214 protein-coding genes, 2 tRNA genes, 1 other RNA gene and 2 riboswitches (2 of these 219 cut by a window edge) are annotated in these 230,686 nt (G+C 38.9%); of the genes, 50 read left to right on the top strand and 167 right to left on the bottom strand.

Features of this window, described 5'->3' with window-relative positions; genetic code table 11:
- Positions 1–393 carry the 3' portion of a M13 family metallopeptidase gene (locus JG30_RS04325; RefSeq protein ID WP_046316452.1) on the top strand. 1,557 nt of this gene lie to the left of the window's left edge, so the window shows 393 of its 1,950 coding nt (coding positions 1,558–1,950); its start codon lies beyond the left edge, outside the window; the stop codon is at positions 391–393.
- Positions 394–520: 127 nt separating this feature from the next.
- Here JG30_RS04325 and JG30_RS04330 read toward each other — a convergent pair whose 3' ends face one another.
- Both JG30_RS04330 and JG30_RS04335 read right to left on the bottom strand, forming a co-directional pair.
- Positions 521–865, bottom strand: coding sequence for a carboxymuconolactone decarboxylase family protein (locus JG30_RS04330; RefSeq protein WP_046316454.1), 345 nt, complete (start codon positions 863–865; stop codon positions 521–523).
- A gap of 100 nt (positions 866–965) precedes the next feature.
- The gene (locus JG30_RS04335) at positions 966–1,337 is read right to left on the bottom strand and encodes a DUF805 domain-containing protein (protein WP_046316456.1); all 372 of its coding nucleotides are present in this window, start codon (positions 1,335–1,337) and stop codon (positions 966–968) included.
- A 196-nt stretch (positions 1,338–1,533) separates the two neighbouring features.
- On the opposite strand from JG30_RS04335, the gene JG30_RS04340 reads away from it, so the two are divergent.
- Positions 1,534–2,421, top strand: a complete 888-nt coding sequence (locus JG30_RS04340) for an SDR family oxidoreductase (protein ID WP_046316458.1) — start codon at positions 1,534–1,536, stop codon at positions 2,419–2,421.
- A gap of 73 nt (positions 2,422–2,494) precedes the next feature.
- Here the strand turns inward: JG30_RS04340 and JG30_RS04345 are convergent, their stop codons facing one another.
- Positions 2,495–4,210 carry an Rqc2 family fibronectin-binding protein gene (locus JG30_RS04345; protein WP_046316460.1) on the bottom strand — a complete coding sequence of 572 codons (1,716 nt, stop codon included), beginning with the start codon at positions 4,208–4,210 and terminating at the stop codon, positions 2,495–2,497.
- Positions 4,211–4,330: 120 nt separating this feature from the next.
- On the opposite strand from JG30_RS04345, the gene JG30_RS04350 reads away from it, so the two are divergent.
- The 6 genes from JG30_RS04350 (at position 4,331) to glpK (ending at position 10,344) form a co-directional block, all read left to right on the top strand.
- Positions 4,331–5,197: a DegV family protein gene (locus tag JG30_RS04350; protein WP_046316462.1), complete on the top strand. Its 867-nt coding sequence runs from the start codon at positions 4,331–4,333 to the stop codon at positions 5,195–5,197.
- Positions 5,198–5,368: 171 nt separating this feature from the next.
- Positions 5,369–6,247 (top strand): ABC transporter ATP-binding protein, encoded by an 879-nt coding sequence (locus JG30_RS04355; protein WP_046316464.1) that lies wholly within the window; start codon positions 5,369–5,371, stop codon positions 6,245–6,247.
- A 3-nt stretch (positions 6,248–6,250) separates the two neighbouring features.
- Entirely contained in the window at positions 6,251–6,973 is a 723-nt protein-coding gene (locus JG30_RS04360) for an ABC transporter permease (RefSeq protein ID WP_046316466.1), read from the top strand.
- Positions 6,966–8,105, top strand: coding sequence for a sensor histidine kinase (locus JG30_RS04365; RefSeq protein WP_046316468.1), 1,140 nt, complete (start codon positions 6,966–6,968; stop codon positions 8,103–8,105). The genes JG30_RS04360 and JG30_RS04365 overlap by 8 nt, the downstream gene beginning before the upstream one ends.
- Positions 8,102–8,707 carry a response regulator transcription factor gene (locus tag JG30_RS04370; protein ID WP_046316470.1) on the top strand — a complete coding sequence of 202 codons (606 nt, stop codon included), beginning with the start codon at positions 8,102–8,104 and terminating at the stop codon, positions 8,705–8,707. The genes JG30_RS04365 and JG30_RS04370 overlap by 4 nt, the downstream gene beginning before the upstream one ends.
- Positions 8,708–8,850: 143 nt before the next feature.
- On the top strand, positions 8,851–10,344 hold the full coding sequence (gene glpK / locus JG30_RS04375; protein WP_046316471.1) for a glycerol kinase GlpK: 1,494 nt from the start codon (positions 8,851–8,853) through the stop codon (positions 10,342–10,344).
- Here glpK and JG30_RS04380 read toward each other — a convergent pair whose 3' ends face one another.
- Together JG30_RS04380 and guaB are read right to left on the bottom strand one after the other, a co-directional pair.
- Positions 10,345–11,757: an MFS transporter gene (locus tag JG30_RS04380; protein WP_046316473.1), complete on the bottom strand. Its 1,413-nt coding sequence runs from the start codon at positions 11,755–11,757 to the stop codon at positions 10,345–10,347.
- Positions 11,758–12,077: 320 nt separating this feature from the next.
- Positions 12,078–13,211, bottom strand: coding sequence for an IMP dehydrogenase (gene guaB, locus JG30_RS04385; RefSeq protein WP_046316475.1), 1,134 nt, complete (start codon positions 13,209–13,211; stop codon positions 12,078–12,080).
- Positions 13,212–13,943: 732 nt separating this feature from the next.
- Between guaB and xerS the strand changes: the two genes are divergently transcribed.
- Positions 13,944–15,044 (top strand): tyrosine recombinase XerS, encoded by a 1,101-nt coding sequence (gene xerS, locus JG30_RS04390; RefSeq protein ID WP_046316477.1) that lies wholly within the window; start codon positions 13,944–13,946, stop codon positions 15,042–15,044.
- A gap of 44 nt (positions 15,045–15,088) precedes the next feature.
- Here the strand turns inward: xerS and JG30_RS04395 are convergent, their stop codons facing one another.
- The 5 genes from JG30_RS04395 to parE form a co-directional block, all read right to left on the bottom strand.
- Positions 15,089–16,309, bottom strand: a complete 1,221-nt coding sequence (locus JG30_RS04395) for an ArgE/DapE family deacylase (protein WP_046316480.1) — start codon at positions 16,307–16,309, stop codon at positions 15,089–15,091.
- A gap of 166 nt (positions 16,310–16,475) precedes the next feature.
- Positions 16,476–17,405, bottom strand: coding sequence for a manganese-dependent inorganic pyrophosphatase (locus tag JG30_RS04400; RefSeq protein ID WP_046316481.1), 930 nt, complete (start codon positions 17,403–17,405; stop codon positions 16,476–16,478).
- Between the two features lie 51 nt (positions 17,406–17,456).
- Entirely contained in the window at positions 17,457–18,419 is a 963-nt protein-coding gene (locus JG30_RS04405; RefSeq protein ID WP_046316483.1) for a LysR family transcriptional regulator, read from the bottom strand.
- A 17-nt stretch (positions 18,420–18,436) separates the two neighbouring features.
- A complete protein-coding gene (parC, locus tag JG30_RS04410; protein ID WP_179854040.1) occupies positions 18,437–20,917 on the bottom strand; it encodes a DNA topoisomerase IV subunit A in 2,481 nt (826 codons plus the stop codon).
- Positions 20,918–20,928: 11 nt separating this feature from the next.
- The gene (gene parE / locus JG30_RS04415) at positions 20,929–22,923 is read right to left on the bottom strand and encodes a DNA topoisomerase IV subunit B (protein ID WP_046316485.1); all 1,995 of its coding nucleotides are present in this window, start codon (positions 22,921–22,923) and stop codon (positions 20,929–20,931) included.
- A 101-nt stretch (positions 22,924–23,024) separates the two neighbouring features.
- Between parE and plsY the strand changes: the two genes are divergently transcribed.
- Complete coding sequence (plsY, locus tag JG30_RS04420) at positions 23,025–23,660, top strand: glycerol-3-phosphate 1-O-acyltransferase PlsY (protein WP_245626293.1); 636 nt, start codon at positions 23,025–23,027, stop codon at positions 23,658–23,660.
- Positions 23,661–23,787: 127 nt separating this feature from the next.
- Here the strand turns inward: plsY and JG30_RS04425 are convergent, their stop codons facing one another.
- The 12 genes from JG30_RS04425 to JG30_RS04480 all read right to left on the bottom strand — a co-directional run bounded on the left by JG30_RS04425 (position 23,788) and on the right by JG30_RS04480 (position 36,828).
- Complete coding sequence (locus tag JG30_RS04425; protein ID WP_046316488.1) at positions 23,788–24,477, bottom strand: methionine ABC transporter permease; 690 nt, start codon at positions 24,475–24,477, stop codon at positions 23,788–23,790.
- Between the two features lies 1 nt (position 24,478).
- Positions 24,479–25,546: a methionine ABC transporter ATP-binding protein gene (locus JG30_RS04430; protein ID WP_046316490.1), complete on the bottom strand. Its 1,068-nt coding sequence runs from the start codon at positions 25,544–25,546 to the stop codon at positions 24,479–24,481.
- Between the two features lie 180 nt (positions 25,547–25,726).
- Entirely contained in the window at positions 25,727–26,557 is an 831-nt protein-coding gene (locus JG30_RS04435) for a MetQ/NlpA family ABC transporter substrate-binding protein (RefSeq protein WP_046316493.1), read from the bottom strand.
- Positions 26,558–26,951: 394 nt separating this feature from the next.
- Positions 26,952–27,806 (bottom strand): aldose epimerase family protein, encoded by an 855-nt coding sequence (locus tag JG30_RS04440; RefSeq protein WP_218837828.1) that lies wholly within the window; start codon positions 27,804–27,806, stop codon positions 26,952–26,954.
- 12 nt (positions 27,807–27,818) lie between these two features.
- Entirely contained in the window at positions 27,819–29,216 is a 1,398-nt protein-coding gene (gene hslU / locus JG30_RS04445) for an ATP-dependent protease ATPase subunit HslU (protein WP_046316497.1), read from the bottom strand.
- Positions 29,216–29,752: an ATP-dependent protease subunit HslV gene (gene hslV, locus JG30_RS04450; protein ID WP_046316499.1), complete on the bottom strand. Its 537-nt coding sequence runs from the start codon at positions 29,750–29,752 to the stop codon at positions 29,216–29,218. The genes hslU and hslV overlap by 1 nt, the downstream gene beginning before the upstream one ends.
- Positions 29,753–29,770: 18 nt before the next feature.
- On the bottom strand, positions 29,771–30,676 hold the full coding sequence (gene xerC / locus JG30_RS04455) for a tyrosine recombinase XerC (protein ID WP_046316502.1): 906 nt from the start codon (positions 30,674–30,676) through the stop codon (positions 29,771–29,773).
- A 63-nt stretch (positions 30,677–30,739) separates the two neighbouring features.
- On the bottom strand, positions 30,740–32,851 hold the full coding sequence (gene topA / locus JG30_RS04460; protein WP_143443887.1) for a type I DNA topoisomerase: 2,112 nt from the start codon (positions 32,849–32,851) through the stop codon (positions 30,740–30,742).
- 60 nt (positions 32,852–32,911) lie between these two features.
- Positions 32,912–33,760: a DNA-processing protein DprA gene (gene dprA, locus JG30_RS04465; protein WP_046316505.1), complete on the bottom strand. Its 849-nt coding sequence runs from the start codon at positions 33,758–33,760 to the stop codon at positions 32,912–32,914.
- 34 nt (positions 33,761–33,794) lie between these two features.
- Positions 33,795–34,568 carry a ribonuclease HII gene (locus JG30_RS04470; protein ID WP_046316507.1) on the bottom strand — a complete coding sequence of 258 codons (774 nt, stop codon included), beginning with the start codon at positions 34,566–34,568 and terminating at the stop codon, positions 33,795–33,797.
- The gene (gene ylqF, locus JG30_RS04475) at positions 34,561–35,409 is read right to left on the bottom strand and encodes a ribosome biogenesis GTPase YlqF (protein ID WP_046316509.1); all 849 of its coding nucleotides are present in this window, start codon (positions 35,407–35,409) and stop codon (positions 34,561–34,563) included. Before ylqF ends, JG30_RS04470 begins: the two co-directional genes overlap by 8 nt.
- Positions 35,410–36,078: 669 nt before the next feature.
- Complete coding sequence (locus JG30_RS04480) at positions 36,079–36,828, bottom strand: sulfite exporter TauE/SafE family protein (RefSeq protein WP_046316510.1); 750 nt, start codon at positions 36,826–36,828, stop codon at positions 36,079–36,081.
- 106 nt (positions 36,829–36,934) lie between these two features.
- On the opposite strand from JG30_RS04480, the gene JG30_RS04485 reads away from it, so the two are divergent.
- Positions 36,935–37,495: a TetR/AcrR family transcriptional regulator gene (locus JG30_RS04485; RefSeq protein WP_046316512.1), complete on the top strand. Its 561-nt coding sequence runs from the start codon at positions 36,935–36,937 to the stop codon at positions 37,493–37,495.
- 180 nt (positions 37,496–37,675) lie between these two features.
- Here JG30_RS04485 and JG30_RS04490 read toward each other — a convergent pair whose 3' ends face one another.
- From JG30_RS04490 to JG30_RS04615, 26 genes are all read right to left on the bottom strand, one after another.
- On the bottom strand, positions 37,676–39,082 hold the full coding sequence (locus tag JG30_RS04490; protein WP_046316513.1) for a S41 family peptidase: 1,407 nt from the start codon (positions 39,080–39,082) through the stop codon (positions 37,676–37,678).
- 14 nt (positions 39,083–39,096) lie between these two features.
- Positions 39,097–39,327, bottom strand: a complete 231-nt coding sequence (locus JG30_RS04495) for a YozE family protein (protein WP_046316515.1) — start codon at positions 39,325–39,327, stop codon at positions 39,097–39,099.
- 8 nt (positions 39,328–39,335) lie between these two features.
- Entirely contained in the window at positions 39,336–39,953 is a 618-nt protein-coding gene (locus tag JG30_RS04500; protein ID WP_046316516.1) for a YpmS family protein, read from the bottom strand.
- A 2-nt stretch (positions 39,954–39,955) separates the two neighbouring features.
- Positions 39,956–40,753, bottom strand: a complete 798-nt coding sequence (locus tag JG30_RS04505; protein ID WP_046316519.1) for a DUF459 domain-containing protein — start codon at positions 40,751–40,753, stop codon at positions 39,956–39,958.
- 42 nt (positions 40,754–40,795) lie between these two features.
- A complete protein-coding gene (locus tag JG30_RS04510; protein WP_046316521.1) occupies positions 40,796–41,638 on the bottom strand; it encodes a DegV family protein in 843 nt (280 codons plus the stop codon).
- Between the two features lie 302 nt (positions 41,639–41,940).
- Positions 41,941–42,426: a dihydrofolate reductase gene (locus JG30_RS04515; protein WP_046316523.1), complete on the bottom strand. Its 486-nt coding sequence runs from the start codon at positions 42,424–42,426 to the stop codon at positions 41,941–41,943.
- Positions 42,427–42,438: 12 nt separating this feature from the next.
- Positions 42,439–43,398: a thymidylate synthase gene (locus JG30_RS04520; RefSeq protein WP_046316525.1), complete on the bottom strand. Its 960-nt coding sequence runs from the start codon at positions 43,396–43,398 to the stop codon at positions 42,439–42,441.
- Between the two features lie 9 nt (positions 43,399–43,407).
- Positions 43,408–45,294 carry an ABC-F family ATP-binding cassette domain-containing protein gene (locus JG30_RS04525; protein ID WP_046316527.1) on the bottom strand — a complete coding sequence of 629 codons (1,887 nt, stop codon included), beginning with the start codon at positions 45,292–45,294 and terminating at the stop codon, positions 43,408–43,410.
- A gap of 10 nt (positions 45,295–45,304) precedes the next feature.
- Positions 45,305–46,522, bottom strand: a complete 1,218-nt coding sequence (locus JG30_RS04530; RefSeq protein WP_245626294.1) for a CCA tRNA nucleotidyltransferase — start codon at positions 46,520–46,522, stop codon at positions 45,305–45,307.
- Entirely contained in the window at positions 46,494–47,765 is a 1,272-nt protein-coding gene (locus tag JG30_RS04535) for a tetratricopeptide repeat protein (RefSeq protein WP_046316529.1), read from the bottom strand. The genes JG30_RS04530 and JG30_RS04535 overlap by 29 nt, the downstream gene beginning before the upstream one ends.
- Positions 47,766–47,886: 121 nt before the next feature.
- Positions 47,887–48,162 carry an HU family DNA-binding protein gene (locus tag JG30_RS04540; RefSeq protein WP_046316530.1) on the bottom strand — a complete coding sequence of 92 codons (276 nt, stop codon included), beginning with the start codon at positions 48,160–48,162 and terminating at the stop codon, positions 47,887–47,889.
- A 147-nt stretch (positions 48,163–48,309) separates the two neighbouring features.
- Positions 48,310–49,626, bottom strand: coding sequence for a ribosome biogenesis GTPase Der (gene der, locus JG30_RS04545; protein ID WP_046316531.1), 1,317 nt, complete (start codon positions 49,624–49,626; stop codon positions 48,310–48,312).
- A gap of 122 nt (positions 49,627–49,748) precedes the next feature.
- Positions 49,749–50,951 carry a 30S ribosomal protein S1 gene (rpsA, locus tag JG30_RS04550; protein ID WP_046316532.1) on the bottom strand — a complete coding sequence of 401 codons (1,203 nt, stop codon included), beginning with the start codon at positions 50,949–50,951 and terminating at the stop codon, positions 49,749–49,751.
- Between the two features lie 71 nt (positions 50,952–51,022).
- On the bottom strand, positions 51,023–51,688 hold the full coding sequence (gene cmk / locus JG30_RS04555; RefSeq protein WP_046316534.1) for a (d)CMP kinase: 666 nt from the start codon (positions 51,686–51,688) through the stop codon (positions 51,023–51,025).
- A gap of 71 nt (positions 51,689–51,759) precedes the next feature.
- A complete protein-coding gene (locus JG30_RS04560; protein WP_046316535.1) occupies positions 51,760–52,506 on the bottom strand; it encodes a LysM peptidoglycan-binding domain-containing protein in 747 nt (248 codons plus the stop codon).
- 86 nt (positions 52,507–52,592) lie between these two features.
- Positions 52,593–53,132, bottom strand: coding sequence for an ECF transporter S component (locus tag JG30_RS04565; RefSeq protein ID WP_046316537.1), 540 nt, complete (start codon positions 53,130–53,132; stop codon positions 52,593–52,595).
- A 51-nt stretch (positions 53,133–53,183) separates the two neighbouring features.
- Positions 53,184–53,311: riboswitch (FMN riboswitch) on the bottom strand.
- Between the two features lie 4 nt (positions 53,312–53,315).
- On the bottom strand, positions 53,316–54,035 hold the full coding sequence (locus tag JG30_RS04570; RefSeq protein ID WP_046316539.1) for a pseudouridine synthase: 720 nt from the start codon (positions 54,033–54,035) through the stop codon (positions 53,316–53,318).
- A gap of 5 nt (positions 54,036–54,040) precedes the next feature.
- Entirely contained in the window at positions 54,041–54,622 is a 582-nt protein-coding gene (gene scpB / locus JG30_RS04575; protein WP_046316541.1) for an SMC-Scp complex subunit ScpB, read from the bottom strand.
- A complete protein-coding gene (locus tag JG30_RS04580; protein WP_046316543.1) occupies positions 54,613–55,350 on the bottom strand; it encodes a segregation and condensation protein A in 738 nt (245 codons plus the stop codon). The genes scpB and JG30_RS04580 overlap by 10 nt, the downstream gene beginning before the upstream one ends.
- Positions 55,343–55,714 (bottom strand): hypothetical protein, encoded by a 372-nt coding sequence (locus tag JG30_RS04585; protein WP_046316545.1) that lies wholly within the window; start codon positions 55,712–55,714, stop codon positions 55,343–55,345. Before JG30_RS04585 ends, JG30_RS04580 begins: the two co-directional genes overlap by 8 nt.
- An 11-nt stretch (positions 55,715–55,725) precedes the next feature.
- On the bottom strand, positions 55,726–56,631 hold the full coding sequence (gene xerD / locus JG30_RS04590) for a site-specific tyrosine recombinase XerD (RefSeq protein WP_046316546.1): 906 nt from the start codon (positions 56,629–56,631) through the stop codon (positions 55,726–55,728).
- A complete protein-coding gene (locus JG30_RS04595; RefSeq protein WP_046317247.1) occupies positions 56,624–57,478 on the bottom strand; it encodes a CvfB family protein in 855 nt (284 codons plus the stop codon). The genes xerD and JG30_RS04595 overlap by 8 nt, the downstream gene beginning before the upstream one ends.
- A gap of 22 nt (positions 57,479–57,500) precedes the next feature.
- Positions 57,501–57,962 carry a DUF441 domain-containing protein gene (locus tag JG30_RS04600; RefSeq protein ID WP_046316548.1) on the bottom strand — a complete coding sequence of 154 codons (462 nt, stop codon included), beginning with the start codon at positions 57,960–57,962 and terminating at the stop codon, positions 57,501–57,503.
- A gap of 109 nt (positions 57,963–58,071) precedes the next feature.
- Positions 58,072–59,841, bottom strand: a complete 1,770-nt coding sequence (gene pyk / locus JG30_RS04605) for a pyruvate kinase (RefSeq protein ID WP_046316550.1) — start codon at positions 59,839–59,841, stop codon at positions 58,072–58,074.
- A 73-nt stretch (positions 59,842–59,914) separates the two neighbouring features.
- A complete protein-coding gene (pfkA, locus tag JG30_RS04610; protein ID WP_046316552.1) occupies positions 59,915–60,874 on the bottom strand; it encodes a 6-phosphofructokinase in 960 nt (319 codons plus the stop codon).
- A 299-nt stretch (positions 60,875–61,173) separates the two neighbouring features.
- Positions 61,174–64,257 carry a DNA polymerase III subunit alpha gene (locus JG30_RS04615; protein ID WP_052725199.1) on the bottom strand — a complete coding sequence of 1,028 codons (3,084 nt, stop codon included), beginning with the start codon at positions 64,255–64,257 and terminating at the stop codon, positions 61,174–61,176.
- Between the two features lie 105 nt (positions 64,258–64,362).
- Between JG30_RS04615 and JG30_RS04620 the strand changes: the two genes are divergently transcribed.
- Positions 64,363–64,545, top strand: a complete 183-nt coding sequence (locus JG30_RS04620; protein WP_046316553.1) for a YjzD family protein — start codon at positions 64,363–64,365, stop codon at positions 64,543–64,545.
- A 19-nt stretch (positions 64,546–64,564) separates the two neighbouring features.
- Here JG30_RS04620 and JG30_RS04625 read toward each other — a convergent pair whose 3' ends face one another.
- From JG30_RS04625 to obgE, 6 genes are all read right to left on the bottom strand, one after another.
- A complete protein-coding gene (locus JG30_RS04625; RefSeq protein WP_046316555.1) occupies positions 64,565–65,287 on the bottom strand; it encodes a hypothetical protein in 723 nt (240 codons plus the stop codon).
- A gap of 65 nt (positions 65,288–65,352) precedes the next feature.
- Positions 65,353–65,538 (bottom strand): 50S ribosomal protein L32, encoded by a 186-nt coding sequence (gene rpmF / locus JG30_RS04630; protein ID WP_046316556.1) that lies wholly within the window; start codon positions 65,536–65,538, stop codon positions 65,353–65,355.
- 117 nt (positions 65,539–65,655) lie between these two features.
- Entirely contained in the window at positions 65,656–66,462 is an 807-nt protein-coding gene (locus JG30_RS04635) for an SDR family NAD(P)-dependent oxidoreductase (RefSeq protein ID WP_046316559.1), read from the bottom strand.
- 4 nt (positions 66,463–66,466) lie between these two features.
- A complete protein-coding gene (rnz, locus tag JG30_RS04640) occupies positions 66,467–67,402 on the bottom strand; it encodes a ribonuclease Z (protein WP_046316561.1) in 936 nt (311 codons plus the stop codon).
- A gap of 16 nt (positions 67,403–67,418) precedes the next feature.
- Positions 67,419–69,329, bottom strand: coding sequence for an acyltransferase family protein (locus JG30_RS04645; RefSeq protein WP_046316563.1), 1,911 nt, complete (start codon positions 69,327–69,329; stop codon positions 67,419–67,421).
- A 22-nt stretch (positions 69,330–69,351) separates the two neighbouring features.
- Positions 69,352–70,647: a GTPase ObgE gene (gene obgE / locus JG30_RS04650; protein ID WP_179854042.1), complete on the bottom strand. Its 1,296-nt coding sequence runs from the start codon at positions 70,645–70,647 to the stop codon at positions 69,352–69,354.
- Between the two features lie 169 nt (positions 70,648–70,816).
- Between obgE and JG30_RS04655 the strand changes: the two genes are divergently transcribed.
- The 6 genes from JG30_RS04655 to JG30_RS04680 all read left to right on the top strand — a co-directional run bounded on the left by JG30_RS04655 (position 70,817) and on the right by JG30_RS04680 (position 77,365).
- On the top strand, positions 70,817–71,575 hold the full coding sequence (locus JG30_RS04655; protein WP_046316567.1) for a DeoR/GlpR family DNA-binding transcription regulator: 759 nt from the start codon (positions 70,817–70,819) through the stop codon (positions 71,573–71,575).
- The gene (gene pfkB / locus JG30_RS04660) at positions 71,572–72,489 is read left to right on the top strand and encodes a 1-phosphofructokinase (protein ID WP_046316569.1); all 918 of its coding nucleotides are present in this window, start codon (positions 71,572–71,574) and stop codon (positions 72,487–72,489) included. The genes JG30_RS04655 and pfkB overlap by 4 nt, the downstream gene beginning before the upstream one ends.
- A gap of 15 nt (positions 72,490–72,504) precedes the next feature.
- The gene (locus JG30_RS04665; RefSeq protein ID WP_046316570.1) at positions 72,505–74,451 is read left to right on the top strand and encodes a PTS fructose transporter subunit IIABC; all 1,947 of its coding nucleotides are present in this window, start codon (positions 72,505–72,507) and stop codon (positions 74,449–74,451) included.
- Positions 74,452–74,693: 242 nt separating this feature from the next.
- Complete coding sequence (locus JG30_RS04670) at positions 74,694–75,311, top strand: copper homeostasis protein CutC (protein ID WP_046316572.1); 618 nt, start codon at positions 74,694–74,696, stop codon at positions 75,309–75,311.
- A gap of 103 nt (positions 75,312–75,414) precedes the next feature.
- Positions 75,415–76,575: a glycosyltransferase family protein gene (locus JG30_RS04675; RefSeq protein WP_046316573.1), complete on the top strand. Its 1,161-nt coding sequence runs from the start codon at positions 75,415–75,417 to the stop codon at positions 76,573–76,575.
- Between the two features lie 115 nt (positions 76,576–76,690).
- Entirely contained in the window at positions 76,691–77,365 is a 675-nt protein-coding gene (locus JG30_RS04680) for a fructose-6-phosphate aldolase (RefSeq protein ID WP_046316575.1), read from the top strand.
- A gap of 64 nt (positions 77,366–77,429) precedes the next feature.
- Here the strand turns inward: JG30_RS04680 and uvrC are convergent, their stop codons facing one another.
- Positions 77,430–79,241, bottom strand: coding sequence for an excinuclease ABC subunit UvrC (gene uvrC, locus JG30_RS04685; protein WP_046316576.1), 1,812 nt, complete (start codon positions 79,239–79,241; stop codon positions 77,430–77,432).
- Positions 79,242–79,353: 112 nt separating this feature from the next.
- Here uvrC and JG30_RS09065 point away from each other — a divergent pair, with 112 nt between their 5' ends.
- Positions 79,354–79,515: an SPJ_0845 family protein gene (locus JG30_RS09065; RefSeq protein WP_179854028.1), complete on the top strand. Its 162-nt coding sequence runs from the start codon at positions 79,354–79,356 to the stop codon at positions 79,513–79,515.
- Between the two features lie 127 nt (positions 79,516–79,642).
- Here JG30_RS09065 and yihA read toward each other — a convergent pair whose 3' ends face one another.
- On the bottom strand, positions 79,643–80,233 hold the full coding sequence (gene yihA, locus JG30_RS04690) for a ribosome biogenesis GTP-binding protein YihA/YsxC (protein WP_046316578.1): 591 nt from the start codon (positions 80,231–80,233) through the stop codon (positions 79,643–79,645).
- Positions 80,230–81,498 (bottom strand): ATP-dependent Clp protease ATP-binding subunit ClpX, encoded by a 1,269-nt coding sequence (gene clpX / locus JG30_RS04695; protein ID WP_046316580.1) that lies wholly within the window; start codon positions 81,496–81,498, stop codon positions 80,230–80,232. The genes yihA and clpX overlap by 4 nt, the downstream gene beginning before the upstream one ends.
- A gap of 131 nt (positions 81,499–81,629) precedes the next feature.
- On the opposite strand from clpX, the gene JG30_RS04700 reads away from it, so the two are divergent.
- Positions 81,630–82,550 (top strand): lactate/malate family dehydrogenase, encoded by a 921-nt coding sequence (locus JG30_RS04700; RefSeq protein WP_046316582.1) that lies wholly within the window; start codon positions 81,630–81,632, stop codon positions 82,548–82,550.
- An 81-nt stretch (positions 82,551–82,631) separates the two neighbouring features.
- Here the strand turns inward: JG30_RS04700 and tig are convergent, their stop codons facing one another.
- The 5 genes from tig to rpsO all read right to left on the bottom strand — a co-directional run bounded on the left by tig (position 82,632) and on the right by rpsO (position 88,532).
- Positions 82,632–83,921 carry a trigger factor gene (tig, locus tag JG30_RS04705; protein ID WP_046316584.1) on the bottom strand — a complete coding sequence of 430 codons (1,290 nt, stop codon included), beginning with the start codon at positions 83,919–83,921 and terminating at the stop codon, positions 82,632–82,634.
- Positions 83,922–84,070: 149 nt separating this feature from the next.
- Entirely contained in the window at positions 84,071–85,261 is a 1,191-nt protein-coding gene (tuf, locus tag JG30_RS04710; RefSeq protein WP_046316585.1) for an elongation factor Tu, read from the bottom strand.
- A 179-nt stretch (positions 85,262–85,440) separates the two neighbouring features.
- Positions 85,441–86,367, bottom strand: a complete 927-nt coding sequence (locus tag JG30_RS04715; protein ID WP_046316587.1) for a hypothetical protein — start codon at positions 86,365–86,367, stop codon at positions 85,441–85,443.
- 44 nt (positions 86,368–86,411) lie between these two features.
- Positions 86,412–88,100, bottom strand: coding sequence for a ribonuclease J (locus JG30_RS04720; RefSeq protein WP_143443912.1), 1,689 nt, complete (start codon positions 88,098–88,100; stop codon positions 86,412–86,414).
- Between the two features lie 162 nt (positions 88,101–88,262).
- Entirely contained in the window at positions 88,263–88,532 is a 270-nt protein-coding gene (rpsO, locus tag JG30_RS04725; protein WP_046316588.1) for a 30S ribosomal protein S15, read from the bottom strand.
- 206 nt (positions 88,533–88,738) lie between these two features.
- On the opposite strand from rpsO, the gene rpsT reads away from it, so the two are divergent.
- Positions 88,739–88,993 (top strand): 30S ribosomal protein S20, encoded by a 255-nt coding sequence (rpsT, locus tag JG30_RS04730; protein ID WP_046316589.1) that lies wholly within the window; start codon positions 88,739–88,741, stop codon positions 88,991–88,993.
- Between the two features lie 17 nt (positions 88,994–89,010).
- On the opposite strand, the gene holA is transcribed toward rpsT, so the two are convergent.
- The 14 genes from holA to JG30_RS04800 all read right to left on the bottom strand — a co-directional run bounded on the left by holA (position 89,011) and on the right by JG30_RS04800 (position 104,170).
- Complete coding sequence (gene holA / locus JG30_RS04735) at positions 89,011–90,036, bottom strand: DNA polymerase III subunit delta (protein ID WP_046316591.1); 1,026 nt, start codon at positions 90,034–90,036, stop codon at positions 89,011–89,013.
- Entirely contained in the window at positions 90,023–92,251 is a 2,229-nt protein-coding gene (locus JG30_RS04740; RefSeq protein WP_052725200.1) for a DNA internalization-related competence protein ComEC/Rec2, read from the bottom strand. Before JG30_RS04740 ends, holA begins: the two co-directional genes overlap by 14 nt.
- The gene (locus JG30_RS04745; RefSeq protein ID WP_046316593.1) at positions 92,220–92,816 is read right to left on the bottom strand and encodes a helix-hairpin-helix domain-containing protein; all 597 of its coding nucleotides are present in this window, start codon (positions 92,814–92,816) and stop codon (positions 92,220–92,222) included. The genes JG30_RS04740 and JG30_RS04745 overlap by 32 nt, the downstream gene beginning before the upstream one ends.
- A 44-nt stretch (positions 92,817–92,860) precedes the next feature.
- Positions 92,861–93,895 carry a SepM family pheromone-processing serine protease gene (locus tag JG30_RS04750; protein WP_046316595.1) on the bottom strand — a complete coding sequence of 345 codons (1,035 nt, stop codon included), beginning with the start codon at positions 93,893–93,895 and terminating at the stop codon, positions 92,861–92,863.
- The gene (coaD, locus tag JG30_RS04755; protein WP_046316597.1) at positions 93,892–94,392 is read right to left on the bottom strand and encodes a pantetheine-phosphate adenylyltransferase; all 501 of its coding nucleotides are present in this window, start codon (positions 94,390–94,392) and stop codon (positions 93,892–93,894) included. The genes JG30_RS04750 and coaD overlap by 4 nt, the downstream gene beginning before the upstream one ends.
- Positions 94,393–94,950 (bottom strand): 16S rRNA (guanine(966)-N(2))-methyltransferase RsmD, encoded by a 558-nt coding sequence (gene rsmD / locus JG30_RS04760; RefSeq protein WP_046316598.1) that lies wholly within the window; start codon positions 94,948–94,950, stop codon positions 94,393–94,395.
- Entirely contained in the window at positions 94,941–95,222 is a 282-nt protein-coding gene (locus JG30_RS04765; protein WP_052725204.1) for a YlbG family protein, read from the bottom strand. Before JG30_RS04765 ends, rsmD begins: the two co-directional genes overlap by 10 nt.
- A 15-nt stretch (positions 95,223–95,237) precedes the next feature.
- Positions 95,238–96,413: an FtsW/RodA/SpoVE family cell cycle protein gene (locus tag JG30_RS04770; protein ID WP_046317253.1), complete on the bottom strand. Its 1,176-nt coding sequence runs from the start codon at positions 96,411–96,413 to the stop codon at positions 95,238–95,240.
- A 130-nt stretch (positions 96,414–96,543) separates the two neighbouring features.
- The gene (typA, locus tag JG30_RS04775; protein ID WP_046316600.1) at positions 96,544–98,376 is read right to left on the bottom strand and encodes a translational GTPase TypA; all 1,833 of its coding nucleotides are present in this window, start codon (positions 98,374–98,376) and stop codon (positions 96,544–96,546) included.
- A 72-nt stretch (positions 98,377–98,448) separates the two neighbouring features.
- The gene (locus JG30_RS04780; protein WP_052725207.1) at positions 98,449–99,225 is read right to left on the bottom strand and encodes an inositol monophosphatase family protein; all 777 of its coding nucleotides are present in this window, start codon (positions 99,223–99,225) and stop codon (positions 98,449–98,451) included.
- Positions 99,226–99,377: 152 nt separating this feature from the next.
- A complete protein-coding gene (lpdA, locus tag JG30_RS04785) occupies positions 99,378–100,799 on the bottom strand; it encodes a dihydrolipoyl dehydrogenase (RefSeq protein WP_046316602.1) in 1,422 nt (473 codons plus the stop codon).
- A gap of 9 nt (positions 100,800–100,808) precedes the next feature.
- The gene (locus tag JG30_RS04790) at positions 100,809–102,068 is read right to left on the bottom strand and encodes a 2-oxo acid dehydrogenase subunit E2 (RefSeq protein WP_046316605.1); all 1,260 of its coding nucleotides are present in this window, start codon (positions 102,066–102,068) and stop codon (positions 100,809–100,811) included.
- Positions 102,069–102,090: 22 nt separating this feature from the next.
- Positions 102,091–103,068 carry an alpha-ketoacid dehydrogenase subunit beta gene (locus tag JG30_RS04795; protein WP_046316606.1) on the bottom strand — a complete coding sequence of 326 codons (978 nt, stop codon included), beginning with the start codon at positions 103,066–103,068 and terminating at the stop codon, positions 102,091–102,093.
- A gap of 1 nt (position 103,069) precedes the next feature.
- A complete protein-coding gene (locus JG30_RS04800; protein ID WP_046316608.1) occupies positions 103,070–104,170 on the bottom strand; it encodes a thiamine pyrophosphate-dependent dehydrogenase E1 component subunit alpha in 1,101 nt (366 codons plus the stop codon).
- 223 nt (positions 104,171–104,393) lie between these two features.
- On the opposite strand from JG30_RS04800, the gene def reads away from it, so the two are divergent.
- The 4 genes from def (at position 104,394) to JG30_RS04820 (ending at position 108,117) form a co-directional block, all read left to right on the top strand.
- A complete protein-coding gene (gene def, locus JG30_RS04805) occupies positions 104,394–104,957 on the top strand; it encodes a peptide deformylase (RefSeq protein WP_046316610.1) in 564 nt (187 codons plus the stop codon).
- A gap of 204 nt (positions 104,958–105,161) precedes the next feature.
- A complete protein-coding gene (locus JG30_RS04810; RefSeq protein WP_046316612.1) occupies positions 105,162–105,383 on the top strand; it encodes a DNA-directed RNA polymerase subunit epsilon in 222 nt (73 codons plus the stop codon).
- 5 nt (positions 105,384–105,388) lie between these two features.
- A complete protein-coding gene (gene rnjA / locus JG30_RS04815) occupies positions 105,389–107,077 on the top strand; it encodes a ribonuclease J1 (RefSeq protein WP_046316614.1) in 1,689 nt (562 codons plus the stop codon).
- A gap of 71 nt (positions 107,078–107,148) precedes the next feature.
- Complete coding sequence (locus tag JG30_RS04820; protein WP_046316616.1) at positions 107,149–108,117, top strand: diacylglycerol/lipid kinase family protein; 969 nt, start codon at positions 107,149–107,151, stop codon at positions 108,115–108,117.
- On the opposite strand, the gene recD2 is transcribed toward JG30_RS04820, so the two are convergent.
- The 9 genes from recD2 to JG30_RS04865 form a co-directional block, all read right to left on the bottom strand.
- Positions 108,086–110,497: an SF1B family DNA helicase RecD2 gene (recD2, locus tag JG30_RS04825; RefSeq protein ID WP_046316617.1), complete on the bottom strand. Its 2,412-nt coding sequence runs from the start codon at positions 110,495–110,497 to the stop codon at positions 108,086–108,088. The genes JG30_RS04820 and recD2 overlap by 32 nt on opposite strands.
- On the bottom strand, positions 110,487–111,164 hold the full coding sequence (locus tag JG30_RS08655; RefSeq protein WP_052725208.1) for a tetratricopeptide repeat protein: 678 nt from the start codon (positions 111,162–111,164) through the stop codon (positions 110,487–110,489). The genes recD2 and JG30_RS08655 overlap by 11 nt, the downstream gene beginning before the upstream one ends.
- 14 nt (positions 111,165–111,178) lie before the next feature.
- On the bottom strand, positions 111,179–111,841 hold the full coding sequence (locus JG30_RS04835) for a histidine phosphatase family protein (protein ID WP_046316619.1): 663 nt from the start codon (positions 111,839–111,841) through the stop codon (positions 111,179–111,181).
- Between the two features lie 130 nt (positions 111,842–111,971).
- Positions 111,972–113,087, bottom strand: coding sequence for a tRNA 2-thiouridine(34) synthase MnmA (gene mnmA / locus JG30_RS04840; protein ID WP_046316621.1), 1,116 nt, complete (start codon positions 113,085–113,087; stop codon positions 111,972–111,974).
- A gap of 12 nt (positions 113,088–113,099) precedes the next feature.
- Complete coding sequence (locus tag JG30_RS04845; RefSeq protein WP_046316623.1) at positions 113,100–113,441, bottom strand: hypothetical protein; 342 nt, start codon at positions 113,439–113,441, stop codon at positions 113,100–113,102.
- Between the two features lie 5 nt (positions 113,442–113,446).
- A complete protein-coding gene (locus JG30_RS04850) occupies positions 113,447–114,601 on the bottom strand; it encodes a cysteine desulfurase family protein (protein WP_046316625.1) in 1,155 nt (384 codons plus the stop codon).
- Between the two features lie 14 nt (positions 114,602–114,615).
- On the bottom strand, positions 114,616–115,308 hold the full coding sequence (locus JG30_RS04855; protein WP_046316628.1) for a 5'-methylthioadenosine/adenosylhomocysteine nucleosidase: 693 nt from the start codon (positions 115,306–115,308) through the stop codon (positions 114,616–114,618).
- A gap of 14 nt (positions 115,309–115,322) precedes the next feature.
- On the bottom strand, positions 115,323–115,514 hold the full coding sequence (locus JG30_RS04860) for a hypothetical protein (RefSeq protein ID WP_046316629.1): 192 nt from the start codon (positions 115,512–115,514) through the stop codon (positions 115,323–115,325).
- Positions 115,511–116,065 carry an NUDIX hydrolase gene (locus JG30_RS04865; protein ID WP_046316631.1) on the bottom strand — a complete coding sequence of 185 codons (555 nt, stop codon included), beginning with the start codon at positions 116,063–116,065 and terminating at the stop codon, positions 115,511–115,513. Before JG30_RS04865 ends, JG30_RS04860 begins: the two co-directional genes overlap by 4 nt.
- Positions 116,066–116,158: 93 nt before the next feature.
- On the opposite strand from JG30_RS04865, the gene JG30_RS04870 reads away from it, so the two are divergent.
- Both JG30_RS04870 and JG30_RS04875 read left to right on the top strand, forming a co-directional pair.
- A complete protein-coding gene (locus tag JG30_RS04870) occupies positions 116,159–116,608 on the top strand; it encodes a DUF3290 domain-containing protein (protein ID WP_046316633.1) in 450 nt (149 codons plus the stop codon).
- An 11-nt stretch (positions 116,609–116,619) separates the two neighbouring features.
- Positions 116,620–117,258, top strand: coding sequence for a DUF421 domain-containing protein (locus JG30_RS04875; RefSeq protein ID WP_046316635.1), 639 nt, complete (start codon positions 116,620–116,622; stop codon positions 117,256–117,258).
- Positions 117,259–117,337: 79 nt separating this feature from the next.
- On the opposite strand, the gene JG30_RS04880 is transcribed toward JG30_RS04875, so the two are convergent.
- From JG30_RS04880 to mraZ, 21 genes are all read right to left on the bottom strand, one after another.
- A complete protein-coding gene (locus JG30_RS04880) occupies positions 117,338–118,546 on the bottom strand; it encodes a dihydrolipoamide acetyltransferase family protein (RefSeq protein WP_046316636.1) in 1,209 nt (402 codons plus the stop codon).
- A gap of 15 nt (positions 118,547–118,561) precedes the next feature.
- Positions 118,562–119,593, bottom strand: a complete 1,032-nt coding sequence (locus JG30_RS04885; RefSeq protein ID WP_046316637.1) for an alpha-ketoacid dehydrogenase subunit beta — start codon at positions 119,591–119,593, stop codon at positions 118,562–118,564.
- Between the two features lie 14 nt (positions 119,594–119,607).
- Positions 119,608–120,576 (bottom strand): thiamine pyrophosphate-dependent dehydrogenase E1 component subunit alpha, encoded by a 969-nt coding sequence (locus tag JG30_RS04890; protein WP_046316639.1) that lies wholly within the window; start codon positions 120,574–120,576, stop codon positions 119,608–119,610.
- Positions 120,577–120,592: 16 nt separating this feature from the next.
- A complete protein-coding gene (gene lpdA, locus JG30_RS04895) occupies positions 120,593–121,933 on the bottom strand; it encodes a dihydrolipoyl dehydrogenase (protein ID WP_046316641.1) in 1,341 nt (446 codons plus the stop codon).
- A gap of 245 nt (positions 121,934–122,178) precedes the next feature.
- Positions 122,179–123,963, bottom strand: coding sequence for a sigma-54-dependent Fis family transcriptional regulator (locus JG30_RS04900; RefSeq protein ID WP_046316643.1), 1,785 nt, complete (start codon positions 123,961–123,963; stop codon positions 122,179–122,181).
- 238 nt (positions 123,964–124,201) lie between these two features.
- A complete protein-coding gene (locus JG30_RS04905) occupies positions 124,202–124,414 on the bottom strand; it encodes a cold-shock protein (RefSeq protein WP_046316645.1) in 213 nt (70 codons plus the stop codon).
- Complete coding sequence (gene ileS / locus JG30_RS04910; protein WP_046316647.1) at positions 124,411–127,188, bottom strand: isoleucine--tRNA ligase; 2,778 nt, start codon at positions 127,186–127,188, stop codon at positions 124,411–124,413. The genes JG30_RS04905 and ileS overlap by 4 nt, the downstream gene beginning before the upstream one ends.
- 181 nt (positions 127,189–127,369) lie before the next feature.
- On the bottom strand, positions 127,370–128,110 hold the full coding sequence (locus JG30_RS04915; RefSeq protein WP_046316648.1) for a DivIVA domain-containing protein: 741 nt from the start codon (positions 128,108–128,110) through the stop codon (positions 127,370–127,372).
- Positions 128,111–128,124: 14 nt separating this feature from the next.
- Positions 128,125–128,883, bottom strand: a complete 759-nt coding sequence (locus JG30_RS04920) for a YlmH/Sll1252 family protein (protein ID WP_046316650.1) — start codon at positions 128,881–128,883, stop codon at positions 128,125–128,127.
- A 1-nt stretch (position 128,884) separates the two neighbouring features.
- Complete coding sequence (locus JG30_RS04925) at positions 128,885–129,148, bottom strand: YggT family protein (RefSeq protein ID WP_232354602.1); 264 nt, start codon at positions 129,146–129,148, stop codon at positions 128,885–128,887.
- A gap of 17 nt (positions 129,149–129,165) precedes the next feature.
- Complete coding sequence (locus tag JG30_RS04930) at positions 129,166–129,567, bottom strand: cell division protein SepF (protein ID WP_046316652.1); 402 nt, start codon at positions 129,565–129,567, stop codon at positions 129,166–129,168.
- Between the two features lie 12 nt (positions 129,568–129,579).
- Complete coding sequence (gene ftsZ / locus JG30_RS04935) at positions 129,580–130,800, bottom strand: cell division protein FtsZ (protein WP_046316653.1); 1,221 nt, start codon at positions 130,798–130,800, stop codon at positions 129,580–129,582.
- A 34-nt stretch (positions 130,801–130,834) separates the two neighbouring features.
- On the bottom strand, positions 130,835–132,154 hold the full coding sequence (ftsA, locus tag JG30_RS04940) for a cell division protein FtsA (protein WP_046316655.1): 1,320 nt from the start codon (positions 132,152–132,154) through the stop codon (positions 130,835–130,837).
- A gap of 109 nt (positions 132,155–132,263) precedes the next feature.
- Complete coding sequence (locus JG30_RS04945; protein WP_046316657.1) at positions 132,264–133,058, bottom strand: cell division protein FtsQ/DivIB; 795 nt, start codon at positions 133,056–133,058, stop codon at positions 132,264–132,266.
- Between the two features lie 4 nt (positions 133,059–133,062).
- A complete protein-coding gene (gene murG / locus JG30_RS04950) occupies positions 133,063–134,163 on the bottom strand; it encodes an undecaprenyldiphospho-muramoylpentapeptide beta-N-acetylglucosaminyltransferase (protein WP_046316659.1) in 1,101 nt (366 codons plus the stop codon).
- Between the two features lie 3 nt (positions 134,164–134,166).
- Positions 134,167–135,528 carry a UDP-N-acetylmuramoyl-L-alanine--D-glutamate ligase gene (gene murD / locus JG30_RS04955; protein WP_046316661.1) on the bottom strand — a complete coding sequence of 454 codons (1,362 nt, stop codon included), beginning with the start codon at positions 135,526–135,528 and terminating at the stop codon, positions 134,167–134,169.
- A 13-nt stretch (positions 135,529–135,541) separates the two neighbouring features.
- Positions 135,542–136,507, bottom strand: a complete 966-nt coding sequence (gene mraY / locus JG30_RS04960; protein WP_046316663.1) for a phospho-N-acetylmuramoyl-pentapeptide-transferase — start codon at positions 136,505–136,507, stop codon at positions 135,542–135,544.
- Between the two features lie 17 nt (positions 136,508–136,524).
- Positions 136,525–138,684: a penicillin-binding protein gene (locus JG30_RS04965; protein ID WP_046316665.1), complete on the bottom strand. Its 2,160-nt coding sequence runs from the start codon at positions 138,682–138,684 to the stop codon at positions 136,525–136,527.
- Positions 138,681–139,058 (bottom strand): cell division protein FtsL, encoded by a 378-nt coding sequence (gene ftsL / locus JG30_RS04970; RefSeq protein WP_046316667.1) that lies wholly within the window; start codon positions 139,056–139,058, stop codon positions 138,681–138,683. The genes JG30_RS04965 and ftsL overlap by 4 nt, the downstream gene beginning before the upstream one ends.
- 19 nt (positions 139,059–139,077) lie before the next feature.
- Positions 139,078–140,019 (bottom strand): 16S rRNA (cytosine(1402)-N(4))-methyltransferase RsmH, encoded by a 942-nt coding sequence (gene rsmH / locus JG30_RS04975; RefSeq protein ID WP_046317259.1) that lies wholly within the window; start codon positions 140,017–140,019, stop codon positions 139,078–139,080.
- A 24-nt stretch (positions 140,020–140,043) separates the two neighbouring features.
- A complete protein-coding gene (gene mraZ, locus JG30_RS04980) occupies positions 140,044–140,484 on the bottom strand; it encodes a division/cell wall cluster transcriptional repressor MraZ (protein ID WP_046316669.1) in 441 nt (146 codons plus the stop codon).
- A 172-nt stretch (positions 140,485–140,656) separates the two neighbouring features.
- Here mraZ and JG30_RS08885 point away from each other — a divergent pair, with 172 nt between their 5' ends.
- Positions 140,657–140,767 carry a DUF4044 domain-containing protein gene (locus JG30_RS08885; RefSeq protein WP_084616671.1) on the top strand — a complete coding sequence of 37 codons (111 nt, stop codon included), beginning with the start codon at positions 140,657–140,659 and terminating at the stop codon, positions 140,765–140,767.
- A gap of 33 nt (positions 140,768–140,800) precedes the next feature.
- Here the strand turns inward: JG30_RS08885 and JG30_RS04985 are convergent, their stop codons facing one another.
- From JG30_RS04985 to JG30_RS05050, 14 genes are all read right to left on the bottom strand, one after another.
- Positions 140,801–141,592 (bottom strand): amino acid ABC transporter substrate-binding protein, encoded by a 792-nt coding sequence (locus JG30_RS04985; protein ID WP_046316671.1) that lies wholly within the window; start codon positions 141,590–141,592, stop codon positions 140,801–140,803.
- Between the two features lie 5 nt (positions 141,593–141,597).
- Positions 141,598–142,218: an amino acid ABC transporter ATP-binding protein gene (locus JG30_RS04990; protein WP_046317261.1), complete on the bottom strand. Its 621-nt coding sequence runs from the start codon at positions 142,216–142,218 to the stop codon at positions 141,598–141,600.
- A gap of 19 nt (positions 142,219–142,237) precedes the next feature.
- A complete protein-coding gene (locus JG30_RS04995; protein WP_046316673.1) occupies positions 142,238–142,879 on the bottom strand; it encodes an amino acid ABC transporter permease in 642 nt (213 codons plus the stop codon).
- Positions 142,880–143,155: 276 nt separating this feature from the next.
- On the bottom strand, positions 143,156–143,983 hold the full coding sequence (minD, locus tag JG30_RS05000; protein ID WP_046316675.1) for a septum site-determining protein MinD: 828 nt from the start codon (positions 143,981–143,983) through the stop codon (positions 143,156–143,158).
- Positions 143,984–143,994: 11 nt separating this feature from the next.
- Positions 143,995–144,666, bottom strand: coding sequence for a septum site-determining protein MinC (locus JG30_RS05005; RefSeq protein ID WP_046316677.1), 672 nt, complete (start codon positions 144,664–144,666; stop codon positions 143,995–143,997).
- A gap of 136 nt (positions 144,667–144,802) precedes the next feature.
- Entirely contained in the window at positions 144,803–145,348 is a 546-nt protein-coding gene (gene mreD, locus JG30_RS05010) for a rod shape-determining protein MreD (RefSeq protein ID WP_046316679.1), read from the bottom strand.
- The gene (mreC, locus tag JG30_RS05015; RefSeq protein ID WP_046316681.1) at positions 145,341–146,201 is read right to left on the bottom strand and encodes a rod shape-determining protein MreC; all 861 of its coding nucleotides are present in this window, start codon (positions 146,199–146,201) and stop codon (positions 145,341–145,343) included. The genes mreD and mreC overlap by 8 nt, the downstream gene beginning before the upstream one ends.
- 42 nt (positions 146,202–146,243) lie before the next feature.
- Positions 146,244–147,245 (bottom strand): rod shape-determining protein, encoded by a 1,002-nt coding sequence (locus JG30_RS05020; RefSeq protein WP_046316683.1) that lies wholly within the window; start codon positions 147,243–147,245, stop codon positions 146,244–146,246.
- 77 nt (positions 147,246–147,322) lie between these two features.
- Positions 147,323–147,970, bottom strand: coding sequence for a RadC family protein (gene radC, locus JG30_RS05025; RefSeq protein ID WP_046316686.1), 648 nt, complete (start codon positions 147,968–147,970; stop codon positions 147,323–147,325).
- A gap of 25 nt (positions 147,971–147,995) precedes the next feature.
- Positions 147,996–149,270 (bottom strand): bifunctional folylpolyglutamate synthase/dihydrofolate synthase, encoded by a 1,275-nt coding sequence (locus tag JG30_RS05030; RefSeq protein WP_046316688.1) that lies wholly within the window; start codon positions 149,268–149,270, stop codon positions 147,996–147,998.
- 60 nt (positions 149,271–149,330) lie between these two features.
- Complete coding sequence (locus JG30_RS05035) at positions 149,331–151,976, bottom strand: valine--tRNA ligase (RefSeq protein ID WP_046316690.1); 2,646 nt, start codon at positions 151,974–151,976, stop codon at positions 149,331–149,333.
- Between the two features lie 291 nt (positions 151,977–152,267).
- Positions 152,268–153,485: a tRNA uracil 4-sulfurtransferase ThiI gene (thiI, locus tag JG30_RS05040; protein ID WP_046316691.1), complete on the bottom strand. Its 1,218-nt coding sequence runs from the start codon at positions 153,483–153,485 to the stop codon at positions 152,268–152,270.
- Between the two features lie 9 nt (positions 153,486–153,494).
- Positions 153,495–154,640, bottom strand: a complete 1,146-nt coding sequence (locus JG30_RS05045; RefSeq protein ID WP_046316693.1) for a cysteine desulfurase family protein — start codon at positions 154,638–154,640, stop codon at positions 153,495–153,497.
- A 68-nt stretch (positions 154,641–154,708) separates the two neighbouring features.
- Positions 154,709–156,418 (bottom strand): septation ring formation regulator EzrA, encoded by a 1,710-nt coding sequence (locus JG30_RS05050; RefSeq protein WP_046316695.1) that lies wholly within the window; start codon positions 156,416–156,418, stop codon positions 154,709–154,711.
- Between the two features lie 295 nt (positions 156,419–156,713).
- Here JG30_RS05050 and rpsD point away from each other — a divergent pair, with 295 nt between their 5' ends.
- The 4 genes from rpsD to JG30_RS05070 all read left to right on the top strand — a co-directional run bounded on the left by rpsD (position 156,714) and on the right by JG30_RS05070 (position 159,496).
- On the top strand, positions 156,714–157,325 hold the full coding sequence (gene rpsD, locus JG30_RS05055) for a 30S ribosomal protein S4 (RefSeq protein ID WP_046316697.1): 612 nt from the start codon (positions 156,714–156,716) through the stop codon (positions 157,323–157,325).
- Between the two features lie 68 nt (positions 157,326–157,393).
- Positions 157,394–158,677, top strand: coding sequence for a replication-associated recombination protein A (locus tag JG30_RS05060; RefSeq protein WP_046316699.1), 1,284 nt, complete (start codon positions 157,394–157,396; stop codon positions 158,675–158,677).
- A complete protein-coding gene (locus tag JG30_RS05065; RefSeq protein WP_046316701.1) occupies positions 158,670–158,945 on the top strand; it encodes a hypothetical protein in 276 nt (91 codons plus the stop codon). Before JG30_RS05060 ends, JG30_RS05065 begins: the two co-directional genes overlap by 8 nt.
- Positions 158,946–159,016: 71 nt before the next feature.
- A complete protein-coding gene (locus tag JG30_RS05070) occupies positions 159,017–159,496 on the top strand; it encodes a universal stress protein (protein WP_046316705.1) in 480 nt (159 codons plus the stop codon).
- Between the two features lie 58 nt (positions 159,497–159,554).
- On the opposite strand, the gene JG30_RS05075 is transcribed toward JG30_RS05070, so the two are convergent.
- The 19 genes from JG30_RS05075 to JG30_RS05160 all read right to left on the bottom strand — a co-directional run bounded on the left by JG30_RS05075 (position 159,555) and on the right by JG30_RS05160 (position 173,673).
- Positions 159,555–160,757: an FtsW/RodA/SpoVE family cell cycle protein gene (locus JG30_RS05075; RefSeq protein ID WP_046316707.1), complete on the bottom strand. Its 1,203-nt coding sequence runs from the start codon at positions 160,755–160,757 to the stop codon at positions 159,555–159,557.
- An 11-nt stretch (positions 160,758–160,768) separates the two neighbouring features.
- A complete protein-coding gene (locus JG30_RS05080; RefSeq protein ID WP_046316709.1) occupies positions 160,769–161,005 on the bottom strand; it encodes a DUF2969 family protein in 237 nt (78 codons plus the stop codon).
- 10 nt (positions 161,006–161,015) lie between these two features.
- On the bottom strand, positions 161,016–161,309 hold the full coding sequence (gene yidD / locus JG30_RS05085; RefSeq protein WP_046316710.1) for a membrane protein insertion efficiency factor YidD: 294 nt from the start codon (positions 161,307–161,309) through the stop codon (positions 161,016–161,018).
- Positions 161,310–161,311: 2 nt separating this feature from the next.
- Positions 161,312–161,482: a DNA-directed RNA polymerase subunit beta gene (locus JG30_RS08890; protein WP_084616673.1), complete on the bottom strand. Its 171-nt coding sequence runs from the start codon at positions 161,480–161,482 to the stop codon at positions 161,312–161,314.
- Between the two features lie 14 nt (positions 161,483–161,496).
- Positions 161,497–162,486 carry a rod shape-determining protein gene (gene mreB / locus JG30_RS05090; protein ID WP_046316713.1) on the bottom strand — a complete coding sequence of 330 codons (990 nt, stop codon included), beginning with the start codon at positions 162,484–162,486 and terminating at the stop codon, positions 161,497–161,499.
- Between the two features lie 117 nt (positions 162,487–162,603).
- Positions 162,604–162,834 (bottom strand): DUF1146 family protein, encoded by a 231-nt coding sequence (locus tag JG30_RS05095; protein WP_046316715.1) that lies wholly within the window; start codon positions 162,832–162,834, stop codon positions 162,604–162,606.
- Between the two features lie 98 nt (positions 162,835–162,932).
- Positions 162,933–163,361: a F0F1 ATP synthase subunit epsilon gene (locus JG30_RS05100; RefSeq protein ID WP_046316717.1), complete on the bottom strand. Its 429-nt coding sequence runs from the start codon at positions 163,359–163,361 to the stop codon at positions 162,933–162,935.
- A 15-nt stretch (positions 163,362–163,376) separates the two neighbouring features.
- Positions 163,377–164,828, bottom strand: coding sequence for a F0F1 ATP synthase subunit beta (gene atpD / locus JG30_RS05105; RefSeq protein WP_046316719.1), 1,452 nt, complete (start codon positions 164,826–164,828; stop codon positions 163,377–163,379).
- 16 nt (positions 164,829–164,844) lie between these two features.
- A complete protein-coding gene (locus JG30_RS05110; protein ID WP_046316721.1) occupies positions 164,845–165,771 on the bottom strand; it encodes a F0F1 ATP synthase subunit gamma in 927 nt (308 codons plus the stop codon).
- Between the two features lie 15 nt (positions 165,772–165,786).
- Positions 165,787–167,319, bottom strand: coding sequence for a F0F1 ATP synthase subunit alpha (gene atpA, locus JG30_RS05115; RefSeq protein WP_046316723.1), 1,533 nt, complete (start codon positions 167,317–167,319; stop codon positions 165,787–165,789).
- A gap of 20 nt (positions 167,320–167,339) precedes the next feature.
- Entirely contained in the window at positions 167,340–167,885 is a 546-nt protein-coding gene (gene atpH, locus JG30_RS05120; protein ID WP_046316725.1) for an ATP synthase F1 subunit delta, read from the bottom strand.
- The gene (gene atpF, locus JG30_RS05125; protein WP_046316727.1) at positions 167,872–168,393 is read right to left on the bottom strand and encodes a F0F1 ATP synthase subunit B; all 522 of its coding nucleotides are present in this window, start codon (positions 168,391–168,393) and stop codon (positions 167,872–167,874) included. The genes atpH and atpF overlap by 14 nt, the downstream gene beginning before the upstream one ends.
- A gap of 37 nt (positions 168,394–168,430) precedes the next feature.
- Positions 168,431–168,640, bottom strand: a complete 210-nt coding sequence (gene atpE, locus JG30_RS05130; protein WP_046316728.1) for a F0F1 ATP synthase subunit C — start codon at positions 168,638–168,640, stop codon at positions 168,431–168,433.
- Between the two features lie 18 nt (positions 168,641–168,658).
- Positions 168,659–169,369 (bottom strand): F0F1 ATP synthase subunit A, encoded by a 711-nt coding sequence (gene atpB / locus JG30_RS05135; protein ID WP_046316729.1) that lies wholly within the window; start codon positions 169,367–169,369, stop codon positions 168,659–168,661.
- Between the two features lie 125 nt (positions 169,370–169,494).
- Complete coding sequence (gene upp / locus JG30_RS05140) at positions 169,495–170,124, bottom strand: uracil phosphoribosyltransferase (protein ID WP_046316732.1); 630 nt, start codon at positions 170,122–170,124, stop codon at positions 169,495–169,497.
- Between the two features lie 13 nt (positions 170,125–170,137).
- The gene (locus tag JG30_RS05145; RefSeq protein WP_046316734.1) at positions 170,138–171,148 is read right to left on the bottom strand and encodes an L-threonylcarbamoyladenylate synthase; all 1,011 of its coding nucleotides are present in this window, start codon (positions 171,146–171,148) and stop codon (positions 170,138–170,140) included.
- A gap of 1 nt (position 171,149) precedes the next feature.
- Positions 171,150–171,998 carry a peptide chain release factor N(5)-glutamine methyltransferase gene (prmC, locus tag JG30_RS05150; RefSeq protein ID WP_046316736.1) on the bottom strand — a complete coding sequence of 283 codons (849 nt, stop codon included), beginning with the start codon at positions 171,996–171,998 and terminating at the stop codon, positions 171,150–171,152.
- Positions 171,976–173,073: a peptide chain release factor 1 gene (gene prfA / locus JG30_RS05155; RefSeq protein WP_046316738.1), complete on the bottom strand. Its 1,098-nt coding sequence runs from the start codon at positions 173,071–173,073 to the stop codon at positions 171,976–171,978. Before prfA ends, prmC begins: the two co-directional genes overlap by 23 nt.
- A 21-nt stretch (positions 173,074–173,094) precedes the next feature.
- Positions 173,095–173,673, bottom strand: coding sequence for a thymidine kinase (locus JG30_RS05160; RefSeq protein WP_046316740.1), 579 nt, complete (start codon positions 173,671–173,673; stop codon positions 173,095–173,097).
- A gap of 140 nt (positions 173,674–173,813) precedes the next feature.
- On the opposite strand from JG30_RS05160, the gene JG30_RS05165 reads away from it, so the two are divergent.
- Positions 173,814–175,172 (top strand): Mur ligase family protein, encoded by a 1,359-nt coding sequence (locus tag JG30_RS05165; protein WP_046316743.1) that lies wholly within the window; start codon positions 173,814–173,816, stop codon positions 175,170–175,172.
- 33 nt (positions 175,173–175,205) lie between these two features.
- Here the strand turns inward: JG30_RS05165 and JG30_RS05170 are convergent, their stop codons facing one another.
- The 5 genes from JG30_RS05170 to JG30_RS05190 all read right to left on the bottom strand — a co-directional run bounded on the left by JG30_RS05170 (position 175,206) and on the right by JG30_RS05190 (position 183,983).
- Positions 175,206–176,222, bottom strand: coding sequence for an NAD(P)H-dependent glycerol-3-phosphate dehydrogenase (locus tag JG30_RS05170; protein WP_046316745.1), 1,017 nt, complete (start codon positions 176,220–176,222; stop codon positions 175,206–175,208).
- 495 nt (positions 176,223–176,717) lie between these two features.
- Positions 176,718–179,135, bottom strand: a complete 2,418-nt coding sequence (locus tag JG30_RS05175; RefSeq protein WP_179854030.1) for a BspA family leucine-rich repeat surface protein — start codon at positions 179,133–179,135, stop codon at positions 176,718–176,720.
- A 274-nt stretch (positions 179,136–179,409) separates the two neighbouring features.
- Positions 179,410–180,408, bottom strand: coding sequence for a serine hydrolase domain-containing protein (locus tag JG30_RS05180; protein WP_046316750.1), 999 nt, complete (start codon positions 180,406–180,408; stop codon positions 179,410–179,412).
- Positions 180,409–180,411: 3 nt separating this feature from the next.
- Positions 180,412–182,259, bottom strand: coding sequence for an ABC transporter ATP-binding protein (locus JG30_RS05185; protein ID WP_046316752.1), 1,848 nt, complete (start codon positions 182,257–182,259; stop codon positions 180,412–180,414).
- Entirely contained in the window at positions 182,259–183,983 is a 1,725-nt protein-coding gene (locus JG30_RS05190) for an ABC transporter ATP-binding protein (RefSeq protein ID WP_046316754.1), read from the bottom strand. The genes JG30_RS05185 and JG30_RS05190 overlap by 1 nt, the downstream gene beginning before the upstream one ends.
- Positions 183,984–184,021: 38 nt before the next feature.
- On the opposite strand from JG30_RS05190, the gene JG30_RS05195 reads away from it, so the two are divergent.
- The 3 genes from JG30_RS05195 to glyA all read left to right on the top strand — a co-directional run bounded on the left by JG30_RS05195 (position 184,022) and on the right by glyA (position 186,469).
- The gene (locus tag JG30_RS05195) at positions 184,022–184,696 is read left to right on the top strand and encodes a CPBP family intramembrane glutamic endopeptidase (protein WP_052725210.1); all 675 of its coding nucleotides are present in this window, start codon (positions 184,022–184,024) and stop codon (positions 184,694–184,696) included.
- Positions 184,697–184,735: 39 nt separating this feature from the next.
- A tRNA-Glu gene (locus JG30_RS05200) sits at positions 184,736–184,807 on the top strand.
- A gap of 429 nt (positions 184,808–185,236) precedes the next feature.
- Positions 185,237–186,469 carry a serine hydroxymethyltransferase gene (glyA, locus tag JG30_RS05205; protein WP_046316756.1) on the top strand — a complete coding sequence of 411 codons (1,233 nt, stop codon included), beginning with the start codon at positions 185,237–185,239 and terminating at the stop codon, positions 186,467–186,469.
- Between the two features lie 60 nt (positions 186,470–186,529).
- Here glyA and JG30_RS05210 read toward each other — a convergent pair whose 3' ends face one another.
- The 5 genes from JG30_RS05210 to JG30_RS05230 all read right to left on the bottom strand — a co-directional run bounded on the left by JG30_RS05210 (position 186,530) and on the right by JG30_RS05230 (position 191,750).
- The gene (locus JG30_RS05210) at positions 186,530–189,049 is read right to left on the bottom strand and encodes a sigma 54-interacting transcriptional regulator (protein ID WP_046316759.1); all 2,520 of its coding nucleotides are present in this window, start codon (positions 189,047–189,049) and stop codon (positions 186,530–186,532) included.
- 117 nt (positions 189,050–189,166) lie between these two features.
- Positions 189,167–189,994: a PTS system mannose/fructose/sorbose family transporter subunit IID gene (locus JG30_RS05215; RefSeq protein ID WP_046316761.1), complete on the bottom strand. Its 828-nt coding sequence runs from the start codon at positions 189,992–189,994 to the stop codon at positions 189,167–189,169.
- Positions 189,991–190,797, bottom strand: a complete 807-nt coding sequence (locus JG30_RS05220; RefSeq protein ID WP_046316764.1) for a PTS mannose/fructose/sorbose/N-acetylgalactosamine transporter subunit IIC — start codon at positions 190,795–190,797, stop codon at positions 189,991–189,993. Before JG30_RS05220 ends, JG30_RS05215 begins: the two co-directional genes overlap by 4 nt.
- 12 nt (positions 190,798–190,809) lie before the next feature.
- Complete coding sequence (locus JG30_RS05225; protein WP_046316766.1) at positions 190,810–191,307, bottom strand: PTS sugar transporter subunit IIB; 498 nt, start codon at positions 191,305–191,307, stop codon at positions 190,810–190,812.
- A 14-nt stretch (positions 191,308–191,321) separates the two neighbouring features.
- A complete protein-coding gene (locus JG30_RS05230) occupies positions 191,322–191,750 on the bottom strand; it encodes a PTS sugar transporter subunit IIA (RefSeq protein WP_046316769.1) in 429 nt (142 codons plus the stop codon).
- A gap of 708 nt (positions 191,751–192,458) precedes the next feature.
- On the opposite strand from JG30_RS05230, the gene JG30_RS05235 reads away from it, so the two are divergent.
- Positions 192,459–194,954 (top strand): BspA family leucine-rich repeat surface protein, encoded by a 2,496-nt coding sequence (locus JG30_RS05235; protein ID WP_046316771.1) that lies wholly within the window; start codon positions 192,459–192,461, stop codon positions 194,952–194,954.
- Between the two features lie 470 nt (positions 194,955–195,424).
- On the opposite strand, the gene JG30_RS05240 is transcribed toward JG30_RS05235, so the two are convergent.
- Positions 195,425–195,497, bottom strand: a tRNA-Gln gene (locus JG30_RS05240).
- A gap of 141 nt (positions 195,498–195,638) precedes the next feature.
- Between JG30_RS05240 and JG30_RS05245 the strand changes: the two genes are divergently transcribed.
- From JG30_RS05245 to JG30_RS05260, 4 genes are all read left to right on the top strand, one after another.
- Complete coding sequence (locus JG30_RS05245; RefSeq protein ID WP_046316773.1) at positions 195,639–196,100, top strand: TspO/MBR family protein; 462 nt, start codon at positions 195,639–195,641, stop codon at positions 196,098–196,100.
- 395 nt (positions 196,101–196,495) lie between these two features.
- Entirely contained in the window at positions 196,496–197,545 is a 1,050-nt protein-coding gene (locus JG30_RS05250; protein ID WP_046316775.1) for a PTS sugar transporter subunit IIC, read from the top strand.
- A gap of 255 nt (positions 197,546–197,800) precedes the next feature.
- Complete coding sequence (locus tag JG30_RS05255; RefSeq protein WP_046316778.1) at positions 197,801–197,980, top strand: hypothetical protein; 180 nt, start codon at positions 197,801–197,803, stop codon at positions 197,978–197,980.
- A gap of 452 nt (positions 197,981–198,432) precedes the next feature.
- Positions 198,433–200,862 carry a Xaa-Pro dipeptidyl-peptidase gene (locus JG30_RS05260; RefSeq protein WP_046316782.1) on the top strand — a complete coding sequence of 810 codons (2,430 nt, stop codon included), beginning with the start codon at positions 198,433–198,435 and terminating at the stop codon, positions 200,860–200,862.
- Positions 200,863–200,984: 122 nt separating this feature from the next.
- On the opposite strand, the gene JG30_RS05265 is transcribed toward JG30_RS05260, so the two are convergent.
- The 7 genes from JG30_RS05265 to lysA are packed head-to-tail and all read right to left on the bottom strand — an operon-like array spanning position 200,985 to position 208,148.
- The gene (locus JG30_RS05265; protein WP_046316784.1) at positions 200,985–202,049 is read right to left on the bottom strand and encodes an aspartate-semialdehyde dehydrogenase; all 1,065 of its coding nucleotides are present in this window, start codon (positions 202,047–202,049) and stop codon (positions 200,985–200,987) included.
- Positions 202,042–203,238, bottom strand: coding sequence for an aminotransferase class I/II-fold pyridoxal phosphate-dependent enzyme (locus JG30_RS05270; protein WP_046316785.1), 1,197 nt, complete (start codon positions 203,236–203,238; stop codon positions 202,042–202,044). Before JG30_RS05270 ends, JG30_RS05265 begins: the two co-directional genes overlap by 8 nt.
- Before the next feature lie 14 nt (positions 203,239–203,252).
- A complete protein-coding gene (gene dapB / locus JG30_RS05275) occupies positions 203,253–204,029 on the bottom strand; it encodes a 4-hydroxy-tetrahydrodipicolinate reductase (protein ID WP_046316787.1) in 777 nt (258 codons plus the stop codon).
- Between the two features lie 2 nt (positions 204,030–204,031).
- A complete protein-coding gene (gene dapA / locus JG30_RS05280; protein ID WP_046316789.1) occupies positions 204,032–204,952 on the bottom strand; it encodes a 4-hydroxy-tetrahydrodipicolinate synthase in 921 nt (306 codons plus the stop codon).
- Positions 204,953–204,956: 4 nt separating this feature from the next.
- Positions 204,957–206,102 (bottom strand): N-acetyldiaminopimelate deacetylase, encoded by a 1,146-nt coding sequence (locus JG30_RS05285; RefSeq protein WP_046316792.1) that lies wholly within the window; start codon positions 206,100–206,102, stop codon positions 204,957–204,959.
- A 5-nt stretch (positions 206,103–206,107) separates the two neighbouring features.
- The gene (gene dapD / locus JG30_RS05290) at positions 206,108–206,818 is read right to left on the bottom strand and encodes a 2,3,4,5-tetrahydropyridine-2,6-dicarboxylate N-acetyltransferase (RefSeq protein ID WP_046316794.1); all 711 of its coding nucleotides are present in this window, start codon (positions 206,816–206,818) and stop codon (positions 206,108–206,110) included.
- 16 nt (positions 206,819–206,834) lie between these two features.
- Entirely contained in the window at positions 206,835–208,148 is a 1,314-nt protein-coding gene (gene lysA / locus JG30_RS05295) for a diaminopimelate decarboxylase (protein WP_046316796.1), read from the bottom strand.
- 87 nt (positions 208,149–208,235) lie between these two features.
- Positions 208,236–208,411, bottom strand: a riboswitch (Lysine riboswitch).
- Between the two features lie 195 nt (positions 208,412–208,606).
- Here lysA and JG30_RS05300 point away from each other — a divergent pair.
- Both JG30_RS05300 and dapF read left to right on the top strand, forming a co-directional pair.
- Positions 208,607–209,974 carry an aspartate kinase gene (locus JG30_RS05300; protein WP_046316798.1) on the top strand — a complete coding sequence of 456 codons (1,368 nt, stop codon included), beginning with the start codon at positions 208,607–208,609 and terminating at the stop codon, positions 209,972–209,974.
- A 1-nt stretch (position 209,975) separates the two neighbouring features.
- The gene (gene dapF / locus JG30_RS05305; protein WP_046316800.1) at positions 209,976–210,971 is read left to right on the top strand and encodes a diaminopimelate epimerase; all 996 of its coding nucleotides are present in this window, start codon (positions 209,976–209,978) and stop codon (positions 210,969–210,971) included.
- Between the two features lie 75 nt (positions 210,972–211,046).
- Here dapF and JG30_RS05310 read toward each other — a convergent pair whose 3' ends face one another.
- Together JG30_RS05310 and JG30_RS05315 are read right to left on the bottom strand one after the other, a co-directional pair.
- A complete protein-coding gene (locus JG30_RS05310; RefSeq protein WP_046316801.1) occupies positions 211,047–212,384 on the bottom strand; it encodes an aspartate aminotransferase family protein in 1,338 nt (445 codons plus the stop codon).
- Between the two features lie 11 nt (positions 212,385–212,395).
- Positions 212,396–213,835, bottom strand: a complete 1,440-nt coding sequence (locus JG30_RS05315) for an APC family permease (RefSeq protein WP_046316802.1) — start codon at positions 213,833–213,835, stop codon at positions 212,396–212,398.
- 648 nt (positions 213,836–214,483) lie between these two features.
- Between JG30_RS05315 and JG30_RS05320 the strand changes: the two genes are divergently transcribed.
- Positions 214,484–215,416: a glycosyltransferase family 2 protein gene (locus JG30_RS05320; protein ID WP_046316803.1), complete on the top strand. Its 933-nt coding sequence runs from the start codon at positions 214,484–214,486 to the stop codon at positions 215,414–215,416.
- 132 nt (positions 215,417–215,548) lie between these two features.
- Here JG30_RS05320 and JG30_RS05325 read toward each other — a convergent pair whose 3' ends face one another.
- Entirely contained in the window at positions 215,549–216,889 is a 1,341-nt protein-coding gene (locus JG30_RS05325) for a glucose-6-phosphate isomerase (RefSeq protein ID WP_046316804.1), read from the bottom strand.
- A 49-nt stretch (positions 216,890–216,938) separates the two neighbouring features.
- On the bottom strand, positions 216,939–217,556 hold the full coding sequence (locus tag JG30_RS05330; RefSeq protein ID WP_046316805.1) for a VanZ family protein: 618 nt from the start codon (positions 217,554–217,556) through the stop codon (positions 216,939–216,941).
- 87 nt (positions 217,557–217,643) lie between these two features.
- Between JG30_RS05330 and JG30_RS05335 the strand changes: the two genes are divergently transcribed.
- Positions 217,644–219,779 (top strand): LTA synthase family protein, encoded by a 2,136-nt coding sequence (locus JG30_RS05335; RefSeq protein ID WP_046316806.1) that lies wholly within the window; start codon positions 217,644–217,646, stop codon positions 219,777–219,779.
- Positions 219,780–219,797: 18 nt separating this feature from the next.
- On the opposite strand, the gene JG30_RS05340 is transcribed toward JG30_RS05335, so the two are convergent.
- From JG30_RS05340 to JG30_RS05350, 3 genes are read right to left on the bottom strand one after another with little or no spacing between them, the layout of a single operon-like run.
- Complete coding sequence (locus JG30_RS05340; protein WP_046316807.1) at positions 219,798–221,288, bottom strand: sensor histidine kinase; 1,491 nt, start codon at positions 221,286–221,288, stop codon at positions 219,798–219,800.
- Entirely contained in the window at positions 221,285–222,007 is a 723-nt protein-coding gene (locus tag JG30_RS05345; RefSeq protein ID WP_046316808.1) for a response regulator transcription factor, read from the bottom strand. The genes JG30_RS05340 and JG30_RS05345 overlap by 4 nt, the downstream gene beginning before the upstream one ends.
- Before the next feature lie 53 nt (positions 222,008–222,060).
- On the bottom strand, positions 222,061–222,882 hold the full coding sequence (locus JG30_RS05350) for a Cof-type HAD-IIB family hydrolase (protein WP_046316809.1): 822 nt from the start codon (positions 222,880–222,882) through the stop codon (positions 222,061–222,063).
- Positions 222,883–223,096: 214 nt separating this feature from the next.
- Here JG30_RS05350 and JG30_RS05355 point away from each other — a divergent pair, with 214 nt between their 5' ends.
- Positions 223,097–223,570 (top strand): nucleoside 2-deoxyribosyltransferase, encoded by a 474-nt coding sequence (locus JG30_RS05355; RefSeq protein WP_046316810.1) that lies wholly within the window; start codon positions 223,097–223,099, stop codon positions 223,568–223,570.
- A 260-nt stretch (positions 223,571–223,830) separates the two neighbouring features.
- On the opposite strand, the gene JG30_RS05360 is transcribed toward JG30_RS05355, so the two are convergent.
- Positions 223,831–224,457, bottom strand: coding sequence for a C40 family peptidase (locus JG30_RS05360; RefSeq protein ID WP_245626295.1), 627 nt, complete (start codon positions 224,455–224,457; stop codon positions 223,831–223,833).
- A 186-nt stretch (positions 224,458–224,643) separates the two neighbouring features.
- Between JG30_RS05360 and JG30_RS05365 the strand changes: the two genes are divergently transcribed.
- From JG30_RS05365 to JG30_RS08660, 3 genes are all read left to right on the top strand, one after another.
- Positions 224,644–225,702, top strand: coding sequence for an AEC family transporter (locus JG30_RS05365; protein ID WP_046316812.1), 1,059 nt, complete (start codon positions 224,644–224,646; stop codon positions 225,700–225,702).
- A gap of 31 nt (positions 225,703–225,733) precedes the next feature.
- Positions 225,734–226,738 (top strand): NAD(P)-dependent oxidoreductase, encoded by a 1,005-nt coding sequence (locus JG30_RS05370; RefSeq protein WP_046316813.1) that lies wholly within the window; start codon positions 225,734–225,736, stop codon positions 226,736–226,738.
- Positions 226,739–227,158: 420 nt separating this feature from the next.
- Positions 227,159–227,899, top strand: coding sequence for a CPBP family intramembrane glutamic endopeptidase (locus JG30_RS08660; RefSeq protein WP_052725212.1), 741 nt, complete (start codon positions 227,159–227,161; stop codon positions 227,897–227,899).
- Positions 227,900–228,186: 287 nt separating this feature from the next.
- Here the strand turns inward: JG30_RS08660 and JG30_RS05380 are convergent, their stop codons facing one another.
- Positions 228,187–229,239: a M24 family metallopeptidase gene (locus JG30_RS05380; protein ID WP_046316814.1), complete on the bottom strand. Its 1,053-nt coding sequence runs from the start codon at positions 229,237–229,239 to the stop codon at positions 228,187–228,189.
- A 96-nt stretch (positions 229,240–229,335) separates the two neighbouring features.
- Between JG30_RS05380 and ssrA the strand changes: the two genes are divergently transcribed.
- Positions 229,336–229,704: a transfer-messenger RNA gene (ssrA, locus tag JG30_RS08800) on the top strand.
- Positions 229,705–230,567: 863 nt separating this feature from the next.
- Here ssrA and JG30_RS05385 read toward each other — a convergent pair.
- Positions 230,568–230,686, bottom strand: partial view of a cation diffusion facilitator family transporter gene (locus JG30_RS05385; protein ID WP_046316815.1) — the final stretch only. It continues 757 nt past the right edge of the window; 119 of the gene's 876 nt are visible here — the last part of the coding sequence; its start codon lies off the right edge, out of view; it ends in the stop codon at positions 230,568–230,570.

Here is a 230,686-nt window from a genome sequence, read left to right on the forward strand (position 1 = left end):
TGGACGACTGAAGATTACGCTACTTTTAAAAAGTTGACACAAGCAATGATTGACGAGTTTGAAGGCCTGGATTTTGGTCCTGGGAAAGTAAATGGTGAATTAGTAGTCAGTGAAAATGTAGCCGATGCGGGGGGCTTAAGTTGTGCGTTAGAAGCGGCTAAACAAGATACTGATTGTGATTTAGTGTTATTCTTTGAAAATTGGGCACGCGTCTGGCGCACCAAATCCACGCCGGAATTTGCGCAAATGCTTTTACAAACTGATGTGCACGCACCTTCTCCGATGCGCGCTAATGTGCAAGCACAAAACATGGATGATTTTTATACCACTTTTCATATCAGTGAAGAAGATGGCATGTGGTTAGCACCTGAAAAGCGGGTTAACATTTGGTAAAATATTTGCGGATCCTAAAATTAAGAGTCAGCAATTTGTGAAACATAGAAATAAATAATTTCATCGAAACTAAAAAAGCCTTCTGGTGACAAGAACCAGAGGCTTTTTTGTATACCCTGATCAGGGTTTATTTCTTAGCTAATAACGATTCAGCAATATTTAAAACTTTGCCCCCAAAAGCAACAGAAGGCCCGCCACCCATCAGAACGGCGACTTCAATAGTTTCCGTAATTTCTTCCAAAGATACTCCTAAATTAATGGCTGCCTTAGTATGGGCCATAATGCAATTTTCACAACGATCAGCAATCGCAATTCCTAAAGCAATCAACTCTTTATTTTTTCTTGATACGGCTCCATCTTGATCAACAGCCGCATGCAATTCACTGAATTTTTGCATGACAGCAGGTGCTTGTTTGCTTAAATTTTTACTTTGCTGACTATTTTCTTGGTATTTAGTATCCCAATCTTCCAATTTGTTGCCTCCTTTAATTAGTTCCTCCTTTCATTCTACTCCAAAAACTGATTATTTGTTAACCTTTTCATAAGCAATTATTGCCACTTCTATAAAATATTTAGTGTCCGGCATAACGATTACGTTTGGTAGGTAAAACCATCAAAATAAAGAACCATAGCTGACCAATAAACGGCAAAATGTTAATTAAAATCCACCAACCAGATCGATCAGTATCATGTAACCGCCGAAATTTTAACGATAGAGTGGCTAACCACACAACAAAGGTAATTACCAGTGTAATCACGTTAACATTCAAATCGCCCCAGGTATAAATATCATTGACCGGATGACCAATCGCCTTTTCTAACAACCAGCCGAGAATATCCCCCAAAACGTAATTAATAATAACTGGCCACCAATATTCAGACCGTTTAGCCGTCCCGGAAAAATTTAAAATATTGTGCCAAAATTTGGAATACGCTGTTCCCATAATTTTTCTCCCTCCAATATAGGAAAATCTAACTAATTTATATGGTAATAGTTCTTGCAACCTACAGCAATAAATTAGCTTACAATCTTCACTAATCGCTATCAATGCGTTCATAAATTCTTAAAGCATAAATTTTGTTATTCATGAAAAAAACGGTTACTTTGAATTTATAAATATTAAAGGAGGAGAAAATGATATGGATGAAAAACTAACCGATCCTACCACTTTATATTGGAATCATTTTGACAAACAACCCCAAAATTATCCCGGCATACAACAACAAATGCACCCGCTGCCTGCTGGTGATGCTCAAAATTTCCAGGGACATGATTTATTAGCTGGGCGTAAAGCTTTAATTACCGGAGGAGATTCGGGAATAGGGCGTAGTGTAGCTATCGCCTTTGCTAAAGAGGGTGCAGATGTGGCTATTCAATATTTGCCTGCAGAGCAAGCAGACGCAGAAGCAGTCCAACAAATTATTCATAAATTGGGCCATCAAGTCATATTACTCCCCGCGGATTTTAGAGAACCCGAGGCCCCCGCAGCAGTGGTGCAAAAGGCACAACAACAATTAGATGGCCTCGATTTGCTTGTCATGAATGCGGCCATCCAACAGCATGCTGCTGATATTACAGAATTGACCATGACACAAATTAGAGAAACGTTTGAAGTTAATATCATTTCCATGTATGCCATGGTCAAAGCCGCTTTACCTCATTTACCAGCGGGCAGCTCCATTTTAACAACAACTTCTTTAGAAGCTTTTAGTCCTTCACCAATTTTGTTGGATTATGCGGCGACAAAAGCGGCGATTGTGAGTTTTACTACCAATTTAGCCCAAAGCCTTGCCACTAAAGGAATTCGCGTGAATGGAGTCGCACCGGGACCAGTTTGGACACCTTTGCAAGTTTGTGGCGGACAACCGCAAAGTGCTATCCCGACTTTTGGACAAGAAGCTCCCTTACAACGACCAGGTCAACCCGATGAATTAGCCCCAGTCTATGTGTTTTTAGCTTCCAATTATGCCAGTTATATTACTGGACAAATTTATGGTGTCACTGGCGGAGGACTAATTAATAATTAAAAGACATGCCCAAACTGAGGTGTTTTAAAAAAACGATCAGTCCCCCAAGACCCCCAATAACCATCGGATTGAATCACTCTGAGGTGGGTAGTGAAGCGGGTTGCACCATAATAGTTTTTTGATCAGTGTAAATAACGTAACCAGGTTTAGCACCGTTAGGCTTATGGACATGTTTAATTAAGGTATAATCTACGGCCACTTTGGCTTGACTAGTATTATGCGCTGAAAAATAGGCTGCCAATTGTGCAGCTTGAATGAGTGTCGTTTCACTAGGATGTAAGTTTTCAATAATCACGTGTGCTCCCGGAGCATTTTTAATATGCAGCCAGGTATAACGCTTATCAGCCCATTTGGTAGTTAAATAATCATTTTGAAGATTATTTTTACCAACATGAATCTTAGTCCCATCTGCAGCTGTAAAAATTGCACCTTGTCGGGGAGATTTGGAGCGTTTCTTTTTCTTAGGAGCATGCGACCGCAAATACCCTTGCTGTTGTAATTCTGCAACAATAGCGTCTAAATCTTCTGGCTGGGCATAATCCAATTGTGATAAAATACCAGTTAAATATTGTTCTTCGGTTTGCGTTAGTTCAATTTGTTCTTGCAAATGTTTTACCGAATTTTTTAATTTTTGATAGGTTTTAAAATATTTTTGTGCATTGCGTGCAGGTGATAGTGCAGGATCTAATTGGATTTTTAAGGGACGATTAGCCTCATAGTAATTTGGCAGCGTCACGGTGTGCGCACCAGTCGGAACTTGCTGTAAAAAAGCAGTTAACACTTCGCCTTTAATTCGTTGGATCTCGGCAGAATCTGTCTTGGCGAGGTCTAGTCGTAATCTTTTTAATTTTAATCGATTGCGTTTTTGATGACGTTTGATGACTTGTAAAACATTCGCTGCTTGTTGGCGCATACGATCTTTACGCGCACGATCACGATAAAAATCGTCCAATAAACTACTCAAACTGGGAAATGCTTGTTGTTGATATTCTGCCACTAAACTCTGAAAGACAACGGGGGTGAAAATCTGTCGCTGTTGAGCATTGGTATTCAAAGTAGGCTGCCATTTTTGAAAAAAACTTTGAAAAGCTTGCCATAAACCTTGATAATCCTGGGGACTGTGGCATAGGCGCCAAGTTAATTCTTGCAGTGTGTCTTTACCTAAACCCATGAAAGTTGTTTGAAGTAACTGGGCGGTTACTTGCGGGTCTTGTTGTTGCAGACTAGTTAAATTTTGCTTAACGAACTTTTCCCGATCGAAAGCACTACATGGTTCTTGCGTACTTTTGGGTGCAGGAGGTAAACGATAAAAAACTCCGGGTAAAAGTTCTCGATAACGATCTTGATTGACACTTACATGTTTAATGGCATCAATAATTTGACCGTTCTGATCATTGACTAAAATGATATTACTATGGCGGTTCATTATTTCAGTGTATAAAGTTAAATTCTGCAAATCGCCTAGTTCATTGCGCGCTGTAAACTTAATGGTCATGATTCGATCATTTTTTATTTGTTCAATCCCTTGAATAACTGCTCCGGCCAATTGTTTGCGCAAAGTCATTACAAAATTGCTTGGTCGCGGCGGGCTTATTAATTTGGCTTGCGTTAATTGAACCCGGGCATAGGTGGGATTAGCCGAAAGTAACAAATGAACATTTTGTCTTTGCACACGAATGGTTAAGATTAATTCATTAGCAAAGGGTTGCTGAATTTTAGTCAGCCTTCCCGTAACTAATTGCTGTAATTCTTGGACCATTGCGTGGGTAAAAACGCCATCGAATGACATAGAAAAACTCCTTTGTAAAACTTCAATATTATTTTACACTAGACAAGGTATTATGCTAGAATAAATAATATTGTTTTTTATAATTTCGATTATTTTTCAAGTTTGGTTGGTGAAAACAATATGAAAATTGCTGTAGTAACTGACAGCTCTTCATATCTAACTCAAGAAGAAATAGCAAAATACGATCTTCATGTCGTTTCTATTCCCATTATGATTGATGGTCAGATTTATCATGAAGGTATTGATATTACGAATGCAGATTTTTATCGGATGATGCGCCACAGCTCGCAATTACCTAAAACCTCCCAACCCGAAGTGGGGCAAATGGAGACTTTATATGATAATTTGGCCGCTCAAGGCTATGACGTAGTCATTTCAATTCATTTAGCAGCTACCATTTCTGGCTTTATTAACACTTTGCATACTTTGGCCGCCACAAAAACCAATATCAAAATTATTCCTTACGATTCGCGAATTACGGTGCGGCTAATGGGTTATTTGGCCATGGAGGCCGGTCGTATGGCTCAAGCGGGGGCTGATGTCGATGATATTTTGGCTCGTTTGGATGATTTGCGCGCCACAATTGATCAAAATATCATTGTCAACGATTTAAATAATTTGGTCAAGGGCGGCCGTTTATCCAATGCTTCAGCAGTGATTGGCAGTATGTTAAATATTAAACCACTATTAACGTTTGATGATCAGAGTGACGAGATAGTAGCTTATAGTAAAGTCCGTTCCATTAAACGAGCTTATTTAAAAACTGAAGAACGTTTTGCTAAAGCTCAAGCAGCAGCTGATTTTCCTTATCGTTTAGTAGTTTTAGATGCAAATGATCCTCATGAAAATGATTTGTGGACCCAAGATTTACGTACCCGATTTCCTGATTTAACCATTGAACAAAGCTATTTTGGGCCCGTCATTGGGACTCATTTAGGCGAAAAAGCAATGGCTCTGGGTTGGATTAAGGATTTTGCTAAAGTATAATAAGATGATTTTCAAATAATATTTCATTAATTACCTGTGTTAACTGTTTGGTTAGCGCAGGTTTTTTTATGACAAATGTCATCATAGTTTATGATATTTGTGCATTTCCGAAGCCTTACAGGCTCTATATAATGAGATCGAAAAAATCAATATGCTATAGGAGATGCGCCTATGCAACCTATTATTACCGCACAAAATCTGACGAAGACTTATGGTCAACAGATCGTTTTCCAAGATTTAAATTTTCAAATTCAACCAGGTGAAGTGGTGGGCTTAATTGGAAATAATGGGGCAGGGAAAACTACCTTGCTCAATTTATTAATTGGCTTACAAAGACCCACTGCTGGTCAGATTCATCTTTTTGCAGATAATTTAAGTCCGACGGCCATTCAACAAAAAAGAGGGATTATGTTTCAAGATGATTTTGGATTAAGCCGCGTAACAGTGCAAGAAATGCTAGCCTTAGCATGCAGCTTGTATGCGCAACCTTTAAGTCTGAGCACTGTCTTACAATTGACGGATTTAAACTCCCAAGCACAACAATACGTTTCCAAGCTATCCGGCGGACAAAAACGGCGTTTAAATTGGGGGTTAGCATTGGCTGGAAATCCGGAATTATTATTCTTAGATGAACCTACATCCGGAATGGATACTACTAGTCGGCATCACTTCTGGCAAGCAATTCAAGAATTAAATGCCCAAGGTAAGACAATTATTGTCACCAGTCATTATTTAGCGGAAATTGATTATCTGGCACAGCATATTCTATTTTTAAAAGATCACCAGTTAATTCATAATGGAACTTTAGCGGATTTAAAAAACAAATATAGTCAAATCATTGTCACTTTTGATAGTTCACAAGATTTCACTCAACATAATTTTCACCAAGGCATTTTGCAAGACCATCAACAGAACCATTACATTTATCAGGTAACTTCTAGTGAACAATTTGTACAAGAACTTAATGAGTTTTTGCCTGTTATCCAACATTTACGCATTCACCAAAAAAACCTGGATGAAATCTTTCAACAAGTTAATCAAGGAGAATAGCTTATGGCTTTTGTAACTTTAACTAAAATTAATTTCAAACGTTTGATTTTACGAAACACTCGTTTTTTGATTTTCGATGTGGCTTCGCCGATTTTCTTTTATCTCATTTATACACAAATATTTACTGGCGGTCAGCAGTTAAAAGTCAACATTTTTATCAGTATGACGGTTTTTGCTACTTTGTTGAGTTCGATTATCACGGTATCTAATAATATAATGAGCGATCGCCAACAACATTTCTTTCGTTTTATGGCTGTAACACCCTTGTCGCAAAAACTCTATTATCTGTCATTATCGTTAGTGTTTATCTTTTTAAATGTATTGCAAATCTTGGCCATGGAAATCGTGGCTGCATTTGGGACTAAATTGAACTTATCCATGGATAAATATCTGCAAATATTAGTTATTGCCACAGTGGGTAGTTTTGCGCTAATCTTAATAGGAGCAGCAATAACTTTTTTGGGTAATAGTAGTTTTGTTAATTCAATTGCTTATAGCATCGTCTTCCCCCTGGCAATTATCAGTGGTTTGTGGACTCCTATGAACCTCATGCCTTCTTGGTTGCAACAAATTGGCAAACTCACTCCTACTTATGCAACCGTTAACCTGATTCATAATTTCTTACAAAAGCAACCTTGGTCTTGGAATCTATTTGGCAAGTTAGGCATTTGGTTACTGCTGGCTATGGGTTTATTAATAATTTGTTCACGAAAGTCAGTTGATTGAATTGGATTTTCTTCATAAATACTGTTTGTTTCCACGCGTCTTTGGTTTTAGTCCTTATTTTTGGCTGCTTTGGTTGCTTGTTCCTATTTGTCAGCTCTGGCCTTGGAATAGTTCTTTCAAATATAGTCAATTATTTTTGATTATTGTTTTTATTTGGTTTTATCGCAGCAGCTATACTTTAAGTCGGTGGTCACCGTTGTGGATTGGTGGTCAGTATCTATTAGCAATTTATTTTTATTTAAATAATATTGGATTATATTTTTTTGTATTTACTGCCTGGGTGATTGGCTCTTTACCATTCAATAAATTTCACTTTCACTGGTATTTAATGATTTACTATATTGCACTATTCATTGCCTTGGCTGGTAAAGTATTCTTAACACAATTTCATTGGCCTGCTTCTTCGTCTGCCAGGGCATTTTCGGTTATTTTTATGTTTTTTATTATTTTATCTCCTTTGGGAGGGCGGTCAGTCCGGAATACTTATTTACGCTCCGGGATTTTAAAACAACAAAAGCAACGATACGAACTTTTAATCCGGCGCCAAGAACGTGATCGAATTGCGCGCGATTTGCATGATAGTTTGGGACAAGCTTTCACTACTATTACAATACAAGCCGATCTAACTCAAAAAATCTTAACGCAAAATCCTACCGAGGCTAAGAAACAATTAACGGACATTAAAAAATCTGCACAACAAAATTTAAATTTAGTGCGTCAAATTGTCACAAATATGCGTACTTTGTCATTACCCGAAACTTTAATTAAACTGACTGATAAGTTGCAGGAATTTAAAGTCTCTTTAATTACAGAAAATGAAAACTTAAGTAAAACTTGGCCGAAAAAAATTCAACAAACCATTGCTGCCGTGATCCAAGAAGCCATTACTAATACACTGCAGTACGGTCAAGCCCAAGAAGTTCGTATTAGTTTTTTTGAGGAGCAAGCGCAGGCACGAATTATAATCGTGGACGACGGACAAGGCTTTGAAAAAATCCATCCAGGCGCACATGGTATTCAAGGTATGCAAGAAAGAGTAGCCAAGTCTTCTGGTACTTTCCAAATATATAGCAGTCATCATGGGACAAAAATTGATTTTTCATTGCCTTTATTGGAGGAGTCCGCTTCATGATAAAAATCATTTTAGCTGAAGATCAAAAAATGTTGAATTCTGCTTTAACAATGTTATTGAATTTAGAAGCAGATTTAAATGTTATCGACAGCTTTACCGACGGTCAGATTGCCTGGCAGCAAATCATGCGGCAACAGCCGGACATAGCTTTATTAGATATTGAAATGCCGCATTTAACAGGCTTAAAGATTGCCGAGAAAATAAATGCACAAAAATTAGCCACGAAGGTCATTATTTTAACTACGTTTGCTAATAAAAGTTATTTTGAACAAGCTGTCGCAGCCCAGGTTAATGGCTATCTGCTCAAAGATCATTCCAGCGAAGATCTGATTAGCTCAATTCGGGCGATTAATGACGGTCAAACCATCTACGATCCCGAATTAGTCCAATCGATCTTAAGTGAAGTTGCTAATCCGCTCACACGTCAGGAACAAAATGTATTACAAAAAATGGCCTCGGGAGCAGATACAGCAGAAATTAGTACTAGTTTATACTTATCCCGAGGAACGGTACGTAACTACATCTCAGCTATTCTAAGTAAATTAGGTGCCAGAAATCGGATCGAAGCCATCAAAGTAGCTCATGAAAATCATTGGTTATAATTAATAGGCTTATATTATTGATGCCTTGAGATTTACTGCTACTAGCAGCTGGTAATTAATCATTTGTTAACTTCCGATTTGACAGTTCTTCTCAGTTACGTTATATTACTTGCGGTAAACGCTATCAAAAATGGAGCAATTAAATGACAAAAAACTACATTATGGCCTTGGATGAAGGCACTACAAGTACACGCGCTATTATTTTTGATACTCATATGCAAAAAGTGGCTGAAGATCAGCGGGAATTCAATCAGATCTTTCCACACGCCGGTTGGGTTGAACATGACGCCAACGAAATCTGGAATGCTGTTTTAGCCACCATAGGCAATTGCTTTTTGAAATCAGGTATTCAGCCTGACCAAATTACTGGCATCGGCATTACTAATCAACGTGAAACAACGGTGATTTGGGATCGACAAACGGGTCTACCTATTTATAACGCGATTGTCTGGCAATCAAGACAATCGGAGGCTATTGCCCAAAAATTACAGACTGCTGGTTGGAGTGCCAAAATTCACCAAAAAACGGGCTTATTAATTGATCCTTATTTTTCGGCCACCAAAATTCGATGGATTTTAGATCAAGTTCCCCAAGCGCAAACCCGTGCGCAAAAGGGGGAACTTTTATTTGGTACCATTGATTCTTGGTTACTATGGAAACTAACCGGTGGGCAAATACATGCCACCGATTATACCAATGCTAGTCGCACCATGCTGTTTAATATTCACACTTTGCAATGGGATGAAGAGATTTTAAAGTTATTAAATATCCCGGCGATCATGCTTCCGGAAGTACAACCCAATTCTAAAATCTACGGTTATACTCAGCCGTATAATTTTTATGGTAGTAAAGTTCCCATTAGCGGTATGGCAGGGGATCAACAAGCCGCACTTTTTGGGCAAATGGCTTGGGAACCCGGAATGGTGAAGAATACCTATGGAACTGGAGCTTTTGTCGTAATGAATACGGGCTCGGAACTTAAATTATCCGAAAATAATTTGTTAACGACCATTGCTTATGGTTTAGGAGATCAAATTAATTACGCTTTGGAAGGTAGTATCTACGTCGCTGGTTCAGCCATTCAATGGTTGCGCGATCAGATGCAATTGCTCGATGCAGCACCAGATTCTTACCAAGCCGCCTTGGCCTCCCACGATGATGATGAAGTCTACGTTGTCCCGGCATTTACCGGTTTAGGGGCACCTTATTGGGACCCACAAGCTCGTGGAGCTGTGTTTGGCTTAACACGGGGGACCACCAAAAATGATTTCATTAAAGCTACTTTACAAGCTATTGCTTATCAATCGCGGGATGTTATTGATACCATGCAACAAGATACGGGGGTAGCTATTCCCACGTTAAAAGTGGACGGCGGTGCAGCCAATAATAATTACCTCTTACAATTTCAAGCCGATATTATCAATACACCCGTTCAACGGGCGGTTAATTTGGAAACTACCGCGCTGGGAGCTGCTTTCTTGGCGGGATTAGGTGTCGGTTATTGGCAAAATCAACAAGAAATTCAACAATCTGCGGCTGCGGGCCAGATTTTCCGCCCCCGGATGGAGTCAACGCGCCGAGACAGTTTATATCGTGGCTGGCAAAAAGCCGTAGCAGCTACCCAATTATTTAAATAATTAAATGTCTTTATTATGAAACTGCTGTGTAAGTCGCTGAACACACAATGTGGTTGCTAAAGCCACGAGTGCGCCCACTAGCAAAATTCCAAAATCAATTTGGCTGCCTTGACGAGCCGTTTGGGCTAAAAATGAGGGTGTATGCGGCTGAGACAATTGCAAAGCAGCAATCACGGCTGACATAATTCCTGTACCCAGGGATCCGGCGTATTGTTGTAAAGTATTGAAAAGTGAATTAACATCCGGTTTTTGTTCGTCATCAACCAGTTTGGTAGCATCAGACATGGTGTTGCCATAACCAAAATTGAAACCTCCACGTAAAAAACAATAAAAAAACATAATTAAACTAGTAGTCAAATAGGGTGTTAATAACATCAAGGCTAAGGCTCCCAAACAAATCGATAAATTAGAAATCATCAATGGTAAGAAAGCACCGTGTCGATCGTATAAGTTGCCCGCAAAAGGTGCAACAACTGCCCCCAAAATAGATCCTGGTAATAAAATTAGACCTGCGGTCATAGAATTAGTTTGTAAAGTTTGTTCACTTAAAATGGGAATGACAAAGGAAACTGCAATATTAATAAATTGTAAGATAAAAAAGTTTACAGCTCGTAAGCTCACTGCGGGTTGCCGTAAGATGTTAAAATTGAGCAACATTCGTTGACCATGACGCAAATGATAAACAAAAAGTACTAATAAACAAATAGTCACTAGAATACCTACAGCAAAGGGAACACTGACAAAACCATAATGACCGGCTTGATCGATACTGCTAACTAACGTCAACATCATTGTGGATAATACTAACAAGCCCCACCAATCAAACCGACTATTATTGTGTTGGGCGGCCAGTTTGATTGTGCAACTACCTAAAATCATAACTGCAATAATAATTGGTACCATTAACCAAAAGATTAACCGCCAAGAAGTATAGTTATTAATAATACCTCCGTAAGTCGGTCCTAAGGCAGGGGCAAAAGATGTGACCATTGTGGCAAAGCCAGTATACACTCCTAATTTGCTACTGGGAATTTGTGAAGAAATCAAATGAAATAACGTCGGCGTCGAAATCCCAGTGGCCAGTGCTTCTAATAAACGACCTAACATTAACAATTCAAAATTAGTGGCTAGAGCACAAACCAAAGTTCCTAAGAGACATAAAGTGACCGCTACCAAAAATAGTTTTTGAGCATCAAAACGCTTTACTAGATAAGAAGTTGTGCTCATGACAATGGTCACTAACAATAAATAACCAGTAGTAACCCATTGAATGGTAGCTAAATTGACATGAAATTCACTCATTAAAGTGGGGAAGGTTACATTTAAAGAAGTTTCAATGAGAATTCCAATAAAAGATAATAAACCACCTGCTAAAATTGATAGTTTGATTTTCCAGGTTACCGCCTTATTCATTAATAATTACCTTCTTTCCCAGATTGACACCCAATTATTTTAACATAGAAATTATTTATACATTTTTTTATTTAGGTTTGGATTGTTAAGGATTTACATATAGCCATCCAATAACAATTCGTTTGGGTAATAAACTTGTGATTTAGCTTGGAAAAGTAACAATTGCTCTATCAAAATAGTTTGCTAATTCTGTAACGGAAAAGAGGAGAAAATAAAAAAGAACTTCTGACTTACAACACAGTGAAGTTCTTTTTTATTTTATTAAGTATCGTTCGATCGACAATTGGATCAATATTCCAAAAGAAGGGGACAAAGACTGCTTATTTATGATAGTTGGGAGCCTGTTTCGTAATAGTTATATCATGTGGATGCGATTCAATTAAGCCAGCATTGGTAATTTGCATAAATTGTGCATTAGCAATTAAATCATTCACGGTATGCGCCCCCACGTAACCCATACCAGAGCGCAAACCACCAATGATTTGGTAAATCACATCCCCAACATCGCCTTTATAAGGCAGTTTACCTTCAATGCCTTCGGGAACTAGTTTTTTGGTTTCATGGACTTTGCTTTGGAAGTATCTATCCGATGAACCTTCTTTCATGGCCGCAATAGAACCCATACCACGATAGGACTTGTATTTATTGCCCGATTCATCTGTGAAAACTTCCCCCGGAGCTTCTGTAGTACCAGCCAACATACTACCCAACATTACCGCATTTCCACCGGCAGCTAGCGCTTTAACAACATCACCCGCATATTTAATGCCGCCATCGGCAATAATTTGTTTACCATATTCTTGAGCAACTTGCGCGGCATCAAAAATTGCTGTAATTTGGGGCACGCCGACACCAGCAACCACTCGGGTGGTACAAATAGAACCCGGACCAATTCCCACTTTGACTACATCTACGCCCGCTTCAAAGAGGGCACGAGCTCCGGCAGCCGTAGCCACATTGCCTGCAATCAAAGTTTGTTGTGGAAATTTTTGATGAATTTCTGCTATTTTAGTTAATACGCCTTGCGAATGGCCATGTGCAGTGTCAATCACAATCGCATCTACACCCGCGGTAATTAAAGCTTGAGTGCGGGCAAAAGTTTCATCAGAAATTCCCACTGCCGCAGCTACTAAAAGATAATCATTAGCATCTACCGCTGAACTGGCTGCAACAGAAGCATGTTCTTTTACTTTTTTCACCTCAGCAACTTGTTGGTCAATACTCATATTTTTATGAATAACACCCATCCCGCCTAATTGGGCGAGAGTAATTGCCATTTCCGCTTCCGTAACCGTATCCATACCAGCACTAAGTATCGGGATCTTTAAATTTAAGTTAGAACCAAGCTGCGTTTGGGTGTTAACCTCACGCGGTAATATATCACTTGCTGCCGGAATTAATAGCACATCATCAAAAGTTAAACCTAATTTCGTAAATTTTTGAGCTTGGTTCAAGAATAATACCTCCTATAAAATGTTTTTGTAAATTTATTTTAAATTGAAACTACTTTATCATAAATTTTGGGAAAAAGGAAATGGTGTAGCTAAATCAGTATCATGAAAATTATTAATTCTAATTCTACTTTACATAATATATATTATACGAAGTAAAATTCTAAACCAATCCGCAAAAGGTTGAGTGGACGGTAGATTGTCAATCAGGTTACAAATAATAAACAACCGGCGTCATAACAGCTCAGCTCAGATAACTGTTTAATATATCTTATTATTTAAAATTATAAAAAGCTCCTTATAAATAAACGGTACCTAACTAAAAACTAGGAATTTAGCAAATTTAACACAAAATATTCTCGGCCTGAGCGGTCAAATAATGTACAGGTCATCCTCTAATAATCGAACTGAACCTCTCAGGGCAAATTTATAAAAGCTATTTTTGCACGGAGTAACTGATAGTAACTAAAAAGTTACCAGCCATGAGACTTCTACAGTTAATTTTACAGCAATTTCCAAATAGTTAACAGCACAAAATTCCGAGCAAATTAAAATTCGCGATTTCTGGTTAGCGAACTACTTTTACAAAAGAATCAATCAAGCAATGATACAGTTTATGGAGTTACTAAATATGGTATAATATAACTTAATAAAATTGAGGTTTTATTAAGTTATATTATAATTTAAAAAACCTCCCTCTCACAAATCACAGAATTTCCGAAAAGGAGTTTTTTTATGCAAGCACAAGTATACGTCCAGTTGAATGAAAAATTGGTGCAACAATTACCAGGCTATGTGCAAAAATACTATCTAGAAAAAACGGTAGTTCCACTGTCCCCTGCAACTTTGTACCAATATTTAAATGAATTTAAGCGTTTTTTTACCTGGTTAATTGATACGGGTATTGCCCCCGTGGAATCTATCAACCAAATTCCCCTGACAGTCTTAGAACATTTACGTAAAGAGGATCTAGGCTTATACAAAGCTTTTTTACTGAATCGTAGTAAAGCTACGACCAAAAATTCGCAAGGATCTTTATCTCATCGAACAGTCAATCGTTCGCTCAATGCTTTAGCTGCCTTATTTCGATATTTAACAGAAGAATCGGAAAATGAGCACGGCGAACCTTATTTTTACCGCAATGTTATGAAAAAAATCTCGTTAGTACCTGATAGTGAAACTTTGCAAACTCGCGCACGGAATATTAAATCCCAGTTAATGCTCAACAATGATCACCAATATCTGGACTTCATTCAAAACCAATATTATGATCAATTACCGGCGACAAGTACTCGACAAAAGAAAATGTTTCAACGAGATCAAGAACGAGATGTTGCGATTAATGCCTTAATGTTAGGCAGCGGCATCCGCGTTTCAGAATTGACAAATGCCAATTGGGATGATCTGAATTTTAAACAAGCTCAAATTAAAGTGTTGCGCAAAGGTGGCAAATACGATCTGGTACCAATTGCGCAGTGGGTTTTACCTTATATTGCGCCATATTTGAAAATTCGCACTCAACGTTATCAGCCTACTCCAGATACCCCTGCCCTTTTTTTGACCAAGGGTAGAGCTGCACCGCGGCGAATTAATAGTGCCACAGTGGAATTATTAGTCGCCAAATATTCCGAAGCATTTAATCATGTGCGTATTACCCCCCATAAATTGCGTCATACCTTGGCATCCAAATTGTACTTAGAAACAAAGAATGAGAAATTAGTGGCCACGCAATTAGGTCAATCATCAACAAAAGCGACAGGACTGTATACTCATATTGTAGATACCCAACAAAAAGACGCTTTAGATCATTTAAACCAATCATTCAAAAAAGATTAAGGAGGCGCTTTTTACCCTCTAAGAATCATTTTGATAATTAAACTTTATTGGAAAAATTTAATAAATAACTCATGATAAATTTCAATAAAATCAAAAAACATTTGTTGTGTAATATACTCGTTATCTTGATGCGAATTATCATTACCCGGACCAAATACCACGTAATTAGCGTCATTAGGGTGATCAATTAACAGCTGTGAAGCATCAGTTCCACCTGAAACACCCACGGTCACAATGTGATCGGTAGCAAAATCAATGCCACTGGCATCTGCCATTTTTTGCATTTGCTGTATTTCTGCAGCATTGTAGTCCTGCTTTTGCAAGTATGGCAAGGCAACTTGTTGAATTAATTTAATAATTTTTGAATCTACACGTCCCAGAATCGGAATGATATCCATATCAGTAGTTACTTTAACTTGAGCCTGGTTTCGTTGATTAAATTGGTCTACCAAATCGGCAACTACTTGTTTTATCTGTTGATTATCAAACTCGGGAATAATGCGCACATTTAAAACCGCTTGGGCAGAACCCGGAATGGCATTGGGCTGCGTGCCCCCATTAATCTGGTCAATGTTGACCACCGTTTCTCCTAACAGCGGATTGCTTTTTTGTGCCACTAATGGCCGCAAGGTATCATTTAATTCATATAAAAATTTGAGTAAGTTTTCTACCGCATTAATTCCCAAGGCCGGCATCGAACTATGTGCCGCACGACCGGTAACTTGGATATTAAAGTTAATCTCCCCCTTGTTTGCGTACACGGCACGAAAACCAGATGGTTCTCCGATCAACAAGGTATCTACATCTTTCATATAGCCAGCCTGTTGCAACGCTTGGGCCCCAGCTTGACCTACTTCTTCTCCTGCCGTAGCTAAAAAGCGAATGGTTCCCGGAATGGGTACTTGCTCTTGTTTAAGTTCAATGAGAGCAATTACCATCGCAGCCAAACCGGCTTTCATATCGGTAGCACCGCGGCCATAAAAGCGATCACCTTGAGCTGTTAAGACGAACGGATCCGTGTTCCAATTCTCTAGCGAGACGTCAACGACATCCATATGCCCAGAAATAGCTAAAATAGGTTTTCCACTTCCAATTTCTGCAACAAGGTTAGCACGATCGTCTTCTGGTAATGGCAGTACTTGACTAGCAATGCCAGCATCTTCAAATAAACTATGCAAGTATTGTGCTACTGGCAATTCATGACCATTAATCGACTTAAAGCCAATTAATTTTTTAAAAATCTCAACTTTATCAGATTCCTTCATTTTTATTCCCCTTTACTTAAATAGTATAAACAAAAGACCTCTGGATGAAAATTCTTTAATAAGAACTCATAGAGGTCTTAATTACATCTAATGCATATTTTAGATGATTAAAACTAGTTTTGTAAAGAGGTTTTTTGCAGTCTAGTAAAATATTGCATTATTAAGATTAAAACTGATTTTGTAAAGGAGGAACGATTTGTTTTTTCCGAGAAACTACCCCTGGTAAAGCCATTTGGTCTTGTTCAAATTTTTTACCGAAGGCTCCTTCTACTTTGGATAATAATTCGGCTGTTCCGTGAGCCAACAAGGTTGTGTCACTATCTAAAACATTCGTAATAGCCAAAACAAACAAATCGTAGTTATTAGATTGACAACTATTTGCCATTGCCTCTTGAAATTCTGCTTGCCGCTGTAGAGCTGCCGGCAAGTCCACGACATTAATTTGGGCAATGCGAATGGTCTTACCACCCATTTCAAAGCTTTTGGCATCTAAATCAACCAAATCTGCGGCAGATTTTTGAGAAATATCCGCACCGGCTTTTAACATTTGTAAACCATAATCTTGATAATCTAAGTGGGCAATTTGCGCGCACTTTTCCACTACTTGGCGATCATCATCAGTGGTCGTAGGTGATTTTAAAAGCAAAGTATCGGAAATGATCGCGGATAACATTAAACCTGCGATAGTAGGGGTAACTTCAACTCCGGCTTCCTGATATAGTTTCCAAATAATTGTACTGGTACAACCCACCGGTTCTGCACGATAATAAAGTGGTGCCGCTGTTTCAAAGTTAGCAATACGATGGTGATCGACGACATGAGTTACTTGAACTTGATCAATATCAGCCACGCTTTGTTGAGCTTCATTATGATCCACCAGCATTACCGCGCTTACGTCATCATGAGCCTGTTGAATTACTCGGGGTGCCGGTTGTTGAAAATGATCTAACACAAACTTGGTTTCTTCATTGGGTTCCCCCAAAGCGACCGCCTCAGTGTCCATACCTAGCTGATTTTGCAAGTGCGAATATTCTATCGCTGAATCAATTGCATCTGTATCAGGATTTTGGTGTCCAAAAACTAATTCTTTAACCAAAATGATAGCCTCCTCTAATCTTAGTTTAAACTAAGTATAATACAATACGGCTTAGAACGATACTGCATCTTGTAAGCGATCGGTATAACTTTTCAAATCTAAATAATGGTCCCACTCTTGAAAGAAAGTTGAAATCCGTGGAATATGATCTTTTTCTTTACGGTAAACAAAAGATAGATCAAACGAAAGGTCAGGTGAAAAATGCGCTTGCTGTGAATGGACAATGGGTTGATTGGCCATAATAAAACTTTGTGGTAAGGCTGTATAAAGTTGCTGGGCTTGTGCAAATTTTAAAATAAGATAAGGTGACGCAAACCGCCCCATATATTCTGGAAAATCAATTAAATTGTTTTTAAATTGTTCCCGTAAAAATTCCGTTAAATAGTAATTATCGGGATAAATGACCCATGGCCTTTCTGTAGCTTCTTTTAAAGTAACAGTTGTTTGTTCAGCCAATTTCGGGTTGTTATGCAATAAGATCAAATCTTCATTAATAATTCTTTTTGTCCGATAGGGCCGCCAATTGCGGATTGAATCGTCAGGCAAATACATGAGTGCGATATCAATATGATTATTTTCTAATTCATCCCATAACTGTCGGCGATTGAGCAGCACTGTCTCAATAATGATTTCTGGTTGAATATTATGATACTGGATAATGAAATCTTCCAATACTGAATTTTCAATAGATGACAGAATCCCCAAACGAATGGTTCCGGTCGTGGAGGAAGTAGATTGTTGAATATTATCAATCGTATCGATCATGGATGCATAAATTTCATTAACTGATTTTAAAAGAATGTTCCCAGCATCTGTCAAATGAATTTGTTTACCCACCGAATAAAACAACGGGGTCCCTAAATTGCGTTCAATTTTTTTAATTTGTTGTGTTAAAGCCGGTTGTGTGATGCCTAGCATCCGAGCCGTTTTAGTATAATTTAAATTTTCTGCTAATTTGGCAAAATAACTTAAAGCTTTAGACGAAATTACTTTTGGTACTTTACTATTATTCATGGATGAATCCTCCATTATTATTGATCAATTTTGGTTGCTTCAGGTTCCAAATTTTGTTTTAAGGCATAGATAATTGCTCCCTCTTGCTCAATATTAATGACAAATGAGCCATTGGAGTAACGATCCACCGCTGAAAAATCTGTCATTTTTAATTCAAACAATTTATGCTTATCAGTAGCAACTTCTAATATATCATCATTGGTTAGTAAAAAGGAATATTTAATCCGATGTGGTTTCTGTTTTAGTTCATGAAGCGTCAACATGCCACGACGAGCTCTAGTCGCTATTGGCAATTCAGTTAATTTCATTTTTTTAAAAGCCCCCCGCTGTGTCAAAATTCCGATAAATTTCGTAGTTGCAGCAGTGGAATTAGTTTGCAAACACCAAGCCGCAATCTGATCTTGCTCCTTTAAAGCCATAAACTTCACACCACCGGCTTTAATTCCTAAAACAGGAACTTCCGTTAATGCAAATCTTAAACCGTAAGCTTTTTGCGTAAAACCCAAAACTTCGGCTTGATTTAAGTCTGAAGCTGCTACATATTCTACACCTAAAATAGTACTATTATCCTGATGTCGCTTAATGATGGAAGTGGCTTTAGAATGGTAAGTTCTTTTTGGAAGTAAAGCTGAAAAGGCTACTTGTTTAATGTAATTATCACTAGTAGCTACCACAAAATTACCATTTTGTTGTAGATTTGGGAAAATATATGCACCAATAATCTTTTCATCACGTGCGAGGTTTAACATTTGAGACAAATGAGCTCCAGTATCTTTCCATCGACAATCCTCTAATTCATACACAGGGCGATAAATTAAATTGCCATAATTTGTAAAAACGTACAAATGTTCACGAGTAGAAGCAACTTGATCTAATACAGGATAATCAGCAGCTCGTAAACCATTTTCAGTTGCCGCAGATGCCTGATAGGAACGTAAACTACTCCGTTTTAAATATCCTTGATGACTGACCAAGACCCGGACTGTTTCTGCACTAACCAAGACACGTTGATCCACTTTTAATTCCTGAATATCAGTCTCAATTTTGGTTAAACGGGGATGTGCAAATTCTTTTTGCACAGCTTGCAGTTCTTGTTTAATAACTTGTAATAAAGTTTTTGGATCAGCGATAATTTTTCGATCTTGCGCAATCGTTTCTTGGAGTTGAGCTTGTTCTGACTGCAATTGCGTAATATCGGTGTTCGTCAACCGATATAATTGTAAAGCCACAATTGCTTCGGCTTGACTTTGACTAAAGTCATAAGTTTGGACTAAATTCTTTTGCGCATCGCTACGATTTTGGCTGGATCGAATGGTTGCGATTATCTGATCTAAAATCGATAAAGCTTTAATTAAACCTTCAACAATGTGCAGCCGTTGTTCAGCTTTTTGTAAATTAAACTGGGTTCTTCGTAAAACTACATCTTGTTGATGAGCTAAATAGGCTTTTAAAATCGCTAATAAACCTAACTGTTGCGGACGTTTATTAGCGATAGCGACCATATTAAAATTGTAATTGACTTGTAAATCAGTATTTTTAAATAAATAGTTTAATATTGCTTGAGCATCAACATCTCGTTTTAATTCCACCACAATGGATAATCCGTGGCGGTCACTTTCATCACGCACTTCAGCAATGCCGTCAATTTTCTTTAAGATTCTAATTTCATCAATTTTTTTAACTAACTGTGCTTTATTAACTTCATAGGGAATCTCAGTAATAATAATTTGACTGCGATGACCCCGTAATTGGGCAATTTTAGTTTGCGACCGTAAAATGACTTTTCCCCGTCCAGTTTGATACGCTTTTTTGATTCCGGCCACTCCTTGGAGAATTCCTCCTGTGGGGAAATCTGGCCCTTTGACGTATTGCATGGCTTGATCTAAAGTCAATTCTGGGTTATCGATTAAAGCAATTGTAGCCTCAATGACTTCGCCTAAATTGTGGGGCGGAATTTCTGTAGCATAACCGGCAGAAATCCCCGTAGCGCCATTAACTAGTAAATTAGGAAAACGGGCAGGTAAAACGACGGGTTCTTGTTGGGTGTCATCAAAATTTAAAACCATGTCGACTACATTTTTATCAATGTCTCGTAACATCTCTTGTGCAATTTTACTCAAACGTGCCTCAGTATAACGCATGGCTGCGGGCGGATCACCATCCATTGAGCCATTATTTCCATGCATTTCAATCAACGGCTCGCGCAATTTCCACGCTTGGCTTAAACGCACTAGGGCCTCATAAATGGAGGTATCCCCATGCGGGTGAAAATTACCCATCACATTGCCCACGGATTTGGCTGACTTTTTAAATGCTTTGTCATACGTATTATGATCTAAGGCCATTGCATACAAAATCCGGCGTTGCACTGGCTTTAAACCATCTCGGACATCAGGTAGGGCTCGTTCTTGAATAATATATTTTGAGTAACGACCAAACCGATCGCCCATGATACTTTCCAAAGATAATTCTTGGATTCTAGATTTTTCTGCCAAAATTTTCCCTCGCTTTATTGTTGCTTCAATTGTTTCTTTAAATCATTCGTGGCTAGCGTTTGATCCAGATCATCTTCTAATAGACTGCCTTCGGCTTCTAAATTAAATTCGACATTCTGTTCAATCCATTGCCGCCGTGGGGCCACTTTATCACCCATCAAAGTAGTTACCCGACGCTCGGCTAAAGCGGCATCATCAATTCTAACCCGTACTAGAGTTCGAGATCGTGGATTCATGGTGGTTTCCCACAACTGATCGGCATTCATTTCTCCTAATCCTTTAAAGCGCTGTAAGGAATAACCACTACCCAAATCTTGAATATCGGTTTTTAATTCCTTTTCGGTCCATGCATATTCAATGCGTGTTTTTTGCTTTTGCGTTTTTTGTAATTTATATAACGGCGGTAAAGCCAGATACACATGTCCCGCCTGTACCAAAGGCCGCATATAACGATAAAAGAAAGTTAACAGTAAAATTTGAATATGTGCACCATCAGTATCCGCATCCGTCATAATAATAATCTTGTCGTAATTACTATCAGCCAAATTAAATTCTGGCCCTACTCCAGCGCCAATTGTATAAATCATCGTATTAATTTCTTCATTTTGGAATATTTCTTCTAGTTTGGCTTTTTGAGTGTTTAAGACCTTTCCCCGTAAAGGTAAAATGGCTTGAAACTTACGATCCCGGCCTTGTTTAGCCGAACCGCCGGCCGAATCACCTTCAACTAAAAATAATTCATTTTTTTTCGGATTTCTGGATTGTGCCGGGGTTAATTTGCCGGATAATAAGCCCTGATCTTTTTTCTTGCGTTGTCCACGGCTGTTTTCCCGGGCCTTGCGGGCTGCTTCCCGAGCTTCTCGGGCCTTTAATGCTTTTTTGACCAAAGTTTGTCCAAAATCACCATTCTCCAGTAAATAAAAGCTCATTTTTTCATAGAGAATATTATCAACTACCGCTCGTGCTTCGGGAGTTCCCAGTTTGCCTTTGGTTTGTCCTTCAAATTGCAGAATTTTCTCGGGAATGCGCACCGATAAGACTGCGCTGAGGCCTTCGCGCACATCGCTACCTTCTAAATTTTTCTCCTGATTTTTTAGCAAGCCGATTTTATGGGCATAATCATTAAAAGCTTTGGTTAAACCTGCCTTCATGCCGGCTTCATGACTGCCACCATCAACGGTCCGGACATTATTGACAAATGAAATAATATTTTCTGAATAACCGTCATTATACTGTCCGGCAAATTCTACTTCAATTTCCTGAGCGCTACCTGCAAAATAAAAAATGTCTTTAATGGGATCTTTACCTTCATTTAAGTACTTGACGAAAGACTTAATGCCATCCGCATAAAGATATTCTTCCTGGCGAACAGGTTGTACCCGCTGATCGGTTAAAGAAATTTTTACACCTTTTAATAAAAAAGCCGACTCGCGTAATCGCTCAGCCAAGATATCAAAATTAAACTTTGTAGTTTGAAAAACAGCCGGATCCGGTTTAAATGTAATGCGCGTACCACTTTGCAGCTTCACGTGGCCTATTTTCTGGAGCGTACCCACAGGTTGACCACCATTAATAAATTTTTCTTCATATTTAATATGATCCCGGACTACCTCAACTTTTAACCATTCGGATAAGGCATTAACTACAGAGGAGCCCACTCCATGCAAACCACCGGAAGTTTTATAATTATTTTCTGTAAACTTACCACCAGCATGTAAAACCGTCAAAATTACTTCAATAGTCGGCACCCCGGATTCATGCATGCCTACCGGCATGCCGCGACCTTGATCGGCTACCGTGACAGAATCATCAGCATTTAAGATGACCTGGATATCCTTGCCAAAACCAGCCAGCGCTTCGTCCACGGAGTTATCTACAATTTCGTAGACCAGATGGTGCAGTCCCCGGACATCGGTAGAGCCAATATACATACCTGGGCGTTTGCGCACTGCTTCTAAACCATGTAAAATTTGAATTGCAGAATCATCATAACTATTCGTTTTTGCCATTAAAACAAACTCACTTTCAAAAAGAACAGAATCTTTTGTAATTTTGTATTAAAATGTTGGTTGTACTGTATTGGTGCCAACCAAACTTGGAGGTTCAAGTATTGAAAATCGTACTCTGTTTTATTCTAGCATACCTTATTGGTTCCTTTCCGTCCGGCTATTTAATCGGTGAAATCTTCTTTCAACAAGATATTCGTCACTTAGGTAGTGGTAATGTCGGTACTACTAATACCTTTCGCGCTTTTGGCATTTTACCCGGAATCGTCGTTTTAGGCTTAGACATTTTTAAAGGCACTTTGGGAGCCAGTTTACCAGTCTTTTTTCATGTTCCCGGCAAGCAATGGATGATTTTAGTAGGCTTAGCTGCAGTTTTAGGACATTGCTTTTCTATTTTCTTACATTTCAAAGGGGGCAAAGCTGTGGCTACAGCGTCAGGGATTTTACTAGCTTATAATCCCCCTTTATTTGTCTTTGCCTTTTCCATGTTTATTTTAATTATTTTACTAACCAGCACCGTCAGTTTGGCTAGTTTAATTTCTTTACCAGTCTTAACGCTAGCCGTAATCCCAACGCACGATCCGTATTTCTTATTCGCGGCTATTTTAGTGACCATTGTCGTTTATGTGCGCCATCTGCCCAATATTCGCCGATTATGCCATCATAAAGAAAACATCGTTCATTTTGGCTTGGTTTATTATTTACGCAAGAAAAAAGCCCCGCATATTTATAAACATTGAATTCAAAGGTTACGACTTCAATGCATAACAGGACTAATTTTACTAAATTTATTCAACTTTGCAATCATTTATAAACATTGAGCATCAAATACAAAAAGTTGCCGTGGATTAATTCCGGCAACTTTTTTTAATGTTCTAATTTTTTAATAGCCCAATCTCCCAGACCTTGTACGACAAAAACTAAAACTAAAATTAAAATCATGGAAACAAAAGTGACATCGTTTTGAAAACGTTGATAACCCACTGCAATTGCCATGTTACCTAAACCACCACCGCCAACTGCACCGGCCATGGCTGTTAAACCAATTAAACTAATTAAAGTCAAGGTACCCGAGCGGATCAGTTCAGGTAAACCTTCCTTTAAATAGACACGATAAATAATTTTCCAAGGTGATAACCCCATCGCCCGCGCTGCTTCAATCACTCCTGGATCGACTTCCACCAGCGCTAGTTGGACTTGGCGTGCAAAGAATGGAGCGGTGCCGACAATTAAGGGGACTAATGCCCCCGTGGGACCAATGGTTTGTCCTACGATAAATTTAGTAAATGGGCCAATCACCGCTAACAAGATGACAAAAGGAATAGACCGAAATAAATTAACTAATTTATCTAAAACATTGTAAAATTTTGCGTGCGGTAAAATGCCATTGGTATCGGTGATAACTAAAATTATTCCTAAGATCAGTCCTAAAATACCGGCAAAAATGGCACTCACAAAAGTCATATACAAAGTTTCATAAATTGCTTGTACGAACCCATTATCGCCGCTCCAGTTCATTACCACATTGGGAAACCACGTCCGTAAAAATTGACTCAACTTAATCCACCTCAATTTCTGAATATTTAATCTGTTTTACTTCTACTTGTGACTGTTGCAAATATTGCCAGGCAGCATTAATGTTCTCGTTAGTGCCATTAAGAAGTAATAACATGATCCCCACTGTAGTGCCCTGCAATTGTTCAATATTGCTAAATAAGATATTGGCCTCCACCTGAAATTTTTTATAAAGTGCGACAACAATTGGCTCTTGGGCACTATTGCCCAAAAATTTTAATTCAATTAAATTTTGTTTATGTGGCTGGATTAAACCACTTTTTTTAATTTCTTGTAAGGCGGGAGTTAATTGCGTTGAAGAGTCAACAAATTTTTTGGTCAAGGGCTGCTGTGGATGGCCAAAAATATCCAATAGACTTCCTTGTTCAATCAGACGGCCTTGATCCATCACTGCAACATGTTGGCAAATTTGTTTAATAGCATCCATTTCGTGCGTAATAATAACAATCGTAATGTGTAGTTTTCGATTAACATCTGCTAAAAGGTTCAAAATATCTGTCGTCGTTTGCGGATCCAAAGCGCTGGTGGCTTCATCCGAAATTAAAATTTGCGGATCATTAGCTAATGCCCGGGCAATTGCCACTCGCTGCTTTTGACCACCGGATAGTTGTGAGGGATAGCTTTGGGCCATGGAGCTTAAACCTACCAAGTCTAATAATTTATTGACTTTCTCAGTTCGTTGCGCCGCCGACATTTTTAAATCCAGCAAAGGGAATTCCACATTGCCGAAAACCGTGCGCGAATTCATTAAGTTAAAATGCTGGAAGATCATGCCAATATTGCGGCGTGCTGCACGTAAAGCAGCCGGCTTGAAGGTCATCAAATTTTGACCGTTTACCCACACCTCACCTTGATTAGGGCGTTGTAATAAATTAATAACGCGCACCAGCGTACTTTTACCAGCGCCAGAATAACCAATAATTCCGTAAACATCGCCGGCTGTCACCGTCAAAGAAACATCTTGAACCGCATCTACTTGGCGGTCGCTAGTTTGAAAGTGAACTGCCACATTTTTTAATTCGATTATGTTGGTTTGTGTGTTCGTGGTCATAATATCATCCTATTAATTTCTTCAATTTCTTAAATAAAAATTTGCGCTTATCCAAATGTCTGGCATTTAGGTTAATGTTCAAAGCAAATAAAGTATCATCAGTTAATTGTTTGATGACAATCTGGAGGCATCCAGAAGCAGAAAAACAAATCAGATTTTTAGCATTTGATAAGGAAATTTTTACAGTTTAACTTTCCAAGCGCCCACGGCTTGCGGTCCATACAAACGATGAATGACTTTTAAAACATCTTCGGACTGATAGGCTTTGACAATTTTCTTGTAGGTTGGATTATTCCGATCTTTTTTATTAGCCGCAATAATATTCACCCATGGCTTGGATTTATGGTTAACTTTTTCCACGTAAATACTGTCTTTAGCCTTCAATTTAGCGGCTTGCGCAACATTACCATTAATTACGGCGATGTCCACATCATTGAGCGAATGGGCTGTTTGAGCCGCATCTAGTACTTGAAACTTCAAATTATGAGGATTGTTGATGACATTTTTAGTGGAAGGTAAATTGTTTTTGGCAGGCGACAATTTAATCAATCCGGCTTGCTCCAATAATTCCAATGCCCGCGCTTCGTTGGACGCATCATTTGGTAACGATACTTTGGCCCCGTTGGGTACGGCTTTTAAATTGGTAACTTTGTGAGAATAAACCGCCATGGGCTGAATCATGGTATTACCGATGGCGACTAAATTAGTATGATGGGCTTTATTCCATGAAGATAAAAAGAACCGATGCTGAAAAGCGTTAATACCTAATTCATTTTGTACCAAGGCCGTATTCGGCTGGTTATAATCGGAGAACTCCACAATCTTAATATTAATGTGATCTTTCTTAACTTTTTTCTTAATCAACTTCCAAATCGGAGTGTCCGCTGAATTAATCCCGACTTTGACTGTTTTTTCTTGAGTCTGTTGTCCACAGCTACTTAATCCGCCTATCGTCACCAAACTAATTAACGCAATTAGAAATACTTTCAGAATTGACTTTCTTTTTTTCATTTAGTGCTCACCTCATTATGCAATTTAATTAAAACCCTACAACAAAAAACCGCTTCTTGCTCATCAACATTGATGAAGCTAGAAGCGGCTCTCAACCGTGGTACCATTCTAATTCAGGATTAATTTACACTAATCCCCTCGCCAACGTACAAAAAAACTATACGCGTGTACGTTAATGAGTACCAACCATTACTACCTTATTTATTCATCTTTTTTGAATAAACTCAGCGTACCAATCACAGGTCATTTTCACTTGTTTGATTAACCTAATCGCAACAACCTAGGCTTTCTGTATAATCTGCTTCAAGTTACTTCCCCTGATCAATTTGTTTTCGTGTTTTAATTACTAGTTGTATAGTAGCGCCTATGAATGAGAATGTCAACATTTTCTTAATTATTTTTCATAAAAGTGTATTTGCCAAGTAGCATTAAAATGCTGCTGCGGCTGTAAACAATTGAAGCCAAATTTCTGCTCCCACTGCAAAGCCGCTTTATTAGTCTCGGTCATTCCCCACCACGGTTCAAAATTAATCACATGGTCTGGCTGTGGATAACGCGTACCAATCTGCCAATAAGGAGCATTAGAAATCAGTGCTTCTTGAACTTGCTGCTTTTGACATAATTGCCAAGTAGTTAACCCCAGTGCTCGATAAAGACTGATATTTTTAATATCCTTCAACTTCCAGGTTGTGGAAGATACATTACGGGGCTGACTCAAATCACAGAATCCTCGACCATTAAGACGAAGTTGTTGAAGCGGTTGGGCGGACTGCCAATCTAAAAAATTACTCTCATGTTGGTAGTCACAGACTAATCCCACTTGTGCTCCTATAGCGAAGAATAGTGGCATTTGATCTTGATTTAATACCGTATAATCGACTCTGACAGCATGTTGAACTAACGTATAAACTACCCGCAAACAAAAATGAAAGGGAAACATTTTTAACGTAGCGGCTGTGGCCTGTAATTCTAAGCAAGTCTGCTGCGGTGTTTGATATAAAATCGTAAATTGCTGATCACAAGCAAACCCCAGCGGGGGCATAGAGTAAGTCTGATTATTAAATTGATAGCAATTGTTTTTTATTTGACCCACAATTGGAAATAAAAGCGAAGCCCGCCTGGTCTGCGACGCTGGCAAATTAATCCCCAGACGTTCTTGGCTTTTTTGATCGCGTACGCTAACAAGCGCTGCGCCATGGTCAGCAATGGCAACTGTTAAATACTCATTATTTAAAATAATTTTAGTCATAGAAATCATATTTTAAAGAATATATTTAGCTAAATCACTGTCCGTTGTAATCGAGGCTAATTTTTGATGAACGTATTCTTGGGTGATTGTAATTTCACCCATCTGCATATCCGGGGCTTCATACATGATGTCTTCCAACACTTTTTCCAAAACCGTAGCCAAACGTCGTGCCCCAATATTTTGAGAATCACGATTAACTTGAAATGCAGTATGGGCAATTGCTTCAATAGATTCTTTAGTAAACGTTAATTTAATACCATCGCTACCGATCAAAGCTATATATTGTTTAACCAAAGCGTTACTTGGGGCCGTTAAAATATGAATAAAGTCTGCTTCGGTTAAATCATTTAATTCTACACGAATTGGAAAGCGTCCTTGTAATTCGGCAATTAAATCACTGGGACTCGTTTCGGCAAAGGCTCCGGAACCAATAAATAAGATATGATCGGTCTTCACATTGCCATATTTCGTGCTGACATTGGATCCTTCCACGATGGGTAAAATATCCCGTTGCACGCCTTCACGCGACACTTCACCTGAAGTTTTTTTATTGCCGGCTGTAATTTTATCAATTTCATCAATAAAAATAATGCCATCGTTTTCCGCACGCTGAATAGCTGCTTGATAAATTGCATCGTGATCAACTAATTTACTCGATTCTTGTTCAATGAGCACTTCGCGCGCTTCACTGACAGGCATAGTTCGTTTGACTTTCTTTTTAGGAATTAAGGAGCCCATAGCACTATTGAGATCAATCCCCATTTGCCCCATTAAGTCATTCATCGGGTTGATTTTATTAGTGTCTTCAACTTCAATCGTGACGTCTTGATCTTCCAATAATCCGCGATCCAATTGTTCTTTTACACTTAAGCGTTGATCACGTACATCGTCGGTAACTTCTTCATTATCCTGCACAGGTGCCTCGCCACGATACATGGAATTCAACGCCGACATCATTTCTTGAAAATTATTAACTTGCGGCTGCTGTTTAACTCCGGGGACTAATAATTTCACTAGCTTTTTATTGGCTGCGGTAGTAGCTTGTGCTCGCACATCGCGATATTGAATATCTTCTTCCATCTTAACCGCGACATTGACCAAATCACGCACCATGGACTCCACATCGCGGCCCACATAACCTACTTCCGTAAATTTTGTCGCTTCAACTTTTACAAAGGGGGCTTGAACTACTTTGGCCAACCGCCGGGCAATTTCTGTCTTACCAACACCAGTGGGACCAATCATCAGTAAATTTTTGGGAGTGATTTCTTGTTGCATCGTATCGGATAATTGTGAACGGCGATAACGATTATAAAGTGCAATAGCAACAGCTCGTTTAGCCTCATCTTGTCCCACAATATATTTATTTAATTCACTCACTATTTGCTTGGGTGTCATTGGTTCGGCCATTATTGAACCTCCTTGAGTTGATCCACCAAAATATCCTTGTTCGTAAAAATATCAATATCAGAAGCAATATTAATAGCTTCCTGAGCAATTTGAGTAGCTGTAAGACCTGAGTTATGACGAATCATGGCAATGGCGGCTGCTTGCGCAAAATTGCCTCCTGAACCAATTGCAATTACATCTTCATCAGGTTCAATGACCTCGCCGTTACCCGAGATTAATAACAAATCTTCCTGATTAAAGGCAATCATCATGGCTTCTAATTTTTGTAGTGTGGGATCTTTCCGCCAATCTTGAGCTAAAGCTACTGCAGCTCTTTTTAAATTACCCGCATAACTTTGTAATTTTTTTTCTAACCAATCTTCCAGCGTAATCGCATCTGCAACGCCTCCAGCAAAGCCAATAACTACTTGGTCATCAAAAATCCGCCGTACTTTGTGGGCGGATGCCTTCATAATGGTTTTTTCCCCAGCCGTTACTTGACCATCACCGGCAATTGCAATTTCCTGGTTATAACGTACTGCACAAATTGTCGTCATCTAGTTTAAACCTCTCTTTTATTTAGCCCGCGGAAAATATTTGCGGTAATCCTGTTGTAAATGCTCCATAGTTAAATGCGTATAAATCTGGGTGGTAGATAAATTAGCATGCCCTAATAATTCTTGCACGGTTCGCAAATCAGCCCCATTAGTTAACATTTGCGTGGCAAAACTATGACGCAACATGTGGGGGTGAATTTTACCATTTAAATGCGACCGTTCCAAAATTTTGTTTAAAAGATACTCAATTCCCCGACTAGTTAAGCGGTGCCCACGACTATTAACTAATAAATAGTCATGAGGAAGAACATTACCGAGCAGTTGCGGCCGCCCACTTTGCAAGTACTGTTTAAATGTTTTACGCAAATGCTGTCCTAAAGGCACATAGCGATCTTTTTTACCTTTTCCGTGAATTAAAATCACTCCTAAACTCCAATCAATTTGCGCAATTTTTAAATCACTAGCTTCACTAACGCGAATACCCGTATCATAGAGTAATTCCAGTAAGGCTTGATCTCTTTGTTGTAATGGACTATTGCCGGCTGTCGCAGGAAATAATTGATCAATTTCTTTTTGATATAAAAATTCTGGTAAAATACGTTGATGATTCTGGAGTTGAATTAACTCTAAAGGATCCTGCTGAATTACTTGATTGCGCTTCAAATACTTGAAAAAACTGCGTAAACTCGACACTTTGCGTGCTACCGTTTTTTCGGCATAATCTTTTTGAGCTAGCGTATCCAAATAATTTTCAATTACCCGCTGATCAACGTCAGTCCAGCTGTAATTCGCTGGCAACTGTGTGGCGAGAAATTTTTGAAATTCGCGCAGATCGGTATGATAGGCTTTTTGCGTATAAAGACTGTAATGGCGCTCAACGCGTAAATATTGTAAAAAATCAAGCACAGCTTGTTGACCATCCACATGAGCACCTCGCAATCACTTCTTTACAATAACATACAGCAATAGGCTGCTACTTTGCAAAAATTATTTTTGTACCGCTTCCTCATAGTCTCCGTTAGGACATACTACTTGACGGCCACCTTTAACTTTTTTCTCTACTAAATAGTGTTGATCTTTGGGACAATTTCTACCTACCGGCTTATTCCAGTCCACAAATTCACATTCCGGATACCGCGAACAGCCATAAAATAATCGATTTTTCTTAGACTTACGTTCAACTACCTGCCCTTTTTGACACCGAGGACAAATCACGCCAATTTCTTTAGTGATCGCTTGCGTATGGCGACAATCAGGAAAACGGCTACAAGCATAAAACTTGCCGTAGCGTCCCAATTTGATAACCATCGGTGCGCCACAGACTTCACAATCCATACCGGCCGGCTCGTCTTTAATTTGTAACTTTTCAATTTTTTGATCCGCCGCTACCAATTCTTTAGAAAATGGTTGATAATATTTATCAACCACTGTCGTCCATTGTTCTTTACCCGCTTCTATTTCATCTAATTCTGTTTCTAATTGCGCTGTAAAATCTATATTCACAATATCGGGAAAATATTTTTCAATTAGATTATCTACAATTTCCCCGAGCTCTGTCGGTTCAAAACTCCGGCCATTTAATTTGACATAATAGCGGCGTTGAATGGTCTCAATAGTTGGGGAATAGGTGGAGGGCCGGCCAACACCATTTTCTTCCAAAGCTTTGACTAACGTAGCTTCCGTGTAGCGAGCAGGTGGTTGGGTAAAATGTTGTTCCGGATCAGTATCTAACAAATGGACCGCTTGCCCTTCTTTTAAATCCGGTAAGATATTATCCGGAGTTTTCTGATCATCTTGATATAATTTTAAGAAACCATCAAATTTAATTTTGGAACCGCTGGCTCGAAATTGTACCTCTTGTTGTTCCAATTGCACACTCATTGTATCCAGGATTGCCGGGGCCATTTCGCTCGCTAAAAAGCGGGCCCAAATCAAATTATACAAACGATATTGATCCCGCGATAACACAGACTTTAATGATTCCGGTGTTCTTTGTACAGAAGTTGGTCGAATGGCTTCATGAGCATCTTGAGCGCCTTCCGGATTTTTAGTAGCATGAACTTTTCTCACGGTATATTGCGAACCAAATTCAGTTTGTAAAAAGTCCGTGGCTTCATGTTGCGCAACTTGAGAAATCCGTGTAGAGTCTGTGCGCATGTAAGTAATTAACCCTACACTGCCTTGTTTAGCTCCTAAATTAATACCTTCATACAATTGCTGTGCTAACATCATCGTTTTGCGAGTTTTAAAATTCAACTTACGATTGGCTTCCTGTTGTAAGGAACTCGTAGTAAAAGGTGCTGCGGGATAGCGTTTGCGTTCTTTACGTGTTACTTTCGTAATAGTGAACGGCTCTTGACGTTGTATTTTCTGTAAAATAGCTTGCACAGCTGATTGGGAATTTAATTTTTGTTTTTTACCTTTAGAACCGTAAAAATTGGCTGCAAATTTTTGTTTCTTGTTCGCAGATTCTTGAAAATGGGCAGCAATCGTCCAGTATTCTTCCGGTTTAAAGTTCTTAATCGCTTTTTCGCGCGCAATTACCAGTTTTAAGGCAATCGATTGCACACGACCTGCACTTAATCCTTTTTTAACTTTTTGCCATAAAATTGGACTTAAAGAATATCCGACTAATCGATCTAAAATCCGCCGGGCCTGCTGCGCATTCACGAGGTTCATGTTCACTGTGCGGGGACTTTTGAAAGAATTTTTAACCGCATCTTTCGTAATTTCATTAAAAACCACACGATTTTTATCGGTCAAACTCAAATCTAATAAATGTGCGACATGCCAAGCAATAGCCTCACCTTCACGATCCGGATCGGCAGCTAAATAAATCTGCTTGGCTTTCTTGGCTTCTTTTTTCAGGGTTTTAATGGTGTCCCCTTTGCCTCGAATCGAAATATAAGTGGGCTCATAATTATTTTCAATATCTACACCCATGCGACTTTTGGGTAAATCACGAATATGGCCTTTGCTAGCAAGCACTTTGTAGCTGCGACCTAAATATTTTTCAATCGTTTTCGCTTTTGCCGGTGATTCCACAATCACCAAATTTTTTTTGGCGGGTTTGCGCTTCTTTGTTTTTGAGCCTGTCAAACAAAAGCTCCTTTCCTTTATCAAGTCGCTTCACATGATATGCTAGTAATTTCCCGTTTGTCAAATCTTTTTATTATTTTTTAATTCTAAAACTAAATCATGGGCATTTAAGTAAGGTTGCGCTCCTGCAGCAATTAATTGATTACAACCAACCGATAATGGATCATTAATCGGTCCGGGAGCCGCCCAAACATTACGATTTTCTTGTAAGGCTAATTCTGCAGTAATTAAAGATCCACTTTTTTGCCGGGCTTGGGTGATAACTAACGTGTCACATAATCCTGCAATGATCCGATTTCGTTGTGGAAATTGAAAACGTCGGGGAGGAGTATTTACCGGATATTCACTGATGACCAATCCCAGCCTTTGGATGGTTTGCTGTAATATTCGATTGTCGGTTGGATAAGCATAATCCAAAGAATTTCCCAGCACTGCCACCGTCATTCCTTGATTGAATAAAGTCTCCCGGTGACAGCAGGCATCAGCGCCTTGAGCCAATCCGCTAACCGTCGTAATAGTCTGTTTGACTAAGGTTGGTACTAAACTTTGAACAATTTGATCACTATAGTGCGAGCAACGTCGGGCTCCTACGATGGCGACCATGGGAGTTTTTAATAATTCGATTTGTCCTTGATAATATAAAATCGCCGGCGGATTATAAATTTGACGTAACTTTTCAGGATAGAGCGGCTCAGTTAACGTCACATATTTCATGGAAGTTTCCATAGGTTGGTTCAAACGTTGCCAAAATATCGTTCGCCGATTTTCATGTAAATGTTCGGCCACCCATTCAAAAATTTGCGTGTGGTTGCGCGGTTCTTTGAAAAAGTGCCGACAAGTTTGCAAAATTAATCGATTGCTCACAACACGTGTTTGAGATAGTTGAAAAATTAATTGCCGTATTTGCATTAAAAATCACCTGCTTTTTTTATAATTACGCAGGCTATTGATAATAATCTTTAATAGGCGCAAAACTTTTTCGATGTAACGGACAAGGGCCAAATTCTTTTAAGGCCGTCAGATGCTGGGCGGTGCCATAACCAAAATTTTGATCAAATCGATATTGAGGATAAATTTGAGCATAGGTGCTCATGAGCGCATCACGATACACTTTTGCAACAATACTGGCGGCTCCAATCGAAACACTGCGGGCGTCACCTTTAATTAACTTAGTTTGCGGAATGTCAAGAGGAATAATCATAGCATCCACCAGCAAATGTTGTGGCGACATCCATAAATGCTTGACAGCTTGAGCCATTGTTAATTCAGTAGCATGATAAATGTTTTCCTGATCGATTAATTGAACTGATCCCACAGCTACACTAACGGCTATTGCCTGATGCACAATGTTTTGGTACAAACGACGCCGCTGGGTTGCACTAAGTACTTTCGAATCGTTAATGCCCAAAATAACCTGTTGCGGTTTTAAAATGACTGCCGCCGTTACCACTGGACCGGCTAGGGGTCCCCGCCCCACTTCATCAATGCCGGCTACTAATTTTTGCTGCTGCCAAAAAGATTCTTCAAATTGGCAACGTCGTTGAAAGTCTTGTTGCAATTGCTGCTGGCGACGTAATCGTTTTTGATGTTGTTGGACCAAATAACGGACTCCCTTGCGAGAATCAGTTTGTAATATATGCCAGTCAGCGGCTTGTAATTGCTGCTGTTGAATAGCGGCTTTAATTTGTGGGATACTTTGATGTTTCCATTCAATCATTGGCAGTTACCCGATCTAAAGTAAAGCGTCCCCAAGAACCTTGGCGAACGGCCTGAACAATTTGACGAGCTTGTTGATCGATATCTCCAGCAGCCTCATTAGTCGCAGTTATTTTTTCAAACATCAAATTTAAATTGGGATTTAACTCCGTTGCCGATAAATGATATCGTGCCTCTAAAATCTGTGGGTAATATTGAACCCAAAAGCCCCAGGCAAAATTAGCCAAGTCCAGACTGCTTAACAGACTATCTTTAATTGCTCCAGATAAGGCCAGTTTTATGGCTACTTCTTGATCATCAATTTTCGGCCATAAAACGCCGGGAGTATCTAAAACGTCTAAATAATGGGATGTATGAATCCAATTTTGATTTTTAGTAACTCCGGGACGATTACCGGTTACTGCAATCTTTTTACCTGCTAATTTATTTAAAATAGTGGACTTACCAACATTAGGAATCCCCAAGCACATTGCGCGGATCGTATAATTTTTAACTCCACTAGCTTGGTACTTAGTAATTTTAGTTGCTAATCGCTCTTGAATAGCAGTCAGAATCATCGGCAAATGGGCTTGATGCTGTGCATCTATCACGACTATTGGTTGTTGGCGGCGATGATAATAAGCTTGCCATTGTTGGGTGATTTTCGGATCTGCTAAGTCACTCTTGTTCAAAATAATTATTTTAGGCTTATTGCCAATAATTTGATCTAATAAAGGATTGCGTGATGATTGCGGTAAACGGGCATCACGAATCTCCAAAACAATATCTACTAATTTTAAACGCGCTTGAATTTGATTTTTAGCCTTGTTCATGTGGCCGGGATACCATTGAATGACTGTCATATTATGTCCTTTCTCAAAGTCCAGTTTGAAGCCGCTTTAAAAACATTTTTTAAAGCTCTTCAAGTTATTTGCTTATACTCAACTATTGGATTGCAAAAATGTTGCTGGTCTAATCTGTTTTTCCAAGAATTCACTTTCACCAATTAGCGAGGTCGAGATTCAATTAAAATAACTCTTACATATTATATAATTCATGCAATAAAAACCATTTAATCCAAGTATAAAGTTTTTTACTTAGTTCAGTAATTTTCTGAAAAATTGGCAACTGCGCCCTTTAATCTTTTCATTAATTGGGTACAGCTTCATGCTGATTCCATCATCGGGCATGCTAAATTAAATTATATATGATGAGCTGTCATTTTCATAAAGGAAAATAACAAGGAAAATATCTTGGCTCTTCAAAATTAATTTTTTGACAAAAGTTTATTCACCGCTTCTCAGCGATTTTAAAAAAATTTTTTGCCTATTTCAGAGCATCAAACTCTAAAAAAAAACAAAACACTAAATAACAGTCAAAACTTTTCACTGTTAATATAGTGTTTTCCCTTTTTCTGACATAAATAATCTTTATAACATTCAAAGAGTTATTATCTACAAATTAGATCGTTAGGCCGTTTATCAACGTATATTTCCTTTAACTAATAATTCTTTGTCATTCCGCAAAGTTCATTAAAGCAGCGACTTAGCACCCAACACAATGAGTAAAATTGCTATTGTCGGTTTCATATACTGAGTAATTTTGGTTTTAGCCAAAATCTGCGCTAGTTTGGGAGCAATAAAAGCTCCGGCAATAGCTCCTGCCATTAAAGGTAAAGCAGCCACCCAGTCTACTCGTCCACTAGCAATATGGAATAAAGCACCGGTTATCGTCATAAAAACTAAAACATAAATGGAAGTGGCGGTAGCTTGGAAGTCCTGTAAGCCTAATAAAAATAATCCGGCAATAATTACCGCTCCTCCACTCATGCCGGCCACGCCGACCATTAAACCAGCTAACAGGCCATATAATGCAGCCTCCAAATGAGCCGAGCGCATTTTTTTAACAGTGGAAGCTGATTTAACTTGTTTTTGTAATAACATATGGATTCCTAATAGCACCAAAATAATGCCAATCAACAGTTGATATATTTTCGCTGGAATATATTTGGAAACTAAAGAACCAATCACGACCACCGGAATTGCTGTCAATAACATCTGGTTACCAATTTTAGTATTAATTTGACCTTGACGATAGTAGTTAAAAGCGCCCACAATTAATGATGGTAAAGCAGTTACTAGCGAAGTTGAAGAAGCCACGGCTGCATTTAAGCCAAACACACTGGTCAAAATTGCAAGATAAATAGCTGCTCCACCGCCACCAAAAAGGATTACCAATGTTCCTATTAATAATCCAATTACTGTTAACCAAAAAATAGTCATTGCTTCACCTTCAATGCTTTTAGATATAGCCGTTGGTTATGTTATAGTTACAATTTGTAATTATAAATTACAAGATGTAAAAGTCAAGTTACTCAAGGAGTTTAACATGCCACGTCAAATTTTATCAAAAGACGGTATTATTAAAACTAGTATTCAATTATTAGAAGCTGGTCAAGAGATAAGTTTTTCTAATATAGCCCAGGCATTAGGCACACGTTCACAAGCTTTGTATAGTTATTTTCCTAATCAAATAGCATTAAGCTATGGCATCATTGCTTGGTTAATTAAGAACCTATGCCTGCATTTACAACAAAAACTTTTCGGTCAAACCGGGATTAACGGCATTGTCGCTTTTGCAACAGAAGTCCGCACTTTAGCTTTGGAACACTTTGAGCTGACACGTTTAATTTTAAAAATGCCGCGCACCCAACAATTTCCAGAGGTAACCGCGGCCTATGATCAATTACGGCTATTATTTAATCAACTATTAGCCACTGAATTCACTACACCCAATCAGCAACTATTGGCAAGCCGTTGGATCCGAGATTTGACAATTGGAGATATCGTTAACGTCGGTACAGGATGGTTTGCTGATAAATCTTTTTCAGCGGATCAAAGTTTTCAAAAACTGCTCCAACAAAGTTTATACGATCTTGCTAACACCTAAAACAGAGTAGTTAGTTTCAATACTGAGTTATTATTTATGTTCATTCAAGCAACTACTATGCTTGCTAAGGCATTACAATTAAAATTGTGTCCGCGATTGGATTACTGTGCAATAAAAACGCCTGTCAATCTTTTGGGTTGAGAGGCGTTTTTATTACTAATCCTTATTTATAGTGAAAATTTATTGGGATAAGATTTGCAGTGCTTTGGCCTGCATTGGATCATTAGCTTGTGCTTGCTTTAATAATGCTTGTGACAAAGCGATTCGAGTTGCTTGATCTAACGTACCTGTAATTGTTAAATGCTGCTGACTTTGAAAATCCTTTAAAGCTTGTTGCGTATTAGGATCCAATCGACTTGTAACCGTTAAATCGGAGACTTTTAACGCGGACAATATTTGTTGAGCCGTTTTAATATCCGTTGCCTGATCATTCAGTTGATAAGTCCGCTGATTAGTAAAAGCCTTAAAATTTAAATAAGCCGGATACTTAACGAGATAAGTAGGAGTTAAGCCCTTTTTATTAATTGACTGCCGTTTTGGCGTTAACCATTTAGCTGTAGTGATCTTCATTTCGGAATCCTTGGTAAGTGAATTCATCGTTTGAACTACGCCTTTACCGTAAGTTTTTTCACCCACAAGTGGTACCTGAGCTGATTGCTGTAAGGCTGCGGCGAAAATTTCTGCCGCACTCGCACTCCCCTCATCGACTAAAACCACCACTGGTAATTTGGATTTAAAGCCATGCAAATACTTGGAATTAGCCTTATAAGTCTGACGTCCTTCTGTACGTGAAACCATAGTCATTAACGGTTTACCATTGGGTACAAAAATATTGGCTGCTGCTAAAGCTTGATCCATCATCCCTCCGGGATTATTACGTACATCAATAATTAATTTTTTAACTTTTTTCTTTTCCAGTTTTAAAATAGCTTTCTTTAATTCTTTAGCCGTATTTTCTGAAAACTGAGTAATCGTTATTTGTCCCAGCGTTCGATTCTGGGGGTTAACCTTAGTAAAGACACTGGCCACTTGAATCGGCGCGCGCGTAATAGTCTTTTTAAAAGTAGTAGAACCGCGCCTTAGTACTAACTTCACCTGGGTTCCTGCCTTGCCCCGTGTTAAAGCAGAAGCTTGTTCCACACTCATTTTCACAGTTGAATGTCGATTAATTTGGATAATTTCATCGCGGGGCTTAATACCAGCTTTAGCTGCTGGCGACTGTGGCAACGCTGAAACAATTCGAATACCCGTCGGTGATTTTTCAATGGTCGCTCCAATCCCAGAAATTTTACCTGAGATATTATCATTAAAAGCCGTTTGATCATGATCCGTGAATAACTCCGAATAAGGATCATTTAAGGTCGCAATCATTCCTCTAATTGCACCATTGACTAATTTTTTTTCCGAAACCGGTTTGTAGTAATTTTGCTGGATATTATTATAGGCTTGTTGAACTGGGCTCAGTGCCGAACTGGTTCCCTGAGTGAAACCTAATTTAATCGCCACTAAGGTAAAAGTCCCCGCAGATCCTAACAAAAGACCCGCCACGAGCCCGATTATTAAAGTTTTCCATGAAAAGTGCTTCATCCTTTTTACAACCCTTAACTAAAATGTGCTTCTGATTCACGATAATGATGAAAAGCCTGATCAAAAATATCCATGCTGGGTAAATATGAAGCATTTAATTCTAAATACTCAGATAACTTTTCGTAATTTTTTTCCTGTTTAGGAAATTGTTGATCAAAGAAAGCTGCTTCTGCGAAATGAGCAATGGGATCGCCACTATTAGGATTTCGCTGAGTCATTAAATACTGATAAAAACTTTTTCGCATATAAGCTCCTAAAATTTCGTTGTAAAGCCTTCCACTAAAATTTGCTTCTGAGGTAAATTTATCCGTTTTATTTTAAAGAAAAAATCATTCTTGCCGCCGGTATGATATTGTTCTAAATTGATATTAATCAATTGCCGTTTACTATTAACTTGTACCCACGATGGCACTCGATAATTATTTTTAATATAAGTCATAACAAACTCGACAGGAATTCCTAATTTTCCAACTTTTAAATGTTCTACTTTCAATTGTACTCCACCTGTGGTGGTTTTATAAGGTGTGGTCTGGAGCTCAAAGTTAATATTGGAGCCTAAAAAACGCACACTCCCTAATAAATTAACTCGATGTCCAATTTGCAAACTATATTTCAGATCATCGCTATTTAAATATTGTTCAATATAATGGTTAGCAATGCGCTGGACTTGTTTAGGTGTCAATTGCACTTCATAAATGGGTTTTTCTTTCACTAGACTGGTTTGCGGATTTGTCGCCTCCGCTTGATGAATCCCGGCACGGGGAGTAAATACTTGAAAAGCCAACCAGCTGCTCAACAAAACAATCAGCAAGACTAGTAGTAAAAACGCCCATTTCCAAATATTATGCTGTTTTACTCTTGTTCGCGTCATTGCTATTTTCTCCATTCTTTTTGAGTTGCTTGCAGGCGATGCCATAACTTTTGAGTCATCAAACGATAGCCTTGATCGTTAGGATGAAAATAATCTTTCGTATACAATAGCGGGTTGGTGGTTTCTTGTTTGCTCTTTGAATATTTAAGCTTTTTTGGAGAAGCTAAAGCACTGATATCAACAAAATGGACGCGAAAATTATCCGTAGCAATTTGTTCCGTATTTTGATTCCATTGTTTCAAAGCCTTTTTCATTCCTTGGGCCTGTTTAACATAGATCGAATAGGGATTATAAATACCATAAATATAAACAGGTGCACGCGGATTGGCCTGTCGCAGAATATGCAATATTTCAATTAAATTTTGGTCATACTTTTTTTGGAAAATTTGTAACTTGGCAGGTGTTAATTTAACACCATATTTTTTCAGAGCATGCATTACATCGTTACCCCCCAAAGTCAAAACAATAATTTGACTCTGGCGCACATTGCGTTTAATCGCAGGCTTGGTTTTCAAACGGTGTAAAATTTGTCCGCTTGTATCTCCACTAACACCGTAATTATAAACCTTGACCGGGCGCTTACTGGTGCGCTGTAAGGGCTTTTTGATTAAATAAGTGTAGCCACCACGTTTAGTACTATCACCCACACCATAAGTTAACGAATCCCCAAGAGCCGTCAATGTCATCGGCGACTTCGAACTTGCCGCTACGGGCTGTTTATGGATTATTAAAAGAAATAGAGCTGATAAAATAAAAACAATTGGAAATAATTTTCTTGTCACAGAAAATTTGCTTAACATGCCTTTGGCCTCTTATCGAAAATCCCTTTTAATTATACAAGTTTAATAATAATAAATGATCGCAAATGCTCCCTTACCGGTGTGCGTAGAAATGACGGGGCTAGTTACACGGGTAAGAATTTGCAATTTAGGTACTTTTTCATGCACCAGCTGGGCTAATTTTTTGGGCATAGTGGCATCATTGACATACGAGAAACCGATTCCCTTTAAGCGCTGACTGTCGTGTAACACTTCGGCCATAACTTCGTCAACAAAATGCTGAATGGTTTTATAACCCCGTCCCTTTTTAATGACACTCAGTTTATAATTTTTTAATTGCACGACGACGTTAATATTCAATAACGTTGTTAAAGTCGCGGCCATCTTGCCCAAGCGACCACCCTTAACAATATTTTCTAAGGTTGGAATAGCCACATATAATGTGGTGTGATCTCGAATTTTTTCTAGTTCAGGAATGATTTGCTCGATTGTTGCCCCGTCGGCGGCCATTTCTGCTGCCTTAATTACTTGAAAACCCAAAGCACTATCAGTGTATTCACTATCAAAAACCGTAACATCAGCTTGACTCATCTTGGCTGCTTGCTGGGCGGCATCGATGGTTCCACTCAAACTTTTAGTCATAATGATCGCTAAAATAGGACTGCCATCTTGACCCAAACGGTCGTAAGCTTCGACAAAACGTCCTAACGGTGGTTGGCTAGTTTTGGGTACTTGATCACTATGTAGCATTTGTTCCACAAATTCTTCTCTGGAAATTGTCTCGCCATCAATATATTGTTTGCCACCTACCTCCACATTCAAAGGTACAATCGTAATTTGATAACGCTCAACTTCTTCCGGAGTAATTTGAATTGAGGAATCAGTTAAAATTTTAACTTTTTTCATAATAAGTCCTGCCTTTGTCGGTTTAATCTTTCATTGAAAACTTGACTATGAATCTGATTACAGTTAAATAGCCCGCTTTTCAAAACCAAAATATCTGGGATCCTACTTCAACTAAGTTTCCCAAGCTTGTCAGTGTCCATACATTGAGGCTTTTGCTTCTAAGTTAAGCGATCCTACTGACAATTTCAATAATTAATTCTCTCACAGCGGTAAGAGGAGCCCTTACTTAACATTATCATCTATTTTACAAAAACCCCTTGCGGCTTTCAAATTTTTCAAATAGCTCTGATACCTAACTTTACTTAAGAGCGCCGTTGATAAATTAAAAAGTCATGGGGCCAGGGATTAGCAGTATCTACCACACCTTGATGATGGCTTACTAAAGCAAATTGACGATAATCAATAGGAATCATATACGTGGCTCCCGCGAAAGTATGATGAATTTGTGTCACGTAAAGATATTGCACTTGGTCAATAAATTCGGCAAAAACCTGCCGGCCGCCAATAATAAAAATCGGCTCCTTGAAAGAAACCAAGGAACATAAAGCTGCAGGCTGATGAATAATCTCGACTTGGGGCCAAGATATTGCTTGGTGTGTCAATACAATATTGCGCCGTTGTGGCAAAGCACCATGCGGAAAACTCATAAAAGTTTTGCGCCCCATAACAATTGTTTTATGCAAAGTTGTTTGTTGAAAATAATGTAAATCAGCAGGTAAATGCCAAGGTAAATGGCCTGCCTGTCCAATGAGTCCCGTCTGATCTTGTGCCCAAATAAATGCTAACATAAATTTTCTCTCCTAAACAGCTACTGGAGCTTTGATGGCTGGTTGCGGATGATACGCTTGAATTTTAATTTGTTCAGGATCAATATGATCCAAATCCAATATTTCGGGACTTAAAATTAATTGTGGTCCAGCTGTCGGTGTGCGCTGCAACTGGATTTTAACTTGTTCCAAATGATTTTGATAAATGTGCACGTCGCCAAAGGTATGAATGAATTCCCCCACCTGTAAATGCGTCACCCAAGCCATTAGATGTGTCAATAAAGCATAACTGGCAATATTAAAAGGTACGCCCAAAAACAAGTCGCCACTGCGTTGGTACAATTGACAAGATAAACGCCCGTCATTTACATAAAACTGACATAAAGTATGGCACGGCGGCAATGCCATTTGCGGGATATCTTCTGGATTCCAGGCAGTCAAAATAAGTCGACGTGAATGGGGGTTAGTTTTAATTTGTTCAACCAATTGGGCTATTTGATCAATCGTTTGCCCATCACTGGTGCGCCATTGGCGCCATTGCCGACCATACACGCGTCCCAAATCCCCATATTGCCGCGCAAATTGGGCATCAGCTAAAATGCGCTGACAAAATAAATGTTTTTGCTGTAAATATTGCTGATTAAATTGGGCATCCACCAAGCGGCGCTGGCCAAAATTAGACATATCAGGACCTTGGTATGCTGGACTTTGGACAAAGCGGGCAAAGGCCCATTCGTCCCATATGTGGTTATTATTTTGTAACAAAAAACGAATATTGCCGTCACCACGTAAGAACCAAATTAATTCTGTTTTAATCAAACGAAACGCTACTTTTTTAGTAGTCAGCAATGGAAAAGAATCCCGTAAATCAAATCGTAATTGAGCCCCAAAACAACTATAAGTTCCGGTTTGAGTCCGATCCATTTTAAAATGACCATGCTTTAAAACATGGTGTAACAATTGTAAATATTGTTGCTCATTTTTGGTTGACATTATTTTTCCTTAGTCTTCCTTTTCCGATAATTCTAACCAACGATCTTCCAATTGGTCTAATTGCTGCTTAATTTGGTCTAATTGCTGTTGATCTTTTAAGAGTAGTTGGTAATCATTACCTTCCGTGGCCATTTGTTGTTGCAGCTGTGTTTTTTGCTGCTCTAATTGATTTAATTGTGGTTCAATTTTTTGTAATTCTAAATGTTCGGCATAAGTTAATTTGGAAGAAGAAGCGTGTGATTGATCACTACGTGTTGGAACTGATTTAACTTTCGTAGGAGTAGATTTTAGTTGGGATTGTTGTTGTAAATAATCTGTATACGTTCCCCAAAAGCGTTGCATCTGTCCATGACCTTGAAAGACGAGCAGATCATCCGTAATTTTATCTAAAAAATAGCGATCGTGCGATACTGCTACAACTGTGCCGGTAAAATTTTGTAAATAATCTTCCAAAACAGTCATCGTCTGAATATCTAAATTATTGGTCGGTTCGTCCAATAACAACACATTGGGTTGCTTAATTAATACTGCTAATAAGTAGAGGCGTCGTTTTTCACCGCCGGATAATTCGCGAATAAAAGCACTTTGCGCTTGGGGTGGAAATAAAAAGCGTTCCAATAATTGGGAGGCCGATAAATGCTCGCCCGCCTCATTTTCGACATTTTGACCAATGGAGCTTAAATAATTAATCACCCGTTGTTGCGGATCCATTTGGGGAATTTGTTGCTGATAATAACCAACATGCACTGTCTGTCCCACCATAATTTGACCACGCGTCAATTTTTGAGTTTGCGCTAAAATATTTAAAAAGGTGGTTTTCCCGATACCATTGGGACCAATAATTCCTAAATGTTCCCCTGCATTAATTCGCATTGATAAATTAGCTACCAATGTTTGCGATCCTAATTGTAATTGAGCTTGATCTAGCTGAAAGACTTCTTTACCCAGCCGCTGTTGTTTGATATCAATTTGTAATTGGGGGGTTACCGTAGTGGGTTGCGCTGTAATTGTTTGACTTAACTGTTGAAAGCGCGCAATCCGGGCCGCCTGTTTCGTCCCACGGGCTTGTACACCCGCTTGCATCCATTTTAATTCATGACGGTATAAATTATGTTGATGCTGGGCGGTCGCCGCGAGGATTTCTTCATGATGCGCTTTTTGTTGGACATAAGCTTCATAATTACCCTTGTATTCTGTTAACTGTTGATGATCAATTTCAAAAATCCGATTAGCCACTTGGTTTAAGAAATAGCGGTCATGCGTGACAAATAAGATAGCTCCAGGATAATTAGCCAAATAGTTAATTAACCACGTAATCGCCGCTTCATCAAGATGGTTAGTGGGTTCATCAAGAATTAGCAAATCTGCCGGTGAAACTAAGACTTGAGCTAAGGCTACTCGCCGTTGCTGTCCACCTGATAATTCTTGAATAGTTTTTGTAAAATCTGTAATTTGTAATTTAGTGAGGATGGTTTCTACTTGGGATTGAAATTCCCAGCCATCGATTCGATCCATGGCTTCTTGCAGATCAAAAAAGTGTTTTTGGACCTGCATATCAGTAGGCTGTTGCTCGTAAGCGTTGACAGCTTGCTCATATTCTCGCACCGTCACGTATAAAGGTTCATCACCATCTAAAATCGCCGCAAGCACCAAATCTGCTGACTTTAAAGTCGGTTTTTGATGTAAATAATTAATTTGATAATGTTGCGGTCGTTGCACCACTTGTTGTTTATACCAATGTTCATCCACTAAGGCATTTAACAAAGTGGTTTTACCTACCCCATTCAGACCAATTAAACCAATCCGATCCTTAGGTTTAATTTTAAAACTGACTTGTTGAAATAATTGGCGCGACCCAACCTCTTGACTTAAATTAGTTACACTTAAAATTTTCACAATACTTCACTCAATTTCTTGAAAGATAGATTTTTAAAAAATGCACAATAGCTTGCTGATCATTAGCTAATTGGCGTTGAATAATTTTTTGTTGGACCAGGGTTAATAAGGACCCAATTTGGGGACCTGCAGGCTGTTGGCATGCTTGCATAATGATTTGCCCGTTAATTTGTAAATCTGCCGGCTGGTGTAATGGTAAGTGCGTCCAGCGCTGTTGTAAAGCGGTAGCTACCTTGTTTTGGCCCACCACTTGCAATACTTCTGTGGCGACAGCTACCGCGCTAGCGCGAGCCTGATATAAATTCCAATCATTTAACGGATCATGCAATAGTAACTGAGTAGCTGTTTGCGCCACCTTGAGAACTTCATTGGAAGTCTTCCAGGCTTTTAATAATTGTTTCATTTCTAAGCGATCCAGTTGCCAGAGGTACCCTAATAAACTCCAAATGCTTGCTTCTTGTACTAAAGGTTGGTCCGTGGTTTGTTCTATTAATTTACGAAAATCATAAAGCTGCAACTGTGGGCAGAAACGATAGAGCTGACTTTGCCACATCGATTGTAGGGCTCGTCGGCGTGCACGTCCTTGCATTAATTTAATAAATTCCGTATGAATACGTTCCACGGCGATTTTTTTTAATAGCGCCGCATTGGTTTGAATGCCCGCTAATGTTGCCGGTGCAATGGTAAAGTCCAATTGGGATTGAAAACGCACCGCCCGCATCATGCGTAATGCATCTTCATGAAAACGTTCATTAGCTTGGCCGACAGCTTGTATCTCATGATGCTGCAAATCTTGAATGCCAGAAAATAAATCAATAATTTCACCGGTCGAGCGGACAGCTAAAGCATTGATCGTAAAATCCCGGCGCTTTAAATCGTCTTGTAAAGAGCGGACAAAAGTTACTTGATCTGGCCGTCGAAAATCTTGATAACCCGATTCTGTTCGAAACGTGGTAATTTCATAATTTTGCTGTTGCCAAACCACGGTGACTGTCCCGTGCTCAATCCCAGTATCAATTGTATGCTGAAAGATTTGTTTAATTTCCTCGGGATAAGCACTGGTTGCTAGATCCACATCATGAATCGGTTGTTCTAATAACGTATCGCGCACACAACCGCCCACAAAATAAGCTTCAAAGCCGGCTGCTTCAATCTGTTGCAGCACTGGCAATGCTTGTTTAAGCGGTTGGGGCCAATGATTAATTTTCATCGCTAAACTGTAATTCATCTAATAACTCCACCATTGCAGAATCATCAGGAACATAATGCAAATATTTCTGCAAAGCATTTTTTAATAACTGTGGTTTTTGGACTACTTGCAAAATCTGAATGAGATCTCGTAAATAATTGGGATCAGCTTGATAAGTTTGATAAACCAACAACATTTCCTGCAAAGCGTCATCAACATGTTCCTGCTGGAATAAAGATCGTGCTTTATTCCAGTGATAACGCGGTTCTTGGGCTAGGGTAGTTTGATATTGATCTAATAACTTTAAATTCGCCGTATAATCATTTTGTCGTAAAAACAAATCACTCAATTGCATAATCAAAGCTCCCGGCTCGCTGACTTGTGAAATGCCTGTCGTTAAAAGTTGTTGTGCTGTCGCCAAGGAGCCTAGCTGTACTGCTGCTTTGGCGCCCATTTGATATAACAGTTGATTAAAGGGATCATAATTTAAACCCAGTTGGGCCATTTTAACAGCAGTCGCAAAATCGTGTTGCTGATTAGCTAAACGCACCGCTAACACATAAGCCGCCGAATAGTCTGGTGCTTGTTGTAGTAATTGCTGCACTAATCTTTTTGCAGCTGAATAATTGTGCAGCTCGTATTCTAAGCGGGCATAATTATATAAATTATCAGTATTCAACAAAGCCGCTTGAACTTGTCGATATTGTTGAACCGCTTGCTCGTAATTACCTGTTCCCGCATAAGATGCAGCTAAACGTTCATGAATTGAAATTCCGGCCATTTCCGTAATCTGAGCTGCTAATAATTTTTCATAGAAAGTAATTGCTAATTGAAATTTGTTTTCCGTAAAGTATAGTTCTGCCATTGCAAATTGGACCACTGATTCTTGTGGTGCAATTTTTAAAGCCGTCAGCAACTTCTGTTCACTAACCTCATATAAGCCCATTGATTGATATAAATCCGCACTAGTCAAAAGGGCATTCAAATAAGCCGGTGAATCCTCCGAAATTTGGGCTAACAAATCTGTCGCCGCATCCATTTGATTATTAGAAACCAAAATTTCTGCTAAGTTGACTTTTAAAATATCTTCTTGCGGATATTTATCTAATAAATGCTGATAAATCAAGGCCGCTTGATCGCTAATTCCGCGTTGATTTAAAGCTTCCGCCAGGGAATACAAATCATCATCGGTATCTTGTTGGAAAGCTTTTTGGAGTAATGCTTGGGCAGATGTCAAATCTCCCTGATCAACAGCTGCTAAAACTTTTTGTACAAATGACATTCAATACTTCCTCTCACTGCTTGTTACCATAACATAAAATACACTTTTGGAGGTAGTTGATCCGTATAAAAAAATAGAAACAACCGTAGTTGCTTCTATCCCTATTAACCATAGTCAAATATTATTTAACCGCATCTTTCAATGTCTTACCAGGTTTGAAAGCTGGGACATCACTAGCCGGAATCGTAATTTCCGCGTTAGTTTGGGGATTGCGGCCTTTACGGGCAGCCCGATGACGGACTTCAAAGTTCCCAAAGCCAATTAATTGAACTTTTTCACCCTTTACTAAGCTTTCTTGGATTGAACTGAAGACAGCATCAACAGCTGCTGTAGAATCCTTTTTGGTTAAGCCCGTTTTTTCAGATACGCTTTGAATTAATTCTGCTTTATTTGCCATGTTACTTCACCTCCGCAGAGTATTGAATACTCGAAATAAGTAAACACGATGACTGGAAATTCATCATCTTTTACAAATTATCATAAGATGACCCTTGTATCAAGGAATAACCCTACTTTTTATAAGGTTTTTACGAAAATCACTACTTCATTTGCGCAATCGAGGAATCAATTTAATGGGGGTCCCTGTAAAATCAAAAACCTCGCGTAACTGATTAGTGATAAATCGTTCATACGAAAAATGAAACAACTCCGGATCATTGACAAAGACAACAAAAGTTGGTGGCTGCACTTGAACTTGTGTCAAATAATAAACTTTTAAACGGCGATTTTTAACAATAGGTGCCGGAGCAATTGCGGTGGCTTTCAAAAGCAACTCGTTTAATAAACTAGACTGGATGCGACGTTGTTGATTCTCATTAATCGCCGTAACTAATTCAACAATTTGATCTAAACGCTGATGCTTTAATGCCGAGATGAAAATGATCGGTGCGTAACTCAGATAACGAAATTCCTGCCGAATATATTCTGTAAACTCTTGCATCGTTTTTTGATCTTTGTTAGATACTGCATCCCATTTATTAACTGCGATAATTACACCGCGCCCTGCCTCATGTGCATAACCGGCTACACGCTTATCTTGTTCGCGAATTCCTTGGGCACCATCCAGAACGACTACGACCACATCGCTACGATCAATCGCCCGCAGGGCGCGCATAACGGCATATTTTTCAGTATTCTCATAAACCTTACCGCGTTTGCGAATCCCAGCAGTATCAATCATGGTATAAAGTTGCCCGGAATCACGATCAATAAATTTCGTATCAATGGAATCGCGCGTGGTTCCTTCCTGATTCGAGACAATGACCCGGTTTTCCCCTAAAATAGCGTTAACTAACGAGGATTTTCCTACGTTTGGCCGACCAATAAAACTAAATTTAATGGAATCATCATCCACTACTAAATTTTCATCTGGAAAATTTTTAATAATTTGGTCTAATAAATCGCCCATTCCCGTCCCGTGAACTCCAGAAACAGGATAAGGTTCGCCTAAACCCAGCGCGTAAAAATCATAGATATCTTGTCGTTGGGCAAGATTATCGGCTTTATTAGCTGCTAACACAACTGGTTTTTGAGCTTGATATAAGATTCGAGCCACAGCTTCGTCTTCATTAGTCACGCCTACACGCGCGTCTACTACTAAGACAACAATGTCGGCTTCATTGATTGCAATTTCTGCTTGAGTTTTAATTTCTTGATTTAAACTTAGATCACTGACGGTAATACCACCCGTGTCAATTAAACTAAATTCTTTACCCAGCCACTGAGCATGCGTGTAAATCCGATCACGAGTAACGCCTGGAGTATCTTCCACAATCGAAATGCGTTCTTCAGCAATCCGATTAAATAATGTTGATTTGCCGACATTCGGTCGGCCTACTAACGCCACGGTTGGCAACACCATTGTCTCACCTTCTTATATGTTAACTGAAAAAAGGACCAGAACAAATTACTTTGTCCCAGCCAATTTTAAACTCTATCAAAATTCATCGCTAATGTCCACAAAACTCAAAATATCTTTAAAAATTACTGAAGTTGATCCGGGTCGACCATGTCTCCTAATGAAAAACCACGTTCTTCTTTTGGTAAGGTATAGTGATCATTCTTCGTCGAATCATTCTGGTGTGAATGATGATTTTTATGCGGATCTTCCGTAAGAGCTTTTAACGAAAGACCTAACCGTTTTTGTTCCGGATCAATATTTAATACTTTCAAATGCAACTGTTGGCCCACTTGTAACACATCGGCGGGATTATTAACTCGTTCCCAAGAGATCTGGGAAACATGCAACAAGCCCTCAACTGCTGGTAATACTTCGACAAAAGCCCCGAAATCAGTTAAACGTTTTACCACACCGTCAACTTCGTCGCCAGCGCTAATTCGTTGGGCAGCATCTTCCCAAGGGCCTGGCTGGGTAGCTTTAATAGACAGTGAAATCCGTCCCCGTTCAGGATCTAAATCCAAAACTTTTACTTTAACTTCTTGACCAACCTTTAAAACATCTGAAGGTTTGTCCACATGCTGATACGAAATTTGAGAAATGTGTACTAAACCGTCCACACCGCCTAAATCAATAAAAGCCCCAAAATTAGTTAAACGGGAAACTTTTGCCTCGACAACGTCACCAGGGAGTAATTTAGCAAAAACTTCTGCTTGTTTTTGCGCCTTCTCTGCTAAAGCAATTTCCTTATGGGATAAGACAAATCGATTCTTTGATGGATCCACTTCAATAATTTTTAATTCTAACTCTTGACCAACAAATGGTTTCAGGTCTCGAACGTAATGGTCAGAAATCATTGAAGCAGGAATGAATCCTCGTAAACCTTCAACATCCACCAGTAGACCACTTTTCACAGTCCCAGTTACTTTACCTGTTACATGCTCATCAGCGGCTTGACGATCAGCCATTTTTTGATAGGCTTTACGATTTTCGATCCGTCGCTTAGATAAAACAAAGTTGCCATCTTCTTTATCACTGGATGAATGCCGTAAAACAAGCAATTCTAATTTATCGCCCACTTGTGCCAAATCATGAATATCAGCTTTATAATTGCTAGTGAGTTCCTTTAGTGGTACGACTCCTTCAACCCCCGAATTATCAATTCCCACAACTAATTGATTATCGTCTACCGAAAGAACCTCGGCTTCTACCACGTCACCGATCTGTACTTGATTAAAATTATCCAATGCCTGTTCCATTGGATTCGCGCTGTTCAATTCTTCAGCCATATTAACGTCCTCCTCGCCATCGTTCGCAATCTATCTTAATGGAAAAATGCAAAAATTACCAGTGGTTTTGACTAACTATTCAATTTTTGCTGGATAATTTCCATCACTTTAGTCACTACTTGAGCAATATTTAACCCTGTAGTGTCCACTTCAATAGCGTCAGAAGCTTTTCGTAAGGGCGAGATTGTTCGATGTGAATCCTTGTAATCCCGCGTTTTTATTTCCGCTTGCAGAGCAGATAGAGAAGTTGTAATTCCTCGAGTCAGATTTTCGCGATAACGCCGTTGGGCCCGTTCCGCTACACTCGCAATCAAAAAAATTTTGACATCTGCTTGTGGTAATACCACTGTCCCGATATCTCGACCATCCATAACCACATTAGCATCCTGAGCGATTTTTTGTTGCTGCTGTACCAAAATTTCACGAACTTTTTTTAAGGCAGCTACTTGTGAAACATTACGGGAAATTGCCGGTAACCGAATGGCCGTGGTCACATCTTGCGTTCCTAAAAAAATATGTTGTTGTCCAGCCAATACACGAAAGGAAATTGGCGTTTGGCTCATTAACTGAACAATTTGTGCTTCGTCATCATAAGCCAATTGATGCTGTTGAGCCAACAAGGTCACAGCTCGATACATTGCCCCCGTATCTGTATAAACATAATTTAATTTTTGCGCAATAATTTTTGCGATCGTACTTTTACCAGCGGAGGCTGGACCGTCAATGGCAATTTGCATTTATACTGTCTACTCCTTTAAAATCAAAAAATTGCACTAAAAAACAGGCTGAAGCCTGTTTTTTAGTACTTTTATTTAACCCGTAAACTCATTCCCGGTCTTAACACGCTTTGGGCTGACAAATTATTCAAATCATATAATTGTTGCAACGTTAAACCATGATTGACCGCAATTCGGTAGGGATTATCTTTAGGCTGCACAATATAATAATTATCTGCATCTTGGTTATTAGCAGGCGCATTAGCGCTATTGGTTTGGCTGGAATTATTATCAGCGTTACTATTAGCTGCAGCAGTATTATTGTTATCCGAACGCGTAGTGGTTGCTTCGTTTGGCTGTTGTGTGGTTTGAGAATTTGCAGGGGCATTAGTCTCATTATTATTCGCGGCGGCCTCATTAGCTTTGGCTGTATGGGCATTCTCTTTGGCTGTCGAAGTAACGTGTTTGGTCTTAGTTTTAGATTTTTTGGGAACTTTCGGGGCCTTTTTAGGCTTAGAATTGACTGACACTTTTGCCGTATTATCCATTGAGGATTTATCATGATTTGTTGAAATAGCCGACCAAATTACTGGTCCAAACATGATTGCCAACAAAACAACTAAAATTATCCCAAAAAGAAATTTATTACTGTGAGGTTTTTGCTTTTGACGTTGGAGACGCGATAAGGATTCATCATAATCTGAATCCTGATCAAAGTCTGCTTCGTTGTCAAACTGTTCATTACGATCGAAGTCATTATTTGTGTTAGATTCATCGCTCTTATCAGAGTCATCATCACCAAAAGTGGATTCCCAAAGTTTCGGATCTTTCTCACTCATAATTATTCCACCCTTAATTTCATCTCATCAATAGTTTAACAGCTTATTCTGAAAATTGCATCAAAAGTGGTAAAAATCTAATTCCCTCAACCCCGCAAATGCTTAACAATTAAAATGGATATTAAAGATAAGACAATACCTTTAATTAAATTAAAAGGAATAACGCCAATAGCAACATAGCGACTAATAGGCATATTGATATTAAAGTTTAAAACTTTCATGTATAGCGGCATTACAAAAAAGTAATTAGCTATGGACATGACCGCAGTTAAACAAAGTGTCGCCATAAGTAAAGCAGTTAAATGATACCGATCTTTTTTCCAAAAATAAACTAATGGCAAAACAAAAGCTATGGTCGATAGGAACGCCGAAAAATCACCAATTAAACTGGTCACGTTCATCCCCGTTAACACCCAGTGTAGTAATATTTTACAAAAAGCCGTTAGTAATCCTGTCGAGTAACCGTAAGCAAAAAAAGCAATAACAATAATCACATCACTGATATCGAGCTTTAGAAAAGTAAAACCCGGAATAATCGGAATGGAAACATACATAATTAAAGCTGATAACGCCGCTAACACTGCGCCACCTACTAATTTATTATGTGCAATCTTGTGTATTTCCATAAAAAAAGCCTCCAACCAATCGTGGGCAAGGCAAATAAAAATGCAATCTAGATGCGTTTTCTCTCATCTGGACTATACCATCGGCTTTTGAATTTCACAAAATCCACCATTGTATAAAATACACTGGGTTGCGGGCTTTCACCGCCGGTCGGGATTTACACCCTGCCTTGAAAACGATTTTATTTATAATTTTTTGAGTGCGCTGACTTCCTCATGTTGTAAGAATCGCCAATCCCCTGAATTCAATCCTTGCAACGTTAAAAAGCCGACTCGCTCACGCTTTAATTTTACCACAGGGTAGCCTACTTTGTTAAACATCTCTTTAACTTGATGGTTCATTCCTTCATGAATTGTTAACCGCACAATGGAAATTTGGCGTCGTCGATCCACTGATAAAATTTGGGTCTTGGCCGGAGCGGTAATGCGGTTTTGTAATTTAATCCCATGCCGTAAAGCTTCCAAATCCTTTGACTGAACAATACCTGATAATTTAGCAACATATACTTTTTCAATCTGATTTCTGGGATGGGTTAAATGATTCGTTAAATCACCATCATTAGTTAACAATAAAAGTCCCGATGTGTCATAGTCCAAACGCCCGACAGGATAAATCCGGGCATCAATAATATCAGTAAAAAAATCAGTGACAACTTTGCGGTTTTTGTCATCGCTGACCGCACTAATGACACCTCGTGGTTTGTAAAACAAAATATACACTTTAGGATCACGATCTATCGGTACTCCATCGACTTCAATATGATCCTGATTTGTAAACTTTTGGCCTAATTCCGTAATAAGACGGCCATTTACGCGTACACGGCCTTGAGTGATAAGATCTTCAGCTTTGCGCCGAGAAGTCACCCCTGCATTAGCAATTAATTTTTGTAATCTTTCTTGAGACATTCGAGTTAATCCTCCGTTTGCGAAGTTGACTGGTTAAACAAATGAAAATTTTCCTGGTCAGGGAATTTTTCATTTTGAAATTCAGATAAGTCAGGCAGTTGAGCTAAATTTTTCAAACCAAAATAATCCAAAAATTCCGGAGTAGTCCCATATAATCGGGGGCGTCCGGGAGCATTTTTATGACCAACATTTTGCACTAATTGTCGAATAACCAAAGTTTGTAAAGTAGAACTACTGTTTTTAACACCACGAATCTCATCAATTTCTACCCGCGTAATTGGTTGGCGATAGGCAATGATTGCCAAAATTTCCAAGGCTGCTTGACTTAAAGTAGTCGTCTGCTGGAGTTGCCAATAATTTTTGATTAATGTGTAATATTGCGGTTTCGTCAGTAATTTATATATATCACCATATTGTTGAATCACAAGTGCTTCTTGATTATCTTGAGTCATTTGCTGCATTAAATCCTCTAAATGTTGGCGAATCGCCGCTTGATCGGTTTGCAAAGTAGCTGCTAAATCCACCAAAGTAATGCCTTGATCACCAGCAGTATATAATAGTGCTACAAGATCTTGATTTAAAGACACAATGTCACCTCAATGTCCGCCTGATAATTATTTTGTCGAAAATACAAGCTTTGATCTTTCCCTAATTCTAAAAGGGCCAAAAATTTAGTGACCACCTCAGGTACAGAAGCGAGATCCGTCAATAATTGTAAAAAAGTGGTTGTGGATTGTTTTTGTAAACTATCCAAAATATCCTGCTCGGCTTCTTGTAGAGAAATAGTTTCAGAAGGAATTTCCGGGATTGAACGTGCATTTTTGGTAGAATTTTGTAAAACGCGGACCATCGCTAAAGCCACATCATTAATTACTTTCAAGCCCGGTTTCAAATAAACTACTTCTGATTGTGGCATTACTGACGGCTCTTTTCCTATGAATTCTTGTCGCGTTTTCGCTTGGGCACCCAACATCTGGGCGATTGTTTTAAACGTTTCATAAGTCAGTAATTGTGCTACCAGTTCACTACGTGGATCCTTTAAAGTTGTTTCTGCTGCAGGTTCCTCAGACACAACTGGTGGACGCGGCAACAATAAATCACTTTTAATGCGCATTAAAGTGGCGGCCATAATCAAATAATCTCCGGCAATATCCAATTGTAAGGACTGCATCTGGTGTAAATAATCTAAATATTGCTGGGTAATTTGCGCGATCGGGATATCATAAATATTAATCTTCGATTGCCGGATTAAATGCAACAACAAATCTAAGGGACCTTCAAAATCAGAAAGTTTAATTTGCAGTATATCAGTCATTTTGATGAGCCGCCGGTAAATGATTCCACTTTTCAATTAAGGGCGTTAAAGCAATCGTCCCCATAATCTTGGCTTGCGGATAATATTCTTGAACTGCATCCAAAATCTGAAAAAGATTTTGAGTTGAACGGTAAGCGGGGCTTAAAGAAATATAACGAACCATAATAATTCGATCTTGAAGCTCCAAAGCAATGACGCCAATAAAATTATCTTGTTGATTTTTATATAAAAACAATTGGTGACTTTGATCAGAAGTATATAGTCCCAACTCCATTTGGAGATGATCCCAATCTTTGAGCTCCGGGATGTAAGACATAAACCCCATTGCTATTTTCTGATAATTACTACTATATTTAACTAGCACTGCCAACACTCCTATGCTCGAGGATGTGTCCGTTGATAGACGGCTAACATCCGTTTCTGCGATAAATGTGTATAAATTTGGGTGGTTGCAATATCGCTATGTCCCAACAATTCTTGGACAACTCGTAAATCCGCTCCATGTTCCAATAAATGTGTGGCAAAGGTATGGCGCAACGTATGGGGCGTGATATTTTTTTGAATATCTGCTTGTTGGACGTATTTTTTAATTAAATTCCAAATCGCCTGCCGTGTTAAAGGATTACCGTGAAAATTCACAAAAACAATATTATGCCGACGCCGATAGCGGGCAACTAAATCAGCACGACTAGTAGCAATATATTGTCGAAGCCAATTAATAGCAATATCACCAATAGGGATCAGCCGTTCCTTTTGACCTTTGCCCAAGACTTTGATTAAACCTAAATCCAAGTGTAAATTATTTAAGCTCAAATTTGCCGCTTCACTAACCCGAATCCCAGTGGCATACATAGTTTCTAAAAGCGCGCGATCTCGGATTCCCAAAGTTTTTTGCACATCAGGTTGATTTAATAATAACTGAATTTCGGGTTCTGACAACGCTTGAGGTAAATGCTGTCCCCTTTTCGGTGAATCGATATCTAACATCGGATCTTTTTGAATTTGATGGGTTTTCAGCAGCCAGCGATAAAACTGGCGTAAAGCCGAAGTAATTCGCGCTAATGAACTTTCAGCTTTACCCTGCTGTAATTGGTACGCTAAAAAATTTATAATTGTATAATGGTCTTCTGGAATTTGAGTTTTTCCCTGCTGTTGTAAATAAGCTTCAAATTCCCGAATGTCTTGTTGGTAGCTGCTGACACTATTTTGTGCCAAATTGCGTTCCAAGCGTAAATAACGGGTAAAATCTGCTACTAAATCACGATTTAAATGACTAATCATCGGTTTCGCAAAGCTGAATTCCTGCAGCAGTTTGAATAATTAACCGACGTTTAAGCAAATTCCCTAATGCACGTTTAAAACTACTTTTACTTATGCCAAAATAATTTTTAATTGCTTGCGGATCACTTTTATCATTAAAATTAATCTGGTGCTGCGGTTGATGTTGCAAGACTGCTAAAATCATTGCGGCATCGTCACTGATTTCTTCATAAGCCCGCGGTTTTAAAGATAAATTAACATGATCAAAACTAACCCCAATTACCCGTGCTGCCACAACCTCACCTAAGCGTGGTTCCCGCTCTCGTTCACTGGGGTGAATGAACCCTAAATGATAATCATTAGTTAAAACATAAGTCCCGTTTAATTTTAAACGATACACTGTCGCTTGAACATTTTGATTTTGCAATTGGGGAGTTACTGGACGAGCTAACTGTTGATAAATTGTCGAATCGGCTAGCTTTCCCCACAAACGATTTTTATGATCCACAATAATCCTTATTAATAATCGATCCCCAATTTGTGGCCATAAGGATTTCAGTTCCGGTAAATCATCTAACGACACTACAATATCTTTGTCAGGTAAGCCAATATTAACGAAAACTCCTAAATCACCACGCACCTTGCTCACCGTTCCAAAACCATAACGTCCTACCGTCGCTTGCGGGATTTTGGTGGTCATACAATACTGATGGTGTTGATTTTCATATAAAAAACCTTGCACGGTAACTGCCGCAGTTGCCGTTTTTCCCGACAAATGAAAAGTATGTCCTGCTACTGCAACCAAAGTCTCATTGGATTGATGTTGCTTAATTGTCCCTGTTTGAATGGTTCCTAATAAATTTTGCAATTCCAAATTTTACACCTCAATCTTATTTAAGACCCCAATTAGCTAAAAGTGTGACAATACAATAGGCCATCCCGGAAGCAATCACTGGTCCTGCAGCAATTCCCTTAAAGATTACAACGCCTAAAATAGTTCCTAAAACTAACGCCACGGTCATTTCAGGGCTGGCTGCCAAAAAATGTACACCTTTTTTGGACAAGATAGCAACTAGAATGCCGCAAGCAACGCCCACATAACCCGCCGGCGATTTAAAAGCGTTCAATAAGTCTTTAAAACCAATTTGACCTAAAGCAATCGGCATTAAAATCGCTACAGAAATCACGGTTACGCCCCAACTAATACCTTTATCTTGAACTAATTGCATTAATTTGGAGCTTTGAGGAAACAGTTTACAAATTAAAACCACGACACTCGCAATTTGCAAAGATTGATTTTTTCCCCAAATAGCAATAATGAAAATCAAGAATAAAAAAATCCAACTCTCCATGCTTCGTTCCCTCCAATTTCAATCATTATCTTAACATATTAAAAAGAGGTCACAGCAAAAGTTTCTGCTTGCTGACGACCTCTTAATTCAGAAAATAATCTAATTGGTCTTATAAAGAATTGGAAGCTCCACGATAAACATTGCCACGCCGCGAATCTACAGTAATGACGTCGCCTGCTTTAATGAGGCGTGTTGCATCAGCTGCTCCGACAATCACTGGCACGCCCATCGCAATTCCCACTACAGCTGCATGAGAGGTTAAGCCGCCATTTTCTACAATTAGTGCACTGGCTTTTTCAATTGCCGGCAGGTAATCTTTATCAGTAGTCTCTACGACTAAAATATCACCCTCACTAATTTTTTGTGCTGCTTCTTCGGCACTATGGGCAATCACTGCTTTGCCCACGACTGTCTCATCACCAACACCTTGACCTTTGACTAATTTAGAGCCAATTAACTGCACCTTCATCAAATTCGTGGTGCCACTTTCGCCAACAGGCACTCCGGCAACAATTAAAATCAAATCGCCTTCCTGCGCAAAACCCAGTTCTTGGGCCTTTTGGGTGGCCAAATCAAACATTGCATCCGTATTTTCCGGTCGATCGGTGACAATTGGATCTACACCCCAGTTCACCGTCAAACCACGTTGAGTGCGTTCGTCAAATGTAATTGCTAAAATATCAGCACTCGGACGATATTTAGAAATCATGCGTGCCGTATAACCGGATTTCGTAGCAGTCACAATAGTGTGGATTCCAAGTTCTTGAGCGGTCCGCACTACGGCTTCACCAATTGATTCCGTAGCATTAGAACCCTTATATTCTTCAAATCGTTGTAAAGCTAAAGTGTTAGCACCATCTAGTTGTTTTTGAGTCCGCAAGTTAATGCGATTCATGGTTGCTACAGATTCCACTGGGTAATCACCATTGGCACTTTCCCCGGATAACATGGTAGCATCTGTACCATCCAATACAGCATTGGCGACGTCGGTGACTTCGGCACGAGTAGGACGAGGATTTTCCTGCATGGAATCCAACATCTGAGTTGCCGTAATGACTGGCTTACCCAAAGCATTACATTTTTTAATCAAATTCTTTTGAACAAAGGGAACATTTTCAAATGGAATTTCCACTCCCATGTCCCCACGAGCCACCATCAAACCATCAGCAACTTTGAGAATATCATCAATGTTATCAATGCCTTCTTGGGATTCAATCTTCGGGAAAATCTGAACATGTTCCATATGTTTAGCTTCTAATAATTCCCGAATATCTAAAACGTCCTGTGCTTTACGCACAAAACTAGCAGAAATATAGTTAATCTCGTGATCTAAACCAAAATTTATATCCGCAGTATCTTTTTCAGTAATTCCTGGTAAACGAATTTCCACTCCAGGTGCATTCACACCCTTTCTGGAACCAATAAGACCATCATTTTGGACTTCAGTTACCAATTCTTTATGAGCGTCATCTTTATCAGTGATTTTGAGATCAACCAGTCCATCGTCGATTAACACATGACCACCCACGTGAGTGTCATCATATAATCCCGGATAAGTCACAGCAATTTTTTGCGGTGTACCGGTTAAATTACTATCCATTGAAACTCGAATTACATCGCCAGTATGAGCTTCAAATTTACCATTTTCTTGGGCTGTGGTCCGAATCTCAGCACCTTTAGTGTCCAGCATAATGCCCACGACTTTACCAGTAATTTTTTCCGCTTCGTGAACCATTTTCATCCGCTCTAAATGTTCTTCATGATCACCATGAGAAAAATTAAAACGAAATACATTAGCTCCGGAATTAATTAATTGAACAATTGTGTCCACAGTATTACTTGCTGGTCCTAAAGTACTAACGATTTTGGTTCTTTTCATTAATTATTCTCCTTCTATATTAAGCCCTTGTTTTTTTATGCGCAATCACACGCTCATACTATAACAAAATACTCTATTTGGCTAAAGTTTTGTTTATATCGTATAATTCCAAATCGGGTTGATGCTTCTCAGTAAATAAATCACTGATTTTATGATAGGTCAATTTATTTTGTTCCATACCTACCGCAATCCCACCACGACCTTCTTTAAGTAAGTCCACAGCATAAGCACCCATTTTGCTGGCTAAAACGCGATCACGGGCCGTCGGTGCACCGCCACGTTGAACATGCCCTAAAACCGTGCTGCGGGCATCAAAATCACCGTATTGCTTCAGTTGCTGCATAAATTCATCAGCGTGCATAACTCCTTCAGCTAATACCACAATTGTATGTTTCTTACCCCGAGCACGTAAATTTTGAATATTTTGCGCAATTTGTTGCACATTATACTCGTGTTCGGGAACAATGATTTCATCAGCACCTCCGGCAGTACCTGCCCAAAGTGCAATATCGCCTGCACCACGACCCATAACTTCAATCACGAAGGTTCGCTCGTGACTCGCAGCTGTGTCACGAATTTTATCGATTAATTCCACCACCGTATTGACCGCAGTATCAAAACCAATAGTAAAGTCCGTGTAAGGAATATCATTATCAATAGTCCCCGGCAATCCAATCGCATTATAGCCATGCTCAGTTAAACGTAAAGCACCATGATAGGAACCATCACCGCCTATGACCACTAAGGCATCGACGCCAAACTTTTTTAACTGTTCAATACCACGCAATTGGCCTGAGACTTGGGCAAATTCCGGATAGCGAGCCGAATACAACATGGTACCCCCGCGATTAATAATATCGCCCACATCAGAACGGCCCATTTCAAAAATATCTCCCGCTACTAACCCAGCATAACCATAATTAATGCCACAGACTTTAAATCCGTAAAACATAGCCCGGCGCGTCACTGCCCGAATGGCGGCATTCATTCCGGGAGCATCGCCACCGCTGGTCATAATCCCAATTGTTTTCATTTCTATACCTCACACCTTTGTGTACTTCAATAAAACTACAATACAAAATATACCATTAATTCAAGAAAAAAACATGGTCACTTTCATAAAAACTGAAAGAATTACTAAGAAAAATTATATTGTGCTAACTGGGCTTTTAGTACCGCAAAGTTGACTTTGCCATGAAACTATCGAAAATATTTTCAGATAATTTACATTGCTCTTTTAGCCAGAACATTTTTATTATATTCTATTTACAGTAAACATGGTCAACGTTTTCACAAAAAACTTAACAGCCAATAAAACTGTCCCTAATAAACCTAATGGGTCGGCACTAAACTGGAAGCCAAAATAAATTTTTGTCCAATATATTCTTTTTGACCTTGTCGATCAGTGTTAACTGAGATCTCGACTAAATAAACCTGATTCAACAAAAGCTCAACTTGTTGATAGACCCCTGGGAAAACTGTCAGATTATAATCATGGATCTCATCGCCCCCCTGCACAAATGCCATTTGCGCGCCTTTTTTAGTCCGAATGACTCTAACTTTGTTGACCATATACAATACCCATCCCCGTTGACCTTTAGACAAGGTTAAAGGATTAATTAAGTGATAGGCTGAGTTAGCCAAGGCCTTTTTGTAAGGTGTGATCGGATGCCCGGAAATGTAAACTCCCAAAAATTGGCGTTCATATTGTAATTTTTGTATCGGGGAAAAATCTTGATCTGTGTGCTTTTTCAATTGCAAAGCTTGAATCAGGGCGCGATTTTGGCGGGCAAAATTTACATTTTCTATCAAGCCATCAACTTCTTGAACTAACCAGTTGCGATTGTTGTTAAATTCGTCTAAAGCGCCACTATAAATTAAGGGTAAAATATTATCAGTTTTACAAAATTTAGGTTCCAGGCGTTGTAAAAAATCGGTTAAGCTCACAAAGCGTCCTTGTTGACGCTGCTTTAAAATATTGGTAATGAAATCGCGGCGTAATTTTTTGATAAATAGTAAACCAAAGCGTAACTGACCTTGCTCCAAACTAAAATAGCGTTGACTAACATTAATCGCCGGACCTAAGATTTTAATATCCCGCATTTTGACAGTTTGCAAAATCTCTTGTACTTTTTGATCGTTATTGAGATTAGAGTTTAATAAAGCGGCAAAAAATGCTTGTGGATAATGGACTTTCAGATAGGCCAAAGAATAAGCTAAGCGACTATAAGCCACTGCATGGGATTTATTAAAGCCGTAATTGGCAAAATTTTCAATATAAGCATAAACCTGTTGAGCATTGTGCTTCTGATGACCACGCTGTAACGACCGTTGAATAAATTCAGTCCGCTTGGTGTCAATGAGCTGTTTGTTTTTTTTAGCCATCGCCCGCCGTAGTAAATCCGCTTCCGCCAAGCTAAAACCGGCCATTTGCGCTACCACTTGCATGACCTGCTCTTGATAAACCAGAATTCCATATGTCGGTTCTAGTATCGGTTTTAGAGAAGCATCGGGATAAGTAATCGGTTCTTGCTGATGCTTACGAGCAATAAAATGATTAATGTTTTTCATGGGACCCGGGCGATATAATGCATTGGTGGCCACAATATCGTCAAAACTGGTGGGCTGCAACCGCCGTAAAACTGAGCGAATCCCGGCTGATTCAAATTGGAAAACCCCTCCCGTTTCGCCCCGTTGAAAAAGCTGTAAAGTAGGTTCATCATTTAATGGAATTTTTTGCGGATCAAACTGGGGTGCGAAATTTTTTTGAACAAACTGTGTTGCGGCTTGTAGAATCGAGAGATTACGTAAACCTAAAAAATCAATTTTTAATAAACCCAAAGCTTCGACATTATTTTTAGTTTGTTGAGTTAAATAAGGACCTGCAGTGCTCCCCCGCTGTAAAGCTACCGTTTGAACTAATGGTTGACTGCTTAAAACAATCCCTGCCGCATGCGTGGAAAAATGTCGTGGCAAATTCTCAATTTTTAAAGCTGTCTGAAAAAGCAATTTATTCTTATTAGAGTACTGATATAATTGACGTAAAGCGGGTGACTTTTGATATGCTGAACGCAAAGTAATGCCTAACTCGGAGGGAATTGCTCGCGACCATTGACTTAATTCACTAGTACTTAATCCTAAGATCCGTCCCACATCACGTACCGCCTGCTTAGCAGCAAACGTTCCAAAAGTAATGATCTGTGACATATGCTGGGCACCATAGCGATCATACATATATTGGACTAATTCATCACGCCGATTATCCGGAATATCCAGATCGATGTCGGGCATGTCGACACGTTCCGGATTTAAAAAACGCTCGAAAAGCAATCCATATTCTAACGGATCAATTTGGGTAATTCCCAATAAATAACTCACTAACGATCCTGCCGCCGAACCTCGACCCGGACCAGTCATAATTTGTCGTCGATGAGCTTGTTCGACAACATCCCAAACAATTAAAAAATAGTCCGCGTAGCCCATCTCTTCTATGACCTTTAATTCATGCTGGGCACGTTTTTGATATTTATCAGGAACTTTATTGGCAAAATGTTGTGTTAATCCTTGCTGAACTAATTGGGTTAAATAGTTAATTGAGCTAACCTGTTTTGGTGTCGGGTAATTGGGTAGCTGGGTACGGATAAAGGGAATTTGGACATTACATTGAGCAGCAATTTTTTCCGTATTATCCAGAGCACTTTTGAGATCATGTGCTTGAAAGTCAGCTTGGAACTCTTGAGCTGATCGTAAATAATAATCGCCTTGTGCTTGATAATGCGTAATTTTTTCTCCGCGTTCAATATGTTGTAAAACTGCTGTAGCAAAAGCATCCTGAGGTTTTAAATATTGAACATGATCTAAGGCCACAATAGGCAGCTGCTGCAATTCAGCCCAACGCGCAATCATGGGAGCCTGCGGTGCGAAATCTTTACGCAGACTCACTCCTATATATAAATCTTGTGGTTTGATTGCCCGCAGGTTTTGCGACCATTGCTGCAATATAGTCGAATCCTGGGCTAAACAGGTTTTTAATTCACCTTCAGGAGGAGCAATCAAAATTAAGTCCGTTAGCTCAATTTGTTCATCTTGTAAAGTAAGTGGTGTAGTGGTAGTCATCACGGCGGTAGATAGCTTTAATAATTGTTGATAACCTTGATTATTTTTGGCTAAAACCAACCAGGGATAAGTTGTTTGTTGATCAACTAAACCGCTAACTTGTAAAGTCATCCCTAACAGGGGCTTCAGATGCGCTTGGTGGGCCAATTTATAGAAATCCACCAGTCCATAAGTCACATTCACGTCACACAACGCCAAGGCACTGTAACCTTGGGAGTGTGCTTGCTGTACTAGCGTTGGTAAAGCAATGGAGCTCTGTAATAACGTATAACTGCTCATTACTTGTAATTGACTAACCATAATGTCCGTCCTTTCTCAATTATTTTACAACAAATATTGACGCGTTTTATAGTCTGGACCTATATTATGTGTTAAAATCGAATTTATGAAAGAGAGATGGGACGCATGAAGTATCTGGTAACTTTATTTTGGACTATTATCTACGGCCAAGTTATCGGTTACATGGGTGCAGCTTTAACGAGTACGCAGGATAATCCTGTGAATGCCCTTGTGATTTCAATCATCTTCGGTCTTATTTTATGTGTGTTACCACAAATTTTAAAACCCGCTTCTCAAAAAAAAGGATAGCCAATCTGGCTATCTTTTTTTATTGATGAGTTAAATATACATACAAAGCTTGGTTAGTAATACTCGTTTGGATTTGGCGACCGTTGGAAGTAATCGTGCGTAAGACAGTTTTGCCACGCCGCAGCCGCCGTGTTTCCTGATTTAGCTGTTGCAAAATCTGCGGACCATTGGCGCCGGTTAGAGTAGTGATCCGCATGATGGATTGTGCCATTGCCATTTTTTGATCTTTAGATTTTAAATGCGCCAACGGATAAATTAAAGTCAACCCCATTAATTGCTGATTTTGTACATTAACGCGTAATGTCGCTTGTGGTGCTATGGATAGATTTTTCATTTCATTATTTATGATCAACGGAATCGATGAGGCGGATTGTCCTAAGTGTAAATAATTATATTTTTGTGCAAATTGCGCATAAGTCATCACTGGCCGATTAGCTTTAACTTTAACACTTTTAAACTCTTTATGTCCGTGATAGTTGCTACACAGGCGCACATTTTGTTCTTCATTAGATCGTGGGACACTGACCACGAAAGAACCCTTATTATTGGTTAAAGCATGTAACCGGGATTGATGATTGATAGTATAACTCAAATGAGCTTTTGCTGGGCACTGTCCCTTAATAATAGCGGCCATTTGATCAGCGTGATAAGTTTGGTGAGTCGTCGTTAAATAATTATGAGAACAGCCCGTTATGAGTCCCAAAAATAATATGACCCCACATCCAAGGATTTTTTTGCGCATAATTATCACCTAGAAACAATTGAGGACAGACCTGTATAACTTTTCAAGTCTGTCCTCAACAATATTTACTCATTATTTTCTGACGTAGCAACAACTTGTTTACCTTTGTAATAACCCTTTGGTGAAACATGATGATTGCGACGATATTCGCCCGTCGTCACATCAAATTGAATATTAGGTTGATTTAACTTAATATGACCCCGACGTTGACGCTTTTTTTGCTTTGAAGTTTTTCTTGCTGGAACTGCCATATTTAATACTTCTCCTTTTAACTAGTTAACTAAAATACAATAAAACTTGCGTACCCCTAACATGGTACTATCAAACATTCAAGAGGGCAAGTATTTTTAAAAATTTAATTTTTATTTCTATTTCTGATTGCCCAAGGTCCTTGTCAAAAAATCTCCTATTCTTGGAAATAATTGATAACCTAAGTAACCCAGTTCCATTATCCAAGGAGTATTAAGCTCCCGTACTGGCCGGCCAATGCAATGGATAATTTTGTGAGCTAATTGTTGAGGATCCAATATAATCTTGCCCATACTTTTTAAGTAGTTCCCTGTATGATCGGCAATCTCAAAAAAGTTAGTTTGCACGGGACCCGGATTAATAGTGGTAACTTGAACATTTAAAGGTTGTAATTCTAAACGCAAACTATTGGAAAAAGCGATAATTGCTGCTTTAGTGGCCGAATAGACAGCAGACTTAGGTGTCGCAATTTTACCACCCATTGATCCAATATTAATAATTTGACCACATCCTTGGTCAATCATTGGTGCTGCTATGTATCGTGTCATCAACAGCGTTCCCAAGACATTAACGTGCAGCATTTGCTTCCACAGCTGATAATCTGTGGCCATAAATTCAGTAAAGTCGCCAAAACCAGCTGCGTTAATTAAAACGTCGGCAGTTCCCACTTCATGTTGAATCTTGGCAGCAACATTTTTAACACCCACAGCATTGCTGACATCTAAAGGATAAATCTGGACTGGTTGGGAGGTTAAAGCTTGACAGGTACTTTGCAATTCTTTTAAGCGTTCCTCGCGTCGCGCAATTAAGATTAAACTGGCCTGCTGTTGAGCCAATTGGAGCGCTAATTGTTGACCAATCCCTGATGACGCCCCGGTAATCGCGATTTTGTCTTGGGCTAAGTTTTGTAAAGCCGAAATCTGCATTAATTTACTCCTGATGTTTAAATTGTACAACAAATTGATCAAAATCTTTCACAACATATGATTGGGGAAAGATTTTACGTGCATCTTTTAATAATTCATAAAACTGCGGCCCGACATAGCGTGCCGAAATATGCGTTAATAATAATTGCTGTACATGAGCCTGCAGGGCCACATGTGCAGCTTGACTACTAGTAGAATGATAATGTTGATGGGCCAGTTTTGCCTGATCTCCTGCTAAAGTACTTTCATGAACTAACACATCAGCATTTTGCGCCAAAGTAACACTTTTTTTAGTATACCTTGTATCGCCTAAGATAGTCACGATTCTGCCTAATTGTGGTGGCCCGATAAAATCCTGCCCGTTGAGTTGTGTACCATCAGGTAAATTGATCGTTTTTCCTCGCTTCAGTTGGCCTAATAAGGGGCCATTCGGCACATTATAAGCCCGAACCCGATCCATCAATAATTCGCCTGGATGTGGTTTTTCTTCAATACGATAACCAAAGCAAGTGATCCGATGATCTAGTTTCCCACAAGTCACTTTGAACGTAGCATCATCGAAGATCAGGCCATTAGTTCGTAATTCATGATAATTAATTTTATAACCCAAGTGACTTTCCGATAAATTCAGGGTTGTTTGAACAAACTTTTTAATCCCTACAGGACCATAAAGATCCAAGGGTGTAGTGCCTCCTTGAAAAGAACGGGAAGACAAAAGGCCGGGTAGCCCAAAAATATGATCACCGTGTAAATGAGTAATAAAAATTTTATTAATTTTGCGAGGACGGATAGATGTGCATAAAATTTGTTGCTGGGTAGCCTCGCCTACATCAAACAACCATACCTCATTGCGTTCGTTTAATAATTTTAAAGCGACACTGGACAAATTGCGATCTTTCGAGGGAACCCCTGAACCGGTTCCTAAAAACTGTAATTCCATTCTTTAACTTCCATCTTTAATATTTGATTGTTTGTAAAATTTTTTGGGCAATCACAAAACTATAATTTTTTGAGCCCTGTGCATTCGTATGCACTTGATCTGCATAAAACCAATTAGGATGCTGCTGAGCAACTTTCTGCCAGTCGATTAAATACAGATTTGAATTTTGTTGGATTTGTTTTTTCAAAGTATTGTTTACGGCTTGCTCCCACGAGCGTGTAGGAACATGGACTGTAATCCAAAATACCTGTCGCTTCGGACCCACTAAATGTAAAACTTCCTGAATTTGTGCGGGATTCACAGGACCATTAGTGCCTAATCCAATAACGATAACGGCTGGTAAAATCTGTTTATGACGGTAATCTTGTAAAATATCAATAGCAGCCTGTGGTTGCCGACTAACTTCAGCATTAATGATCATATTGGGAAAAATTTGCCGTAATCCATCAGCCCCATTAACCATTACCGAATCACCAATAGCTAATACCGACAAATCTTGTGCGCGTTGTAAATTATATTGGGAAATGCCCATTTTTTGATATTCTTGATTGATCGGATGCTGTTGGGCTCTCAAATGCCATTTTTTAATCTGGGCTTTAGAGACTGACGGCTGCGGCGCCGTTTTTAATTTAGATATCACCTTTTGATTATTTTTAGAGTTTAGTTGACGATTATGTTGGATATTTTTTTCTAAATGGCCTTGGGTCACATTAATCGGCGGCTTCATATATAATGACTGAATAATGCCCCCCGTGCCCATGGCACCTAAAAAACTTACAACTCCTATAGTGAGCAGTCCGCGATACTTAGGTGGATAGCGCCAAAAACGCCACCAAAGAATGCCCCAATTGTTTACTATCAACGGTCGCTCAATAAAATAATACGATATAGCACTAACTATCAAAATCAAAACAATTTCACATAAGGCATAAAAATAAGGATGAGCCGCAATATTTTTGACTTTGGATTCAAAAAAAATCATGATTGGAAATTGATAAAGGTACAAACCATAACTTAGTTGACCAATCCAATTAAAAACCGGATTGGTTAAGAGTTTATTCCAAAGAGAACTAGGATGCGCTACCACTGCAATTAAAACAGTTGTCAAAAACGAAAAAAAGAACATGCCTCCCTGGTAGGCTGCGGGAGATTCGGCGGATAAATTTAACATTAATATTAAAATGCAAATTAAGCAGCCTCCGCCACAAATATCCAAAAAGTAACGTACGGAACGATCAATATGTGCTCGTAGCCGATTAGTGGGCCAAATAAAGGCCAGTAACATCCCCCAGGTTAAAGAAAACAGGCGCGTATCGCTGCCATAATAAATGCGACTGGGATCAACATGCGGTTTGTACAAAGCCGCCATCAGTGCAGCAGATAATAAAGTGAGTAAGAGCAATAAATATTTAATAAAACGTTCTGAAACTAAATGTAATAATAATAATAAAATAATCGGACTAAGAAAGTAGAATTGACCTTGAAGCGATAAAGTCCACAAGTGATTAAAAGGCGACTCATTATTGGCAAACCGTTCAAAATAAGATTGGCCGTGATTAATTTCCCAAAAGTTAAAAACATTGGCCAAATTACTACAAACAATTGCCCCCAGATGTTGCAGTAAATTGCGTTGAAAACAAACAATGTAGGCACACGTCCCCCAAAGCATCGTACACAATGCCGGATAGAGCCGTTTAACACGTTTGCGATAATAATTGCCCAAATCAAAATGACCAGTATGATGCCAAGCCCGCAAAATCTGATCCGTGATTAAATATCCCGTTAAACCTAGAAAAATTAAAACGCCTAAATAACCCCCCGCAAAAATATTCGGATTCAAATGGTATAAGATGACCCCAACGACTCCAAGGGTTCTTAACCCATTAAAACCCGTAATATAGCGACGTTTATGGACAATAGCTTTCACGATCCCGCCTCGGTTAAATTAATTACATAAATTCAAATTCAAAATCGTCGATAATCACAGTGTCGCCACTTTTAGCTCCAGCTTTTAACAAAGCATCGTCTACCCCCATTTTACGTAATTTTCGGGCAAAACGTAAAACACCATCTTGATAATTGAGATTGCTTCGTTGTAAGAGGGCGCTCACAGCCACATTGGTCACTGTGTAAGTGTTATCGCCCACTTTCTGTACTTGAATTGCTTGTTCTTGTTGCTGAGGTTGATAATGATAATTTTTAGTTTGAATTGCCTGCTTCGATACCGTTGATTGCAGTGTGGGAGCATCTGCCAAAACAGTAGCGACATGTCTTAACAACTCGTCCACACCTTGATGCGTGGCGCTTGAGATTTGATAAACCGCATCTTGAGGTAACTGCAAAGTTTTTACAAAACTCATTAATCTTTCTTGACTACCTGGTAAGTCCATCTTCGTAGCCACAATCACTTGTGGCCGTTTTAATAATTTTGCATCATAATTTTTTAACTCTTGTTGTATTTGCTGATAGTCAGCTACTGGATCGCGGCCATTATTCGGATCCATTTCCACCAAATGCAAAAGTACCCGCGTCCGTTCAATGTGTCGCAAAAACTGAAATCCTAACCCGACGCCCGTACTTGCTCCTGCAATCAGTCCGGGCAAATCGGCCATTACAAAATCACGACCATCAGCTAATTGAACCATACCTAAATTGGGTGCCAAAGTTGTAAAATGATAAGCAGCAATTTTGGGTTTAGCCGCAGTAGCGACTGATAATAACGTCGATTTTCCCACCGAAGGGAAACCAACTAAACCAACATCGGCGAGAACACGTAATTCCAGTTGTAAGTTTCGTTCTTCTCCCGGTGTTCCGTTTTCAGCAATTTCGGGAGCGGTGTTGCGCGAATTAGCAAAATGAATATTGCCACGACCACCATGACCACCATGAGCCACAACCAGTTCCTCATCTTTTTTTGTTAAATCACCTAAAACGGTATCTGTGTCTAAATCCGTTACCACAGTCCCCGGAGGCACACTGATCCAGACATTTTGGGCATTAGCCCCATGCATGGATTTAATCATCCCATTGCCACCAGCCGCTGCTTTAAACTGACGTTGATAGCGAAAATCCATTAAAGTCCGTAAACCAGTATCTACTTTAAGGATAACATTACCGCCTTCACCACCATCACCGCCGGCTGGACCACCATTAGGGACAAACTTTTCATGACGAAAGGCGACCGCTCCATCGCCACCCTTTCCAGCCTTTACTTTTATCGTGACTTTGTCAACAAACATTGGGATCCTCCCTATATTTAGTCAATCAGTAATTCTACCATATTTTAGTTTAAAATTCTTACCAATCTGTGCATTAAACGTCAAAAATATTATTTGACTGTTTTTGGATCTTTTTGAGTATTTTTAATTGATTTTGAAAGAAAATGTCGTATTATATTCATGGGGTGATATGTAAGTGATTACAGCAAAGCGTCAACAGCTTATTTTAGGACAACTGCAGCAAAAAGAAATTATCACGGTCGAGGAATTATGTCAGTTGACTCATTCATCAGAATCAACGATTCGTAGAGACCTGATTAATTTAGAAAAGCAACAATTATTAACTCGTGTTCACGGCGGCGCCAAATTGATTGCCAATAATTTGCGAACTGAACCTCAAATCGGTCAACGCCAACAAGTTAATTTAGCGCAAAAACGCACCATTGCCACTTATGCAGCTAACTTAGTCCAAGATGACGAAGTAATTTACCTGGATTCCGGCACTACCACGAGTGCCATGATTCCGTTACTAGTTCATCGGCAAAACTTATTAGTTGTGACAAATGGCGTGAATACAGCCTCACTGTTAGCTGATTATCAGATCCCTACTATTGTATTAGGAGGCCAATTACGCAGTTCGACCAAGGCCGCGGTTGGATTGAGTCTCACCAGATATTTGACCAATTGTCATTTCGACCGTGCCTTTATGGGTACCAATGGTTTTGATTTACAGTATGGTTATACCACCCCCAACGCGGAAGAATCAGCCGTCAAGCAACTGGCTGTGCAACAAGCTACAGTGGCCTATGTTTTGAGTGATGCCACTAAATATCAGCAAGTTCGTTTTAGTAAATTTGCAGATTTAAAAGCTGCGACACTAATTACTGATTGTTTGCCGCCTGCTGCTTATCAACTATTATCACAACAAACCAAAATATTGGAGGCTAAAAAATGATTTATACCATTACGGCTAATCCTTCAATTGATTACGTTTTACAGTTGTCTCAATTGAAATCCGGCAGTATTAATCGCGCTATTGATGATGTCAAGCTGCCCGGCGGCAAAGGGATTAATGTTTCTCGCATTTTACAACAATTAGGTTTGGATTCTACTGCTTTAGGTTTTATTGGGGGCGCCACCGGTACTTTTTTTACTACCTTATTAAGTGCCCACCAACTCCAAACGGATTTTGTTCGGGTTAAAGATGATACTCGAATTAATATTAAGTTAAAAACCGCCACTGAGGAAACGGAAATCAATGGTCAAGGACCTGCGATTACAACTGCTGAAAAGCAAACTTTTCTGGAAAAATTAACTCCGTTCACTCAAGGCGATGTAGTGATCATGTCCGGGAGTTTGCCGCGTAATTTGGATAACAATTTTTATTTAGAAATTGCTCAACAAATTACGCAACAAGGCGCCGAATTTGTAATTGATACAACCGGACAGGCACTATTAGATACCTTACAGTTAGGGCCTTTGGTGGTTAAGCCGAATCATCATGAATTAGCCGAGCTCTTTGCTACCACTTTTAATAATTTAGACGATATAATTCAAGCAGCAAAGCGGTTGTTACAATTAGGTGCCAAACATGTTTTGGTGTCGATGGCCGGCGATGGCGCTTTATTAGTTACTGAAAAGCACGCTTATCAATGTAATGCTCCGCACGGTCAAGTAAAAAATTCTGTCGGTGCTGGTGACTCGATGATTGCTGGCTTTGTGGGTACCTACATGCAAACGCATGATCTCCAGGAAAGCTTTCATTATGGGGCAGCTTGTGGTTCTGCAACCGCTTTTTGTGAAGACCTCGCCACTTTGTCTGATATCAATGAGGTATACCAAAAGATTACAGTCACGCAATTACAGTAAAGGAGTTTAATTATCATGGATCTCAAAGAACTATTACGTCAAGATGTCATGATCATGGATTTAAAGGCAACCACCAAAGAAGCCGTAATTGATGAAATGATTGCCAACTACGCTAAACATGGTGTGATTGATGACGTTGAGTTATTTAAGCAAGATGTTTTAAAACGCGAAGCCGAAACTAGTACGGGCATTGGCGATGGCATTGCCATGCCGCATGCCCGCGATAAAGCCGTTAAAAAAGCTACCGTGATGTTTGCTAAAAGCAAAGCCGGCGTAGATTACGATGCTTTGGATGGTCAACCTGTTTACTTGTTCTTTATGATTGCGGCTCCAGAAGGCGCCGATACCTTGCATCTGCAGGCTTTAGCCGCATTGTCAGCCTTATTAATTGATCCCAAATTAGTAGCTGATCTGAAAAAAGCGCAAACCCCAACGGAAGTCCAAGCGTTATTTGACGCAGCCGAAGCCAAAAAAGAGGCCAAAGATCAAGCTGAGGCGCAAAAAAAGGCGCAAGCCCCGGCAGAAAATGCAACGGATTCCGACAAGAAATTTGTAGTAGCCGTTTGTGCCTGTCCTAACGGAATCGCCCATACCTATATGGCCGAAGCAGCCTTAAAAGAGCAAGCTGAAAAAATGGGGGTTGATATCCGCGTTGAAACCAACGGTTCTGAAGGAGTTAAAAATAAATTAACTGCCGCGGAAATCAAACGCGCTGACGGGGTCATTTTAACGGCCGACAAAAAAGTCGATATGCCCCGTTTCGACGGCAAACCACTATTAAATCGGCCGGTCATCGACGGTATTAATAAAGCCCAAGAATTGATTGAAAAAGTGGAATCCGGCAAAGCCCCGATTTACCATGCGGATCCTACTGAAAGCGGAGCTACTAATACTTCCGATGATGGTGAAGGCAAGTCCTTATGGAATCGTGTCTACGATGATTTAATGAATGGTGTTTCACATATGCTGCCGTTTGTTGTTGGCGGCGGAATTTTAATGGCCCTTTCCTTTCTGTTAGAGAATATGGTCGGTGCTAAATCTACAACTTTCTTATTCTTCAATGGTATTGGTAATTATGCATTTAGTTTCTTAATTCCGGTTTTAGCGGCTTATATTGCCGTTTCCATGGCTGACTTGCCCGCTTTGATGCCTGGATTTGTGGCTGGTTACATGGCCTCGCAAGCTTCAGCTAGTTTTCTACACTCAGAAAGTCCTGCAGGTTTCATTGGTGGTCTGCTGGGTGGTTTCATTGCTGGATGGGTTATTATCCTTCTCAAGAAGGCTTTCGCCAAAATTCCTCAATCGCTGAATGGAATGAAACCAATGCTCCTCTATCCGGTATTCGGTCTCTTGCTTGTGGGAGCAATTATGTTCTTTATCATTGACCCAATCTTTGCCGTGGTTAATCAATTTATTACCCACTTCTTAACCACTATGGGTACCGGCAATGCCGTATTACTGGGGGCTTTACTGGCCGGCATGATGGCTTTAGATATGGGAGGTCCCTTCAATAAAGCCGCTTATGCTTTTGCTATTGGTACTTTTACTGCTACCAAAGATGGCGCTTTGATGGCCGCTGTTATGGCTGGTGGTATGATTCCGCCGCTTGCAATTGCTTTTGCCTGCACTGTTTGGAGTAAAAAATTTACACAAGCTGAACACCAAGCCGCAATGAGCAATTACATTTTGGGAGCAGCATTTATTACTGAAGGTGCTATTCCTTTTGCTGCTGCTGATCCACTCCATGTTATAGTCTCAAGCGTCATTGGCGCTGCAATTGGTGGCGGTTTAACTCAGTTCTGGCATGTCAATGTGCCTGCACCTCACGGTGGCATTTTCGTCGCTCCTCTTTCTAATCAACCTTGGCTGTTCTTACTATCGGTCATTTTAGGAGCTTTAGTAGCTGGCATTATTTACGGTCTATGGAAACCGGCTTCTCAAGAAGTACAACCCGCAAATTAAAAATGAATTAGAGCAAAAAAAGATAGTTAAATTTTAGATTTAGCTATCTTTTTTTTAATATAAAACATGGCAAAACATAATCTTTAGATAAGTAATAACTTAAATTATTTGCTAATCAGAAAGTAACTTACGGGCTAGTACTTTTTTGTCTATTAACACATTAGTATTTCTACATACAAATTTAAGAATAATAAAACCTAGGTTTTGCGGTATATTAAAATTAAATTATGGAGGTGATTCCTTTGATTCGAGAAGTTCGCGTTAGCGATTATCGTAGTGCGGTGCGGGCCATTAAGCGTGGTGCAGCACGTATAGAATTGAATGCGGCCTTATCAGTGGGTGGCTTAACGCCCAGTTGGGCCAACATTCGCCAAACGATCGCGTTCGCCCATGCACAAAGTGTCCCCGTAATCGTTACGGTGCGTCCGCGCAGCGGTAGTTTCATCTATTCGGCCGCAGAAGTTCAAATTATCCAGCAAGATACACACATGATTGCCCAGCTCGGGGCTGATGGAATTTCATTAGGGTTATTAACTTCACATCATCAAATTAATACGACGCAACTCCAACAGATTTTAACGGATTTGCCACCTATCAATTTAATTTTTAATCGCGCTTTCGACCAAATTAATAATCAACCCTTAGCTATACAGTGGTTAATTGCTAATAACTTTCAACGCATTGTCACTCATGGCGGATCTTTAAATAAACCTTTAAACATCAAGCACTTGCAGGAAGTTATACAATGGTCCCACCGCCAAATTGAAATTTTGCCTAGCGGAGGCATTTCTCCTGGAAAAGTGGCTGATATTTTAAAAGTTTTAAATTTAACTCAAATTCAAGTTTCAAATATTGTTTAATTTTGATAATTAAGCCAATATTGGTCAAAAGTGGTACATTGAAGATAGTTAGGGACATTGAAAGCACTAACACAATTTTAAATTAAATTAAGGAGGTCTATGTATTTTGGTAGAACCAATTGAAACACAAGTCGCACCCGTACAGGAGGGAAATATTCATGACTACGATACTATTTTAGATTACTTTAACAATCAACCAGTGCAACAAGACCTAAAATCCAGCTACCATACGATCACTTTTGTCACTACGGGCATTATTGCCTATGATGGCGGACAAACCACCATGCTTCACTTAGGAACTTTATTGACGCAAGCTGGTTACGAAGTCTATTACCAGAGCTATGTTCCCCAAAGTAAAACGGAAATGGAAAATAATGCGGAATTCAATTATCCGGGTTATCAAGGAATTTGCGTAGAAATGAAGGATTTAAAACGGCATCAATCGGATATCTGGATTGCTACGCTATGGGAGTCAGCCTATATCATTAAGAATTTACCAGGATATAAATTATATTTTGTCCAAGATTATGAACCATATTTTTATCCCTTTGGTGACCGCTATCAACTGGCGAAACGCACTTATGAATTGGGTTTGCATATGGTTTCCTTAGGTCCATGGTGTAAACAAATGATTGAACAAAACTGTCAAGTGCAGAGCCCCATAGCTGCAATTAATTTTCCGGTTGCTTTAGAAAAATATCCCTTAAGCAAACGTGATTTTGCGGCTTATCCTCAAAAAAAGGTTTTTCAATTAGCAGTCTATACGAAATTCACCAGTCCCCGCCGGGCGCCGATTAATATCGAGATTGTACTCCGCAATTGTGAAAAGATTTTACAAGAAAAAGGTTACCAATTAGAAATTAATTATTTTGGTACTAAAAAAGAAGAAACCTTTATTAATGGCCACAATTTGGGGAAATTAACGCAACCGCAATTAGTTAATTTATATCATCAAAGCGATATAGGGATTGCCCCTTCTATGACTAATTTTTCTTTGGTCCCCTTTGAAATGATGAGCACAGGCCTCCCCTTTATTGATTTTTATGAAGGTACGGGGCGCTATTTTATTCCCCAAAATTGCTGTTTTTATACTCATTTTGACGAAACAGAATTAGCACAACTATTATTAAAACTTTTTCAAAATCCGGATCAACTGCAAAAGACGACAGCTAATGCCAGCGCTCATTTACATTCAATTACTTGGAAGAAAACACTTAGTGATATTCTGCAGATTTTGCAGCATTTACCTACTACAAAACATTGATCATGATATTTTGAAAAATAATTAAAATTAACCAAAATAAATGTCTAGTTTGTCACTGAGTTTGTTATACTAGCCATGGAAACGGTTTATCAAACAAATATTTGGAGGCAGAACTATGGAATTTTTTTTGGATACCATTAATTTGGACAAAATTGCTCAATTTCAAGAGATTATCCCGGTAGCGGGAGTTACTTTAACGCCCTCGATTATTAAACGAGAAGGAAAAGTAGATTTTTTTGAACATGCGAAAAAAATTCGCCAATTAATTGGTACTAAACGGACGCTACACATTCAGTTAGTAGCTGCTGATTGTGAGCAATTGATAAAAGATGCTCAAGCGGTTTGGCAAAACGTGGATTCAGAAGTTTTTGTTAAAATTCCTTTGAGTTTGGATGGTCTGAAAGCAATCCAGTATTTAAAAAAACAGGGACCGTGTCATATTACAGCTACAGCCACCTATTCTCGCATTCAAGGTATGTTAGCAATGGCCGAACATGCTAATTATTTAGCAGTTTATACTAGCCGTGTAGAAAATATTGACGGAGATTTTCCTGGGCTCATTAAATCCTTAAAAACTTACGCTGCCAATAATCATTATGGTACCAAAATTATGGCCTCCAGTATTAAAAGTGTTCGACAAATTACAGCTGCTGCCGAAGCAGGTGCAGATGCTGTCACGTTTGCACCAGACGTTTTAACCAAAGCTTTTGAAAATGGCGCCTTAACTAAAGCTTTAACCGATTTTACGGATGACTGGGAAGCTTTATATAATAAACGTCACATTTACTAAATCTAATAACCGGCCATTTAATAAAAAAGACTACATCTAATCGACGTAGTCTTTTTTAATTACTCTAGGAACCAATTTTGCGGATCGGAGTCGTTGACAGTGACAGCTTAATAGTTTGCGCAACTGTTTCTGAAATACCTAATTTCATTAAGTCCGCTACCGGAGCTTCTTTGATGCGTTTGACGGACGAATAATGACGTAAAAGTTTCGTTCGTGTCTTCGGACCTACACCTTTAATACTTTCCAATTGCGAAGATAAAGCATTTTTATTATGAGTTTTGCGATGATAGGTGATGACAAAACGATGCACTTCGTCTTGAATGCGTTGCAACAAATAAAATCCTTGGCTTTGACGCTCCATGGGTACTATCTGACCCTTCTCACCAACAATTAAGTGTGAGGTACTATGATGATCATCCTTAACCATACCTGCGACCGGAATCTGAATACCCAATTCGTCATGCAAAACTTCTAAAACGACCCGTAGCTCAATCAATCCCCCATCCATTAAAATCAAGTCAGGCAGTGATTTTTGTTCCTTCAAAAGTCGGGAATAACGGCGATAAATAACCTCGCGTGTATTGGCTGCTTCGTCGGCACCACTATGATCTTCGAGTTCATTTTTGATTTTATATTTGCGATAATTGGATTTTTCCGGACGACCATCGACAAAACTCACCATAGCAGACACCGCATCACTACCTTGAATATGCGAATGGTCAAACGCTTCAATCACATGTCCGTAAGGTAATCCTAACGCCGCGAAAATTTGTTGTTGCGCTCCCACAGTTTGTCGGTTATCTAATTCCATTAAGCGAAACTTTTCTTGCAAAGTTAGTTTAGCATTTTCCCCAGCCATTGCCATTAAATCCCGTTTTTGACCGCGTTGGGGTGTACGCAAAGGCACTTGTAAAATTTCAGAAAGTGGTTCTTTATCCAGTGTAGCAGGAACGAGAATTTCACGTGGTAAAACATTATTCTTACGATTATAAAACTGTAAAATAAAACTGGCTAATTCTTCTTCTGGCGTATTGAGACAGGAAAAAATTCGCTTTTCCCGTTTCATTAAGCGCGCTTGCCGAATAAAAAACACTTGAATTGAAATATATCCTTTTTCCACATAGAAATTAAACAAGTCGCGCGGTGTATGATCATTTGAAATAATTTTTTGTTTTTCGACAGTTTGTTCGATGTAATTAATTTGATCACGCAACTCTGCTGCCCGTTCAAATTTAAGATTTTTAGCTGCGGTTTGCATCTTAGCCAGTAAGCTCTTTTTAACGGTGCTAACATTGCCATTTAAAAAGCGTTTAATTTTTTGAATTTGGATTGTATATTTTTCCTTCGGTACTTCTTTAAAACAGGCTCCCAAACATTGTCCCATATGATAATACAAACAAGGCCTGCCCTGGTGCCCATGACAACGTCTCAAAGGATAAACTTTTTGAAGAAAATGCAAAGTCTCCTCAGCAGCATAAACATTAGGATAAGGTCCAAAATAATAACCGCCATCTTTTTTGACTTGACCGGTAATTAACATTTGGGGATCGCGTTCATTTGTAATTTTTATATAAGGATAACCCGTACCCTTCTTCAGTTTAATATTATAATAGGGTTGATATTTTTGAATTAGCGTGATTTCTAATAAGAAGGCTTCTTTATCAGTAGAAGTAATTATAGTTTCAAAATCTTGAATTTCACTAACTAATTTGGCTGTCTTACCTTCATGTGAGCTTTTAAAATAAGAACGCACACGATTTTTTAAATTTTTGGCTTTTCCCACATAAATAATTTTAGCATTAAGATTTTTCATTAAATAACAACCGGGACGATCCGGTAGTAAAGCTAATTTATGTTCCAGATATTCGCTAGCCATCTTTTAACTCCTTTGATTGCCAGAATATTTTACTATTTATTAACCAAAATACCAACCCTTTTGCAATTATTGGGGTAATTTTATATAATATGAGCGTGAAGGAGTGATAGTGATGGGATTAACTGTACGCCGAGAAAATGATTTTGGTAGTTTATTTGATAAATTTGCGTCTTTACCTGATGATGTTGAAAAAACTGTCAAACAAGTAGCTGCTGCCGATGATAAAAATAAAGCTCGTGATCAAAAGCAAAAAACCAACAAAAAAAGACCTTAAAGGTCTTTTTTTGTTAAGTTCTTCAAATAAAGTTCTTATATAATTCTGAGCATTGCCAATTAAGCAACTTCAGTCCTACTAATATCTCCGGCAGATTTTCGGGACCGCTTCAACCTGACACTCATAATTAATTAAGGTGGATTTGTTGTTCAATCCATTGCCAAACTTCTGCACGCCCTAATTTAGTGACGGCACTAAAAAATTGGAATTGATCCACGGGACTTAAGGTCAAGGTTTGTTCGATCACCTGTTGCGTTTGTTGCCAGCGATTTTTTTTGACTTTATCCATTTTCGTCGCTACCACTAATGTAGGTAAATGATAATAATGAACAAATTGATACATAGAAACATCATCAGCAGTAGGTGGATGACGACCATCGACTAAAATAAGGACACCCTGTAATGGCTGGCGCGTAGTTAAATATTCTTCGATCATTTGACCAAAGGCCGCCCGTCGCTTTTGAGAAACTTTGGCATAGCCATAACCGGGAACATCTACTAAATTAAAAGCTTGATTAATTTCATAAAAATTCAAAGTTTGGGTTTTCCCCGGTGTCTGAGAAGTCCGGGCCAGATTCTTCCTTTGAATCAAGGTATTGATTAACGATGACTTACCAACATTGGACCGACCCGCTAGGGCAATCTCCGGCCAATTTTGAGTTGGATACTGTTGTTTACTGACAGCACTTAAATTCATCGCTACGCTGGTAATTTTCATGAAGCCTTAACTTCCTGACCCTGGCTGTTCAATAATTGCGGTTGCGTCTGTCCTTCTACAGCAGCCTTAGTAACAACGACTTTTTTCACTTCACTAGCACTGGGCACAACATACATTGTATCCATTAAAGTAGCTTCAATAATTGATCTTAAGCCCCGCGCCCCTGTATTCCTTTTAATAGCCAAATCTGCCATGGCTGACAAAGCTGCTGGTTGAAAGTCCAGTTGCACATTATTAAAGGCAAATAACTGTTGATATTGCTTGACTAAAGCATTTTTGGGCTGCGTTAAGATGGCTACTAAATCACTTTGAGTGAGTTGATTCAGTGTCGTAATGACCGGAATTCGTCCAATAAATTCAGGAATAATTCCAAACTTCATCAGATCCTCTGGGATAACAGCTTGTAAAAGATTATCATGATCATCAAAACTTTGAACATTATTACTGTCGGTACCAAAACCAATCGTTTTTTCTCCCAGGCGACTTTTAATAATTTCGTCGAGCCCGTCAAAAGCACCACCAACAATAAACAAAATATTAGTTGTATCAATGGAGATCATTTCTTGTTGTGGATGCTTCCGGCCACCTTGCGGTGGGACATTGGCCATAGTCCCTTCCAAGATTTTTAAAAGTGCTTGTTGAACGCCTTCTCCCGAAACATCACGAGTAATTGAGACATTTTCACTCTTTTTGGCAATCTTATCAATCTCATCAATATAAATAATTCCCCGTTGGGCCTTTTCAACGTTAAAATCCGCATTTTGTAATAATTTTAACAGAATATTTTCAACGTCTTCTCCCACATAACCGGCTTCGGTTAAAGTGGTGGCATCAGCGATCGCAAAAGGTACTTGTAAAATCTTAGCCAGGGTTTGTGCCAAATAGGTTTTCCCTGAACCCGTTGGACCAATCAAAGCAATATTACTTTTTTGCATTTCTACTCCGTTTTTATCTTGTGGATCCAACGGATGATTAATGCGCAGGTAATGATTATAAACAGCCACTGCCAAATTCTTTTTGGCTTGTTGCTGGCCAATCACATATTGATCCAATACTTTCATAATTTGATTAGGTGAAGGTAAATTCTCAATTGATAAATCATCGGTCTTGGCATCTACAGCATCATCAATGATTTGTTTACAAAGATCAACACACTCATTACAAATATAAACCCCCGGACCTGCGACGATTTGCTTTACTTGATCTTGAGTTTTACCACAAAACGAGCAAACAATTGTTCCAGTTTCATCTGTGTTGTCAAACATATTTTACCTCCATTTGGATTAGAGCTACCAATTATGCCTTAAAAAGAGTAGCATACAGACAAGGAAAAGTAAAAGACCTTGTTCGATCTGACTTTTCTTTGCACAAAATTTAAGAAAGGATGTTTTTGTTTATGAATCAAGTAGGAATCATTGGCTTAGGTCACGTGGGAGCAACTACTGCCTTACTTATGGCTCAGCGGGGACATATAGGGCATTTAGTTTTAGTGGATAAAAATGAAGCAAAGGTTAAATCAGAGCAAGTTGATCTCCAAGACCAAATTGCTCTGTTAGGCACTGATACCACGGTGAGCGTCCAAGATTATAACCACGAGCAGTGGGAGCAATTACGAAATCTAGATGTTTTAGTTTATTGTGCGGGTGATATTAAATTACTGCGCGAACATAAAGGCAATCGTGATTTTGAACTACAAATGACTAGTCAGGTTGTGAAAGAAATAGCTCCCAAAATTAAAAATTCCAGTTTCCAGGGAGTAATTGTCACGATTACCAACCCGTGTGATGTTATTGCACGGTTACTTCAAGAATACTTAGACTACCCTACTAATAAAATTTTAGGCACTGGAACGGGTTTGGAAACAGCACGGATGCACCACGCAGTAGCAGAAACTTTACATTGTAATTATCATGATGTCACAGGTTACGTCTTTGGTGAACACGGAGACACCATGTTTCCTGTCTGGTCTAGTGTTCAAGTTGCCGGACAGCCAATTACAAAGTTTGACCTGGATCTGCCCAAACTAACTAAAAAAATTGTTGAGGGCGGGTATGTCATCTACGCTGGCAAACAATATACGAACAACGGAATCGCCACACGTGCTAATTTAGATGTGGAGGCCGTTCTAAGTGATGCTCAGCGGGCCCTACCAGTTAGTGCTTATGACGAGCACGAACAACTATATATTGGCCAATTAGCCGTTATCGGGCGCCATGGGGTTGAAAAAACTGTGTCATTAGAGTTGAATGACGCGGAAAAAGCCGCTTATCATAATTCGGTTCAAGCCATCGAAAATAATTACCAGCGGGTTCAATAATTGATTATTGCATTAATTTGAAAAAATAAGCCTGTCAAACTAGCTACATAGCGCAGCTTAGCTTTGGACACGGCTTATTTTTTACTTTTGTACAGCAGATTCCTTAATCAAATCGATAGCTTTTTTAATGCCAATATCATGATCCAACATACTGTCATCTAAGGCATTTCGAACTGCTTTTTCATCCATTTGATAGTCATTGGCCAAATCTTTGACTTCTGCGTCGCGTTCTTCTGCGGTAACTTTAATATCTTCAGCCTGTACTACAGCCTCCAATAAAAGACTAGTTTTGACACGATTTTGGGAACCGTCCATAAATTGCTTACGTAAGTCAGCTTCTGTGGTGTTGGTAATTTGATAATACATTTTTGGATTAATACCCTGTCTTTGCATATTACCTAAATATTGTTCTACTTGATTTTGGACATCAGTGTCGAGCATGGCTTGCGGGATTTTTTCAAAAGTGGCATTATCGACCGCCTTTTGAACCGCTTCTGTTTCAATTGCATCATCAGCTGCTTGTTTGCGCTCAGTTTGTAAACGATCTTGAATTTTTTGCTTTAATTCATCTAAGCTATCGACATCTTCATCAACATCTTTCGCAAAATCATCATCTAACTTAGGTAATTCCTTAGTTTTGATTTCATGAATTTTCGTAGCAAAATGCGCTTTTTTCCCTGCTAATTCCTTAGCCTGATAATCTTTTGGGAAGGTAACTTCTACATCAACTTCATCACCACTTTGATGGCCAATTAATTGATCTTCGAATCCCGGAATAAAAGTCTTAGAGCCCAATTCTAAAGAATAATTGTCAGCACTGCCGCCATCAAATGCCTGACCATCAACCGTTCCTTTATAGTCAATCACGACGGTATCACCTTCTTGAGCTGCACCATCTTCTTTTAAGACCAGTTCCGCTTGTTGTTTTTGCAATCTTTCTAGTTCATCTTGTACGTCTTTTGAGGTAACTTCTGTATTTTGCTTTTTAACTTCTAAATTTTTATATTCACCTAATTTAACTTCCGGTTCAACCGGTACAGTCGCTTTAATCGACCAAGGTTGATCTTTTTCCATACTTTCTATGGAAACAGTTGGTTGGCCCACGGGTTTAATTTGAGCTTCTTCCACTGCAGTTGCATAAGCTGTTGGTAAAATTGCATTTAAAGCATCTTGATACAGTGCTTCTTCGCCGTAAACTTGATCAAACATTTGCCGCGGCACTTTACCCTTTCGAAAACCGGGAACATTCAAATTTTTACGAACCTTTTTAAAAGCGGTATCTAATCCTTGTTTAATTGTATCTTGATCAATTTCGAAAACTAATTCGCCATCTTGATCCTTTTCTTTACTCCATTTAGCTTGAGAAGCCATTAATATCCCTCCGGTACTCATTATCTCTACATACTAAACCATATTACCCTAAATAAAATAACTTGTAAACGGTCAAGCCGGCGATTACCACAAAATAGTAACCAAAAAAAAATCTGGCTCAGCCAGACTTTTTTGATTAAAATTTGAAATTAATCAAGAATTTCGGTAACCACACCAGCACCAACTGTATGTCCACCTTCACGAACTGTGAACTTGGTTCCTTTTTCAATAGCAACCGGAGCAATCAAGTCAACCTCAAAGGTTACATTGTCTCCAGGCATAACCATTTCAACCCCATCAGGTAGTTCAATGACACCAGTAACATCAGTTGTATGGAAGTAAAATTGTGGACGATAGTTAGAGAAGAATGGTGTGTGGCGGCCACCTTCGTCTTTATTCAAGATATAAACTTCACCCTTGAACTTTTTATGAGTTTGGATAGAACCTGGCTTAGCCAAAACTTGACCACGTTCAATTTGGTCACGGTTAATACCCCGTAAAAGAATACCAACATTGTCGCCGGCTTCACCAAGATCCAACGTCTTACGGAACATTTCCAAACCAGTAACGGTGGACTTCAAAACATCATCTTTCAAACCAACAATTTCAACTTCATCACCAATTTTGACTTCGCCACGATCAATTCGGCCAGAAGCAACTGTGCCCCGTCCAGTAATCGTGAAGACATCTTCAACCGGCATCAAGAATGGTTTGTCATTACTCCGCTTAGGTGTAGGAATATATTCATCGATAGTATCCATCAATTTTTCAATGACTTTAACTTGTTCTGGATCACCTTCGAGAGCTTTCAAAGCAGAACCACGAATTACGGGAACATCATCCCCCGGATAACCGTATTCTGAAAGCAAGTCACGAACTTCCATTTCAACCAAGTCAATTAATTCGTCATCATCAACTAAATCTGTCTTATTTAAAAAGACTACGATATAGTCAACACCAACTTGATGAGCCAACAAAATATGTTCACGAGTTTGTGGCATTGGACCGTCAGTTGCGGCTACTACCAAAATTGCGCCGTCCATTTGCGCCGCACCAGTAATCATATTTTTAACATAGTCAGCATGGCCAGGGGCATCAATATGAGCGTAGTGACGCTTTTCTGTTTCATATTCCACGTGCGCTGTATTAATGGTAATCCCACGTTCTTTTTCTTCTGGAGCCTTATCAATATCAGCATAGTCTTCAGCTTTGGCTAAACCTTTACTTGCCAATACTTTTGTGATTGCAGCCGTCAAAGTTGTTTTTCCGTGATCAACGTGTCCAATGGTACCAATATTTACATGGGGCTTAGTTCTATCATAATGTTCTTTTTCTGCCATGAAAAGAAACCTCCTGTTTGTCATTAGCGAGTCATTGATGCAAAAAAATATAAAGAGTAATTGCCCAATAACTCTTTATGCAACAATTATACTACTTTTGCCGCTGAAAACAAAGCACAGCAACAAAAATATACTCTCAATAGTATACAAAGTTACTACTCGAATGTAAACTGTTTTCGTTAATTGAATAAACTCAACAACTCTTCAAATTTACTCAACCACTTATTTACTTTAACAGCTTTTAAGTCTTTTTCAAGAGTTTTACCGGTATTTTTGTAACCAAATTTCGCCATAATCATTTTTAGCCAAAATGAAGCATCCGTAATGATCTGATCCGTGAAAGGATACAACATAGCAGCATATAAATTCAATTCACCACTCAAAGCCTCATAATTATGTCCTACCTGCGATTGCAGACTGGATAATTGCTGTTGTAAAGCATTTAATGATTGTAAATTGGCGATAATCGGCAATTCATTAGGAACTACCGTTTTCATTTCCCCGTAAAAACTGAGGGGCACTACCTCAGTAAGACGCAATTTAACTAAATCATCCATGACTCCCGCTTTAATTAAGGGATGTAAATAAGGATGCAAAACTAAAATCTTGGCTTGTTCCAAATAATCAGGCAAATCTAGCTGGTGTAACCGTGTCACAACTTCCAATTGCTGCGATAACGGACTAGTCACAATCGTCAACACACGCTGCGACAAGCGGGCTAACAACTGCGGATGACTAGTGGCTATAGTCTGTGCAGCTTGTTTAATCTGTTGGTCTAAAAGCTGCTGTTGCTGATCATTATGCCACGTAACATTTTGCACAAATTGATAGGCTCCAATAAGATCTTCCAACTTTAAAAAAACCGCTACGGCCAACTGCGTATCGGCATAAGTTTTTAAATAGGAGGTAACATAGTTACTAATTAAGGTTGCCGCAGACTTATTCTGCTGATTGGCATGCAAAGCCTGAACTAATTTGACTTGATTCAGATGACTAGACTGTAAACGGTAGGCTTTGTCATACAACTCCACAGCTTGCGCAAAATTTTGCCGGGCATACTGCCGATCACCCGCTTGAATCAAATGTTGTATATTGGGTTGCGTCATAACTTCAATTCCCTCAAACCTTAAACTTATAAAGGTTCACTAGCTTACTTATGAGCATTGCGATGCCGATTTTGATTAACTTCCATCACCACGGGTAAAATCACCGGATGCCGATGTGTTTGTTCCCACAAAAAATGATTGAGATCTTCACGAACATCTTGTTTTAATTCTGACCAATCAAAGTCTTTGTGCGTAAAATTATTATCAATGGCCTGAATAATTACATTAATGCTGTCATTCAATAACTTTTTATTATCCCGCAAATAAACAAATCCGCGCGCAGTTACTTTAGGCCGCGCAACTATCTTCTTTTTCTTGCGATCAATCGTGACTACCGCCACAAAGACTCCATCTTGTGATAATAATTTCCGGTCCCGCAAAACAATCGTTCCAATATCACCGACACCCATACCGTCAATCATAGTGTCCCCAGCTTCAACAGCTGCGCCTAAATGAAATTGCCCTTTTTCGTAATTCAAAACCGAGCCATTATCTAAGATAAAAATATTATCAGCAGGCACCCCTACTTCAGCGGCAATTTGAGCATGTGCATTTAACAAACGGTACTCGCCTTGGACCGGAATCACATTCTCGGGATGTAGCAAATTAATCATCAATTGTAAATCACTTTTCGAGGCATGACCAGAAGTATATAAACCGGAATCACTTAAAGATTTAACTTCACCACCGGCTCGAAATATTAAATCGCGAGTCTTCGCTACGGTAGTTTCCATGGCATGAGAAGGCGTGGTGGTTATAAATACCAAATCCCCTTCTTCAATATGATAAAAATGATGATGACTGGTCGCCATTTTTTGTAAAATTTTAATTGGTTCACCCATTCGGCCAGTTTCTAAAATAACTACTTGATTTTTAGGCAGTTTTTCAGCTTCCCGAGCGCTGATCAACAGATCATCATCCAGCTTTAAATAACCAAGTTTAATAGCCGTACGGACAATTTTAGCGGCATCTTGCCCCGTCAACACGACTTGGCGATGAGTTTTTTGTGCAGCATCAAAAATCTGCTGCATCCGTAGAATATTCGAGGCGACAGAAGCCACGATAATGCGACCCGTTTGATATTCAAAAGTTTCCCAAATATAAGTGTAAATATCGCGCTCATCGGCTGCGGGATATGGCGACTCCGCGTTAGCGGAATCACTGAGTAAAGCCAATACTTTATGGCTGCCAATGGCCGCTAAACGTTGATAATTAGTTTGGTAAATGGGCAGAGCTGATTGATCAAATTTAAAGTCTCCAGTATATACAATTTGTCCGGCAGGAGTTTTTACTACTATCCCCAATGAATCTGGAATGGAGTGCGTCGTTTTAAAAAACGAGACGCTTAAATTTTGAAAATCGATGGCTGTCTGCGCATCAATGATGTTAAAATCATTAAACTTGCGGCTACGTTTATCATGATGGACGGTCATTTTGGCTAACTCAATGGTTAACTTGGATCCAAAAACCGGAATATCATGATTATTAATTAAGTAAGGCAAAGCTCCAATAGCATCAGCATGTCCGTGTGTTAAAAAGATTCCAACCACATGATCAATATTCTTTTCTAAATAAGACATCTCTGGAATGACAATATCAATGCCCAATAATTCATTTTCAGGGTATTGTAAGCCGCAATCTAAGATTACAATTTCACCATCACATTCAATGGCATACATATTTTTCCCGTTTTCGCGTAAACCACCCAACGGAATAATCTTTAAAGTTTTCAAACTATTCACCTTTCTTGTTGCTCATTTAACTGAAGTTCATTTACGGTCCTACTCGACCAATGCTATATAATGATTTTATTGTAGCACATAAAGTGCTCCTTGGATACGCACAGGAATTGAACGTACAAAAAAAGCCCTCTTTTGAGAGGGCTTTGAAATCAATTAACGCCGTAATCCCAAACTCTTAATGAGCTCACGATAGCGATTAATGTCTTTATTACGCAAGTAAGCCAATAAATTCCGACGATGACCAATTTTCTTTAATAAACCAACGTATGAATGATGATCTTTTTTATTAACTTTTAAATGATCGTTCAAATTATTAATTTCCGTTGTTAAAATTGCAATTTGAACCTCCGGAGAACCTGTATCCCCAGCTTTACGACCATATTTTTCAACCAATTGTTGCTTTTGTTCTTTTGAAATTGCCATAAAATTTCCCACCTTTAACTTAATCTATCCAGCCAAACCAAGCCCACGCCGGTGTTGCGTCAAACTGAGTCTGGCTAAGAACATTTAAAAATATACTCTAAAAAGCAGTAAAAAGCAATAGCCAATTGATAATTAAGCATTGCAAACCCAACCAGCTTTTAGTATACTTTTAAGGTACTGGCAAGAAGCACACGGAGGTGAAAAGAATGCCACAAATTAAATCAGCCATTAAACGCGTTAAAACATCGGCCAAGACAAACGAACGTAATTCTGCCCAACGCAGTGCCATGCGGACTGCTGTGAAAAATTTTGAAAAAGCCGTTGCCAATAATGATTCCAATACGCAAGATTTATATAAGCAAGCTACACGCGCCATTGATAAGGCCAAGTCTAAGGGGTTAATTAAGAAAAATAAAGCTGCCCGTGACAAATCTCGATTAACTGCGAAAATTAATCATTAAAAATTAAAAGCCAGCCACTAGGCTGACTTTTTTGTTTGAATAAACTGAATCATAAATAATTCAAATAACTGCTCTTTATCACCCTGTCCGGATTTCATGCGATAATCAATCGTAATTAAATCTCGCAGGGCTTTTTTTAATTCGGCAACAGAATATTGCTGGCTTCTTTGGACTGCTAATTTAATTCGATAAGGATGCACTTGCAAATAACCCGATAATTTTCCTACCGCCATCCCCTTTTGTTGTAAGAGCTTAACTTGTAGTAAGAGACGCAATTGAGCTTGAGCTAATGCAGTAATGCCCACCACTTCACTTTTTAAGAGCAGTAATTGATGATAATTACTTTCTGCCTGTTTCAAATCACCCTTCAGTATGGCCGTCATTAAATCAAAAACATTATCATCCAAAGTCTGCGGCACTAATTGTTGGACGGTACTTTCAGTAATGGGCTGACCCGGTTGATATAATAATAATTTTTGTAATTCGTTGCTGGCCAGTGAATAATCAGAATTGGTGCGTAAAATTAATTGTTCTAAGGCTGCTTTGGTAATCTGTCCATGCTGTTCTTGAACATCTTGCTGTAATCGGATAGTCAATTGTTGAGCAGTTAATTTTTGAGCACTGACTACCTGACAGTGTTTCAAAAATAGTTTAGTAATTTTTTTTCGTTGATCCAATTTTTCATAAGGTGCAAAAAAAACGAGAACTGTTGTAGGTTGCGGGTGTTTTAAATATTTTTCTAGTTCCTTGAAAGCAGCTTGGGGCTTACCAAGGCTTTGATTACTACTTAAAAAATAAGTATTAGTCACAAAAATCAAGCGATAGCTTCCCATGAAAGGCAAAGAGGCTGCTTCAGCTAAAACTGTCGTTAGTTCTGTTTCCTCTAAATTGAATTCCACAAAATTCATGTCGCGTTCGGTGGGAGTTAAGAGGTTCTCAAAACTGTGACGGATTTGACTAATAAGTTGAGTTTCCGTGCCCGTTACTAAATAAAGTGGTCCTACTTTTTGCGATAATTCTTGGATAAAGTCATTGATTAGCATTAATCTGATCCTTTGTAAAAATTTGCCACCATTGTTGACCATTCAAAGTATAATGCCAAGTCAACATACCATGTTCGGCCGTATTTAAATAGGGAATTTGTAATTTTTTTAAAGTATGCAACGTTTCAGGATGCGGATGGCCATAGCGATTTTTTCTACCCGCGGAAATTAAAACGAGCCGCGGATGAGCTTGCTTTAAAAATTGTGGATCACTAGCTGTTTTGCTGCCGTGATGTCCCGCTTTGACATAATCGAGATGCGGTATGTGGGTAAATAGTTTTAATTCATTTTCCCGATTAAGATCTCCGGAAAATAACCATTTAGTATTTTGAATTTGAATTAATAGCGTAAGCGAATCTTCATTAACTCCTGTGGAAAGACGTTTCGGCCAAAGCACCAAAAACTTACAATACTTCTTGAGTTTTAATTCATCGTTTACTTTGAGTGTTTGGTAATGTACTTGCTGAGCAAAAGGCTGTAATTGACGAACTAAGGCGCGGCTATGCTCCATGCCTTGGGCAAAACAAACTTCCCGCACCGGAAAATTTTTTAATAAAATAGCTAAATCGCCAATATGATCAGCATCTTGATGTGATAAAAAGACATAATCCAGATGCGTAATGCCACGGTAATGTAAGTATGGAATCGTAATTTGCTCCACGCGATGCGTTTGGGCAAGGTGACGGCCAAATTGCAACTTACCACCCGTATCAATTAGACAGGTTTTCCGTAAAAAAGGAGTGGTTATTAAAATACTATCACCTTGGCCAATGTCAATAATACTCACCTCACCACTTAATGGGCAATGATTAACTATAAAAATTCCCAGATAAACCACAGCTAATAAACGATACCAGTGACTGGATTTTTCATTCAACCATAATAAAGTAACGATCATCAATAACACTGTTAAAAACACACTAATATGCCCGAAGGTGATTTGAGACCAGTTAGCATGGGCAAGGCCTTGAATAGGCGCATATACCCCCTTAAATAGTTGTTCTAGTCCCGCTAAAATAAGTGGACAATTCACGCACAATAAACTCAATAAAGTGAGCGGAATGATTATCTTTTCAAAGACTGGCGTTAGGACTAAATTAGCCCCAAAGGTTAACCAACTAAAAGTATAATTATGATACAACAAAATTGGCATACTCAAAAAATTAATTAATAATGACCGCTGCCAAGACTTGCGCTGGCGAGCCACAATCAACCCATAAGACAATAAATAACTTAATTGACCGGCTAGTGTAAACAAAACATATGGCTCCAAAAACGTTTGGACCAATAAAACTATCCCAAATACATCATGTCGTGAAAGCTGCCAATGTAATTTTGATTGTAAAATCCGAATTATTTGTAAACCACAGGCCCGCCATATACCAACTCCCGAACCTGCTAAAACCGCAAATGCGGGCAAACTAACTACTAAAAACCATTCAACATAGTTTTGAGGCAAACGCAATTTAGCTGTGAGCTGATATAATAGATCAACCAACAAATAGACATGTAATCCCGAAATGCTAAAAATATGAATAATTCCTAAATTAGTTAACCCCTGACGTAAATCTACTTCCTCATTAGGGAAATAACCCCATAACAAACTACTAGCATTAACCCTTAACCAATGCGGCAGGGGTTTTAAGAACTGCAAACAATAAAAGCGCCAGCGATGTAAACAATCAATCGGTTTTAAACTCCGAGGTTGATAGCGTACCTGCCATGTTTGAATTTGCGCTTGATAATCAATTTTTTGGTAGTGATTATATTTTTGAAAATCAAATTCTCCCGGGTTCGTAGCCGGAGTAAGGCGTTGCCAGTGCCAGTCACCATAAAGCATTATTTTGTGGGCGCTGGCTGGCCACTTGTGATCACTAGGTCCACCAAAACGGACTTTTTGCCCCGTTGGCAATTGACCTACTCCAGAGACCCAGTGATTACGATAATGCCATTGATCAGGTTGGACAATAATTTGATGCATAGTGGGCTTGGCCGCCACTTGTAAATCCAAACACCACCAACTAATACCAGTTAGTACTAGTACTTCTATTAAAATTGGATAACACCGATTTTTCAGTAGGGTATTCAAAATTATTAAATAAGCTAAGCCCCATAACCAATGATTAACACGTATCGCAATACTTATTTGTACAGTCAATGCTAATACAAAAAACCAGCCTGAGTTAAACGCTAAGTTGATCTTTGATACTTTCAAGCGTTTTAGCTCCTATACCTTTCACCTTGATTAAATCTTCCACTTTTTGAAAACTGCCGGCACTTTGACGATAGTCAATAATCGCCGCTGCTTTTTTGGGACCAATTCCACTAATATTTTGTAATTCGGTCTCGGTTGCTGAATTTAAATTAACCGTTGCTGAACTACCGTTTGTAGCAGAATTGTCATCTGTTGGGCTCACAGCTTCTGCTTGATTAGGAACATAAATTTGACTTTGATCGTGTAATTTTTGGGCTTGATTAACTCCTTTCAAACTAGCTGCCTCCGTTGTTCCCCCTGCTCGTTTAATGGCATCATATACACGAGCAGTAGCTGCTAGTTGGTAGACTCCTGGGCGATTAACTGCCCCTTGTACATCTACCATAAGATACTTTGAAGTTGATTTTTTAGAATTAGTCGTCGTTTTGGGAGCAGCTTTTAATGTGACTTCTTGTTGAATTTGTGTTTGGCGGTGAATCCAGTAACTACTGCCACACACTAATAATATTAGTACTCCAAGAAACCATACCCGATATTTCATCATCCACAATTTGACTGACTGCATAATTATCACCCATTTTTAATTACCAAAAAAACACATCTTTTTTTTTAATGATGTGTTTGTAGATAATTAATTGCGTCAGTAAAACTCGTGACTGGTACAATTTTCATTGGTGAATGTAAGCGTTGCACAGCCCGCTGCGCCAATTGATAATTAGTTTGATAATGAGGATGTACATGTTTCATGTGTCGCGTAATTTTTTCTTGTGGGGCGAAAAAAATACGTGCATGCTGTTTTTGTGCAGCGTAAACTTTTTTATCAATCCCGCCAATAGGCCCAACATTCCCTTGCGAATCAATGGTTCCTGTCCCTGCAATTATTTGCCCATGGGTTAAATCTTGTCGCACTAACTGGGCATAAATTTGCAAAGCAAACATCAAACCTGCCGATGGACCCCCAATTGCGCCTGCATGAATTTGAACCGCTGGTCGACTATGCACACGCAAATGATCTACTAATGTGATCCCAATACCGCTTTGATGTTGTTTATTTAAACTTATTAACGAACGAGTTACTTGACGAGTTTTGCCCTGACGTTTATAGGTTAAAGTAACTTTTTGTCCTGGTTGCCGCGTCTTGACATAATGTTGAAAAGCTTGCGCATTAGAAAATTCTTGGTGATCAATCTGCGTGATTGTGTCTCCTACCCGTAAATGCTTTTTAAAATGTGATTGTGGTAAAATCGACATCACGTAAATGCCTAAGTATTGTTTGTGATACGAGACATGAGCTTTTTTACAAGCCACTTCAATCGCACTATTACCAGCGTTTTCCATAAAATAACGTTGTGTCCGCTCGTATTCCTGATTGTTATTGTCACCTAATACTGCTTTTTTAGGTAAGATTTCTTGAAAGGGAAGAATTTTTGCGAGCAATAAATTTAAAGCAGTCCCCGACTTTACAGCTACGGTAGTAAATAAAAACTCGCCCTTTTGATGATCGGGATGGCGTTGAACTTGAATAACTTGAGAAGTGGGTTGTGCTGCTCCGGGAGCTTCCACAAAATACGGTAACGGATACAACCCCACAAGGAGTAAAAGAATTATAAAAAGCCAAATTAGATATTTTCGGAATTTTTTCATAATGAGCGATCACGTTTTGCAGCTAAGGCTTGTGCTACCACTGGGGGTACTAAGCCATCAATATTTCCGTGATAATACACGATTTCTTTGACCATGCTGGAAGAAATGTGTGCATAGCGAGGATGGGCAATTAAGTAAATAGTTTCTAATTGTCCAACTTGCAAACGATTGACTTCTTGCATGTCCAATTCATATTCCAAATCTGCCGGTGTCCGCAATCCCCGTATTAAGAAGTTAGCATGTACTTGTTGCGCCACTTGCGTCACCAATTGATCTTGGCTGACCATTAAATGAATATTGTGCGCTGCTTGTGCGTCTTTGAGACTAGCCGCTAATAAATCACGTTTTTCTGTAAATGAAAAAGTATACTGTTTTTGCGTATTTTTCATAATTACCACGTATAATTGATCTACGATAGTAGCCGCACGTTGAATTAACTCCAAGTGACCATTAGTTACAGGATCAAAACTGCCTGCATAAAGTCCGATTTTTGACATTTATTCTCCCTCAAAGCGCCATATTTCTACGAAAGTCTGACCATATTTTTTACTAGCTATACAAGAAAAATTAGATGGCCGCTGCTGGCTCAAATCATAATTAGTTTCTATGATAATAAAAGCATGCGGTGCTAACAACTGCTGTTGCACACATTGACGGATTATATCCAAATTAACATGCATGGCATACGGCGGATCCAAAATTAATAAATCTAATGGTGTCGCCAAAGTATTTAACTTGTCTAAAGCCTGTTGCGCTGTCATTTTCCAAAGTATAAAAGCAGCTGGAGCGTGAGTTTTTTGAATATTAGCTTGGATCGTTTTAATCGCCGTATAGTTTTTATCTACTAAATACATCTGCTCCAAACCACGGGAAACAGCTTCAATTCCCAATGCCCCTGTTCCGGCAAATAAATCCAGGCCATAATGCATTTGAGAGCAATGAGCCGCTAAAATATTATATATCGATTCTTTCACCTTGGCGCCTGTAGGACGGGTATTACGTCCAGGAACTGGTTTTAAAGGCAAGCCGTGAAATTTACCCGCAATTACTCGCATAATTCTTCATTTCTTTTTAATTTAATCGCCGTGGCATCCGCTGTCGAATAATCAGTTTTCAGTGTTTGGCGGGGTGATAATTCAACTCTTTTAACGAAGGGCAAATCATTAATTTTGGCCATAAGTGTTTGACTGTGTTGAGCAGTTAAATACATAATTGCATAATTCATTTTAAATGAAACATAGACGACTGTTCCTAATCGTCGTAATTTTTTACTGGAACGACAAGTCGTTAACCAGACAATAATTTCTTGACGTGCAGTGATCTGCAAAAGACAACATCCTTTCTAATTTAGTGAGTTATTTTGGCGCAAGTTGACGGAAATATTAAGCACTATTCCCATACAAATTGATAAAACTAATGTACTGGATCCCCCATAGCTAATAAATGGTAAAGTGACTCCCGTAATAGGCAATAAACCAACCACGCCCCCAATATTGAAAGCACTTTGAATAAATAGAAAACCCGCAATCCCATAGCACAATAAAGATAAATAAATTTGCGAAGCACTAAAGCCCAGATACACTATCCGAAAAATCAAAACAGCTAAAAGCCCTATTACCAAACTTACTCCGACCAGTCCCAATTCTTCGGCAATGATGGCCAGTATAAAATCCGTATAAGGTTCAGGTAAATAACCTAATTTTTGAATACTATTGCCAAGTCCACGGCCCCATAAACCGCCGTTGTTAATTGCGTAGTAAGAGTTGACTAATTGAGATCCACCAGATTTTTCCAATTTAAAAGGATGGTAAAACGACATTAAACGCCGAACTCGATAGGAGGAATGATCCATATGCATAGAATGCTCTGCAAAATAAAAATAACCACAAACAAATAAGATAATTAAGAAAATTACGGTGATAACCACATATTTAATATCTAATCCTGAGGCAAAGGACATTAAAAATACAATAGCAGCAATGATCGCCGCTCCTCCTAAATCTGGTTGAAACATGGTCAAACCCGTGATGAGTAAGCCCACCAAAACCGGTGGCCATAATTGCGAAAAAATTTGTTTTAAGGATTGCTGCGAAATATTTAAAACGCGGCTACTATACACTTTGGCCAAGTATAAGATTAACGCTAATTTAGCTAATTCTAAAGGTTGAATATGAAATGGACCAATTGGAATCCAAGCGGAAGCTCCATTAATCGAAGCCTGCGGATTAAAATGTTTGCGAATTAGTAAAACTATCAGTAAAGCTAAAACAATAAGTAAAAACCACTTCGTGAATAAAGATCGTTTGAGAACATCAATCTTTAAAAAATAAAAAAACGCACATAATAAAAATCCGACAGCCACAAACAATGCTTGCCTTTTCAAATAAATACTACTATTTAATCCTTGCAATTGTGCTGCGTTAGAACTGGCCGAATAAACCATCACGATGCCAAGGGCCGAAAGAAGAATAAACGGAACCAGAATCCAGAAATCAATATTTTTTAATTTAGTTTGCACCGCCAGAACTCCCATCAATGATCATTCAAGGTCCTTCAAACTTTGAATAGTGTGACCATATCTTTTCAAAGCTATCGGCAATATTATAACAAAAAACTACGACAATGGTGTGTGTCGTAGTTGCGTTCTGCTATTTTTGACGATGCTTATCCGCTTTCCGGCGTTCGTTTGTATTTAATATTTTCTTACGTAAACGAATGCTCTCTGGTGTTACTTCACAATATTCATCATCATTTAAAAATTCAATTGATTGTTCTAACGATAATTTCTTCGGTGTTTTAATAGCTGCCGCATGATCTTTTCCCGCAGCCCGAGTATTAGTCAAATTTTTACCTTTAGTAACATTAACTGCGATATCTTGATCTCGATTACTTTCGCCAATAATCATGCCTTCGTAAACTTCGACACCGGCTCCAATAAACAATTGACCGCGATCTTCCACTGACTGCAGACTATAGGTCGTGGATGGTCCCTGATTAATGGATACTAAAGCGCCACTACGACGTCCTGGTTCCCAATTACGAATTACTGGTAAATATTTTTCAAAAGTGTGGTTCATAATACCATAACCACCAGTTTGGGACATGAACTCCGAATTATAACCAATTAAGCCTCGCGAAGGTGTGAGGAAAGTTAACCGGGTTTGACCATTACCGGTACTTTCCATATTCTGCATTTCCCCTTTTCGCTGCGCCAAAGAATCAATAATGGAACCGACATAGGCATCAGGAGTATCAATTTGGACTAATTCAAATGGTTCACATAATTCACCATCAACTTCCTGGTAAATTACTTCCGGTCGGGATAACTGTAATTCAAAGCCTTCGCGGCGCATTTCTTCCACTAAGATGGATAAATGCAATTCCCCCCGTCCAGAAACAATCCAAGCACCTGCTTGATCAGAATCTTCCACTCGCAAAGAAACATCGGTTTGTAATTGTTGTTTTAAACGATCTTCAATTTTCCGGGCTGTAACTAACTTACCCTCGCGACCTGCAAAGGGAGAATCATTGGCTAAGAAAGTCATTCTTAATGTCGGCTCATCAATTCTTAAAATAGGCAGAGCTTCCGGATGGTCGACAGGTGCAACCGTTTCGCCCACAAAAATATCTTCCATCCCGGATAATCCGATTAAGTCTCCTGCCTTAGCTTCTTCGACTTCTTGACGCTTTAACCCGAAGAAACCGAAAATTTTTGTAACCCGGAAGTTTTGTTTATCGCCATTTAGCTTGAGAACCGAAACTTGATCACCTAATTTAATGCGACCCCGGAAAATACGACCGATCCCAATTCGGCCTACGTAATCATTGTAGTCCAGCATTGCAACTTGAAATTGTAACGGTTCATCACTGTTATCAATAGGTGCCGGAATGGTTTTTAAAATGGTATCAAAAATCGGGTTCATAGTGTGCTCTTGCTTTTGTGGATCGGAATCATAACTCGAGGTGCCATTGATTGCCGAAGCATAGACCACCGGAAACTCCAATTGATTTTCATCAGCGCCCAAATCAATAAATAAAGACAAAACTTCATCAACTACTTCTTCTGGGCGTGCTCCCGGACGATCAATCTTATTAATGACAACAATCGGTGTTAAATGTTGTTCTAAAGCTTTTTTTAGAACAAATCTGGTTTGCGGCATTGTACCCTCATAGGCATCAACCACCAACAAAACTCCATCAACCATTTTCATAATGCGTTCTACTTCACCGCCAAAGTCGGCATGACCGGGAGTATCCAAAATATTAATTTTAGTTCCCCGATATTCTACGGCGGTATTTTTTGACAAAATTGTAATTCCACGTTCTTTTTCGATGGCATTCGAATCCATTGCCCGATCGCTGATTTCCATATGTTCTGGAAGGGTATCTGACTGTTTCAATAATTCATTGACTAAGGTTGTTTTACCGTGATCAACGTGAGCAATAATCGCAATATTACGGATATCTTCTCTTCTTTTCAAAATTGTGCTTCCTTCCATGCAAACATCATTGATTTAATGCATAAAAAAGCTGTGATTTTCAATCACAGCTCATTAAGCTCTTTTATTGATTAAACTGAGAGCTTCGTCTGTTGCGCATTTCGTACCTATTATTACAGTTTGTGATTGTAACATATTAACGGGCGATCCGTCAATATTCCGTACCATTATTCCATTTTTCATCGCCAGAGCGCGTCCTGCAGCCAAATCCCATGGTTTCAACTTGGAAATATAAAGATTTTGTTGACCACAAACTAAACGCGACCAAATAATCCCCGCGCTGCCAAACACTCGTAATCCGCTACTAGCATGAACGATTAATTGATAGTTGGGATCTTGTTGCCATAATAAACGCGTACTAATTGTTACTAGCGAATCGACCAAAGGTAAATCAGGAACCGTAGGTAAAGGAGTTTGATTTAAAAAAGTGCCAACTTGTGGACCTCCGTAAATGATTTGATCAGCCATAACATTTGCAATGGCTCCAAACAAGGGTTCTCCATCCTGATAAACTCCAATCATAATGGCAAATTGGTCATGACATTTAACAAAATTCATGGTCCCGTCAATCGGATCCACAAAAAAGACTAAACCTTCCACACTAGTAATCAAAGAACTGGTTTTTTCCTCACTGATAATTTTAGCTTCGGGGAATTTAGCTGCTAAATATTGAACAATATATTGTTCAATTTGTCGATCTCGATCAGTTACTAAGTCATTTCGGTTGGATTTTCGCTGAACTGTATCAAAGTGCTGATCTTGTCGTAAGCTATCAGCTGCTTTTTGTATAATATATAAAACTTCTTGCTGGATGTTTGATAGATTAGCCACCTGCCTCAAGCCTCCTTAGTTTCTTAATTTACTCTTATCATATCTAAATCCGTTTAATTGTCTAATATTTCATTGAGATCACAAATAAAACAAGAGTTCATCCCACAGATGAACTCTTGTTTTTAATTTACTCATTGGAGCTATTGATTCTATTAAATGTGCGTTGGAAAACCCATCGCCATATCAGCAGCTTCTTGAATCGGTTCGCCTAAAGTTGGATGCGGATGAATAGTCAATGCTACATCTTCCACATTCAGTTGGCAATTAACCAAAATGCTAACTTCTGAAATCAAATCACTGGCATTAGGACCGACAATCTGACCGCCTAAAACAGTGCCAGTATTCTTATCAGAAATTAATTTCACAAAACCGTCCATATTATCTAGCGATACTGCCCGTGCATTACCTGCAAATGGAAACTTGGAAATTTTAACCTCACGTTTTTGGGCTTTAGCCTCATCAGCCGTCAACCCTACGCTAGCCATTTCGGGATCATTGAAACAAACTGAAGGGATGCCAATATAATCATTGGCAGTATTTTTCCCTGAAATAGCTCCCGCTGCCGTTTTACCTTGGAAGAACGCTTTATGGGCCAGTGCTGGCCCCGCAGTAATATCACCAACCGCATAAATGTTCTTCACAGACGTACGACCTTGTTCATCTACTTTTACTAAACCGCGATCAGTCAACTCAACATCCGTCATTTCGAGACCAAAATTATCCGTATTCGGACGCCGACCGACCGAAACCATTACGTAGTCTGCATTAATTGTCGTTTCCTGACCATCCACAGCATAGGTAACATCAACGCTATCACCATTGTCTTGCACACTTTTAGCCATTGCTGAGGTTACAATTTTGATGCCCTTCTTTTGCAAATGTTTCTCAATGATGGATACCATATCCCGTTCAAAATTTGGAATGATCTGATCTGTACCTTCCAAAATAGTTACTTCAGATCCTAAATCCGAAAATGAACCAGCTAATTCACTGCCGATGTAACCGCCGCCGACAATTACTAATTTTTTAGGTAATTCTTCAATATTTAATAAGCCCGTAGAACTTAATACCCGGCCGCCAAATTTAAAGCCTTTAATTTCCACCGGACGACTTCCTGTAGCTAAAATTAAATTTTTAAATTTAATAGTCTGACCGCCGCCATTATCCATAAACTGTCGTGGCCCTGCAGGCATGACTCGTAATTGTTCATTATTGTCTAAAAAGGCTTCGCCCTTAATAATTTCCACTTTATGCTTTTTTAACAACATTTGTACGCCACTGGTCATACGTTCTACGACATTTTTATTTTTCCAAGCTTGCGTTTTGGCAAAGTCTAATTCTACATCTTTGGTACTGATGCCATAAACCGTTGCATCTTTAGCTTCCCGGTAACGATGACCTGCTTGAATTAAAGCTTTAGAAGGTACACAGCCAACGTTTAAACAAACTCCTCCAAAGTATTCCTTTTCAATAATTGTAACTTTTTGTCCTAATTCTGCAGCCCGAATCGCCGCTACATAACCGCCCGGACCAGCACCAATAATCACTGTATCTTTTTCTTCCACATTGGCCATAATTTTAATTTAACCCTCCATTAATAACATTTCTGGATCATGTAACAATTCATTTAATTTATTTAATGCGCGTTGTGCCAAGGCACCGTCAATCAAACGATGATCATAACTCATAGATAATTTCAACATGTTGCCGACTTTAATGGATCCATCTTCAGCTACATAAGGCTCTTTAGCAATTTTACCCATACCTAAAATGGCAACTTCTGGTTGATTGATGACTGGTGTGAACCAACCGCCGCCAATAGAACCAACATTACTAATTGTTATTGATCCACCACGCATGGATTGTGCGCTCAGTTTATTATCGTAAGCAGCTTGCGTATTTTCCGTAATTTCTTTGGCAATTTCAAACATGCCTTTAGAATCGGCATTCTTAATATTAGGCACATATAATCCATGATCTGTGTTCGTAGCAATACCGATATTGTAGTAATGTTTGTAAATAATTTCGTCGGTACTACTGTCAATGGATGCATTAAATTCCGGAAATTCTTTTAAGACAGATACTAAAGCCTTTACTAAATATGGTAAAAAGGTAAGTTTAATTCCCTTTTCAGCAGCCACCGCTTTGTATTTCTTGCGGTTTGCCATTAATGCTGTAACTTCTACTTGATCAAAACTGGTTACATGTGGAGTTGTTTGCTTACTGTTCAGCATAGCTTTCGCAATGGCTTTGCGAGTCATGCTCATTTTTTCGCGTGTTTCTTTCTCTGGTTCTTCAGCTTGATAAGCTGGAACCGCCGCTGGTTTACTTGGTGTGGCATCCGCCGCTTTTGGTGCATTCGTTGTTCCTTGGAAATGTTCAACATCGGCTTTGGTAATTTGTCCATGTTTACCTGTTGGCGTTACCTGACTCAAATCAACTTTTTGATCACGGGCATATTGCCGTACCGAAGGCATTGCAAGATAATCTTGATTTGCACTTCCAGTTGGAGCAGCGGTTGTAGGGGCAGCAGTTGTAGTGGTAGGTGCCGCAGATTCTTGAGCAGCAGTTGGGGTGGTAGAAGGCTCATCTGCCGTATCCGGTGAGCCATCATCAATTTCGACTAAAACATCGCCGATTTCTACTGTATCTCCTTCTTGAGCTACAATTTTTTTAATAGTTCCGGATACAGGGGAAGGCAATTCAGAAACTGACTTATCATTTTGGATTTCAACTAAGGAATCATCTTCCTTAATTTGATCTCCTTCTTTTACCAGCCAGCTTGCTACTTCACCTTCTGCCATACCTTCACCTAATTCTGGCAGTTTAAATTTGAATGCCATGCTTTTTCTTCCCTTCAGTTATTTAGTAATTAATAATTTCTTTTACTTTGTCAATAATTGCTTGTTTACGTGGAATCCATACTTCTTCAGCTAAAGCAAATGGATAGATTGTATTAGGGGCGGCTACCCGACCAATAGGTGCATCTAAAGACATAATCGCTTTTTCGCCAATTTCAGAAGCTACTTGAGCTCCGACGCCAGCCATTTTTTGTGCTTCTTGTACAATAACAACTTTATGTGTCTTGGCAATGGATTGAAAAATAGTGGCTGTATCAATCGGAGAAACTGTACAAAGATCAATTACTTCACAGGAAATATTCTCTTTACTCAGATCTTCTGCAGCGTGTTGCGCCTCTTGAACCTGAGCTCCATAAGCTACAATCGTGATATCATTCCCTGCTTGTACTACTTTGGCTTGATCCAACGGCACTGTATATTTTTCATCGGGGATATCGGCCTTCATTGACCGATAGAGTTTGAGATTTTCTAAAAAGAGCACCGGATCATTATTTTCAATTGATGAAATTAATAAACCTTTAGCATCGTAAGGATTGCTAGGCATAACAACCCGTAAACCAGGTACACCTGTAAAGAAGTTTTCCAAATTGTCGGAGTGCATTTCGGCGGTATGAGTGCCACCACCATAAGGGCTGCGAATAGTAATCGGACTGTGTTTTTTATTATTAAATCTAAACCGCATGCGGGCCATTTGACCAGCAATTGAATCCACGGCTTCAAAAGTAAAACCACTAAATTGAATTTCAGGAATCGGACGCCAGTCAGTTAAACCTAGTCCAATAGCCAAGCCCATAATACCTGATTCTGCTAAGGGAGTATCAAAAACGCGATCCTCACCGTATTTTTCTTGTAACCCTTGTGTGGTCCGAAAGACGCCTCCATTTTTTCCGACATCTTCGCCAAATATTAAAGTTTTAGGATCTTCTTTTAACATGATGTCTAAAGCATCAGTAATTGCTTGAATATAAGATTTTTTAGTCATGTTATTTCGACTCCTTTTCTTCAAATTTAGCAATTTCATCTTGCAATTCTGGGGTTGGCACTTCAAAGGTGCGCTTCAACATGTCGGAAACTTTTTCTGGTTCAGTTTGATCGGCTTCTTTTATAGCTTCTTTGCAAGCATCTTTGGTTTCCTTGACCAAAGCCTCTTCTTGTTCGTCCGACCATAATTTTTTATTGGTTAAAATTTGACGCAACCGAATTAACGGATCACGATCCAGCCACGGTTGTTGTTCTTCTTTAGTCCGATAACGACTAGGATCATCACCCGCTGAAGAATGAGCACCATAACGATCGGTCAAAGTTTCAATCATTACAGGACCATTGCCAGCAATAATATAATCACGCGCAGCCTTAGCCACACTATAGCAAGCTACAATGTCCATTCCATCGACTTGGACACTAGGGATGCCACAAGCTACGGCCTTTTGTGCTAGAGAAGGCGCTGCCGTTTGTTTCGAACGAGGGGTCGAAATGGCATAATTATTATCTTGAACAATAAAAAGGGCCGGCACTTGGTAAGCTCCTGCAAAATTCATTCCTTCATAGGAATCACCTTGTGAAGTACCGCCGTCACCCGTATAACTAAAAGCAATTGCATTTTCACCGTTTTTCTTTAATCCTAAAGCTACACCGGCAGTTTCCACGTAAGCGGCACCGATAATAATTTGAGGCATCAAAGAACGACCAGCGAATTCATTCCCCTTGACATGACCACGGGACCACAGGTATGCTTGAGTAATTGTTGCTCCATGTTGAATCAACTGTGGAATATCACGGTAGGCCGGCAATAAATAATCTTGCTTTTCCATTGCCAATACCGTTCCCATTTCAGAAGCTTCTTCACCTGCTGTAGGAGCATAAAAACCCATCCGACCTTGTCGGGAAAAGTTCATTGTTTGCTCATGTAATGCTCGTTCCCAAACCATTTTTTTCATGAATTCAAGCAATTGTTCATCACTAAAGGTGTCAAAAATGTCTTGATTGACAATTTCGGCATGTTCGTTAATTACTTGAATTGGTTTTGGGATATCCGACAGATTTTTCTTGATTTTTGAAAAATCAACAATCGATTTCTTAGCCATTTCTATCATTCCTTTCACAAAGATCCCCTCGTTCTTGCAAGGGTTTCCAATTCATAGTCTAGCATGTTTTCAAATTAATACAAGCGATAAATCGAAGAGATATTGTGAATATATTTGCAATCTTTTATGATTAATTTCCACTTATAGATTGACACGCTTATGTTTCTTTGATTACGATAATTGCAGAAGTTTTAATTTTAGATATTAAGAAGGATTTTATAACATGTATTTGATGAAAGATATTACCCGTGATGGTAATCCTGTTTTAAGAAAAACCGCCCAAGATGTTACTTTTCCTCTAAGCACGGCTGATCGCCAGCTGGCTCATGATATGATGGAGTATCTTATAAATAGCCAAAATCCAGATTTTGCCCAAAAACACCAATTGCGTGCCGGTGTGGGTTTGGCTGCTCCTCAGGTAGGTATTAGTAAACAAATGGCGGCAGTTTTAGTGCCGGGCCCGGAAGATGACCCCAAAAATTATGAACTACAAATTATTTTGATTAATCCCGTCATTATCTCCAACTCCATTCAACAAGCCCAATTAGCTGAGGGTGAAGGTTGTTTATCTGTAGATAAAGATGTCCCCGGCTATGTACCCCGCAGTGCCCGCATTACTATCCGGTATCAAGATATGGAGGGACAAACCCAGCGGCTACGGGTTAAAAATTATCCTGCTATCGTGTGTCAACACGAAATTGATCATTTGCATGGACATTTATTTTATGATCATATCAATTTAAAAGATCCCTTTGCGATGGATCCAAACACTATCATTATTTCCTAAAATTAAAACCTAACTGTGTTCGTACTTTCAAACTTTTATGTAATCTAACTCATATAGAATGGGATATTTTCCCGTTCTTTTTTGTTTCTATACTTTAAAAGCTGAATGTGATACCATCTATTTAACTGTTGATTTACGTCAACCTACTCACTTACAAAATAAAAAAGAAATTAATTTATTAATTCAATAAAGGAGAAGATTATTTTGATTTATAAAGTTTTATATCAACCGACTAGTATACAAAATCCCCGCCGTGAAACCACCGAAACTTTGTATACTCAAGCTGATTCCGCTATCGAAGTGCGAGCTGCTTTAGAAAACCAAACCGATTATAACGTGGAATCTGTGGAAGAATTAACCGGTAACTATTTAGAATATGAGCGTAAAAGTCCTAATTTTAAAATTACGGACTTAACGGAGTTATAAAAGCGATGACTTTAAATATTAAAGATGAAGAAGTCGCAGTTTTTGCGATTGGTGGTTTAGGCGAAATCGGCAAAAACATGTATGTGATACAATATCAAGATGAATTAGTAATTGTCGATGCAGGAATTAAATTTCCGGAAGACGATCTCTTAGGTATTGATTATGTTATTTCTGATTATCAATATTTGATTGATAATCAGGAGAAAATTAAAGGTCTATTTATCACGCATGGACACGAGGATCATATTGGCGGTATTCCCTATCTTTTACAAAAATTACCGCAAATTCCTATCTATGCTGGTCCTTTGGCTACAGCGTTAATAAAGGGTAAACTAGAAGAACATGGTTTATTAAACACCACTAAACTTCATGTCTTACATGAAGAAGACTTCGTAAAGTTTAAAAATTTGAGTGTAGAATTTTTCCGGACTACGCATTCTATTCCTGATACTTTAGGGATTGCCGTGCATACGCCACAAGGTACAATTATCCAAACGGGCGATTATAAGTTCGACTTAACTCCAGTCGGTAATCAGCCGGCTCCTAATTTACAAAAAATGGCTAAATTAGGATCTGAAGGTGTTTTGTTATTATTATCCGATAGTACCAATGCGGAAATACCAACATTTTCCAAATCGGAACGTTTTGTAGGTAATACCATTCATCATATTGTGGAACGAATTGAAGGACGAATTATCTTTGCCACTTTTGCCTCTAATCTTTATCGTGTCTCCCAAGCGGTGGACGCAGCTATGCAAAATGGTCGCAAAGTTGCAGTTTTTGGACGCAGCATGGAACAGGCCATTGTTAATGGTCGTGAGTTAGGTTATTTAGACATTCCTGATAGTGAAATGCTGGATGCTTCTGAAATTAATAAGTTACCTGCCAATAAGGTATTGTTGTTGTGTACGGGATCTCAGGGTGAACCGATGGCTGCTTTAAGTCGTATTGCTAATGGTACTCATCGTCAGATTGCTATTCAGCCGGGCGATACTGTTATTTTTTCTTCTAATCCCATCCCCGGCAATACCACGAGTGTGAATCATTTGATCAATGAACTCGAAGAAGCCGGAGCCAACGTGATTCACGGTAAAATTAATAATATTCATGCTTCCGGTCATGGTGGTCAAGAAGAACAAAAATTAATGTTGCGTTTGATCCAACCTAAATTCTTTATGCCGATTCATGGTGAATATCGCATGTTGAAAATTCACACCGAATTAGCACAATTATGTGGCATTCCCAAAGAAAATACATTCATTTTTGATAATGGCGATGTTTTGGCCTTAACTAAAGATACAGCTCGGTTTGCAGGGCATGTGAATGCCAGTGACGTCTATGTTGATGGAAACGGAATTGGTGATATTGGTAATGTAGTCATCCATGATCGGCAAATGTTATCGGAAGAAGGATTAGTCGTTGTCGTCGCTACTGTAGACTATCAGAAAAAATTAGTTTTATCAGGACCGGACATCTTGTCACGAGGATTTGTTTATATGCGTGAATCTGGAACTTTAATTAATCAAGCTCAAAAAAAGGTCTTTCATACATTGAAAACTAACCTCGAAAATGAGAATAAATATACAGAAGCACAATTAAAACGTAATATTATCGATACTTTACAAGATTTTCTTTATCACAAAACGGAACGTCATCCCATGATCTTGCCAATGCTTATTTCTACACAAGTATAATTTTATTGAACTAAAAAGTGGTCATCCGCTTGCTTTTGGATAACCACTTTTATTTTTTGCTGGAGTTTTTTATGTTGAAATCGGCCCTACAAATTATTGCTAATCCTGCTGCGGCTAGTGGTCGCAGTCAAAAAACCATACGTCAAATTCAAAAATATTTGAAACAGCATCATTATGCGTATCACTTACATTTAACTTCACCCCAAGGCGCCCAAGCATTGACGCGAAAGATTATTAATGCAGGTACCAGTACCGACACATCATCCAAAATTATTATTGTAGGTGGTGATGGTACTCTTAATCAGGCGTTAAACGGCCTGCGGCAATCCCTGAATCCAAGCTTACCTTTAGGCTATCTGCCCGCCGGTTCAGGAAATGATTTTGCTAATGCCTTAGGATTAAAGCGTTACAAAATAACTCAATTGCTGGAAGAAATGATTCAAGTTTCCACACCTGTATGGTTAAATTTGGGCCATGTGACAGGACTGGCTCAATCCAAGTTTTTTATTAATAACTTCGGCATGGGATTAGACGCTCAGATCATCAAAGGAGTAACCCAGTCTTCTGTCAAAACCGTTTTCAATCATTTACATTTAAGTAAACTTATCTACTTATCTCAAGTCTATTTTGCTTTAAAACAACCGCGTTTTCGAGTAGAGCTAAGTTTTGCCGACCAACAAAAACATTTTGAAAACATTTTTTTGTGTATGGTTGCTAATCAACCTTACATTGGCGGTGGTGTGCGTCTAGTACCTCCTGAAAGCATTCAGGCACGCAGTTTACGAATTGTGATTGCAGACCAATTACCTTTTACGGAATTAATTAAAATTATTATCAAGATTTTTACCGATGGTTCCCATTTGGCTAGTCCATTTGTACATACTTATGAACTTCATGATTTCAGTGTCCATGCCGTTCCCGCACAAATTGCCCAAATGGATGGTGAACTAATAATCCCACCACAAGAAAAGTTGAACTTTACCAGTACCCCCCAAGCTTTTTGGCTCCCTAAGACTTATCTAAAAAGTCTGCCGGACTAATATTTTGCATTCCAATCAGCGGATCAATTTGATTGGCACGAATCAAATCTAAAGTTAAAAGATAAGAATTTGCAGACTCCTCCGAATTCTGTGACGAAGAGTATGCGCTTTGAGCGGTTGATAATGATGGTTGCTTATCAAACACTGTCTGCAAGCGCTGAGGTAATTGTGTTTGACGTTGGTCCGAGTCGTCCATTATGGCCCTTTCAAAAGCCTGACGATTGCCTACCATAACTAATTTAGATTTTGCGCGTGTGACAGCGGTATATAATAAATTGCGCCGTAGCATGGGGAAATTTTGATTGACTAACACTAAAATGACCAATTGAAACTCGCTTCCCTGCGCTTTATGAATTGAAGCGCAATAAGCCAGCGAAATGTTATTTAGTTCAGCTTTGGTATAGGTGACTTTTTGACCTTCAAAATCAATATGCAGTAAATCATGGGTAGCCGCTTGAGTTTTTTCGTGCTCGTTAGCTAGCGTAATTCCCTCTATGGTGCCAATTTCTCCGTTAAACACATTGGCTTCCACATTATTATTTAATTGAACAACTTTATCTCCAATTCGATATTCTAAATCACCATAAGTTATTTTTTTGGTACGTGCACCGGCCGGATTAACGGTCGCTTGCAGCACATGGTTTAAATTATTAATTCCTGCATCTCCCCGATACATTGGCGTCAAAACCTGGACCTGAGCTAAATCAAAACCTTTAGCCTGGCTTTTGGGCACTATTTGTTGTAAAACTACAGGAACTTGAGCAGCATTACACTCAATAAAACTACGATCCGCAAAATTTTGGAACATAGTTTCTTTAATTTGTCCCGAATTAATTTCATGAGCTAAATTAATAATGGTTGAATCTGCCGCTTGCCGATAGATTTTTTGCAATTTGACCGTTGGAAAAACTTGGCTGTCGATTAAATCGGCAAATACTTGCCCTGGACCCACCGATGGCAACTGATCACGGTCCCCCACCAAAACTATTTGCATTCCCAGCGGGATGGCTGTTACTAACAATTTAAATAAATAAGTATCCACCATTGACGTCTCATCCACAATTAACAATTTACCCTGTAAACTATTGACTTCGGTGTTAGACAAATCTTCTTGACCCGTTAGACCCAATAAGCGATGAATGGTACTAGCAGTTAAACCCGTGCTTTCTGCTAAATGTTTAGCTGCGCGCCCTGTGGGTGCGGCTAACACAATCGGAAAGGGTGTTTGCTCATAATCTAAGGGATCTAAAGAATAATGATGAAGCTGAGCATAAACTTGGACTAACCCATTAATTATAGTAGTTTTCCCCGTACCAGGACCACCAGTCAAAATAAACACTGAACTATTAATGCCTTGCAAAATAGCGGCCAATTGATTATCGTCGTAAGTCAAGGACTTGCCTGTTTGCTGCTTTTGTAGGATTTGAACTACTTGGTCACGGGAAAAATTAGGTTTGGAAAAATTTTTTATTAAAAGCGCTAGTTGTCGGGCAATCATCCATTCTGCATCAAAGAGATACTTAGGACAATAATGTTCTTGATCTTGAACAATCAACTCTTGATCAATTAATTCATTTAAATTTTGCTGCAACTGCTCTGTGGTTACTGTTTGTGAACGCGTTGTATTTAAAAGTTTTAAAGTTTGTTCAATTAAATCACCCTGTGGTACATAAGTATTGCCACTGCTGCCTATTATGCGATTAATAGTATGCCATAATCCCGCTTGAATCCGCTGGGGATAGTCATAAGGCAAGTCAAATTTCTTAGCTAAACTATCAGCTCGTTTAAAACCAATCCCGTTGATATCTTTCATTAATTGGTAAGGATTTTTTTGTAAAGTAGCTAATGTTTTTTCGCGATATAAATGATAAATTTTAAAGGCCAGCTTGTTGCCAAAGCCCAACGTATTTAACTGTAAAATTATTTCTTCAGATTCGTACGTCGCTTGAACTTGTTTTGTAATCAAAGCTTTTTTGGCAGCTGGGATTTTCAGAGTTTGTAAGGCCTGATCATCGTGTAAAATTTGCTGGATGGCATTGGTGCCTAATTTTTCGACTATTTTTGTAGCGGTTTTAGTTCCAATGCCTGGAAAATCTGTTCCTGAAAAATAATTAATTAAACTTTTCCGATCTGTCAGTTCTTTTTTTTGATATTGATTGCATTTAAATTGTTGCCCATATTTGGGATGTTGTACCACTTGCCCTTGAAATTTGTATAATTGCTCATGATCCAAATCCGCAAAATTGCCTGTGACTATAATTTCTGGGTCGTGCCATTCAAAGCTTGTTTCTTCTATCGCTACTAAAATAATTTTAAAAAAATCAGAAGGTTTTTCAAAAAAAACCGCTTGTACGCGGCCTAACAGATAGTCAACTGTCATTTTGTGAATCACCCTCCATCTGAGTTTGTAGATATCGTTCGATTTCGCCCACTTGTTGTTCGTGCTTTTGAAAATATTTGGGATCTAATTTTTGAGAGGTGGCAAAATCTTGTTGAAAACCAGCGGTTCCTTGAACCATTTTAGTTAAGGCCAATTTGAAATAACTAGCTGCTGTAGGCTGTAACTGAACGGCCTTTTGATAATAATTTTGGGCTTGCGCAAACTCATGCAATTGGACTAGTAAATCTCCCACTAACAGTTGATTATCTGCCAGATGAGGCTTTTGCTCTGCTGCAGTCAGCGCATAGGCCAAAGCCTGAGCCGGATGATTTTGCTTCTTTTGTGCTTGAGCCCTTAAATACAGAACATCAGCCTGTAAACGGGGATCGGTGATCTGATTTAAAAAAGTCTGGGCACGTTGTGTTTGCCCAGTTGTATCATAGATTACCGCTAAATTGTAAAGAATCGTTTGTTCCTGAGGAAAGAGCGTCCGCGCACGCAACAAAATCTCTTCTGCTTGATCCTCAGCTCCTCCGGCGGTTAAATAACTGGCTAACTGCAAAAACCAATCGGCATGTGTCATATCAGTTTGCAGTTTTTGAGCTAAAAGTTTAACAGCTGTTTGTTTATGTCCTGCTTGATATAATTTGGCTGACTCTGGTTCCATTACTTTCACCCACTTTAAACAGTATCACTTTTATTCAAATGGCGTTGTAAAAAACTGGTGTCATTCCATTGAATTAAGTGAAAAGTTTTTCCTTGATCATATGTATCTACGGTGGTCAAACTAGTATTGGAAAGTCCACCATCCTGACGTAATAAATGTAATGGAACTCCAATTAATGATTTAATCATCGCGGTTAAACAACCACCATGACTAACGATCAACAAAGTCAAGCGATTGTCCGCATCTTGACGAGCTAAATCCACTACAAACTTGGTGGTGCGTTGAATAACCTCCGCAAAACTTTCACCTTGGACTAACTGAGCTTGATACTGACTGGGATCGTGGCGAAAAGCCCAAATCAAGTGGGGATATTTTTGCTCTACTGTGACAAACTTTTCGCCTTCCAAGATACCTAAATCGAATTCTTTAAGGTCAGCTATTTTAGTTAAGGGAATCTTATTTCCTAATTCGTAATCTAAAGCTTGTGCGGTCAAAGCGGCCCGTGGCAAAGGACTGGTATAAATATGGTCAATGTTTATACCTTGCAAGCGCTGAGCTAATAATTTAATATCCTGAAAACTAGTCGCTAATAGTGGTGAATCACCATGGGCACCTTGATAGCGTCCCTCCAAATTCCATTGGGTCTTACCGTGACGCACAAAATAAAATCTCGTCATGTTATCCGCCTCATAATTGTAATATTAATATTATCGTTGATCTTGAACAAATATTCAAGCGTTGGCTAGCTGTGACCACAAATGAAGAAGACAAAAACCGCTTCCCTTGTACTACTAGAAGCGGTTGATGTTAAACATATTGTAAAACTTGACTGGCTTTAAAAGCCCGATTAATTGTAGCTCCTCCTAAACACTCTTGACCCTTGTAAAAAACAACTTCTTGGCCGGGAGTTATAGCCCGTACGGGCTCATCAAACTGAACTTGCAATTGATGATCAGCCAGCACAGAAACAGTTACTCCTACATCCGGTTGACGATATCTAAATTTGGCTGTGCAATGAAACTTCGTCCCGTATTCGGTTATCGGACGAATCCAAGCAGCATCACTAGCCTCTAAGCTATTAGCAAACAACAATGGATTATCAAAACCTTGATCTACATATAAGATATTATGCTGCATGTCTTTACCCACAACAAACCAAGGCTCATTAGAATGGGCATTGCCTCCCAAGCCTAAACCAGAGCGCTGACCTATTGTATAATACATGAGGCCGCCATGCTCACCTACAACTTCCTGTTGAGGTGTCATCATTTTGCCAGGCTGGGCCGGTAGAAATTCCTGCAAAAAATTTCGAAAGTTTCGCTCTCCAATAAAACAAACCCCCGTGGAATCTTTTTTATGAGCAGTAGCTAAACCGGCCTTTTCTGCAATTTGACGTACCTGAGCCTTTTGTAAATGTCCAATAGGAAAAAGTGCCCGCTGTAATTGCTCTTGACTGACAGTACTTAAAAAGTAAGTTTGATCTTTATTTGCATCTGCTCCACGCAACAAATGTAAAACACCCGCGTCATCGCGATGTAATTGTGCATAATGCCCCATGGCGATGTAATCAGCATCTAATTGTAAAGCATAATCCAGAAATGCTTGAAATTTAATTTCTTTATTGCACATTACATCGGGATTAGGTGTTCGACCTTGGCGATATTCTGCCAGAAAATACTCAAATACTCGATCCCAATACTCTTTTTCAAAATTCACAGCATAATAAGGGATGCCAATTTCTTGGGCCACTTTAGCCACATCAGCATAATCTTGTGTAGCTGTGCAAACACCGGCGTCATCGCTATCATCCCAATTTTTCATAAACAGACCGATGACATCATAACCTTGTTGCTTTAATAAAAGTGCAGAAACAGAAGAATCTACACCGCCGCTCATGCCAACAACTACCCGCTTTTTTTTCATAAAATCACCTTTTTATTTTTTTACTAATTCCAAAATTTCACGTTCTACTAAGTCTGCAATGGCAAAATTATACTGTTCAATGACCTGTTCCTTATCTTTTAACTTAAAGATATTAATAATTTGCAAGCCGTGTTCATCAGTTGTATCCATGCGCAAATTTTGTAGATCTTGTTGAATACGGATTTTGAGTTGATAACTAGCCGAGTAAGGCGAATTGCCGCTAATCGGTTGCTGCAAGAGAAAATTGCCCTTCGGCGAAGTTTGAAATCCCCGATCCATTAAAGAATAAACTTTAATTTTCGGATTTACACGATACCAATTGGAATCACCCAATACATGTGCGGTTTTGGCCATCTGAATCACCCCTTCTGTTGATTGACTGCAATTTCTTGAAGCGCTTGAGCAAATTGCTGCACCTCATCTTGCGTGGTATAAGTGTCAAAACTAATGCGGATAGATTCTTGGATCCGAGGATCAGAGGGTGAATAAAGAGCTTGCAAAACATGCGAGGGTTCCAAACTTCCAGCCGTGCAGGCCGAACCTCCAGAAACAATAAAGCCTGCTAAATCCAGTTTCATTTGTAATAAATCGGTAGCAACATTGGCAATTCTGATATTTAAAATATGCGGTGCCGCTTGTGATATATCTTGTGGGCCATTAATCTGAAATTGAACTCCCGCTTGTTTTAAAGTGCCCAGTAACAGAGATTTATATTGTTGCAGTCGTTGACGCGTTTGCAATTTCATGATCGGATCATGTAATTTCACTGCTTCGGCAAAACCGGCAATCGCCGGCACATTTTCCGTGCCTGCACGCCGTTTGTTTTCTTGATCACCACCATGAATAAAAGCCGGTAAATTGAGGCCTTGGCGTTCATACATAAAGCCCATCATTTTGGGACCATTTAATTTGTGAGCGGAAGTAGTTAACAAATCTACTTGTAATGCTTGCACATCAATATCGAGTAATCCATAGGCTTGCACCGCATCTGTATGAAAGACTACCGGATAATCTTTTAATAAGGCTCCAATTTGTGCAATCGGATTGATGGTCCCAATTTCATTATTCACCATCATAACAGAAACTAAAATAGTATCGGGGCGTAGCGCTGCTTTTAAATCCGCTATCTCGATTTGTCCTTGATCATTAACCGGTAAATAAGTGACTTCAAACCCAAGACTTTCTAAAAATTGCAGAGTCTTTAAAACCGCTTCGTGCTCAATAGTAGTGCTAATAATATGATGGCCGTATTTTTGGCGACTCAACGCCGTTGTAATTAAAGCCGTATTATCGCCCTCACTACCACCACTGGTAAAGATAATTTCTTCATCATGAGCATTAATACTTTGTGCAATAAGATGCCGGGACTGTTCCAACGTGGCTTTGGCTGCATGTCCGTAAAAATTAGGTGTTGAAGCATTGCCGAAAGTGTTCGTCATTGCTGTCTGCATGACATCGATCACCGCAGGCGCCATTCTGGTCGTTGCTGCATTATCTAAATAAATATGAGCCACGCTTACCCCACCTCTTATTCATTGTGATCCAAAAAATCAATTAAGGTTTGTACCGAACGTTCTCCGGCATCACGGACAAATTCTGCAAAGGAAGCTTCCGAATTTTCATCACCTACATCACTAATGGCCCGAATCACGACAAACGGAATTTTAAATTGGGTAGCTACTTGGCCCATAGCAGCTCCTTCCATATCGGAAGCCAAAGCTTGTGGGAATTGTTGTAAAATACGTGCTACTGCTTGACTACTATTTAAAAATTGATCGCCTGACACAATTAACCCCTGATGTGTAGTCTGTCCGACAATTTGGGCCGCAGCATCAATTTTTTTCACTAATTCTCCATCAGCTTCAAAAAAACGCGGCTGCTGTGGTAATTGCCCATATTCATACCCTGAGGAAGTGACATCGACATCATGATAAGCCACAGCTGTTGAAATCACGACATCGCCAATTTGTAAATCAGCCCCGATGCCACCGGCAGATCCGGTATTGACAATTACTTCCGGGAAATAATTGTTACATAAGATTGTTGCTACCATTCCGGCTTGTACTTTACCAATACCACTTTGAGCCACAAATAATTGATGGGCTTGATAACGACCAGTATAAATTTGTATCCCGGCCACTGTATCAACACGCACACAATCTATTGACTTTTTTAATAATCCAATTTCTTCATCCATAGCCACAATTACGGCAATTCTCATGTGTTTTTACTCCCTCAAACTAAAAATAAAATTAAATAAGTAACTACAATTAAAGCTAACACGATTCCAATCGCTTTGTCCAATCGCTTCTTAAGCGCCGCTGATTTTTCTGTCCGTTCTATCTGCCGATTCAGTGCTTGGCGTTCAGGATCCGAACGGCGATAAACAGGGGATTGCGCTGAAGATTCCGACGATGTTTTAGTCATGAGCGGCTCCCTTGCAGTAAATGATTTTGCCAAATTTGCACAGCTAGTAAGGTCTTGGCATCACAAATAGTTCCTGCTTTAATTTGTTGCTGTACTTGCTCCCAAGTCAAATATTTAATATTCAAAAATTCATCCTCATCCAAAGGGCGTTTTTGAGAAACTGCCTGGACTTGTGGTGCGTAAAACAACGTCAGGTATTCATCACTAAATCCCGGCGTCGAAAAAAAACCGCCCCATTTAATCAATTTATCAGCTTGTAAACCGGTTTCTTCATTTAATTCGCGGATCGCCACCGCGTGCGGATCTGTTTCGCCGGGATCAATTTTTCCCGCCGGAATTTCTAAAGTTCGTTGGCGGAGAGGTTCTCGCCATTGTTCCACTAATAATAACCGTTGTTGCACGATGGCCAAAATACCAACAGCTCCATGGTGATGTACTACTTCGCGATGTGCCACTCGCTGATTAGGCAATTGCACTTGTTCTACATCTAAATTAATAATTTTACCGGAATAGATGCGTTTCTTATTGAGAAACTTTTCTTTAATTTCCATTGTTGCACCCCATCTCTCAAAGCCTCATTTACGGTTATTTGCAACGATGATGCTATACTGAACTTGATGTAATTAACCAAAGGAGGTAAGTTTGTGACAAATTTTTATACGTATCAATATTTAACGCGTCAGCCGAATAAAGTCAATACTGTGATTTGGATTACGAGCATTGTGCTGGTCGTCGGCGCTTTATTCTTTGCCTTTTTGTTTTTAAAACATCGAGATGACGGCAAATATCGGGAACTAACTATTATTATGATCTTGGGCTTGTTATTAACGATTACTATTCAGTATAGCCAATGGTCCAAGCGCCAAACCTCGCAAACTCACAATGGTGAAGTGGTTGCCTTGATCAAACAAGTAGCTCAACAAGAGCATATCAAAACGGATCAAATTTGTTCGAATTCCACCGACTTACATGATGGAATGCTACTCCGTTTAAAAAATGGTCAAATTTATAAAGTCGGATTAAATTCGGACAATTCCAGTTTCACACTGCAAACCGCCCATCTAACTAATCCGAAAATTAAGTTACTTAGATAGGAGTTTACGCAATGGATTTTTATTGGCAAACATTTTTAAAATTATTAATGGGCTTCATCGCAATGGTGATCCAGATTAACTTATTAGGCAAATCCAATTTAGCACCCAGTACCGTGATTGATCAGATGCAAAACTTTGTTTTAGGTGGCATTATCGGAGGCGTTATTTATAACCAAGACATCACACTCATGCAATTTTTTATTGTGCTGATTATCTGGACTTTAGTGGTCTTTACTACTAAATTTCTAACCAATCATAATAGCTGGATTAAAAGTTTAATTGACGGCAAGCCTTCGATTATTATTACTAATGGTAAAATATTAACGCAAAAGACTTCTCAAAGTGGTTTATCTGCCCATGATTTAGCATTTAAACTACGTCAAGCAGGTATTAATGATATTAATACGATTGATAAGGCTGTACGCGAACAAAACGGGGAAATAACTTTTTCAGCTAAAAAAGATTTAAAAACGCAATTTCCAGTCATCATGGATGGGGAAATTGACGCCTTGGCTCTGGAATATAATTATCAAGATCAAGACTGGGTAGTCCAAGAAGTGAAAAAGCAAGGATATCAAGTGAGTGATATTTATTTAGCTTTTATTGATAATGAACATCTCAAAATCTTTCCTTACGGGATTAAAAATTAGCCTTTAAATTATAACATACTAAAACTTCCAATCGCAGATTGATTGGAAGTTTTTTGATAACTCAGCTTTTGATAATAATTTATAAAATCAAACTATACGGATCCTCAAGGTATTGCACAATTTTTTGTAAAAATTCGGCAGCCGGATAACCATCAATAACCTGATGATCGAACGTCAAACTTAAAGGCAAGCACGAAATCTTTTGGACTTGCTGTTCTTCAGTCAAGGTTAATTCTGTCTGTATGGATCCTACACCCAAGATTCCTACTTCCGGCGAATTAATAATCGGTGTAAAGTAATCTACCCCTACTTTGCCTAAATTTGTAATCGTAAAAGTAGATCCTGAATAATGACGACTGGCTAGAGTCCCATTTTGTGCTTGTTCAATACGTTCATTAATCATTGTGCCTAATTCCGTCAAAGTCATATTCTGAACGGATTCCACTACAGGTACCACTAAGCCCTCCGGCAGATTTACCGCAATTCCTAAATTAATTTGCGACTGTGGCCAAACTTTTTGATCTTGGTACCAGGAATTCATAGTTGGGGTATCTTTTAAAGCTAAAATAACTGCTCGAGCCAAAAGGGTCATTAACTTAGTAGGGGCCGCGGTCAATGTTCGTTTTGTCTTTTGAGTTAATTCTTTCTTAAAGGTTAACAAAGCTGTTAAATTAGCTTTTTGATGCAACGTAACCTGAGCCGTAGTACTCAAACTGGTGCGCATATGTTGCGCAATTGCTGGCCGCATACCAGTTAAAGGCTGTCCGTTAGCCGATTGTGTTGCTGGCGCCGGAGTTTGTGGTGAAAGCGTCGGACGGTAGCGTTCCACATCGCGCCGTGTAATCCGGCCATTACCCCCAGTTCCGGGAATTAACTGTAAATCGTAGTGGTATTTTTGGGCTAATTTTTTAGCTAATGGAGTTGCAAACAGACGATGCGGTGCACTGGTTGGTTCTGGAGCAATTTCAGGTGGCTCCTGGAAGTCATTTTGTGGTTGAGCAGGCGCCGGCTGCTCTTCAACAGCAGATTGGTTGTCTTCTATTTTTTCACCTTTTTGACCCACATAGGCAATGGGTTGTTGACATTCCACAGTAGTCCCTACTGGAGCAACAATTTTCACAAGCGTTCCAGCTGCAGGAGCGGTCACTTCATGAGTTAATTTTTCGGAACTAATAATACAAACTGCTTCATCTTTGGCAATTGTATCTCCTTCAGCTTTGAACCATTCATCAACTGTTCCTTCAGTCATTGTCATACCCAATTTTGGCATTGTAATTGCAGTAGCCATTGTTACACCTCCCCCCTACTTTTTTAAATCCGTAATCAATTCAGCGGCGGTATCTAAAACTTTTTGTGCACTAGGAATATACAGCGACTCTAAATGATGATTAAACGGTACCGGAGTATTCGGGGCACAAACACATTTAATCGGTCCATCTAAGTAATCAAACGCTTTATTAGCTACTACACTGGCAATATCCGTAGCGACGTTGTTGTGCGGGTTAGCCTCATCAATCACAATCAAGCGACCCGTTTTTTTGACGGATTTTAAAACTGTCTCTTGATCCCACGGCGCTACGGTCCGTAAATCAATTACTTCTGTAGAAATTTGTTTGTCAGCTAGTTTTTGAGCCACTTCCAATCCGACTTGCGCCATTTTACCAATTGTAACAATCGTCAAGTCTTCGCCATCCCGCAAGATATTAGCTTTACCGATGTCAATCGTATAGTATTCCTCAGGAACTTCACCTTTAACACTATATAATTTTTTATCTTCAAAGAAGATGACAATATTATTATCTTCAATCGCACTGAGTAATAACCCTTTAGCATCGTAAGGTGTACTTGGAACTACCACTTTAATTCCCGGCAGTGCTCCGAGCATGCCGTAATAAGAACCTGAGTGTTGTTCGGCCGCACTCGCACCAGCCCCATGACAAGTTCTGACTGTTAAGGGAATTTGGGCTTTGCCGCCAAACATATAACGCATTTTGGAACCTTGATTCAACAAAGTATCTAAGCAAAATCCTAAAAAATCGTTAAACATTAATTCTGGTACTGGTCGTAAACCAGTCGCTGCGGCACCGACTGCTGCGCCCATATAGCCCATTTCAGAAATAGGGGTGTCGATAACCCGTCGCCGACCATATTTAGGCATTAATCCTTTAGTTACACCGAAAACACCACCCCAAGCCTCTTCATTTTTTTCTGCTAAATGTTTTACCTCAGCACCTCCGGCAATATCTTCTCCTAAAAGAACGACACGATCATCTTTTGCCATGGCTTGATCTAAGGCTTCATTAATAGCATTCATAAAAGTAATTGTGCGAGTCATAATTAACCTCCTTTTTAGTTAGCAAATACGTCTTCATACAGTAATTCATCTTCTGGTTCCGGACTATCTTGAGCAAATTTCACAGCAGCAGCAACATCTTTGACGGATTGCTGTTGAATAGTGTCAACTTGTTGCTTAGTTAATAATTTCTTGGCGCTGGCTTTTTCAATAAATTCTTTTATGCAATCCCGATCAGCCAATTTCTTTTCATCACCGGTTTTGGCTTTATATTTTTGTTCATCGCCTTCAAAATGACCATAATTACGATAAGTTAAACATTCGATTAAAGTTGGACCTTCATTAGCCCGTGCCCGGTCAATCGCTGCACCTGCGGTGTCATAAACTTGGAAAATGTCATCGCCATCTACTTGATAACCTGGGATATTATAAGCTGCGGCACGTTCAGCAATAGTTTTCGATCCGGAAGAATACCATTGTGGTGTGGCTTCACCAAATAAATTATTTTCATTTACAAACACCACCGGTAATTTCCAAATGGAAGCCATATTAATTGCTTCATGGAAAGTCCCTTCATTTGCGGCACCGTCGCCAAAGAAGCACACTGCTACGTCTTTAGTTTTTAAATATTGGTTACGTAAACCGGCACCAACTGCTAAGGAAAAGCCACCACCGACGATCCCATTGGCACCCAGCATCCCGCGATCAATATCCGCAATATGCATTGAGCCGCCCTTGCCATGACATAAACCAGTTTTTTTACCAAAAATTTCGGCCATCATCTTATTCATATCACAACCCTTAGCAATACAATGTCCATGACCGCGATGAGTACTGGTAATATAGTCACTATCGGTCAAATGTGCGCAAACACCGGTGGCGATAGCTTCTTCACCAGCATATAAATGGGCAAAACCCGGAATTTGACCTGTTAAAAAGATTTCATCAACTTTATTTTCAAAATTACGAATGTTTTCCATAGTTTTTAAAATCCATTGTGCTGTTTCTGGAGTGATTGTTTTCATAATGCGATCCTTTCTTTCATGGAATAAGTAATTGCTCTGTTACATCACCAATTGCTTCAGACAAAGTTGGGTGTGCAAATACTGTGGCTGCTAACTCATCCAACGTGCCTTCGGCATTTTTCACTGCTAAAATAGTTTGAATTAACTCGGTTGCGTGTTCACCCACAATTACCGCGCCCAATATTTGATGATCTTCTTTTTCACTAATTAATTTGATAAAGCCTTGGGGAGCATCAGCAGCGAGTGCCTTAGCATTATTAGCAAAGGGTACCTTTTGAACAATGACGTTGGCATACTGATGTTGTGCTTGCGCAACACTTAAACCAAAACTAGCTACTTCCGGAAAAGAATAGACACCGCGAGGCACCAAATTTTTATCCAATGGTGCTTGCGGTCGAGCAAACATATTAGCTACTGCCAGTAAGCCTTCCCGACTGGCTACATGTGCTAATTGATAGCCGCCAATCAAATCCCCAATCGCATAGACGTCTTCAACACTAGTACGATATTGAGAGTCTACCGCCACAAATTTTTGCTTTGCATCTTTCTTTAATTGCAACTGATCAGGCAAACGAAAATCTGTTTTACGTCCAGTCGCCACTAATAAACAATCATAAGGAATTGTTTGTCCATTAACGATCACACGCTGGGATTCCACCTGTTGAATCTTAGCTGCCGTGATAATCTTCATACCTAAGTGCTGCATTTGTTGCTTAATTAATTTGCGCGCATCCGCATCTTCTGTTAAAAGAATATCAGGTGCGACTTCAATCACTGAAACCTCGACTCCTAACGGCCGCATAGCAAAAGCTAGTTCCACAGCGATGACGCCGCCGCCAATAATAACTAATTGTTGCGGCAATTCTTGCAGATTAAAGAAAGTATCAGTTGTTTCATAATCCACCTCTTGCAGTCCCGCAATTGGAGGTACAAATGGCAAACTACCTGTGGCTAATAAGATTTTTTGCGTATTTAACTTTTGATCATCCACTTGGACAATATGGTTAGAAATTAATTTTGCTGTTCCGTTATAATATGTTACTTTATTCGTTCGAAACAGACTGGAAACCCCATTTTGCAATGTCTGCACAACCTGGTTTTTGCGATCCCAGAGTTTGGCAAAATCCGGTTTTTGGACATCAATTTGAAAACCATAGTTGATAGATTTCTTCTGAGTTAATGCCCATTGTGCATGCTGTAAATAAACTTTAGAAGGAATGCACCCCATATTTAAACAGGTGCCCCCCAACTGATTTTTTTCGACCACTGCCACTTTTTTCCCTAATTGTGCTGCCCGTACAGCTGCCACATAGCCTCCCGGACCAGCTCCAATGACAGTTAGGTCATAGCTAATCATCGGCAAAACCCCCTTCTAAGAAATTTTTTTGATTACACTTTTATATAAGCAAAAACCGTGCCCAAAAAAGCCACTGAAAACCTGCTATTAAAAGTTGATGACACAGTATTGTTCGATGAATAACAAACTTGATGAACAAACTGTTGTGTTTCAGTTGTTACAAAATAAAACGATTTGTTTCACCATGACCATAAAAAAATCCGTTTCACAACGGATTAAAAATGATTAAATTTTTTATATTTTGCTTAGGCGTCCAAACCCCATTTTTTCAGCTTACGATATAAGGTAGTTCGTGAAATTTGTAATTCTTCTGCCACTTGAGTTTTATTAAAATTATTTTTTTGCAAAGCCGCCTGCAATTGTTGAGCCTCAGAGGCCGGTTTCTTTGTTTTGGGGGATGCAATTATCGGCGATGTAGCCAAAGGATCAGTTTTTGAATTAAGTGCGCCTACCTCAATCAAATCTTTAATCACTGCAGGTGAAGGTTCCTGATGCGAATAATATACCCACAATCGCTGTAAAAAATTATTAAACTCACGAATATTCCCCGGCCAGGAATACTTCTGAGCAATGGGAATAATCTTTTTTTGCCAGGTTAACTGCCAGGATCGTTGCTCACAAAAATTTTCTATCAAAAGTGGCAAATCCTCAAAGCGTTCTCGTAACGGTGGTAAGTGAAAAGGTAAAAGATAAATACGATAAAACAAATCTGCACGAAACTGCTTTTGTTGAACCAGTTGTTTCAAATCTTGATTGCTGGCCGTAATTAAACGAAAATGAGTTTTTTGCGGCTGACCACCCAGCGGAGTTACCCAATGATCTTCTAAGACACGTAATAAAGATCTTTGCATGGATAAAGACATACTTTCGACTTCATCTAAAAATAAAGTTCCACCGTCAGCTTGTTTCAGTTTGCCTACATAACCTTTGGCACTGGCACCAGTAAAAGCTCCCGGAGCATAGCCAAACAACTCACTAATCAATAAATCATTACTCAAAGCACCACAATTTAAAACTATCAATGGCTGCCGTTGTAAATGACTAGTCCGATAAATCAATTGAGCAATTATTTCCTTGCCGCTGCCTGACTCTCCAAAAATATGAATAGGTAAATCACTGTGTGCTGCCTGTTGCACTTGCGCAATTAAAGCACGATAAGCCGAATTATAACTGACTGTCATGGCCACTTGATGATTGGCGGACTTCACTAACTTGAGATTTGTCGGCCAAGAATATTGATAACCAATCAGCCTTTTATGGCAAAAGATTTTTTGGGGATTGGTAAAGATTTGCTTTTGAAGTAAAGGCTGTAAATTAGCACCTTGGGTCAACTGCCAAGGATTAGGCGTATCAATTTTGACAACTTGATAACGACAATCACAAATAACCGTGTCCGAAGGCTTTTGGACAGCATATTCCAGTAAATCGGTATAATCACGTAAAAGTTGTTCATTAATCTTTGTAGCTAAAGTTAGCAAATACCACTGTAAATCTTGAATATGAGCGCAATGATAAGCCGATAAGTCAATAATTGCTAATAAACGTTGTTGCGAATCAAAAATTGGGGCTGCGACACAACTCCACTGTTTGGACCCTGCGGCAAAATGTTGCTCTAAAATTACAGAGGTTAACTGTTTCGAAGTTAAAGCTAAACCAATGGCATTAGTTCCGACCGCTAATTCCGACCAATTATTACCTTCTTGAAAATTAATTTGATCAGCTAAAGTTTGCGCTGCCTGTGGTCCTCGTCGATCAATAATATTCCCTTGTGAATCAGTCACTACAAATAAAATATCCTCTATCTTACTTTCTAGAACCAATTGGTTTCGAAAACTGTGAATTAACTGTAACAATGGTTGATAGTCTTGGCGTTTTTGCGCCAATTGCGTGGGCGACAATTTTTGGGAAGGTTTGATCAATAGTGGATTAACTTGATGTCGGTCACAAAATTGCCATGAGGCAGAAATTTGCGCCGGCAGTTGCCGGTAGGCAGTTGTCGCATTATTTTTTTTAGTTACCTCAAATAGCATACTTTTCACCCCTTTCGATCTTATTTTAACTGACTTTGTGAAAAATAGAAAGCGATTTCAAAAGATAGTTAAACTAACTAGACAAAACACCTATTATCAATTTCACAAAGTCTACCTGCTGACTAGTAAAATCTATGCGGTAGACTCTAGCAGTCTTTAGTCTTCACCCACTTTCAAAACCCAGTCCATAAAAAAAGTGATTGCGTATGCTTGTCGCACACAGCAATCACTTTGAGAATTATTTATCCATTGAAGACACATTCACCGCTTGTAATCCTTTAAAGCCCGGAGCAATTTGAAACTGAACTTTTTGTCCCGCAGCTAAAGTTCGATGCTGCTTAGTGGTTTGAATCGCCGTTTGATAAACAAAAATCGATTCGTTTGTGACATCAGTGATGATTTGACCATAGCCTTTACGGTCGTTAAACCAATCTACAACTCCGGTAATCAATTATCTAATCCTTCCGTTACTGCTTGAGGATAATTGTCGCGGACAATTTGCGCACAATGAGCACATAATTGTGCCAATTGCGGATCTTGACCTACATCTTGCGTAGTTCGCCGACAGCGTTGACAGACCTGACCAGCAGCGGGTTGCACCTCTACTTGAGCATGATCATATTGGTCTGCTTGTTGTAAAGGTTGAGCACTGAGTTGAAAATCTGAAACAATTAATAGTTGAGCAATGTTTTCATGCAAACTTTCTAAAAGTTTTTGCAATTGGTCATCAGGATGAACAATCACTTGTGCTTCCATTGATTTACCAATCATTTTATTATTACGTGCTTGTTCCAGTGATTTCAAGACATCATTGCGAAATTGTTCGAATTTTTGCCACTGATCTAACAATTGCTCCGCATTAGCAAAAGTTTGCGGTTGTGGCATATCTGTTAATTGCACATAATCTTCGGGTTCTTTGACTTGTAACCAAACCTGTTCCATCGTATGCGGCAAAACGGGGGTCAATAATTTAGCCAGTGCTACAACGACATCGTACATTACGGTTTGCATCTGTCGCCGGGCCAAAGCGTCCTTTGCTTCAATGTACACTACATCTTTGGCGAAATCTAAATAAAAAGCAGACAATTCATTGGTCAAAAAACCAACCACTCGTTTTTGAACATTAGCAAATTCAAATTCTTCATAATCTTGTTCCGCCGCAGCAATTAACTTTTGTAATTTGACTTCGATGTATTGATCCACTGAACGCAATTTATCATATGGTACACGGTTAACTGACGGATCAAAATCATCAGTGTTTGCTAACATAAACCGCATAGTATTCCGGATTTTCCGATAAGTTTCCGAAACTTGCCGGAAAGTATCAACAGAAACCGGTACATCCGAACTGGTATCGACTGAAGCCACCCATAACCGAATGATTTCCGCACCGAATTGTTTTTCAATATCACTAGGAACGATAACATTACCTAAAGATTTACTCATTTTGCGACCTTGACCGTCTAATGTAAAACCTTGAGATAAAATGCCCTTGTAAGGTGCTACTCCATTAACAGCAACCGAAGTAATTAAACTAGAATTAAACCAGCCCCGATACTGATCTGAGCCTTCCAAATACATATCCGACGGAAAACGCAAATAATCACGCCGTTTCAAAACCTGATGACTGGATCCGGAATCAAACCAAACATCCATGATATCTGTTTCTTTGGTAAATTTACCATGCGGACTGCCTTCATAAGTGAAGCCTTCTGGTAACAATTCCTGCGCTGATTTTTCAAACCAAATGTTAGACCCAAATTTACCTACTAAGTCGGCCACATGGTCAATGGTTTCCTTAGTCATAATCGGATCGCCATTTTCGGCATAAAAAATTGGTAAAGGAACTCCCCAAACTCGTTGCCGGGAGATGACCCAGTCACCACGATCCCGAATCATATTATATAACCGCGTTTTCCCCCAAGCCGGTTTGAATTCTAATGATTCAATTTGATCTAAAATATCCTGACGAATTGGATCAATTGAAGCAAACCATTGCGGCGTGGATCGGAAGATAACCGGTTTTTTAGTTCGCCAATCATGCGGATAACTATGCGTGAAAAAGTCTAATTTTAACATTAAGCCTTTTTCTGATAACCGTTTTGTCACCATTTTATTGGCATCTTCATAAAAAGCACCGGCAAAACCGGGAGCCTCGTCAGTCAAACAGCCATGATCGTCTACCGGTGATAATACTGGCAATTTATATTTCATACCTACTGTAAAATCGTCCGCACCTAATCCGGGGGCCGTATGGACTAAACCCGTGCCATCATCTAAAGTAACATGATCGCCCAAAATCAATAAAGAATCACGATCATAAAAAGGATGCTGCGCTACTAAGTATTCTAAGTCGGTACCTTTATAAGTTTTTAGAGTCTGGACATCTTCCCAGCCCAATACTTGGCTCATGGCAGTGACACGTTCACTAGCGACTACATATTTTTTACCACCCGCTACTTGAACTAAGGAATAATCAAACTTCGGATTCACACAAATTGCTTCATTAGCTGGCAAGGTCCAAGGGGTCGTCGTCCAAATAACAAAGTAGGCCTCGGGATCCACAATCCCTTTACCATCTTTGACTGGAAAGGCTACATAGAGTGATGGGGATTTAATATCATGATATTCTACCTCGGCTTCGGCTAAAGTAGATTCGGATGAAGGTGACCAGTAAATCGGCTTTTTCCCTCGATAAATTAGTCCTCTTTGAACCATTTTAGAGAAAACTAATAATTCATCCTTTTCAAAATCCGGCGTTAAAGTTAAATACGGATTATCCCATTCACCCAAAACTCCCAAACGTTTGAAATCCTGACGTTGTCGATTAACTTCTTTCATCGCATAATCTTGGCACATTTGGCGATAAGCGGAAGTTTTCATTTCTTTACGCTGGACACCCTGCTTGGCTAATTGTTGTTCAATGGGTAAGCCATGAGTATCCCAACCGGGAACATAAGGGGCATCATAACCTAACATCGATTTCGCACGTACGATGAAATCTTTAGTGATCTTATTAAGTGCGTGTCCCATATGAATATTGCCATTAGCATACGGAGGCCCATCGTGAAGAATAAATTTTGGTTTACCTTCATTTAATTTTTGACGCCGTTGGTAAATATGTTCTGATTCCCATTCTTGTTGCCATTCTGGTTCTTTTTGGGGTAAATTGCCCCGCATTGGAAATTTGGTCTTACCCAAATTTAATGTTGCTTTAATTTTCACAATATGCCTCCTGATACAAAAAAACGCCCTATAATTAGGACGAACCAATTCGCTATACCACCCAAAAGCTAGCATTAAAAACTATAAACTATAATTAAAAGTGATTAGTAGTGATTCAGAGCTTTATTTGGCTTCCACCGCTTCCAAACTCGCTAGAAAGATGAAAAATTACTAGAATCTTTTAATTTGGATTATGGTTCTGATTATCAACAATTTTAGGGGAATTGTCAATATCTTTATACTCATTTTGTGCTGGAGTTTGTTTTTCCGAATCACTATTGGTTAAAGATTGCTTTTGACTCTGACTATCAGTCGCATTATTTTTAATACTGTAAGCTAATTGTGACAAATTGTTCAAATATTCTTTAGCTTGAGCTTCAATTGTCGAAACGTCGACAGAATTTTCTTTATCGACTAACTGTTGCCATGGAGTTGACTGCAATAAACTCTGTTGTGCTTGCGCGACACTCTGCAAATTAGTATAATCCTGCTGCAATTGCCGTTGAATTCTTTGCGTTTGTTCTACTAACTGCTGAGCTTTGACTTTGGCATCATGAATCAGATCTTGTGAATGAGCAATAGCTTGATCCACCATTTTTTCCACTCGCGCCCGTGTCTGTTTAAGTAAAGTTTGTGCCTGAATATTGGCTTGTCCCTTGACTTGGTCCGCAGCATTTTGTGCCACAATAATTGATTCGTTAACAGTATTTTGTAATTCGTTAAAGTAAGATATTTGCTGTTGAGCATCACTTAAATCTTTTTGTGAAGTTTTTAATTGCTGCTCCAAATCATGGATATAATCAAACTGCTGGCTATAATCTTGAATAATTTGATCCAAAAAACCATCTACTTGATTACGATCATAACCTCGAATTTGCGAGCGAAAATTTTTATCTTGGATGTCTTTTGGCGTTAATACCATAAAAAATACCTCCATCAAAGCCGATAAATTTTAATATAAACTTTGTATTTTTGTGTTAACGTTTGCCCAATAAAATCTAAAATGATTACTTTACCCCAATGATGACAACTAATAGTGTCTCCTATTTGGATTTGAGTATCCACTTGTCGCGTGAGTAAACTATTAATCTGAACTTGACCGCTTTGAATTAACTTTTTCGCTTGCTGGCGTGATTTGTGAAAAGCTCGGGCAATAATAGCATCGAGACGAAAAGCAGGAGTTATTAACACTTCTTGACTACTATTATCAACAATATTCAAGCGCTGAGCGGTCGGCAAAGCAACTAATTGTACTGGAGTTGTATCAATTTGCTGCACCTCTTGAATAAATAAGGATGCAAAATTTAGATCCGTAAAAAACTGCCAAGCTTCCCCATTAGTAATAATATCACCAAAAGTACTGCGCTTTATACCTAAATTTGTTAATTTGCCAAGAATTTGATTATGATGTAGATGGTTAAATTTTGAATTAAATTGAATTCCCATAAGCTGAATTTCAAAATCTGACAAATTAATGGGAATATAAACGGGTGCTATTAAAATGCGTTGCCATTGCGCATGCGGATAGCCTCCATAATGATAGCACTGCCAATCGGGAAATTGGACAAGTGCTTGTTCCAGCAACAACCGTTGTTGTAAATCCACAAAAGGACTGAGTTGCAAACTGTCATACTGCAAAGCATTACGTAATAAGGACTGTAAAGCTGGTACTAATCTTTGATTATCATAGTTCATTTTAAATTAATTTGGTAATTAGATGCTCGATTATATCAATAACTAAAAAAGCCCAAATCGGAGATAAACTAATGCCAAAAATCGGAGGAATAATGCGGTCAAAAAATCCTAAAACAGGTTCCGTTAGACGCGCAAAAAACTGTCCGATTTTGGATTGATATGCTCCTGGTAACCAAGTTAATAAGGCGGCAATAATAATTACCCATTTATAAATTTCCATTATGTCAATTAAGACAATGGGTAAGCCAGTCACTAAATTAGTCAATAACTTCTTTCCTCATCTCATTCTGAAAAACTAGATGTTGTACTATCAATTTCAAAATTAGCTGGTGTGTAAAGAAAAATATTTTGATCCACCCGTACTAGATCTCCATTAATTGCATAAACCGTCCCAGTTAAAAAATCGGTAATGCGACACATCTGATTTTCGTTAACTTTTTTTAAATTAATGAGCACTGCCCGATCATTAAGCAAATCCTTGGCAATGTCTTTGGCATCTGCGTACCCCCGTGGTTCCAGGACTCGAATAATGCCATGACGACTAGCCTCGGGATTCATCGATAAGACATTATTTTTACGATCAGTCGCAGTAGTAATAGTTGGTTCTTCTGGAATGGCGGCATTTTCATCAGAAGTCGGGTCACTAGACATACCAAACCAATTAGCTAATTTTTCAAAAGCCATTTCTTGTACCTCCTAATTACGAGGATGGTGTTTCAAAAATGGGGGCATAGAATCCTCATCATCGTCATCATCATTTAATACGTTTGACGGGTTAAAAATATCAAAATCATTAACCGGTCCTTCTTGGCTATTACTTCTATCTCGTTGTGCTGAAGTACCTACTCCCCAAGGGTTACTATTTTCGTTTCGCAACGAATTAGTGTTAGTTGTAGAGGTCGGCCGATTTTCCGTTGGGGTGGTTTTACGATTTACCAGAGGTTGGTGTTCATTGTGATTCTGATCATCAATTCCCGTCGCAATGACAGTGACTTTAACCTCGTCATTCAAATTTTCATCAATTGAAGTTCCAAAAATAATATTAACATCTTCAGTAGCAGCATCAGAAACTATATTCGCAGCCTCTTGGGCTTCAAACAGTGATAAATCAGGACCACCCGTAATATTTAATAGTACTTGTTTGGCGCCATCAATTGATACTTCGAGTAAGGGCGATGATATAGCTTTTTTAGTCGCATCCACAATCCGATTTTCACCATTAGCAGTCCCGATACCCATTAATGCCGAACCTTGATTGGACATGACTGTTTTGACATCAGCAAAATCCAAATTCACAAAACCCGGAGAAGTAATTAAATCAGAAATTCCCTGTACGCCTTGGCGTAATACATCATCTGCGACATGTAAGGCCTCGTTCATTGGGGTTTTTTTGTCGACAATTTCCAATAATCGATTATTAGCAATAATGACCAAAGTATCAACATTTTGCTTTAATTCTTCAATTCCTTTATCCGCAAACTGTGCCCGCTTGGGTCCTTCAAACATAAAAGGTCGAGTAACTACCCCCACAGTTAAGGCGCCCGATTCTTTAGCAACACGTGCAATAATAGGTGCTGCACCAGTACCCGTGCCACCACCCATACCGGCAGTAATAAAGATCATATCTGAGTCCTTAAGCAAATCAGCGATGACATCTTCACTTTCTTCAGCGGCTTTTTGACCAACTTCTGGATCGGAACCGGCACCTAAGCCACGGGTTAACTTAGGACCTAACTGTAAGCGGGTATTGGCCTGGGACATATTTAATGCTTGCATATCTGTATTAGCAGCAATAAATTCAACCCCTTTAATATTTTCTTCAACCATGCGGTTAACCGCATTGCCCCCAGCACCGCCAACACCAATAACGCGAATTTTTGCTGTTGTTTCGCCTCGGGAATCTACTGCGTTATCCATCTAACAAAACCCTCCTGCTTCTACAGATTGCATTTTAATCAAAAAACTTTTTCCAAAAATTTTTAAATCTTTCACCAGTTGATGTTTTTTCTGTTTTTGGCTCCAGCGACCGAGCCTTAGTCTGGGCTGAATTGACTTCGGGAGAAGAAGTCATAGCTGGTCGTTGTTTTCGCGGTTGTATTTTAGGACCCCGCTGCATAATGACATCATGAGCGATTACATCAATTTCTGTTAAGCTCTGTGAATATGATACCAAACCCAGCCCCTCAGCGAAAGCCGGATGTCTTAATCCCATTTGATCTGGCACAAAAGTTTTTACTTTTACTCCCAAAATATTTTGCGCTAAAGTTTCGATGCCTGTAATTTCCGCTAAACCACCACTCAATACTACTCCGCCCGGCAAATTAAGGGCTTTGACCATGGTTAACGGTTTCCGTAAACGCTCGAAAATCTGCTGCAACCGGGCTTCAATAATTTCTGCTAAATATTTTGCCGAAATATTTTGTAATTCTTCTTGACCCACGACTTTAACTGGAAACTCTTCTGAATCAGAAGCACTCGCAGAATTAGCCTGACCATAATAGCGTTGTAATTTAGCTGCACTATCGAGCGTAGTGTTTAAAACCACTGAAATGTCATGCGTGACTAAATTACCACCTTCAGGGTCTACTGTGGCAAATTTCAATTTATTATCATGAATTACCGCTGCAGTCGTTTGCCCCCCACCTAAATCAATCAGAATCGACCCAAAGTTGCGTTCACCTTTGTCCAGAGCTACTTGGCCAATCGCACTGGGAGCAATAATTTCATTAGTCACATTTAAACCTGCTCGCCGAACAGCCATCAGGCAATTATGAATAATCGACTTGGGCAGCGAATACAAAATACCATTAAATTCTAACCGCGTGCCCAACATTTTTCGGGGATCTTTAATATTTTTAAAGCCATCAACTGTAAAGCTATTAGGGATTAAAGCAATGTATTCTTGTTCCGCAGGTAAAGTTTGTGTGAGTGAAGCTGCCATGACTTGATGAACATCATTATCGTCAATTTCTTTAGAATGATCATTTAAAGCAATCATGCCTTGACAAGAAAAAATCTGCAAGCCATTAGCCGGCAGGCCCACTACCACATCATGGATTTCGGTATTGGATTGAGAAGCCGCCTTATGCACCGCTGCTTGGATGGCTTGAGCCGCTTTGTCAATGTCCACAATAACCCCCCGATCCATTCCCTGGGCGTGAACACTGCCTACGCCAATAATGCTTAATTGATCTGGCGCGGCATTGGCAACAACCACTTTCATAGAAGTTGTGCCAATGTCTAAACTTACTATAATTTTTGAATCATTCATCAAGTCGATCCCCCTGCAAACTTTGTTTAATCTAGCAATGGAATGTTCATATAAAATATTTTTATTATAAATAATAAAGGTAAAATAATGAAGCAATATATATTAATAATTATTTGGGACGTGAATATGCACCTAACTCTAAGTTTACCACTCCTTTTTCCGACATTCGACTAGCAATCGCGGGATAATAACGCAACTTGGTTTTTAAGGTGCGAATGTCTCCAATCACACAGTTACCGTCATTCATATACAATTTTAAACGATAAGGATAAAGTGATTTTCGCGGTGATCCATGAATTTCTGAAATATCATTGCGTAATTTAGGAGCTAAACTTAAATATAAGTGAATAATTTGTTTTAATGACGTATGCGGCCCAAAAGTTTGATATACTGGAAAACTTCCGATCGGCTGTTGCAACTTCGGTTTAATTATTTGATTGTTTTCTAACACCCGAAAGTACCCATCATTTTTAACCACAAAGCCCACTGTTTGGTATTCGGTAACACTAATTTTTAATTGATTAAAATTGGAAAATCGAAAACTTACCTGCTTAACTAAGGGTACTTGAGTTTTAATTTGCCGTTTTAATTGCCGCTGTTGCAACAAAGTTAGTAGAACTGAAGAATTACTATTAATTTTCGTGGCGTCAATAATCTGTTGTTCGCCTAAATAATTAACTCCTGAAACCGAAATTTTCGCGACTCGACCTAAAGGTGAAAACCAGTAACCCCAAAAAATCACTAATAAAGCTAAAAAAATTATAAAATAACTTTTTAAAGATATCTGACTTAATGCCTTTAACAATGTCCAGCGTGATTTTGACCGCTTCGAATGCGAAGCTTTATAAGTATTGTGTTTTAAATACAACAAATTATCATCTGGAGAGCGTCGTTTTTTACCCATAAGATCACTTCGCTTTTGCAATTAGCTCTAACATAACCTTAATCATACGATCACTGGCATCAACTACGCCAATTTTTTGCGATCTTTGTTGCATTTTTGCTAATAACTGCGGCTGGATCATTAATTGATTAATCTGTTGTAATAATCGAGTCGCAGTTAATTCACTTTCGGGAATCATGACAGCTGCATGTTGTTCCACCAATGCCTGGGCGTTTTTAGTTTGATGATCATGAGTCACATAAGGACTCGGAATAAAAATAGCAGGAATACCTAAAGCTGTTAATTCAGCAATCGAGGTCGCTCCACTACGACCTACTACCAACGCTACATCAGGTAATATCGCCGGCATATCATCAATATAGGGCAATATTCGGACATTGGCAGGCAGAGTTGATGATAACTGTTTTTGCACTTTTTCATAATGCACTTTGCCAGTTACGAATAAAACTTGATAAGACAAACGTGCCACTTGTGGAATTAATTGAATGACTGCGCGATTAATAGGAGCTGCTCCCCGGCTACCACCGAAAATTAATACCGTTGCTAAATCGCTTCGCAAGCCTATTTCTTGCAGCCGCTTATTCGGCTTTAAATGAGCTACTTCTTGAGCTCTGGGGTTTCCAGTAAAAACTAATTTCTTTTTTTCACTAAATTGCGTTGCTGCCTCTGGAAAAGCATAAGCAATTTTATCCACAAAATGACCTAAAAATTTATTAGTTAATCCGGCAATGGAGTTTTGCTCATGAATAATTGTCGGAATTTTTTGCCGATGCGCCGCATAGACCACCGCACTAGAAACATAGCCCCCCGTACCTACAACAATATCAGGTTGAAATTTTTGAATAATTTTGCGGGCCCGGGAAATACTCTGTAAAAACAATTTGACAGTTGTCACATTTTCCCAAGTTAACTTACGTTTAAAACCTTGAATGTCAATCACTTCAAAGGGAATTTGCGCTTGAGTAATAATTTTTTGTTCCAGGCCTGTTTTGGTACCTACATATAAAATGGATTCCAATAAATGACGAGCTTGTAAACGTTTAATCAGTGCTAAAGCGGGATAGATATGTCCTCCCGTTCCACCACCAGAAACAATTACTCTCATATCCTAATCACCCAAATCTTTAATATCTTGAATAAAACGGTCACCCCGTTGTTCAAAAGTTTGAAACTGATCCCAACTAGCAGCCGCAGGTGACAGTAATAATACATCTCCCGGCTGACACAGAGGCCAAGCACTGACAACAGCTTGATCCAAGTTATCCACTATTTTAATGGTTTGAATATGCGCTTTTTGCGCCGCCGCTGCCATTAAGTGCTTTGTTTGCCCATATAACACAATGGCCTTCACATTTTGCATAGATGCCACTAATTCATCAAATTGAAAGCCCCGATCTAAACCACCAGCGATCAAAACTGTCGGTTCTGTAAACGAATTTAAGGCAACTTTAGTGGCTTCGATATTGGTTGCCTTTGAATCGTTATAAATTTTAACCCCTTGTTTTGTCGTTAAATACTGAATTCGATGTTTGACACCCGTAAATGTCGAGAGAACTGCGCGGATATCGGCGTTACTTTTTTTCATAATTTTGGCCACTGCAATTGCGGCTAAACAATTTTCAATATTATGGGGGCCAGGTAAAGCTACTTCCGCTACGGAGATGATCGCTTCACCACGATAATATAAGGTGCCGTCTTGCTGGTAGGCTCCTTGTTTTGTATAGTTAGTCCGTGAGAAAGGAATAATTTGGGCTTGGCTTTGTTGACTCAATTGCCGCCATTCCGCCTGATCAAAATTAACCACAAAATAATCAGTTGCTGTTTGGTTTTTGGTAATATTCATTTTGGCTTTAACGTAATTAGCACGGGTTTTATGATAATCTAGATGTGCCTCATATATATTAGTCAATACCGCAATTTTAGGTTTCAGCTGTTGAACCCCCAACAATTGAAAGCTAGAGGTCTCCACCACAATGTCATCTTGAGCTGTGGCCTGTTGCACCACTTCACTTACCGGAATACCAATATTCCCTGCTTTATAAGCATGCCCGTGCTGGCGATGATGGTCTAAAATCAATTGAATTAAAGTAGTCGTGGTCGTTTTACCATTAGAACCAGTGACACAAATAAAAGGAGCCTCAGATACACGATAAGCTAACTCCGGTTCCGTAATAATTGGCAGTTTTAAATGCAGCGCCTGTTGAACCATGGGATTATCATACCCAATTCCAGGATTTTTAACCATTAATGCAAAATGTTTTTGAAAAAGAGCCACATCATGATGACCACTGACAATTTCTATACCCGCATCCACTAATTGTTGTGCGCGTTTATTGTGTGTTAAATCTTGCGCATCATTCAAAGTCACTTGGGCTCCTAAATGCTGCAACAATAATGCTGCACTATAACCACTTTTACCTAAGCCAAGAACTAACACTTTTTTTTGACGAAAATCGTCAATTTCTTTCATGAACTTAAACTTCCTATCCTATAAAAATTACTAGATAACTGATTGCAGCAATTAAACCAACCATCCAGAAAACCAGAACTATTTGCCATTCGGACCAGCCAGATAACTCAAAATGGTGATGAATGGGTGTCATTTTGAAAATCCGTTTATGCGTCCGCCTAAAAACAGCCACCTGAAGCATCACACTGGCTGTTTCAATAACAAACACAATGCCAATCCAAAGTAGTGACCAAGGAACATTTAAAGTAATAGCTAACACGGCTAAACCAGCTCCTAAAGCCAAAGAACCCACATCGCCCATAAAAATTTTGGCCGGCTTGTGATTAAAAGCCAAAAAAGCTACCAAGGCTCCCACAACCGACAAACAAGCAATTAAAATGTCCCAATTTTGTTGTTGATATGCAATATAACCGTAAGCACTATAAGCAATAGCTGCTAACCCGCCAACTAATCCATCTAAACCATCGGTTAAATTTACGGCGTTGGAAAAACCTACAATCCAAATTAAAGCAAAAACCAAAAAAATAATTCGCGAATGAATAATCCAATCGCCTAACGCCAAATCATGAGGTAATTGGTAAAAATACGCAATTCCAATGTAGAACAGTGCAAATAAGACTTGTAAACTGGCTTTTTGACCAGCCTTGAGTCCTAAATTACGATGTTTGCGTAATTTAATAAAATCATCCATAAAACCAATTAACCCAAAAAGAATCATTACTAAATTAATTAAAATTAGCGAGATGGTGTAACTCTGGAAATACGAACTTACCCAAATATTGGTTAAAACCAAAGCTAGTAGAAAAATGACCCCGCCCATTGTGGGAGTCCCCGCTTTATAATCTTGCCATTTCGGACCTTCTGTCCGAATTTGTTGTCCTTCTTGATGAATGCGCATCATTTTTATAAACAAAGGCATTAGTATGATCACAATAATTCCACTACTTAAAAATGGAATCAGTAACTTTAACAGTTCCATGGTTTCCTCTCTCTTATTTATTTTAGTTGCACAATGATTTGATCGACTTTATTTAAAATCGCTCCGGGAGCAACGCTTTGTTGAACAGCATAGCCGTGCCCTTCCATAACAATCTTTTTGCCAGTTATATAAGATAATTTCAATAAATCATTTTTGGACCAATCCTTGACATCCGGCATGGTCATCAAACCATTGGTCAATAAAATCACACGTTGATCCGTGAGAATTTTTGATTTGGCAACTGGCAATTGTTGCACAATCGTATTACCAGTACCGACAACTCCGACTTTTAACTTTCTTTTTTCTAATTGATTGATGGATTGTTGGCGTGATTTACCTGTCATATCAGCAACCGCAATTGCTTCCGTTTGTGCAGATACATTTTCTATTGTACCTGTTCCTAATAGGCGTTGCATCATTGGATTAAAAACTTCTGATAATATTTTTTCCGGTGCTTCGGTTAGCGATTGTGGCTGCTCCATTGTAATATAAACTAAATATTTAGGATTGGACGCTGGAGCTAACCCAGCTACAGAATAGATATAATCATTGCTCCCGGTTAAATAATTACCATTTTGACCGGGAATTTGGGCGGTACCGGTTTTAACAGCGATATCTTGATTATCTATTTTATAAGCCTGACCGGTCCCATAATCTTTTTGTACCACATCACGCATAGCTGCTAAAACCGCTTTAGCTGTTTTGGCAGTAATGGGCTGCCCTGCCACGTGCGGGGGCAGTTTTTTGACTTGGCCGGTATTCGGATCCACAATTTGAGAAACAATTCGTGGCCGCATCATCTGACCCTTATTCCCTACTGCACTTAGAGCTTGAACCATTTGCAAGGCTGTAACCGCCACACTTTGACCAAAGGCAGTGACAGCTTGATCAGAAGTGCGTTGAAAATTAATTTTCCCTCTGACTTCTTCAGGTAAGGTAACGCCCGTTTTTTGTCCAATATGAAAGGTTTTGAGATATTTTAACCAACGATCAGCTCCTATTTGTTGTTCTAAAAATACCATGCCGACATTACTAGAGCGGGGAAAAGCTTCACTCAAGGGAATATCACCCCAACCGGTATGATTCCAATCATTAATAACTCGGCCGCCGACAGTGACTGATCCGGAATGGTAGTATTGATTCGGATTATAACGATGCGAATTAATGGCGGTCGCCAAAGTCAAAACTTTAAAGACTGACCCCGGTTCATAAGTGATTTGAGTCGCCTGATTGAGCCAGGCTTTGTTGAGGCCGACTTTTGTCACTGGGTTAAAAGATGGCCGCTGAGTGATTGCTAAAATATCTCCAGTTTTGGGATTAGTCACAATCGCTTGAATTTGGCGCGGACGGTATTTGCGATAAACAGTTTTAATTAAAGTTTCTAAATATTGCTGATAATTCTGATCGAGTGTAGTATAAATATTTTTGCCTTGAATTGGAGTCTTAATAGCTGGACGAGTTTGTGGTAAGGTATATCCCTCCGGATCGGTATTTCGAATCTCATAGCCATTTTTCCCTTGCAATTCTTTATTAAAATATTGTTCCAAACCCATGGTTCCTTGTAAATCAGTTTGCTGGTGTTTTGTAACTGGTTGAGCCAAACCAATGGTATTAGAGGCAAAAACTTCATTAGGATAAGAACGGGCGGCTGTCGAATAAAAATAGATGCCAGGCAGATGATGCTGCTCAATGGCCATTTTCACATTTAAACTTAAATTATGTCCGGCACTGCCGAATTCAACTTGGAAAGTGTTTTTATTTTTAGGTGTCAAAATCCGATAAATCTCACTTTCACTCAAAGGAATATACTGACTTAAAATATGAGCGGTGCGAGTTTTATCAACCACATATAAAGGCTTATGCTGATTGTCTTTATAATTTTTATTGAGAACTGCGTAAATTTGATAAGATTTATCACTATAGGCAATTTTAGAACCATCATGAGCATATATGGTTCCGCGCTGTGCCCACAATATTTTTTGGTGTCGATATTTATCGGTGGTTCGCTGATTAAGATCAACATTTCCCACATGACCACTTACAGCAATGTAGGCAAATCGGCTAAGCCCTCCCATAAAAAATAAGGCAGCCACGATCAAAAACCAAATTCCCACAATTTTTCGATCATGCCGTGCCTTTTTAATTATGTACTGCCGTCTGTTGCCTGTCATTTTCATTTAGAAATGTTCCTTACATTTTCATTTTTTAAGCTTAAATGATGTTGTTCGGCAATTCGCAGTAAACGTGAAGAATTATTCAGTTCGCTAATTTCTTGACGTAAATTACTATTTTGATTTTGGACCGTTTCCATTTTGGCTGATAAATCTTGGACTTGTCTTTGTTGTTGCGCATTATCTGTCCGTAGGCCAATCAAAGCTAAAGTACAAACAAAAGTCAAAACACCAATCATTACAACCAGTATTTTTTCAGTTTTCGAAAAAGGCACAGCTTGATTTTCAACCGCAATGACTCGTTGTAAGCTATTATCTTGTTGTGGTTGGACTTTTGGTTGTGTTACATTTTCTGTTTTCCTAGCAGCTGTTTGAGCCATAAAATAATCCCCAATACTATTAGTGTAGCTTTTGTGCAATACGCAAATGTGCGCTATGTGCACGATGATTGTGTTTTAATTCCGTAGGATCTGCGGTAATTGGTTTTTTAGTAATAATTTTTAAGGTTGGTTGTAATTCAGGAGGAATCACTGGCAAATCCCGTGGTACATCTGGTTGAGCATATTTTCGGAAAATTTGCTTAACAATGCGATCCTCCAACGATTGAAAAGTAATGACACTGATCAAACCGTGTGGACGCAACAATTGAATAGCTTGCTCTAAAGAAGTCTGTAAAGATTGTAATTCATCATTAACAGCAATCCTTAAGGCTTGAAATGTTCTTTTGGCGGGATTTTTGCCTGTCCGCCGAGCGGCAGCAGGAATTGCTTCTTTAATTAAATCAACTAATTGAAAAGTAGTAACAATAGGTTGCTGCTCACGTTGCTGAACAATTAAACGGGCAATGCGCTTAGCATACTTTTCATCTCCATAACGAAATAAAATGTCGGCTAATTGCTTATAATCCCATTGATTAACGATTTGATAAGCATCTTTAGTTTGCGTCTGATCCATGCGCATATCTAACCGGGCGTTAAAACGGTAACTAAACCCCCGTTGAGGATCATCAAATTGTGGTGATGAAACTCCCAAGTCATAACAAATCCCATCAATTTGCTTGATCTGCCGTTTGGATAGTTCGGCTTTTAAATTCGTAAAATTTCGAGCAATTAAAGTTAATGAATTATCAGTCTGCTGGTGCACTTGTTGTACCAAGGCCTGTCCACTTGCAATGGCTGCTTGATCACGATCAAATGCTAATACTTGTAAATGGTGCGCCTGCTGCAACAAATAACGGCAGTGGCCGCCGCGTCCAAAAGTCGCATCCACATAAATTCCCCCATCGTGTACTTGTAGTGCATCAATGGTCGGCTTTAATAAGACGGTCTCATGTTGCAACATTAACAAATTCAGGCTCCTTAAAAATTATAAATTAATATTTAATAAATCTTGTAAATCCTCCGATAGTTGATCGAAGTTGGTAGAAATTGCTTGATTGAGGTCTTCCCATTTACCGGCATCCCAAATTTCAATCCGCTCACCGACTCCAGCAATCACGCATTCTTTAGTCAATTGAGCATAATTGACTAAGACATTACTTAAGTTCACTCGACCCTGCTTGTCAAATTCATATTCTGCCGCAGCAGAATAAAAAAAGCGCACAAAAGAACGTGCATTGCGTTTGGTTAAAGGCAGTTTTTGCAGTTTTGCTTCTAACAGATTCCATTCTGTCAGTGAATATCCAAATAAGCAGCCATCCATGCCTCGTGTTAAAACCAAACTATTCCCTAATTGTTCACGAAATTTTGTTGGGATAATAATTCGGCCTTTGGCATCCAAGCTATGATGAAATTCCCCCATAAACATGGAACCACCTCAATCTATAATTGATATTACCACATTCAACCACCTATAACCACAAATAACCACCTTTAGTTACTGGTGATTTTGGGATTTTGAGAAAGTTAAAAAATGATTTGCAATTTACCAATAAATAATTTACGATGCAAACAGAATTATTTTTATTCAGGTGATTTTAATGAAGAAAAAGAAAAGTATCTTTACTCGAATTACGCAAATTTTTGTTTGGTTAATGATTATTGTAACCATTGCAGGCGTAGTGTTCGGGGCTATGATGTCCTTTATGTAAAAAAGCATCTTGTTAATAAACAAGATGCTTTTTTTATTGTGCCATTGTCGTTCCAAACCATTTTTGTTGAATTTTTTGTAATTCACCAGATTTTTTTAATTGATCCAAAGCTTCCCTCACCTGGCGCTGCAAAGCTAGGTTATGGCGGTTAATCCCCACGGCAAATTTATCCGGGGGAAAAGGTGAGGTGATTACACGGTATTTATTATTGAGATGTCCTTGTTTCAAATAATAACGGGCAAATACCCCATCAATTAAAAAACCTTGAATACGGCCGGATTGTAAATCTAACATCCCCTGTTGAATATTATCATATTGCACCGGACGCTGGTCTTTAATAAAATCTTTGAGTACCTTCGGCTCCTGCATCACATCAAAATATCCCGTCGAAGCGGACTGAACACCTACTGTTTTATTCTGTAATTGTTTTAAACGAGTGATTTTCAATGAACGGGGAACTACCATCACTTGTCGGTTCTGTAAATAAATTTGCGAAAAAGCAACTTTTTTCTGCCGCTCAGGAGTTTTGGTATACCCATTCCAAATTAAATCAATTGTCCCATTGCGTAATTCCGTTTCTTTCATTGACCAATCAATCGTCTGAAAAACAATTTTCCGCTTCATCACCTTGCCAGCTGCTTGAGCTAAATCGATGTCAAAACCACTCAAGCGACCACCCGGAGTTTGAAAACCCATGGGAACAAAAGAATCATCCAATCCCACAATGAGAGTCTTTTGTCCAGTGCCTAAACGTTGATGAGCCCCACAGCCACTCATTAGTAATAGACTACAACAAACTAGTAACAAATAACCTAATTTTTTCATTTCTTCTACCCCATTTGAAAAATATCACTCGAAATTTTTTGGGCAAATTGATCATCGTGCGTAACTACTAATTGCGTCATTCCTTGTTTTTGAAATTGCCGCAGCAGATTGGCTACTTGCCATTTATTGCTGGAATCTAGCGCACTGGTGGGTTCGTCGTAACACAAAATCTGTGGTTCTAAAATTAACGCCCGGGCAATGGCTACTCGCTGTTTTTGCCCCCCAGACAATTGAAAAGGATATAGCTTGCGCTGGGGTGTCAACTTTAAAAATTCTAATAACCGATCTGCTTGTTGCACGGCAGCAGCTGGAGTTTGTTTTTGAGCTTGTATTGGGGCTAATGTGATATTTTCCAATACGTTCAAATTGGGAAATAAGCGGTAATCTTGAAAAACTATTCCAATTTGATTTTGCGAATGATCTGTAGGATCAAAAACTTGACCGGCAAATTTAAATGAACCACTATCGACTGGTTCTAACCCTAAAATGGTCCGTAATAACGTAGTTTTGCCAACTCCACTAGGTCCCACAATTGACAAGATATCATTTTTCATAACTTGCAAGTTAATATTTTTAAAAATAACTTTATTGGCGAAAGTCTTACTTAAATTGGTTAATTCTAAAATCGGAGTCCTTGTAGCAACATTATTCATAATAAGAAAACCTCCGTTCAATTACTTTTTGTAAATAGGTTAAACCGGCTATTAAAATTAAATAAATTAAACCAACCATCAGTAACGGCACCAAAGTTACATCTCGAGCCGTGGCCACATTGCCAGCCCGTAACAGATCGCCAATACCTAAGACATATACTAACGACGAATCTTTGATTAAATTAATGACCTCATTACTAATTGAGGGCAATACAATTTTAATTACTTGCGGCAAAACAATAAATCTCAAGGTTTGCCCACGTGATAAACCAAGTAAAGCAGCTGCTTCGCGCTGTTCGTGACTGACAGCCTGTAACCCACCGCGAAAGATTTCCGCAAAATATGCCGCATAATTAAAGACAAATGCCACGACAGCCGCGGTAAACCGCTCAAAAACTATGCCAATAATCGGTAACCCGTAAAATACAAAGATTAATTGGAGTAATAACGGAGTTCCCCGCATCAACCAGACATATAAATCTAATAAAATAGCTAAGGGTTTAAACTTGCTTCGCAACCCTAAAGCAAACAAAATTCCTAAAGGAATGGATAAAACTAACGTGATCGCAAACAATAAAATGGTGATACGTGTACCATTCAAAAGTGACGGTAATATTTGGATAATATACTTCATAGTTTCACCTCAAAGATAAAAAAAACTCCTTGAGTATGATACTCAAGGAGACGATTTACAAAAAACGTGGTCCCACCCCTAATTCATGTCTAATTCACATTAAACACCTCAAACAGTTGTGTAACTGCACAGAATAACGGATGTACCGAATGGGATTAACATTGACTCACAAGTGTGTTCTATAATTAGCGATAGCTGTTCGCAGCTCCCACAGCCTCTCTGAATCAACCAACTATATCTGTCTTGATCATTGCCATTTTAATTCTTTTTTACTTTTTAATTGTTACGATGAAACAATCGTTGCCAGAAACCAGGTTTACTACTTCGTTGAGGAAGCGAATTGCTGGCAAAATCAATTTCATTTAACGGTATTTGCTCACCTAAAATACGGCGGGCTAGATTAAGATAACCAGCGGCCGCTCGATTATCAGATTCCAGTGCGACGATCGATTGCCCTTGGTTAGAAGTAGCAATAACTTCGTCGTCATCAACTATAACACCGATTAAAGGAACTGACAAGCGGTTAACAATACTTTGAATATCCATGGAGGTTCCGCTTTCCACCATCTGCATCCGAACGCGGTTGATGACCAAATGGATCCCATAATTCAAAGCAGAATGTTCTAATATGCCGACCACTCGGTCAGCATCACCAACGGCAGCCACCTCGGGAGTTGTGACAACAATGGCACTATCTGCGACATTTATCGCCGCCTTAAATCCAGTTTCAATGCCTGCTGGACAGTCCAAAATGACAAAATCAAATTCGGCTTTCAACTGGGCAACAATTTTTTGCATTCGTGCAATATTCAAATTACTCTGGGTTGCATTTTGCGAAGCCGCAAGTAAATATAATTGATTCTTAAAATTGGGATGTTCAACTAAGGCTTGGTTTACATCTACACGGTTTTCAATCACATCAATCAAATCATAGATAACCCGATTGCTTAACCCTAGCATAGTATCTAAATTACGTAAACCAACATCTAAATCAATCGCACAAACCCGCTTTTTATTTTTAACCAAAGCAATACCTAAATTGGCAGCTGTAGTGGTTTTGCCGACTCCACCCTTACCTGAAGTCACTACAATCGATGTTCCCATTAAACCGCTCCTTAATCCAAGACAATCCCCTTTTGAGGCTTAATATCATTCAAATTTTGTACTTGATCTTGTGCTAAGTTATGTAAATCATTTACATAAAATAAGGTTTGCTCAGTTAATTTATCCACTTCTAAATCGGCAACAATTGCAATTAAATCACTAATTCGTAGTTGACTGGCATGACTTAAATCACCGATAATAATAGCTTGATTATTGTTAGGATAGCCAGCATGAACAATTCCATCTACTGGGCTCATGATGTAGATATCACCAGAAGCCCGAACTTCCCCACTTCGATGAACACCACCCATTAAAAGCAAATTTCCTTGATAAGTCACAATTTGACCAGAGCGCACAATTTTGGTTTCGATATTTAATTGATTTTCTTGAACATATTTCTCCGCAGCCGCCCGATCCAAAACTTTATTGATAACTTTAATATTGCTAAACAAATGAAATTTTGCCACTAAGTTAGTTAAGTCAAGCATTTGCTTTTTCGTCAATAAACGATTTTGTGTATCAATAATTACTGGCAATTCATCTGTAGGAGCAGTTTCCTTAGTAGACTTTTGCAAATCAGCCAACAATTTTTGGATGTCTTTGAACGATTGCTTTAAATCACTATCTGAATTAATTTCTAAATAATATTGTTTATTTTTCCCCTTTAATACAACATTATCCACGTGCAACCTCCCCAGGATTGGCACAATTGCGATTTTTGCTAATCCATAACAAAACTACATTGATTATATCATAAACTCATCCTGAAATAGTTAAAGTGTTTTGAAATTATGGCGCCCAATAAGTTGGGCCTTGTTCTTAACTTCCAGAATTAATTTGGACGAGCCACTGAGCCAATTTATTAATCGGGTAATAAAAAATTGCAAAACAAATTGAATTCCACAGTAAGCTTGGCGCCAACCAATAAACAACAAATTTAGTGCCATCGACCATCGTGAGATCCAAAAAAGAGCCGATGAGGTACAAATAAATACAAGATAAAGTCAATAAAATGAAATAAATGCTCCACATAAAAATAGCTGTCCGGGGAACATACGCTCGCACCCGTTGAACTAAAATGACTGTGATAGGAAAAATAATCGTGTACAGTCCAAAAATATGCGAATAATAAGAATCATAGGCTACACCCAAGATAACTGCATAATAAAATAAATGCGGGTCTTCATCATGATCATATAAAACTAAAATGCTCAAAAAGAATAACAGCATTTGTAAAGAAACTTGATTAGATGGCAGATTAAACCACATAATCAAACTTTTTAACGAGCCATCTAAAAAGAAGCCTAATAACAAAAAGAAAAATTGCGCTACATATTTAGCAGGACGTCCCTTAAAATCAACCATGTTCCACATCTCGACTAATAATTGTTACGATGTTGAAATTATTCAAATCTGTTGCGGGTTTGACATATATTGAAGAGACTAACCCATAATCATCTTTTTTAACAGCATAAACTTTACCGACAAATAATCCCCGAGGTGTTAAACCACCTAAACCGGAAGTTATGACTTTTTGCCCCTTTTGAACCCCTTCGGTCGAAGCCACATTAGTCATGACTAATAAATTTTGTTCCTGATTATAATGTCCAATTATCCCAGTAGTATCCGATTTAGCCTTATCCAAAACTTCTACTGCAAATTTATTGCTCAAAGACTTGTCAGTGGAAATCAAACTAACCTTAGAATTTGTTCGGTTTACTTCTGTGACGCGCCCAATAAGTCCAGAACCCGACATGACCGGCATATTCTTCTGGACGCCCGCCATAGTACCTTTATTAACAATAATATAATTTTGCCAATTATTAGGAGACCGGGAGATCACCACTGCCGACATCTGATGATAATCAATTAATGTTTTATTCAATCGTACTTGTTGTTTCAAGGATTTATTTTCTTTTTTTAAGGTAGCCACTTGAGCCTTAATTTGCGCCAAATCAGCAAGTTGTGATTTTAAACGCTTATTTTCCTGATAAGTATTGGCTAGGTCATGGACGTCTGCACCCAAATTATGGATGCCATTTAACGGAATAGCGACCACATTCCCTATAATACCGATACTATCATTAACCATTTGATGCACAAAATTAGGTTTTGCTTTTCGATCACCCAAAGCGACTGAAGCCGAAATCATCCCAAAAGTTAGAATTACCACAATCATGATAATGATTAATTTTTTATTTGAGAAAAATTTGCGCATAGACAGCCTCCATTAAAATTAAAAAAGTGGGTAACCCCACCTTTATTTATGATTGCGCATGACGTCTAAATTTTGGAGGGATTCCCCTGTCCCAATTGCGACGCAATCTAATGGAGCCTGAGCAACAAAAACTGGCACACGTGTAGAGTCTGAAATTACTTCAGGTAAATTTTTCAGTAAGGCCCCGCCACCGGTTAAAACAATCCCATGATCAATGACATCAGCTGAAATCTCCGGTGAAGTTTCTTCTAAAGTTTCCTTAATGGCGACCATAATTTCTTCAATATCTTCGTGAATAGCGGTCGCAATATCAACTGCCGTTAATTCAATGGTTTTAGGCAAACCGCTAACTAAATCCCGACCGCGAATACTCATGCCTTTAATCTCCTCCGCCGCAGCGATAGAAGCCGAGCCAATTTCCATTTTGAGTTGTTCCGCGGTGCGCTCACCAATCAGCATATTGAATTTTTGGCGAATGTAAGCAATGATCGATTCATCAAACTTATCCCCCGCCATTCTAATAGACCGACTTGAAACGATACCTCCTAAAGAAATAGTGGCCACATCAGTAGTACCACCACCGATATCTACGACCATACTACCTGTCGGATCCATTACTGGTAATCCAGCCCCAATTGCAGCAGCAAACGGTTCTTCGATTAAATAAGCTTCTCGGGCTCCAGCGTGTTCGGCAGCTTCAATGACTGCCCGTTTTTCAACTTCTGTTACTCCACTGGGTACACAAATCATAACCGAAGGATGACCATTGCCGACGGATTTTTGTAAAAAATATTTGATCATGGATGCAGTAGTATCGTAATCGGCAATCACCCCATCTTTCATCGGGCGAATGGCACGAATACTACCGGGAGTTCTTCCAATCATCGCTTGTGCTTCTTGACCTACGGCCACGACTTCCCCGTCAGCGACCTTTTTTGCCACGACTGATGGCTCTCGTAAAACAATCCCTTTATTTTCTAGGTAAACAATTGTGTTGGCGGTCCCTAAATCAATCCCAACATTGCGCGATCTGATTCCAAACAAGATGCTATCTCCTTCAATGAATAAGCAATTGACTTTCTGTTAAATTATATCATACAACATTCCAATTCCAACCATAATTACATCAATCCCTTTTCTTTTAAACTGACAAAAGAGCGCTGCCCTAAGATTAAGTGATCAAGCAATTCTAGTTGAAATAAACGACAACAAGTTTGTAAATTTTGCGTAAATTCTCGATCAGCTTTCGAAGGGATCAAATTATTGCTAGGGTGATTATGCGCAATAATAATCTGCGCACAAGGCATTTGCAAGGCTAAACGTATCACTTCACGACAATCAACGGTCGTATGATTATAAGTACCACGAAAAAGACATTTTTCTGCTAGAACACATTGATGAACGTCTAAAAAAACACCCACCAATTGTTCCTGCAGCAAATCACCATATTCTCGAACCAAATAGGTTCCTAAATTAGGCAAGGTTACAGTCGGTTGTTTCCAATGAGCTGGAGTCGCCGATAAGCGTTGACTCAGTTCAATTACCGCTAAAATACGGGCTAAATTGGCGGGACCAATCCCCGTTATTTGTTGCAATTGCTTGGGGTTTAACTCGGTGATTTGTGCAAAATCATGGGAAATTTGGCCTAATAAATGTGCAATCATCGCCGCCGAAGCTGTTGTTGTTCCTGAACCAATAATCACTGTAAATAATTGCTCGGTTGTTAATTGTTGAGCACCTTCACGGGCAATCAATTCTCGTAATTTCATTTGTCACCTCACGGTTTTTTTAAAATTACGATAAAAGATCTAAAATTACTCCGGCAAAGTGTAATGATCCACAAATGAGCAATAAACTCTCACTATCTAAACTATTTACTGCCTGCCCAAAGGCTACTGGCCAAGGGTCTATAAAACGACAGGTGCTTGATAAATTTTGATAATCAGATTGTTGGGCAGCTCGTGGTTCTTCAAAACTGGTTACAATTATTTGCGCTGCGGCTTGTTGCAAAACCGACAAAATGGCATTGCGATCTTTATCTACCATTGCCGCATAAAGTACAACTATGCGGCGGTTTGGTGCGATCTTAAGAATATTGTGTAATAAAGCCTCAATTGCTGGCAAATTATGTGCCCCATCTAAAATAATAGGAGGATCGGTTGCAATTATTTGCATACGTGCTTTCAATTGAGTTTTTTGAAGAGCCTTTTTAATCAGCAATGGCGAAAAGTGCGGTTGTAAAATGGTGAAAGCTTTGATAGCTATTGCTGCATCTCGCATTTGTTCTTGTGCACAGCTGGCAATAGCTACGGGAAAGTGCTGCGATCCATCCGACCATTGAAACTGACTGTGGTCCCAATTATCAATTTTGATCTGTTGATACTGAAAATCCCGCCCTAATTGATACACAGGTGCAGCTTGCGCCGCAGCCACCTCTTGAATAACTGTTTGTGTCTCCGGCAACAATTCGCCCACGATTACAGGTCGCTGCGACTTAATAATCCCCGCTTTTTCCTGAGCAATATCTTTTAAACTAGGTCCAATTAATTGTTCATGGTCTAAGCCGACATTAGTAATAATAGATAATTCCGGAGTGATGACATTGGTTTTATCATGTTGACCGCCAATTCCCACTTCAATAATCCCATAGTCCACGGACTGTTGTGCAAATAACTGCCACATCATCACACAGACAAATTCAAACTCTACTAAATAAAAATCCGGATTTTGCATTTGAATTTGATTAACTGCTGCCTGAACTATTTGTGTTAACGCTAATATCTGCTCATCACTAACATCATGACCATTCAATTGAATGCGTTCGTTAAATTTTTGGACATAAGGTGACATAAAAGTCCCAACCTGATAACCCGCGGCGACTAATAAGTGGGTCAAATAATTACAAGTGCTGCCTTTGCCATTGGTTCCTGTGACATGAATGGTTTTAATCTGATCTTGCGGATTACCCAGCTTAGTTAAAACCTGACGTACGGCCTGCAAGTTATTGACAGAATGCAAATGTGGCAAACTGTGGATATAGGTTAATGCTTCTTCATAAGTGCTGATCATGAAAATCTCCTCTCAACCTTTACACAGCAAAGCACACTTCTCATTGAAGTGTGCTGGCAATTAAGATTCTTGTAATTCTGTAATCCGAGCTTGAATTTTAGCTTGCCGAGCTTGATAAGTTTGCAGTTTATGCCGCTGTTCTGCCACAACTTTTTCCGGCGCATTAGCCACAAATTGTGGATTATTCAATTTATGGTTTACAAAATCCAAATCTTTTTGCACTTTAGTTAATTCTTTTTGCTGACGTTTAATCTCTTCCTTTATATCCACTAGTTCTGCCAAAGGAACATAGAGTTGTGCGCCATCAATAACCGCTGTTAAGGCTAATTTAGGAGCTGCCACTTGTTGTGCAATTGTCAATTGTTTAGGATGTCCTAAACGTTCAATATATTCTTGATTTTGACTGAGAATTTCTTGGGCTGTAGCAGACTGAGTTTCAATTAAAATGTCTACTGGTGTCGCTAATGGAGCATTGGCCTCCGAACGGATCTGGCGAATAGCTTTAATCGCAGCAATTAAAATAGGCATTTGTTGAGCCGCCTGTGCATCCTCAAGTTCCGCATGGACCTGTGGGTATTCCGCTACCATGATGGATTGGCCAATGTGTGGCATGGATAGCCAAATTTTTTCCGTCACAAACGGCATTATAGGATGTAATAACCGTAAAATTTGATCCAAAACATAGGCTAAAACATAGCGCTTATGATCTTTAGCAAGTTCATCTGATCCACTTAATGTAGCCTTGCTTAATTCAATATACCAATCACAAAATTCATTCCAAGTGAAGTTATATAAAGCCCGACCAACTTCGCCTAATTCATAATTTTCGGACAGATGCAAAACCTGATTAATTGTTGCATTTAAGCGTTCCAAAATCCAACGATCCGCTAAATCCAAAGTTGAGGCAGCCGGCAAATGATCCGGAGCGGGGGTATCTTCTAAGTTCATAATAACAAAACGACTGGCATTCCAAATTTTATTAATAAAATTCCAAGCCGCACTGACTTTTTCATAGCTGAACCGAGTATCTTGACCAGGAGTAGAACCGGTAATCAAAAACCAGCGTAAAGCATCTACACCATAGCGATCAATGACCTCCATAGGATCAATACCATTACCCAATGACTTACTCATTTTACGACCTTGTTCATCGCGAATCAGACCATGTAAAATGACATCTTTGAATGGTCTTTGATCTGTAAATTCTAAACTTTGGAAAACCATTCGTGCTACCCAAAAGAAGATAATATCATAGCCCGTAACCAGAGCATTAGTCGGAAAATAACGTTTGAAATCAGCAGCCTGCGTATCGGGCCAACCTAAAGTTGAAAACGGCCACAAAGCACTGGAAAACCAAGTATCCAAAACATCCGGATCTTGTTCCCAATTTTCTAGGTCTTCGGGAGCTTTGACCCCCACATACATTTCGCCAGTCTTTTTATGATACCAAGCTGGAATTCGGTGACCCCACCATAATTGTCGGGAGATCACCCAGTCATGAATATCATTAAGCCACTGTTCAAAAGTATGCTCAAAACGCTCTGGGACAAAGTTGACTTTACCCGCAGTTTGTTGATTTTTCAAAGTCATCTCCGCTAAGGGTTTCATTTTTACAAACCATTGCGTAGATAAACGAGGTTCAACTTGTACACCTGAACGTTCCGAGTGTCCCACGCTATGCACAATCGGTTCTTCTTTTAATAAATAACCCTGCGCTTTTAAATCTGCCACAATCGCTTTTCGAGCAGCAAAACGTTCCATGCCCGCATAGGCGCCCGCGTTCTCATTCATCGTTCCATCCGGATTCATGACATTAATCCGAGGTAAATGATGCCGGTTACCAACTTTAAAGTCATTAGGATCATGCGCAGGCGTAATTTTTACTAAACCCGTACCAAATTCAGGATCGACATAAGCATCTGCAATAATTGGTAATTTACGATCAAATAACGGCAACCAAACTTCTTTACCAATCAGGTCTTGGTAACGTTCGTCTTTGGGGTGGACGGCCACTGCCGTATCGCCTGGCATAGTTTCCGGACGTGTAGTTGCAATTTCAATAAAACCAGAACCATCGGTTAGTGGATATTTCACATGATAAAATGCCCCTTGGTCATCTTGATGTTCCACTTCCATATCGGATAAAGCTGTTTGTAATTCCGGATCCCAGTTAATGATATATTCACCACGATAAATCAAGCCTTGATTATATAAATCTACAAACACTTTCCGAACGGCTTGCGATAAACCTTCATCTAAGGTAAAGCGTTCACGGGAATAATCAACTGACAAGCCTAATTTAGCCCATTGCTTGTGAATTATTTTGGCATATTCATCTTTCCATTTCCAAACTTCTGCCACAAACTTGTCCCGGCCCAAATCATAACGGCTTTGACCTTGTTCACGTAATTTAGCTTCTACTTTCGCTTGCGTGGCGATTCCTGCATGATCCATACCTGGTAAATACAAGGTATCAAATCCTTGCATTCGTTTTTGGCGAATTAAAATATCTTGAATAGTTGTATCCCAAGCATGTCCTAAGTGCAGTTTCCCAGTGACATTAGGAGGAGGAATAACAATACAATATGGGTGGGCTTGCTGATCGCCACTAGGTTTAAATAAGCCTGCTTCCACCCATTTTTGATAACGTCCGGCTTCTACTTCATGATGATCATATTTGGGAGACATTTCTATTTGTTTAGCCATAGCATTAAACTCCTTTTAGATAAATAAAAAACGCCCTAAGTTTCATCTTAGGACGAATGGGGACATACGCGGTACCACCTAACTTAAAAATCAACTCATAGCTGGTTTTTATCTTGATTGATAACGGTTGCCCGGTCTTTTTAGACAGCTCACAAGTAACATCTGTTAATCTTTTTGGCTAAATCTCAGCCACTTAGCCTCTCTGTATAAAAAGTAACTAACAGAACTCTTGTTCAACACTTAATATTTAATTAGATAATAAGGAAAAAAATCTCAGACGTCAATCACTAATTATAATAAATTTACCATTTCTGTGTTCTCTGATTCTAAAAAATGCTCTTCCGAATGAATTTCCGTTAATTGCGTCTGTGCTAACGCGCGTTGGATTAGGCCTGTAGTATCTAAACGTGCTTCATATTCCCGAGCTTTATCTAGCCGCGGTTTGGTTTTTGGCCGCGGAGGTGCAAAAATAGTACAACAATCTTCAAACGGTTGAATGGATAAATCAAAAGTTCCAATGTGTTCTGCCAGTCTTATGATTTCCGTTTTATCCAGCGTTGCAACGGGTCGTAAAATCGGGGTTGTCGTGACATCATTGATGGCGGCCATACTTTCCAAAGTTTGTGAGGCCACTTGTCCCACAGATTCACCATTAAAAATAGCTAAACCATTACGTTGTTGGCGTAAAGCATCTGTGAGCCGCAACATTAGTCGCCGTTGAACCGTCATTAAATAACCCGCCGGAACTTCTTGTTTAATAGTTTCTTGAATTTCAGTAAAAGGAACTTGTAAAAAGCGAATTCTTCCCGCATAACGTGCCAAACGTGCAGTTAATTCTTTAGCCTTGAAGAGTGCATTTTCGCTCGTATATGGGGGGCTATAAAAGTGAACCATTTCAATCTCAACGCCGCGTTTCATAGCTAAATAGCCTGCCACAGGTGAATCAATTCCCCCTGATAACATCAACATCGCTTTGCCTGCTGTTCCTACTGGCAAACCACCGGCACCTGAATATGTTTGGCTGGATAAATATGCCCCATCCAGCCGAATTTCAATTTGAATTTTAATATCCGGATGGCGCATTTCTGCTTGAATATCAGGCAAGTGTGAACTTACATAGTCACCCACGGCTAAATTAATTTGATTTGTATCATAAGCGAATTGATGATCTGCCCGTCTAGTTGCAATTTTGAAAGTTTTCCCCGGCTGATATTGTTCTTGAACCATTTGGAGAGCTAATTTTTTAATAGCCGCCATTTCCTTTGGAATTTGAATGCTGGGTGAATAATTTTGAATACCAAAAACTCCTTGCAACCGCTGCATCACTTGCTGCGCATCTGCTCCATTGAGCGTTAAATGCATTCGATCCCGTTTCGGATGAATACGAACCTGAGGAAATGGATGTAAGACTTTTTCCACATTGCCATGTAGACGATCAATAAAATTACGGCGATTTTTACCTTTAGTAGACAATTCGCCATAACGCACCATAATTTCGGTATAGTTCATAATTGCTCCTTAATTTAAAACTTGATAATGTTGGTGAATCTGATCTAAAACCTGAATAAATGTTGTCATTTCCGCTGGAGTGTTTTGTTCATCGAGACTGACTCGCACGGCACTTGTGGCCACTTGATCGGGAACATGCATCGCCTTTAGGGTAACGGATTCATCCCCCGTGCGCGAAGAACAAGCACTAGTTGTGGATAAATAAATTTCTTGTTTTTCAAAAGCGTGCACGGTCGTCTCACCGCGAGCTCCTTTTAAAGCAAAACAAACAATATGGGGGGCAAAATCTGTAGTTAAACCTGAAAATATCTGCACATTGTCTAAAGTTTTTAAATGAGTTATCAACTGCTCCCGTAATTGGTTTTGAAGTTGTGCATGTCGGGACTCATCGGTTAAGGCCAAACGCAAAGCTCTTGCCATAGCAGCAATTGCCGGTGTGTTTTCCGTACCACTACGCCAGTTATGTTCTTGGCCGCCGCCGGCAATTAAGGGTGCGATTTTCCGTCCGGACTTCGCATAAATAAAACCAATTCCTCGCGGCCCATGAAATTTATGTGCCGAAAAAGTCATAAAATCAATTCGCGGATCATAAATTTGTGACCACAGATTTTTACCTAGCGCTTGAACTGCATCTACATGAAAATGAATTTTTGGATAATAATCTAGAATCCGAGCTATAGCATGAATCGGCTGGATCGTTCCCACTTCGTTATTTACTGCCATAACTGAAACTAAAATAGTATCATTCCGCACGGCAGCTTGCAAGTCGGCAGGATTAATTCGTCCCTGCTTATCTACTGGTAAATAAGTGACTTTAAAGCCTAATTTTTCTAATTGGTGTAGCGAATTAGTGACCGCAGCATGTTCGACGCTGGTAGTAATAATATGCCGCCCAAATTCCTGTTTCTCCATCGCTGTGCCTTTAATAACCCAGTTATCACCTTCAGAGCCGCCACTGGTAAAATAAATTTCCTTTGAGTCAAAATGTAACAATGACGCAATCTGTCGCCGAGCCGAAGCAAGCATTTGTTGAGCTTCATCACCTAAATGGTGTAGGCTCGATGGATTGCCCCAGTATTTTTCACTTACCTGCTGATAAGTAGCTAGAACTGATGGGGCTATTTTAGTTGTCGCACTATTGTCAAAATAAATCATACTTCGGCTCCTTTTAGCTTAAATTAACCAAACAAAAAAGCCATCAGGCTTTTAAAATGTTTTTACAATTATTTAGAATTGTTTTGTTCAGCTTGTGCTAAGTTTTGCAGACGTTGAACACAACCCGGTTCCACTTGTTCTAAAGCTGCACCCAAAGTTTTGACCGCTTGGTGGTAATCAAAAGCTTGATCACATAATCCTTGTGCCGTTTGAATTGCTTGCGCAACTTGCGGGTAATCCGCTTTATAGCGATTGGCATACTGCAATAAGTGACTGATTAAGCTAACATCTGCTAGTAAACTATTCGTTTTTTGGACAAAATTATCAAAATCTTCCTGGGTCACAAAACATTGTTTAGTTAATTCTTCCACATCAATGGGCGGATTTTGTAACATCTGCAGTGTTTGATTGATTTCTTCCGTTACCATCTGACAGGTTTGATTATAGCTTGCCGGCAGCCCTTTTAGATGCTGCATTTTCACCTGCTTTTGAATACCATATAATTCTTGGGTACAACTTTGCAAATTTTTTTGAGCCTGTTGAAAATCAGTGGTTATTTTTTGCAATTTAACCGCCAATGCTTGTTGTTGTTGTTCAATTTGGGACAATTGTTGCGTAAATAATTGAAAAGCCTGCAAAACCTGAGAATAAACTGCGTTCGAACTACGGATATTATCAATCTGTTGATGATATTCCCGCTCAATTTGTAAAATATGTTCTTGATAGGCTTGAACGTCGCGGCGATTTTGAATATCAATCAGAAAATCTTGATTTAATCGATCTAATTCTTGAAGTAAACTAGCATTTTGTTTTAAGGCATGGTGAATAAAATCCACTAAAGGCCGTTGTTGTTTTTTGACTTTACGCTTTGAACGCCATTCGACCGCAATACGATTATACAAAACTTCAAACCGTTTTTTAACCTTTTGTTCTAATTTATCAAATTCAGTAATTTCTAATTGGTTTAAGGCTGTTTGTAATTGCTCAATTGCACTTTGAATTTGATCTAATTCAGGTAAAATTTGCGGATCGGCAATGTTAATCCCTTCATCTTTAAGTCGCTGACTAGCTTGCTTTAATTCCGTTAATTCCGCTTTAAACTCTACTTGCAACCGCTGTTGACGAGTAATAACTTGTTCCAATAAGCTTTGAAAGCCATCCAATTGGGTTTTTAACTGCGAGAATTGTTCCGTTGCCTCTAAGACATCTCCTGTCTGGGATAACTGTTTGATACTAGTAAGCGTCTGCTCTTTGTCGTGCAGACGCTCTTGTAAGTTTTTTTGTGCTGCTGCTGAGAGATCCGATTGTGTTGTTAATTTATTTTGTAAATCTTGATACTGGGCTTGAATCTTTGCTGATTGCTCCTGAGCGGTTTGCAACTGTTGAATTAATTGCGTTAAATGTTTATCTATCTGAGCATAATTAGTTTGGAGCGTCTGAATTTCCGTCGTTAATTGAACCAACGTACGATGTGCCGACCAAACACGAAAATTGGAATTACTATCAGCTGCTTGAAGTAAAGCGTTTTGAGCTGTTGGTAACTGTTGAGTAACGATGTTTGTATATTGGTCCTGTTCTGCTTGAAAACTATCTAAAGTACTACCTGCTAATTTACTATTTTTAACTTGATCGAATAATGCACTTAAAGAATCATTACTTAATTGATCTAATTGTCGACTGAGGTCTGCGATATCTTGATTATTTCGATAAAAATAATAAATAAGACCAATTAATGCAACGATCAAACTGATTGCGATGATGATTATTAAAAAAATCATGGGCAGCACTCCAAATTTATAACATAAACTTCTAATTTTTAGTATACCAAAATTTAATTCTAAGATAAATTAGTTCGACCGACTTTATATATTGACTTTTACGTCAAAAACCCGTATGGTAGAGAGCGTGTAAAATAATTGCAGCACTGAGTGACAAGCTCGTCAACAAGCAATAGCTATTTAGTTCAATTGTGTAACCTGCGGCTGCAAAAGGTGAAGATTGCAATATTGCTTGCACGAATGTTGAACTCACAAGTTAATTATTTTACTCCAACAAATATATTGGAGGATTTTTATGTCTCGTTATACAGGACCATCTTGGAAAAGATCTCGTCGATTAGGGATTTCCTTATCTGGTACAGGTAAAGAATTAGCACGTCGTCCTTATGCTCCCGGACAACACGGACCGAACAATCGAAGCAAATTATCAGAATACGGAACACAACTAAGAGAGAAACAAAAACTACGGTTGATGTACGGTTTAAATGAACGTCAATTCCGAAATGCCTTCGTGAAGGCCGGTAAAATTCGGCATGGTAAGCATGGTGAAAATTTCATGGCATTATTAGAATCCCGTTTAGATAGTGTCGTTTATAGATTAGGTTGGGCCGTTACCCGCGCCCAGGCACGGCAATTAGTAAATCATGGTCATATTACCGTTGATGGCAAACGTGTTGATATTCCTTCTTATGAAGTGACACCTGGACAGACCATTTCCTTACGTGAACGTTCCAAGGATTTGCAAGAAGTCAAAGAAGCTCTTGAAGCTAATGTGGTTCGACCGCCATTTGTTGATTTTGATGAGAATAATATGACGGGCAAATTGATTCGTTTGCCACAACGCGATGAATTAGAACCAGAAATCGATGAAGCTTTAGTAGTTGAATTTTACAATCAGATTCTTTAATTACTGTTTTCCAGCAACCTTCGGGTTGCTTTTCTTTTATCATAATTATTTTCAGAAAGGATGGAACCATGCCTGAACCGCTCGCTTATCGCATGCGACCGCAAAATCTCTCCGAAGTGGTTGGTCAAACGCATTTAATTGGACCGGGAAAAATTATCAGCCGCATGGTCCAAGCCAAATTACTATCTTCCATGATTCTTTACGGACCACCAGGTACCGGTAAAACCAGTATTGCCAGTGCCATTGCGGGAAGTACTAAATTCGCTTTTCGCGAATTAAATGCTGCTACTGATGCCAAAAAAGATCTGCAAATTGTTGCCACAGAAGCCAAAATGAGTGGAACTGTGGTGTTACTTTTAGATGAAATTCATCGCTTAGACAAAACTAAACAAGATTTTTTGCTGCCTTTACTGGAAAAGGGGCAAATTATTTTAATTGGTGCCACCACTGAAAATCCTTATTTAACTATTAATCCAGCTATTCGGAGCCGGACACAAATCTTTGAAGTTTTACCTTTAAGCCCAGAAGATATTCAAACGGCTTTAGAGCGGGCACTGCAAGATTCAAAACGCGGGCTGGGACAATACAAAGTTCAAATTTCTTCACAAGCGCTGAAATTATTGGCTACAGCTACGGGCGGTGACTTACGAAGCGCTTTAAATGGTCTGGAATTAGCAGTCAAATCAACTTCCCCAGGACCTGATCAACAAATCCATATCTCCCTAGCGACTGTCGAAGATTCCATCCAAAAAAAATCTATTCTTGCCGATAAAAATGGCGATCACCATTATGACGTTATTTCAGCGTTTCAAAAGTCCATTCGTGGTAGCGATACTGATGCTGCAATTTATTATTTAGCTTACTTACTTGCAGCCGGGGATTTAAATTCCATTATTCGTCGTTTGATTGTTTGTGCCTATGAAGATGTAGGACTAGCCAATCCGGCAGCTTGTCAACGAGCAGTTTTGGCTTGTCAAGCTGCTCAACAAATTGGCTTACCGGAAGCACGAATTCCATTAGCTGATACCGTAATTGACCTATGCCTAAGCCCCAAATCTAATTCCGGTCTACAAGCTATCGATCAAGCGCTTCAAGACATACAAACCGGAAAAACTGGGACTATTCCCAACACCTTAAAAGATGCTCATTATCAGGGAGCTCGAGCACTGAACCATGGTATTGACTATTTATATCCGCATGATTACCCTAATGATTGGGTTCGCCAACAATATTTACCAAAAGGTTTGGAACACCAACAATATTATCGGCCCAAGTCTAATGGAAAATATGAGCAACGATTGCAAAAAACCTATTATAATTTAAAAAAATTACAAGGATTAACCCATGATTAAATTTCTAATACTTTTATTCATCATTGTCTTATTAATCTTAGCAATATTTATGTTGCGCCATTATAAACAGCCCTTTATCCTTTTAAATCCCAAAAATTTAATTGCAATGCAGTTGTTAATCAAAATTACAGCTTGGCTTTTTTTAATAACCAGCATTGCCGGCCTAATCATTCTGTTAGTCTTGCCTTTAGAGTGGAATTTATTAACGTTAGTAGTTGGAAGCGCCATCGCCGGTGGTTTTGCAGTACTGGCCGCTCATTTAAACTAAATTAGAGGAAATTAATGCTTTTTTTGTTTTAAAGATATAAACTAAAAGTAACCTATATCGGAGGTGTAACCATGTTACAACAGTATAATAATATTTTAGTTGCGGTTGATGGTTCCTTTGAAGCCGAAACTGCTTTCCATAAGGCTATTGAAGTTGCTAAAAGAAATCAAGCCCAACTGCACATTATTCATGTTATTGATACACGTGCCTTTCAAGATGTTTCTAGTTTCGATTCATCAATGGTCGAACAAGTTACTGAAACCTCGAAAAAAGCTTTAACTGAGTATGAAAATACTGCTAAAGAAAATGGAATTGAACAAGTAATTACAAGTATTGAATACGGAGCCCCTAAAACTACGATCGCCCGGGAGTACCCTACACAACATCAAATCGATTTAATTATGATTGGTGCCACCGGTTTAAATGCAGTAGAACGTCTTTTAATTGGATCAGTTACTGAATTTGTTACTCGGAATGCACCTTGTGATGTCTTGGTGGTTCGGACTGATTTAGAAGGAAAAAGCGTGAAGAATCATCCAAAACGTAAATAACAATCTTTTAATTAGTAATAATAAATAAAAAGCCCACACTTTTTTAGTTTGTGGGCTTTTATTCAAATTCATTACTGCTAAACATATAACTTTTATAATGATAACGCATCGACATAATAATCCCTACTCCTAACATATTCGCAATTAAAGCCGAACCACCTTGCGAAATAAACGGTAAAGGAATTCCAGTCATGGGTAGTAAACCAATACTCATACCGATATTTTCAAACACATGAAACAGTATCATCATGATGATGCCTGTTGAAACATAAGCATAAAATTCGTTTTTGGTATCAAAGGTAACTTTGACCATTTGAGAAATTAATAAAAAGTACATAAAAACTAAGAAGCAGGCTCCAACAAAGCCAAAATTTTCGGCAATAACGGAAAAAATCATATCCGATTCACGCACTGGTACATAGACATTGGAATGATTAAAGCCCTTGCCAAATAAGCCGCCTGAACCAATAGCTTTTAAGGTTTGCCATAATTGATAACTATTATTGGAAGTGTCGCGTGCAGGATCCAACCATGAATCAATTCGTTCGAATTGATAAGCGTGAAAGCCAATCTTACTCAAGATGTCGCGGCCATCATTAGAAACCACTAGATAAACCGCGGCCCCACCGATTAAACTAAATAAAAGGACCAAACTGACTAAAATGCGCCAATCAATTCCTGAAACTAAGATCACTCCGCCTAAAATGGCCAAAAAAACCAACATAGTGCCAAAATCCTTTTGGAGCAGCATTAAAATAATAATTGGTAGTGACCACGCTAGCATTTTAAAAATTAACTTGCGATCACTTCTTAAGGTGTGTTGCGGAAATTGATGATTATGTTCCGTTACTACTCGCCCCAGCATTAAGACAAACGCTGGTTTAGCTAATTCAGAAGGCTGAAAAGTAATTGGTCCTAAGGCAAACCAGCTATGAGCTCCCGTTTTCGCAGCATATGCTCGACTATAAAAAAATAGTACTGCTACCAATAAAACAATACTCAAAGCATAAGCATATGGTGCTAAAGTCCATAATTGCTGGGCATCAATATGCATCACTGCAAACACTGCGATGGCGCCAATTGCATACCAAACAAACTGCGAGATGACCATTTTCCAAGGTGATGGGGTTCCCGAATCATGGTTAGCAGCCACATAAATCGAAATTAAACCAATAATCGCCAGCACCATAACTGAAAAAATAATCCCGTAATCAATCCGGGCATCTTCGTCTACTCGCTGCTGACGTTTAAATAACTCCATCAATCAGCCCCCTAATGTAGGTGTAAATTATATTGCATTAAAGCACTATTTAGAGCTTGCTCTAAACTATTAACCGTTACTTTAGCAGCATTGTGATCACTTACCGCGTGAACTTCAAAATGTTGATCATCTCGCTGTTCAATGCGAGCCACCGTCTGACTATGATGGTGCTTATAAATAACAACTTGCCAACTGGTGGGAGAAACTTCGTTAAGTGCCACATCAAATTTTCGTTCTTTTGTCTTCATAAAAACCTCTTTATTTCGGTGGATGAAACTTACGCGCGATAATTTCATCTTCGTATTGTTCTGGATGGGGATTGCGCAATAGAGTAAATTGATCAGGAACAAAATCAACTCCTCCACGCACAAAGGGATTACATCTTATGATTCGGGCAATCCCCATAATAAGACCTAAAAACACCCCATGTTTTTTGACAGCCATTATCATATAATTGGAACAAGTTGGATAATAACGACAAGATGGCGGCGTTAAAGGTGATAAATACTTTTGGTACCACTTGACTAAATGCAATACAATTTGCTGTAGCATGATTAATTTATAAAATTAAAAATATGGGCCCAAGTACTTGGCAAAAAAGGCGTCAAAATATTACCGCCACCAATGAGTCCACCCAACATCATCCCGACAATAAATAATACTAAAAAAGCTATCAAACTCCAACCAATTGTCCGCATGAGTTTGTTGCCATATGATTTATTCATTTTATAACCTTTGATTAATGTTGTTTATGCTGTTCAATATTGTCTAGCAAAATTCCTGTTCCCAAGGCAACTGTATCCAAAGGATCATCGGCAATCAATACCGGTACTTGCAATTCCCGGGCAAATAGTTTATCGATACCTTTAACCAAAGAACCACCACCTGTGAGCATAATTCCGTGATCAATAATATCAGCGGATAGTTCCGGAGAAGCTTTTTCTAAAACACTTTTAACTCCATCAATAATGGAAAACATAATTTCTTCTAAAGCTTTTTGCGTGTCTTCTTCACTAATGGTGACACTAACCGGCAATCCATTCTGTAAATCTCGACCACGAATTTCCATTTGATGATCTGGATTAGCTTCAAAAACCGTTCCAATTTCCATTTTAACATTTTCGGCTGTATGTTCACCAATAATGATATTACAATGTTTTTTTACATAAGCTTGAATGGCAGTGTTCATCTTATCTCCTGCTAAGCGCAAGGAACGGCTCGCAGCAATATCACCCATGGATAATATAGCAATGTCACTAGTACCCCCACCAATATCAATTACCATATTACCTTGGGGTTTAAAAATATCCATACCAGCACCGACTGCCGCCACTTTTGGTTCTAATTCCAGGTAAACATCTTTACTGCCAGTCTGTTCGGCAGCTTCAATAATTGACTTTTGCTCAATTGACGTAATGTTCGTTGGACAACAAATCATAATGGTCGGTCTACTAAAGAGTGTTTTAACTTTAATTTTATCAATAAAATACTTCAACATTTTTTCAGTAATATCAAAATCAGCAATAACCCCGTCTTTTAATGGCCGAATTGCTTGAATATTTCCGGGCGTACGACCTACCATTTTATAAGCTTCCAAACCGACAGCTACTACTTTTTTATTTTCGGTATTAATTGCTACCACAGAAGGTTCGTTGATAACAATGCCCTCACCCTTCACATTAATTAAAATATTCGCAGTCCCCAAATCAATACCAATTGATTTTGCCATTATCCGACCTCCAAAATCTCTGTTGCTAAACACTTATCATATTGAATGTTAATATTTTTAGTTTACCATACGAACTAAATTCCCGTCATGGGGATTCAAAAATGTTTATAAGAAAATTCAAAATAATAAATTCAAATTTTGGAATGCTTGGAGCAAACTCATAAACGCTTGGTTAATTAAATATCCTAAAGCTACCGCTACTAAAGCAATCAATAATTTTCCAAAATTATTACTATGTGGATGCAAAATTTTATCCCAATCCACACTTTGAATTGCAACAAAGGCAATCCAAATAAAAATTATTAATCCACAAATGGATAGTAAACTTTGAATCCCTAATTGTCTCACAACAGCGCTCTCCTAATCAATCTTTTATTAGTTTAGTGTATCAAACTTAATGATGCAAATAAAATTACCATATAAAAAGTCCTCAATTACGAGGACCTTTAACGATCATTATAAACATGAATTCGATTAACCGCCCGAGCCAAAGCTACTTCTGCGCGCCGACGATAATCGGGATCATTTTTGGCGACGGCTTGTTTAATATGGGCCTCCGCACGTTGTTTCGCATAACGCGCTCGCCGTAAATCGATATTAGCAGCTAATTCCGCACTATTAGCGACAATATTAGCAACGTTATCTTTGAATTCAATATAACCACCATTGACGGCAATAGCATCTTCTCGATTAACATCATCCGCTCTTAATGTACGCACTTCGGCAATCTTTAAAGTTGCAATGATGGGGAAGTGATTGGGTAAAATACCTAAATCGCCATCAGTTGCCCGTGCAATAATTCGTTTAACATCCTGAGAATATACTTGACCGTCTGGTGTAACAATATTTAAAGATATTACATGATTAGCATCCATTCAAACAACCTCCAGTTAATTGGCCGCAACTTGTTTTTGGTCATCATCTTGTGAGGTAGCTTGTGGTTGGTAGCCCATCTTTTTGGCTTTTTCTAAAACTTCATCAATGGTTCCGACACTTCGGAAGGCATCTTCAGGAACATCATCATATTTCCCTTCCAAAATTTCTTTGAAACCTTTGACCGTATCTGCAATGGAAACATAGGATCCAGGCTGTCCGGTAAACTGTTCAGCTACATGGAAGTTTTGTGAAAGGAAAAATTGCATCCGCCGCGCGCGGGCAACAATTTCCTTTTCTTCATCTGACAGTTCATCCATTCCTAAAATCGAAATAATATCTTGTAACTCATGATATCTTTGCAAGACATGTTGGACTTCGGTAGCTACTTGATAGTGCTCCGCACCTACAATGGCTGGATCCAACGCACTGGATGTAGAAGCTAAAGGATCAACGGCCGGATAAATTCCCTGTTGCGTTAAACTTCTTTCCAAATTAGTAGTAGCATCCAAATGCGCAAATTCTGTTGCTGGTGCAGGATCGGTATAATCATCGGCGGGCACATAAACAGCTTGAATAGAAGTTATCGAACCTTTTTTCGTAGAAGTAATCCGTTCTTGTAGTTGGCCCATTTCTGTTGCCAGCGTCGGTTGGTAGCCAACTGCTGAAGGCATTCTACCTAATAAAGCCGAAACTTCAGATCCAGCTTGTGTGAACCGAAAAATATTATCAATAAATAGTAAGACATCCTGTCCTTCAACATCTCGAAAGTATTCTGCCATTGTCACACCAGTCAAGGCAACGCGCATCCGCACTCCGGGGGATTCATTCATTTGCCCAAAAACCATGGCCGTCTTGGCTAGAACTCCGGAACCTTTCATTTCATAATATAAATCATTACCCTCTCGGGTTCGTTCACCTACGCCGGTAAAGACTGAAATACCATTATGCTCTTGTGCAATATTGTGAATCAGCTCTTGAATTAATACGGTTTTACCCACACCAGCACCACCAAATAAGCCAACTTTTCCACCACGTAAGTAAGGCTCTAATAAATCAATCACCTTGATACCTGTTTCTAAAACTTCCGAGGTGGTACTTAAATCTTCATATTTAGGTGCATCTTTGTGGATACTATCACGTTGAACATCAGCCGGGATTGGGTCATCATTATCAATTGTTTCCCCTAAGACATTAAACACCCGGCCTAAAGTAACATCACCGACCGGCACGCTAATGGGCTTACCTGTATCTGTTACTTCTGTTCCTCGTTGCAAACCATCCGTACCAGACATGGAAATTGTTCGCATCACCCCGTCGCCTAATTCCAGGGAAACTTCCAAAGTTATTTTGTTTCCTTGACTAGTTTTAACAGTTAGTGCGTTATTAATACCCGGCAAGGAGCCATCGAGTGGAAAGGCAACATCAACCACCGGTCCAATTACTTGCACAACTTTTCCTTGACTCATCTAAACAACTCCTTCCTTACTCAAGTGCTGCCGCACCACCAATGATTTCGGTGATTTCGGTAGTGATCTGGGCCTGCCGCGCCCGGTTAAATTGTAAAGTCAAACTAGAAATTAAATCATCAGCATTATCCGTAGCGGTCCGCATCGCGGTCATGGAAGCAGCATGCTCAGCAGTTTTGGCATCCATAATTGAACCAAAAATAATACTTTCAATATATTGCGGTATTAATTTTTGTAAAACCACCTCAACTGAAGGATCAACAATATATCCACGTTGAGAATCAGTATTTTTTAAATCAGCTTCATTAGCAATATCTTTAGAAATAGGAAATAACTTGTCTATTTTAAAGGTTGAAGTCAAAGAGTTGACATGGTGATTATAACATACGTAAAGTTTATCAAAGGCCCCTGCATCGAATAACTCAACGCAAGTTTTGACTAAACCTTGCACGGTAGCAAAGGAAGGCACATCTTCCACCCCCCGATATTCATACGCAATGTTAAAGCCCCGCTTTTTAAAAAAGTCAGCGCCGGTACCACCTACCGCAATGATCGAAAAAGCTTGGGTATCACCATGATGATTACGCTCAATGAGATCCATCATTGCTTTTAAAATTGTTGAATTATAGCTGCCGACTAAACCACGGTCAGAAGTAATAACAATATAAGCCGTCTTTTGAACTGGACGTTCTTTTAATAATTCTTTTAAAGACATTGGATCGTTAGAAGTGGCTGAAGCACTGTCATATTCACTAAGCATTTTGCTCGCCACCAAATGTGCGACAGTTTCTTTGATTTTATCTTTATAAACTTGATAAGCCTGCGATTTTTTTTCAATCCGTGTCAATTTAGATCCTGAAACCATTTGCATAGCATGAGTAATTTGACCAGTCTTCTTCGTCGAAGCAATGCGGCGTTTAATATCCATTAAGGATTCAGCCATAAGTCATCCCTCCTACTACTGAGCTGCGGATTGCTGGTTTTCTTGACTCGCATGAAAACCATCTGCAAAATCTTTAATTGCTTGCGTCATTTGTTTTTCATCTGGCAAATTACCAGTATCTTTAATTTCCTTTAAAAGATCACTATGATTACCATCAAAGAAATCAAATAAGCCACTTTCAAAGTTTTGCACTTCATCTAACGGAATACTATCTAAAAAGCCATGTGTTAAAGCATAAAAAATCACAACTTGTTTTTCCACGGCTAACGGGCTGTGAAGTGGTTGCTTCAAAATCTCAATGGTGACCCGTCCACGATTTAATTTAGCTTGGGTAGCTTCATCTAGATCGGAACCAAACTGAGCAAAGGACTCTAACTCATTATAAGAAGCTATATCCAGCCGCAAAGTCCCGACGACTTTTTTCATCGCTTTAATCTGGGCGTCACCACCAACCCGTGACACGGAAGTACCGGCATCAACCGCAGGACGATTACCAGCATAGAACATGTCACTTTGTAAGAAGATTTGGCCATCAGTAATTGAAATCACATTCGTTGGAATATAAGCAGAGATATCTCCAGCTTGAGTTTCGATAATTGGTAAAGCAGTCATGGAACCGCCACCTAATTTATCATTTAATTTGGCTGCCCGTTCCAACAGACGTGAATGTAAATAAAAAACATCGCCAGGATAAGCTTCACGCCCAGGTGGCCGACGCAATAACAGGGAAATTTCCCGGTAAGCAGCCGCTTGTTTACTTAAATCATCATAAATGATTAAAACATGCTTACCATTATACATAAACTCTTCACCCATCGCCGCACCGGCGTATGGAGCAATGTACAGTAGCGGAGCCGGTTCACTAGGTCCAGCTTCCACCACAATGGTATAATTCATCGCGCCCATTTTTCGTAAGGTCTCAACTTGAGCCCGGATAGTAGATTCCTTTTGACCGATTGCGACATAAATACAAATCATGTTTTGATCTTTTTGATTTAAAATGGTATCAATCGCAATGGAAGTTTTACCAGTTTTTCGATCACCAATGATTAATTCCCGTTGGCCTCTACCAATTGGTACTAAGGAATCAATGGCCTTCAAACCAGTTTGTAACGGCTCGGAAACTGATTGCCGATCCATAACTCCTGGTGCAGTAGCCTCAATCGGGCGCGTTTTAGAGGTATTAATTTTACCTAAGCCATCTACCGGTTGACCCAACGGATTGACCACGCGGCCAATTAACTCTTCGCCCACCGGGACTTCCATAATTCTTTGCGTCCGTTTAACCTGGTCACCTTCACGAATGTTATCATATCGACCTAAAACGATTATTCCTACATCATTGGTTTCCAAATTTTGGGCAATGCCGTAAGACCCATTGGAAAACTCTAACAATTCATTAGACATGACATTGTCCAAACCATGAGCGCGCGCAATTCCGTCACCAACATAGGTGACAGTCCCCACTTCTGCAACTGTCAAGTCATCATGATAGTTTTTGAGCTGTTCTTTAATTAATGAACTAATTTCTTCAGCTTTGATGCTCATTCATTTCACCTCTATTTAATTTAATTGTTGAGCAAAACCTGATTGAGATGCTGAAGTCGGGTACGAATACTGCCATCAACTATTTGATCACCGATTTGCGTAATAATGCCTCCTACAATCTCAGGATCAACTTTTGTTTCTACCAAAACTTGGTTGGCCCCTAGTCTTGTAGCCAAAGCAGCCTGCAATCGTGTGACTTGCTGATCATCCAACTCGACAGCCGAAGTAATAACAGCATGATACGTTTTTGTCATTTGATCAAAGCGATGTTGATAAGCAGTCACAACTTCTGGCAAAATATCTAGTCGCTGATAATCAAATAATAATTGCAAAAAGCGTTGCATAATCGGGCTGACATTTTGTTGCATCAAATCAACCAATTTTTGCTTTTTTAAAACAGATAGGCGAGCATCAGAAAAAATATTCTTTAAATCAGGTATTTGTTGGTAAACTTGCTCTAACTGCAATAATTCTTCTAAAATCGGTTCGTATTGGCGCTCTTCACCAGCATATTCAAATAAGGCTCTAGCATAACGCCGTCCAATTTCTTCCTTATTTAGTTTCATTGCTTGTCTTCAACTCCTTAATATATGAGTCGACTAAATCCTTTTGATCAGTCACCGAAAGTTCCCGACCAATGATTCGCGAAGCAATATCTACTGAAATTTGGGCCACATCACTTTGAACAGATTTCATCGCATCTTCTTTGGCTTGCCGTGCATCGGCTAAAGCTTGCTGATTAATTTCTTGGGCTTCAGAATGCGCCTGATCCACGATAGATTGGCGTTGATCTTTTCCGGATTGTTTGGCATCCGCTACAATCTTCACAGCTTCAGCTTTGGAATCCTGCAACGCCGTCATCCGCTGTTGTTTTAAGCTTTCAGCTTCTTGACGTTCATTGTCTGCATAATCTAAATCATCAGTAATTTTTTTTACTCGCTTGTCCATCATTTGAGTAATTGGACCCCAAGCAAAATGCTTCACCAACAAAGTTAGAATAATAAATGATATTAATACAAACAACGTATCACCAAGCGAAGATGACTCCGCTGCTAACCACAATGTCGTTTGCACTGATACGTCATTCCCTTCTTTTTATGAAATTGTTTCACTAAATAACCAATAAGAAAGCAACAACAATCGCTAGAATCGGCACCGCTTCAATTAAACCAACACCGATAAACATTGTAGAACGTAATTGTCCGCTCATTTCTGGCTGCCGTGCCATACTTTCAATTGTTTTTGAAATAACGTGACCATTACCATAAGAAGCAGCCAACGCTGCAAAGCCTGCTGCAATACCTGCACCTAAAAATTTCATTTATACTTTACCTCCAAATTAATCTGCAACAATCTTGTGGGAAATGTAAACGCTCGATAGAGTAACGAAAACATATGCCTGAATTGCGCCTATAAAAACTGAAAATCCTTGCCAAATCATTGAAAATGGCATCACACCAACAAATGTGATTAATCCCAATGTGTGAGATAACTTCACTAATAAATCGAGTAACACTTCTCCAGCATAAATATTGCCGTATAACCGCAAAGACAGTGTTAAAAAATTAGTAAATTCCTCTAAGAGATTAATCGGTCCCAAAAAGCTCACTGGCTTGGCAAAGCTTTTTAGATATCCCATAAAACCAAATTTCTGAACACAGAAAAAATGTGATAAAACTAACGTAACAGTTCCTAAAGCCATCGTGACAATGGGGTCAGAAGTTGGCGATTTAACATAAGTCTTCCCGCCAACTGCAATCTCGAAAATTAAGCCCAATTGATTAGCAATAAAAATAAAAGCAAACAAAACAAATGCATAGAGCATAAAGGGTCGTGCTTCGCTTTTATTAGGAAATTGCGACTTAACAATTCCATTGGTAAAATCAACAATCCATTCTAAACAATTTTGGGCTTTTCCAGGACGCATTTCAATTTTTCGCGATAAAACGAAAAAAATTAAAAAGACAATAATCGCTGCAATCAAAGTTGACAAACAATTACTTACATTAAATGTTAAACCACCGATTGACACCAATGGATGTGAGTTCAAGTTACATCGCTCCTTTCTATTAGATTTACAAACTGCTTAAGGCTGATAAGTATATTGATAGATTACCACCAAAAAACAACAAATTCAAAGCAAAATGAAAATCATCATCATAAAAAAAGAATGGACTATTTTGTACCAAACAGGCGATCGCCAGCATCTCCCAAGCCTGGGAAAATATAGCCGTTTTCATTGAGCTTTTCATCTAGAGCTGCAGCATAAATATCAACATCAGGATTTTGATCTTGGACAGCCTTGACTCCTTCAGGAGCAGCCACTAAAACTACTAAACGCATATGTTGTGCTCCACGCTTTTTTAAAGCCTCAATCGCCATGTTAGCAGATCCTCCTGTGGCCAGCATGGGATCAACAATAAATAATTCCCGTTGTTCGATATCTGAAGGTAATTTCACAAAATATTCATGTGGCTTGAGCGTTTTTTCATCCCGGTACATACCGATATGTCCAACTTTAGCGGCTGGGATCAACTGTAAAACACCATCAACCATTCCTAAACCCGCACGTAAGATAGGAATTACAGCCAATTTTTTGCCGGACAAAGTCTTTTGTACTGTTTCACCCATGGGCGTTTGCACTGTAACATCTTCTAACGGCAAATCGCGTGTTATTTCATAAACCATCAATTCGGCAATTTCGTTCGCCACTTCCCGAAAAACACGAGTTCCGGTATCTTTATTCCGTATAATGGTTAATTTGTGTTGAATTAAGGGATGATTTAAAACTGTAAATTTTGACATAGTAAACCTCCAATTAGTGAAAATGTTGATTACCAGCAGATTTGCTTAAACGATTCATATACGCTGAGCCTAATCCCGAATCTGTTTGCCCTTGTGCCAATATATATTGAATTTCCGGCACTAGATCAAATTGCCGTAAACCCGCAAATAATAAATGGCTGGCCGATTGTAAAGAATCACCTAAAGAAAAGGTCGCACTGGCGGCTGCTAAATCTAAGTTATCCAATACTTCTTGTTGGGCCATAACCGCAAAGTGTACCTTCTTTTGCTGCAACCAGGCAATAGCTTGTGGGAAGTCGCGCGGATGATCAACAATGATGACTTGGGCGCGCGGGGCATAATGCTTATATTTCATTCCAGGGGCTTTAGGAATTTCACCAGCTTGAACAGGATGGTGATCAGTTTGAACCGTACCTAAAATTCTCTGTAACTGCTCTAAAGTTAACGCACCTGGGCGCAATATGGTGGGTACTTTCACTGTTAAATCAATTACTGTCGATTCCAAACCTACCCGGGTTGGTCCATCATCAATAATGGCCTTAATTTTGCCATTTAAATCATGATAGACATGATGTGCCGTTGTGGGACTCGGTTTACCCGACGTATTCGCTGATGGTCCTACAATCGGCCGTCCTAACTGGGTAATAGTTGTCAACGTAGCGGCGTTATCCGGCATTCGAAAAGCACAAGTTGTCAAACCGCCAGTGACCGTTGTTGATAAAGTCTGCGGCTTTAACTTTAAAATGATCGTTAGCGGCCCCGGCCAATAAGCGGTCATTAATTTTTCCGCCCGCTCATCTTTTTGTGCATATTGCCAAACCATTTGGGGACCATCGACATGAACAATTAAGGGATTGTCACTGGGACGGCCTTTAGCCTGATAAACTGCCCGACAAGCTGTGGGATTAGTTGCATCGGCGCCTAAACCATAAACAGTTTCCGTAGGAAATGCTACTAACTCCCCTTGGCCGAGCCAAGATGCCGCCTGTTGCGTTTGAGTATTAGCTAATATTTCAGTTTTCAAATTATTTCACCTCTTTTCGTTGAATGCGTAAAAAGCGCGGTTGACCAGCTAAATCCTGAAAAAAGTCTAACTGCCAGTCGGCTTGTTGTTTTGCAAATAGCTTACTGATTTGAGCTTGCTGGTGAAACCCAAATTCCAAGTACAATCTTCCTCCGGGATTCAAAAAAGAAGCAAAATCAGCAAAAATGCGCTGATAAAATTCTAAACCATCTGCGTCTGCAAATAAAGCCTGATGTGGTTCATATTCTATCACGGATCGATCCATATACTGAATTTCTTGTGCAGAAATATAAGGCGGATTAAACAAAATCACATCAAACTTATCCCCTCTCACGGGTGCCCAGAGATCACCCTGCCGCAATTGGACTGGAACTTGATACTTATCGATATTATTTTGCGCAACCCGTAAAGCCGAAGAGCTAATATCTGTAGCAATTATTTTTTGCCATTGCGCTTTTAAAGCTAGAGTAATAATCAGGGCGCCTGAGCCAGTGCCTAATTCTAACACTGACTGATCATTTACGTCATCTGCTAAGATTTGAGCAATCATACTCTCACTATCTTGGCGTGGAATCAAGGTTGCCGCATTGACTTGAAATTGGTGTCCATAAAACCACGCCTGACCTAAAATATATTGTGGCGGATAACCAGTTTGTGCTTGTTTAATATAAGCAAAATACTGCTCCTGCTGGGCCGGACTCATTAATTCATGCTCATGCAAACTAAATTGTGTTGCAGTCCAGTGCAACATTTCCCACAGTAAATAACGCGCTGTATCCAACGGCTGCTGCGTATTTTTAAGCATTAAAAAAGCCCGCTGAAGGGCATCAGTATAGCTTAGTTTCACCATTTTGTATTTGCTCCAATTTTTGCGTCTGATCAGACAAGATTAAAGCATCAATGATTTCATCTAATTGACCATTCATGATTTTATCTAATTTATTCAAGGACAACCCAATGCGATGATCTGTAACTCGATTTTGCGGATAATTATAAGTCCGAATCCGCTCCGACCGATCACCAGTGCCCACCGCTGATTTTCTTTCAGCTGCGTATTCATCTTGATTTTGGGATTCATAATAATCATAAACACGAGAACGTAAAATTTGCATGGCTTTTTCACGATTCTGCTGTTGCGATCGCTGGTCTTGCATCGCTACTACAATACCTGTGGGCAGATGCGTCATACGAACCGCTGAAGAAGTTTTATTAATATGTTGTCCGCCTGCTCCGGAAGAACGATATACATCCACTCGAATATCTTTAGGATCAATCTCCAAATCCACTTCATCATACTCCGGCATGACAGCCACCGTAGCAGTAGAGGTGTGCACCCGTCCTGCTGACTCCGTTTGGGGAACACGCTGGACTCGATGCGCGCCGTTTTCAAATTTTAATTTTGAATAAACATTCTTGCCGCTGATCATCACGGCTACTTCTTTAAAGCCGCCGACCTCAGTTTTGGTCTCATCAATAATCTCAAAATTCCAATTTTGACGTTCAGCATAGCGTTCATACATATTTAACAAATCCCCGGCAAAAAGACTTGCCTCATCGCCGCCAGCAGCACCGCGAATCTCCATGATAATATTTTTATCATCATTGGGGTCTTTAGGCACCATTAAGAGTTTAATTTGATTTTCAACTTCTGCTAATTGCGGTTCCATAGCTGCCAAATCATCTTTAGCCAGTTCAATCAACTCTGGATCATTATTTTCAGTCAGAACTTCTTTACTTTCCGCAATATCTGATTTTAATTGTTGGTATTTTTTAAAAGCTGTCACGATTTCTTGCATCTCTGCAGCTTCTTTGGAAATTTTTAAATATCTGGGAGTATCACTAATAACCTCAGGATCACTCATTAGTTCCTGCAGTTCTTCATAGTGTTCCACAAGCCCTTCCAACTGATCAAAAATTTTATCCACAATAGTCCTCACTTTCGTTTTTTAGTTATTAGTTAACGGTGGGTTAAAATAATGATAACGACAAACAGGATAGTAAGTTTCATTGCCACCAATATAGATTTGTTCGCCACCGTAGTCGGGATGGTGATCAGTAATTCTTAAATTCATGGTTGCTTTTTTAGAACAGAACCAACAAATAGTTTTCATTTCTTCAATTTTATCAGCATAAATTAATAAGGCTTGAGCTCCTGGAAACAATTGATTGCGGGAATCATTTTTTAAACCAAAAGCCATGACGGGAATAGCCAATTCATCAACTACTTGTGCTAATTGCTGAACTTGCGCCAATGTCAAAAACTGAGCTTCATCAATTAAAACGCAATCAGCTTGAGAATTTTCGGTTTGAATAATTTGCCATAAATTATCAGAGGCTCCCAGAGCCTGGGCCCGCCGTTTTAAACCAATCCGACTGGCAATATAGCCACTTTGTTCACGTGTATCTAATTTACTGGTTAATAATAAAACCTGCTTTCCCTGTTCTTCATAATTATGAGCTACTTTCAAAACCTCAATAGATTTACCGGCATTCATCGCCCCATAGCGATAAAATAATTGCGCCACGTGAGTTATTCCTCCTCATTAATTCATCGTTTTCCATTATACCCAAATCTGATAAAAGTTCCACAAATCTTCATACTGTCAGTATCAAGAATTGCTCTTTTTGTGGTATGATTTTTTTATTAATAAAAAGGATGTTGCACATGAGTCTTCAATCAAAATTGGCCGTCACTGCTGGTCGTTTATCATATCGTATTTTACATGACATTTTCCATCGCGGCAGTTCCTTACCAGGTAAAATAGCCTATCGCTTGGATCCCCAAGTTCTCAGCGAATTAGGAAAAAATTATCGCGTTATCATTGTTACAGGAACTAACGGTAAAACATTGACTACTGCTTTAATTAGTAAAGTTTTAGCCACACAAAAAATCCCTGTTTTAACCAATCCCACTGGCTCAAATATGGTGCAAGGGATCGTTTCTGCTTTCTTGGCATCACCTCAGCCTAAGGCTAAGCAAAAACCAGTGGCAGTTTTAGAAGTTGATGAAGCTAATGTCAAACCTATTTGTGAAGCACTAAAGCCACAAGCCTTTGTTTTAACTAATATTTTTCGTGATCAAATGGATCGCTACGGTGAAATTTATACCACTTACGAAAAAATACTGGCCGGAATTAAATTGGCGCCGCAAGCTGAAGTTTATTTAAATGCTGACGCCGCTATTTTTAATTCGCAGCCCTTACCCAATCCCAAAATTTATTATGGTTTTAGTGATGCCGGTCAAACCCAAAAAGATTTTCGAGCCAAATACAATGTTGATGGTATCTTGTGTCCCAAATGTCACCACATTCTTCACTACCACATGCTGACCTATGCTAATTTGGGGAGTTACTTTTGCCCACATTGTGGTTTTCAACGACCAGAACTAGACTACCAGGTCACCAAAGTCCAGCAAGTATTACCTAATCAGTCTACCTTTGATCTGGATGGCGATCCCTTCCATATTAATATTGGAGGAACTTACAATATTTATAATGCATTGGCGGCCTATGCTGTGGGACGACATTGGGGTATCGCCGCGAAACAAATTGCCGCGGCTTTTCAACAAAATGAACAAGTTTTTGGCCGGCAGGAAGTTCTCAATTTGGCCGGCAAACAAGTGACTATTATTCTAGTAAAAAATCCCGTAGGTCTAAATGAAGTGTTAGCTACATTAAAATCTGACCCTGGTTCATACAGCCTTGCCTTTGCTCTCAACGCTAATTACGCAGATGGTATCGATACTAGCTGGATTTGGGATGGTGATTTTGAAGAATTGTCTTTTGATAAAATTACAAAAGTTATCACAGGTGGCGAACGCGAGCACGATATTAACTTTCGCTTCCAAGTGGCTGGAGTAAATCCTCAAAAGATCATTTCCCAACCTAAATTATCTGATTTTATCACGGCTATAAAACAACAACCCAATGATAAAGTTTATCTACTCGCCACTTATACAGCCATGCTGCAATTGCGAAAAAAATTAATCAGCTTGAATTATATTCAAACTAAAGATTTAAAATAAAAAGATCTGATTGTTTCACAACAGATCTTTTTTTTATAACTCGGCTTTCCCTTCACGACGCATTAGCAGTTTAATTTCTTGTTTGATATCTGCCTTTTCATATAAAACATGATAAATGGCTTCTGTAATGGGCATTTCAACCTGTTGTTGCTGTGCTAATTCATAAGCTGCTTGACAGGTTTTCACACCTTCGATAACCATCCCCATGTTTGCAACTACAGCAGCTAATGGTTGACCCTGACCTAATTGATTACCCGCACGCCAATTGCGTGAATGTATACTGGTACAAGTAACAATCAAGTCTCCTACACCAGACAAGCCGATAAAGGTTAGCGGTTTAGCCCCCAAGGCAACGCCTAACCGGGTTATTTCTGCTAAACCACGTGTCATCAGTGCCGCTTTGGCATTATCTCCATAGCCCAAACCATGCAGTGCACCAGCTCCCAAAGCAATAATATTTTTAAAAGCCGCTCCCAATTCAACCCCAATGAGGTCAGTATTAGTATAGACGCGAAAATAATCATTCATAAATAACTGTTGCACTTGTTGCGCCGCAGTTACTTGGTTACTAGCAGCTGTAATCAAAGTTAAATCTTGCCGTGCGACTTCCTCAGCGTGGCTCGGTCCTGATAAGGCTACAATTCCACTGCGAAAATCTGCTGGGATTGTTTGGTGTAAAATTTCCGAGATGCGTAAATGAGTTCCTTGTTCTAACCCTTTGCTGGCATGTACTATTAGCGGACGAGCAACTTTCGTTTGTTTTAAATGAGTTAGTACTTGTTGGGCTACCGCACGAATTGCCGGTGTCGGCACCGTAAATAAAATTAATGCCGCATTATGAACACTTTGTGCTAAATTAGTTGTTGCGTGAAGTGCATGTGGATAGTGGTAATCTTTCATATAACGTTGATTAGTATGTAACTCATTCAATTCTTGTGCCTGTTCACGATGACGAGTCCAGAGCCATACTTCATGTCCATTTTGGACTAAAACGCTGGCTAAAATACTTCCCCATGAACCAGCACCTAAAACTGCAATTTTAGTTTTCATTAATTATCCTTATTCTAAATAAACAACTTTGATTCTATTCTAACGAAGACGTTGAGGTTTGCAAAGCCCTAAACTTAATTTTTCCTGCTAGTTGACAATGAACATAAGCCTACGGATTGGGATTATATTTTACAATAATAATTGTAGTAAACCAAGACAGGATGTAAAAAAAGCTGTTTACATCCACTTCTGCAAAAGAAATATAAAGTTATATTCTTCATTTACCGAGATCAAATGGGAACTAGCCCAAACAAGCAACCAATACCCGTCTTACTTGAAAATCATGTCAGCTGAAGAACTTTTAAAGTATGCCGATCGAAAAATCATCCCAATACTGTTTCTATGTCTCATTGGAGTACTTATAAGAATGCTTTTAGACTTTATTTATTTATAAAAGTTTTCTCCAAGTATATGTAGCAGTAATCACTTACGAACATCTTAATGGACAAAAAAAGTGTAGTAAAAACTACACTCATCAATCAAAATAGCTCTCAATTATTTCACGGAATGGATTACTTGATATTCAATAGTTGCGCGGTAACTGTCTGGCAAATAGACTACTGAATTATAAGTACTCAATTTAAACTGACTATTAAACTTATATTTAAAATTATTGCTGCTCGGATTGTACCGAATGATCGGTTTAAAATCGGTATCTAACACGACGTCCCCTGATAACCTATTTAAATTATTTATGCCAATCGCCAATTGAATCTGAGACTTGCGCAGCTGATGATTATTATGGCCTACAAACACCACGGGATTATCATCGGATTCATTAGTGCTTTGTGAAATTAGTTTCGCACTTACAGTAGTTACCGGATTCTGCTTAAGATGTCCAGTAGTGTCGTAAACAGAAAATGAATTGTCCGGATCCTGAACATCTGAGCCCTGAACAGTAGTTCCGATTCCTGTATTCATCAGATTAAATTTTATATTTTTCGGGAAGCCCACCAAATTTGCAGTCACTGCAGTGGGTGTCCAAACAAAGGTTTTAGAACCAGCCGACGTTAAATTACTTAAGTCTTCCAACGTTAAATTACATAAGTCTGAAGAAGTGTATTGCTTTTTAGTACTAGAAGTATCAGATATTTCAGATTTGTCAATCCAAGTACCACTATCACAAATCAACTTTTTATTATCTGGATCACCCGGATAATCTTTTGGATTGTCGGAATCTGGAGCATTAGGTAAACTACTGTTTGTCAAAACCGAATTTTTCCCCAATGTTAAATACCACAAATTGTTACATCCTGCTAAAAAATCTTTGCGATTTGCTTGCGTTAAATTAAGCTTACTGATGTCTAATTGTGTCAACTGTGAACAACCTGCAAAAGTTTGTTTTGCAGAGCCTAACTTGTTTTTTTGAACACTAGAGTTGTTAGGATCATTAGAGTTGTTCAAAACTATAGGCTTCGATAGCTTGCTATCATAATAAAACATGTAATCAATTGCTGTAGCTTCTCCTATGTGCCAAGAGTTAACGCTCGATAAATCCTGTAAAGCTTTGCAATTAGAAAACATAGACGAAAAGTTAGTAGCTTGACTGGGATTAAACTTGGATAAATTCAATTTAGATAATGAACTGTCTTGATCAAACATATAAGCTACAGTCGTCGCATTACTTCCCGTCCACTGGCTTAAATCACCCACGCTCGTTAACTTTGAACAACCTGAAAACATTCCGAGAAAAGACGTTGCTCCACTAGGATTAAAGTTAGTTAAATCTAGAGAAGTTAGTGCTATATCACCATTAAACATATAAGCTACATTTGTCGCATTACTCCCCGTCCACTTGTTTAAGTCACCCACGCTCGTTAACTTTGAACAACCTGAAAACATTCCGAGAAAAGACGTTGCTCCACTAGGATTAAAGTTAGTTAAATCTAGAGAAGTTAGTGCTTCATCACCATTAAACATATAAGCTACATTCGTCGCATTACTCCCCGTCCACTTGTTTAAGTCACCCACGCTCGTTAACTTTGAACAACCTGAAAACATTCCAAAAAAAGACGTTGCTCCACTAGGATTAAAGTTAGTTAAATCTAGAGAAGTTAGTGCTTCATCACCATCAAACATACTAGAAACATTTGTCGCATTACTCCCCGTCCACTTGCTTAAGTCACCCACGCTCGATAAAGCTGTACAATGATAAAACATATATGAAAAGTCAGTAGCTTTACTCGGGTTAAATTTAGTTAAGTCCAGTTTTTCCAACTTAGCGTCACCATCAAACATACTAGCCACATTCGTCGCATTACTCCCTGTCCAAGAGTCAATGCCGCTAATCGTTGTTAAACTGGAACAACTAGCAAATAAAGCGCTAAAATCTCGAACTTGGTCAGTGTAAGTGGGTAATTTAACTTCAGTTAAACTGGTATCAGTCTGAAAAACGCGGCTAAAATTTGTCAAGTTCTGTGTCTGCAAGCCACTAAGATCTACTTTGATTAAACTAGTATCATCTTTGAAGAGACCAAACATTGAATAAATTTTTGATGTATCAAAAATATGATCATTAAAGTGAATTGCTGTCAGTGCAGGAAAAGAAGCAAACATTTGAGAAATATCACCCTGCAAATACAAATCACCTTCTAATTCAATCGTAGTTATTTTTGCACGCATAGCAACGTGCTCCTGCCCATACCATGGCCATTGAGGTACTATAGAACCAGAAATCCTCGGTCCGTCAATAGTTTGATTGCCTTGTATTACTAAAGTAGTGTCATTATTAGTTAAATAGTATTTTATGTCTGCCGGCCCTACAGCCTCGCGCATTAGTAACTGTGAATTTCCCACTTTTATTGGTGTGACTTTTTGAGCAAGCGGAACTACGTGCAACTGGTCGAATTGTCTTGCTAAAGAACTAGTATTCACAAATACCCCTGATGTAGCGCTTTTTGTTTGTACATTCAAGTTACTATCTGCCCTGACTAAATTGCATTGAATCCAAAACATTTGACTAATTAAAGCGAAGATTAAAAGTGTAAATCTAAAAAACTTCCGAGAGCAAGAGTATAATTTCATTTTTTCGCTTTCTTTTGTTTTTAAACTTTTTTATTATATTTTATCAAAAAAACAACATATAAGCAAAATACTTAAACATTTTCAGCTATTTTAATTAATGTACATTGATTATCGATTTTTACAAAACAAAAAATATTGCAAAATTTGAAAAAATCTGATCTAGTCAATTGCTACGGGCATTTAAAAAATTATCTATAATGGCCCTTCGTCGTATCAAAAAACGTTGATTGTTATTTATTGGATGTACACGGTTACTTAAAACAATCAAAGCCCGCTGTTGCCAACGATCCAGAAGCCAAAAATTACCTGTATATCCAGTATGATATAAAATAGGTTGTTTTTGCTGACCCCAAAGTAAATTCCAGCCAAAGGACCGTCCCGGAGCCACGTTTGTAAACGACTGAAACAGCTGCTTTAATATTTTCTGACTTACCGGCGCAGAGGCTGGTTGCACTTGTCCCAATAACCAACGACTAAAATAGATTAAGTCCGGTATTCCCGCAAATAAACCTGCCGAACCACAATGCTGCTTGAGTTGATAGGCTTTCGGATCATGCACTTCTCCACGTAGCCAATGAAACCCACGTTGATTAGTTACAACGCACTGACTGGGATTGGGAGTAAAAGTAGCCATGGGTAATTTTAAGGGTTGTAAAACTAATTCTTGGATAACTAATTGAATAGGTTGCTGACATATTTTTTCAACCATCCAGCCGGCAATCAATGGGCCTGTATCAGTATAATTAATGATCCGATTAAAATCCGAAGTTACCGGTAATTGCAAAATGGCTTGCATTAACTGCTTGGCTGTTAACTGATCGCGATGAGGAATAAAACCTTGAATCCCTGAAGTATGAGTCATTAAATGGCGTAAGGTAACCTGTTCGGAACTAAATTCGGGTAATATGGTTTTCACGGGCGTATCATAAGTTAATTTTTGTTGCTCAATCAAATTTAACAAAACGGTTGTCGTACCTAAAACTTTTGTCAAGGACGCTAAATCATATAAAGGATGTGCAGGCAAAGGACTGACTTGAGGTTGCCACGTATTAACACCGTATTGCCCCTGTATCCATTGCCCTTGATTGAGATAAGCATAACCCACATTAGGTACAACTTGTTCACGTACTAAGTTTTTGATTTGTTCAACTAAAAGCGACACAACTTAAATCCCCACATTCCCTAAAAATTGCGAGTTGTACAACTTAGCATAAAATCCCTGTCGTGCTAATAATTGCTGATGAGTTCCTGTTTCGACAATCATACCATGATTCATCACAATAATTTTATCGGCATTTTGAATAGTAGATAAGCGATGAGCCACTACAAAACTGGTACGATCCTTCAATAAAACAGCCATAGCATGTTGAATTTTCGCTTCCGTGCGGGTATCCACCGAAGAGGTAGCTTCATCTAAAATTAAAATCTCAGGATCAGCTACCAAAGCCCGGGCAATCGTTAGTAACTGCTTTTGCCCTTGCGACAAGTTAGAAGCCTCTTCATTAAGCAGTGTCTCATAGCCGGCAGGTAATTGGCGGACAAATTCATCAACATGAGCAGCGTGGGCGGCAGCCAAAATCTGCTTCGAACTGGCTTTAGAAGAACCATATTGTAAATTTTCATAGATTGAACCAGTAAACAGCCAAGTATCTTGAAGAACCATAGCAAAATGTTCGCGTAATTTTTCACGACCTATATTACGTACATCTCGTCCCCAGAGTCTAATCGAACCTCCTTGAATCTCATAAAAACGTTCTAATAAATTAATAATGGTCGTTTTACCAGCTCCAGTGGGACCAACAATTGCAACCATTTCTCCAGGCGAAACTGTTAGCGAATAATCTTGCAATAGTAATTCTTGATCTTGATAACCAAATTGGACATGTTCCATTTGTATAATTTGATTACTAGGTTGATCTACAAGATCTAAATGTGTATGAGGCATGGGTGTTTCATCTAAAACTTCAAAAATACGTTCAGCAGAAGCAATAGTGGCTTGAATCGTATTCGTCAAGTTAGCTAATTGAGTAATGGGCTGGGAAAATTGTTGCGTATATTGTAAGAAAGCCTGAATATCACCAATCGGCAATCTTCCATGTGCCACTTGAATGCCTCCATATATTGCTACTGCTACATAGCCTAAATTATTAACAAAAATCATTAATGGCATTAACAAGCCTGATAATAACTGAGCCTTAAAAGCGGCGTGATAAAAATTATCATTTTCCTTTTGAAATTTTTTTAAAGCGGCGGCCTCATGGTTAAAAGTTTTTACTATCAAGTGGCCGGTATAGTTTTCCTCTACTTGATTGTTAAGCAAACCTAATGATTTTTGCTGCGCGCCAAACGCTTTTTGAGATTGGGGAGCAATGATTCCTACCACTAAAAGACTGACTGGGATGGTCACCAACGCAATTATCGTTAATTGCCAACTAATAGAAAACATCATTCCCAAAGTCCCAACAATCAGTACAAAACTAGTGACTAGCTGCGTCAAACTTTGTTGTAAAGTTCCAGCAATGTTATCCATATCATTAATTGCCCGCGATAAAATGTCACCATTATCATGAGTATCATAATAACTAATTGGTAAAGATTTCATTTTTAATTTTAAATCTTTGCGTAATTTATAAACGGTTTGCTGTGAAGCGCGGGTCATTAATAATTGCTGTAATAGACTAAAAACAGCCGCCAGTAAGTACAATATTGCAACTACTGTTAAAATCTGAATAATTTTTTCAAAATTAATAGGAAATCGAGTGACAGAATAGCCCGCTTTTTGCCGTGCTACCCCTTGAAGAACTCCTTTAAAAATTTCCGTAGTTGCTTCTCCTAAAATCTTTGGAGTTCGGATTTGAAAAATTGTGGAGGCAATGGCGAGCAAAAATACACAAACCAAAGACCAGAAATAACCAGACATATAATGAAAAATTCGGAATGTAGTTTTCCAGAAGTTTTTAGGCTTACGGGGACTTTGCGTCATTAACTGCTTACGACTGCTATGATTATGCATTAGAAACGGCCCCCTTTAATTTGCGAATTAATAATTTCCTGATAAATTTGGTTGTGAGCTTTCAGTTCCTGATGCGTGCCACAACCAACCATCTGGCCATTATCCAAAACTACAATTAAATCAGCGTCTGCAATGGTCGAGATCCGTTGGCCTACAATAACTTTAATCTTTGATTGTAATTGAGAATCTGCCCTTAACGCTTGCCGTAGCAACGCATCCGTTTGAAAGTCCAAAGCGGAAAAAGAATCATCAAAAACATATACAGAGGCTTGTTTAACCAAAGCCCGAGCAATAGTAAGCCGCTGGCGTTGGCCACCGGAAAAATTAGTTCCGCCTTGTTCGACTAAGGTATCTAGACCTTGTGCCTGGCGCAAAAAATCCGTTGCCTGAGCGATTTCTAAAGCATGCCAGAGTTGCTTGTCAGAAGCTTGTGTCAAACCATATTGCAGATTTTCACGTACCGTTCCGGCAAATAAAAAGGCTTTTTGCGGGGCTAAGGCTACATGCTCGTTAACCGTTTGCAAACTCAACTCACGTAAATCATGACCGTTTAAACTAACTTGTCCAGCTTCAGGATCATAAAAACGTGAAATCAGACTAATCAAAGTTGTTTTGCCAGCTCCTGTACCTCCAATAATTCCCAGCGTTTGCCCAGCAGTCACTTGAAAATTAATATTTTGCAAAGCAAGCCTTTCCGCATGGTGATAGCGAAAATTAACCTCCTCAAAGGCTAAAGATATCGGTTGATTAATCAGTGTCACTGGTTGAACTCGTTCAGTTATCGGGTTTTGTAAGTCTAAAACTTCTTGGATACGGACAGCTGACGCTTGAGCACGTGGTACTACCACAAAGATTACAGCCAACATCATGGAACTGGTTAAAATTTGCATGGCATAGGTCATAAAAGCAATTAAATTACCAACTTCCATCCGTTGATCAGCTATATATTGTCCCCCCAACCAAGTAATGGCGATATTCGTACCACTCATAATTAAGGTAATAACCGGAATTAAAACAGCCATAATAGAAAATACCTTTTGCGAATTGTGGGTATAATCCCGATTAGCTTCATCAAAGCGTTCTTGTTCCCAATCATCACGCCGAAATGCCCGAATAACACGTACACCCGTTAAGCCTTCCCGAAAAATCAAATTCAGCCGATCAATTTTTCGTTGCATAGCTTCGAATAGTGGTACCGCAAAATATAAAGTTATTCCAATCACTAATGCTAAAATCGGTAACACTACTAAAAAAATTTTGGTAAGCTGCGGATTTTTTTGATAAGCCATAAAACTAGCACCCAGCATAGTAATGGGCGCCATGATCATCATTCGAAGCATCATCATCGCCACATTTTGTACCTGCATTACGTCATTAGTGTTCCGCGTAATGAGCGAAGAGGTTCCTAACTGATCAAATTCATCATTAGACATGTACAAAACTTTTTGATAAATATCATTACGTAATCGCTGCCCTAGTTTTTGTGAAGCTGTCGCTGCGGAAAAAACATTTAAAAAAGCAAAAACTAAAACGAGTAACGACACCAATAACATTTTCGTGCCCGCGGATATGATATAATTGATGTTGCCGCGAGTAATTCCATTGTTAACAATATCGGATGTAATATTGGGCAAATATAGATTTGCAATAACTTGCAACAGCATAAATAAAAATGCACCGCACACGGCCTTAAAAGGGATTCTCCCTTTCATAATCTGGAACAATTTAGTCACTTCCAATTTGGATTTTAAGCAGGTATCATATGACTTTATCGAAACAAAATAAAAGTAATTTTAACATATTTTGGAAAATCATTAGCTTTATTTTATTATTTTTAATTCAACAGTCACCCACCATTCTTCTGGGATCGGCTTTGCAATCACATTCATCCTTTAAAAAATCTTGGGAACTAGTCATCATTTTTAGTGGATTATGTATGCTCATCGTTGGTCTTATGTTGGGTTTGCTGCATAAAACTCAGAGTTTTGCCACCCGGCGGTTTACTAAAAAAAGTTGGTGGATTTTTGGAATTGGTTTAATTGCTATTACTTTAATTAATGTTCTTTTACAACCTTTAATTAAACCGACGGGCAATCAAAATGTCCAATCTTTAACTCATTTAATGTTAACTTTTCCCCTAATGTTCGTTATCTACGCAATTTTAGTTGTGCCAATTACAGAGGAAGTTTTTTTCCGGGGCTTTTTTATTAATTGGTTTTTCGAACAACATTTAGCTGTCGGCTGCTTTTTAAGTGCTCTGCTCTTTGGTCTGATGCATGTCTCACGGGATCCTTTTTATTTCTTATCTAAGTTTTTACTGGGATTAGTTTTAGGCTGGTCATATCTACGAACTCATAATATTAAAATAAATATTTTGCTTCATTTTAGTAATAATTTTCTAGCAATTTTCATCGGCGTTTTAATGATAAAGCCTTGACAAGCAACAATTGGACAGGTATGATAGTTAGTGTTTGATTGCCCGTTGGTCAAATGGTTAAGACGCCACCCTCTCAAGGTGGAGTTACGGGTTCAATTCCCGTACGGGCGATATAAAAAATAACGATGATTGCTCAAAAAAGACAGTGACTAATTCAGTAGTCACTGTCTTTTTGTCTTGAACAAAGCAATTGGCTCATCGAAAAGCTCTTTAAGTTGATTTTTTAACTTAACATCTGATGATCTGGTGGTAACCAGCCAGTTTGTAGGAACACTCAACCAGAGATGGATTGGGTCCATTCATCCTGAAGGCTGATAATTTGGAGAAACCGACTGATATCAATGAAATATGGTGCCGCACTACAAAAATTGTAACCTCTTTTTAAAAGCGCATTACTTCAAAGCACACCTATTAACCCCAATTGTTCCCATTCCGATCGTAAAGCGTGAACACATCTAATGATGGAATTAAATTAAAGTTTTTTTATTTAAATAAATGACCTATAATAAAAGATAATTATGAATTAATTGAGGTGACGTTATGAATTATCAAGAACAAGATCCCCTTTTGTGGGCAGCTATTGCGCGTGAAACCAAGCGTCAAGAACAAAACATTGAACTGATTGCTTCCGAAAACATCGTTTCTGAAGGCGTACGAGCAGCACAGGGCTCTATTTTAACGAATAAATATGCCGAGGGTTATCCTAAGAAAAGATATTATGGCGGTACAGAATACATTGATGAAGTTGAACAATTAGCGATTGATCGTGCCAAAAAATTATTTGGTGCAGAATATGCCAATGTTCAGCCCCATTCTGGATCCCAAGCTAACGAAGCGGCTTACCGGGCATTTTTAAAACCAGGCGATAAAGTACTCGGAATGGATTTAGATGCTGGGGGCCACCTCACCCATGGTTCTCGGGTTAACTTTTCCGGCAAAACTTATGATTTTAGTTTTTACGGAGTTGATGCACAGGGTTGGATTGATTACGACGAGGTTCAAAGAATTGCCGAGCAGGAACAACCCAAATTAATAGTCGCCGGAGCTTCTGCCTATAGTCGGACCATTGATTTTCAAAAATTCCGGGAAATTGCTGATTCCGTGGGTGCCTTTTTAATGGTTGATATGGCGCATATTGCCGGTTTAGTAGCCACTCATCTTCATCCCAATCCCGTCGGTGTGGCCGATGTTGTGACCACTACGACCCATAAGACTTTGCGGGGACCACGGGGAGGATTAATTCTTTCACAAAACCAAAATGCTAAAAAAATTAATAGTGCTGTTTTCCCAGGCACCCAGGGCGGACCACTGGAACACGTAATTGCGGCCAAAGCAGTTGCTTTAGAAGAAGCATTACAACCAAGTTTTACAACCTATATGCAACAAGTCATCAACAATGCACAAGCGATGGCTGAAGTTTTTAATGCCGAACCGCTTACGGAAGTGTTAACCGGAGGCACTGACAATCATCTCTTAACACTCGATTTAACCAAAACTGGTTTAAATGGGTTACAGGCTCAAAATTTATTGGACTCGCTTCATATCACTACTAACAAAGAGGCCATCCCTAATGACCCCTTACCACCTTCCAAAACCTCCGGTCTCAGATTGGGCACTCCAGCAGTAACTAGCCGTGGTTTCCGAGAAAAAGATGTCCAAAAAACTGCTGAGCTTATTATCGATGCCTTTAAACATCATGATGATGACCAACAATTACAAAATATTAAGCAAGCAGTTTTACAATTAACTTCTGAACATCCTATTAATCGTTAAGACAATTTATCTGCCAAAAAGCGGGTGCCTTTGTTAGCATCCGCTTTTTAATTTCTTATTTTAGCCAATAATAATCTCATACAAAATATACAATTCCCAATCAGATATTGTGATGTGATAAAAATTTTCAATAAAGTGCAGAATGTCTTTAACATTGGTATAAAAGTTCAAGCCATTAACCTGTAATTGCTCTAAAGCTACCGGCACCGGATAAGCTGGGCTATCTAAAATTGTTCGTTCGACCATTAAAGCTAAATGAATCATTAAATTAAATTTAGTTTTGTTATTTAAATTGATTGAAAAACGCCGCTCACACTTTTCAATAATACTTTCGACTTGTTTAATAATAATCTCTGGATTCAAAAAATTAAGTTTTTCTGATAATCCTTTTTTGGAGAAAAAGGAAATACATCTATTAATAAACTCCGATAAATTTTTGGGATTAATAATTTGCTGCAATTTATAGTTCAAAGCGGTGAGGTCCCCTTCTTCATCGGTGATGTCAAGTAAATTAAATGTAGGAACCGTAGTTTTCTTTTCTAAATAAGAGGTTGTGAGTATTAATTTAGTATTTTTTAAATAATCGGGTTCTTGCCGCGCATGCTGTAAGAGCTCGGTTAAGTCTTTAAAATTCATCACAATAATTTTTAAATCTGGATAAATCAGAGGTTGTAAAATTTGCTGTAGTTTTTGAGCAATATCAAAACCTAAAATACTAGCAATAATTATATTCTGCTTATCTGAGAAGCCTTCGAAATATTGAATTTTAGTTTGGAACAGCCGTTTAGCATTTTCCGTAATATCGATAAAACGATGATGATTTAAGAGATGTTGACCAATTTCTAGAGCAAAGGAAGTGGTTAAATTATTAATAACTAATAATTCCCCCTGTATTTCTGGTTTTAAGCTTTTATACAATTGCGTTAACGATCCCATGTCGACCAGCATAATAACACCCTTTGCAGTGTCGCGTTCCGCCAACCAATTTTTAACTTTTAAAATAACTTCCTGTAGGTCAGAATTAATTGGCATATCAATAGCATCAAATAAATATGCGTGACAAAGTTGATTGGCTACTGCTTGAATACTGCTGGCTGTACTATTACCATGCGCCACCAATAATGCTTGATAAGGTAAGTCTTCCACAATCTGACCTTGCAAAAAAATTTGTAATAAAAACCGCAGCAGCTTTTGATATTCTTTGGGAATTTGAATAGTTATTTTTTGGGTAAATAATACTAAGCGGGGGGTATTAAGTTGGATTTGCCAGCGAAAACGTTGCATTAATTTCTTGTTAAAACAGTTCGAAAAATCCATAACATAAATCATCAAGGTCTGTAAAAAAGGTTGTACTAACTGTGCATCACCCATGATTTTTTGCGTATTATCCGTGATGATTTGTTGTAAACTTCGCCAAGTATAAGTGCGATCTAAGTTTAAGGCGGTGAAGTGGCTTTCGGCAAAGTGCCATAAAAGATCTTGTAATGTTTTTACTGCTGTTACTTGTTGTAATTGTTGCTGTAGCTTCTGCTGCAAGGCTTGATTAAATCCAGAAGGTGGCTGGCTCACTTGTTGCGGCATAATGTTTATGCCCTGATGCTGGGGATCGCCGATTATTAATTGTGATTGGGATTGTTGGGATTGGAGTGCTTGGGCACATAAAATCTGCACTTGGTTTTTTAGTTCTCCAATGTTGCCGGCTAATTGCTGATGTAATAACTGCTGAAATACTGCTTCGTCTACTTGAATATTCTTATGTAACCGCGCCCCTTCTTTTCGGATGAGTTCTCGTAAAAGAGCCTCTCGTTCCGCTAATGGGCGCTGGTGATAATCAGTTAATTCTAAAATCGTGACAATTCGCCGTAAAAAAGTCGGCAATAAAACCTTTGAGGGATCCTCTGTGGTTGCAAAAATCAAACGTACCTGGGCAGTAGTTACTTGGTCACTGGCGCCAACAACTTGGAATTCGCCCGTATCCATAAATCGAAATAACTTTTCTTGGTTAGCAAAGGAAAGACGATGGACTTCATCAAGAAATAACATTCCACCATTGGCTTGAGTTAATAACCCCGTTTTATTTTGGGTAGCTCCGGTAAAAGCTCCTTTTCGGTAACCAAATAACGCGGAAGACAAAAGTTCAGGATTATTCGCATAATCTGCACAATTAAAAACTACTAGTTTAGCAGCACACTTAGCATGTTGCTGATGCAAATATTCAAAGGTCAAATGTGCTAAAAAAGTTTTGCCAACACCACTATTGCCATGAATTAAAATAGGTAGTCCCGTGGGAGGATAAGAGATTGCAGCTTTACACTGCTCAATCATTTTGTGACAACTGCCTTGTACCCCGATAAACTTTTGGAAAGCATCTGTCAAAGTACTTTGTTTGGCGCCGTTGATCTGCCAAATTATGGGATAAGTATCTTGCTTTAAAACCAGATTTTGCTGTGCTAATTGATTTAAATACAAGCTCGTGGCGGAGCGGCTTAGATTTAAATCATGCGCAATTTGCAGCGTGGTTTGCCCATTTGCTGAACGTGCTAGTAATTTTAAAATAGTTTGTTTGGTCGCATTTCGCATCTTTTATCTTCACTCCACCTAAATCTTAACTAGTTCAAATCTCCTAATTTTCTTTAAAAAATGCGCTATCTGAAAAACAATTCCGTTCAAAACTCAGGGTTATTGCTGAATCTTAGGCTAACAAACTCCACACAATCCTAAAACAATTCCCAGAATCATAATACCGAACATGATAATGTTAACGTTTACCTTTTTGCGGAGCAACCAAAAAGCGAGTAGTGTAATTGTAATCGGAACTAGACCGATAAATAATTGATCTAAATAACTTTGAATTTTCATAACTTCTTTCGATCCATTAACACTAACTTGTAAAATAGTTTTAAATTTAACTGTTGAAGCTGTCATACTCCCCATCATTAAAAGTCCTAAAAGACTTGCGACTTTCGTCAGGATTTTAATGCCTCCACTTTGATATAAACGCTTAATAAAACTAGCACCAATGGCATAACCAGTATAAAGTGCATAATAATGTACTAAAAATGCAGGAACATTATATAAAAGCAAAAACAAAATGGCGCCCATAACGGATCCCGTACTTGCTAAAGAGATGCCTATTCCAGCCGCAATGACCCGCAAGATACCCCAAAAGAATGGATCACCAATTCCGGAAATAGGGCCCATCAATGAGGCTTTCACTGCGGTAATCGAATTGGGATCAAAATTAGGATCCTCACTGTTTTGATGTTCCATAGCTGCGACTAAACCTACAATAAAATTATTAATGTGCATAGTTGCATTAAACCAGGTCGTATGGCGAACAATTGCTGCACTTTGATCTTTGGGAGTTTTATAATAACGGTTAATCACTGGCAATAACGTATAGATAAAACCTAAAGCATGATATTGTGTGGCCCCTGTTCGACTAGCATTTAAAGTCCAAGAGCGCCAGAAAACTGAGCGCAGCATTTTTTTATCAGCTTTGGACAAGTTACGAGCTATTTTCATGAGAAAAAGTCCTCCTCTTCTTCTTGCTTCGTCAGTTTACGTTTATTTGTGGCTGTGGTTTGCGGTAAATTCATAAGTTCAAGATCACGTTGGGCGGTTACCACACAAATCACGAGTCCAATAGCCGCTACTGCTACGGCAGGTAGTTTTAAGTATGCAGTTAAAATAAAACCTAACAAATAAAATACTGCTAATTTATTATCCCAAAGCATTTTCATTAACATGGCAAAACCAACCGCGGGTAATAAACCACCGGCAGCACTTAAACCATTCATCACATTTTGTGGGATATTGTTGACCAATTCTTCTACTGGCTTACTTCCCAGCAGTACACCTAAAAAAGAAATAGACGCGATAATTACATAATAAAAAATCCAAGTTCCATAATGTAATAACACGATTTGTTTTTGACCATTTTTAGCAGCAACACGATCTAGAATCGGAGCAAAAAAATTCATAAAGACGTTTTTTAAGAACATCACTACAAAGGCTGCCAGCATGCCAATCGGAATAGCTAAATTGATCGCAGCTTTTTGATCAACATGCGAGATAATCGCAAAAGTAGTCGCCAGAGTTGTCGCCGTTACCGGCTCCGCTGAAATCACACCGCCAATATTAATATTGCCCATAAAGACCGCTTCTAAAGCCGCACCCATCAAAATTCCAGTCTTTAGATCGCCCATGAGCAAACCCGTCACTAAACCAACAACCAAGGGCCGCTCTAACATACTTTGACCGGTCAGATAGTTCCCCGCAAAGCAAATAAAAACACTCAGCCCTGCCATTAATGCTTGCATGAACATTTGGAATTCCTCCTATATTTTTTGAAGCGCTTTGAATAAGTCCAACTGGGGATTATCTGGTAACACTTGATTGTAGCTATGAACCCGCGATAATTGGGCTAATTCTCGAGCTGCATGTAACTCTTGGGGATTTAATAAGACACTGGGAAAGACCTCTTTTTTACTTTTCGGATCTGATTTGTCAAAACGCCCCGCATTGGCAACATTCACTGTTGCTACATCAGGACAATTTTGGGCAATTTTATTAGCATCCACCACATTGCCCACAATAACAAAAATACGTTTGTCTTTTCCTCGAGGATCTTGGAAAACACGAATGGCATCATCTACTGAACGAATTAATAACTTCATTCCATTAGGCACAGCCATTTTTAAAGTCATTTGTGTGACCTCATTTTGTGCTGCAGCATCATTAGCAACTACTAACAAGGGTGCATTTAATTCTTTAGTCCAAACGACAGCTACCTGCCCATGAATTAAGCGATCATCTACTCTAATTTGAGTAATCATAAACTCTCATCCTCCTAAAAAAAATCATCCACGTTTAAATCTGATTGCATTTGCTTAAAATCTACTACCCGTACTTGGCAATCAAGATGGTGTACTAATTCTTGAACTTGGCTTAAGGTCCAACGTTGCTTGGTTAAAATAATTGACATAATAACTGCTAAGTTAATGTTCGTAATCAAAAAGATATTCGTACAATGATGACTCAACAATTGACTGGTGACCTTTTGATTCACACTGCCGCCATACAAATCTGTAAAAATAAAACCTTGTTCATCACTAGAGACACTGTTGATAAAATCAGTAATTTGATCAGTATAATCAGCACTGGTTACATAAGCGTCAATTATTTGGCAAGCAGAACCCTGATGTGTCAGAATCTCTAATGAACTTTGCAAGCCGCTAGCCATTTTGCCATGAGTAGCAATTAGTATTTTTGGCTGCATCGCCTATCACCTTCCTTTCACACTCTTATAAGCAAAAAACATGCCCATTGGTTTAGAAGCGTAAATTCCAGTGGGGCCCGCAAAAGACATAAAAATGTTCTTCTCAACACTTCAAAATAATTTCTCAACACTTTTAACAACTTTTCTTTGCTATATGTAAGACGTACTAAGACAATCCGATCTGCTAACTATCACCAGGGAAATCACGAATAGTACTTTTTGATTTCTCTAAGCCGCAGTTAATTTGCTGTTTTCTAGATAAAATGTAAATTTTAGTTCAATATATTTAGATTAATGTCATAAATAATTTAGTACAGTTCGAAATAGCTAATTTTTTATTCTGGATTAGTTTATAAAGAAATTTGTTATAAATAAAGTATATTTAATATGGTTCCATAGATTTGTATATGTATTTAGACTTTTTATTTTAAAAAATCGCATTATCTTATCGTATTCAGAGTCAACTAAGTAAATATTCCACTAAATAAAATAATATACTATTAATATGTGCTATATCGTATATTCGAGACTATAGGAACTATCTTTATATTAATTATTTATTGTGTTAAAGTAATACTTAGAAATTAACCTTAATCACAAAGTAGATATAATTTATAAAAAATATGTTCAATATGTAAAAGATTATTTTTGATATAAATAAAATAATTCATAAAAATATTTATTTGTTTATTAATGAAGGCTTTAAAAATGAAACCTAGGTATATAAAAATTTTCATAGGCTTGCTACTTTTTTATATTGGATTTTTAGTAATTAATCTACAAATCGTTGGGCAAGCCGCAGTTCCAGCTGTCAATAAAAATATGATTGGAATGCAGCCCAAAGATACTTCAGAAGAAAAACCAGAAGACTTAAAATATACCATTACGGAGAAACCCCTTACGGGGACCACCCTTGAGATTTCAGGTGGGCAAACAATCAATTCTCCAATACTTAATCCAGGTGAAAAGCCTACTTGGCCTTGGTATGATAAACAAGGCAACCCCATTAAACAACTTCAAGACATAAAAACTATTGAGGTAAAAAAACCATTAACAATTATAGGTGATATGTCAGAAATTTTTGCGAGGATGCCAAAACTAGAAAACATCGTATTAGATAAAGGGGCATCCGTTGATACTACAGGTGTTACTTCTTTTTATAGAGTTTTTTACCAAGATTCTGCCATTAAAAGCCTTGATTTAAGTAAAATTGAAGGTCTCTCTTTAGATAGTGCTAAGAATTTGAGCCGAGTTTTTGAAGGCGATAAGAGTTTAGAAAGCGTTACTTTGTCAAAAAACGTTGATCAAGTTAAGGATTTTAGCGGTCTATTTAGTGATTGTTCCAGTTTAACAACAATTAACGGCATTGACTCTTGGAAAGGCAGTTCAGCTACTGATGTGTCTAATATGTTTAATGGTGATACTAAGTTGGAAAAACTGGACTTAGCTAAATTTAACCCCAGTCCAGCTACTAACTTTTCATATATGTTTGCGGGTTGTACAGCTTTAACGAGCGTGGGTGATTTAAGCCAGTGGACGGGGGGTAATGCGACGTATGTGTCTAATATGTTTAATGGTGATAAAGGACTAACTTCTCTGGATTTAACTAAATTTAATCCCAGTGGAGCAACGTCTTTTCTCGGAATGTTTTCAGGTTGTTCAAAGTTAACGAGCGTGGGTGATTTAAGTAAGTGGACTGGGAGTAACGCAACTTCGGTATCCCATATGTTTGACGGTGATAGTAGCTTGAAAACACTGGATTTATCCAATTTTGCTCTGAAGAAGGTTCAATATTTTTCTTCTATGTTTCAGGGGTGTTCAGAGTTAACAACAATTACCGGTATGAATTCATGGGATGTCAGTTCAGCCATATTTATGGATAATATGTTTAAGGGTTGTACAGCTTTAACGAGCGTGGGTGATTTAAGTAAGTGGACGGGAAGTAATGCGACAGACGTGTCTAGTATGTTTGATAGTGATGAAGCACTAACTTCTCTAGATTTAACTAACTTTAATCCTAGTAAATCAACGTCTTTTAGTGGAATGTTTTCTAAATGTACAGCTTTAACGAGCGTGGGTGACTTAAGTAAGTGGACAGGGAGTAACGCAACTTCGGTATCCAATATGTTTAATGGGGATAAAGCACTAACTTCTCTGGATTTATCTTATTTCAATCCGAACAAGGTTCAATATTTTTCTTATATGTTTAATGGATGTTCAGGGTTAAAAACAATTACCGGCATTAATTCATGGGATACCAGTTCAGCTATATATATGGATCATATGTTTGAGGGGGATACAAATTTAAAATCTTTGACTTTAAATAATGCTAATAGTGAAAATTTGCAATCAGTGGAGGGAGCTTTAAATGATTGTTCAAAGTTGGCCCGCTTAGACATCAGTAAGCTTAATTTAACGAAAGCAAATCGCACAAATTTTTTAGCGGGATGTAACAATTTGTGGTATTTAACATTGGGGAAAAATTCGGTTTTGACAAACAGTAGTTTACCTAATGCTCCAGATTCCGACAATCCAAAAGATTATCCGGGTGATCCAGATAATAAAAAGTTGATTTGTGATAGTGGTACTTGGATTGACAAATCTGAAATATCTGATACTTCTAGTACTAAAAAGCAATACACTTCTTCAGACTTATGTAATTTAACGTTGGAAGACTTAAGTAATTTAACGTCGGCTGGTTCTAAAACCTTTGTTTGGACACCCACTGCAGTGACTGCAAATTTGGTGGGCTTCCCGAAAAATATCAAATTTAATTTAATGAATACAGGAATCGGAACTACTGTTCAGGGCTCAGATGTTCAGGATCCGGACAATTCATTTTCTGTTTACGACACTACTGGACATCTTAAGCAGAATCCGGTAACTACTGTAAGTGCGAAACTAATTTCACAAAGCACTAATGAATCCGATGATAATCCCGTGGTGTTTGTAGGCCATAATAATCATCAGCTGCGCAAGTCTCAGATTCAATTGGCGATTGGAATAAATAATTTAAATAGGTTATCAGGGGACGTCGTGTTAGATACCGATTTTAAACCGATCATTCAGTACAGTCCAAGCAGCAATAATTTTAAATATACGTTTAATAGTCAGTTTAAATTGAGTACTTATAATTCAGTAGTCTATTTGCCAGACAGTTACCGCGCAACTATTGAATATCAAGTAATCCATTCCGTGAAATAATTGAGAGCTATTTTGATTGATGAGTGTAGTTTTTACTACACTTTTTTTGTCCATTAAGATGTTCGTAAGTGATTACTGTTACATATACTTGGATAAAACTTTTATAAATAAATAAAGTCTAAAAGCATTCTTATAAGTACTCCAATGAGACATAGAAACAGTATTGGGATGATTTTTCGATCGGCATACTTTAAAAGTTCTTCAGCTAACATGATTTTCAAGTAAGACGGGTATTGGTTGCTTGTTTGGGCTAGTTCCCATTTGATCTCGGTAAATGAAGAATATAACTTTATATTTCTTTTGCGGAAGTGGATGTAAACAGCTTTTTTTACATTCTGTCTTGGTTTAATACAATTATTATTATAAAATGTAATCCCAATTTACTATCCTAGCAACTTCGTTACGATAAAATTAAGAGTAATAAAAATGTGACCCCCAAAATGAATAACTTCTGGAGATCACACTAATAGTTGGGTATGTAGGGCTCGAACCTACAAATTACGGATTCAGAGTCCGTTGCCTTACCGATTTGGCGAATACCCAATTTCACAACACAAAAATCATACCTAAAATTTGAGCGCTTGTCAATATCAGATTTGCAAAAAATTCCCTGCAGCACAAAAATCGCTTGCAACGCTAAAATTCTATACAATGAACTGGAATAGATCAAAGGAGTATACAAAAATGATTTTTGGTATCGATATTCTTGGTTGCTTAGGTTTTATCTTAATAATCGAATTGTTCGGAGGTCTGTCTGCTTGGGCGAGTGGTAATTTAAAAACGAATTACGCCCAAATGAAAAAACCACCTTTAGCTCCCCCGGCGAAACTTTTCGGTTGGGTCTGGCCGCTGCTTTTTATTTTGATTGGTTTATACGGTTATTTGATCTTTAATCAAGCTCGTTTGCACTTACAAATTATTTTTTGTTTACAACTATTGATTAACTTTAGTTGGACTATTATTTTCTTTAAATTTCGACAGTATTGGCTTAGCAGTGGTCTAGTACTCGTTTTGGATTGCCTGGTGGGAATACTGATTTATCAAACGGGATTACAATGGCCTTTAGTTGCACTTTTGTTAATACCCTACTTCCTGTGGTTACTTTTTGCTACTTATTTAGCGCTGGGCGTGGCTTTTTCTAATTAATATTAATCCTTCAAAATACTCCTGAATTTTTTAAGTTTGAAGTTTTTAAGAATAAATTCTAAATAAACTCTAAACATTATTAGACAAATTTCATTTTATACTTGCATTCTCTGCTCCCTTAGTTTAAGATACAATTATTCAAATGAGTAGGAGTTAAATTATGCTAGACTTGTTAACTAACAACATTAAACATTTGAATTTACATCAATATTACTTTTGGTATCTTCAGAGTAATCTGTGGAGCCAGAAGTTTTGTTGGTGATTTTAACTTACAAATTTTCCCTCACAGATTAGTACGATTAAGGTGAGGGATCTGATAATAGATAATTATTTAGTGCCCCTCACCGTAGCTGCAATCGGTGAGGGCTTTTTTGTGAAATAAAGGAGTGGAAATTATGAAAAAAGGGAAATTGGGGCCCAAAATAATTATGGATACGCTCAATGGCTTATCGATTGGTATTATTGTGGCCTTAGTTCCAGGAGCTTTAATTAATCAGCTGGTGAAAGCACTTTTGCCTATCGCACCACAATTAAACATTATCTTACAATTAACCGGTCTTGCTGCGATCATGATGCCCGTCGTTAGTGGTGCGTGTGTGGGTATTATTGGCAAATTAACCCCCATTCAAACAGCTTCGATCGCTTTAGCTGCTGTCGCGGGTGCGGGCAACTTTCAATTCACTAAGCAAGGTTTCATTGCTCAAGGATCGGGTGATGTTATTAACACGGCCATTACTATTATGATTGCTTATCTCATTGTTCAACTCATTGGTCAGGCCTTAAAAGCTTATACCATTTTATTAGTTCCGCTTATTGTGGTAATTGTGGGTGGCGGCATTGGTCATTTAACTTTACAGCCCATCAGTACGATTACTAAGGCCATTGGCCTCGTCGTTAATCAATTAAGCACTCTCCAACCAATTATAATGGGTATTTTAATTGGTGTTATCTTTGCTTTATTAATTGTTTCACCTATTTCATCTGTCGGTATTGCGACAGCCATTAACTTACATGGTATTGCCGCCGGTTCTGCGAGCGTTGGAATAGTAGCAGCCAGCTTTGCTCTGGCAATTTATGGTTGGAAAGTAAATAGCATTGGGACTTCTTTAGCTCATTTTTTGGGCTCTCCGAAAATGCAAATGGCTAATCTCATGCCGCATCCCAAGTTATTAATTCCGATGTCCGTCAATGCAGCTCTACTAGGGGGCTTGGCCGCCGGCTTACACATTACCGGCACTCCTACGACAGCCGGCTTTGGTTTTTCCGGGTTAATCGGCCCCCTAACTGCGCTACAAGGTATGGATTCCAATAGTTTTGCCAATATTTGTTTAGTCACTTTAATCTATTTAGTTTTACCGATTGCTTTAGGACTAGTAAGTAATTTTATCTTCTATCGTCAATTAAACTTCTTTAAACCCCAAGACTTTGCATTAAACTATGAATAAATATTGCAACTAAAAAAAAATATTGTATTTTATCTCAGCCGACATTAAAATAATGTTGGCTTGTTTTATACCAATTTTGAACCAAAAAAATAGTTATAATTAAAATAACGTTTATCTTGACAAATTCCTTATTATAACTGATAACATATTATTAAAGTAGGTGATGAACAGCGTATTATTGTTAAATTTTTTGAATGCTTCCAACATGCCAAATGTTGAGGTTTTTCAAACCAAAATCTATAAAGGGCGATAATTATGAAAATGGATAATGAAGTTAACTTCAATGCTTTCCCTAAAAGCTATATTCAAGCACTGACAATTTTATATCTCAACAATCAAGATCTTTCTGAAGCTACTCCTGAAGATATCACTAATCTTTATTTTGATACTATTCGGCGAGTAATTCGCGCTAGTAATGACTATCGTAATCAGTAATTAAAAAAATCAAAATTCTTGATTATCAATTTTTACGGGCTATAAGTGCGTAGCCTTAATTATCGCCAAAAAGATAACTATGTAATCTTTCCCCTTAAGATTTATTAAATTCAATATTTGAACCGTCTTTAAGCCCTCTATTCCATTTATGAAATGAGGGCTTTGTTATATCGAAATTAAAAATAAGTTTTGACAAGGATTAGTATTATTTCTAATAGAAGAATGCAAAATAGACCTTTAATTGCTACAGATTTTGCTTCTTGTAATAAAGCGCAAGTAACGATCTCCGATCTAGGACAAAATCCGCCTTTATCATGCTATGAGCATTAAAAATGTGTGATAACAGTGTTGTCTTTTTAATTTAAAAGATTAATTGCCAATGTCATTTTTTCAATGCTGTTGCTATCTAAAAATTGCTATAATTAAATTATTCTAGCTATCGAGGTTTTCCTATGAAATTAAATCAATTTGCTCTACGGCCCACAACTTTTGAAGAAGAAGTCATTGAATTACAACGGATTCGTTTCCTGCCAAAGGATTTTTCCCAATGGTCCAGTACGTTTGCTTTAAGCTATTTGTTAAAACGTAGTTTCCCGGAAACCACAGAAGAATCCAGCTTGCAGGCTAAATTAGAGGCTTTATTTGCCACTCCTACTGACAACATTGTGGATTATTTACAGCAGAATCTAGTCACCGCCAAAGTATTTTATAATGTGTATTTCCAATTACTAGGTTTTATTCCGGAAGTCGATTTCCCTTTAAATGATCCATTACGCATAACCTCTCAAGTAAATTATCCCCAATTTACTCATTCCCACTTATCACCAGCAGAGATTATTTCCGGCTGGTATCAATTATTAATTACGCATACAGTAAATGGACAAACATTTTTAGACGAATTAACCAATCGCGGTTATTTTCAAGAACAAATGACCTCTTCAACTACTCCGCGACCGCTATTTTTCAATGGTAAAGCCCAAGCTGTCTTTGATACACATCGCTTGATTCGGGAAGTGGTTTATGTGGAATCGCCACAAGATAGTGATCACGATGGTCAACGGGACTTATTGAAAGTCAACATTATTCGCCCGGTGGAATCTAATCAACAACCTGTTCCGGTTCTATATACTGCTTCCCCTTATGATCAAGGGACTAACGATTACGAAGGTGAACAATTAACGCATAATGTAAACACACCTTTGACGGTAAAAGCCCCGCAAGCTAATACTCTTCATCAGACAAGCCAATCCACATCATTGAATCTTCCTCCTGCTCGAGATGCTCAGAATAATACACGCCAAACAGTGGAAAGCTTCAACTCTAATTATGACTACAGTTTAAATAATTATTTTTTAGCCCGGGGCTTTGCAGTAATCTATGCAGCCGGTATCGGTACCAAAGATTCCCAAGGATGGCGGACTTGTGGTGATCAACAAGAAACCATTTCTACGGTAGCCATTATTGAATGGCTAACCGGCCAACGCACTGCTTTTACAACCCCCAGTGCCCAAAAGGCGATTACTGCCTGGTGGTGTAATCAAAAAGTCGCGATGACCGGTCGATCTTACTTAGGAACTTTAGCTATTGCAGCAGCTACTACAGGAATAAGCGGTTTAAAAACCATTATTTCCGAAGCAGCTATTTCCAGTTGGTATGACTATTATCGAGAACATGGTTTGGTAGTAGCCCCCGGAGGATTCCCAGGTGAAGATGCTGATGTTTTGGCTGAAGAAACCTTTTCCCGGCAAAAAAATGCCAAAGATTATTTAACAATCAAAGATGCCTGGCACAATCAACTGCGACAAATCGGACAGGGTCAAGAACGCAGTAGTGGTAATTATACTGACTTTTGGGAACAACGTAATTACCGCCATCAACTGCAGCAGATCACGGCCGACATCATCATGGTTCATGGTTTAAATGACTGGAACGTTAAACCTAAAAATGTTTACAAATTCTGGCATGCATTGCAACCCTTACCAGTTAAGCAAAAACTTATTTTACATCAAGGACCCCATATTTATATTAATGATTTTCGCTCCCTGGATTTTACAGATATGATGAATTTATGGTTATCATACAAGTTGTACGATCTAGACAATCAGGCAGATCAGATTTTACCGGATGTATTAATTCAAGATAACGCCCAACCAGAAACTTGGTCTACTCAAAGTGATTGGCCGCAAAATACTGATTCAATATGTACTTATCAGTTTCAACCGGAAACCTTAACTAAGCAGGCAGCTTCTCAATCCTCGATCATGCAATATAATGATCAGTTACCAGCCCCCTTATTTAAGTACTATACGCAGCATTTGCAACAATGGGAACACGATCTAATGTCCGTACAAGCAGAACCATTAAAAGCGCACCGTTTAATTTTTCAGACCCCGCCACTCAATCAACCATTACTAATCGAAGGACGTCCTGAAATTCGTCTCAAAATTGCTAGTAGTCAAAATTTAGGTTTAGTCAGTGTTCGTTTAGTCGATTATGGTAATTTCCGGCGATTATCAGCATTACCTACGACGCTGGCTACCCAAGCTTCTGATTTGGGCTATCAATATCAAAAAGTGGATTTACGTGAATATTTATTGCAAAAAAAACCTACTGCATACCAATTGATTTCTTTGGGACATCTCAATTTGCAAAACCGCACTCGGCTGACGCAAGTAAAATCCGTAGTAGCGCAACAATATTATTCATTAGTTTGGCAATTACAACCCACTCACTATCGTTTACTTGCCGGACACCAATTGGGTTTAATTGTCTATGCCACTGACTTTCAAATGACAATTCGTGGTAACCAAGCAATAACTTATAACTTGGATTTACAAGGCTGTCAGTTGAAGTTAAACGTTAATCCGGATAGTTTACTTTAGTGGTAGGAGCTGTTCATTTTCTGAAGTTAAATCTTGTTTAAATTTTTGAAGACTCATTTTAAAATCACAATCAAAAAGGATCGTTCGCTTTTTCAATCACGAACGATCCTTTTTGAGTAGACTTAAGGAACCCGAACTAAATCTTGATTTACTAATTCTTCAGCAATTTGGACTGTATTCCATGCAGCTCCTTTTAAGAGATTATCTGAGACCACCCACATGTGAAAAGCTCCTGGGTTTTCTGCGTCGGCCCGCACGCGGCCGACAAAGGTTTGGCGACTGCCAGCTGCTTGAATGGGTTGCGGATAAATTTGATGTTGTGGATCATCTTGCAGCGTAATTCCCGGTGCTTGTTTTAAAATGGCCTGAAGTTGCGCAACAGTGGCTGTATGATCAGCCAATTGGAAATAAACTGCTTCACCATGACCAATTACAACTGGTACCCGGACGCAAGTAGCTGTCACTTTTATAGCTTCAGCGTCCATATCGTTCAGCATGATTTTTTTGGTTTCATGAATCATTTTCCATTCTTCATGAGAATAACCATCGGTTTCAAAGACGTCAATTTGTGGTAATAAATTAAAGGCGATCGGATAATGTTGAGCATCGCTTGCGGTCGGTAAAATCTCTGGCGTGTAAGCTTGCTTATCTAACTGGGCTTGAGTTTCGTCTAATAATTCTTGCCATGCACGCCGCCCAGCACCCGAAACTGCCTGGTAAGTGGATACTACCACTTGTTGTAATCCAAAGCGCTGGCGTAAAGGTTCCAACGCGACTACCATTTGAATAGTAGAACAATTCGGATTGGCAATAATGCCATGATGGTATTTTAACTGTTGGGCATTGACTTCTGGTACCACTAAAGGGACTTGCGGATCCATACGAAAAGCACTCGTATTATCTACACAAACTGCTCCCCGTTTCACTGCTTCTGGTAAGAATTGTTTTGAGACGGAGCCCCCCGCAGACGCAAGAACTAAATCCACATTTTCAAAAACTTCTGGTCGAGCTTCTTCTACGGTTAATGTTTGATCTGCAAACTTTAATTTTTTGCCAGCAGAACGAGCGGAAGCCAATAATTTGACTTGCTTTAAAGGAATTTTGGACTGTGCTAATTGTTCCATTAAGCGCGTCCCGACTGCTCCTGTCGCACCTAAAATAGCAACAGTATAATCCCTACTAGGCATGCGTTTGACCTCCCTCTTGTTGCACAAACTTCTCAATTCGGTTCATGGCTTCGGTTAAGTCTTCATCACTCGCTGCATATGAAAAGCGCAGATAACCAGCACCGCCAGCACCAAAACCATTGCCAGGAGTACATCCGACGTGCGCTTGTTGTGCTAACTGCCAAGCAAATTCATTATCGTTTTGATTAAACTGCTCGGGAATTTTCGCAAAAACATAAAATGCCCCCTGCGGACTGACGGTTTCAAATCCGATTTCATTTAAACGCCGCTGAATAAAATCACGCCGCTTGCGATAAATTTGGACCGAGGCTTGCGGATCAGCATCTCCATTATTCAAAGCTTCTGTAGCTGCAGCCTGTGAAGAATTAGTAGGCGCTGTTACCATAAAAGCATGCATTTTCGTAATTTCTGTGACTGTAGCATGCGGTGCTGCCAAATAACCAATCCGATAACCTGTCATAGCATGTGACTTCGAAACGCCGCTAATTAAAATGGTTTGTTCCGGTAGTAAACGGGCAATCGAAAAATGCGGTTGATCATATACTAGTTCACTATAGATTTCATCAGATAATACATAGACCGGATATTTTTCGATAATTTGGGCCAACGCCGTTACTTCTGCTTGAGAATATTCCCGACCTGTCGGATTAGTAGGATAGTTCAAAATAATTAACCGTGTTCGTGGATGTTGTTCTAAAGCTTTGCTCAGAGCTGCAGGTGTGAGCACAAAATCCGTTTGCGAAGTATCCACCATGACAATTTTGGCACCCGTTAATTCAATAATAGGAAAATATAATGCGTAGCTGGGAGTAGGTACAATAACCTCATCTCCGGCGTTTAACAAAGAAAACAATGTCGATGTGATAGCTTCTGTTGCTCCGATAGTTACGACAATCTCATTATTGGCATCATAATTTAAGTTTTGTTTCCGCTGTAAATACTGACTGATCGCTTGACGTAAAGGCAAACTTCCTTTTTGTGCGGAATAATGGGAGTCATTAGCTACGATACTGGCAATAGCTGCTTGTTTCACGTGCTCCGGAACATTTTGATCTGGCTCTCCCAAACTTAATTTAATAATATCGGGAATTTGAGAAACTCTATCATCAAACTCACGAATGGCTGACGGTGCCACTTGGCGTAAACGTTCATTAACGGTTGTTTCTAATTTTTTTGCTAATTCGGGCATTAAGACTACCACCTTTATAAAATTTTTTCTAATCCAACAACTAATTCTGTTAAATCCATAACTTGATCTAAGGCAAGTTTAACACCCTTCATAAAAGATTGACGATCAAATGAATCTTGCCTAATAGTTAATGCTTCTCCGGGTCCGCCAAAGAGCACTTCTTCATGCGCTACGTAACCAGGCAAACGTACTGAATGAATTTTTATTCCTTGATAATCGCCTCCTCGGACATGTGGCAAGGTTTCATGTAAAGGTGACGCTGGTTTTGGGCTTTGCCGTTGCTCGGCAATCAACTGGGCTGTTGAAATCGCTGTTCCTGATGGCGCATCTTGTTTATCTGCGTGATGTAATTCAATGATTTCAGCATCCGGAAAATACTGGGCAGCTTCCTGGGCAAATTTCATGAGTAACACTGCTGATAACCCAAAATTTGGAACAATTATCCCCCCTATCCCTTGCTGTTGTGCCAACTCTTGCAAGGTTTTAATTTGCTCAGTCTGCAAGCCACTAGTTCCGACTACAGGATGCATATGTTGTTGTAAAGCAAATTGTGTGTTCGCAAACACCGCTTGCGGCACAGTGAAATCTAACCAAATATCAGCCTTAATATCTACTTGTGCTAATTGATTATATACTTTGGTTGTTGGTGCTAGATGATAAACTTGAGGATCCGGATTACTTGCTCCTGGAGCTAAAACTCCCACTAGCTGATAAGCTGGATCTTCCATAACCAACTGAACCGCCTTCTGGCCCATCGCTCCAGTAAAACCTGCAATAAAAACTTTTTTCATATTTAAACTTCCAATTCTGTTAGATTTGTCTGTTGTAAAGCCGTCGATTCCAAACCTAAAGCTTGTGCTAGTTTTGCCTGTTCGGCTGTATTCAATGCTTGAATCGGCAAGCGACAACCTCCAGTTTGAAAACCTTGTGCATTTAACACTGCTTTCACTGGTGCAGGTGAAGGGTACATGAATAAAGCCTGCATCTTCGGAGTTAAACGACGCTGCAATTGGCCGGCTAAAGATATATTGCCACTCTCTAAAGCATCATACATTTGACGCATCGCTTGTCCATAGACATGTGAAGCTACTGAGATTACCCCTTGAGCTCCAATCGTTTTAGCTGCTAGTGCCTGTGCATCTTCACCTGAATACACTAAAAAGTCCGCCGGAGTATTTTCAACCAGATATTCCAGATCTTCTAAAGAAGTACATTGTTTGACGCCGATAATGCGCGGATGCTGAGCTAGTTTAACTAAAGTTTCATTAGCAATCGTAATGCCCGTACGCCCAGGAATATTATAAATAATAATAGGAATTTCAGAAGCCTCGGCTACCGCTGTAAAATGGGCAAGTAAACCGCGTTGATTTGGTTTATTGTAATAAGGCGCCACAACTAATGCCGCGTCAATCCCTGGAATTTGGCTTACTTCATGGGTAAACTCACAAGTCGCCTGAGTATTATTACTGCCTGTACCCGCAATGACTGGACCACGTTGATTGACAATTTGCGCAAAGCGGGTATATAAACTAATTTTTTCATCATGACTTAAAGTGGCAGCTTCTCCAGTAGTTCCCCCAATGACAAAGCCCCGATTACCGGCAGCTAACAAATGATCTGTCAGTTTTTGTAAACTATCAAAATTTAATTGTTGTTTATCATCAAAAGGTGTAATAATTGCGGCTAATAGATCTGCTTGATTAAAGGTTGTCATTTTGTTATTCCCCCATTCGATAACTTAAAAACTTAGTAACTGCTTGCACTCCAGCTGAAATAGCGGCTTCATCGGGATTAAAGGTGGCCGAGTGTAATGAACCCGTTGGACCTACTCCCAACCAAAACATAGTTCCCGGAAATTGAGCTAATAAAAAGCCAAAATCTTCACCAGTCATTGCTGGTCTTGTAGTCTGATATTTAATAGTTGATTCTTTTTGCATATAAGTTATGAATTGCTGTGTTAATTCTAAATTATTTTCTACCGGCCAATAACCTCCTTGATCAAACTGCAGCTCTACTCGAGCTTCAAAACTTTGAGCAATGCCTTGGCCCAGAGCTTGTAGCCGCTGTTTAATATGTTCCAACATTTTTTGCGTCAAGCCCCGAATTGTTCCTTCTAGATGAGCCTGTCCTGCAATGACATTGCGAATAGTTCCGGCTTCAAATTTGCCAAAAGTAATCACGCCGCCCTCAATAGGATCAACATTACGCGCTACTACTGTTTGCACTTGATTAATAAATTCAGCCGCTGCCACCACCATATCATTAGCGCGCTGAGGATAAGCAGCATGCCCTCCTTGACCATAAAAATCAGCGTCAATTTCAATCGAACCCGCAAATAAAGTCCCTAATCGACACCCAATCACGCCGGCATCTAAATCCGGAGTGTCATGTAAAGCGTAAAATTCATCTGGACAAAAATCCCCTGTAAACAATTGGGACTCGTAGGCAATTTTCGCCCCACATTCGCTTTCTTCAGCCGGTTGGAAGAAGAAAAGCAAATTATCCCGGGGCTGGTTGGCGGCAAAATAATCCAAAATTCCTAAAGCAACTGTCATATGAATATCATGACCACAGGCATGCATAATGCCGGCATGTTGTGAACTAAAAGCTAATTGAGTTTGTTCAGTAACCGGCAAACCGTCCATATCCGCCCGAAAGCCAATAGTTCGCTGCGGCGCAGACCCTTGAACCCGAACCAGTAACCCTGTAGGCAACTCTGGAATTGTTCGGAACTGTAAATTTGTTTGCGGCATTGCTTGAATAATCTGCTTCAAATAATCACTAGTCTGTTGTTCTTGCAAGGCTAACTCTGGAATTTGATGTAGATGTCGCCGAATTTGAATTAATTCATTTTCCGATAACATATCTTTTACAACTTTCTCAAATCTTTTTCTAAACCTGTTTTAGATGTAGTTTTTTGATCTACGGATTTTACAACTCGAGCCGGAATTCCGGCCACTACAGTATGAGCAGCAACATCTTGAGTGACTACTGCACCAGCAGCTACCACCGCTCCGGAACCAATTTGCACTCCTTCTAAAACCACGGCATTGGCCCCAATTAAAACATGATCGCCAATTCGAACAGGCTGTGCGGAAGCTGGCTCAATAACACCTGCAATAACAGCATTGGCCCCAACATGGGTGTCCGCACCGACAATGGCACGTCCGCCGAGAACCGCTCCCATATCAATCATCGACCGGGCACCAATTTGGGCGCCAATATTGATAATGGCTCCCATCATAATCACCGCTTGTTCACCTATTGTCACTTGATCGCGAATAATGGCTCCCGGTTCAATGCGTGCATTAATTTCTTTGAGATCCAATAGTGGCACCGCGGAATTACGAGCTTCATTTAAGATATGATAATCCGTAATTTGAGAGGCGTACTTTTTTAATACGGGGGCTATCACTTGCCAATCACCAAAAACTACACCATTGGTGGCATCTAAAAAAGTTTGGACTCCTGTGGGCCACTGAATATCGGTTAAGCTTCCCCTTAGAAAAACTTGTACCGGGGTTTTTTTAGGAGCCTGACCAATATAGTTAATAATTTCTTGAGCATCTTGCAGTACCATTTATTTTCCTCATTTCTTAGTTGAGATTGTAAGATTGATCTAAATGTGTCAAATCAGCGAAACTTTCCCGGCGGACCACTTCTTGAGCCCGGCCCTGCTCAGCAAAGACTACGGCCGGACGGGGAACTCGATTATAGTTGGAAGCCATTGAATAACCATAAGCTCCAGTATCCAACATAGCCAAAACATCACCGGGCTTTGTAGCGGGCAAGTCCAATTGAGAAATTAGAATATCTCCCGATTCACAATAGCGCCCACTTAAACGAACTTTTTCTTGAATGGGTGCTTGCGGTGCCCGGGCCAATACAGCTTCATATTGAGCCTGATAGAGTGCCGGACGTAAATTATCACCCATACCGCCATCAACACTCACGTAGGGCAAATAACCCGGAATATCCTTGCGTGCGCCGATTGTATATAAATTATAACCCGCCGGACCGACTAAGGCGCGGCCAGGTTCAATCCAAATAGTCGGCATCGGCAAATCACTTGTATTCAAAGTGTCCCGCAAAGTCTGCACCAGTGTTTGAACAAATTGCCGAGGGGCAATAACTTGATCGCTTTTTGTATACTGAATTCCAAAACCACCACCAAAATTTAAAATATCAGCTCGATAGTGTAACTCCTGCTCCCAAGTTTTCATCACAGCACCTAATTTTTGGGCTAAAAGTTTAAAACCTTGAGTTTCTAATATTTGAGAGCCGATATGGGCATGGATACCAACTAATTTAAGGGACTGGGTTTGCAAAACCGCTTCAGCAGCACGAGTCGCCTGACCGCTGGACCAATCAAAACCAAACTTGCTATCTTCTTGTCCTGTTTGGTCATATTCATGCGTATGTGCGGTAATACCTGGATTAATCCGTAACATAACTGCCGTAGGTTGGGGGTATTTGGATGCAAGTTTTTGGAGTAACTGCAACTCGTAAAAATTATCGACAATAATAACTCCTACATGCTGCTGCAAAGCCATTTCCAATTCCGCCATGGATTTATTATTGCCATGAAAACTCACCCACTTCATCGGAAAATGAGCTTGCATGGCAGTATATAATTCACCTCCCGACACCACATCAACATGGACCTGTTCTTGTGCCAATACTTGATAAATTGCAGTAATTGCCAAAGCTTTACTGGCATAACTGATAACATAATTAACATGTTGCTCCGCAAAAGCTTGCTGGAATTGATGTATTTGTTCTCGAATGGCATCCACATCATAGACCACTAAAGGCGTTTGATAAGTATCTGCCAATTGCAGAGCATCAACTCCGCCAATCGTTAAATGATGTTGAGAATTTGTTTTAATTCGCGTTGTAGCAACCTGCATCTAATAACCTCCAAAAAAAAATTCTTTTGTTTAGCCATCTAAACAAAAGAATTCACCCAAAGTATATAGCATTATCTTTGATAATCATTTTGTCGATAGCGCTCCGCAAAATAAATTGCGACAGTCCGTAATTTCTTGAACTACGTCCCAGCGTAAACCACTTCTGCGTCATGGCCGCTTCGGCGACTGCCCCTTTCACTAGTTTCTTAGTTTTGCAGAAACTCCACTAGTTACTCATGTTAGTCGCGACCTCTTCGATTTATAGAAATCCTATAATTAATTAAATCTAATGTCAAGAAAAATTAATTTTTTTTAAGGCCTAATTATTTGTAGATCAATTTTTACGACCACTTTTAGTGACGAGTATCTGCTTGCAGAAAAAAAATAACCTGTTAAAATTCAGTTTGAATTATCACCAAATGATGATTTTTTAATTTTGACAAAGAAAGCTGATTAGTATGAAAGTCGTAAAATTTGGTGGCAGTTCCTTAGCCACCGGAGCTCAAATGGCCAAAGTCCTTAACATTATCGTCGCTGATCCCCAACGGCAAATCATTGTCACTTCAGCACCGGGTAAACGTTTTACTTCCGACATCAAAGTCACCGATTTATTAATCAAATATGCCCAACAGGTGCTTCAACATCAAGATTATTCTTCTACCCAACAACAAATTTGGGCACGCTATCAAGAGATTGCTGATTATTTTCATCTGACCGCTACTCAATTACGGCCACTTAAAACTTGTTTATGGGATTTACCTCAAAAAGATTATCCCAATGATGATTATTTAATGGCCGCTTTTAAAGCTCATGGGGAATGTTTAAATGCTCAATTGCTAGCGATTATTTTACAAAAAAAAGTTCCCACACGTTACGTCGATCCCAAAACTGCCGGCATTCAAGTGTCGAATGACCCACAAGACGCCCACATTTTGCAAAGTAGTTATCAACAAATTGCCAAAATCAATATCGGCCACGACCGGATTGTGGTCCCAGGTTTTTACGGCCTTACGTCAGATCAGCAAATTGCAACTTTTTCACGAGGTGGTTCTGATATTACCGGCGCTATTTTAGCTTATGGACTACAAGCCGATTTGTATGAGAACTTTACCGATGTTAATGCTGTTTATGCTGCCGATCCTCGGCTAGTTGATCATCCGCAAGCAATTCAAACTATGACCTATCGCGAACTACGGGAACTATCATATGCTGGTTTTTCAGTTTTCCACGATGAAGCGTTATTACCAGCTATTGAAGGTCAAGTACCGATCAAAATAAAAAATACCAATCATCCTGATTTGCCGGGCACTTTGATTGTTCCGCAAAAATATTTTCAACCTCAAAAACCAATTACCGGGGTCGCCAGTTCCTCACATTTTGCAGCTTTATATCTCCATCGTTATCTGCTGAATAAAGAAGTTGGTTTTACTCTTAAATTATTAAAAATATTTTATGAATTTAATATTTCTTATGAGCATATGCCTTCAGGAATTGATGATTTAACTGTTATTTTTGACAAACGCCAATTTACCCCTACCAAACAACAACAACTGTTAGAACGTGTTAAAATGGTGATCCAGCCGGACGAACTAGAATGGATTGATGATTATGCGATTATCATGGTGGTAGGTGAGGGAATTCGTTTATTCCCCGATTTTTTACAAAAAATTTTTGATCCTTTAGCCCGTCAAAGCATCCGGGTACATATGATTAATCAGGGAGCTTCCCAAATTTCTATTATGCTAGGAACCAAGCAGTCTGACGCGGCCTTAGCAGTCCAACAAATTTACCAGAGTTTTTTCCCAAACCAAAACGGAGATGAATGAAATGACTACACTTTTTAAAGTTCAAGGATCCAATAATAAATTTTTTCTCCTCGATCAAACCCAACTCTCGCAGCCTTTAGCCACTACTGAACTGCAAAAATTAGCCCAAAATATTTGTCACCCGCAAACGGGTCTCCTCCATGGTGCTGATGGATTATTAGTCATTCAAGATCCGAGCTGTCCGGGTCCCATAGGTCAAATGCGAATCTTTAATGCTGATGGCTCTCAAGCTTCAATGTGTGGCAACGGCTTGCGCACAGTGGCTCGTTACTTGGGTGCTAAACATCACTTAAAACAGTTTCAAGTGGAAACCTTAACGGCCAATTTACAAGTCAGTCAGCAGCCTGATTGGGCCCCCGAAGTCCCCGCTTTTAGTGTGGAAATTTCACCCGTTAGCTTTAACTTACAAGATCTCCCCTGTACTAATCTAGGAGAGCAACCGATTGTTAATCAACCTTTACCAGAATTAGATCCCCAATTAAAATTTACTGCCTTAGCAGTGCCGAACCCACATTTGATTAGTTTCGTGACTAGCACCGATTTACAAGGCTCTGGCTTAGAAAAATTAGGTCATCGGCTAAATCAATCCAATCCATATTTTCCAGATGGTGTCAATGTCAGCTGGGCTCAAATTTTAGGACCGCACAAGTTATTTGTACGCACCTTTGAGCGTGGGGTGGGTTTAACCAATGCTTGCGGTACCGGAATGTCGGCCACTTGTTTAGCCTTTTTATTAAGCCAATCTGCAACTGCTGCTTGGGACGAATTAATAACCGTCTATAATCCAGGCGGTCAAGTTCAAGTCCGCGTCCATCAATCTTCTCCTCAGCACTATTGGATGGAATTAATTGGCAATGCTTCGATAATGGATCGTATAGAATTACCGGAATCTGATTTACATCGAGCAAACGATTGGACCCATGCAATTATTCACGAGAGTTCAGAGACCGCGGCTTATGAAAAATTTGTCCAGGAACATCAACCTAAAATTAATTAAAAAGTTTTCAAAAAATAATTTTTACAATAAAAAAGCGCCTTGCTTTTTCAGCAAAGGTGCTTTTTTTTCTATGATTTACCAACCAATCTCCGCTGCATTTTCCGGTAAACTTAATTTATCGGCCGCTAAATCTTGACAAGCTTGATCGATAATTTGCAGTGCTTGATTTAATTGATCTTCCGTCATAACTAGTGGCGGTTGGAAACGTAAAATATTGCCACGCAGGCTAATCATGATTGCTCCCAATTCATAAATTCGATAAATTAATTTGGTCGTTGCTTGCGGATCAGGTTGCTGCGTTTGCGGATCAACAATATCAATGCCGCCATTTAAACCATACATCCGGACATCACCAATAAAGGCATACTTTTGTTGCAATTTCTGAAAACCGGCTTGAGCCTTCAATCCGAGACTGCGGGATTTCTCCACCAAGTTTTCATTTTCAATCACATCAATAGTTGCATTCGCAGCAGCCGTGGTGATTGGATTCCCGGAAGTGGTAAACAAATTGCCAGGAGCATCCAAGGCAGCCATCACTTCTTCGCGGCCTAATACAGCACTTAAAGGCAACCCGGAAGCCAAAGATTTGCCAATGCTCATCAAATCGGGTTCAATTTGGAAATGATCAATCGACCACCATTTCCCAGTACGGCCTAATCCTTGATTAATTTCATCTACTGCTAATAAAATACCATGCTGTTGAGCAAATTGATGAATCTTATCCAAATAGGCCTGGGGTGCTTTCACAATACCCCCATCACCTTGAATAGGTTCAATAACAATCGCCGCTACTTCTTCTGCCGGCAAATAAGTATCAAAAGGCTGTTTAAAAGCGGCAAACATGCGCTCGACAAAAGCGGTCTCGCTTTCTTGAGGTAACCGATCATGACTATCCGGATACGGCACTTTGACAATTCCGGGTAATAAAGGTGCCATTTTGCGACTCATGTTTAAGCTCACAGAAGACAAGGACATTGAACCATAAGTAGACCCATGATAAGCTCCGGTAAAGCAAACAATATACTGACGGCCAGTATAAGCACGTGCTAACTTAATCACCGCATCATTCGCGTCCGACCCGGAGTTCCCCCATAATAACCGTACCGGGCCACTGATGGGAGCTAGATGCGTCAAACGTCCTGCTAATTGTGTTTCCGGCTCGTTCGCAAAATAAGCTGGCGTGTACTGTATTAAACGTGCGGCTTGTTCTTGAATAGCTTGTACCACGTGTGGATGACAATGTCCCGTATTAGTTGCCGAAGCACTGGAAAGTAAATCTAAATATTGCCGTCCATTCATATCTGTTATCGTGGCTCCAGAACCACTTTGAACGACTAAATCAAAATACTTAATGCGTGAAGTTGGTGCTAGTGCAGCTTGTTCTGTCTGTAACGCTTCTTGATTTTTATCCATAAATATTCATCTCAATCCTTTTTATTATCATTTAAATAAGAATGCTGCATCCCATAAGCAAAGTAGATAATCAGCCCAAATACAAACCAGCCTGCAGCGTAAATCTTGGCATCATTACTTAAACCGCCAAATACGATTAAGGCTCCTAAAAACGCTAAAGCGGGCATCACTGGGTAAAACGGCATTTTAAAATCGGGGTCTTTAATATCTTGGCCTTCACGTTTTCTTAAGCCATAAATGCCTATCGAAACAAACATAAAAGCTATTAAAGTTCCCGCAGAAATTAATTGATTTAAAAAGGCAAATGGAAATAAAGATCCGATAATTACCGCTACTATGGTAATAGCTAATAAAGCATGATTAGGTAATTTGTTTTGATTTAACTGTCCTAACCATTGCGGTAATAAACCATCACGACCAAATGAATAAATCAAACGTGATCCGGCCATCATCATTCCGATCAAGGCGGTGAACATTCCGATACAAGCAATAGCTTGGATCACTGCCGCGATCACGCCATGGCCACTTTGGCGTAAAGCCCAACCCACTGGTTCGGCATTATTTGCGTAAACCGGATAATGAAACATTCCTACGAGTACGGCTGCCACAGCTACGAATAAAACAACCGCAATTGCTAAAGAGCCCAAAATGCCCCGAGGCATGGTTTTACTGGGATCTTTGGCTTCAGCAGAATTAGCTGCAATCGAGTCAAAACCAATGTAAGATAAAAAAATCATTGAAACACCGGCATAAATTCCCTGCCAGCCACCAAATGCACTACCATCCGGATTTAAATGATACTTAGGGATGAATGGTACATAATTACGTGGGTGAATTGCTGTTAAACCAACAACAATAAAGAGCAAAACTGCCAAAACTTTAGCTACAACTAAAATATTTTCTACTCGCGCAGCTTCACTAACTCCCCGTGAAAGTAAAAAAGCCACCATCAAAATCACTACCAGAGAGACTAAATCAATCACACCGCCATTGGTCCCCAAAGGATTAGCTAATGATTTCGGTAAAACTAATCCCAAAGGTTCGATTAAGCCCCGAAAGTTCGCAGATAACCCTGACCCGACAAAAGCGACAGCGATGAAGTATTCCGCGAGCAAAGCCCAACCGGCAATCCAACCAAAAAATTCTCCAAAAATGACATTAATCCAGGAATAAGCAGAACCTGCAAACGGCATCGCAGAAGCCATTTCCGCATAGGCGAATGCGACCAATCCTGCCACAACAGCGGCTCCCAAAAACGACAAGACGACGGCCGGCCCAGCATGTTGTGCTGCCACCGTCCCCGGCAATGTAAAAATAGCCGTGGACACAATCGTCCCTACTCCCAAAGCAATAAAATCACGCACCCTTAATGTACGTTCCAAGTGTCCATCTTTAATTTCATAAACACTAGGATCTTCTTTGCGAAGCATTCGTTCTGTAAAACTCGCCATTGAAAAACCCTCTCATTCACTATATATTTAACAGTGAAACTGGTGTATCCATTTCACTATTAGAAATTGGTTAGTATTTTCCAATACTTTTTCATAAAAGTCAACTGATTCCCGTTTTTTTCTTCTACCTCTGCCCAAAAAAAAGTCATTAAGTAGAAGCTGAGTTTGAATAAGCATAACTAAACAATCAGCGGCTTCCCTAGATAAAAAATTCAGTTTATTGCAAGGGTTCATGCGACAAAAAAGCCTTTCAATCATTCTTCACCACAAGTTCTATCGCTGAAATGGAATTCCCAAATTATGTTTTTTTCAATCAGTTTGTTTAAATTAAATCGACAAAAGTTGATCAACAACAAATCAACTGTATTCAAGCATTATCAGGGAAAACTATTTTTTAGCTTTTGGCTGCTTGGATTCAGTTATCTTGCTGTCAACTATCAGAGTTAGGCTTCTGCAATTTTGTGGAATTATTTACGTTTGTCAATTTGAATATTGAGAACTGGCTACGGACTTTGAAGGCTATCTCGCACTGAAGGTTGAACTACTTGTCATTTCCTTGTTGTCCTTCTATTATTGAAAAGTAAACGTTCAAAAATCTCACTTAAAAGTTTACAATGAAATTATTAAAGATAAGGACTAAAAGCAATTATGACCGTGAAAGTAAGTATTATTGTACCTTGTTACAATGAAGAAGAAACTGTAGAACTGTTTTATCAAGCGATTTACTCGATATTTCAAAAATTACCTCAGTATCACCCCTCTATTTTATTTATTAACGATGGTTCTACAGATCAAACATTAACTAAACTGCGCCAATTAAATCAAAAAACCCAAGTCGAATCACATTATATTTCTTTTTCACGGCAATTTGGTAAAGAAGCTGGTATCTATGCTGGTTTACAGAATGCCGATGGTGAATTAGTCACAATTATGGATGCCGATTTGCAAGATCCACCTGAAATGCTGGTGCAAATGCTACATTTGTTAGAAACGACAGACTATGATTGTATTGGCACTATGCGCTCTGATCGCAGTGGTGAACCACCGATACGTTCTTTTTTTTCCAATTTATTTTATAAAATAATTAATAAAATTTCACAAACCCAAATTGTCCCAGGGGCCCGTGATTTTCGCCTGATGCGCCGCAATATGGTGGACGCTATTTTAGAAATGAGTGAATATAACCGATTTTCAAAGGGTATTTTTGCTTGGGTGGGCTTTAAGACCAAGTATTTACCTTACCAAAATGTAGAGCGGGTTGCAGGGCAAACGAGCTGGAATTTTTGGAGTTTATTCAAGTATTCGATGGATGGTATTACCGATTTTTCTACAGTGCCCTTAATTATCGCCGTTTGGTTAGGGTTGTTTGTGATGATGGTCGCTTTTATTGGGCTCTTATTTATCGTTATTCGATCGTTAATGTATGGCAATCCTACTCGCGGCTGGGCTTCAACTATTTCAATAGTTTTATTTTTAGGTGGCTTACAATTGTTTTTCTTGGGAATTATTGGTAACTATATTGGTAAAATTTTTCTGGAAGTTAAACACCGCCCTTTATATATTATTCGTGAAAAAAAATGATTAATTATAAAAAAAGACAGGAAATATTAGTCCCTGTCTTTTTTACTGTCCTAAAATGGTTTGCCCTCTTACGAACAAAAACACAACCGCTACAGTTAAAACATATTCTTGTGTTTTGGAAGTGAGAAAAGATTATAGCCGTTGGTTCAGTTCTTGACCTAATTTTTCAAATCCAGGCTTGCCTAACAAAGCAAACATATTCTTCTTGTAAGCTTCAACTCCCGGTTGATTAAAGGGATTGACACCATTTAAGTAACCGGAAACGCCAATGGCAATTTCAAAGAAATAAATTGTATAACCCAAAGTATAAGCGTCTTGTTGCGGCAAATGTAAACTCATTACGGGAACTCCGCCATCAGTATGTGCTAAAACTACGCCTTCATAAGCCCGTTTATTAACATAATCCATGGTTTTTCCTTCCAGATACTGCAAACCATCTAGATTGTCGGCTTCTTGCGGAATTTCTACATCATGCCGCGGTTGATCGATCATTAAAACAGTTTCCATTAACATCCGCCGGCCTTCTTGAATGTATTGTCCCAACGAATGTAAATCCGTGGAAAAATTAGCCGACGCCGGGAAAATTCCCTTTTGATCTTTACCTTCTGACTCGCCAGCTAATTGTTTCCACCATTCACCAAAATACTGCAAATTGGGCTCGTAATTCTCTAATAATTCAATGGTATAACCCTTGCGATATAAAATGTTACGCAAAGCTGCATAGCGATAAGCATCATTTTGCTGTACATCAGCTTGAGCATAAGCACTTCGCGCATCGGCAGCGCCTTGCATTAATTGATCCACATCAATACCTGCGACTGCGATTGGTAACAAACCGACAGCGGATAAAACTGAAAAGCGCCCGCCAATATCATCCGGCACAACAAATTCTTCGTATCCTTCAGCATCAGCTTCACTTTTAAGCGCGCCTTTAGCTCGATCGGTTGTGGCATAGATCCGTTTTTTAGCTGCTTCGGCACCATATTTTTCTACTAACTTGGCCTTCAAAACGCGGAAGGCAATCGACGGTTCAGTGGTAGTACCCGATTTAGAAATAATATTAATACTAAAGTCCCGCTCCCCAATCACTGCTAGCAAATCTGCGAGGTAGTTTGGACTAATGGAATTGCCGCAAAAGTAAACTTCCGGAACTTGCCGTTCATTGTGAATGTTATAAAAACTGCTACTCAAGAAATCAATGGCAGCACGTGCTCCTAAATAAGAACCACCAATGCCAATGCAAACAAACACTGCCGAATCTTGTTGAATTTTGGCAGCAGCTTGTTTAATGCGTGCAAATTCAGCCTGATCGTAATTCACAGGTAAATCTACAAAGCCTAAAAAATCATGTCCAGCACCAGTTTTTTGGCGTAATTCTTGATCAGCAGCCTGGACCATGGGTTGAATTTCAGCCAATTCATGATCATTCACAAAAGCTGTTAACTTTGATGAATCAAATTTGATATGTGCCATAATTGCCTCCTAAAAATATACATTACCCAATGATTCTAAACCAAAAAATTTAAAAATGATAGTCTCTAATCCGCATAATGAAGCGTAAAATTACATACCCGATCATTGCTCCCAAAGTATTGAAGATTACATCGTCAATATCCGTAACCCCTGTAATGAGAAAAAATTGTAAAGTTTCAATCACAAGAGACAATAAGAGCCCACTAATAAAAGTCTGCGAAAAGTGCACCTGCTTTTTTTGAACTAGCGGAAACAAGATTCCCCAGGGAATGAACCACACTAAATTACCTATAGAATTATAAAAGAAATCTAAAAGTGACCGGCCATGCAATAATTTCACAGTTTCGATCAAAGGATTAAAATTAATCACACTGAGTGGACGTTGCCAATGAATTTGAAAATCCCAGGGAAAATAACCTTCCCGAAAAACGGTCAAAGTGAATAATAATAATAAGTAAATCACAAAAAGGCCCAAAGTAAGTTCCCGCTTACCGGAAAAACCAATTTTGCGTAAGCGGCGCCATGTAAACCTTAGGAGTATCCAAATTAAAAAATAAAAAATGGTTTTATCTAAACTTAAAAAAATTAACCGAATTAAAGGAAAATGATTTATTCGTCCGGCCCAAGTTGTATATACTTGCTGGTAAAGAGGATTTAAAAAGATCATAAATTTACTTTTGACTTTTCCCTTCATAATAAAATGGTAGAATTAAGCGTACTGGAGCTTGTAAAATTTGGAGTGAAAGATTGTAAGATGTCAAAACTGAAACGTTTTTTAAGTCAACGCCTAGGCTGGATCACTTTCTTGGTCCTTTTAATCTGGCTCAAGACCGTAATCGCCTATTATTGTGATTTTAATATGGGAGCCGTGGATCCCATGCAGCATATTTTAATGGTGCTCAATCCCCTGGCTTCCAGTTTGTTAATTTTGAGTATTGCACTCTATTTCAAAAAAACAACCTCGATGTATTTGGTGAGTAGCGTACTGTATTTACTAGAAACCATATTGCTTTATAGTAATATCCTCTATTATCGCGAATTTAATGATTTTATCAGCATCAGCACTATTATTGATGTAGGTAAGGTCGCTAAGGGCTTGGGCAGCAGCGCGATTGCGATGACCAGCCCTCATGATGTCATTTATTGGCTGGATCTGATCATCCTAGTGGGTTTATTCGGCTGTAAAAAAATACCCCTAGCTCAAAAACCTTTTAATCGCCTTTGGGCTCTGGGTATTACTAGTTTAGCCATTATGGGCATTGCTGCCAATATTTTTTTGGCAGAACTTAATCGTCCCCAATTACTAGTACGTACCTTTGATCGGACTTATATTGTGAAATATTTAGGTCTGAATTCCTTTCTCGCTTACGATGGTATCAAAACTGCTCAAAGTAATAATCTACGATCCAATGCGCAAGGCACTAATATGGATCCGGTGCTCGACTATGTTCATCAACACTATGCAGCGCCGAATCCCCAATTTTACGGCGTCGCCAAAGGCAAAAATGTAATTATCCTTCATTTAGAAAGTTTTCAACAATTTTTAATTGATAGTAAAGTCAAAGATCAAGAAGTAACTCCTTTTTTAAATAGTTTATATCATGATAGTAATACTTTAGCTTTTGAAAATTTCTTTCATGAAGTTGGCCAAGGCAAGACTAGCGATGCAGAAACAATGCTGGAAACTAGTTTATTTGGTTTACCTGAAGGTTCCTTTTTTACCAATCTAGGCACTAACAATACTTTCCAAGCCGCACCGGCCATTTTAGAACAGCAACAAGGTTATACCAGCGCCGTGTTTCATGGAAATATCGGTTCATTTTGGAGTCGTGATACTGTTTATAAAAACATGGGCTATAATTACTTTTTTGATCAAAAATATTTTCATCAAACTGCTGATAGCAATACGTACTGGGGCAGTAAAGATAAAATATTATTTGCGGAAAGTATTAAATATCTTGAACAACTGCAACAACCGTTCTATACCAAATTTTTAACAGTAACTAATCATAATCCCTATCAACTAGCGGCTAATGATTTAGATGACTTCCCCAAACCCGAGACCAACAATACGATGGTCAACAATTATTTTAGTACGGCGCATTATTTAGATGCCGCCGTGAAAGAATTCTTTGATTATTTGAAAGCCAGTGGCTTGTACAATAATTCTATTGTGATTCTGTATGGTGATCATTTTGGTCTGAATGAAGGTGATGAAAAAGCGTTAGCGCCTTTGCTAGATCGTGATCCTAATACTTGGACCACCTTTGATCATCTCCAATTACAGCGCGTTCCCTTTATGATTCATATGCCTAATTTAAAAGGCGGCATTCAAAAACAATATGGCGGCGAAATTGACGTCTTACCTACCATCATGCATTTATTGGGCATAAACACTAAAAACTATATTTATCTAGGAACAGATTTACTCTCACCTCAGCATGACCCTAATGTTATTTTTCGGAATCGAAATTTTATAACTCCCAAATATTCTGTTCTGAATAGTAATAATCATTTAACTATTTATCAAAACAGTACTGGCGAAGTGTTAACTAATCCTAAACCGCAAGTCCAAAAGCAGTTAACTCAAGTGGCACAGCAAAAGAATCAGGAATTAGAATTATCCGATCTGGTCAACAAAACTAATTTATTACGTTTTTATACACCACCTCATTTTACTCCCGTCAATCCTAAAAATTATAATTACCAAAACCAATTCCAGCAGTTATTACAAATCCGGGATGAATTAGGTGGTAAATCTACTAGTCTATATTCACGCAACAACAATAAAACTACAACTAATCTTTATAAAACCACTGCCCCGGAACTGCAGGATAATGCAGACTTTATCTACGAGGTCCCAGCAGCTACAGCCGGAAATAAAAAATAAAAATAAAAACTACTAATCTTATGACTGACGATTAGTAGTTTTTTTAGTTAAGACAGCTTCATCAAAAAAGGTCAAAGTAAAAGTTGTTCCTTCATGGAGTTTACTTTCGACGGTAATTTGATCATGATGCTGTTCCATGAGCTGATGCACAATCGCCAAACCTAATCCCGATTCACCATACTTCGTACTTTTGCGGGAAGGATCAGCTTTATAATAGCGTTCCCAGATATTTTGGACTTGTTCAGCCGTCATTCCTATGCCATTATCTTTAATAGCAATTATGGTGGCTGTCTGTTGAGCATTACGCTCTCCCGTAATGGTAATTTGTCCCTGATTAGTAAATTGAATGGCATTTTGGGTGATATTGACAATAATTTGAATAAACCGATCATAATCGGCATAAATAGGCAATTCTTCAGGAGCCTTTAAAGACAGCTGATCGCCTGCATCCTGTGCTTTTTGTTGTAATTGCGTCACAACATCAGTTAAAGGCTTATAAGCATTAAAATTGCGCTGATACAAACTGATTTGATTGGTCCGAATTTTTTCGTAATCTAAATTATCATTCACTAGCCGAATTAACCGCTTCGTCTCATTACGCATCAATTCAATACTATGTTGACGTGACTTTTCCGGAATGGCGTCATAGGCCAAACCCTCTAATAGGCCATTAATCGTAGTCAACGGTGTTCGCATCTCATGTGACGCATTAGCCATAAATTCTTTACGCCGTTGCTCTTGACGTTCAATTTCGACTTGTGAGGCTTGCAAGGATTGCGTCATTTCGTTAAAATCTGCCGCTAAATCGTCCAACTCATCATTGCCTTCCTGATGAATTTGCACGGCAAAATTACCATTAGCTACTTGCCGTGTGGCTTGCTGTAGCCGTTCAATACGCCGAACTTGCCAATTAGCCAAAAACCAACTCATAATAATAGCGATCACTGTGGATACGAAAAAGGCCAACAGTAAATTACGCCGCATAGTATTCATATTTGTCCGGATCGTAGAAACCTCCGAACCAACATATAAAACAGCCACTAAATTATTATTATCATCAAACCAAGGCTTAATAATATAGGTCATGGGGTGCTTTTTAAACAAATGAAATTGCTGATCTTCGCCACTATTACGTTCACGGATCACATTTCCCGCTTTTAAAGAGCGCCACAGCTTTTTTTCTAATAAAGGCTTATGATTATTAGAACGTTGTGGTACGGGATAAGATTCCTGCCCTTGATTATCAAACATCATAAAGGTGACTTTTTGATCAGCCAGAACTTGTTGTAAATCGTTAAAAGTCCCAAAGGTAATATTATTCATTTGCCCCGTTTGAGGATTACTTTTTAAGGCCATCTTTTGTAAGTTGTCAGAATAACCTTCCAATTGTTCCCAGGTTTGTTGATACGCCATATTTTCGGAATAACGGTAGATGGCCACGGAAATAACACTTAAACAAGTAACAACCACCACCAAAAAGGCCATCATATATTGATAAATAAGTTTCATGAGACTTGAACATCAGAATCATCGAACTTGTAACCCACACCCCAAACAGTTTGGATTACTTGTGGTCCTACTTTTTCTACTTTTTGACGCAATTTCTTAATATGGGCATCGACAGTGCGTTCATCACCAAAATAATCGTACCCCCAGACATGTTGCAAAAGCTGTTCCCGCGAAAAAACCTGTTTTGGTTTGGCGGCTAATGTTTTCAATAAATCAAATTCTTTAGGCGTCAAATCCGGAATGGCTCGATCTAATAAAAAGGCTTCACGAGTACTACTACTTAATTTAAATGTACTCGTTTGAACGTCAAATTCTTTATTTTGCGTTCCCGCTGAGGTATCCTTTTGACCGAGATTTTTTTCATGACGATATAAGGCTTTAATTCGTGCAATTAAAGTAATGGGACTGAAGGGTTTGGTCACATATTCATCGGCATATTCTAAGCCCAAAACTTGATCGCTTTCCGAATCACGAGCGGTCAACATAATAATAGGAACCGTTGGCGATGCCGTTCGAATTTCTTTAGCTACTTCCATCCCATCTTTGCCCGGTAAATTTAAATCTAAAGTAATCACATTCCAGGAAGCAGGATCTTGTTGAAACAATTCAATCGCTTCGTTGCCATCATAGGCAAAAGTTACCTCCCAGTTTTCTTTTTCAAAAAACATTGACATCATTTCAGAAACTGATTTATTGTCTTCAATCATTAATAATTTCATCTTTATTCCCCATTATGATTAGAATTATTTGTTCAATACCCCCAACTTATCCACTAGTCTAAAACAAATTTTTTAATCACTTCCGCTACTGCATCGTGATTGTAATCATTATTAGTTACATAGTTAGCGACATCCTTGACCTCCGGTACCGCATTTTTCACTGCAACCCCCAAACCAGCTACTTTCAACATTTCAATATCATTAAAGCTATCACCAATGGCAATGGTTTCCTCCGGCTTAATGTGTAAATGTTGCAACAATTGTAATAAACCTTGGCCCTTATTGATACCAAGCGGGTTAAATTCCATATAGCGATTAGAAGAATACGTGACTGTTAATTGCGCTAGCAAATCACTCGGAATTTGAGAGCGGACATCATCTAATTCGGCACGATCTTTATTCATATACAGAATTTTTTCCATAGGTTGATCTTGCAGGAGACTAATCGACGGCTGGGCTAAAGTATGATATTGAAAGCCTAATCGGCTTAAATAGTCGTTTTCGTCAGCATTCATATTATAAACAAAAACATCCCGTAACGTATAAACATGCATTGCTAAATGATTGCGTATTCCTATCTCAAACAGCGTATTAATGGTATCGTAATTCATCAATACTTGTTGAATAACTTGTTCCTGGTAATTTTCGGTCACAACACTACCATTAAATGAAATCACATACTCGTTTTGAGCATTCAATAAATTCAATTCCCGTAAAGTCCGTCGAATTAAAGTAAAGCCCCGTCCAGTACATGGAACAAAAATCACTCCTTGCTTTCGCGCTTGTAGAATTGCTTGACAAGTCTTAGCATCTACGTGTTTTTGATCATTTAACAAAGTTTCATCCAAATCACTAGCAATTAATTTATACTTCATCAAATAACTCCTCTAACATACTTAAAATTAATAATTTTACTCTACCATTAATTAGCGTTAAAATTAAATAATTTCTTGGGAGTCATCCAAAATATGAACCCGATTTTTCAATTTTCAGAATTTCTTAATTGCTAGGGAACTTTCTTCCACAGCCAACACCCTCAATGCTTGATAATCCGGTATAATCTAAATAAAAAGAAAAGGAAGTTATCTGATGCCGAAACAAAATGTTCTTTACCTTGCATGTTCTTGGTTTTCACCAGAAGAAAAACAACATTTACAACAAGCCCAACAACAACTAGCCCAAAATCCTACAGTAGATTGGGATAATTCTTTTCGACCTTTAGAACATCAATTTGGTGATTATGATGTCAGTCATAATCCCGCCGCCTTAGCAGATCCGCTCTGGCAAATGGGAACTTTTCGCAATGATTTAACGGGAATTGATAAAGCTGATCTCGTTTGCGGTTTATTTGTACCAGAAAAACCTGATACTGGGATGGCCTTTGAATTTGGCTATGCTTACGCTTGCCATAAACCTATTTTTGCAGTCATTCCGGATAATTCCACCGTCCCTATTAACGTCATGCTAGTTCCGAGCGTTACGCAATATATTCGTTTAAGTGATGCAGCTACTTTTGATTTTAACAATTATGATTTCGACTTATTCTCTGTAAGTACTTTTTAAAAATGCGCCCTTTATAAGGGCGCATTTTTAATACTTCAGGATTATCACCGCTAATACTAAAACCAGCAAACCGATTAAAAAATTAAATCCATTGACCAAATGCAAGAAGTGCCGAATGGGGGTCTGCAAAGTTGCATGTATTTGATGCCTTCTTCTCCAAGCATCATAAAATTGTAAACAAACTACCCCCAGTAAAAAGACTACAATCAGGCCGCGAATGATGTTTCAACTCCCTTAATCACAATTTACCAAGTTTTAATTTATATTATCCGACGCGCAAAATTAGGCTGGTACGCAGTCATTGCTGTTAAAGTAACCGTCTGTCCCGGTTGTGGAGCGTGAATAAAGTAACCAGAACCAGAATAAATCCCGACATGTGTAGCTTGTCCTGGTGTTCCCCAAAAGACTAGATCACCTGGCAATAATTTATTTAAAGCGACCTCGGTGCCACAAGTACTTTGGGCTTGCGAAGTGCGGGGCAGTAATAAACCTACCTGAGCTGCACTATATTGCACTAATCCGGAACAATCAAAACCGCTAGGGGTATTCCCACCCCAAACATACATGGTACCTATAAATTGACTGGCCTTTTGGACTAGCTGTTGCCCTTGTCCCTGCTGTGAGGTCGGTAGCGGTTCCACTGGTGCAGGTATTGTTGGTGAAACAGTCTTTGCAGCTGTTTGAGCAGCAGTTTGTTTGATAATATCATCATACGGTTGCTTATTAACATTTATTTCTGATTGTACCCGATCTTCCAAGGGTATATCATGCACTACTACAATAGCCTGCGGTTGCTGCAGTGGAGCCGCTTGTACCAGCAGTGGATTGCTCGTTAACATGAAACTACCTAATATACATAACGGTAACCACCGATTTGCAGTAAGCAATTACCTTCCCCCTTTTTGAACTACCACACTTAATAATTCTATCATATTTTATAAAAAAAAGTTGAAATAACTTCGGCATACCCAATATGCAAGAGGCAATAGCTTATTGGTTGTATTTCACTTGTGAATGTTATACAATTCACTAATGTAAGTTACCAATTCAAATTTGATAAAAGGAGTTTACTGATGGATATTAGTCAAGCGTTATTCAAAACCTTCACGGATATGAACATTATTAGCTCTATTACTTCCACACTGTTTATTATTTTATTGGGTTTTTTTCTACGGAAAAAGAACATTTTTAGTGATCAATTTGGTAAAATGATGACGAAGATTGTTTTGTCAGTATCTTTGCCTGCATTGGCGTTTAATTCGTTTATGGCGCCAATTGATGATCAAACTTTAAAGCATGGTTTGGCAGTGCTGATTTTTGGTATTTTAATTTATATTATTTTAATTTTTGTTAGCAAGTTATTTTACTTAGGTTATGATCATGATCGACAAACAGTCTTAAGTGTGCTGACTACCTTTGGTTCGACCACCTTTTTCGGAATGCCGATAGTGGCTGCTATCTATGGTCCCAAAGGTACGATGTACGCATCTATTTTTAATATTGGTTATCGTATTTTTCTTTACTCTTACGCTTACATCGTAATGAGTGGTTTAAAAATGACGAAAAAGAACATCCGGCAAATGTTTTTAAACCCAGTAGTCCTAGCCACCTTTTTGGGATTGATTTTATGGATTATTCAACCGTACATGCCAACTTTAACGGGACTTAATCCTGAAACTCACAAGGCAGTTACCGTGGCTTTTTACCGCATCGACGTCACGGCTCCATGGTTGTTTAAACCATTGACTTATTTAGCTAGCTTATCATCACCACTCGCCTGGCTTGCTATTGGCTCTACTCTAGGAGAAATCAGCTTTAAATCGGCTGCCAAGAACAAAACTTCATGGTACTACACGGCTATTAAAACCATTGTTGTACCGGCAATTAATTTAGCCCTGTTATTTGTCTTAACAGTCACTAAAATTCTGCCAGTTAGTCAAGTAGCTATGGCAACCATTTTAATTATGATGGCCACTCCAACAGCAGCGGTGGCAGCTTCTTATGCTATTGGTTTTGATCGTGAAGCTGTGCTGACTTCGAATGCTTCCTTTATTTCCACAATTGGTGCCGTGATCATGGTTCCTATTTGGATCGTCATTATTTCTTTAATTGGTAGTGCCGGTATTTTTTAAACTAAAATATTTCTCGAAAGAAGGAGTTTGAATGACTTTTAAAATTGCTGTCTATGGTGTCAGAGATAACGAAGTTGATTATTTTAAGAAACTCAATCAATACCAGTATGAATTAAAATTGTTACCGGAATTGTTAACACACGACAATATTGACACGGCCCAAGGCATGGACGCAGTTTTATTGCGCGCTAATTGTGTTGCAGATGCTCAAAATCTTCAAAAACTGCACGATTGGCAAATTAAATATGTCTTTACACGGACGGTGGGTTTTAATCATATTGACTTACAAGCCGCCCAAGATAACGGTCAAATTGTCGCACGAGTCCCTAGCTATTCTCCGCATGCGGTTTCCGACTTAGCTTTCACATTAGGCTTAACACTGCAACAACGGCGAGTAAGTTGGGCGACTCATGCCAGTCATCAAAAGAATTTTATAGTTCAACCTAGCGAGTTTACTCGCGAAATTCATGACTTAAAAGTCGGAATTATCGGAACCGGAAGAATTGGATTAACTGAAGCTCAAAATTATCATGCTTTAGGTACAAAAGTTATCGGTTATGATGTGTTCCAATCTGAAGCTGCCAAAAAAATTGTGGATTTTAAATCCCAAGAAGAAGTTTTCCAAACCGCCGACATTGTCTCGCTGCATGTGCCTTATTTCCCTGGTAAAAATGATCGTTTTGTTAATGCAGATTTAATTAATTTGATGAAACCCCAAGCAGTTTTAGTCAATACGGCCCGGGCAGAAATTGTCGATATTTCGGCAGTTGTTGCGGCGCTTCAAAATGACCGTTTGAGTGGTTTTGCCACAGATGTTTTAGATCATGAAGCTGATTATTTTGGCAAAAAGGTAGATCAGATTAAAGATTTAAATTTACAAGCACTGATCGACTTATATCCACGCGTTTTAATTACCCCGCACTTAGGTTCTTATACTGAAGAAGCGCTGGTGGATATGATTAAGATTAGCTTTGATAATTTTCACGAAGTTCTCGCTACTGGCACCTGTGATAATTTAGTACAGCCTGATAAATAGATATATATTTAAAGCTAACAATATTAACCCCCGAAATTGAGATAATTTCGGGGGTTAGTTATTTTTTAAAATTGACTTTTTGTGCACATCACTAAAAAAGCGTGTCTCAATGCCAAGGTCTTTAATTGATAAATTTTCAGAAACAAGTTTGCAATCCCTATCCTGATTTAAAGCAGTAATATTTTCTCCTGGTACTCTGCGCTTCTTATAATCAGACTAAAGTCCACATTGGCTTTGCCCCCAGAGTATCTACAGATTGTTTAAATTAGTAAATTATCGGTAAATCCCAATCCTTCATCGCGGTATCGTTTCTCAATTAATGGTAATCTACTCTTAGATAGAACTTTTTAGGAATTGATGAAATTGATAAAAATTAAATATGAAACCTTACTCAACAGGTATACGTAAAGGAAAATTATCATGGCAAATAATTTATCTAATTCAGATCAATTATCTGGGAAAAAATGGCTAATCATTTTATTGTCTAACTTACTAGCTTATGGCTGCCTGGTTCTGCCTGGTGGGTTGCTACCAGAATCCTTAATTTTTAACGGCCGGCATCCTAGTTTTCTAGCGGCCGGCTTTCAGATCCTTATTGTCACAGTATTTTTACTAGTTCAAATAAGCGGATTACAAATTGCTGTTGGATCCAACTGGCGGCACTTATTTCATTGGCCGCCTGCTCGAGAATGGCTTTGGCTTGTAGCTTTTTTCCTTTTAACGTACTTGGTTTCTGTTTTATCGGGAAGCCTGTCGCAAAAACTATTCGGTGCAGTTTCTGGCAATACCGCCGCTGAAATCACTTTGAGAACCCCTCATGTCTGGCTCATTTTTCTTTATCAACGTTTTAGTAGCGCGATCCAAATATTAGGTGAAGAATTTTTAGCCATCATGCCCTTACTCGCTATGAATCAATTAGCACAGTCTTTAAGCTGGAAGCATCCCTTGTTCTGGAGCAATCTTACCTCTGCAGTTATCTTTGCATTACTCCATTTATCCACTTATGACTATAATTTAGGCTATGTGCTTTTGGGATTAGCTTTTACCCGGTTAGTTTTAAACTGGGCTTTTATCAAAACTCGCAATCTCTGGGTGAGTTTTGGCGTTCATTTTTTATTTGATACATTCGCGTTCCTGATTTTATTATTAGTCGCCAAATAACTTTCACAACTTTTTTTGCCAAACATTAGTAGATATTTGCTCGTTATAATTTTGAAAAGTGTCTTAGCAGCTACAGCGCTATTCTGGTATTTTTCAAGACCATTAGTTTGGGCAGTTTAATAATTGGAATTGACATTTTAGTTATAAAATTAGACTGCTACAAGTAAGGACCTACCAATTGAAAAGACTAACAGCATATAAAACACAGCTATTAGTCCTCAAGCAAACTTATTAGGTCATTTCGATTTAAAAAGATAGCTTATTATTTAGCCAGCTCTTTATAAAATTTACAAGACAATTAATTCTCGCTTAGCGTTCGTTAAAAAGTGGACTTGACCGGAAGTATCCAAATATAAATCGTCTTCAATGCGCACTCCACCATGATTAGGTAAATAAATTCCCGGTTCAATGGTAAAAGTCATCTGGGCAGGTAGAGTTTCAATACTTTGGGCATTCATCGTGGGATATTCATGGCATTCACGACCCACACTATGACCCGTTCCATGCATAAACTCAGGTCCAAAACCACGTTTTGCGATGTAGTCATGGGCAAACTTATCAATCTCTGCTAAGGGCTGGTTTAAATGCAGTTGCTTAATGATCGCTGTTTGGGCTTCTAAGACAATTTGATAAATTTGCTGTAATTGTGGATCCACGCTGCCTAATGCTACTGTTCGTGTAATATCTGAATCATAACCCTGATAAACAAATCCATAATCCAAAACTACCAATTCATGAGCTGCCAGCACTTTATTTGTAGCCGTGGCATGGGGCATGGCCGAATGCACGCCCGAAGCTACAATGGTTGGAAAAGAAGTCGCTGTAGCCCCTAATTTTTTGCCATAGTGTTCCATTTCCGTTGCGATCGCTAGTTCTGTCTGCCCCGGCTGCAAATACTTTAAGATATGATCAAAAACTTGATCGGCAATTTGCGCTGCTGCCTGAACCTTGGCAATTTCCGCTGGCGTTTTGACCATTCGAATTTTTTCCACTAGATTACTCGAATCTACAACCGACCAAGATTGGTGTTCTAACTGGCGAAAGGTCGTTACGTTTAAGAAATCCGGTTCAATCATTAATTTGTGTACCGCACAGCTTTTTAAAAAATCAGCTAAAGGATGCTCTTTCATATCCACAATCTGAAACTGTGGTGCCAAAGCTTGAATTTGTGCAAAAAAACGGCCATCAGTATACAAATATTGCTCGTTTAAAGTGATAATCATTAATCCTTCATAATCCGCAAAATCTAATAAATAACTTAAATTGGCCGGACGACTAATTAAAAGCGTATCTACTGCTACAGCCCGCATTTCTTGGCGAATTTTATCTAAACTATTCATGACTTACCTCCCGCGTTATGGTTTTAGCGTTAGTATACCCTATAATTCAATTGATTGAATTATCAATTTATCAATGTTATAATAATCGAGCTTAACGGGGATGTTATGGATTCGACATATGTAGTTGAGCATCGGTTGCATTTCGTAGGTTACGACTACGTAAAAACGTTACAGTTAAATTATAACTGCAAAAAATAATAACAACTCTTACGCTTTAGCTGCTTAATCACAGTCTAGGCGTGATCCACTTAATTTTGTCCAAGGATTAAGTTTGGGTCTCAAATAATTGGACTACGTTTGACTATGCCGCCTGAGTAGTTAAAAAGAGATTATCCAGGCTAGTCGCTAAGATTAGCCACGTTGTACGGCGTACTGGGCGATAAACTTTAAATGGTGCAACTATGAATGTAGATACTGGTGTGGCAGTATGTATGGACAGGAGTTCGATTCTCCTCATCTCCATTTGTGTTATTTCATCGGTTATATTGAAAGCCTCAATCCGAAAGCTGGTTGGAGGCTTTTTATTTTGTTAAAGATGAGTCTAAGTCTGATTGTGCCCTTATCGATAATCAAAATAAGCAGATAACTAGCTTGTTCTGGAAAGTATTTCAAACGACAACCATTTTATCATCGACTTCATTAAAATATTTATCAAGAGCGAAACATTTATAGACGTACTTCGATGTCGTTAGGAGTAATTTAGCCATTAATATCTAGGCTATTTCATCAAGGAGTTACCAAGTCTAATTATTGCCAATAAACCTTTTTAATTTAGAAAATATCCCCGTGAGCTATTTGTTCAGCTAGCTCATTCACAGTGTAGCTTTTTAGCTCTGCAAACATCAAAAATGCCGTTGTCCTCACCAAAATGCAGGAATAACGTTTAATAATACGGTAACTGTGCCTAATATGATACTACCCGTTTTATCTTTTGTAGTAGACACCAAATAATAAAATTCGCTTATTACCAGTAATTTTATTATAGCTGTACTTTATCCATGTTCAATATTCTTTGAATAGTATTGAGTTGTATTCAGGTCCTAGTTCCTCCTCTTGATCTCTTGTGCTCTTTAACCCGGTGCGGATAACTTTTAAAGGCTGCTTATTAGCTTTTGTCAGTGGCTTGGGTTTAATTCGCTAAGCTAATTTCGCCAAGACAATTCCATGAATAATGGAATTATTATATAGATACAATAATAACTTGCTAATATTTAAAAAAATAAAAAGCCCGAGGAGATTTGTACTAGTTACCTCGGGTAAATACTTAAAATAAAGAAATAACTGCATATTATCGGCGGCTGCAGCTGATTATGGTTTTAAAATCTTCCCTAATTAACTGTTGGCTCTACATGCACATCCACATCAAAAATATGGTATTTATTTTGTAAAAGGTGTTCGATTTGTTCCGTAACTGCATGACTACGGCGAACAGTCAAATCCGGATCCA

The sequence above is a fragment of the Bombilactobacillus mellifer genome (genome assembly GCF_000970795.1).
GTDB lineage: Bacteria > Bacillota > Bacilli > Lactobacillales > Lactobacillaceae > Bombilactobacillus > Bombilactobacillus mellifer.

Coding starts and splice junctions, on each gene's coding strand:
- thiI (WP_046316691.1), bottom strand. CDS start 153,485: ATGAACTATACCGAAATTATGGTGCGTTATGGCGAATTGTCTACTAAA.
- JG30_RS05110 (WP_046316721.1), bottom strand. CDS start 165,771: ATGGCTGAATCCTTAATGGATATTAAACGCCGCATTGCTTCGACGAAG.
- JG30_RS05210 (WP_046316759.1), bottom strand. CDS start 189,049: ATGCGAAATGCGACCAAACAAACTATTTTAAAATTACTAGCACGTTCA.
- atpH (WP_046316725.1), bottom strand. CDS start 167,885: ATGAAACTAAATAAGGAAGAAATTGGACGGCGTTATGCTAGAGCCTTA.
- dapD (WP_046316794.1), bottom strand. CDS start 206,818: ATGGTACTGCAAGATGCTCAAGAAATTATTAACTATATTGGTCAGGCT.
- JG30_RS05320 (WP_046316803.1), top strand. CDS start 214,484: ATGACCGTGAAAGTAAGTATTATTGTACCTTGTTACAATGAAGAAGAA.
- JG30_RS04745 (WP_046316593.1), bottom strand. CDS start 92,816: ATGCAGTCAGTCAAATTGTGGATGATGAAATATCGGGTATGGTTTCTT.
- JG30_RS04565 (WP_046316537.1), bottom strand. CDS start 53,132: ATGGAAATACACAAGATTGCACATAATAAATTAGTAGGTGGCGCAGTG.
- rpmF (WP_046316556.1), bottom strand. CDS start 65,538: ATGGCAGTTCCAGCAAGAAAAACTTCAAAGCAAAAAAAGCGTCAACGT.
- JG30_RS05165 (WP_046316743.1), top strand. CDS start 173,814: ATGAGTCTTCAATCAAAATTGGCCGTCACTGCTGGTCGTTTATCATAT.
- JG30_RS04915 (WP_046316648.1), bottom strand. CDS start 128,110: ATGGTATTAACGCCAAAAGACATCCAAGATAAAAATTTTCGCTCGCAA.
- atpD (WP_046316719.1), bottom strand. CDS start 164,828: ATGAGTCAAGGAAAAGTTGTGCAAGTAATTGGACCGGTGGTTGATGTT.
- JG30_RS05255 (WP_046316778.1), top strand. CDS start 197,801: ATGAAAATGGATAATGAAGTTAACTTCAATGCTTTCCCTAAAAGCTAT.
- JG30_RS04890 (WP_046316639.1), bottom strand. CDS start 120,576: ATGAAAACAATCACTCCAGAAACAGCACAATGGATTTTAAAAACTATG.
- rpsO (WP_046316588.1), bottom strand. CDS start 88,532: ATGGCAATTTCAAAAGAACAAAAGCAACAATTGGTTGAAAAATATGGT.
- hslU (WP_046316497.1), bottom strand. CDS start 29,216: ATGGCCGAACCAATGACACCCAAGCAAATAGTGAGTGAATTAAATAAA.
- JG30_RS04510 (WP_046316521.1), bottom strand. CDS start 41,638: ATGAAAAAAGTTAAAATTTTAACTGATTCCTCAATTCAAATTACTCCG.
- mraY (WP_046316663.1), bottom strand. CDS start 136,507: ATGGAACTGTTAAAGTTACTGATTCCATTTTTAAGTAGTGGAATTATT.
- lysA (WP_046316796.1), bottom strand. CDS start 208,148: ATGCAGGTTGCTACAACGCGAATTAAAACAAATTCTCAACATCATTTA.
- rnz (WP_046316561.1), bottom strand. CDS start 67,402: ATGGAATTACAGTTTTTAGGAACCGGTTCAGGGGTTCCCTCGAAAGAT.
- uvrC (WP_046316576.1), bottom strand. CDS start 79,241: ATGGCTAGCGAATATCTGGAACATAAATTAGCTTTACTACCGGATCGT.
- JG30_RS05030 (WP_046316688.1), bottom strand. CDS start 149,270: ATGATCAGCACTTATGAAGAAGCATTAACCTATATCCACAGTTTGCCA.
- JG30_RS05065 (WP_046316701.1), top strand. CDS start 158,670: ATGATTAAATTTCTAATACTTTTATTCATCATTGTCTTATTAATCTTA.
- JG30_RS04370 (WP_046316470.1), top strand. CDS start 8,102: ATGATAAAAATCATTTTAGCTGAAGATCAAAAAATGTTGAATTCTGCT.
- pyk (WP_046316550.1), bottom strand. CDS start 59,841: ATGAAAAGAACCAAAATCGTTAGTACTTTAGGACCAGCAAGTAATACT.
- JG30_RS04920 (WP_046316650.1), bottom strand. CDS start 128,883: ATGAACTATGATAATCAAAGATTAGTACCAGCTTTACAGTCCTTATTA.
- xerD (WP_046316546.1), bottom strand. CDS start 56,631: ATGATTAGTCATTTAAATCGTGATTTAGTAGCAGATTTTACCCGTTAT.
- pfkA (WP_046316552.1), bottom strand. CDS start 60,874: ATGAAAACAATTGGGATTATGACCAGCGGTGGCGATGCTCCCGGAATG.
- holA (WP_046316591.1), bottom strand. CDS start 90,036: ATGCTAATCAATGACTTTATCCAAGAATTATCGCAAAAAGTAGGACCA.
- xerS (WP_046316477.1), top strand. CDS start 13,944: ATGCAAGCACAAGTATACGTCCAGTTGAATGAAAAATTGGTGCAACAA.
- JG30_RS04560 (WP_046316535.1), bottom strand. CDS start 52,506: ATGAGTGAGAAAGATCCGAAACTTTGGGAATCCACTTTTGGTGATGAT.
- rpsA (WP_046316532.1), bottom strand. CDS start 50,951: ATGGCTGAAGAATTGAACAGCGCGAATCCAATGGAACAGGCATTGGAT.
- ylqF (WP_046316509.1), bottom strand. CDS start 35,409: ATGACAGTCATTCAATGGTATCCCGGCCACATGAACAAGGCTAAAAAT.
- JG30_RS05235 (WP_046316771.1), top strand. CDS start 192,459: ATGAAACCTAGGTATATAAAAATTTTCATAGGCTTGCTACTTTTTTAT.
- JG30_RS04355 (WP_046316464.1), top strand. CDS start 5,369: ATGCAACCTATTATTACCGCACAAAATCTGACGAAGACTTATGGTCAA.
- rsmD (WP_046316598.1), bottom strand. CDS start 94,950: ATGCGAGTAATTGCGGGTAAATTTCACGGCTTGCCTTTAAAACCAGTT.
- JG30_RS05315 (WP_046316802.1), bottom strand. CDS start 213,835: ATGGCGAGTTTTACAGAACGAATGCTTCGCAAAGAAGATCCTAGTGTT.
- JG30_RS08660 (WP_052725212.1), top strand. CDS start 227,159: ATGGCAAATAATTTATCTAATTCAGATCAATTATCTGGGAAAAAATGG.
- pfkB (WP_046316569.1), top strand. CDS start 71,572: ATGATTTATACCATTACGGCTAATCCTTCAATTGATTACGTTTTACAG.
- JG30_RS04515 (WP_046316523.1), bottom strand. CDS start 42,426: ATGTTAGCATTTATTTGGGCACAAGATCAGACGGGACTCATTGGACAG.
- JG30_RS05185 (WP_046316752.1), bottom strand. CDS start 182,259: ATGCATAATCATAGCAGTCGTAAGCAGTTAATGACGCAAAGTCCCCGT.
- JG30_RS04795 (WP_046316606.1), bottom strand. CDS start 103,068: ATGACTAAAAAATCTTATATTCAAGCAATTACTGATGCTTTAGACATC.
- mreB (WP_046316713.1), bottom strand. CDS start 162,486: ATGGCAAAATCAATTGGTATTGATTTGGGGACTGCGAATATTTTAATT.
- JG30_RS04405 (WP_046316483.1), bottom strand. CDS start 18,419: ATGAATAATAGTAAAGTACCAAAAGTAATTTCGTCTAAAGCTTTAAGT.
- recD2 (WP_046316617.1), bottom strand. CDS start 110,497: ATGACAGTTGACTATCTGTTAGGCCGCGTACAAGCGGTTTTTTTTGAA.
- JG30_RS04520 (WP_046316525.1), bottom strand. CDS start 43,398: ATGTCAACCAAAAATGAGCAACAATATTTACAATTGTTACACCATGTT.
- JG30_RS05335 (WP_046316806.1), top strand. CDS start 217,644: ATGTCAAAACTGAAACGTTTTTTAAGTCAACGCCTAGGCTGGATCACT.
- JG30_RS04340 (WP_046316458.1), top strand. CDS start 1,534: ATGGATGAAAAACTAACCGATCCTACCACTTTATATTGGAATCATTTT.
- JG30_RS05300 (WP_046316798.1), top strand. CDS start 208,607: ATGAAAGTCGTAAAATTTGGTGGCAGTTCCTTAGCCACCGGAGCTCAA.
- murG (WP_046316659.1), bottom strand. CDS start 134,163: ATGAGAGTAATTGTTTCTGGTGGTGGAACGGGAGGACATATCTATCCC.
- JG30_RS04860 (WP_046316629.1), bottom strand. CDS start 115,514: ATGACTAAAACATCGTCGGAATCTTCAGCGCAATCCCCTGTTTATCGC.
- JG30_RS05365 (WP_046316812.1), top strand. CDS start 224,644: ATGGATATTAGTCAAGCGTTATTCAAAACCTTCACGGATATGAACATT.
- rpsT (WP_046316589.1), top strand. CDS start 88,739: ATGCCACAAATTAAATCAGCCATTAAACGCGTTAAAACATCGGCCAAG.
- JG30_RS04495 (WP_046316515.1), bottom strand. CDS start 39,327: ATGCGAAAAAGTTTTTATCAGTATTTAATGACTCAGCGAAATCCTAAT.
- JG30_RS04965 (WP_046316665.1), bottom strand. CDS start 138,684: ATGAAAATGACAGGCAACAGACGGCAGTACATAATTAAAAAGGCACGG.
- def (WP_046316610.1), top strand. CDS start 104,394: ATGTATTTGATGAAAGATATTACCCGTGATGGTAATCCTGTTTTAAGA.
- atpE (WP_046316728.1), bottom strand. CDS start 168,640: ATGAAATTTTTAGGTGCAGGTATTGCAGCAGGCTTTGCAGCGTTGGCT.
- JG30_RS04360 (WP_046316466.1), top strand. CDS start 6,251: ATGGCTTTTGTAACTTTAACTAAAATTAATTTCAAACGTTTGATTTTA.
- dprA (WP_046316505.1), bottom strand. CDS start 33,760: ATGCAAATACGGCAATTAATTTTTCAACTATCTCAAACACGTGTTGTG.
- JG30_RS05245 (WP_046316773.1), top strand. CDS start 195,639: ATGATTTTTGGTATCGATATTCTTGGTTGCTTAGGTTTTATCTTAATA.
- JG30_RS05035 (WP_046316690.1), bottom strand. CDS start 151,976: ATGGCTAAACAAATAGAAATGTCTCCCAAATATGATCATCATGAAGTA.
- JG30_RS04865 (WP_046316631.1), bottom strand. CDS start 116,065: ATGGAAATTAAAGAAAAGTTTCTCAATAAGAAACGCATCTATTCCGGT.
- JG30_RS04635 (WP_046316559.1), bottom strand. CDS start 66,462: ATGCAGATTTCGGCTTTACAAAACTTAGCCCAAGACAAAATCGCGATT.
- rsmH (WP_046317259.1), bottom strand. CDS start 140,019: ATGTTGCAACATGAGACCGTCTTATTAAAGCCGACCATTGATGCACTA.
- JG30_RS08885 (WP_084616671.1), top strand. CDS start 140,657: ATGAAGAAAAAGAAAAGTATCTTTACTCGAATTACGCAAATTTTTGTT.
- JG30_RS05225 (WP_046316766.1), bottom strand. CDS start 191,307: ATGATTACTCAAATTAGAGTAGATGATCGCTTAATTCATGGGCAGGTA.
- clpX (WP_046316580.1), bottom strand. CDS start 81,498: ATGTTTGACAACACAGATGAAACTGGAACAATTGTTTGCTCGTTTTGT.
- JG30_RS05050 (WP_046316695.1), bottom strand. CDS start 156,418: ATGATTTTTTTAATAATCATCATCGCAATCAGTTTGATCGTTGCATTA.
- JG30_RS04395 (WP_046316480.1), bottom strand. CDS start 16,309: ATGAAGGAATCTGATAAAGTTGAGATTTTTAAAAAATTAATTGGCTTT.
- JG30_RS04335 (WP_046316456.1), bottom strand. CDS start 1,337: ATGGGAACAGCGTATTCCAAATTTTGGCACAATATTTTAAATTTTTCC.
- JG30_RS05285 (WP_046316792.1), bottom strand. CDS start 206,102: ATGTTATCGGAAAATGAATTAATTCAAATTCGGCGACATCTACATCAA.
- JG30_RS04985 (WP_046316671.1), bottom strand. CDS start 141,592: ATGAAAAAATTAGGTTATTTGTTACTAGTTTGTTGTAGTCTATTACTA.
- JG30_RS05215 (WP_046316761.1), bottom strand. CDS start 189,994: ATGAAAATAGCTCGTAACTTGTCCAAAGCTGATAAAAAAATGCTGCGC.
- lpdA (WP_046316602.1), bottom strand. CDS start 100,799: ATGGCCAATGTGGAAGAAAAAGATACAGTGATTATTGGTGCTGGTCCG.
- ftsL (WP_046316667.1), bottom strand. CDS start 139,058: ATGGCTCAAACAGCTGCTAGGAAAACAGAAAATGTAACACAACCAAAA.
- JG30_RS04615 (WP_052725199.1), bottom strand. CDS start 64,257: ATGGTTAGTCAATTACAAGTAATGAGCAGTTATACGTTATTACAGAGC.
- JG30_RS04835 (WP_046316619.1), bottom strand. CDS start 111,841: ATGACGAGATTTTATTTTGTGCGTCACGGTAAGACCCAATGGAATTTG.
- dapB (WP_046316787.1), bottom strand. CDS start 204,029: ATGAAAAAAGTTTTTATTGCAGGTTTTACTGGAGCGATGGGCCAGAAG.
- JG30_RS04880 (WP_046316636.1), bottom strand. CDS start 118,546: ATGGCTACTGCAATTACAATGCCAAAATTGGGTATGACAATGACTGAA.
- JG30_RS04535 (WP_046316529.1), bottom strand. CDS start 47,765: ATGTCATTTGTACAAAAAGTTTTAGCAGCTGTTGATCAGGGAGATTTG.
- JG30_RS04480 (WP_046316510.1), bottom strand. CDS start 36,828: ATGACTATTTTTTGGTTAACAGTAATTGGATTATTAATAGGAACATTG.
- JG30_RS05100 (WP_046316717.1), bottom strand. CDS start 163,361: ATGGATGCTAATCATGTAATATCTTTAAATATTGTTACACCAGACGGT.
- JG30_RS04470 (WP_046316507.1), bottom strand. CDS start 34,568: ATGATTGAATGGAAACATCAAAGTATCCCACAAATTAAAGCCGCTATT.
- JG30_RS05250 (WP_046316775.1), top strand. CDS start 196,496: ATGAAAAAAGGGAAATTGGGGCCCAAAATAATTATGGATACGCTCAAT.
- JG30_RS04625 (WP_046316555.1), bottom strand. CDS start 65,287: ATGCGCAAAAAAATCCTTGGATGTGGGGTCATATTATTTTTGGGACTC.
- radC (WP_046316686.1), bottom strand. CDS start 147,970: ATGAAATTACGAGAATTGATTGCCCGTGAAGGTGCTCAACAATTAACA.
- JG30_RS05355 (WP_046316810.1), top strand. CDS start 223,097: ATGCCGAAACAAAATGTTCTTTACCTTGCATGTTCTTGGTTTTCACCA.
- hslV (WP_046316499.1), bottom strand. CDS start 29,752: ATGACGACAATTTGTGCAGTACGTTATAACCAGGAAATTGCAATTGCC.
- JG30_RS05345 (WP_046316808.1), bottom strand. CDS start 222,007: ATGAAATTATTAATGATTGAAGACAATAAATCAGTTTCTGAAATGATG.
- rnjA (WP_046316614.1), top strand. CDS start 105,389: ATGACTTTAAATATTAAAGATGAAGAAGTCGCAGTTTTTGCGATTGGT.
- JG30_RS04680 (WP_046316575.1), top strand. CDS start 76,691: ATGGAATTTTTTTTGGATACCATTAATTTGGACAAAATTGCTCAATTT.
- JG30_RS04380 (WP_046316473.1), bottom strand. CDS start 11,757: ATGAATAAGGCGGTAACCTGGAAAATCAAACTATCAATTTTAGCAGGT.
- JG30_RS08655 (WP_052725208.1), bottom strand. CDS start 111,164: ATGGAACCAGAGTCAGCCAAATTATATCAAGCAGGACATAAACAAACA.
- JG30_RS05260 (WP_046316782.1), top strand. CDS start 198,433: ATGAAATTAAATCAATTTGCTCTACGGCCCACAACTTTTGAAGAAGAA.
- yidD (WP_046316710.1), bottom strand. CDS start 161,309: ATGCTACAGCAAATTGTATTGCATTTAGTCAAGTGGTACCAAAAGTAT.
- minD (WP_046316675.1), bottom strand. CDS start 143,983: ATGGGAACATCGATTGTAGTGACTTCAGGTAAGGGTGGAGTCGGCAAA.
- mreC (WP_046316681.1), bottom strand. CDS start 146,201: ATGCGCAAATTTTTCTCAAATAAAAAATTAATCATTATCATGATTGTG.
- atpA (WP_046316723.1), bottom strand. CDS start 167,319: ATGAGCATCAAAGCTGAAGAAATTAGTTCATTAATTAAAGAACAGCTC.
- JG30_RS04945 (WP_046316657.1), bottom strand. CDS start 133,058: ATGGGTAAAAAACGACGCTCTCCAGATGATAATTTGTTGTATTTAAAA.
- JG30_RS04485 (WP_046316512.1), top strand. CDS start 36,935: ATGCCACGTCAAATTTTATCAAAAGACGGTATTATTAAAACTAGTATT.
- JG30_RS04430 (WP_046316490.1), bottom strand. CDS start 25,546: ATGACCACGAACACACAAACCAACATAATCGAATTAAAAAATGTGGCA.
- JG30_RS05310 (WP_046316801.1), bottom strand. CDS start 212,384: ATGGATAAAAATCAAGAAGCGTTACAGACAGAACAAGCTGCACTAGCA.
- JG30_RS04345 (WP_046316460.1), bottom strand. CDS start 4,210: ATGTCATTCGATGGCGTTTTTACCCACGCAATGGTCCAAGAATTACAG.
- JG30_RS04820 (WP_046316616.1), top strand. CDS start 107,149: ATGTTGAAATCGGCCCTACAAATTATTGCTAATCCTGCTGCGGCTAGT.
- glpK (WP_046316471.1), top strand. CDS start 8,851: ATGACAAAAAACTACATTATGGCCTTGGATGAAGGCACTACAAGTACA.
- JG30_RS09065 (WP_179854028.1), top strand. CDS start 79,354: ATGGGATTAACTGTACGCCGAGAAAATGATTTTGGTAGTTTATTTGAT.
- JG30_RS05230 (WP_046316769.1), bottom strand. CDS start 191,750: ATGCAGCCAAAAATACTAATTGCTACTCATGGCAAAATGGCTAGCGGC.
- dapF (WP_046316800.1), top strand. CDS start 209,976: ATGACTACACTTTTTAAAGTTCAAGGATCCAATAATAAATTTTTTCTC.
- murD (WP_046316661.1), bottom strand. CDS start 135,528: ATGAAAGAAATTGACGATTTTCGTCAAAAAAAAGTGTTAGTTCTTGGC.
- JG30_RS04930 (WP_046316652.1), bottom strand. CDS start 129,567: ATGGCTTTTGAAAAATTAGCTAATTGGTTTGGTATGTCTAGTGACCCG.
- mnmA (WP_046316621.1), bottom strand. CDS start 113,087: ATGAAAAAAAAGCGGGTAGTTGTTGGCATGAGCGGCGGTGTAGATTCT.
- JG30_RS05220 (WP_046316764.1), bottom strand. CDS start 190,797: ATGTTCATGCAAGCATTAATGGCAGGGCTGAGTGTTTTTATTTGCTTT.
- ftsA (WP_046316655.1), bottom strand. CDS start 132,154: ATGAATGATTCAAAAATTATAGTAAGTTTAGACATTGGCACAACTTCT.
- prmC (WP_046316736.1), bottom strand. CDS start 171,998: ATGGTGAAACTAAGCTATACTGATGCCCTTCAGCGGGCTTTTTTAATG.
- JG30_RS04715 (WP_046316587.1), bottom strand. CDS start 86,367: ATGACGCAACCCAATATACAACATTTGATTCAAGCGGGTGATCGGCAG.
- JG30_RS04995 (WP_046316673.1), bottom strand. CDS start 142,879: ATGAAGTATATTATCCAAATATTACCGTCACTTTTGAATGGTACACGT.
- lpdA (WP_046316641.1), bottom strand. CDS start 121,933: ATGATTAGCTATGACCTAACTGTCATTGGAGCTGGTCCGGGAGGCTAT.
- glyA (WP_046316756.1), top strand. CDS start 185,237: ATGAATTATCAAGAACAAGATCCCCTTTTGTGGGCAGCTATTGCGCGT.
- JG30_RS08890 (WP_084616673.1), bottom strand. CDS start 161,482: ATGAATAAATCATATGGCAACAAACTCATGCGGACAATTGGTTGGAGT.
- JG30_RS04490 (WP_046316513.1), bottom strand. CDS start 39,082: ATGAAGCACTTTTCATGGAAAACTTTAATAATCGGGCTCGTGGCGGGT.
- JG30_RS04885 (WP_046316637.1), bottom strand. CDS start 119,593: ATGACTCGCACAATTACTTTTATGAATGCTATTAATGAAGCCTTAGAT.
- dapA (WP_046316789.1), bottom strand. CDS start 204,952: ATGACAACCTTTAATCAAGCAGATCTATTAGCCGCAATTATTACACCT.
- JG30_RS04570 (WP_046316539.1), bottom strand. CDS start 54,035: ATGTCTCAAGAAAGATTACAAAAATTAATTGCTAATGCAGGGGTGACT.
- JG30_RS05330 (WP_046316805.1), bottom strand. CDS start 217,556: ATGATCTTTTTAAATCCTCTTTACCAGCAAGTATATACAACTTGGGCC.
- JG30_RS05075 (WP_046316707.1), bottom strand. CDS start 160,757: ATGGAGTTATTTAAACGTCAGCAGCGAGTAGACGAAGATGCCCGGATT.
- JG30_RS05270 (WP_046316785.1), bottom strand. CDS start 203,238: ATGCCCGAATTAGCAAAAAAATTAGAAACAACCGTTAATGAACGTTTA.
- JG30_RS04540 (WP_046316530.1), bottom strand. CDS start 48,162: ATGGCAAATAAAGCAGAATTAATTCAAAGCGTATCTGAAAAAACGGGC.
- JG30_RS04435 (WP_046316493.1), bottom strand. CDS start 26,557: ATGAAAAAAAGAAAGTCAATTCTGAAAGTATTTCTAATTGCGTTAATT.
- JG30_RS04580 (WP_046316543.1), bottom strand. CDS start 55,350: ATGACTGATATACTGCAAATTAAACTTTCTGATTTTGAAGGTCCCTTA.
- JG30_RS05370 (WP_046316813.1), top strand. CDS start 225,734: ATGACTTTTAAAATTGCTGTCTATGGTGTCAGAGATAACGAAGTTGAT.
- JG30_RS05265 (WP_046316784.1), bottom strand. CDS start 202,049: ATGCCTAGTAGGGATTATACTGTTGCTATTTTAGGTGCGACAGGAGCA.
- JG30_RS04440 (WP_218837828.1), bottom strand. CDS start 27,806: ATGACTAAAATTATTTTAAATAATGAGTATTTAACAGTTGCCATTGCT.
- cmk (WP_046316534.1), bottom strand. CDS start 51,688: ATGCAAATTGCCATTGACGGTCCAGCCTCCGCTGGTAAAAGTACGATC.
- JG30_RS05195 (WP_052725210.1), top strand. CDS start 184,022: ATGACTTTATCGAAACAAAATAAAAGTAATTTTAACATATTTTGGAAA.
- JG30_RS04900 (WP_046316643.1), bottom strand. CDS start 123,963: ATGCTATTTGAGGTAACTAAAAAAAATAATGCGACAACTGCCTACCGG.
- JG30_RS04875 (WP_046316635.1), top strand. CDS start 116,620: ATGGATTTTTATTGGCAAACATTTTTAAAATTATTAATGGGCTTCATC.
- JG30_RS04800 (WP_046316608.1), bottom strand. CDS start 104,170: ATGGCTAAGAAATCGATTGTTGATTTTTCAAAAATCAAGAAAAATCTG.
- upp (WP_046316732.1), bottom strand. CDS start 170,124: ATGTCAAAATTTACAGTTTTAAATCATCCCTTAATTCAACACAAATTA.
- JG30_RS04600 (WP_046316548.1), bottom strand. CDS start 57,962: ATGGAGAGTTGGATTTTTTTATTCTTGATTTTCATTATTGCTATTTGG.
- JG30_RS04500 (WP_046316516.1), bottom strand. CDS start 39,953: ATGACGCGAACAAGAGTAAAACAGCATAATATTTGGAAATGGGCGTTT.
- JG30_RS04750 (WP_046316595.1), bottom strand. CDS start 93,895: ATGAAAAAATTCCGAAAATATCTAATTTGGCTTTTTATAATTCTTTTA.
- tig (WP_046316584.1), bottom strand. CDS start 83,921: ATGGCTTCTCAAGCTAAATGGAGTAAAGAAAAGGATCAAGATGGCGAA.
- JG30_RS04845 (WP_046316623.1), bottom strand. CDS start 113,441: ATGGCCAAAACCGCACATGTATTGGGTGATTCCAATTGGTATCGTGTA.
- JG30_RS04790 (WP_046316605.1), bottom strand. CDS start 102,068: ATGGCATTCAAATTTAAACTGCCAGAATTAGGTGAAGGTATGGCAGAA.
- JG30_RS04620 (WP_046316553.1), top strand. CDS start 64,363: ATGAAGTATCTGGTAACTTTATTTTGGACTATTATCTACGGCCAAGTT.
- JG30_RS05070 (WP_046316705.1), top strand. CDS start 159,017: ATGTTACAACAGTATAATAATATTTTAGTTGCGGTTGATGGTTCCTTT.
- JG30_RS05350 (WP_046316809.1), bottom strand. CDS start 222,882: ATGAAGTATAAATTAATTGCTAGTGATTTGGATGAAACTTTGTTAAAT.
- JG30_RS05170 (WP_046316745.1), bottom strand. CDS start 176,222: ATGAAAACTAAAATTGCAGTTTTAGGTGCTGGTTCATGGGGAAGTATT.
- JG30_RS05380 (WP_046316814.1), bottom strand. CDS start 229,239: ATGAATAGTTTAGATAAAATTCGCCAAGAAATGCGGGCTGTAGCAGTA.
- JG30_RS04530 (WP_245626294.1), bottom strand. CDS start 46,522: ATGAATTACAGTTTAGCGATGAAAATTAATCATTGGCCCCAACCGCTT.
- JG30_RS05080 (WP_046316709.1), bottom strand. CDS start 161,005: ATGAAGACAAAAGAACGAAAATTTGATGTGGCACTTAACGAAGTTTCT.
- der (WP_046316531.1), bottom strand. CDS start 49,626: ATGGTGTTGCCAACCGTGGCGTTAGTAGGCCGACCGAATGTCGGCAAA.
- yihA (WP_046316578.1), bottom strand. CDS start 80,233: ATGAAAATTACCAGCGTAGCGATGAATTTAAGTGCTGTCAGTAAACAA.
- JG30_RS04505 (WP_046316519.1), bottom strand. CDS start 40,753: ATGTTAAGCAAATTTTCTGTGACAAGAAAATTATTTCCAATTGTTTTT.
- JG30_RS04350 (WP_046316462.1), top strand. CDS start 4,331: ATGAAAATTGCTGTAGTAACTGACAGCTCTTCATATCTAACTCAAGAA.
- JG30_RS05340 (WP_046316807.1), bottom strand. CDS start 221,288: ATGAAACTTATTTATCAATATATGATGGCCTTTTTGGTGGTGGTTGTT.
- JG30_RS04665 (WP_046316570.1), top strand. CDS start 72,505: ATGGATCTCAAAGAACTATTACGTCAAGATGTCATGATCATGGATTTA.
- rpsD (WP_046316697.1), top strand. CDS start 156,714: ATGTCTCGTTATACAGGACCATCTTGGAAAAGATCTCGTCGATTAGGG.
- JG30_RS05045 (WP_046316693.1), bottom strand. CDS start 154,640: ATGATTTATTTTGACAATAGTGCGACAACTAAAATAGCCCCATCAGTT.
- JG30_RS05060 (WP_046316699.1), top strand. CDS start 157,394: ATGCCTGAACCGCTCGCTTATCGCATGCGACCGCAAAATCTCTCCGAA.
- ftsZ (WP_046316653.1), bottom strand. CDS start 130,800: ATGGATAACGCAGTAGATTCCCGAGGCGAAACAACAGCAAAAATTCGC.
- JG30_RS05325 (WP_046316804.1), bottom strand. CDS start 216,889: ATGGCACATATCAAATTTGATTCATCAAAGTTAACAGCTTTTGTGAAT.
- mreD (WP_046316679.1), bottom strand. CDS start 145,348: ATGGTTGATTTTAAGGGACGTCCTGCTAAATATGTAGCGCAATTTTTC.
- parE (WP_046316485.1), bottom strand. CDS start 22,923: ATGGCAAAAACGAATAGTTATGATGATTCTGCAATTCAAATTTTACAT.
- mraZ (WP_046316669.1), bottom strand. CDS start 140,484: ATGTTTATGGGGGAATTTCATCATAGCTTGGATGCCAAAGGCCGAATT.
- coaD (WP_046316597.1), bottom strand. CDS start 94,392: ATGTCAAAAATCGGACTTTATGCAGGCAGTTTTGATCCTGTAACTAAT.
- JG30_RS04855 (WP_046316628.1), bottom strand. CDS start 115,308: ATGAGAATTGCCGTAATTGTGGCTATGGATGAAGAAATTGGATTATTA.
- tuf (WP_046316585.1), bottom strand. CDS start 85,261: ATGGCAGAAAAAGAACATTATGATAGAACTAAGCCCCATGTAAATATT.
- JG30_RS04700 (WP_046316582.1), top strand. CDS start 81,630: ATGAATCAAGTAGGAATCATTGGCTTAGGTCACGTGGGAGCAACTACT.